The 219339-nt window shown below is 49.9% G+C and carries 219 protein-coding genes, 9 tRNA genes, 2 rRNA genes, 1 other RNA gene and 1 pseudogene; 110 read left to right on the forward strand and 122 right to left on the reverse strand.

Going from position 1 to position 219339, the window contains the following annotated elements; genetic code table 11:
- Positions 1-175: 175 nt before the first annotated feature.
- From metG to cofG, 8 genes are all read right to left on the reverse strand, one after another.
- Positions 176-1714: a methionine--tRNA ligase gene (gene metG, locus OXG75_03815; GenBank protein ID MCY3625110.1), complete on the reverse strand. Its 1539-nt coding sequence runs from the start codon at positions 1712-1714 to the stop codon at positions 176-178.
- An 88-nt stretch (positions 1715-1802) separates the two neighbouring features.
- A complete protein-coding gene (locus OXG75_03820; protein MCY3625111.1) occupies positions 1803-3419 on the reverse strand; it encodes a BCCT family transporter in 1617 nt (538 codons plus the stop codon).
- Positions 3420-3479: 60 nt separating this feature from the next.
- A complete protein-coding gene (locus OXG75_03825; protein ID MCY3625112.1) occupies positions 3480-5012 on the reverse strand; it encodes a BCCT family transporter in 1533 nt (510 codons plus the stop codon).
- 18 nt (positions 5013-5030) lie between these two features.
- Positions 5031-6368, reverse strand: coding sequence for a hypothetical protein (locus OXG75_03830; protein MCY3625113.1), 1338 nt, complete (start codon positions 6366-6368; stop codon positions 5031-5033).
- 250 nt (positions 6369-6618) lie between these two features.
- Complete coding sequence (gene holB / locus OXG75_03835; GenBank protein MCY3625114.1) at positions 6619-7614, reverse strand: DNA polymerase III subunit delta'; 996 nt, start codon at positions 7612-7614, stop codon at positions 6619-6621.
- 50 nt (positions 7615-7664) lie between these two features.
- Positions 7665-10514 (reverse strand): FAD-binding protein, encoded by a 2850-nt coding sequence (locus OXG75_03840; protein ID MCY3625115.1) that lies wholly within the window; start codon positions 10512-10514, stop codon positions 7665-7667.
- A 61-nt stretch (positions 10515-10575) separates the two neighbouring features.
- Complete coding sequence (cofH, locus tag OXG75_03845; protein MCY3625116.1) at positions 10576-11775, reverse strand: 5-amino-6-(D-ribitylamino)uracil--L-tyrosine 4-hydroxyphenyl transferase CofH; 1200 nt, start codon at positions 11773-11775, stop codon at positions 10576-10578.
- Positions 11776-11778: 3 nt separating this feature from the next.
- Positions 11779-13038: a 7,8-didemethyl-8-hydroxy-5-deazariboflavin synthase CofG gene (gene cofG / locus OXG75_03850; GenBank protein ID MCY3625117.1), complete on the reverse strand. Its 1260-nt coding sequence runs from the start codon at positions 13036-13038 to the stop codon at positions 11779-11781.
- A gap of 305 nt (positions 13039-13343) precedes the next feature.
- Here cofG and OXG75_03855 point away from each other — a divergent pair, with 305 nt between their 5' ends.
- Complete coding sequence (locus tag OXG75_03855; protein MCY3625118.1) at positions 13344-14162, forward strand: spondin domain-containing protein; 819 nt, start codon at positions 13344-13346, stop codon at positions 14160-14162.
- Positions 14163-14621: 459 nt separating this feature from the next.
- Here OXG75_03855 and OXG75_03860 read toward each other — a convergent pair whose 3' ends face one another.
- The 3 genes from OXG75_03860 to OXG75_03870 form a co-directional block, all read right to left on the reverse strand.
- Positions 14622-15446 (reverse strand): autotransporter outer membrane beta-barrel domain-containing protein, encoded by an 825-nt coding sequence (locus OXG75_03860; protein MCY3625119.1) that lies wholly within the window; start codon positions 15444-15446, stop codon positions 14622-14624.
- Positions 15447-15449: 3 nt separating this feature from the next.
- On the reverse strand, positions 15450-15887 hold the full coding sequence (locus tag OXG75_03865; GenBank protein MCY3625120.1) for a hypothetical protein: 438 nt from the start codon (positions 15885-15887) through the stop codon (positions 15450-15452).
- A 471-nt stretch (positions 15888-16358) separates the two neighbouring features.
- Positions 16359-17408 carry a hypothetical protein gene (locus OXG75_03870; GenBank protein ID MCY3625121.1) on the reverse strand — a complete coding sequence of 350 codons (1050 nt, stop codon included), beginning with the start codon at positions 17406-17408 and terminating at the stop codon, positions 16359-16361.
- 474 nt (positions 17409-17882) lie between these two features.
- Here OXG75_03870 and OXG75_03875 point away from each other — a divergent pair, with 474 nt between their 5' ends.
- The 6 genes and pseudogenes from OXG75_03875 (at position 17883) to tmk (ending at position 25427) form a co-directional block, all read left to right on the forward strand.
- Positions 17883-19139, forward strand: a complete 1257-nt coding sequence (locus OXG75_03875) for a hypothetical protein (GenBank protein ID MCY3625122.1) — start codon at positions 17883-17885, stop codon at positions 19137-19139.
- A 284-nt stretch (positions 19140-19423) separates the two neighbouring features.
- Positions 19424-21301, forward strand: a pseudogene (locus OXG75_03880) (acetate--CoA ligase).
- Between the two features lie 106 nt (positions 21302-21407).
- Positions 21408-22538, forward strand: a complete 1131-nt coding sequence (locus OXG75_03885; GenBank protein MCY3625123.1) for an ATP-binding protein — start codon at positions 21408-21410, stop codon at positions 22536-22538.
- A gap of 188 nt (positions 22539-22726) precedes the next feature.
- A complete protein-coding gene (locus OXG75_03890) occupies positions 22727-23884 on the forward strand; it encodes a Fic family protein (protein MCY3625124.1) in 1158 nt (385 codons plus the stop codon).
- A 182-nt stretch (positions 23885-24066) separates the two neighbouring features.
- Entirely contained in the window at positions 24067-24822 is a 756-nt protein-coding gene (locus OXG75_03895) for a pseudouridine synthase (protein MCY3625125.1), read from the forward strand.
- Positions 24819-25427 carry a dTMP kinase gene (gene tmk, locus OXG75_03900; protein ID MCY3625126.1) on the forward strand — a complete coding sequence of 203 codons (609 nt, stop codon included), beginning with the start codon at positions 24819-24821 and terminating at the stop codon, positions 25425-25427. Before OXG75_03895 ends, tmk begins: the two co-directional genes overlap by 4 nt.
- Here the strand turns inward: tmk and OXG75_03905 are convergent, their stop codons facing one another.
- Both OXG75_03905 and OXG75_03910 read right to left on the reverse strand, forming a co-directional pair.
- Positions 25428-25922: a hypothetical protein gene (locus OXG75_03905; protein ID MCY3625127.1), complete on the reverse strand. Its 495-nt coding sequence runs from the start codon at positions 25920-25922 to the stop codon at positions 25428-25430.
- A 29-nt stretch (positions 25923-25951) separates the two neighbouring features.
- The gene (locus OXG75_03910) at positions 25952-26161 is read right to left on the reverse strand and encodes a hypothetical protein (protein MCY3625128.1); all 210 of its coding nucleotides are present in this window, start codon (positions 26159-26161) and stop codon (positions 25952-25954) included.
- 182 nt (positions 26162-26343) lie between these two features.
- Between OXG75_03910 and OXG75_03915 the strand changes: the two genes are divergently transcribed.
- The 6 genes from OXG75_03915 to OXG75_03940 all read left to right on the forward strand — a co-directional run bounded on the left by OXG75_03915 (position 26344) and on the right by OXG75_03940 (position 32189).
- Complete coding sequence (locus OXG75_03915) at positions 26344-27186, forward strand: sulfurtransferase (GenBank protein MCY3625129.1); 843 nt, start codon at positions 26344-26346, stop codon at positions 27184-27186.
- 80 nt (positions 27187-27266) lie between these two features.
- Positions 27267-27692 carry a SufE family protein gene (locus OXG75_03920; GenBank protein MCY3625130.1) on the forward strand — a complete coding sequence of 142 codons (426 nt, stop codon included), beginning with the start codon at positions 27267-27269 and terminating at the stop codon, positions 27690-27692.
- On the forward strand, positions 27689-28078 hold the full coding sequence (locus OXG75_03925) for an iron-sulfur cluster assembly scaffold protein (GenBank protein MCY3625131.1): 390 nt from the start codon (positions 27689-27691) through the stop codon (positions 28076-28078). Before OXG75_03920 ends, OXG75_03925 begins: the two co-directional genes overlap by 4 nt.
- Before the next feature lie 52 nt (positions 28079-28130).
- Positions 28131-29465, forward strand: coding sequence for a hypothetical protein (locus OXG75_03930; protein ID MCY3625132.1), 1335 nt, complete (start codon positions 28131-28133; stop codon positions 29463-29465).
- A gap of 55 nt (positions 29466-29520) precedes the next feature.
- Positions 29521-30795 carry an FAD/NAD(P)-binding oxidoreductase gene (locus OXG75_03935; protein ID MCY3625133.1) on the forward strand — a complete coding sequence of 425 codons (1275 nt, stop codon included), beginning with the start codon at positions 29521-29523 and terminating at the stop codon, positions 30793-30795.
- On the forward strand, positions 30795-32189 hold the full coding sequence (locus tag OXG75_03940) for a 4Fe-4S binding protein (protein ID MCY3625134.1): 1395 nt from the start codon (positions 30795-30797) through the stop codon (positions 32187-32189). Before OXG75_03935 ends, OXG75_03940 begins: the two co-directional genes overlap by 1 nt.
- Positions 32190-32289: 100 nt before the next feature.
- Here the strand turns inward: OXG75_03940 and OXG75_03945 are convergent, their stop codons facing one another.
- The 5 genes from OXG75_03945 to OXG75_03965 form a co-directional block, all read right to left on the reverse strand.
- On the reverse strand, positions 32290-32742 hold the full coding sequence (locus tag OXG75_03945; protein MCY3625135.1) for a hypothetical protein: 453 nt from the start codon (positions 32740-32742) through the stop codon (positions 32290-32292).
- A 101-nt stretch (positions 32743-32843) separates the two neighbouring features.
- Positions 32844-34400: a ribonuclease Y gene (rny, locus tag OXG75_03950; protein ID MCY3625136.1), complete on the reverse strand. Its 1557-nt coding sequence runs from the start codon at positions 34398-34400 to the stop codon at positions 32844-32846.
- 1 nt (position 34401) lies between these two features.
- The gene (locus OXG75_03955; protein ID MCY3625137.1) at positions 34402-35088 is read right to left on the reverse strand and encodes a 5-formyltetrahydrofolate cyclo-ligase; all 687 of its coding nucleotides are present in this window, start codon (positions 35086-35088) and stop codon (positions 34402-34404) included.
- Complete coding sequence (locus tag OXG75_03960; GenBank protein ID MCY3625138.1) at positions 35039-35386, reverse strand: cell division protein ZapA; 348 nt, start codon at positions 35384-35386, stop codon at positions 35039-35041. The genes OXG75_03955 and OXG75_03960 overlap by 50 nt, the downstream gene beginning before the upstream one ends.
- Positions 35383-35592 carry a hypothetical protein gene (locus OXG75_03965; GenBank protein ID MCY3625139.1) on the reverse strand — a complete coding sequence of 70 codons (210 nt, stop codon included), beginning with the start codon at positions 35590-35592 and terminating at the stop codon, positions 35383-35385. The genes OXG75_03960 and OXG75_03965 overlap by 4 nt, the downstream gene beginning before the upstream one ends.
- A gap of 151 nt (positions 35593-35743) precedes the next feature.
- Between OXG75_03965 and prfA the strand changes: the two genes are divergently transcribed.
- From prfA to OXG75_03995, 6 genes are all read left to right on the forward strand, one after another.
- Positions 35744-36802, forward strand: a complete 1059-nt coding sequence (gene prfA / locus OXG75_03970; GenBank protein ID MCY3625140.1) for a peptide chain release factor 1 — start codon at positions 35744-35746, stop codon at positions 36800-36802.
- 51 nt (positions 36803-36853) lie between these two features.
- Positions 36854-37657, forward strand: a complete 804-nt coding sequence (ccsA, locus tag OXG75_03975) for a cytochrome c biogenesis protein CcsA (GenBank protein MCY3625141.1) — start codon at positions 36854-36856, stop codon at positions 37655-37657.
- 84 nt (positions 37658-37741) lie between these two features.
- Entirely contained in the window at positions 37742-37945 is a 204-nt protein-coding gene (locus OXG75_03980; protein ID MCY3625142.1) for a dodecin family protein, read from the forward strand.
- Positions 37946-37987: 42 nt separating this feature from the next.
- The gene (gene dapF, locus OXG75_03985; GenBank protein ID MCY3625143.1) at positions 37988-38863 is read left to right on the forward strand and encodes a diaminopimelate epimerase; all 876 of its coding nucleotides are present in this window, start codon (positions 37988-37990) and stop codon (positions 38861-38863) included.
- 20 nt (positions 38864-38883) lie between these two features.
- A complete protein-coding gene (locus OXG75_03990; GenBank protein MCY3625144.1) occupies positions 38884-40140 on the forward strand; it encodes an amidohydrolase family protein in 1257 nt (418 codons plus the stop codon).
- A 17-nt stretch (positions 40141-40157) separates the two neighbouring features.
- Positions 40158-41234, forward strand: a complete 1077-nt coding sequence (locus OXG75_03995) for a gamma-glutamylcyclotransferase (protein ID MCY3625145.1) — start codon at positions 40158-40160, stop codon at positions 41232-41234.
- Positions 41235-41264: 30 nt separating this feature from the next.
- On the opposite strand, the gene OXG75_04000 is transcribed toward OXG75_03995, so the two are convergent.
- The 5 genes from OXG75_04000 to hisA are packed head-to-tail and all read right to left on the reverse strand — an operon-like array spanning position 41265 to position 45529.
- Positions 41265-42098, reverse strand: coding sequence for an ABC transporter substrate-binding protein (locus tag OXG75_04000; protein ID MCY3625146.1), 834 nt, complete (start codon positions 42096-42098; stop codon positions 41265-41267).
- The gene (locus OXG75_04005; protein ID MCY3625147.1) at positions 42080-42931 is read right to left on the reverse strand and encodes a menaquinone biosynthesis protein; all 852 of its coding nucleotides are present in this window, start codon (positions 42929-42931) and stop codon (positions 42080-42082) included. Before OXG75_04005 ends, OXG75_04000 begins: the two co-directional genes overlap by 19 nt.
- Before the next feature lie 22 nt (positions 42932-42953).
- Positions 42954-44024: a deoxyguanosinetriphosphate triphosphohydrolase gene (locus tag OXG75_04010; protein MCY3625148.1), complete on the reverse strand. Its 1071-nt coding sequence runs from the start codon at positions 44022-44024 to the stop codon at positions 42954-42956.
- Positions 44025-44042: 18 nt separating this feature from the next.
- On the reverse strand, positions 44043-44804 hold the full coding sequence (gene hisF / locus OXG75_04015) for an imidazole glycerol phosphate synthase subunit HisF (GenBank protein MCY3625149.1): 762 nt from the start codon (positions 44802-44804) through the stop codon (positions 44043-44045).
- Between the two features lie 2 nt (positions 44805-44806).
- The gene (gene hisA / locus OXG75_04020; protein MCY3625150.1) at positions 44807-45529 is read right to left on the reverse strand and encodes a 1-(5-phosphoribosyl)-5-[(5-phosphoribosylamino)methylideneamino]imidazole-4-carboxamide isomerase; all 723 of its coding nucleotides are present in this window, start codon (positions 45527-45529) and stop codon (positions 44807-44809) included.
- Between the two features lie 138 nt (positions 45530-45667).
- On the opposite strand from hisA, the gene OXG75_04025 reads away from it, so the two are divergent.
- The 3 genes from OXG75_04025 to mce all read left to right on the forward strand — a co-directional run bounded on the left by OXG75_04025 (position 45668) and on the right by mce (position 48186).
- Entirely contained in the window at positions 45668-46081 is a 414-nt protein-coding gene (locus OXG75_04025) for an EVE domain-containing protein (protein MCY3625151.1), read from the forward strand.
- 169 nt (positions 46082-46250) lie between these two features.
- The gene (locus OXG75_04030) at positions 46251-47744 is read left to right on the forward strand and encodes an Rne/Rng family ribonuclease (GenBank protein ID MCY3625152.1); all 1494 of its coding nucleotides are present in this window, start codon (positions 46251-46253) and stop codon (positions 47742-47744) included.
- 52 nt (positions 47745-47796) lie between these two features.
- Positions 47797-48186, forward strand: coding sequence for a methylmalonyl-CoA epimerase (gene mce / locus OXG75_04035; protein ID MCY3625153.1), 390 nt, complete (start codon positions 47797-47799; stop codon positions 48184-48186).
- A 15-nt stretch (positions 48187-48201) separates the two neighbouring features.
- Here the strand turns inward: mce and OXG75_04040 are convergent, their stop codons facing one another.
- The gene (locus OXG75_04040) at positions 48202-48381 is read right to left on the reverse strand and encodes a twin-arginine translocase TatA/TatE family subunit (protein MCY3625154.1); all 180 of its coding nucleotides are present in this window, start codon (positions 48379-48381) and stop codon (positions 48202-48204) included.
- 172 nt (positions 48382-48553) lie between these two features.
- Between OXG75_04040 and OXG75_04045 the strand changes: the two genes are divergently transcribed.
- A complete protein-coding gene (locus OXG75_04045; GenBank protein ID MCY3625155.1) occupies positions 48554-49324 on the forward strand; it encodes a DUF1295 domain-containing protein in 771 nt (256 codons plus the stop codon).
- 26 nt (positions 49325-49350) lie between these two features.
- Here the strand turns inward: OXG75_04045 and glyS are convergent, their stop codons facing one another.
- The 4 genes from glyS to trmFO all read right to left on the reverse strand — a co-directional run bounded on the left by glyS (position 49351) and on the right by trmFO (position 54942).
- On the reverse strand, positions 49351-51441 hold the full coding sequence (gene glyS, locus OXG75_04050; GenBank protein ID MCY3625156.1) for a glycine--tRNA ligase subunit beta: 2091 nt from the start codon (positions 51439-51441) through the stop codon (positions 49351-49353).
- Positions 51426-52313 carry a glycine--tRNA ligase subunit alpha gene (gene glyQ, locus OXG75_04055; GenBank protein ID MCY3625157.1) on the reverse strand — a complete coding sequence of 296 codons (888 nt, stop codon included), beginning with the start codon at positions 52311-52313 and terminating at the stop codon, positions 51426-51428. The genes glyS and glyQ overlap by 16 nt, the downstream gene beginning before the upstream one ends.
- A gap of 81 nt (positions 52314-52394) precedes the next feature.
- Positions 52395-53546, reverse strand: a complete 1152-nt coding sequence (locus OXG75_04060) for a Fic family protein (GenBank protein ID MCY3625158.1) — start codon at positions 53544-53546, stop codon at positions 52395-52397.
- Positions 53547-53616: 70 nt separating this feature from the next.
- Entirely contained in the window at positions 53617-54942 is a 1326-nt protein-coding gene (gene trmFO, locus OXG75_04065; protein ID MCY3625159.1) for a methylenetetrahydrofolate--tRNA-(uracil(54)-C(5))-methyltransferase (FADH(2)-oxidizing) TrmFO, read from the reverse strand.
- Between the two features lie 140 nt (positions 54943-55082).
- Between trmFO and OXG75_04070 the strand changes: the two genes are divergently transcribed.
- From OXG75_04070 to purE, 3 genes are read left to right on the forward strand one after another with little or no spacing between them, the layout of a single operon-like run.
- Positions 55083-55742, forward strand: coding sequence for an HAD family hydrolase (locus OXG75_04070; protein MCY3625160.1), 660 nt, complete (start codon positions 55083-55085; stop codon positions 55740-55742).
- Between the two features lie 19 nt (positions 55743-55761).
- Complete coding sequence (locus OXG75_04075) at positions 55762-56907, forward strand: 5-(carboxyamino)imidazole ribonucleotide synthase (protein MCY3625161.1); 1146 nt, start codon at positions 55762-55764, stop codon at positions 56905-56907.
- A complete protein-coding gene (gene purE / locus OXG75_04080) occupies positions 56904-57446 on the forward strand; it encodes a 5-(carboxyamino)imidazole ribonucleotide mutase (GenBank protein ID MCY3625162.1) in 543 nt (180 codons plus the stop codon). The genes OXG75_04075 and purE overlap by 4 nt, the downstream gene beginning before the upstream one ends.
- A 237-nt stretch (positions 57447-57683) precedes the next feature.
- Here purE and OXG75_04085 read toward each other — a convergent pair whose 3' ends face one another.
- From OXG75_04085 to OXG75_04095, 3 genes are read right to left on the reverse strand one after another with little or no spacing between them, the layout of a single operon-like run.
- Entirely contained in the window at positions 57684-59504 is a 1821-nt protein-coding gene (locus OXG75_04085; GenBank protein MCY3625163.1) for an AAA family ATPase, read from the reverse strand.
- A gap of 12 nt (positions 59505-59516) precedes the next feature.
- Positions 59517-60032, reverse strand: a complete 516-nt coding sequence (locus OXG75_04090; GenBank protein MCY3625164.1) for a type II toxin-antitoxin system MqsA family antitoxin — start codon at positions 60030-60032, stop codon at positions 59517-59519.
- 26 nt (positions 60033-60058) lie between these two features.
- Positions 60059-60421 (reverse strand): hypothetical protein, encoded by a 363-nt coding sequence (locus tag OXG75_04095; GenBank protein MCY3625165.1) that lies wholly within the window; start codon positions 60419-60421, stop codon positions 60059-60061.
- A 565-nt stretch (positions 60422-60986) separates the two neighbouring features.
- Here OXG75_04095 and OXG75_04100 point away from each other — a divergent pair.
- Positions 60987-64364 (forward strand): N-6 DNA methylase, encoded by a 3378-nt coding sequence (locus tag OXG75_04100; protein ID MCY3625166.1) that lies wholly within the window; start codon positions 60987-60989, stop codon positions 64362-64364.
- A gap of 18 nt (positions 64365-64382) precedes the next feature.
- Here OXG75_04100 and OXG75_04105 read toward each other — a convergent pair whose 3' ends face one another.
- From OXG75_04105 to OXG75_04130, 6 genes are all read right to left on the reverse strand, one after another.
- A complete protein-coding gene (locus OXG75_04105; protein MCY3625167.1) occupies positions 64383-70460 on the reverse strand; it encodes an ATP-binding protein in 6078 nt (2025 codons plus the stop codon).
- Between the two features lie 488 nt (positions 70461-70948).
- Positions 70949-71377 (reverse strand): nuclear transport factor 2 family protein, encoded by a 429-nt coding sequence (locus OXG75_04110; GenBank protein MCY3625168.1) that lies wholly within the window; start codon positions 71375-71377, stop codon positions 70949-70951.
- A gap of 21 nt (positions 71378-71398) precedes the next feature.
- The gene (gene rseP / locus OXG75_04115; GenBank protein ID MCY3625169.1) at positions 71399-72985 is read right to left on the reverse strand and encodes an RIP metalloprotease RseP; all 1587 of its coding nucleotides are present in this window, start codon (positions 72983-72985) and stop codon (positions 71399-71401) included.
- A 2-nt stretch (positions 72986-72987) separates the two neighbouring features.
- Positions 72988-74145: a 1-deoxy-D-xylulose-5-phosphate reductoisomerase gene (locus OXG75_04120; GenBank protein MCY3625170.1), complete on the reverse strand. Its 1158-nt coding sequence runs from the start codon at positions 74143-74145 to the stop codon at positions 72988-72990.
- 1 nt (position 74146) lies between these two features.
- A complete protein-coding gene (gene uppS / locus OXG75_04125; GenBank protein MCY3625171.1) occupies positions 74147-74887 on the reverse strand; it encodes a polyprenyl diphosphate synthase in 741 nt (246 codons plus the stop codon).
- A 40-nt stretch (positions 74888-74927) separates the two neighbouring features.
- Positions 74928-75146 carry a hypothetical protein gene (locus tag OXG75_04130; protein MCY3625172.1) on the reverse strand — a complete coding sequence of 73 codons (219 nt, stop codon included), beginning with the start codon at positions 75144-75146 and terminating at the stop codon, positions 74928-74930.
- A 126-nt stretch (positions 75147-75272) separates the two neighbouring features.
- On the opposite strand from OXG75_04130, the gene OXG75_04135 reads away from it, so the two are divergent.
- The 8 genes from OXG75_04135 (at position 75273) to purN (ending at position 81964) form a co-directional block, all read left to right on the forward strand.
- Positions 75273-76412 (forward strand): S41 family peptidase, encoded by a 1140-nt coding sequence (locus OXG75_04135; GenBank protein ID MCY3625173.1) that lies wholly within the window; start codon positions 75273-75275, stop codon positions 76410-76412.
- A 12-nt stretch (positions 76413-76424) separates the two neighbouring features.
- Complete coding sequence (locus tag OXG75_04140; GenBank protein ID MCY3625174.1) at positions 76425-77315, forward strand: divergent polysaccharide deacetylase family protein; 891 nt, start codon at positions 76425-76427, stop codon at positions 77313-77315.
- 36 nt (positions 77316-77351) lie between these two features.
- A complete protein-coding gene (locus OXG75_04145) occupies positions 77352-77540 on the forward strand; it encodes a hypothetical protein (protein MCY3625175.1) in 189 nt (62 codons plus the stop codon).
- 91 nt (positions 77541-77631) lie between these two features.
- Positions 77632-77820 carry a 30S ribosomal protein S21 gene (gene rpsU, locus OXG75_04150; protein ID MCY3625176.1) on the forward strand — a complete coding sequence of 63 codons (189 nt, stop codon included), beginning with the start codon at positions 77632-77634 and terminating at the stop codon, positions 77818-77820.
- 66 nt (positions 77821-77886) lie between these two features.
- Positions 77887-79680 (forward strand): DNA primase, encoded by a 1794-nt coding sequence (dnaG, locus tag OXG75_04155; GenBank protein ID MCY3625177.1) that lies wholly within the window; start codon positions 77887-77889, stop codon positions 79678-79680.
- A complete protein-coding gene (locus OXG75_04160) occupies positions 79677-81161 on the forward strand; it encodes a sigma-70 family RNA polymerase sigma factor (protein MCY3625178.1) in 1485 nt (494 codons plus the stop codon). The genes dnaG and OXG75_04160 overlap by 4 nt, the downstream gene beginning before the upstream one ends.
- Positions 81162-81206: 45 nt before the next feature.
- Positions 81207-81322, forward strand: a 5S ribosomal RNA gene (rrf, locus tag OXG75_04165).
- A 39-nt stretch (positions 81323-81361) separates the two neighbouring features.
- A complete protein-coding gene (purN, locus tag OXG75_04170) occupies positions 81362-81964 on the forward strand; it encodes a phosphoribosylglycinamide formyltransferase (protein ID MCY3625179.1) in 603 nt (200 codons plus the stop codon).
- A 14-nt stretch (positions 81965-81978) separates the two neighbouring features.
- Here purN and aroF read toward each other — a convergent pair whose 3' ends face one another.
- The 5 genes from aroF to OXG75_04195 form a co-directional block, all read right to left on the reverse strand.
- Positions 81979-82998 carry a 3-deoxy-7-phosphoheptulonate synthase gene (aroF, locus tag OXG75_04175; GenBank protein ID MCY3625180.1) on the reverse strand — a complete coding sequence of 340 codons (1020 nt, stop codon included), beginning with the start codon at positions 82996-82998 and terminating at the stop codon, positions 81979-81981.
- A gap of 104 nt (positions 82999-83102) precedes the next feature.
- A complete protein-coding gene (gene trmB, locus OXG75_04180; GenBank protein ID MCY3625181.1) occupies positions 83103-83711 on the reverse strand; it encodes a tRNA (guanosine(46)-N7)-methyltransferase TrmB in 609 nt (202 codons plus the stop codon).
- 8 nt (positions 83712-83719) lie between these two features.
- Positions 83720-84820 carry a 3-dehydroquinate synthase gene (aroB, locus tag OXG75_04185; GenBank protein ID MCY3625182.1) on the reverse strand — a complete coding sequence of 367 codons (1101 nt, stop codon included), beginning with the start codon at positions 84818-84820 and terminating at the stop codon, positions 83720-83722.
- Positions 84821-84823: 3 nt separating this feature from the next.
- Positions 84824-85351, reverse strand: a complete 528-nt coding sequence (locus OXG75_04190; protein ID MCY3625183.1) for an adenine phosphoribosyltransferase — start codon at positions 85349-85351, stop codon at positions 84824-84826.
- A 29-nt stretch (positions 85352-85380) separates the two neighbouring features.
- Complete coding sequence (locus tag OXG75_04195; GenBank protein MCY3625184.1) at positions 85381-85848, reverse strand: TIGR00725 family protein; 468 nt, start codon at positions 85846-85848, stop codon at positions 85381-85383.
- Between the two features lie 183 nt (positions 85849-86031).
- Between OXG75_04195 and OXG75_04200 the strand changes: the two genes are divergently transcribed.
- Positions 86032-86574, forward strand: a complete 543-nt coding sequence (locus tag OXG75_04200) for a hypothetical protein (GenBank protein ID MCY3625185.1) — start codon at positions 86032-86034, stop codon at positions 86572-86574.
- Positions 86575-86713: 139 nt separating this feature from the next.
- Here the strand turns inward: OXG75_04200 and OXG75_04205 are convergent, their stop codons facing one another.
- A complete protein-coding gene (locus tag OXG75_04205) occupies positions 86714-87034 on the reverse strand; it encodes a hypothetical protein (protein ID MCY3625186.1) in 321 nt (106 codons plus the stop codon).
- 285 nt (positions 87035-87319) lie between these two features.
- Here OXG75_04205 and OXG75_04210 point away from each other — a divergent pair, with 285 nt between their 5' ends.
- A complete protein-coding gene (locus tag OXG75_04210) occupies positions 87320-89215 on the forward strand; it encodes a BamA/TamA family outer membrane protein (GenBank protein MCY3625187.1) in 1896 nt (631 codons plus the stop codon).
- On the opposite strand, the gene OXG75_04215 is transcribed toward OXG75_04210, so the two are convergent.
- Positions 89212-90408, reverse strand: coding sequence for an aminotransferase class I/II-fold pyridoxal phosphate-dependent enzyme (locus OXG75_04215; protein MCY3625188.1), 1197 nt, complete (start codon positions 90406-90408; stop codon positions 89212-89214). The genes OXG75_04210 and OXG75_04215 overlap by 4 nt on opposite strands.
- Positions 90409-90539: 131 nt before the next feature.
- Here OXG75_04215 and OXG75_04220 point away from each other — a divergent pair, with 131 nt between their 5' ends.
- The 6 genes from OXG75_04220 (at position 90540) to OXG75_04245 (ending at position 95633) form a co-directional block, all read left to right on the forward strand.
- Entirely contained in the window at positions 90540-91205 is a 666-nt protein-coding gene (locus OXG75_04220; GenBank protein ID MCY3625189.1) for a septal ring lytic transglycosylase RlpA family protein, read from the forward strand.
- A 37-nt stretch (positions 91206-91242) separates the two neighbouring features.
- Positions 91243-92043 (forward strand): 3-methyl-2-oxobutanoate hydroxymethyltransferase, encoded by an 801-nt coding sequence (gene panB, locus OXG75_04225; GenBank protein ID MCY3625190.1) that lies wholly within the window; start codon positions 91243-91245, stop codon positions 92041-92043.
- Positions 92036-92893, forward strand: a complete 858-nt coding sequence (panC, locus tag OXG75_04230) for a pantoate--beta-alanine ligase (GenBank protein ID MCY3625191.1) — start codon at positions 92036-92038, stop codon at positions 92891-92893. Before panB ends, panC begins: the two co-directional genes overlap by 8 nt.
- A gap of 10 nt (positions 92894-92903) precedes the next feature.
- On the forward strand, positions 92904-93296 hold the full coding sequence (locus OXG75_04235) for an aspartate 1-decarboxylase (GenBank protein ID MCY3625192.1): 393 nt from the start codon (positions 92904-92906) through the stop codon (positions 93294-93296).
- Positions 93297-93494: 198 nt separating this feature from the next.
- Positions 93495-94277, forward strand: coding sequence for a phosphocholine cytidylyltransferase family protein (locus tag OXG75_04240; protein ID MCY3625193.1), 783 nt, complete (start codon positions 93495-93497; stop codon positions 94275-94277).
- Between the two features lie 6 nt (positions 94278-94283).
- On the forward strand, positions 94284-95633 hold the full coding sequence (locus tag OXG75_04245; GenBank protein MCY3625194.1) for a CDP-alcohol phosphatidyltransferase family protein: 1350 nt from the start codon (positions 94284-94286) through the stop codon (positions 95631-95633).
- Between the two features lie 161 nt (positions 95634-95794).
- Here OXG75_04245 and OXG75_04250 read toward each other — a convergent pair whose 3' ends face one another.
- Complete coding sequence (locus tag OXG75_04250; protein ID MCY3625195.1) at positions 95795-97351, reverse strand: sodium-dependent transporter; 1557 nt, start codon at positions 97349-97351, stop codon at positions 95795-95797.
- Positions 97352-97515: 164 nt separating this feature from the next.
- Here OXG75_04250 and OXG75_04255 point away from each other — a divergent pair, with 164 nt between their 5' ends.
- On the forward strand, positions 97516-97974 hold the full coding sequence (locus tag OXG75_04255; GenBank protein MCY3625196.1) for a TraR/DksA C4-type zinc finger protein: 459 nt from the start codon (positions 97516-97518) through the stop codon (positions 97972-97974).
- Here OXG75_04255 and mtnA read toward each other — a convergent pair.
- Together mtnA and OXG75_04265 are read right to left on the reverse strand one after the other, a co-directional pair.
- Positions 97968-99017, reverse strand: a complete 1050-nt coding sequence (gene mtnA / locus OXG75_04260) for an S-methyl-5-thioribose-1-phosphate isomerase (GenBank protein ID MCY3625197.1) — start codon at positions 99015-99017, stop codon at positions 97968-97970. The two genes, OXG75_04255 and mtnA, sit on opposite strands and share 7 nt — an antisense overlap.
- Positions 99014-99892 carry a 50S ribosomal protein L11 methyltransferase gene (locus tag OXG75_04265; protein ID MCY3625198.1) on the reverse strand — a complete coding sequence of 293 codons (879 nt, stop codon included), beginning with the start codon at positions 99890-99892 and terminating at the stop codon, positions 99014-99016. Before OXG75_04265 ends, mtnA begins: the two co-directional genes overlap by 4 nt.
- An 81-nt stretch (positions 99893-99973) precedes the next feature.
- Here OXG75_04265 and dksA point away from each other — a divergent pair, with 81 nt between their 5' ends.
- Positions 99974-100333, forward strand: coding sequence for an RNA polymerase-binding protein DksA (gene dksA / locus OXG75_04270; GenBank protein MCY3625199.1), 360 nt, complete (start codon positions 99974-99976; stop codon positions 100331-100333).
- Positions 100334-100336: 3 nt separating this feature from the next.
- Here dksA and OXG75_04275 read toward each other — a convergent pair whose 3' ends face one another.
- From OXG75_04275 to OXG75_04285, 3 genes are all read right to left on the reverse strand, one after another.
- Positions 100337-100759 (reverse strand): hypothetical protein, encoded by a 423-nt coding sequence (locus OXG75_04275; protein MCY3625200.1) that lies wholly within the window; start codon positions 100757-100759, stop codon positions 100337-100339.
- 184 nt (positions 100760-100943) lie between these two features.
- Positions 100944-101627 carry an outer membrane protein assembly factor BamD gene (gene bamD, locus OXG75_04280; protein ID MCY3625201.1) on the reverse strand — a complete coding sequence of 228 codons (684 nt, stop codon included), beginning with the start codon at positions 101625-101627 and terminating at the stop codon, positions 100944-100946.
- Between the two features lie 78 nt (positions 101628-101705).
- Entirely contained in the window at positions 101706-102425 is a 720-nt protein-coding gene (locus OXG75_04285) for a metal-dependent hydrolase (protein ID MCY3625202.1), read from the reverse strand.
- A 167-nt stretch (positions 102426-102592) separates the two neighbouring features.
- Here OXG75_04285 and serS point away from each other — a divergent pair, with 167 nt between their 5' ends.
- Positions 102593-103873 carry a serine--tRNA ligase gene (gene serS, locus OXG75_04290; protein ID MCY3625203.1) on the forward strand — a complete coding sequence of 427 codons (1281 nt, stop codon included), beginning with the start codon at positions 102593-102595 and terminating at the stop codon, positions 103871-103873.
- 12 nt (positions 103874-103885) lie between these two features.
- On the opposite strand, the gene frr is transcribed toward serS, so the two are convergent.
- The 4 genes from frr to rpsB are packed head-to-tail and all read right to left on the reverse strand — an operon-like array spanning position 103886 to position 106730.
- Positions 103886-104458 carry a ribosome recycling factor gene (gene frr / locus OXG75_04295; GenBank protein MCY3625204.1) on the reverse strand — a complete coding sequence of 191 codons (573 nt, stop codon included), beginning with the start codon at positions 104456-104458 and terminating at the stop codon, positions 103886-103888.
- A complete protein-coding gene (gene pyrH / locus OXG75_04300; GenBank protein ID MCY3625205.1) occupies positions 104455-105198 on the reverse strand; it encodes a UMP kinase in 744 nt (247 codons plus the stop codon). Before pyrH ends, frr begins: the two co-directional genes overlap by 4 nt.
- Before the next feature lie 12 nt (positions 105199-105210).
- Positions 105211-105807, reverse strand: a complete 597-nt coding sequence (tsf, locus tag OXG75_04305; protein ID MCY3625206.1) for a translation elongation factor Ts — start codon at positions 105805-105807, stop codon at positions 105211-105213.
- Positions 105808-105809: 2 nt separating this feature from the next.
- Positions 105810-106730 (reverse strand): 30S ribosomal protein S2, encoded by a 921-nt coding sequence (gene rpsB, locus OXG75_04310; GenBank protein MCY3625207.1) that lies wholly within the window; start codon positions 106728-106730, stop codon positions 105810-105812.
- Between the two features lie 119 nt (positions 106731-106849).
- Between rpsB and OXG75_04315 the strand changes: the two genes are divergently transcribed.
- The 8 genes from OXG75_04315 (at position 106850) to rsmI (ending at position 113877) form a co-directional block, all read left to right on the forward strand.
- A complete protein-coding gene (locus OXG75_04315; protein ID MCY3625208.1) occupies positions 106850-107731 on the forward strand; it encodes a diacylglycerol kinase family lipid kinase in 882 nt (293 codons plus the stop codon).
- Positions 107732-107777: 46 nt separating this feature from the next.
- The gene (locus OXG75_04320; protein MCY3625209.1) at positions 107778-108503 is read left to right on the forward strand and encodes a lysophospholipid acyltransferase family protein; all 726 of its coding nucleotides are present in this window, start codon (positions 107778-107780) and stop codon (positions 108501-108503) included.
- A gap of 97 nt (positions 108504-108600) precedes the next feature.
- On the forward strand, positions 108601-110256 hold the full coding sequence (locus tag OXG75_04325; GenBank protein MCY3625210.1) for a non-ribosomal peptide synthase: 1656 nt from the start codon (positions 108601-108603) through the stop codon (positions 110254-110256).
- 12 nt (positions 110257-110268) lie between these two features.
- A complete protein-coding gene (locus OXG75_04330; protein MCY3625211.1) occupies positions 110269-111177 on the forward strand; it encodes an NAD(P)-dependent oxidoreductase in 909 nt (302 codons plus the stop codon).
- 12 nt (positions 111178-111189) lie between these two features.
- Positions 111190-112191: a YhdH/YhfP family quinone oxidoreductase gene (locus OXG75_04335; protein ID MCY3625212.1), complete on the forward strand. Its 1002-nt coding sequence runs from the start codon at positions 111190-111192 to the stop codon at positions 112189-112191.
- Between the two features lie 240 nt (positions 112192-112431).
- Positions 112432-112827, forward strand: coding sequence for a DUF4399 domain-containing protein (locus OXG75_04340; GenBank protein MCY3625213.1), 396 nt, complete (start codon positions 112432-112434; stop codon positions 112825-112827).
- A gap of 37 nt (positions 112828-112864) precedes the next feature.
- Positions 112865-112947: transfer RNA gene (locus OXG75_04345), tRNA-Ser, on the forward strand.
- A gap of 93 nt (positions 112948-113040) precedes the next feature.
- Positions 113041-113877: a 16S rRNA (cytidine(1402)-2'-O)-methyltransferase gene (gene rsmI, locus OXG75_04350; GenBank protein ID MCY3625214.1), complete on the forward strand. Its 837-nt coding sequence runs from the start codon at positions 113041-113043 to the stop codon at positions 113875-113877.
- 253 nt (positions 113878-114130) lie between these two features.
- Here rsmI and gatA read toward each other — a convergent pair whose 3' ends face one another.
- The 6 genes from gatA to OXG75_04380 form a co-directional block, all read right to left on the reverse strand.
- Positions 114131-115594 (reverse strand): Asp-tRNA(Asn)/Glu-tRNA(Gln) amidotransferase subunit GatA, encoded by a 1464-nt coding sequence (gene gatA / locus OXG75_04355; protein MCY3625215.1) that lies wholly within the window; start codon positions 115592-115594, stop codon positions 114131-114133.
- 4 nt (positions 115595-115598) lie between these two features.
- Positions 115599-115895, reverse strand: coding sequence for an Asp-tRNA(Asn)/Glu-tRNA(Gln) amidotransferase subunit GatC (gene gatC, locus OXG75_04360; GenBank protein MCY3625216.1), 297 nt, complete (start codon positions 115893-115895; stop codon positions 115599-115601).
- Between the two features lie 38 nt (positions 115896-115933).
- Positions 115934-116893, reverse strand: coding sequence for a glutathione synthase (gshB, locus tag OXG75_04365; protein ID MCY3625217.1), 960 nt, complete (start codon positions 116891-116893; stop codon positions 115934-115936).
- 269 nt (positions 116894-117162) lie between these two features.
- Complete coding sequence (locus tag OXG75_04370; GenBank protein MCY3625218.1) at positions 117163-117465, reverse strand: HigA family addiction module antitoxin; 303 nt, start codon at positions 117463-117465, stop codon at positions 117163-117165.
- Between the two features lie 14 nt (positions 117466-117479).
- Positions 117480-117758 carry a type II toxin-antitoxin system RelE/ParE family toxin gene (locus OXG75_04375; protein MCY3625219.1) on the reverse strand — a complete coding sequence of 93 codons (279 nt, stop codon included), beginning with the start codon at positions 117756-117758 and terminating at the stop codon, positions 117480-117482.
- A gap of 471 nt (positions 117759-118229) precedes the next feature.
- A complete protein-coding gene (locus OXG75_04380; GenBank protein ID MCY3625220.1) occupies positions 118230-119102 on the reverse strand; it encodes an alpha/beta hydrolase in 873 nt (290 codons plus the stop codon).
- 104 nt (positions 119103-119206) lie between these two features.
- Between OXG75_04380 and OXG75_04385 the strand changes: the two genes are divergently transcribed.
- Together OXG75_04385 and OXG75_04390 are read left to right on the forward strand one after the other, a co-directional pair.
- Positions 119207-119917, forward strand: a complete 711-nt coding sequence (locus tag OXG75_04385) for an endonuclease V (GenBank protein MCY3625221.1) — start codon at positions 119207-119209, stop codon at positions 119915-119917.
- A gap of 131 nt (positions 119918-120048) precedes the next feature.
- The gene (locus tag OXG75_04390; GenBank protein ID MCY3625222.1) at positions 120049-120219 is read left to right on the forward strand and encodes a hypothetical protein; all 171 of its coding nucleotides are present in this window, start codon (positions 120049-120051) and stop codon (positions 120217-120219) included.
- 124 nt (positions 120220-120343) lie between these two features.
- Here OXG75_04390 and carA read toward each other — a convergent pair whose 3' ends face one another.
- Positions 120344-121471, reverse strand: coding sequence for a glutamine-hydrolyzing carbamoyl-phosphate synthase small subunit (gene carA / locus OXG75_04395; GenBank protein MCY3625223.1), 1128 nt, complete (start codon positions 121469-121471; stop codon positions 120344-120346).
- A gap of 198 nt (positions 121472-121669) precedes the next feature.
- Here carA and OXG75_04400 point away from each other — a divergent pair, with 198 nt between their 5' ends.
- Positions 121670-123457, forward strand: coding sequence for a M3 family oligoendopeptidase (locus OXG75_04400; GenBank protein MCY3625224.1), 1788 nt, complete (start codon positions 121670-121672; stop codon positions 123455-123457).
- On the opposite strand, the gene cyoE is transcribed toward OXG75_04400, so the two are convergent.
- The 13 genes from cyoE to OXG75_04465 form a co-directional block, all read right to left on the reverse strand.
- On the reverse strand, positions 123450-124370 hold the full coding sequence (gene cyoE, locus OXG75_04405; GenBank protein ID MCY3625225.1) for a heme o synthase: 921 nt from the start codon (positions 124368-124370) through the stop codon (positions 123450-123452). The two genes, OXG75_04400 and cyoE, sit on opposite strands and share 8 nt — an antisense overlap.
- A gap of 2 nt (positions 124371-124372) precedes the next feature.
- Entirely contained in the window at positions 124373-125242 is an 870-nt protein-coding gene (locus OXG75_04410; GenBank protein ID MCY3625226.1) for a COX15/CtaA family protein, read from the reverse strand.
- Positions 125243-125258: 16 nt separating this feature from the next.
- Positions 125259-125567: a cytochrome C oxidase subunit IV family protein gene (locus OXG75_04415; protein MCY3625227.1), complete on the reverse strand. Its 309-nt coding sequence runs from the start codon at positions 125565-125567 to the stop codon at positions 125259-125261.
- Positions 125568-125580: 13 nt separating this feature from the next.
- Positions 125581-126198, reverse strand: a complete 618-nt coding sequence (locus OXG75_04420) for a cytochrome c oxidase subunit 3 family protein (protein MCY3625228.1) — start codon at positions 126196-126198, stop codon at positions 125581-125583.
- A gap of 21 nt (positions 126199-126219) precedes the next feature.
- Positions 126220-127824, reverse strand: coding sequence for a cbb3-type cytochrome c oxidase subunit I (locus OXG75_04425; protein MCY3625229.1), 1605 nt, complete (start codon positions 127822-127824; stop codon positions 126220-126222).
- Between the two features lie 19 nt (positions 127825-127843).
- Complete coding sequence (gene coxB, locus OXG75_04430) at positions 127844-128791, reverse strand: cytochrome c oxidase subunit II (protein MCY3625230.1); 948 nt, start codon at positions 128789-128791, stop codon at positions 127844-127846.
- A 25-nt stretch (positions 128792-128816) separates the two neighbouring features.
- Positions 128817-129635 carry an SCO family protein gene (locus tag OXG75_04435; GenBank protein MCY3625231.1) on the reverse strand — a complete coding sequence of 273 codons (819 nt, stop codon included), beginning with the start codon at positions 129633-129635 and terminating at the stop codon, positions 128817-128819.
- 170 nt (positions 129636-129805) lie between these two features.
- The gene (gene rodA, locus OXG75_04440) at positions 129806-130888 is read right to left on the reverse strand and encodes a rod shape-determining protein RodA (protein ID MCY3625232.1); all 1083 of its coding nucleotides are present in this window, start codon (positions 130886-130888) and stop codon (positions 129806-129808) included.
- On the reverse strand, positions 130860-132665 hold the full coding sequence (gene mrdA / locus OXG75_04445; protein ID MCY3625233.1) for a penicillin-binding protein 2: 1806 nt from the start codon (positions 132663-132665) through the stop codon (positions 130860-130862). The genes rodA and mrdA overlap by 29 nt, the downstream gene beginning before the upstream one ends.
- On the reverse strand, positions 132646-133152 hold the full coding sequence (locus OXG75_04450; GenBank protein ID MCY3625234.1) for a hypothetical protein: 507 nt from the start codon (positions 133150-133152) through the stop codon (positions 132646-132648). The genes mrdA and OXG75_04450 overlap by 20 nt, the downstream gene beginning before the upstream one ends.
- 27 nt (positions 133153-133179) lie before the next feature.
- Positions 133180-133986, reverse strand: a complete 807-nt coding sequence (gene mreC, locus OXG75_04455; GenBank protein MCY3625235.1) for a rod shape-determining protein MreC — start codon at positions 133984-133986, stop codon at positions 133180-133182.
- Between the two features lie 225 nt (positions 133987-134211).
- Positions 134212-135252 carry a rod shape-determining protein gene (locus OXG75_04460; GenBank protein ID MCY3625236.1) on the reverse strand — a complete coding sequence of 347 codons (1041 nt, stop codon included), beginning with the start codon at positions 135250-135252 and terminating at the stop codon, positions 134212-134214.
- A gap of 126 nt (positions 135253-135378) precedes the next feature.
- Positions 135379-136470, reverse strand: coding sequence for an aminomethyltransferase family protein (locus tag OXG75_04465; GenBank protein MCY3625237.1), 1092 nt, complete (start codon positions 136468-136470; stop codon positions 135379-135381).
- 131 nt (positions 136471-136601) lie between these two features.
- Between OXG75_04465 and trxB the strand changes: the two genes are divergently transcribed.
- The 6 genes from trxB (at position 136602) to OXG75_04495 (ending at position 140897) form a co-directional block, all read left to right on the forward strand.
- Positions 136602-137546 carry a thioredoxin-disulfide reductase gene (trxB, locus tag OXG75_04470; protein MCY3625238.1) on the forward strand — a complete coding sequence of 315 codons (945 nt, stop codon included), beginning with the start codon at positions 136602-136604 and terminating at the stop codon, positions 137544-137546.
- A gap of 58 nt (positions 137547-137604) precedes the next feature.
- A tRNA-Val gene (locus OXG75_04475) sits at positions 137605-137679 on the forward strand.
- A 12-nt stretch (positions 137680-137691) separates the two neighbouring features.
- Positions 137692-137769: transfer RNA gene (locus tag OXG75_04480), tRNA-Asp, on the forward strand.
- A 104-nt stretch (positions 137770-137873) separates the two neighbouring features.
- A complete protein-coding gene (locus tag OXG75_04485) occupies positions 137874-139352 on the forward strand; it encodes a DUF4301 family protein (protein ID MCY3625239.1) in 1479 nt (492 codons plus the stop codon).
- A gap of 35 nt (positions 139353-139387) precedes the next feature.
- Positions 139388-140740, forward strand: a complete 1353-nt coding sequence (locus tag OXG75_04490) for a mannose-1-phosphate guanylyltransferase/mannose-6-phosphate isomerase (protein MCY3625240.1) — start codon at positions 139388-139390, stop codon at positions 140738-140740.
- Positions 140741-140805: 65 nt separating this feature from the next.
- Positions 140806-140897, forward strand: a tRNA-Ser gene (locus OXG75_04495).
- Positions 140898-141221: 324 nt separating this feature from the next.
- On the opposite strand, the gene OXG75_04500 is transcribed toward OXG75_04495, so the two are convergent.
- The 4 genes from OXG75_04500 to OXG75_04515 all read right to left on the reverse strand — a co-directional run bounded on the left by OXG75_04500 (position 141222) and on the right by OXG75_04515 (position 144714).
- A complete protein-coding gene (locus OXG75_04500) occupies positions 141222-141446 on the reverse strand; it encodes a hypothetical protein (protein ID MCY3625241.1) in 225 nt (74 codons plus the stop codon).
- Positions 141447-141584: 138 nt separating this feature from the next.
- The gene (gene mtaB / locus OXG75_04505; protein MCY3625242.1) at positions 141585-142874 is read right to left on the reverse strand and encodes a tRNA (N(6)-L-threonylcarbamoyladenosine(37)-C(2))-methylthiotransferase MtaB; all 1290 of its coding nucleotides are present in this window, start codon (positions 142872-142874) and stop codon (positions 141585-141587) included.
- Entirely contained in the window at positions 142871-143944 is a 1074-nt protein-coding gene (gene mnmA / locus OXG75_04510) for a tRNA 2-thiouridine(34) synthase MnmA (GenBank protein ID MCY3625243.1), read from the reverse strand. Before mnmA ends, mtaB begins: the two co-directional genes overlap by 4 nt.
- 140 nt (positions 143945-144084) lie before the next feature.
- On the reverse strand, positions 144085-144714 hold the full coding sequence (locus OXG75_04515; protein MCY3625244.1) for a hypothetical protein: 630 nt from the start codon (positions 144712-144714) through the stop codon (positions 144085-144087).
- 86 nt (positions 144715-144800) lie between these two features.
- Between OXG75_04515 and OXG75_04520 the strand changes: the two genes are divergently transcribed.
- Positions 144801-145829 carry a permease gene (locus OXG75_04520; GenBank protein MCY3625245.1) on the forward strand — a complete coding sequence of 343 codons (1029 nt, stop codon included), beginning with the start codon at positions 144801-144803 and terminating at the stop codon, positions 145827-145829.
- 18 nt (positions 145830-145847) lie between these two features.
- Positions 145848-146429 carry a DNA-3-methyladenine glycosylase I gene (locus OXG75_04525; protein ID MCY3625246.1) on the forward strand — a complete coding sequence of 194 codons (582 nt, stop codon included), beginning with the start codon at positions 145848-145850 and terminating at the stop codon, positions 146427-146429.
- On the opposite strand, the gene OXG75_04530 is transcribed toward OXG75_04525, so the two are convergent.
- Positions 146409-147029, reverse strand: coding sequence for a hypothetical protein (locus OXG75_04530; protein ID MCY3625247.1), 621 nt, complete (start codon positions 147027-147029; stop codon positions 146409-146411). The two genes, OXG75_04525 and OXG75_04530, sit on opposite strands and share 21 nt — an antisense overlap.
- Before the next feature lie 131 nt (positions 147030-147160).
- Between OXG75_04530 and OXG75_04535 the strand changes: the two genes are divergently transcribed.
- Positions 147161-147237: transfer RNA gene (locus OXG75_04535), tRNA-Arg, on the forward strand.
- A gap of 277 nt (positions 147238-147514) precedes the next feature.
- On the opposite strand, the gene OXG75_04540 is transcribed toward OXG75_04535, so the two are convergent.
- The 6 genes from OXG75_04540 to OXG75_04565 form a co-directional block, all read right to left on the reverse strand.
- A complete protein-coding gene (locus tag OXG75_04540) occupies positions 147515-148633 on the reverse strand; it encodes an NAD(P)-binding domain-containing protein (protein ID MCY3625248.1) in 1119 nt (372 codons plus the stop codon).
- Positions 148634-148792: 159 nt separating this feature from the next.
- Positions 148793-149557, reverse strand: coding sequence for a metal ABC transporter permease (locus OXG75_04545; protein ID MCY3625249.1), 765 nt, complete (start codon positions 149555-149557; stop codon positions 148793-148795).
- Positions 149541-150476: a zinc ABC transporter substrate-binding protein gene (locus OXG75_04550; protein ID MCY3625250.1), complete on the reverse strand. Its 936-nt coding sequence runs from the start codon at positions 150474-150476 to the stop codon at positions 149541-149543. Before OXG75_04550 ends, OXG75_04545 begins: the two co-directional genes overlap by 17 nt.
- Before the next feature lie 76 nt (positions 150477-150552).
- A complete protein-coding gene (locus tag OXG75_04555; protein ID MCY3625251.1) occupies positions 150553-150816 on the reverse strand; it encodes a hypothetical protein in 264 nt (87 codons plus the stop codon).
- Positions 150817-151014: 198 nt separating this feature from the next.
- Positions 151015-152484, reverse strand: coding sequence for a hypothetical protein (locus OXG75_04560; GenBank protein MCY3625252.1), 1470 nt, complete (start codon positions 152482-152484; stop codon positions 151015-151017).
- Positions 152485-152494: 10 nt separating this feature from the next.
- Complete coding sequence (locus OXG75_04565; GenBank protein ID MCY3625253.1) at positions 152495-152800, reverse strand: hypothetical protein; 306 nt, start codon at positions 152798-152800, stop codon at positions 152495-152497.
- A 424-nt stretch (positions 152801-153224) separates the two neighbouring features.
- Here OXG75_04565 and trpS point away from each other — a divergent pair, with 424 nt between their 5' ends.
- The 23 genes from trpS (at position 153225) to OXG75_04680 (ending at position 170214) form a co-directional block, all read left to right on the forward strand.
- Positions 153225-154226, forward strand: a complete 1002-nt coding sequence (trpS, locus tag OXG75_04570; GenBank protein MCY3625254.1) for a tryptophan--tRNA ligase — start codon at positions 153225-153227, stop codon at positions 154224-154226.
- A 103-nt stretch (positions 154227-154329) separates the two neighbouring features.
- Positions 154330-155529, forward strand: coding sequence for a 3,4-dihydroxy-2-butanone-4-phosphate synthase (ribB, locus tag OXG75_04575; protein ID MCY3625255.1), 1200 nt, complete (start codon positions 154330-154332; stop codon positions 155527-155529).
- Between the two features lie 11 nt (positions 155530-155540).
- Positions 155541-156008 (forward strand): 6,7-dimethyl-8-ribityllumazine synthase, encoded by a 468-nt coding sequence (gene ribE, locus OXG75_04580; protein ID MCY3625256.1) that lies wholly within the window; start codon positions 155541-155543, stop codon positions 156006-156008.
- 9 nt (positions 156009-156017) lie between these two features.
- On the forward strand, positions 156018-156473 hold the full coding sequence (nusB, locus tag OXG75_04585) for a transcription antitermination factor NusB (protein MCY3625257.1): 456 nt from the start codon (positions 156018-156020) through the stop codon (positions 156471-156473).
- Positions 156463-157497, forward strand: a complete 1035-nt coding sequence (gene trpD, locus OXG75_04590) for an anthranilate phosphoribosyltransferase (GenBank protein ID MCY3625258.1) — start codon at positions 156463-156465, stop codon at positions 157495-157497. The genes nusB and trpD overlap by 11 nt, the downstream gene beginning before the upstream one ends.
- On the forward strand, positions 157460-158260 hold the full coding sequence (gene trpC, locus OXG75_04595) for an indole-3-glycerol phosphate synthase TrpC (GenBank protein MCY3625259.1): 801 nt from the start codon (positions 157460-157462) through the stop codon (positions 158258-158260). The genes trpD and trpC overlap by 38 nt, the downstream gene beginning before the upstream one ends.
- A 17-nt stretch (positions 158261-158277) precedes the next feature.
- Complete coding sequence (locus tag OXG75_04600) at positions 158278-158598, forward strand: DUF5683 domain-containing protein (protein MCY3625260.1); 321 nt, start codon at positions 158278-158280, stop codon at positions 158596-158598.
- A 15-nt stretch (positions 158599-158613) separates the two neighbouring features.
- Positions 158614-159126: a thiol peroxidase gene (gene tpx, locus OXG75_04605; protein MCY3625261.1), complete on the forward strand. Its 513-nt coding sequence runs from the start codon at positions 158614-158616 to the stop codon at positions 159124-159126.
- Positions 159127-159136: 10 nt separating this feature from the next.
- Positions 159137-159601 (forward strand): peroxiredoxin, encoded by a 465-nt coding sequence (locus tag OXG75_04610; protein MCY3625262.1) that lies wholly within the window; start codon positions 159137-159139, stop codon positions 159599-159601.
- Between the two features lie 45 nt (positions 159602-159646).
- A complete protein-coding gene (locus OXG75_04615) occupies positions 159647-159904 on the forward strand; it encodes a hypothetical protein (GenBank protein ID MCY3625263.1) in 258 nt (85 codons plus the stop codon).
- Positions 159905-159931: 27 nt separating this feature from the next.
- Positions 159932-160255 carry an iron-sulfur cluster assembly protein gene (locus OXG75_04620; protein MCY3625264.1) on the forward strand — a complete coding sequence of 108 codons (324 nt, stop codon included), beginning with the start codon at positions 159932-159934 and terminating at the stop codon, positions 160253-160255.
- 38 nt (positions 160256-160293) lie between these two features.
- A complete protein-coding gene (locus OXG75_04625) occupies positions 160294-160752 on the forward strand; it encodes a peroxiredoxin (protein ID MCY3625265.1) in 459 nt (152 codons plus the stop codon).
- 19 nt (positions 160753-160771) lie between these two features.
- On the forward strand, positions 160772-161527 hold the full coding sequence (bioD, locus tag OXG75_04630) for a dethiobiotin synthase (GenBank protein MCY3625266.1): 756 nt from the start codon (positions 160772-160774) through the stop codon (positions 161525-161527).
- A gap of 163 nt (positions 161528-161690) precedes the next feature.
- On the forward strand, positions 161691-162287 hold the full coding sequence (locus tag OXG75_04635) for a cytochrome c3 family protein (GenBank protein ID MCY3625267.1): 597 nt from the start codon (positions 161691-161693) through the stop codon (positions 162285-162287).
- Positions 162288-162301: 14 nt separating this feature from the next.
- Complete coding sequence (locus OXG75_04640; protein ID MCY3625268.1) at positions 162302-165241, forward strand: molybdopterin-dependent oxidoreductase; 2940 nt, start codon at positions 162302-162304, stop codon at positions 165239-165241.
- On the forward strand, positions 165241-166572 hold the full coding sequence (nrfD, locus tag OXG75_04645) for a polysulfide reductase NrfD (GenBank protein ID MCY3625269.1): 1332 nt from the start codon (positions 165241-165243) through the stop codon (positions 166570-166572). The genes OXG75_04640 and nrfD overlap by 1 nt, the downstream gene beginning before the upstream one ends.
- A 6-nt stretch (positions 166573-166578) precedes the next feature.
- Positions 166579-167085 carry a DUF3341 domain-containing protein gene (locus OXG75_04650; GenBank protein ID MCY3625270.1) on the forward strand — a complete coding sequence of 169 codons (507 nt, stop codon included), beginning with the start codon at positions 166579-166581 and terminating at the stop codon, positions 167083-167085.
- Between the two features lie 55 nt (positions 167086-167140).
- Positions 167141-167656, forward strand: a complete 516-nt coding sequence (locus OXG75_04655) for a cytochrome c (GenBank protein MCY3625271.1) — start codon at positions 167141-167143, stop codon at positions 167654-167656.
- A gap of 4 nt (positions 167657-167660) precedes the next feature.
- A complete protein-coding gene (locus OXG75_04660) occupies positions 167661-168839 on the forward strand; it encodes a hypothetical protein (protein ID MCY3625272.1) in 1179 nt (392 codons plus the stop codon).
- 1 nt (position 168840) lies between these two features.
- Positions 168841-168990, forward strand: coding sequence for a hypothetical protein (locus OXG75_04665; GenBank protein ID MCY3625273.1), 150 nt, complete (start codon positions 168841-168843; stop codon positions 168988-168990).
- Positions 168991-169144: 154 nt separating this feature from the next.
- Positions 169145-169408 (forward strand): type II toxin-antitoxin system RelB/DinJ family antitoxin, encoded by a 264-nt coding sequence (locus OXG75_04670; protein MCY3625274.1) that lies wholly within the window; start codon positions 169145-169147, stop codon positions 169406-169408.
- Positions 169401-169670 (forward strand): type II toxin-antitoxin system YafQ family toxin, encoded by a 270-nt coding sequence (locus tag OXG75_04675; GenBank protein ID MCY3625275.1) that lies wholly within the window; start codon positions 169401-169403, stop codon positions 169668-169670. Before OXG75_04670 ends, OXG75_04675 begins: the two co-directional genes overlap by 8 nt.
- Before the next feature lie 193 nt (positions 169671-169863).
- Positions 169864-170214: a gliding motility protein GldC gene (locus OXG75_04680; GenBank protein MCY3625276.1), complete on the forward strand. Its 351-nt coding sequence runs from the start codon at positions 169864-169866 to the stop codon at positions 170212-170214.
- A 79-nt stretch (positions 170215-170293) separates the two neighbouring features.
- Here OXG75_04680 and OXG75_04685 read toward each other — a convergent pair whose 3' ends face one another.
- The 5 genes from OXG75_04685 to OXG75_04705 all read right to left on the reverse strand — a co-directional run bounded on the left by OXG75_04685 (position 170294) and on the right by OXG75_04705 (position 173198).
- Positions 170294-170689 carry a hypothetical protein gene (locus OXG75_04685; GenBank protein MCY3625277.1) on the reverse strand — a complete coding sequence of 132 codons (396 nt, stop codon included), beginning with the start codon at positions 170687-170689 and terminating at the stop codon, positions 170294-170296.
- Entirely contained in the window at positions 170682-171065 is a 384-nt protein-coding gene (locus tag OXG75_04690; GenBank protein MCY3625278.1) for a heavy metal-associated domain-containing protein, read from the reverse strand. Before OXG75_04690 ends, OXG75_04685 begins: the two co-directional genes overlap by 8 nt.
- 10 nt (positions 171066-171075) lie before the next feature.
- Positions 171076-171723, reverse strand: a complete 648-nt coding sequence (locus OXG75_04695; GenBank protein MCY3625279.1) for a hypothetical protein — start codon at positions 171721-171723, stop codon at positions 171076-171078.
- A 79-nt stretch (positions 171724-171802) separates the two neighbouring features.
- Positions 171803-172141 (reverse strand): hypothetical protein, encoded by a 339-nt coding sequence (locus OXG75_04700; GenBank protein MCY3625280.1) that lies wholly within the window; start codon positions 172139-172141, stop codon positions 171803-171805.
- A 124-nt stretch (positions 172142-172265) separates the two neighbouring features.
- Complete coding sequence (locus OXG75_04705; GenBank protein MCY3625281.1) at positions 172266-173198, reverse strand: TIGR03560 family F420-dependent LLM class oxidoreductase; 933 nt, start codon at positions 173196-173198, stop codon at positions 172266-172268.
- 378 nt (positions 173199-173576) lie between these two features.
- Between OXG75_04705 and OXG75_04710 the strand changes: the two genes are divergently transcribed.
- The gene (locus OXG75_04710; protein MCY3625282.1) at positions 173577-174050 is read left to right on the forward strand and encodes a peptidylprolyl isomerase; all 474 of its coding nucleotides are present in this window, start codon (positions 173577-173579) and stop codon (positions 174048-174050) included.
- Between the two features lie 18 nt (positions 174051-174068).
- A complete protein-coding gene (gene purM, locus OXG75_04715) occupies positions 174069-175115 on the forward strand; it encodes a phosphoribosylformylglycinamidine cyclo-ligase (protein ID MCY3625283.1) in 1047 nt (348 codons plus the stop codon).
- A gap of 10 nt (positions 175116-175125) precedes the next feature.
- Here purM and OXG75_04720 read toward each other — a convergent pair whose 3' ends face one another.
- The 13 genes from OXG75_04720 to OXG75_04780 form a co-directional block, all read right to left on the reverse strand.
- A complete protein-coding gene (locus tag OXG75_04720) occupies positions 175126-176019 on the reverse strand; it encodes an energy transducer TonB (protein ID MCY3625284.1) in 894 nt (297 codons plus the stop codon).
- A 43-nt stretch (positions 176020-176062) separates the two neighbouring features.
- Positions 176063-177091 (reverse strand): isocitrate/isopropylmalate family dehydrogenase, encoded by a 1029-nt coding sequence (locus OXG75_04725; protein ID MCY3625285.1) that lies wholly within the window; start codon positions 177089-177091, stop codon positions 176063-176065.
- 83 nt (positions 177092-177174) lie between these two features.
- Positions 177175-177756: a DedA family protein gene (locus OXG75_04730; protein ID MCY3625286.1), complete on the reverse strand. Its 582-nt coding sequence runs from the start codon at positions 177754-177756 to the stop codon at positions 177175-177177.
- A complete protein-coding gene (gene surE / locus OXG75_04735) occupies positions 177749-178507 on the reverse strand; it encodes a 5'/3'-nucleotidase SurE (GenBank protein MCY3625287.1) in 759 nt (252 codons plus the stop codon). Before surE ends, OXG75_04730 begins: the two co-directional genes overlap by 8 nt.
- Before the next feature lie 9 nt (positions 178508-178516).
- Positions 178517-178593, reverse strand: a tRNA-Pro gene (locus tag OXG75_04740).
- A gap of 121 nt (positions 178594-178714) precedes the next feature.
- Positions 178715-178790: transfer RNA gene (locus OXG75_04745), tRNA-Pro, on the reverse strand.
- Positions 178791-178839: 49 nt separating this feature from the next.
- A complete protein-coding gene (locus tag OXG75_04750) occupies positions 178840-179190 on the reverse strand; it encodes a MerR family transcriptional regulator (protein MCY3625288.1) in 351 nt (116 codons plus the stop codon).
- 56 nt (positions 179191-179246) lie between these two features.
- Positions 179247-179849 (reverse strand): ribonuclease HII, encoded by a 603-nt coding sequence (locus tag OXG75_04755; protein ID MCY3625289.1) that lies wholly within the window; start codon positions 179847-179849, stop codon positions 179247-179249.
- Positions 179850-179857: 8 nt separating this feature from the next.
- Positions 179858-180733 carry a 4-hydroxy-tetrahydrodipicolinate synthase gene (gene dapA / locus OXG75_04760; GenBank protein ID MCY3625290.1) on the reverse strand — a complete coding sequence of 292 codons (876 nt, stop codon included), beginning with the start codon at positions 180731-180733 and terminating at the stop codon, positions 179858-179860.
- A 22-nt stretch (positions 180734-180755) separates the two neighbouring features.
- Positions 180756-181283 (reverse strand): zinc ribbon domain-containing protein, encoded by a 528-nt coding sequence (locus OXG75_04765; GenBank protein MCY3625291.1) that lies wholly within the window; start codon positions 181281-181283, stop codon positions 180756-180758.
- Positions 181276-182307 (reverse strand): aspartate-semialdehyde dehydrogenase, encoded by a 1032-nt coding sequence (locus OXG75_04770; GenBank protein MCY3625292.1) that lies wholly within the window; start codon positions 182305-182307, stop codon positions 181276-181278. The genes OXG75_04765 and OXG75_04770 overlap by 8 nt, the downstream gene beginning before the upstream one ends.
- The gene (locus OXG75_04775) at positions 182307-182759 is read right to left on the reverse strand and encodes an RpiB/LacA/LacB family sugar-phosphate isomerase (GenBank protein MCY3625293.1); all 453 of its coding nucleotides are present in this window, start codon (positions 182757-182759) and stop codon (positions 182307-182309) included. The genes OXG75_04770 and OXG75_04775 overlap by 1 nt, the downstream gene beginning before the upstream one ends.
- A gap of 169 nt (positions 182760-182928) precedes the next feature.
- Positions 182929-184197 (reverse strand): ATP-binding protein, encoded by a 1269-nt coding sequence (locus OXG75_04780; protein ID MCY3625294.1) that lies wholly within the window; start codon positions 184195-184197, stop codon positions 182929-182931.
- Positions 184198-184283: 86 nt separating this feature from the next.
- On the opposite strand from OXG75_04780, the gene OXG75_04785 reads away from it, so the two are divergent.
- The 3 genes from OXG75_04785 to OXG75_04795 all read left to right on the forward strand — a co-directional run bounded on the left by OXG75_04785 (position 184284) and on the right by OXG75_04795 (position 188222).
- Positions 184284-186182, forward strand: coding sequence for an ABC transporter substrate-binding protein (locus tag OXG75_04785; GenBank protein MCY3625295.1), 1899 nt, complete (start codon positions 184284-184286; stop codon positions 186180-186182).
- 155 nt (positions 186183-186337) lie between these two features.
- On the forward strand, positions 186338-187180 hold the full coding sequence (locus OXG75_04790) for an electron transfer flavoprotein subunit beta/FixA family protein (protein MCY3625296.1): 843 nt from the start codon (positions 186338-186340) through the stop codon (positions 187178-187180).
- Positions 187181-187238: 58 nt separating this feature from the next.
- On the forward strand, positions 187239-188222 hold the full coding sequence (locus OXG75_04795) for an electron transfer flavoprotein subunit alpha/FixB family protein (GenBank protein MCY3625297.1): 984 nt from the start codon (positions 187239-187241) through the stop codon (positions 188220-188222).
- A 9-nt stretch (positions 188223-188231) separates the two neighbouring features.
- Here OXG75_04795 and murI read toward each other — a convergent pair whose 3' ends face one another.
- The 5 genes from murI to OXG75_04820 all read right to left on the reverse strand — a co-directional run bounded on the left by murI (position 188232) and on the right by OXG75_04820 (position 193985).
- Positions 188232-189044 (reverse strand): glutamate racemase, encoded by an 813-nt coding sequence (murI, locus tag OXG75_04800; protein MCY3625298.1) that lies wholly within the window; start codon positions 189042-189044, stop codon positions 188232-188234.
- A 90-nt stretch (positions 189045-189134) separates the two neighbouring features.
- Complete coding sequence (locus tag OXG75_04805; protein ID MCY3625299.1) at positions 189135-190142, reverse strand: acyl-CoA thioesterase; 1008 nt, start codon at positions 190140-190142, stop codon at positions 189135-189137.
- Positions 190143-190188: 46 nt separating this feature from the next.
- Positions 190189-192444 carry an ATP-dependent Clp protease ATP-binding subunit ClpA gene (clpA, locus tag OXG75_04810; GenBank protein MCY3625300.1) on the reverse strand — a complete coding sequence of 752 codons (2256 nt, stop codon included), beginning with the start codon at positions 192442-192444 and terminating at the stop codon, positions 190189-190191.
- Position 192445: 1 nt separating this feature from the next.
- Positions 192446-192781, reverse strand: a complete 336-nt coding sequence (locus tag OXG75_04815; protein ID MCY3625301.1) for an ATP-dependent Clp protease adaptor ClpS — start codon at positions 192779-192781, stop codon at positions 192446-192448.
- 10 nt (positions 192782-192791) lie between these two features.
- A complete protein-coding gene (locus OXG75_04820; protein MCY3625302.1) occupies positions 192792-193985 on the reverse strand; it encodes a GNAT family N-acetyltransferase in 1194 nt (397 codons plus the stop codon).
- 120 nt (positions 193986-194105) lie between these two features.
- Here OXG75_04820 and OXG75_04825 point away from each other — a divergent pair, with 120 nt between their 5' ends.
- The 4 genes from OXG75_04825 (at position 194106) to OXG75_04840 (ending at position 198474) form a co-directional block, all read left to right on the forward strand.
- Positions 194106-194402: a type II toxin-antitoxin system prevent-host-death family antitoxin gene (locus OXG75_04825; GenBank protein ID MCY3625303.1), complete on the forward strand. Its 297-nt coding sequence runs from the start codon at positions 194106-194108 to the stop codon at positions 194400-194402.
- Positions 194399-194794, forward strand: coding sequence for a type II toxin-antitoxin system VapC family toxin (locus OXG75_04830; protein MCY3625304.1), 396 nt, complete (start codon positions 194399-194401; stop codon positions 194792-194794). The genes OXG75_04825 and OXG75_04830 overlap by 4 nt, the downstream gene beginning before the upstream one ends.
- A gap of 59 nt (positions 194795-194853) precedes the next feature.
- A complete protein-coding gene (locus tag OXG75_04835) occupies positions 194854-196740 on the forward strand; it encodes an ABC-F family ATP-binding cassette domain-containing protein (protein MCY3625305.1) in 1887 nt (628 codons plus the stop codon).
- Positions 196741-196818: 78 nt separating this feature from the next.
- Positions 196819-198474 carry a carbon starvation protein A gene (locus OXG75_04840; protein MCY3625306.1) on the forward strand — a complete coding sequence of 552 codons (1656 nt, stop codon included), beginning with the start codon at positions 196819-196821 and terminating at the stop codon, positions 198472-198474.
- Between the two features lie 9 nt (positions 198475-198483).
- On the opposite strand, the gene recR is transcribed toward OXG75_04840, so the two are convergent.
- The 4 genes from recR to ffs form a co-directional block, all read right to left on the reverse strand.
- Positions 198484-199089, reverse strand: a complete 606-nt coding sequence (gene recR / locus OXG75_04845; GenBank protein ID MCY3625307.1) for a recombination mediator RecR — start codon at positions 199087-199089, stop codon at positions 198484-198486.
- 1 nt (position 199090) lies between these two features.
- A complete protein-coding gene (locus OXG75_04850) occupies positions 199091-199414 on the reverse strand; it encodes a YbaB/EbfC family nucleoid-associated protein (GenBank protein ID MCY3625308.1) in 324 nt (107 codons plus the stop codon).
- A gap of 4 nt (positions 199415-199418) precedes the next feature.
- Entirely contained in the window at positions 199419-201116 is a 1698-nt protein-coding gene (dnaX, locus tag OXG75_04855) for a DNA polymerase III subunit gamma/tau (protein ID MCY3625309.1), read from the reverse strand.
- 11 nt (positions 201117-201127) lie between these two features.
- Positions 201128-201225: signal recognition particle sRNA small type (gene ffs / locus OXG75_04860), an RNA gene on the reverse strand.
- Positions 201226-201520: 295 nt separating this feature from the next.
- On the opposite strand from ffs, the gene OXG75_04865 reads away from it, so the two are divergent.
- Together OXG75_04865 and OXG75_04870 are read left to right on the forward strand one after the other, a co-directional pair.
- Complete coding sequence (locus tag OXG75_04865) at positions 201521-201874, forward strand: cupin domain-containing protein (GenBank protein MCY3625310.1); 354 nt, start codon at positions 201521-201523, stop codon at positions 201872-201874.
- Between the two features lie 115 nt (positions 201875-201989).
- Positions 201990-202346: a cupin domain-containing protein gene (locus tag OXG75_04870; GenBank protein ID MCY3625311.1), complete on the forward strand. Its 357-nt coding sequence runs from the start codon at positions 201990-201992 to the stop codon at positions 202344-202346.
- A gap of 266 nt (positions 202347-202612) precedes the next feature.
- Here OXG75_04870 and OXG75_04875 read toward each other — a convergent pair.
- Positions 202613-202704, reverse strand: a tRNA-Ser gene (locus OXG75_04875).
- A gap of 129 nt (positions 202705-202833) precedes the next feature.
- Between OXG75_04875 and OXG75_04880 the strand changes: the two genes are divergently transcribed.
- Both OXG75_04880 and OXG75_04885 read left to right on the forward strand, forming a co-directional pair.
- The gene (locus OXG75_04880) at positions 202834-203370 is read left to right on the forward strand and encodes an NUDIX hydrolase (protein ID MCY3625312.1); all 537 of its coding nucleotides are present in this window, start codon (positions 202834-202836) and stop codon (positions 203368-203370) included.
- A gap of 49 nt (positions 203371-203419) precedes the next feature.
- Positions 203420-203503: transfer RNA gene (locus OXG75_04885), tRNA-Leu, on the forward strand.
- Positions 203504-203544: 41 nt separating this feature from the next.
- Here the strand turns inward: OXG75_04885 and moeB are convergent.
- From moeB to OXG75_04900, 3 genes are all read right to left on the reverse strand, one after another.
- Positions 203545-204693, reverse strand: a complete 1149-nt coding sequence (gene moeB, locus OXG75_04890) for a molybdopterin-synthase adenylyltransferase MoeB (protein ID MCY3625313.1) — start codon at positions 204691-204693, stop codon at positions 203545-203547.
- A gap of 147 nt (positions 204694-204840) precedes the next feature.
- Positions 204841-205044 carry a cold shock domain-containing protein gene (locus tag OXG75_04895; protein ID MCY3625314.1) on the reverse strand — a complete coding sequence of 68 codons (204 nt, stop codon included), beginning with the start codon at positions 205042-205044 and terminating at the stop codon, positions 204841-204843.
- A 178-nt stretch (positions 205045-205222) separates the two neighbouring features.
- Complete coding sequence (locus tag OXG75_04900; protein ID MCY3625315.1) at positions 205223-205426, reverse strand: cold-shock protein; 204 nt, start codon at positions 205424-205426, stop codon at positions 205223-205225.
- A gap of 195 nt (positions 205427-205621) precedes the next feature.
- Between OXG75_04900 and OXG75_04905 the strand changes: the two genes are divergently transcribed.
- Genes OXG75_04905 through OXG75_04915 form a run of 3 tightly spaced genes read left to right on the forward strand, consistent with a single transcriptional unit; the run spans position 205622 to position 208004 of the window.
- On the forward strand, positions 205622-206176 hold the full coding sequence (locus OXG75_04905) for a hypothetical protein (GenBank protein MCY3625316.1): 555 nt from the start codon (positions 205622-205624) through the stop codon (positions 206174-206176).
- Positions 206177-206185: 9 nt separating this feature from the next.
- Positions 206186-207049 (forward strand): hypothetical protein, encoded by an 864-nt coding sequence (locus OXG75_04910; GenBank protein MCY3625317.1) that lies wholly within the window; start codon positions 206186-206188, stop codon positions 207047-207049.
- A complete protein-coding gene (locus OXG75_04915) occupies positions 207042-208004 on the forward strand; it encodes a rhodanese-related sulfurtransferase (protein ID MCY3625318.1) in 963 nt (320 codons plus the stop codon). The genes OXG75_04910 and OXG75_04915 overlap by 8 nt, the downstream gene beginning before the upstream one ends.
- Here OXG75_04915 and cimA read toward each other — a convergent pair.
- Genes cimA through OXG75_04940 form a run of 5 tightly spaced genes read right to left on the reverse strand, consistent with a single transcriptional unit; the run spans position 208001 to position 213135 of the window.
- Positions 208001-209593 carry a citramalate synthase gene (cimA, locus tag OXG75_04920; protein MCY3625319.1) on the reverse strand — a complete coding sequence of 531 codons (1593 nt, stop codon included), beginning with the start codon at positions 209591-209593 and terminating at the stop codon, positions 208001-208003. The two genes, OXG75_04915 and cimA, sit on opposite strands and share 4 nt — an antisense overlap.
- Complete coding sequence (locus OXG75_04925; GenBank protein ID MCY3625320.1) at positions 209586-210824, reverse strand: aspartate kinase; 1239 nt, start codon at positions 210822-210824, stop codon at positions 209586-209588. Before OXG75_04925 ends, cimA begins: the two co-directional genes overlap by 8 nt.
- On the reverse strand, positions 210767-211261 hold the full coding sequence (gene tsaE, locus OXG75_04930) for a tRNA (adenosine(37)-N6)-threonylcarbamoyltransferase complex ATPase subunit type 1 TsaE (GenBank protein ID MCY3625321.1): 495 nt from the start codon (positions 211259-211261) through the stop codon (positions 210767-210769). The genes OXG75_04925 and tsaE overlap by 58 nt, the downstream gene beginning before the upstream one ends.
- A gap of 5 nt (positions 211262-211266) precedes the next feature.
- Positions 211267-212823 carry an NAD(P)H-hydrate dehydratase gene (locus OXG75_04935; GenBank protein MCY3625322.1) on the reverse strand — a complete coding sequence of 519 codons (1557 nt, stop codon included), beginning with the start codon at positions 212821-212823 and terminating at the stop codon, positions 211267-211269.
- Positions 212824-212853: 30 nt separating this feature from the next.
- Positions 212854-213135 carry a hypothetical protein gene (locus OXG75_04940; GenBank protein MCY3625323.1) on the reverse strand — a complete coding sequence of 94 codons (282 nt, stop codon included), beginning with the start codon at positions 213133-213135 and terminating at the stop codon, positions 212854-212856.
- An 83-nt stretch (positions 213136-213218) separates the two neighbouring features.
- Here OXG75_04940 and OXG75_04945 point away from each other — a divergent pair, with 83 nt between their 5' ends.
- On the forward strand, positions 213219-214205 hold the full coding sequence (locus OXG75_04945) for a radical SAM protein (GenBank protein ID MCY3625324.1): 987 nt from the start codon (positions 213219-213221) through the stop codon (positions 214203-214205).
- Here the strand turns inward: OXG75_04945 and cysS are convergent.
- A complete protein-coding gene (cysS, locus tag OXG75_04950; protein ID MCY3625325.1) occupies positions 214202-215647 on the reverse strand; it encodes a cysteine--tRNA ligase in 1446 nt (481 codons plus the stop codon). The genes OXG75_04945 and cysS overlap by 4 nt on opposite strands.
- Positions 215648-216092: 445 nt before the next feature.
- On the opposite strand from cysS, the gene OXG75_04955 reads away from it, so the two are divergent.
- The 4 genes from OXG75_04955 to OXG75_04970 all read left to right on the forward strand — a co-directional run bounded on the left by OXG75_04955 (position 216093) and on the right by OXG75_04970 (position 219339).
- Positions 216093-216479: a type II toxin-antitoxin system HicB family antitoxin gene (locus OXG75_04955; protein MCY3625326.1), complete on the forward strand. Its 387-nt coding sequence runs from the start codon at positions 216093-216095 to the stop codon at positions 216477-216479.
- Between the two features lie 51 nt (positions 216480-216530).
- The gene (locus OXG75_04960; GenBank protein MCY3625327.1) at positions 216531-217040 is read left to right on the forward strand and encodes a hypothetical protein; all 510 of its coding nucleotides are present in this window, start codon (positions 216531-216533) and stop codon (positions 217038-217040) included.
- On the forward strand, positions 217041-217337 hold the full coding sequence (locus tag OXG75_04965; GenBank protein ID MCY3625328.1) for a hypothetical protein: 297 nt from the start codon (positions 217041-217043) through the stop codon (positions 217335-217337).
- Between the two features lie 467 nt (positions 217338-217804).
- Positions 217805-219339, forward strand: a 16S ribosomal RNA gene (locus tag OXG75_04970).

Consider the following 219339-nt stretch of genomic DNA (forward strand, 5'->3'; position numbering starts at 1 on the left):
AATGGGGAATTGTCCTCAATCTTGAGCCGCAAACTAATTTTTAGAAGTGCCCTTAATCATATTTCCTGGCGTTTTGCAATTAGGAATGTTGGGTATGGAACAAATTTCGCGAATAAGGAAAGCCGATCGGCTCCTTGCAGCCGGGAGCTGAGATTTTAGAGGCGGACAAAGAAGTTTATTCTTTTTTCTCCGCTATTTTCGAGAAGAGGTTTTCTCCCTTTTTTATTGCCGTTCCGGGTTTCGTGCCCCCCCAGTCCGCATCTTCTGTGTCGACTTCGGGAGGGAGACCGATTTTCCTTCGGATCTCGTGGGCGGTCTCCGGCAGAAACGGGTAGACGAGAAGGGAAATCACTCTGATGCTCTCGGCAAGCGTCCAGAGCACCGTCCCGAGTCGTTTGCTCTGTTCTTCTTGTTTCGCGAGTTTCCAGGGCGCCGTATTATCGACGTACCTGTTTACGAGCGCTATGAACTCCCATATGCGGGAAAGAGCCCTGTTAAAGGCGAGTTCTTCGAGATCCGAGCGGACCTGGAGGACTGTTTCGCGATAGGAATCCTCTATTTCCTTCTCGCTTTCCGATAGCTCGGAGGGCTCAGGAACGACACCCCCAAGGTATCTCTCTATCATCCCGAGAGAGCGGCTCACAAGATTCCCGAGTCCATTTACGAGCTCCCCGTTAACGCGGCTTACAAGCGATTTCCTCGAGTAGTCCCCGTCCTGTCCGAAAGGTATTTCGCGAAGCAGAAAGTAGCGGAATATCTCGGAACCGAACTCCTCCACTACCTCGTAAGGGTCAACCACGTTTCCAAGCGATTTCGACATCTTCTCTCCTTCCACGGTCCACCATCCGTGTGCGAAGACTGTTTTCGGAAGAGGGAGTCCCGCAGACATCAAAAACGCGGGCCAGTATACAGCGTGGAACCTGAGTATGTCTTTTCCCACGAGGTGAATGTCCGCGGGCCAGAACTTCTCAAAATCCCCGGTCTTTTCAGGGAAACCCAGTGACGTCAGGTAATTTGTGAGGGCGTCGAACCAGACGTATACCACGTGTCCTTCTGAGTCGGGGACCGGGATTCCCCATGAGAAATTCGTTCTGCTTACGCTCAGGTCCCTGAGACCTCCCTCGACGAAGCTCACGACCTCGTTTCTTCTGTAATCAGGTTTTATGAACTCGGGATGTTCCCTGTAATGCTGAAGAAGAGGCTCTTGGTAGCGAGAGAGCCTGAAGAAGTAGCTCTGCTCCTTTATTTTTTCGATGTGAGGGCGGCTTTCTTCGGGAAGCTTCATTATTTCTTCAAGCTGGGTTTCGGTTATGAAAGCTTCGTTTCTTACGTCGTACCACCCCTCGTACTCGTCAAGGTATATGTCACCGTTTTTCTGCACCAGACTCCATATCTCGGAAACCGCCTCGTGGTGGCGCGGTTCCGTGGTTCTTATGAAATCAGTGTTCGAGATGCCCAGAACTTTCCATAGGTCCTGAAACTTCACTACCACCCTGTCGGCAAGCCCTATGGGAGTCTCTTCATTTGTCTGGGCGGTCTGTTCTATTTTTCTCCCGTGCTCGTCCGTTCCCGTAAGAAAGTAGACTTCATGTCCCGAGGCGGCCTTGTGTCTTGCGATCGTATCGGCCGCTATGGTCGTGTAGGCGTGGCCGATGTGTGGCACATCATTTACATAGTAAATAGGTGTTGTTACGTAGAACGGCTTTTTCCCCATGTGTTTTCAATTCCTTAGAAGGAGAGTCAGTATTGCGATTAATAAAACATAACCAAACAGTATTTCAATTATATTTGTACGAAACTCCTTAACCGACGTCTTTGCGGGATGGCTGTCTCGGATGATGTGGGTGGTGCAACTCGCGGCGAAGTCCTGTCCAGATACCGAAAAGCATCACGACGAACAAAACGGCGAGCGGAAGACTTACAACGATAACTGCGGCCTGAAATGACCCCAATCCGCCTGCGAGTATCAGCACGGCGGGGATCAATCCCCCTATAAAGCACCAGAACTCGCGTTGGCGCACGGGCGTATTCAGCTTGCCCCCGGCTGTTATGGAATCAACGGCCAGAGACCCGGAATCAAGCGAGACGACGAGAAAAGAAAACAACATGACGATGCTCACAAGACTGAACACATGTGTCAGCGGAAACGTCTCCAGCAGTTTGAACAAAGCGAGTCCATGAAGCCCCACCGCGACCGTTTCTGTCACCCCGGTGTAACCGTCGATCAGAAACTGGTGAACAGCCGTGCCTCCGAAGGCGTTCATCCAGAGCACGCAGAAAATGGTCGGCAGTATGAGCACGAAAAACAGAAACTCGCGCACGGTTCTGCCTCTGGAGATGCGGGCGATGAACATTCCGACAAACGGTGCGTAGCAGAACCACCAAGCCCAGTAAAAGATGGTCCATTCGTGCAGAAAATCCATGTCCTCGCGTCCTGTCCAGATGCTGAGGGACGCTATGCTCATGATATAAGTGGCGGTTGAGTCCAGGCAGTGGCGGAGGATGTCAAGCGTCGGTCCGGCTGCAATGATGAACAGCATCAGCGACACCGCGAGGATTATGTTGATTCGGCTCAGGCGACCGATTCCGGTATTTATCCCGGTCAGTAGAGCCGCCATCGCCGTCAGCGCCACCAAGGCGATCAGCACCACCTTGGAGAGATCGGTCGGGGGAATCGAGAACAGGTAATCAATTCCACCGGTTATCAGCTCGGCTCCGAGACCGATCGAGACTGCAATCCCGAACAGGGTGGAGAATACCGCCAGCGCTTCGATCAGGTGCCCGCTCCAGCCCCATACGCGGTTGCCTAAAACGGGATAGAACACCGAACGCAGGGAAAACGGCATGCCCATGTTGTAGGAGAAAAGAGCCATTGACAGGCCCACGACGGCGAATATCGCCCATCCGTGGAGCCCCCAGTGAAAAATAGCCCCCGCCATGCCCGCTGCAAAAGCGGTTTTGGTGTCGGAAGGGTCGATGCCGAGCGGAGGATTCTGAAAATGGTGTACCGGTTCAATCACTCCGAAAAACAGGAATCCTGCGCTTACCGACGTCGAAAAGATCATGGCAAACCAGCTTGCATACGAGTAGTCCGGTTTCGCATCCCGTCCGCCCAGACGTACCTTGGCGAGCGGTGAGACGATCAGCAGCAGGCAGAAAACCAGTATGACGTTGGCTACGCTCATGAACAGCCAGTGGAATTGCGTGACGACCCAGTGACGGGCGTTTGCGAAGAGCTCGGCCGTTTCTTCCTGAAAGATTGTCCCGGCGGCAACGAAGATGACGATCACAAGCGCGGAAACGAGGAATGCCCGGACGTGGAGGTCAAGCCCGAATATCCTTACATTGTCCCGCCCGCGCCGGTAAGAGCGTCCTTTGTAGATGCTAGATGCCCGTAGCGGTTTTTTTTCTCGCTTCATTTGACGGAAACCGATGCTGAACTACCGCATTTGTGTTGAAAACCTTATTTCTTGTTCCTGTTAGCGGGTCTCGTCTCTGAGTCCCTTCCATATACTAACCGTCATCAGGATGAGCAGGATAGAAAACGGAAGTCCGGCTGTGATTGAAGCCGCCTGCAGTGATTTCAGCCCTCCACCGAGAAGCAGGGCGATGGCGACTGCGCCTTCCAAGGTGCACCAGAACACGCGCTGGCCCGTGGGAGGTTCAAGCTTTCCGCCAGCCGACGTGATGTCGATGACAAGCGAACCGGAATCCGATGACGTAACGAAGAAGATTATAAGAAGAACGACGCTGACAAATGAAGCCAGTTGTGCCATTGGCAGCAGTTCAAGCATTTTGAACAGCGCAAGTTCCGGTTTCCACTCCGTGATTATCTGGGACACGCCTGTGTAGCCGTCAAAGAGCAGCTGGTGGATGGCCGTGCCGCCGAAAACACTCATCCACAGCAGAGAGCACAGTGCTGGCAGGAAAAGGACGCAGATAATAAATTCACGGACGGTCCGCCCCCTTGAGATACGGGCGATGAACATTCCGACAAACGGCGTCCATGAAATCCACCAGGCCCAGTAAAAAGTTGTCCAGCCATGCAGAAAATCCGTATCCTCTCTCCCTATCCAGCTGCTAAGAGATATGACCTTGGCGAAATAATCCGCAAATCCCACAAAGAAGCTGTTAAATATATACTGCGTCGGTCCCGCTATGAGAACGAACAGCAGCAGAAGCAGGGCAAGAGCGATATTGAACTGGCTCAGGCGTTTAATGCCCACATCCAGTCCGCTCAGCACCGAAATAGTGGCAAGGGAAGTGGTTGCGATTACAAACACCACTTGGGCCATTTCGGTTGCCGGAATTCCGAACAGATAGTTAAGGCCTGCCACGGCCTGTTTCGCGCCAAGGCCGAGTGATGTGGCGAGACCGAACAATGTGGCGAATATGGCGAGCGTATCTATAAGATGTCCGCTCCAGCCCCATACGCGTTCGCTGAGAAGGGGGTGGAATGCAGAACGGATCGTGAGAGGCAGTCCCCTGTTGTAGCAGAAAAAAGCGAGGCCAAGGCCTGCGGTCGCGTAAAATGCCCACGCGGAGAGTCCCCAGTGGAAGGTTGCTGCGGATATGCTGATGGCTTGAGCCGCCTTGGTATCGGAAGGATCGATTCCCAAGGGGGGATTCTGGAAATAGTAGACCGGTTCCAGTACGCCGTAGAACAGCAGACCGATGGCGACCCCCGCCGTAAATATCATGGAGAACCAAGTGACTCTAGAGTATCGGGGAACCGCGTCTGAACCGCCGAGGCGCACTTTGCCGAGCGGGGATAAAATCAGAAAGAGGCAAAACAGCGCGCATATGTTGCAGGCGCTCATGAAAAGCCAGTCAAACTGGGTGGTAATCCATATGCGAAGAGTCCCCAGCACTTCCGTCGCTTTTTCTTGGAAAATCAGAGCCCCGACTATGAAAGCGAGCGTGACGATCCCCGAGGTCACAAATACCGGGACGTTTATATCAAGACCGAATATCTGAAGGTTGTCTTGCCCTGCCTGGTGACCGTGTTCCACTTTATGTCTCCTCGATCTTTATTCGTAAAGAGTGAAATAGTAGCCCACGTTAATGTTAAAGCGCTTGTGCCACCTGTTGTTTCCGCTGGCGCCGAAATCGTTTACCCCGTCGTAGATATTGTCGTATTCGTCTCCTTCCGCGCCGACGAAGAAATTACCGTCGCTGAGCCCGAAATCGGTGTAGATATATAGAGAACCCCAGTACCAGAGAGCGCCGAAAGTCCAGAGGGAGCTGTTGTTGAAATTTTCTGTTGTCTTGAGGATGGAACTCCACTCGATATAGGGCGTGACGCCGTCAAGCCACGCTATATCTGAACCCTCAAGGCCGTTGTACCTGAGGGAAACAGCCGGCAGCCATGCCTCTGACGCCACGGGCCATGCGAAGTTAAAGGCCCCCATGGGAATAAGGTCGCCGGTTCCCCAGGGAGTCTTGTCCGTAATGTCGTATCTGTAATAGGACAGCTGGGAGTGAAGAGAGAAATCCCGAAGCGGGGTCACCGCGTGAGCTGAGACCGCAAGGTGGTCGGCGCCTGAGTCATCCACATTCGTTCCTTCAAGCCTTCCGTACTGAAACGACATCCCGATATCCCCGATGCTCTCGCTCGCGTAGATAATGCGCAGGTTTACCTGATGTTCTTCCTCAAAACCGTTTTCTCCGAAATCGGTGACGTTCCCGTCCGAGTCGGCTCCGCTGCTCCACTTTACGGGGTCGTAACTGTATCGGGCACTGTCGCGGCTGCTTCCGTCCCAGTGTCCTTCGTCCTGAAGATAGTAGGCAAGGTCGACCGTAAGGTCGCCGAAGGCCTTCGTCCATCTTGCTCCCAGGTCCATGTCGTCCGCAAGCCCGACGTAGTAGTGCTGATCAAAGAACCAGCTGTTCGAAACGCCCCATGGGCCCGGTCCGAAAGGAACGCGTACAATACCTGCCTTGAAGGTGCCGTAAGCGTCCGAGGCGTATCCGAGCCATGCAGTGTGCATCATGCTATAGTCATCGTAGTACCGGTATTCGGCTCTTCCGATAACGCCGTTGTAGTCAAGGTCGACATTTAGGCGCAGCAGTTCGAAATCCGAGTCTCCGATGTTCTCGCCCCTGCGCCCTGAGTAATCGCCGTAGGCATGGTTGACGCGCATCGCTCCGCCGATTCTGATCGGACTTTTCTCAGGTTCTTCCGGCTCTTGGGGCGCTGGCGCTACCCGGGATTCCGACTCCGCGAGTTTTTTCCGGGTTATTTCCAGTTCCCGCTCCAGATATTCGATACGTTGCCTCAAGACTTCGTTTTCATCGGTGGCCTCGTCGGCAAACGCCGGAGGAGCGGAGAACAGAAAAATTATCATGACTAGGATCAGATTACGCATATATCATCCTACCTCTCGTGCTAAGTTTTTGGCCACATTCGTTGTGTAAAATCCATATCGTATCATACAGCACTGCGAAAAATCCGCTTAAAATATAAAAACAGCGAATCAGTCGGGAATGCCTGGCCTGAGAAATACCGCCACTCCTGGTAAAAAATACTGTTATTGCGGTTATCAGGAACGGTTGCCGGGCAAATCCGTTTTCAGGACGCTAAGACCGGGTTAAGAAGCCCCGGGCGAATTGATATTGCTACCGGGAGAGCCTCAGGAGAAGATTCTCGAGAGAAACCTCGACGTTTGCATTATTCTCCGAGATCCGCGCCATGGTTTCTTCAAGAGTGGCGAATTTGCCCAGAAGTTCAGATACGTTCCTCTTTCCCGAATATTCGCTTAGCTGCTCAATGAGGTCGGTGTTTACTATTTCTTCCTTTTTCCCGGAGGTTTTAAGAACCACTGAATCCCGAAGCCATGTCGAGAGAACGTCAAAGACCGTCTTCAATTCCTGCGGCCCTCCGCCCTTTATGTCTTTCTGTATTCTCTCCACGGAATCAAAGAGGGTGATAGGCTTTTGGGGGTCAACGGCCATCAGGCAGTCTACGTATTCAGTCCTTTTGCGAAGGTAATCCTCATCGGTACCAAGAGCCCTTGAGATGCTGCCTCCCGATATTTTCGAGACAAGCTCCAGGTCATTCTGGCTAGATTTCTCCTTTTCCAGAAATTCTCTTACCTGCTCTGCCTCAAGGGGCTGAAAGACCACCGACTGGCATCTTGACCTTATAGTCGGCATGAGCAGGTCCGCAAGCGTCGTTATGAGGATTATGACGGAGTTCGGCGGCGGCTCTTCAAGGGTTTTCAGGAATGCGTTCTGGGCGTTAAAGTTCATTCTCTGCGCGCCGTCGATTATGAAGACCTTGTAAGGGTTCTCATAGGGTGCCAGGTGAATCAGACGCTCTATGTCCTGTCTTACATGATCCACTTTTATCGTCTTCTCGCCCGGGTATCCGAACATTAAAACGTCGGGGTTAAAGCCTTTTTCGGTTTTCGCGCACGAGGTGCATTCGCAGTCAAGGTTCTCCGCCCCGCCCTCGGCGCAGTTTATGAGTTTTGCGAAACCGATCGCGACCAGTTTTTTCCCCACACCCTCGGGTCCTGAGAAAAGGTATGCATGCGAGATCCGGTTTTTGCGGACTGAATTGCGAAGAAACTCCTTCTGGGGTTCGTGTCCTATGATTTGCGGAAATCCCATGGTTTCTATCTTACCGGCAAGAACGGGTCTCTTCTATGACAGGGATGTGGTTATTTTACATCTTCAGCCGATATGCATTCTTCGAGAAGCAGGGCTACGTGAACCGGAACTGCCTCGGTGAAATGGGAGACCTGCTCGAGACATGATATGCCCGTTACGCAGACCCTTTCCGATTTTCCCGAGTTCCTTATTTTCGGGAAAAGACCGCACTCTCCCATGGCTTTTGATATCTCGTAGTGCTCTTTTTCGTAACCGAAGCTTCCCGCCATGCCGCAGCACCCGGCGTCGCTTGACCTAGCATCGTATCCCAGATCGTTAAGGAGCGACAGGGTTTTTTCGAAATCGCCAGCCGATCTTTCGTGGCAGTGTCCGTGAACGAGTATCCTCCCGTTTCTTTGCTTCCCGGGACCCGGGAAGTTACCACCTTGCGCGCAGACAAATTCGCAGACCGAGTGTATGTTTGGAAGGAGCACGTCAAGGGATTCGTTATCTGGAAGGAGATCGGCGTATTCATCCCGAAACGCGGAGAGGCAGCTGGGTTCTGAAAAGACCACCGGGATATCCCTTCTGACGTAATCTGAGAGAACCTTTACGTTGTGAACAGCATTTTCCCTGGCTTTCTCCACCATGCCGGTACTCAGCATCGGTCGCCCGCAGCATTTTCTCTGTTTCTCCAAAATCACTTGGAACCCTAGGCTTTCAAGCACCCCGGTGACAGATTTTCCTATCTCGGGGTAGAAAAACTCAGACCACGTGTCGTGGAAATAAACCACCTGTTTTCCGTTCCGGGGATTTCTCTTCCTTTTGCGGAACCACCTGCTGAAAGTGTCTTCGGCAATCTGGGGGAGTGATCTTCTTCGGGAAATTCCCGCGAGCGAAAGCAGCCCTCGGGAAAAAGAACTCTCAAGTGCCCGGTTTAAAAAGCGGGGAAGGGTGCTACGCACGGAACTTATCTCGTGCACTCGGGCAAAAAGGCTGTCTCTTGCCGTAAACCCTGTTTTGTTCTTGTAGAGAGCCAGGAACTCGGTTTTCATCTTGCCGACGTCAACCCCGGAAGGACATTCGGTACGGCACGCCTTGCATCCCACGCAAAGATCGAAAACGTCGTAGAATCCTTTCTCGTAGATCGTGTCTGCGTCCATATGGCCCAGCAGAAGTTCCCGGAGCAGGTTGGCGCGCGCTCTTGTGGTATCGCCTTCGTCAAGGGTCGCCCTGTAGGAAGGACACATTATCCCGTCGGCGGTCTTTCTGCAGACCCCCTGGCCGTTGCACATCGCGGCCGCCGCTGCGAGACCTCCCTCCCGGGACCAGTCGAGAAAGGTGTTAATGCTTTCCTCAGACTTTCTTGCCCTCAGATTTGAGGAAGAATCGGCCCCGCGGACGACTTTTCCCGGATTGAGCACTCCCCGCGGGTCAAATATCTCCTTTAGTTTTTTCATTACTGAGTAAAGATCCTCTCCGAAGAGTCTTTCGTTAAGATAGCTTCTCTGGAGACCGTCTCCGTGCTCTCCGCTCATTACCCCCGAGTAGCGAAGGACAAGCTCGAGGGTGCGCTCCGAAAGGGCTGTCATGTCGGATACTCCCTTTTGCTCCCGAAGGTCGAGAAGGGGCCTTATGTGCAGGCATCCGGTGCTTGCGTGGCCGTAGAAAGCGGCTTTGAGGCCGAACTCGTCAAGAAGCGAGGTCACGTCCCTCGTGTAGCGGGTCAGATTCTCCGCGGGAACCGAGACGTCTTCTATGCAAGGCACAGGTTTCCGGCTACCCCTGTCGCTCATCAGGATTCCGAGCCCTGCCTTTCTTACGTCCCAGATTTTTTTCTGCTCCTCGCTCCCCAGTACGGCAAAAGCGGAATCAAGGGACTTCACAAGGTTCTTCGCCCTCTCCCCGGTCTGTCTTTCGTCGTCTCCCTGGAATTCGACCACCAGAATGGACCCCGGGGTTCCGTCAATGAAGGAGAGGGAATGGGAAAATCCTTTTTTTCTTCTCGCAAGACCTATCAGGGTTCCGTCAATAAGTTCTATCGCCGAGGGGTTGTGGGAGAGGATTTCCAAGACTGAGTCCATTGCCTCCGGGATTTCACGAAACGGGATGACGCAAAGCGCGCTTGAGAGAGGTTTTTCAACGAGGTTAAGCTCAAAATCGGTTGAGACCGCGAGGGTGCCTTCCGAGGAGGCAAGAAGTTTCGCGGGATTAAACTCTTCGTCCAGAAAATAGTTGAGCGAGTACCCTGAAGCTCTTCTCCAGTGTTTTGGAAAGTCTGTTTTTACAAGCTCTCCGCTTTCCTTTATAAGCGCGGCGAGTTTTTCGAAAAGGCTCTCCGCAATGCCGGGTCCTCCACCGCGTCTTTTGTAATTTTCCCCGGAAAGCTCTAGAGAAGACCCGTCTGCGAGCACGACATTTGAGGAAATCACGTGATCGCCCGCCATTCCGTAAAGTATGGAGTGAGCTCCCGTGGCGTTGTTCGCGACGGCCCCCCCTACGGTGGCAACGCTTGCGCTTGAGGGATCCGGTCCGAACATGAGGCCGAGGGGCGAGAGGTTCCTGTTAAGGTTGTCGATCGAGATTCCGGGCTCCACCCTGACTTTCCTCCCTCCGGCATCCACGTCGATCACCCTGTTCATGTACTTTGACAGGTCAAGGATTATTCCTTCGCCTACCGCCTGTCCGGCAAGGCTTGTCCCGGCCCCGCGTACCGTGACCGGTATGTCTCGGGCGGAGGCCTCGGAGACGGTGATCTCTATGTCCCGGGGGGTTTTCGGGATTACGACCGCTTCGGGGAGAATTCTGTAGTTGCTTGCGTCCGTGCTGTAGATGGCCCGGTCAACGAGGCTTTTTCTTATCTCGCCCCGGATCTGTGTGGCAAGCGTCCTGCTCAGATCTTCGATTTTTGATTTCTCCATGGAAACCAGTGTCGGCCGGGGTGTTTCGGGACAAAAGATTTGCGCACGGGAGAGAAGGTCTTCAGGCCCCGCCGTTTTCAAACGTTCTTAGTATCCCGTAGGTCGTGTCGCGTTCGGCCGGGATTCTGCCTATTTCTCTGGTGAGTTTTCTGAACTCCTCGGGCGGGAAGTACTGTCCGTAACTTGCGCCGGCGAAACGGGATATCTGCTCTTCCATGAGCGTTCCCCCGAAATCGTTTGCCCCGGCGGTGAGAGAGAACTGGGCGAACTCGGGTCCCTGCTTTACCCAAGAAACCTGTATGTTGTTTATCCATCCCCGAAGCATCATACGGGAGACCGCATACATTTTCATCTGGTCAAGATCGGTCGGGCCCTTTTTTACCTTTCCCTTGGAGTGAATAAATAGCCTCGTGTTCCAGGGAATGAAGCGAAGCGGCACGAATTCCGTGAACCCTCCAGTCTCTTTCTGTATGTCCCTCAGGATTCCGAGGTGTATGGCCCAATGATGTCGCTTGTCTAGGTGACCGTACATTATGGTCGAAGTGGTCCTCATTCCCTCCTTGTGGGCTTTTTTAACCACCCTTATCCATACCTCGGTTGGTATCTTCCTGGGAGCGATTACCTTTCTTACTTCTTCAACCAGGACCTCGGCCGCGGTGCCGGGGAAGGTGTTGTGACCAACATCCTTGAGTTTTCTTATGAAATCCTCTTCCTCTATGCCGAGAGTCTTTGCGCCGTAGTAGATCTCGTAGGGGGAGAAAGCGTGGGTGTGCATCTCGGGTACGGCTTTTTTTACCGTCTTTATAAGCTCGACGTAGAAATTGCCGTCTATCTCGGGATGCATGCCTCCCTGCATGCATACCTCCGTCGCGCCTATCTCCCAGGCCTCAACGGTTCTCTCCGCGACTTCGTCCATCGAGAGGAAGTAGGCCCTGTCGTCCCCCTCGTCCGCCATAAAATTGCAGAATCCGCAGTAAACGTCGCATATGTTAGTGAAGTTTATGTTCCTGTTAACGACGTAAGTAACCACGTCCCCGACGTCTTGCTTTCTTATCTGGTCGGCCGCCAGAGCCAGGGCGGATATCTCGTCTGTATCCTCTACGCTGAAAAGATGAATTCCGTCTTCAACCGAAATCTCCTTTCCCGAAAGCGCGTCCTCGATTATACGGCCCGTCGTGCCGTTTACACGCGACATCACCCCGTCTACGCCGAGGGGCCTTCTCTGCTCTATGGAGTCTATTATCTTTGCTATATCTTCCATTTTTCAGTTTGCGGGAACGTATCCCCTCTCATCGACGCGCTCCCTTACCTTGCCGAGAACATATGGGTCTATCCACCGCTCGTCTATGTACTCGGGGTAGACGGGAAGTCTCTCCCGAAGTTCGTAGCCCAGAGCGCTTACCTCCCTTTCCATTCTCTCGACCTGCGGCCACGGGGCCTCGGGATTCACATAGTCTATCGTAAGAGGCGACACGCCGCCAAGATCGTTTATTCCGGCCGCGAGGTAGAAAGTGAAGTTCCTGTTGTTAAGGTTGGGAGGTATCTGTATATTCATCTCCCCTCCGAATATGAGCCTCGAGATGGCGACGGTTTTCAGCATCTCAAGAAAATCGGCGGGAGGGTACTCCTCCATCTTTATCCCTTCCTTGGGGTTGAAGTTCTGGATTATTATTTCCTGCAGGTGGCCGTGTCGGCGGGAGAGTTCAAGCAGGGCGTAAAGCGAATCGATTCTCTCCTCAAACGTTTCCCCGATTCCAACCAGTATGCCGCTTGTCCAGGGAATGCTGAGTTCGCCCGCGTGCTCCATTGTCTCCATCCTTAGCTTAGGGACCTTGTCGGCGCAGCCGTGGTGTGCGTTTCCCTTGCGAAGCAGCCTCTCGCTTATATTCTCGAGCATGAGACCCATGCTGGGGTTGCTTTTTCTGAACCCGGAGAGTTCTTCGGGGGTTGAGAGCCCGAGGTTCGTATGGGGGAAGATTCCGTGTTCAAGCCCGGTTTTTCCCATGTCGATCAGGTACTCCGCGGTTGTTTCGTAACCTATTTCCCCGAGAGCGTCGCGGTATACCTTGTATGCGAGTTCCGGCTTGTCTCCCGTAACAAAAAGAAGTTCCGTGCATCCCGCCTGCGCCCCCTTTTTCGCCATCTGAACGACCTCTTCAGGAGTCATGAGCAGCTCTCCGTCTCCCGGCTCTATCTTGAACGTGCAATATCCGCAACGGTCCCTGCAGAGCTGGGTTAGGGGTACGAAAACGTTTTTGGAGTAGGTTATGGTTTTCCCCTTCGAGCGGTTTCTTATTGCCGCCGCTGCCAGAAGAAGAAAAGGGATTTCCTTGGGAAAAAGCTCCGTGAGGTAGAGTGCATCTTCACGCGTGATGTTTTCTTGCTCTATCGTTTTTGATAGTACTTTCTCAAGCTTTGATGAGGGACGAAATTCCGATAAGTCTCTTGCGCCGAATGTTTCAAGCAGCATGGCGCTTTGGCTTGCGTCGAATGTTTTTTCCCAGATTTCAGCTAAAAAGGCCATATAAAGAAACCACCCATTCCGATTCCTGCGCGGAAGTAATTTCAACCCCGCCTCTAAGTATCTTATACGGAGGTCGTTTTTGTCAAGGAATGCAGCGAGGATTGTAGGATTTCTTGAGCAATTCCTGTGCGCCTTATTCGAAAATGTCCCAGATTAATGGTACTATTTTACCTAAAATGGTTAGGTTGAAGTCAGACAGACTGTCAGGCATGTCCGTTCCACCGCGTCGGGACAATATCTGCACACGGGAGTGCACATGTCTACCGCGCTTCTCTCGCATTTTTTGCGGTACTTGGCGGGCAGCAATGGGACTTTTCCTCCTTGTCGTAATCATATCCGGCGCGCAGCCGAGACCGGCCCACGCACAGACAGACTCGGAATCAGTCACCTACACTGTAACGTTTGAAGGCAACTGGAACACCGACAGCACGCCCGGCGGGGTTGTGGGCGGTGCGCATTTCACGACGCTAATCGGCGCGGTACACAACAGCGATGTGACTTTCTGGGCAAAGGGCGAGATTGCCACTGCTGGCGTGGAAGGGGTGGCGGAGCTTGGCAGCACGGGCATGTTTGAGACAGAAATCAGCAATGCCGAAAAAAAAGGAACTGTAAAATCCATCGTCAGGGAAGGTGGCACTTCCGCCACGGGTACAAGTACCCTTGAAGTCGAGTTCAGCCCCACTCATCCCTTGTTTACCCTTCTCTCGATGATCGGTCCCAGCCCGGACTGGTTTGTGGGCGTTTCCGCTTTGTCTTTACTGGATGAATCGGATGACTGGCGAACCTCTCACACGGTAGACCTGTTTCCCTATGACGCCGGAACCGAGAACGGGGAGGAATTTTCACTGAGCAATAGCGCTACCAGTCCACAGGGAGACATCACAAGCCTCAGGGGACAGGGCAAGTTCTCCGACGTGCGCATGGCAAGGTTGAACTTTACTCTCAATAACGTCATTCCGCCGCTGGAAGAAACGGAAACCGGGGAAGTGGATACCGACGGCGGTGGAGGCTGCACTCTTGGAGGAGGTGATAGCGGCAGCGCGTTCGGCCTGTTTCTGGCAACGTTGGCGCTGCTTCTCGCGGTCTTGCTTAGAAGACACTTGGCAGAAGGCAAGATGCATTGAGGTGAGGCGGAAGTGTTGTTGCTGAGAATGGCTTAGGGGAAACGGAACAGGCAGTCCGGTTTTTGTGGTGAATCTTCACAGCGTGATATATAATTAGTGCCTGCCAGAAAACCCCTTTCCCAGTCGATTTTCCGACAAAATTCCAGACGGCATCGGGGTTCCAGTTGCTTCCAAGACCCGAATGCCTCACAACACAACTAAATTATCCACTTTCTCCGATATTCGGACAAACCTCTCCACTTGCCTCCTGCCAAACACCTTCTCCTCCTGCGGTATCACTTCCCCATACAGAATACGCCTGCGGTTTCGATTCCAGTATAATCTCTGACTGCCCATAACGCTGCATATCACAAGCAGATGATCGATATGCTACAGTCCCAGCTCAAACATTTATGAGCGTGTTTGGATGTGTTGCTACAAAGTGCTTGGTGCACTGTCTGTCCACCCTCGGTCCGCGCCCTAGAAATTGATGCCGAATGTGGTCCGTCCAGAATACTGCTGATCGTCCGAACCGAGGCCTGTGGCTGAGAAATCTGCTGTCAGCGAGAAGCGGTTCTGTCGGTAGGTTCCGCCGAGGCCCAGCAGCAGCCGGGTCCCGGCCGACCGTGAAGAGAGCATCTCCCCCGAAACGTCAACGCTGGTCTGCGCTCCTCTGAAGACCCGCTCCACACCCAGAGACCCGCACAGAGAGAGTTCTCCGTTCCCGGCGGGGCGCACCGTCTCGGCAGCCATTCCCGCTCCACCCGTGAGGCGGGACATGTCGTCCAGGGAAACGCGGGTATCCACCGAGTCGGTGAAGGCGTCCACATCAAAGGCCGAGTGCGTCACCCAGGCACGCGGCGTCAGCTTCATTGTCTCGCTCAATTGGATGCGCCTTCCGGCTTCAAGGTCCATAAAGCGGCCGAGCGCATCAACGCCCGCCTTGAGCTGTCCCAGTGTGCTTGATTCGATATCCAGTTCGTAGTTAGTCACCGAGAAGCGCCCCTTCACGTACCAGGCGTTCGTTCCTATTACGGAAGCGCCAAACGTTATTCCAACCCCTTCGGCCTTGATATCTCCGCCGTCAACAGGAGATGTTACATCCGCAGAACCGCGAACGCCGCGCACCGATATCGAGGCTTCGACAATCTCGCCGAGCGGGACATTCAACCCCGCTTCGGCGGAGAAGCGCTCGAAATCGAATTCGGCACCTACGCTCGCGTTCTCGGGCGTGTACGACCCCATTCCTCCCGTGACCCGTGCCCACGCTGGCGAAGCGGGCCATGCGATGCGCTCATCTTCCATCCCCTAGGCGTCAAGCCTGAACAGGAATGCGGGCAGAACCTCATAGATAGCGGCACGAGGAGCATACTCTTCAATGAATACGGGTGGTGATGGCGGACTCGTGGGTTCTTCAAAGTCCATCACCGCAAAATCCCGGTCGGCTATGATACCGGCTGCCGGATCGGTAATGACCCAGGGATCCGTGGTGCGATCGGTCACTTTAACGCCTTCCGCCCTGATTCTGACGTTTCGCGCTCCATTGGGAGCTGCGCGGCCAGTCGTGCCCGTATCGGCATCGTGAAGTTTTACATTATTGACGTAGATCGTCGTCCCGCCGCCGTCGTTGATGATCCAGTCATCCCCGATGACCCCTGCAAGCCGACGGCCAGCGAGGTTCATGTCGACGCGAAGTCTGGGCTTGACGACCTGGATGTTGTTGGGGTTGGGGTTGGGCGGTGGCACATCGCCCGTCGCCAGAATCGCAATGCCGGAGGTCACGCCAACGCTTCCCTTCGGCCCGATGACGACCTTGCCGCCACCCGCGAGAAAGACCCCTGCCGCGTTTGCACCCGAGCCGCCGTACACTCGTTTGTTCACGATTACTGTCTGCTGGCGCAAGCCCTCCGCGTCTAGAGTAGCAGCACCAACCACGGTGCCCTGAGACACATTGCCTACCCGTACACCTTGGGCTCCCGCCCCGCTCGCATCGACCCTGCCGCCCACCGTGACGGTCATGCGACGCACGGGCGCCGTCCCGTAGTGATAGGCTACGATGCCGGCAGCATTGGATCCGGTCGTAGAGATTGTGTGGCTCCCGCCCGTGGCGATGTCAATCTTGCCGCTGCCTTGGTGCAGCCCGTAAATGCCGAAAGAGGCCGTGCCTGTTGTCTTGACTGAGCCGCCCTGCACATTGATGTCAATGTTGCCGCTGCCCTAGTTCAATCCGTAAACGCCGTTAGATGCTATGCCCGCAGTTTCGATCGAACTGTCCTGCACTTTGATGGCCAGGTCGCCCGTGTTGGCTGGGTTTTGGACCACCCCGAAGATACCATGGGCCGATGTACGACCGTTGGTCCCGACTTGCGTGCTTTTGGTGTTGACGGTAGTGCCCCGGATATTCAGGTCAACACTGCCATTTTGCTGCTGCCATCCCAAAATACCGTAGGCTTGTCTGCCCTCTGTCACGACCGAGGCATCCAGAAGAATGTCCATCTCGACATCGCCGGTACCCGGGTGCTGTCCGACAATGCTGTGAGAAACTGTGCCCGCCGTCTCGAACAAACCGCCCAGCACGTCGATGTCAATATTGCCAGTGCCCTCTGGTCTACTAATCCAACCCCAGATGCCGTGGGCCGTTGTACGGCCATCACTGTCCACCGCCGTACTTCTGGTTTCGATTTTGGTGTTGCGGACATTGATTTGAATATGGCCAGATTTAAAGTGCCGTCCAAAAATGCTGGCGGATCTCTGGCCCTGTGCCACGATTGAACTGTCGCGCACAGTTGTCCTGAATATGCCATCGCCTTGGAACAGTCCGTTAACGCCGTCCGCCTGTAGGCCCGTCGTCGTAATTTTCGCTTTATTGACGTTGATCTGGACTAAACCACTGCCTCCTGAACGATGGCCGTAGATGCCATGGGCATTATTGCCGCCGGTCGTTATGGTGCTTAGTTTCACAAGTCCGGGATTCTGGGGGTCCGGGGCGGTTCGGACAACAATCGCGCTGTTCCCAGTGCCTGTGTGACGGCTACGGACTCCGTGAGTGTTGCTGCTGGTTGTCTCGATGGTGACGCCGCGGGCATCGATCTGGAGAAGCGAATCGTCGTTTTCCTCGCACAGTATCCAGTCTCCCACGCCGGGTGTGTCGCTGCATACAGCCGCAGCCCACACGCTGCCCACATTGCCGAGGGCTAAAATGCCCAGCAGAGTCATAGCGCAAAGCCCGACGCCAACCCGCCTCAGCGCACCTACAATTATCTGCATACTCTAACTCTACCGCTTACGACTGAAATACAAAACATTCTGAATACCCTTTGCCTTGATGGGCATGTATCCCCTGCCATTCACCTGAACTGATTTTGTCTTGGGGTGGAATTTTTGGTTTCCACAGAGAATCAGGTGGTTTTAAGGGGTTTTGATGGAAATCCTGGGGTAAAAAGTTTTCTGCCCCTTCTCAAACCCCTTGCCCTGTATGGACATACTCAACTACGCAAGTGCCTCCGGGTTCTTTGGGGTTTGGAGTTGTTTTTTGTGGTTGTGGAATTTTTGAAGGAGGGTAGAAATTCAAGTTGATTGGTGGTACACTATGTACTCATAAGGCTGTTGTCTCCTCGTGCTTTATTATAACACAAACAACGTCTTTTTCTATATCTTACCGTGAGAAATCCGGGTTAGAAGTGCCCTTATGTTTCAATCCAATGTTGTGTTGTTAGCAAGAAAGGAGGTAAAATAATTAAGATGAGATACAGAGTATATGGAATAGCTTTAGGTGTATTTTTTGCCTTGGGATTTGTTCTTTCGTGCGGTGGCGATGAGGAAGAGATGGCTAACCCAATGCCGGCTAATCAGGTCACGAATCCAGCAGATGAAGATCAGATAAAAGGTTTTCTCTCTTACGTATTTGCAGATTTTGAAAAAATTGACAATGATGATGAACTCCCAGATAAGGATACAGATTTGGTATTATTGTATAAGGATTTTAGGGAAAAAGAGGAATACAATAATAGCGAACTTAAAGTGTACACGTTGCTCCTAGTAGGGGAGGAAGTTCTATTAAACCACGCGGAACACCCTAGTTTGCGTTCTTACGATTATAAGAAGGGTCGCAATAGTACTTTGGACAAATTAATCATGGAATCGGACATTGAGGAAACAACTTGCGAACCGTACATGTACAAACAGGAAAACAGAGTTGCCTGCGCTGTCAAGGTAGATTCCTCCCGCGGAGTGTTAACTTTCGTAGCAGGTTTTCATCATGATGATAACAATGCAGGTTTCTTCTCTCTTCCGGAACTTTGTGAAAATATAACGCTTGAAAATCCAGCCGCAACAGTAAAAGACGAAGTCAGCCTTAAAGCCTACGTACAGGATGTTATCAGAGAGACTCAAAAATTAGTCGAGGGTATAGTACTTGGGATAATTCGGGATGAAGGTAAGACTCCCCCGCTTTCACGAGAAGAAGCATTAGCATTGAGAATGAAACTTGGTCAACAGCTTACAGAACAGCTAAATCGTATTGACGCTTGCTTTGGGACAGGAGACTTGAAAAGTGGAGACATATACACCTTCATCATGCGTATGAACAGGGAAGGTACAGTGTTTTTGAACGGGAACGACCCTGGCCTGAACGGCCTTGATCTTACTGTCACGGACCTTAAACTACCAGGGAATGACAAGAAAATATCAACTCTGTTCCGAAATGCGTTAACCTGCGGAAGCGGTGGCGATCCAGAAATAGGAGATTTCGCTACGGTCTACTACCGCTGGGATAAACCCAGTGATCCTGATGATGGTATGCATGATATGACCGTAGAGGGCACTATTCCCGGCACATCAGATAAGATAGGTTACATCGAAGTAGCAGACCTGAACGAAAGTGCGGGCATGAGTGCAGGTGGTGGTTTTCCTCCGTCTATCTTCATCTTCGGTTCTGGAATTTATAAAGACCACCCTGCTAACACACCACCCAGACGCTATGACTGTGCAGGAGAATGAACAGAATGATGATGAATGATTCGCAATCGCCGGATCGGGACATACGCCTCAGAATGCTTTGCTTAAACTATTCCTTACGGCTTCGGTTCTGTTTCCCATTATCTTCCTCAGAAGAAGAGCCTAAATTTTTCTGAAACCGGCGGTTTCTTAACTGCCTGTAAAAACTTATTGAACAATGGCAGCTTAAAGGCTGCCATTGTTTTTTCAGCACTCTTTGACACATGTATACAGTGTGGATAGAGTGTCTCATATGGAAGTTTGCTAACACGGCAAGAAGGAAATCCATGCCAAAACCGAAGAATTTTCCACCCTCAGAAGCCGTTACAGAAGGAGCCCTGATAAACAGGGATGAATACAACTGGATGTATCGTCAGTCAGTCAAGGATCCGGAGGGATTCTGGGGGGCCCACGGCAAGCGGATTGACTGGATCAGGCCTTATACCGAGGTGAAGAACACAAGCTACGGTTCTGGGGAAGTGTCAATCAGATGGTTCTACGACGGAACCCTTAACGTGTCAGCAAACTGCGTTGACCGCCACGCGGAGAAAACTCCTGACAAAATCGCAATCATATGGGAGGGGGACGACCCTGCTGAAGACAGAAAGTTCACTTACGCGGAGCTCAAAAGCGAAGTCTGCCGCATGGCTAACGTCCTTAAGTCTCTCGGTGTCCGCAGGGGCGACAGGGTAACCATATACATGCCGATGATTCCCGAGGTCGCTTTCGCCATGCTCGCGTGCGCGCGCATAGGCGCCATTCATTCGGTAGTGTTCGGAGGCTTTTCGCCGCAGGCGCTTGGAGGGAGGATTTCTGACTGTGAATCGGAGATAGTCATTAGGCGGACGAGGGGCTTCGCGGCGCTCGCAGGGTGCCTCTTAAGGTAAACATGGACAAGGCGCTTGAGGACGGCGCTGTGGACTCGATCGTAAAAAAGGTATTGGTAGTGCGCCGTTGATTGTGCGGCGGAGGAAATGGGCGCTGAGGATCCGCTTTTCATTCTCTACACCTCGGGTTCGACCGGAAAGCCCAAGGGGGTTTTGCACACAACCGGCGGCTATCTTGTTTACGCTTCGATGACCCACCAGTACGTGTTTGATTACCATGAAGGGGAGATCTACTGGTGTACGGCCGATGTCGGCTGGGTAACCGGCCACAGCTACATCGTCTACGGACCGCTTGCAAACGGCGCCACGACCGTGATGTTTGAAGGGGTTCCGGGTTATCCGGACATGTCACGCTTCTGGAGGGTCTGCGACAAGCACAACATCAGTATTTTCTACACGGCCCCCACGGCTATCCGGGCGCTTATGCGCGAGGGAGACGGGCCGGTTAAGGAAACCTCCCGCGCCTCGCTTCGCGTTCTTGGCACCGTGGGAGAACCGATCAATCCCGAAGCCTGGATGTGGTACTACGAAGTTGTCGGCGACGGACGCTGTCCCATAGTGGACACTTGGTGGCAGACCGAGACCGGGGGCGTCCTGATAACCCCGCTTCCCGGTGTAACGGACCTAAAGCCGGGCTCAGCCACACTGCCGTTTTTCGGGATCCGTCCGGAACTGGTTGATTCAGAAGGCAGCGTCTTGGAAGGCACGGCTGAGGGAAATCTCTGCATAGCCGATTAATGGCCGGGACAGGCGCGTACGGTTTACGGAGATCACGACCGTTTCGTCGAAACTTACTTTGCCGCCTATCCGGGCAAGTATTTTACCGGCGACGGCTGCCGTCGCGACGAGGACGGTTATCACTGGATCACTGGGCGTGTCGATGATGTTATAAACGTGTCCGGTCACCGGATGGGCACGGCCGAGGTGGAAAGTGCTTTGGTGTCGCACGGAAGCGTCGCCGAGGCGGCCGTTGTGGGCTATCCGCACGAGATAAAGGGCCAGGGCATCTATGCCTACGTGACACTTAACGCCGATTCCGAGCCTTCAGAAGAGCTTCGAGGCGAGCTGGTTAAGTGGGTGAGAAAGGAAATAGGGCCGATCGCCTCTCCCGACCTTATACAGTGGGCTCCGGGTCTTCCGAAAACCCGCTCGGGCAAAATAATGCGCCGGATCCTGCGCCGCATCGCCGCCAACGATTATGCTGATCTTGGCGATACTTCAACGCTTGCCGACCCATCGGTGATTGACAATCTGATTGATAACCGGATGAACCGCTGAACTGCGTGAGTGGTCCGACCTGCCGGTTTTCAGATTTAGTACCAATCGGAAGGAAATAAAAAAAAACTTTACAAATTCGGAATCATATTCCATAATTGTAAAAAATATGATAAGTCGTACGATAGAAAGCAAGCTTCTAGGTCTGGCCCGTCGGTATCCTGTTATAACGATTACGGGACCTCGCCAGTCAGGAAAAACGACGGTGTCGGTGAAATGTTTTCCGGAGCATCTTTATCTCAGCCTGGAAGACCCCGATATGCGGGAGCACGCTCGGAAAGACCCGAGAGGATTCCTAGCGCAATCGGAAACAACGATTATAGACGAGGTTCAGCATGTTCCCGATCTGGTCTCTTATATTCAGGGAATCGTGGACCGTAGCGGTCAGGCCGGACAGTTCATTCTGACCGGGAGCCATCAGTTCAGTCTGACGGACATGGTTTCCCAGTCGCTTGCCGGAAGGACGGCGCTTGTAAACCTGCTTCCCTTCTCGCTTGAGGAACTGGAGGAAAAGTCCTCATACGAAAATCTGATCTATCGGGGATTCTATCCGGCAATAATTGACAGGAACCTGAACCCTACCGAGGCGCTTTCGTTTTATACCGATACCTATATACAGAGAGACCTGAGGGATATAAGGGAGATTAAGAATTTAAGACAGTTCGAGAGTTTCCTGAGATTGTGCGCCTCGAATGTCGGGCAGATGCTCAACAAGACCCGAATGGCCAATGATATAGGGGTTGACGGCAAAACTGTAGACGCATGGATCTCGGTTCTTGAGGCAAGCTATATCATTTATCTTCTTCCGCCGCACTACAGAAATTTCAGGAAACGGATCGTGAAAACGCCGAAGCTTTACTTCTGCGACGTGGGACTTGCTTCCTATCTGCTTGGGATCAGCACAGTTGAGCACGTGAAATCGCATCCGCTTAAGGGGATGCTTTTTGAAAATCTGGTCGTAATGGAAAAGGTCAAGCGGAAACTTAACAACGTCGAGTCTCCGTCTCTGTATTTCTTCAGGGACAACACGGGCAACGAGGTTGATCTCTTGGAGCAGGATGGCGCTGATGTGGTTTCCTATGAAATAAAAACGACGCAGACCCTCAGCTCCAGTCTGTTCAAGGGGCTTAATTTCTATAAAAAACTGAACCCCGACAACAAGAGATCGGTTCTTATCTATACGGGTCGCGAGAAAACAGACCGGTACGGACACGAATGTTTACCTTTCTGGAATGCTTGAAACCGCATGGTAATCTCTGAATATTGCGGACTTAGAACCGGACAAAACAAATACAGATAAAAGTCTTGAAATGAATCTAACTTCATGGTATCATTTGTCTTATGAGTGATATTGAACCGGACAAAAAACCGGCCATCAAAATGGCCATAGCATGCGGTGCGGAGGATCGTGGCGAGACGGTCAGCCTGATGGAACCGTTTCTTGTAGGCGAAACTTCAAGACACCGCGGAGAACTGACGGACCTGGCTGTTGAGCTGGCGCAGCGTGCGGCGGGTCTTCGCCGCGGCCTGCCGGAGGGCATAGTCAAGTCCCTTTCCGATCTCGTAAGGACGATGAACTGCTACTACAGCAATCTTATCGAAGGACACGACACTCACCTGACGGATATCGGGAGGGCACTCAAAGACGACTACAGCGCCGATACCGAGAAGCGCAACCTTCAGCTTGAAGCCCGGGCCCATATAGCCGTTCAGAAATGGATTGACGAAGAAGTCCTCAAGGGCGGGGCGACCGCAGTTGCCTGTCTGCAGGAAATCCACTGCCAGTTCGGGAAACTGCTTCCCCAGGAACTGCTTCAGGTGGAAAATCCGGATACGGGTGAGATTGTCAGCGTTGTTCCTGGCGAACTCCGTGATTACGATGTCCGAGTGGGTCGCCATGTTCCCGTCAGTCCTGGGGCGGTGCCCCGTTTTATGAAGCGGTTTGAAAGTGTCTACGGAAATCTCGGCAAAACCGACGCTATCCTGGCTTCCGCGGCGGCTCATCACAGACTGCTCTGGATACATCCTTTTCTGGACGGAAACGGACGCGTTGCCCGCCTCATGTCCGACGCCATGTTGTCGGAAGCCCTGGACGCAGTCCGTATATGGTCGGTTTCAAGAGGGCTTGTTCGTAAAGAGAGAGAGTACAAAAACCATCTGATGGCATGTGATGCGGGCCGCCGCAACGACCTTGACGGCCGGGGTTCTCTGAGCGAAGAGGCCTTGGCGGGATTCACACGTTTTTTCCTGACCACCTGCATCGACCAGGTGGATTTCATGAAGGGGCTCATAATGCCGGACCGCCTTCTGAACAGAATCATGCTCTGGACCGAAGAGGAGATCCGTGCAGGCGAACTTCCCCCTCAATCCGGAATCATCATGAGAGATGCCTTTTACCGTGGAGAGCTTCCAAGAGGAGAAGTCACCCGCCTTCTCGGTTCAAGTCCTCGTCACGCCCGTCGCGTCACGTCTGTTCTGTTGAAACGGGGAGTCTTGGTTTCACGGAGCACTCGTGCCCCTTTGAGACTTGCCTTTCCGGCCGAACTTGCTTCCCGTTGGTTGCCAGGGCTGTTTCCGGAAAAATAAGAGAAACGAGCTTCCCATGTCAGGGGACTCGAAGGTTCATAAATCGTGGTCCTTGCCGGCTGCGGTTTGCGAAAAGGCAGCCCGGTATAACCGTGAATGTCCGGCTTTGTGGTGTATATTTAGAGATGCATAGAGAAAACTCGCTTATGGAAGATGAATTTAGAGATTGCCGGTCCAATCGAATGAGACTTAACAGATTTCTTTCCGAGTGCGGAATAACATCAAGAAGAAAAGCGGATAACCTTATAAAGGCGGGACGGATAACTGTAAACGGGAAGGTTTTTCGTACTCTCGGTTCCGTGGTGGATGAGAGTGCCGACATGGTAGTGCTTGACGGAAAACCCGTGCGCAAGGAAAGGAAAAGATACGTGATGCTTAACAAGCCTCCCTTTTACCTCACTTCCCTCAAGTCCATGGAAGATGGAAAGAAGACGATAACGTCCTTCCTGGGAGACATAGAGCAGAGGGTTTACCCCGTCGGCAGGCTTGACTACGACTCTGAGGGGCTTCTGATTCTCACAAACGACGGGGAACTTGCAAACAGAATACATCACCCCAGGTACAAGGTGGTAAAGACTTATCTGGCCGAAGTTTCGGGAGAGGTGCCGGATGATCTCGAAGCGGTACTTGGCGAGGGGACGGAAATTGAGAAACGGTTTACGAAGCCGGATTCAGTGAGTGTTCTTCAAGTGTCCCCTAGACGCACGCGGGTAAGCATTTCATTTCACGAGGGGAGAAAGCACCTTGTGAAAAAATACTTTGAGGCCTTTGGCCTTCGGGTTGCTAGGCTTAAGAGAATTTCGTGTGGTAACGTACGTCTCGGCGAGCTTGGCAAGGGGGAGTGGCGTGACCTGAACCCTGGGGAAATCAAGAACCTCAGGAAGATGACGGGACTTTTGTCTCGAGGTCAGGACAAAACCCCGGGAGGCGCAGTGTGAGCAGATTTATCACATTCGAGGGAATAGACGGAAGCGGCAAATCGACCCAGGCGAGGCTTCTGGCCGATTACCTCTCTGTTAAGGGAAGCAAAGTGTTTTTTACAAAGGAACCGGGCGAGGGCAAGTTCGGCGAGGCGATAAGAAACGAGATTCTCGACCGGAGGGATATCGATATTGAGCCCTATGCCGAACTTTGTCTTTTCTGCGCGGACAGGGCCCAGCACGTAAGGGAGCTCATACTGCCGAAACTGAAAGACGGTTACACGGTCATTTGCGACAGGTACTACGATTCGACCCTTGCTTACCAAGGCTCGGGAAGGGAGCTTGACCCTGACCTGGTTTTCCGCATGGCCGTGGCATCAAGTCTCGATGTTGAGCCCGACGTCACGTTTTTTCTTTCGATACCGGTTGAGCAGGCGCTTTTGAGACTCAAGGACCGCGGTAGAGAAAGAAACAAGATGGACGAGGAACCGTTTGAGTTCCATAACCGAGTGGACGAGGGTTACAGACAGCTGATTGAAAAAAAGATCCCAAGGATCAAGGTAATAGAAGCTTCCGGTTCCCTCGAGGAGACTCAGATGGAGATAAGGCGCTTTTTTGAGTGATCACGCATCTTGGACTGAATCTCTTGTCCTCTCGACAAGCTGCTCCACCCTAGGATACATGTAGATATGCAGGATGATTCCTATTATTGAGAAAGGAATTATGTCTTGGGGGTTTTTGCTTAAAAATGCGAGCACGAATCCAAGCAGCACAACGGTCTCATTTATTCCCCAGGGAACCACATGCGGGAGCAAGATACGGTTTGAGAGTTCCTCTAGCCTTTTCCCCGGCTCCTGGCCTTGAGTTGAGAGAAATTTCTTGCGAAGCGATTTCTCAGAAAGGGTAAACTTGTATATGAGAAGGGAAATTACTCCAAGCACCGCTCCTCCCAGAAGAAATGCTGCCTTTACGTTTTCTCTGACATCCGGCGCCTCGGGCGATTTGAAAACGAAAACCACCGCAGTGTAGGCGAACATGGCAAGCAGCAGGGCGGACCAGACTATTTTCAGGGCGCTCTGGTTCTTTGAGACGGATGAAGCGCGATTTTTCCTGTCCATGGCTCTGGGCGGGGGGTGAGGTTGTGCGCTCAGGATGTGATCTTGGCGAAAATCATGCTCAGGATTATGAGCGCGACGAAGATTCCCATCATGTAAAAAGGCACGCTTGGGTTATATCCCTTTTCTATGTTCGGAACCCTTTTCTGGGACCAGATTATTGGGGCAACTTCGTTTTCATCCGGCGCCTCGGTTTCCTGCTCCGCCATTTCTTCTGTTTCCTGCTCTTCTGTTTCCGCCATTTTAAGGTTTCCTGAGACTGTGCGTACCAAGAAATTATCACGCAATCCTCCCCGAAAATCAAGTTTCCCACAGGCTCCGGCGATCCCTAGGGGCTTCCTTGAAAACCCGGTCCCGTGTATTTATAATTACCTAAATATTGTAAAAGGCCGCGAAGCTACGTGGTCGAACGGAGGTTTCAGAAATGGCGGATTACGCGAACCCGGATGTTTTGGTAAGCACGGACTGGGTAGAGGAGCATATCGACGACCCCGATATCGTTATAGTGGAATCGGATGAGGACATATTGCTTTATGAAATAGGACACATAACAAATTCGGTGAAATTCGACTGGCAGACCGAACTTCAGGATCAGCTTATAAGGGACTACGTTAGCAGGGAGGATTTCGAGGCACTGCTTTCGGAAAAAGGCATTTCAAACGACCACGCGGTGGTTTTCTACGGGGACAGGAGCAACTGGTGGGCCTGCTACGCATTCTGGACCTTCAAGGTGCTTGGACATAAAAAATGTCTTATAATGGACGGTGGCAGGCAGAAATGGGTCGACGAGGGAAGAGATATGGTAAAAGAGGTTCCCGAAAGACCGAAAACCGATTACAAAGTGTCGGCTGTCGATGAGTCGATAAGGGCTTTTCGCGATGACGTCCTTGGACACATGAACTCGGACAAGCCGCTTGTCGATGTCCGTTCCCCGAAGGAATATTCGGGAGAACTGCTTCACATGGAGGCTTACCCTCAGGAAGGCGCGCTTCGCGGAGGACATATTCCGGGTGCGGTAAACGTCCCTTGGGCTACGGCCGCCAATGAGGACGGAACTTTCCGCTCGGCCGATGAGCTTGTCGAGATATACGAAAAGGGGCAGGGGCTAAGCAAGGATCAGGACGTGATTGCCTACTGCAGGATAGGGGAGCGCTCTTCTCACACCTGGTTTGTTCTTACCTATCTTCTCGGGTTTGAGAGCGTCAGGAATTACGACGGCTCGTGGACCGAGTGGGGGAACCTTGTAAGGGCTCCGATAGAAAAATAAAAGGAGAAACGTTTTTTGCGTGAATGAGAAAGGATGTGGTCTTACGGGTCCGCATCCTTTTTTTTTGAGATTGCGGGGAAATGGCCAGCATAGATGAAATAGTCAGGGAATTTCAAGGGGCGGACCGTCAGGAAATGATAGAGCTCCTGATAGATTATTCGGAAGACCTTCCTGAGATTCCAAGGAGGTTCGCCGAACGTGTGGACAGAGACCTCCACCAGGTGCACGAGTGTGAAACCCCGGTTTTTATCTGGGTCGAGATAGAAGACGGCAAGGCCCGCATATTCGCTGACGTCCCGGAACCGTTTCCGACCGTGAGGGGACTTGTGTCGATTCTCGTGAGCGCCTTTGACGGTCTGAGCCCTGAGGAGATCGAATCCGCGCCGGTGGACTTTATCTCCCAGCTCGGAGTGGCCCAGAAACTCGGGATAAGAAGAGTAAGGGGTCTCAGCGCGGTTTATGCGAGGATAAAAAACGAGGTAAAAAGGCACGGTGCGGTCACATGATTGAAGAAGAAAGAATGAAAATGATCATGGATCACTACGAAAATCCGAGAAACTTCGGTCCGCTTGAGAGCCCCACGGTGACTCTTAGGGGAGGCAACCCGAATTGCGGAGACACTCTGAATATCTATATTCGCACGGCCGATGGGGGAGTCATAGAAGATATAAGTTTTGACGGGGAAGGTTGCACGATAAGCCAGGCTGCAGCTTCTGTTCTTACGGAATTTATAAAGGGAAAGACCGTGGAGCGGATCGGAGAGCTCGACTCCGACTACCTAAGGGAACTTTTCGGCAAGGATATCATGGTAACCCGCCCGAAATGCAGCCGTCTCGCCCTTGAAACCCTCAAATCATGGGCAAGGGATTTCAAGAGGGGAAAAACCGCCTGATTTTTGGTATAATTCACTTTATCACTCAACCAGACTCAAGGAGATTCAAACGATGAAAAACGGCAAACTCGACAAAACGGTTCTGAACGAGAGAATTGAGGAAGCACTTAAATACCCGCTTTTCGATTCCATATTCAACAGGCGTTCAAGGAGATTCGGCCTTGGAATGGAGCTTAAGGACAGCACCCTTGAGTTCAAGTCGAAATATGATCCCGTGCCCCTTACCGAAGTGGAGGAAGCACTTCTGGTGTGGGCCGGAACGGGGCTAACCGGGCTTTGCCTAGCCGACCTGCCGCCGGAGAACGGGATAGACCTTCTCTGCCAGTGGACGGGAAGAACCTGGCCTTCTGCGTGCAACAACCACGGGACTGAGCTTTTTTTCACAAATGACAACGGCCTCTACCACGTGGACGTGAAGAACATGCTTCCCAAGGAGCATGAGATCGATCTGTTTTTCAAGCTCTCCCGCGAGGAGAAAATCGCGAGGGTCCTGGAACTTTACAGGGAAAGCCTTAACAAACTTGAGGACGGAAGGGCGGACATGCCCGATAAGATGCCGGGGCTTTTCGAGTTTAACCAGTGGAATGCAAACAAGCCCGGCTCCACGCTTTTTGTTCCGGTCACGGACGTAACTGAGGAATATCTGAATCTTCTTACCCTTTACTGTGCTCACAGCTACGGATTCACGATTATCGACGATCTTACCGGGAAGCCCGCGGGCGTTGAGAAGTGGGTGGAGAGTGGCAGGCTCAAGGGTGATATCAAGCTTTCTCTGTTTGACCTTGAAGTAAGAATCCTAACGGGACTTAACGTTGAGCAGGCGTTTATTACGCAGAACATGGCCCTTGCCCTCCAGCCTTTGGGACTTGCCGGATGGGCGTTTACGGGCTTCATACCGAGATTTGCCATGGGAGCCGCCCCGAACCTGTTCAAAGGGCTCGGATTCCGGTTTATCCAGCCGAAAAAGGGTACGATCGATCCTCCCACTACCGTTCCCGTGGGAAAAGACGGGGTTTTCGAAGCCTACTGTCCGCCTTACTACGAGAACATGGATGATGCGATTGATCACTTCTTGGCCCACAAGTGGAAAGCTTGGGAATCCGACAAGCCTTTTCCTTATACGGAACCCGACAGGCATCTCATGAAGGCCCCAAGACCGACGGAGACCACCATGCAGATTGTAAGGGATGTCGCGAACTACATTTATGACACTTACGGCAGATTTCCCGCGTTTATTGATCCCATGTACATGAGATTAGTTTTTCAGGCGATGCACATAGACGTGGATTTCTACGACCAGTATTATCCGAAAGGGTCTTATTCGGACAGGCATCTCCAGGCTTTTCTCGAGAACAATCCGGATCAGAGAGAGCGGTTCGAAAAGTAGCATCTGCCCTGTGCGTAGAGTTTAACTCGGTTTGGGGTAGGGGAGAAAACCAGCCATGCGCGTAGCGATTATCGGAAATGGGGTGACCGGAGTTGCAGCTGCCCTGAGCATACGCAGGCTCCAGCCCGACTGGGAGATCGTCATGATCTCGGGGGAGTCCTCCTTTCACTATTCCCGCCCGGCGCTCATGTACATATTCATGGGCCACATGAGCTACAAGGACACCAAGCCCTACGAGGACAGTCTCTGGAGGAAAAACCGCATTGATTTGATAAGGGGCTGGGTTGCCGAAATCGATGCTGCCGGAAAAAAGCTCATTATGCACGAAAAAGATCCCGTTTCGTTCGATAAGCTGCTTATCGCCACGGGATCCAAATCAAACAAGTTCGGGTGGCCCGGTCAAGATCTCGGAGGAGTACAGGGCCTCTACAGCCTTATGGATCTCAGGCTTCTTTACGAGAACGTAAAAGGAGCCCGAAGCGCCGTTATAGTTGGAGGGGGCCTGATCGGGATCGAACTTGCCGAGATGCTCCATTCTCGCAATATCCACGTCACATTCCTGGTGAGAGAAGAGTCCTACTGGACTAACGTTCTTCCGATTGAGGAATCACAGATGATAAACCGCGTGATTCTGGAGCAGGGGATCGATCTCAGGCTCTTAACGGAACTTAAGGAGATAGTAGGGAACGATTCCGGAAGAGTGCGGGGAGTTGTGACTAACAAAGAGGAATTCATAGAATGCCAGATCGTCGGTCTCACTGCGGGGGTAAGTCCCAACGTAGCCCTTGCCAAGGCAAGCGGGATAAAGACAGGGAGGGGGATTCTAGTTGACTGGAGTTTCAGTACCGATACCCCGGATGTGTTTGCTGCCGGGGACTGCGCCGAGATAATCACCGAGGGGGAGGGAAGGAACCTTATTCAGCAGGTCTGGTACACGGGCAAGAACCAGGGAAAAGTGGCGGGAGAGGTAATAGCCGGCCGACACAGCGTGTATGACCCGGGGATATGGTATAACTCGGCCAAGTTTTTCGATCTTGAGTACCAGACTTACGGTACAGTGAGAAACCTTCCCGTTGAAGGGGAGGACAATTTTTACTGGGAGCATCCCGACCATGGCCGTTCAATAAGAATCGTTACAAAGGGCGGAGTTGTCTGCGGCATAAACGTCATGGGCCTTCGCTACAGCCACAGGGTTTGCGAGAGCTGGGTGGCGGAGAAGAGATCCCTTGACTATGTGCTCGATCATCTGGGGGATGCCAATTTCGATCCGGAATTCTACGAAAAATGCGAAGCGGAAATAATAAAGGAGATAAGGAAACAGGCAGCCTGATGGAACAAGATGTTATAGATTACGATTTTGACGAAGAAGCCCTCGGTTTTGAGGAGCCGGAGAAGGCCCCGGACAAGCCGCTTGGAACCGGAGAAAAGATCTCTCTTGCCGTTTTGGGCTTCGGAATACTGATGTTTGCCCTTCAGTCCATGGGCATGCCTCCAGGCGGTACGTGGGCCGGATTTCTCCTGGTATTCCTTCCCGTTTCCTTCGGTACGGCGTTTTACTTCTACCTTAACTTCAAGGGCACCGTTTCCGGAATAAAGCATGATAACATCTACTTCAGAGGGTTAACCAGCAGGGGGGTTCTCGGCTGGCTTGTCGGCATTGTGTTCACCGGTTTCTACATAGCTCTCTACTGGTTTCCCGAATACTTGGCGGGGGGAATAAAGATCGTAAACCCGCTTTCTCTGGCCCTTTCAGGTTCTCCTGCCAACAACTGGTTTTTCTACGGTTTTCTCTACACCTTGGCCGTTTTCATTTTCGGAGTAAGAATGTTCATGAAATACAGGCATAATCGCTACCAGAAAATAAGAACGGCTTCCGTTATGTTTTTCCAGCTTGGGTTCGCCTTTCTTATCCCCAACCTACTTATGCTCTTTAACCAGCCCGAGTTCTACCTAAGCTACTTTTGGCCGCTTAAACCTGAATACTTGTTCCCGGGCACTTTAAGCTATTTCGTTAATCATCCCGGGGGACTTGGAATGTTCCTTGTTTTCTGGGGGGCCGTGATGACCTTCATCGCCACTCCGCTTCTTACCTACTATTTCGGCAAGAGATGGTACTGCTCCTGGGTCTGTGGCTGCGGTGGGCTTGCGGAAACCATGGGGGATCCGTGGAGGCAGCTTTCCGACAAATCGAAAAAGGCGTGGCGGATAGAACGCTGGGTCGTTCATTCCGTGCTGGTGTTCATTGTCGTTACGACGATTCTTCTCTGGGTTAACTCCGCAACATCGGGGGCGGTGTTCGGAGAAGCCTCGATGTCTCTTAAGAAATGGTACGGGTTCTACATAGGGGCCATTTTTTCTGGGGTCATAGGCGTGGGTTTCTACCCCATAATGGGAAGCAGGGTATGGTGTCGGTTCGGTTGTCCTATGGCGGCCGTCCTCGGGATTTTCCAGAGGTACCTTTCAAGGTTCAGAATTACCACAAACGGCGACCAGTGCATGTCGTGCGGGAACTGTTCCACCTACTGCGAGATGGGAATAGACGTCAGGGCTTACGCGCAGAAGGGCGAAAACATAGTGAGAGCGTCGTGCGTCGGATGCGGAGTGTGTGCAGCCGTGTGCCCAAGGGGTGTGCTCAAGCTTGAAAACGGGGGAACTTTCAAGGACAGGTTCTCCGGGTCCGACAAACCGCTTGGGGCTCTTATCGACTCGCTGAAACATGTCTAGTTTCAGCGCTCAAAATCTCTAGTCCAAGAATTCTCAAGACAGTTCCAAGGTCAATTTCATTTCCCGGTCTTTAAATCGAAAGGACAAAATAGCGGAACGCTCAGATATTGAGAAACTCGACGGATTCCATGCTTTCCTTTTTCCCTCGGTCGACTCTTTCGATTACCTCGCCGTTTTCTATGTCAAAGACGAAGCAGGATATACCGGAAAGTATCTCCATGTTAAACTCCAGGAAATTGTTGACGTATACCTTGGAGTCTTCAATGATTTCCTTCTTGTCGGCCTTGTCCGGTTTTCTCACTAAAATGAAATATGCGCACAGAAAATCCGGAAGATCTGGGTTGTGGGCAAATACCGCTTTTGAATCGTATTTCAGGATTACGTTATTGTTGAAATAGCGCTGGTATCCCGCGATGAGCGGCTGGTTCAGATGAGACAGGGCGTAGACTATTGCGCAGGCGATTTTGCTCTGGTTCTCAATCATGAAATCAAGCGCTTCCTTGTTGAACCGCTTGAGTGTTTTCTCCGCTTCCTCGTTTCTTCGTGGTGACATTTTATCCTCCTTGAGAAGTCCCGTCCGCCGGTTTTTCCTCTTTAAGTGGTGTCTAATATACCATAAACCTTAAAGCCGGGGCAGAAGTGCCGTTATGTTCTCTATGAAGCATATGCCGTTGCCCTGCTTTCCCTTATGACCATGATTTTTATCTGACCCGGATAAACGACCTCTTTTTCTATCTTCTTGGCTATTTCGTGGGAAAGGATAGCTCCCTCCTCGTCGCTCACCTGGTCGCTTTCCACTATCACCCTTACCTCTCTTCCGGCCTGGATCGCATAACATCTCTCGACGCCCGGAAAAGAACTCGCAACGCCTTCTATGCTCTCGATCCTTTTCACGTAGTTCTCATAGGTTTCTCTCCGGGCGCCGGGACGAGCGGCGGAGATGGCGTCGGCTGCCTGTACGAGAAGCGGCAGGATTCCCTGGGGTTGGGGGTCATGGGTTTTTTCAAGCGCGTCAATAATTTCGGGGGGTTCACCATATTTTTTGACGATGTTCGCTCCTATGTCCACGTGGGAGCCTTCAACCTCGTGATCAACCGCTTTCCCTATGTCGTGGAGCAGTCCGGCTCTTTTGGCGAGTTTTTCGTTGTAACCGATTTCGGAAGCGAGCATCCCGCAGATGAACCCTACCTCAATCGAGTGATTGAGTATGTTCTGCGAGTAGCTTGTTCTGTATTTAAGCATCCCAAGCTTGTTTATCAGTTCCGGGTGCATGCCGCTTATGCCGAGATCAAAAAGAGCCTGTTCTCCCTCTTTCTGTATCTCCCTTTCTATTTCCTTTTCAACCTCGGTTACAACTTCCTCGATTCTTGCGGGGTGAATTTTTCCGTCTGCTATAAGCCGCTCAAGCGAAATCTTCGCCACTTCCCGCCTGATGGGATTAAAGCACGAAATCACAACCGTCTCGGGCGTGTCGTCAATAATGATGTCCACCCCGGTACGAAGCTCTATGGAGCGGATGTTCCGTCCTTCGCGCCCGATAATTCTTCCCTTTACGTCGTCGCTCGGAAGATTGACGACCGACACGGTTTTCTCGCTCGTGTAGCTTCCGGAATATCTCTGTATGGCAAGGGATATTATGTCTTTCGCCTTCCGCTCGGCCGAGGAATTGCACTCTTCTTCTATCTGCTTGAGTCTTTTCGCCGCCTCGTGTCTTGCATCGTCCTCAACCAGTCTTACCAGTTCGGCTTTCGCTGACTCGCGGGTAAGACCCGACACCTCCTCTATTTTTCCCTTTATTTCTTCGATGTTCTCATCAAGAGTTCTCTGCTTCTCATCAAGAGTCAGGTCCTTGCTCTCTAGATCCGCCTTTACTTCCTCAAGTTTCGTCTTCTTTCTGTCAATTTCCTCGTATTCTTTGCCAAGTTTCTCTTCCCTTGCCTTTAGCTTTTTTTCGGTAGCGGAAAACTCTCTGCGCTTTTCGCTCGACATCTTCTGCATCTGGGAATTTCTGTCCTTGACGAGCTTCTTCGCCCTGTTCTCGGCCCTGTTTCTTATCTCTTCCGCCTGTTTCTCGGCCTTTTCGATTATGGTCTGGGCCTGACTCTGGCTTTTGCGGATCCCGTTTTTCTCCCTGATCATCCTGTAGATGAAATGGGCGGCAAATCCAAGTCCGAAGAGTAGCAAAAACAGCAGTATTGATTGTGCTTGCATTTCAGTCTCCTTCTTTTTCCAGACAGTCGATGGTTCCGTCTTCTGTGATTATGCGACCCGTCTTAACGTCGGTTTCGTGCGAAGGGATGTTTTCTAACACCTGGAACTGGTAGGCCAGTCCGAAGCGCATCTGCCTGGGTATATCTTTTAAAAACCTGTCGTAAAAACCTTTTCCGTACCCGATTCTGTTCCCGGAGAAATCAAAAGCCACTCCCGGTACCAGTACGAGGTCAAGCTCGTCGCCGCGGGCGCGTTCAGCGTCCGCCGGGGGTTCTGGGATGGCAAAGGCCCCAGGGGTAAGTTCTTCAATATTCCTTGTTCTCAGGAAAACAAGATCGGAGCCTAGGGTTTTCGGAAAAAAAACCTTTTTTTTAAGATCAACGCATTTTTTGAATATTTCGCGAGTGTCGACTTCGCCGTTTACGGGGAAGTAAAGAGCGACGCTCGACGCGTCGGAGAAAATCTTCTCGGAGAGAAGAACCTTGAGAATCAGGGCGGATTTTTCCCGGCGCAGAGATTGGGGAAGATTCCTTCTTTTCTCGAGAAGATCTCTTCTCAGCCTATCTTTTTCCTCAAGGACGGGACCCTGCGGGCTGGTTTCCCGGTAACCGTTTATGTATGTGGAACCGGAACGGGTCTCAGAAGCTGTTTCCTCTTGATCTGAAAGGGTCTTCGGGGCTTTCTTCAATAAGGACGGGTTCTTTTTGGCTTCCGGGTGATTCGAGCAGTCCGACCAGTTCTTCTGTTTTTCTTTCCGCGGTTCTTTTGAACTCATCAAATTCCCTCTGCAATGCGAAGAAATCATCGACGATCTCAAGAGAAGCCAGAAAAACGGGAGTAGGGACAGTTACAGGTGCGTTGTCTTCAGCTGCCTTGGCAATCTTTTGTTCAAGATGCTCTACAATTTTCATAAGGTAACTCTTCTCAGCATCTGTAAGGACTGAATATTCCTTGCCAAAGAAAACTACTTTTATCCTGTCTTTCATACCGATTCTTCGCCAAGGAGCTGTTCAATTACTCTTATCATATTGTCGACGCGTGTTCTGAGGCGCTCCTTTTCGGCTTCAAGCGAAGCGACATTCTCTCTGAGCACCTTAATCTCTTCAAGCAATCTGTTGTGTTCTTCAGCAGTCCTGGCGTTTTTGTCTACAAACTCTCTGATTTTTCTCTCAAGAATCTCCAATGATTCCATAATTAAAGTAAATTGTATCACTATGGTGACATTATTACAAGAATCACGCCCCAAGCGTCTTCGCCGGAGCCGCAAAGAAATTTTTTTACGTTTTAAAGACTTTTTGTCTATAATTTCTGGCATGCAGGCAAGTCCCGTTGAAGACAAAAAGCTGTTTGAGAAGCTTGAGGAACTCGAGCGGAAGTTCGTTGAACTTGAGAGGGTGCTCGGCGACCCTGATATCTCTGCCCAGCAGAGAATCAAGTGCTCCAAGGAACGTGCGGAGCTTGAGGACGTAGTCTCTGTCTACGCGCGGTTAAAGGAAGTCGCGGAGGCTGCCGAGGAGAACCGCAAGTTGCTCGATGACACGGAACTTGCACCTCTTGCCCGTGAGGAGCTTGAAGAGCTTTCCGAGGAGAAAGGCGAACTCGAAGCTAAACTCAGAAAGCTTCTTCTGCCTAAAGATCCGAATCTCGGGAAAAACGTGTTTCTTGAGATAAGGGCCGGAGCCGGAGGGGAGGAGGCGGCTCTTTTCGCGGCCGATCTCCTCAGAATGTACTCCAGGTACTGCGAGAACCGCCGCTGGAAGCTGGAAACCATAACGCTTAACGAAACCGGGATCGGCGGGATAAAGGAACTTGTGGTAAGGATCGAAGGACGGGAAGTTTACGGCAAGCTCAGGTATGAAAGCGGGGTTCACAGGGTTCAGCGAATACCCTCGACGGAGGCTGGCGGGAGAATACATACGTCAACGGCGACAGTCGCTGTACTTCCGGAGGCCGACGAGGTTGACGTGGAAGTGGACGAGAAGGAACTCAAGGTAGATACTTTCAGGTCTTCGGGCCCTGGGGGACAGCATGTCAACAAGACGGATTCCGCGATAAGGATAACCCATCTTCCAACGGGAATCGTCGTGCAGTGCCAGGACGATCGCTCGCAACAGAAAAACAGGGTCCATGCGATGAGCATGCTACGCGCGAAGCTTTACGAGATTGAGGAGCAAAAACGCGCAAGCGAGATCTCGCGCACTAGGAAAACCCAGGTCGGAAGCGGGGACAGAAGCGAAAAAATAAGAACCTACAACTTTCCTCAGGGGAGAATAACCGACCACAGAATAAGTCTCACTCTCCATAAGATAGAGGCGGTACTGGGAGGAGAGCTTGATCCTCTGCTGGAGCCTCTCGCGGCCCATTTTCAAGCCGAAAGTCTTAAGAATCTGTCAGAGGCCTGACGACTTTTCCCGATTTGTATTTGCCGGGCCAAGCAATAGAATATACCTTCAATGAATGTCATATATCTGATTTCCGCTCTTTACCTGCTTTCTTCTCTTCTTTACGGTACTTACCTCTGGTCGCAGAAAAGAAAAATCTCCCGGGCGGGCATTTATTTCGCCATTGCGGGAGTTCTTACTCATACCGCGTTGCTCGTCGTTTTCCTCATGCGTGGCGACGTACTGGCCGGAAGTACTTCAAGGCCCCTTTTTATTTTCTCGTGGCTTATAACGCTTGTCTTTTTAGTTTCGCAACTGAGGTTCAAAACCCCCGTGCTCGGCGCGTTCGTGCTCCCCGTGGCTTTTCTCGGGACCTTGCCCTACGTGATCATTCCGGATGGGATGATTACCCAGGACCCGACGCTTGGAAACCCATGGGTGCTGGCGCACATACTGTCCATTTTTCTTGGAGAAGCGTTTTTCGCGATATCTTTTCTAGCGGGCGTAATCTACATATTCCAGGAAAACCAGCTGAAATCGAAAAGAGTCGGAAGCCACCTGAAAAAACTCCCTTCCCTGATAACGCTTGACAAGATAAACCACCTGAGTCTTCTGCTCGGGTTCCCGCTTCTAACCGTGAGTCTCGTTATCGGTTTCGTACTTGCAAAAGAAATATGGAGCGATGTGTGGACGTGGGGAGCCAAGGAAACTTGGTCTACCGTTACGTGGCTTCTTTACGCTTTTTTGATAAACGGACGTCTTTCCCTCGGATGGAGAGGCAGAAGGGCGGCGCTCGGAGCCGTGATCGGGTTCTGCATCGTGGTGGTGACGTTCGTTATGGGATATATCTTCCCGGGGCAGCACAAATTTGAATGAAGTCGTCTGTTTACAAAGATTTGGAAATAACGTTATAATATACGCCCCGAATTACGGCAAAAAACTGTTTTAAGGAGGATTACGATGGCTGTAGCTAGAGTAACAGAGGTTATAGGTTCATCTGATAAGTCATGGGATGACGCTGTGCAGGAAGCTCTTGACAGGGCGAACTCGACCCTAAGGGGTCTTACCGGAATTGAGGTAACGAAAATGAACGCCCGCATAGAAGATGGGAAGATTGCCGAGTACCGTTCCCACGTTAGGATCACCTTCATTCTGGAGGACTAACATCTCCTTACGGAATATTTTCCCAAAACTGCAAACAACGTGATGAACTGCTTTGTAAAATCACACGGGTTGGGAAATGATTATATCGTCCTAGACAGCGCCGAAATAGATTTTGATCTCGGCAAATCCGCCATAGAACTTATATGCCACAGGAATTACGGCATAGGTTCTGACGGCATACTGCTTCTGGTTCCCCCTGCAAGAGGGGACTTCGGGCTCAGGATTCTCAATCCTGACGGGAGCGAGGCGGAAAAAAGCGGAAACGGGCTCAGGATTTTCGCCAAGTACCTCTACGAGAGGAAAAACGCCTCGAGCAAGACTTTTTCCATAGATACTCCCGGCGGTCTTGTTACGGCCGAAGTCGAGGAGAAAGACGGAAAGGTCCACCACGTCACGGTGGAAATGGGTGCGGCGACTTTCAGGGCGGATGAGGTGCCGGTAGACATGGAGGGGGAGGAAACTGTGGGGCAGCGCCTTGTTCTCGGCGCATCAGAATTTGATTTTACGGCCGTTTCGGTGGGCAACCCCCACTGCGTTATTTTCTTCGAAGAGCTAAGAGAAGATCTCATAAGGAAGCTCGGACCCGAGATAGAAAACCACCCCATCTTCCCCAACAGGACTAATGTTCAGTTTGCCCAGGTGATCTCGCGCGAGAGCGTTCGTATTTTAATCTGGGAGAGAGGAGCCGGTTACACTCTTGCCTCAGGCAGCAGCTCCTGCGCGGTCGCCGCGGTGTGCGTGAAATCCGGCCTTACGGACCGAAATCTCAGGGTGCTGATGCCCGGCGGGCATCTGGACATAAACGTCGGGGAAGACTGGGCGATCACTATGCGCGGCGAGGTGGAAGAAGTCTTTTCGGGAATGTTGAGCGACGATCTTCTTTACAAACTAAGAAATCCTTCCACTATAAATTTATAGGGCGACCGATTCATTTTTTGATGGAAAGACTGCTTTTAAAAGCGGATGTGGTGATTCCGATAAGTTCTGAACCAATTCGCAATGGAGCCGTCGTCGTGGACGGGGGACGTATCGTTGACATCGGAACATCAGATAGAATCGAGACTGACTATCCCAGCTTACAGAAAATAAGAAGGCAGAACTCGATAATACTTCCCGGGTTTGTAAACGCCCACACCCACCTTGAGCTCAGTTGGACGAGGGGGAAGATCGTAGGTTTCGAAGATTTTGCCGGATGGCTTGAGCGGCTGATCGCTCTTAAGGCCGGCGGAATTGATCAAGATCTTGTCGAGGATTCAATGAGGGCGGGGATTCGCGACGTCATCGGTAGTGGTGTCACTACGGTAGGGGAAATATCTTCCTTGGATTTCGGCGGGAGGGAGATGCTTAGAAGCTCGGGGATGAGAATTGTCGCGTTTCTCGAGCTTTTTGATCGCATTTCACCAAGACTTTCTTCACTTGAATTTCAAAGCGAAGACCTTTACGAGGAAAGACCCTTCCCGCACGCACCTTATTCCTGCGGGCCGGAATTTCTAGAGGCGGTTTTTGCCTGTGCGGGAAAAAACGCGGTTGCGACGGGAATCCATCTGGGCGAGAGTCCTGATGAAGTCGATTTTCTGAAGAACCTGCCCAATGAATTTGAACGGAAAATCTTCCCGCTCATAAAAAAGGAAACTTTCGAAAGGCCACGGGCCGATACTCCGACACGCTACATAAACAGATTTCTTCACGGAAAAGACGTGAAACTCTCCGCCGTTCACATGGTCCAGGTGGTGGATGAAGACATGGAAATAATCCGAGGCGCCGATATCGGCATTATTCTCTGCCCAAGAAGCAATGTTCTTCTCGGAGTGGGTAAACCGAACCTGAGCCAGATGTTTGCTCATGAAAGGGTAGGGCTTGGTACCGACGGACTTTCAAGCAACTCAGATCTTGATTTTTTCCAGGAGATCAGATTCCTGCATGACATTATGGTTGAGCAGGGAATACGGCAAAGCGCCCGTCTGGCAGTCTATTTCGCGACTCTGGGTGGAGCAAGGGCTCTTTTTATCGAGGAGGAGACAGGGAGTCTTGAGGTCGGAAAAAGTGCCGACATCATATGCATTGGCTGCAAAGGGGGAATTGCCCCCGACCCTTATTCCTGCGTAGTGTCTTCAAAACCGGAGGATCTCCAGTTCTCAATGGTAGGAGGGAATTTAATCTACAAAAAGGACCCTTGGGATCCTTGTGAGCATTAGTTTCCTCGGTATCTGCGATGACCGAATCAAAGCCCGAAAAGCTTTTCGTTTATGGAACCCTGCGAAAGGGCGGGATAAGAAGCGGGCATCTTGAGCGATGCAGACTGCTCAGGATGATGAAAGTTCCCGGGATTCTTTACCGTACGCCTTTTGGTTATCCGGTGGCCGTGTTTGATGAGACTTCCCCGCTTGCTGTCTGGGGAGAGCTTTATGAGCTTCCCTCGGATTCCGAACTCTTTATCGGGAGTGTGGACCGCCTCGAAGGCGTGGATGAAAAGCTTTTTTCAAGATCAGTTATCCGCTTGGAAGAAGAGTCTTTTTATGTATATGAACCCGGCCCGGAACTCAGAAGGCAGATTGGCGATGAGGACATAATAAAAAGCGGCAACTGGTTCTCGGACCCCGCCCTCTGCGGAGAGGATCCCTTCTCTTTTGCCATCAGCTTTGAGAATATCCAAAAACAGTATTACAGGATGAAACCCGACGGTCGCTCTGAAGAGAACATTTTTCTTGAAGGCGCGGTCCCGGTTCTGGTTACCTGTCCGCACTCGACCGCTCACACGAGAATGGGGAAACTGAAGCGTCATGAATTCTACACCGCCGCTCTGGGAGCCGTGTTGCATCTAGTTCTCGGCTGCCACTGTCTTTACGCGAACAGGGAACAGGGAACAGACCCAAATTACTATGACGACTGCGGGTTTAAGGCTGTGCTTGAGAAAGTTCTGTCCGAGAGAAGAATAGATCTAGTTGTGGACATACACGGTACCGGAAACGAGAAGTCCGAAGATCTGTTTCCAGGCGTGGGGGACGAGAGGGAATTTCTTCTTTCGGCACCTGATGTTCTTGACAAGTTTTATCTTGTTGCCGAGGAATATGGAATCACGGCCGGAAGCGCCGATATATTTCCCGCCGCAAGGCAGATGACCGTGGCCAAGTTCGCTGCGAAGCGGTTTTCGGTTCCCGCAATCCAGGTTGAGATAAGCGACAGGCTCAGGATGCCGTGGAGACGGGAAGATGAGTTTCGCCGTCTCATAGGGTTTCTTCTCGGATTTGTTGAAAAAGTGATCTCGGAGAAAAAAGGCCAGGGCGGATAACGAATGCTGTCTCCGCCGGTTGAAATAAAATTACTCGCAGAGAATATCAAGCATTGGGTTCTCGGCTATGATTCCCTTTGTGTGGGCTTTTTCAAAAAGATACTCAAGTGCCCCGGTTCCACTTTCGCCAAGGTCTCTGGTCCACTCGTTTACGTACATTAAAACGAATTTCTCTCCCGTATCCTCGCTCATCCCCCTTCCAAAGCGCATCGCGTAATCAAGAGCCTCTTTTTTGTTCGAGAGGGCGTACTCTATGCTTTCTTTGTGTACTCGAAGAACTTCGGCATCAAGCCCCCGGGGTATGTCTCTTCGAAGCACGTTAAGTCCAAGCGGCATCGGAAGATCGGTTTCCTCGGCCCACATCGCTCCAAGATCGAACAAAAGATCAAGCCCCGTCTCTTCGTAGGTAAGCTGTCCTTCATGTATAAGAAGACCCGCGTCTACCTCTTCTTCGAGTACCTTGTCCATGATCTTGTCAAAGGGCACTTCAACTGGGATGAAACCATCAGCATATAGACTCAGAAGAAGGTATGCGGTAGTAAGCTTTCCAGGTACCGCGACGGCTTTTCCCCTGAGGTCAGAAATTTTCTTCTTGGCAACCACTATGGGGCCGTACCCTTTTCCCATGCTGGCCCCGCAGGAGAGAATCCGGTAGCGATCCTGCACGCTCAGGTATCCATGGGCGGAGATTGCCGTTACTTCGAGTTCTCCTTTCATGGCTCTCTTATTGAGCGACTGTATGTCTTCAATCACGTGCTCGAAATCTATCTGTCCGGAAGCCACCTTCCCGCTCGCTATTGCGTAGAACATGAACGCGTCGTCAGCGTCGGGGCTGTGGCCCAGTCTCATGGTCCGTTTTTCCATTCTTGTCTCCTTCCGGATTTCGTCTCCGAAGGGTCTACGTAGAAATCGATTTCGTTTTTCTTCTCTATTTCTCCAAGCTCGAAAAGAAGGTCGCGATATTTGATGAGTCCTTCAATCTTTGGGCCGTCAAGGTCATACTTGATTCTCTCTTTAAGGTAAGTCGTGCAATGCTCCTTGCTGAGACCCAGTTTCCGAGATTCGATATCCACTATCTCCGGGATGAATTCCACTCCTTGTTCTCTCGTTGAAACAAGACATTCACAGCCCTTGGCTGTAACGTCGTCCCCTTTTTTGATCGCCATTACAGCATATACGAAGGGAAGGGATGTTTCCCTCGTCCAGAGTTCCCCCAGGTCGTACGTGAAGGCGGATTTTTCTGCAGAGAGATGACGGGCCTGAAGACCCGCGTTGCCGATAAGCATCCCGGCGTCAACTCCCTGGAGGAAACCGTTTACGGGTTCCCTTTTTACGTATTCGGGCTTAAGACCGAGGAAGAGCTCCAGTACGATTCTGAGCAGGGCCGTTGAGCTCTTGGACCTGCTGTCAACCGACACGCTTTTTATTTTCGTTATTTCTTTTCGTGCCTTGAGTACGACGCTGTCGACTTTTCCGAAGGAGGATATGGAAATGTCGGGCAGAATGTAGTAGTCATCGGTTCTTAGAAATTCAACCGAGGGAATGGGCGCGACATCAATCACTCCTTCAGACAGATTGTCGGAAAGAAGGAAAGGGTCAAAATACATTATATTAAAGCTGTGCTCGGTGACCCCTTTTTCCAGAGGATAAATGAGCGGTTGCATGTTAAGAAAAGGCGCTGCTCCGAGATTTATCAATGACCGGTCCCCCTTTTTTCGTTCATAGGTAGGCGTCCTGTATTTCCTGGCCTTTTGTCCATCTGCTAGGAAGAAATATCTTCTGGTAAAGCGAAAGCGCGTAAAGGTCGGACATCCCGGCTATGAAGTCGCATACCGCCCTTTGCAGCGTTTCATCCTCCCGTACGGGCATCTTGCAGAAACTCTCACGGAAGATTTTCTCGTTCTCGCAGAAATACAAGTAAAGCTCCTTAACGACTTTTTTGGATTTATTATGAAGCGAAAGCAGTCGCTCGCTTACATAGACATTCTCGTAGAGATAGGTTCTGAGTCCCAAGAGTGCTTCAAACACTTCCTCGCTCATCAGAATTCTTATCCTGTCTCTTTCGATGGTCTGCTCAACGATGTCCACTACCATCGTGTTTATTCTTTGCGAAGCCGTATCTCCGAGGATCGAGATATATTCTGCGGGAACATCGCCGGGGGATATGATACCCGAGCGGATTGCGTCATCAAGATCATGATTCGTGTAAGCGACAAGATCCGAGATCTTGGTTACCTGGCCTTCTAGGGTAAGGGGTCTGTTCTCCTCGGTCTCTATCCCCTCTTTTCCCCATCCCTTGGAATGTTTAGCTATTCCCTCCCTGACTTCATGCGTCAGGTTGAGTCCCGCTCCGTCGCGTTCCAGCACATCCACGATCCTTATGCTCTGGTGAACATGCTTGAACCCGCCGGGGAACACTTCATCCAGCCCTTCCTCCCCGGAATGGCCGAAGGGGGTATGACCTAGGTCGTGACCGAGTGCTATGGCCTCGGTCAGATCTTCGTTAAGCATAAGTGCTTTCGATATGGTTCTGGCTATCTGGGAGACTTCTATTACATGAGTCAGCCTTGTGCGGTAATGATCGTTGGTCGGAGAGATGAACACCTGGGTTTTATGCTTGAGTCTTCTGAAGGCCTTGGAGTGAATTATCCTGTCCCGGTCCCTCTGAAAGCACGTTCTTATGTCGCATTCGCGCTCGGGGTTCGCTCTTCCTTTGGATTCGCAGCTCAGAGTCGCCATCTGACTGAGCAGCTTTTTTTCGTTTTCTTCGGTCTGTTTTCGTATGAGCAAGATATCCTGAACCTCTTTTTACACCAGTCTTACAAGTACCCCTTTCTCCGACAGGAACTGCTTCGCCTCGTTTATTGAATACTTGCCGTAATGAAAGATCGAGGCGCACAAAACGGCGTCCGCCCGTCCCGCTTCCACCGCTTCAACCAGATGTTCAAGCCGTCCCGCACCTCCAGAAGCTATGACGGGAATGCCGACGGTCTCGGAGATGGTTCTTGTGAGCTCAAGATCGTATCCGTCCTCCGTGCCGTCCCTGTCCATGCTCGTAAGAAGGATTTCTCCGGCTCCGAAATCCTCCATCTTCGCGGCCCATTCAACGGCGTCTATTCCGGTCGGGTTGCGTCCGCCGTGGGTGAAGACCTCCCATCCGCCGCCTTCTCTTCTCCTCGCGTCTATGGCTACCACTATGCACTGACTTCCGAACCTGTCAGAAGCCCGTCTTACGAAGTCCGGATCTGTTATGGCCGCCGTGTTGATCGTAACCTTGTCCGCCCCGGCCAGCAGAAGTTCCCTTACGTCTTCCACAGTTCTCAGCCCCCCTCCGACGGTCAGGGGAACGAAGACTTCGCTCGCAGTCCGCTCGACCACGTCTATCATGGTTTTCCTGTTTTCGTGCGAGGCGGTGATATCGAGAAACGTTATCTCGTCAGCGCCCTCTTCGCTGTACTTTTTCGCTACCTCAACAGGGTCTCCGGCGTCCCTGAGGTTAACAAAGCGGACTCCTTTTACCACCCTCCCGTCCTTTACGTCAAGACATGGAATTATTCTTTTTGAAACCATATTTATTGAAACCTTTGTATGCTGTCTTTAAGATCGATGGAACCTGAGTAGATGGATTTCCCGAGTATCGCCCCGAACAGATTGCCATCTGCGATGGACTGTATATTGCTCAGGTCGGCAAGCGACGCGATACCGCCTGAAACGATTACCGGAAGGGGAGACATGGAGAGAAAATTTCTTATCGAAGCCGTGTCTATTCCTTCCATGGTTCCGTCCCTGTCAACATTTGTGTGAATTACGAGCGATACTCCTATGTCGCGGAATTCAAGCATCGTCCGGGCGATGTTCATGTCTATAGTTTCTTTCCATCCCCGCAGGGCTATTTTCCCTCCCTTCGTATCTACCCCGACGGCTATTTTCCCGGGAAATCTCCTGCAGATATCCTCGAGAAAGTCCCTGTCGGTAAAGGCCGAAGTGCCTATTATCACCCTCTTGATACCGATTTCGAGGTATCTCTCAACGGTGGCGATGTTTCTTATCCCCCCTCCGACCTGCACGTTTGAGGAGACGGAGCGGACTATCTCCTCTACAGCCTCGAAATTTCTGGGATTCCCTTTAAATGCTCCGTCAAGATCCACGACGTGAATCCACTCGGCTCTGCACCGCTCCCATTTTCTCGCTGTATCAGAAGGGCTGTTTGAAAACACTGTCTCGGTGCCTTCTTCTCCCTTAAGAAGCCGCACGCAGTTTCCGTTTTTTAAGTCTATGGCGGGAATTATGAACAATTTAAAACCTCGTTGAACTTGGAACACCGGAAATAATACACAAGCGGGAAAGGTATTATAAGGATATTTCGAAAAAATATCGATTTAAATTCACGGCATTGTGTTGAATCCGAATCCCCGCTTGCTATAATTCAGATCGTGAACTACTGGCTTGTTAAATCCGAACCGTTTAAATATTCGTGGGAGGAACTTCTCCGCGACGGTTGGACATACTGGGATGGGGTTAGAAACTATCAGGCCAGAAACAACCTGAAGGGGATGAAAAAGGGAGATCAGGTTCTTTTCTACCACAGCAACAAGGGCCTTGAAGTGGTAGGTATATCCGAGGTCATAAGGGAATATTACCAGGATCCCACGACGGAAGACGAAAGATGGGTCGTGGTTGACCTGAAGCCCGTGGAGACGCTTGATAATCCAGTATCTCTCAAGCAGATAAAGAACGACGAAAGACTCGAGGGCATCTCTCTTGTAAGGCAGAGCAGGCTTTCGGTCATGCAGATTGAAAAGAAGCATTTTGATGTAATCGTCGAGCTTGGAAGAAAAAGCCTCTAACTTCCACGAAGATATCTAAGAACCGCCTGCTACCCCAAGCAGTCCTCTGTGGAGGTTCGTTTCGGCGAAACGCTGAACGGAGGTTTCAACCGGCAGGCAAGCTTATTTTTTCACATCGTCCTCTTACGGTTGTACTTACCAAGATAACTAGTTTATATTTTAACATCCTATGAATACTCAACTTATCATCAACTCGCTTTTTAACGAGACGAGGATAGCGGTCTTGGAGAAAAGCAGACTGATCGAGCTTTTCATTGAAAGAAAATCCAGTTCTTCAATGGTGGGCAACATCTACAAGGGGAAAGTCGAAAAGATAGTCCCCGGAGTGCAGGCCGCGTTTGTCGGCATGGGAGACGGCAAATCCGGGTTTCTCTCTGCAGAGGATGTGTATGAGGAATCGCTCAGCGAACTTTTTCTTGAAGAGGAAGAGACAAAAAAGTCTTCCAGAAAAAACCATCAGCCAATACAGAAAGTGTTGCGTCAGGGTCAGGAGGTTATGGTTCAGGTTACAAAGGAACCCACCGGAAACAAGGGTCCCAAGCTTACCTCTCACGTGGGCATACCGGGCAAGTATCTTGTTCTGCTTCCCGGGTCAGACTCGGTGAACCTGTCCCGCAAAATAACCGACAGAAAAAGCAGGAAAAGATTTTCCGAAATCATGCGGAATAAGCCCGAAGACATGGGTTTTATAGTGAGAACGGCGTGCGTGGAAGCGGACGAGAAGGACATCAAGAGCGAGATGAGAGCGCTTGTGAGGAAGTGGAGAAGGATAAAGAAAAAGTATGAAGAATCGAAAAACCCGGGCGCGATATACGAAGAATCCGATACCTGTATCAGGGTCATCAGGGACCTGATGGGAAACGGCCTTAAGAAAATTGTCGTTGATTCCCCCAAAGCCCACGGCCGGATTACCAAGTACTTTTCCGACAAGATTAACAAGGATGGCTTCAAAGTCGATATGTACGATAAAGAAGAACCCATATTCGACAGATACGGAATCGAGAGCCAGATCGAAAAAATGTACAGAAAAAAGGCCTGGATGAAGTCGGGAGGCTACCTGATCATAGACGAGGCCGAGGGGCTTACCGTGATAGACGTTAACTCCGGGAAACTTGTCGGAGAGGAGTTTCAGAAGAAAACAATAATGAAAACGAACGAAGAAGCCGCGGTTGAAGCCGCGAGGCAGATAAGACTTCGTAACCTGGTCGGAATCATAGTTATCGATTTCATAGACATGCAGTCTGTTAGGTCCAGAAAGAAGGTAGAGTCGCTTTTCACGAATGAGATGAAAAAGGATAAGGCGAGGACCACGATCCAGGAAATATCGTCTTTCAGCGTAATCCAGCTTACCAGACGCAGGGTCAGGGAAAGTATACTTTCCGACCTGACCGAACCCTGCGATACCTGCGAGGGGAGCGGACGGATAAAATCGATATACACCACCTGTTACGAGATACTGAGGGATATTGATCAATGGACAAGGCAGAGTGCTGAAGGGCCTCTTGTCGTCCAGGCCAACAAGAAGGTCATAGCGAAGCTCAGAGAAATAGAAGGAAGATCCATGAGAATAATCCAGCGGGAGAGGGGGGTAAAGATAAAGTTCAAATCGGCTGAAGATCCTCTCGAGAAATACGCCATTTCCAGAGAGGAGGCTTCGGGTTAGCCGAAAGGAGTGTTCTGAGCTGAGCAAGAACGGATTTCTTTATCATGTAGCGATTGCCGTAAAGGATATCGAGAAAGCTGAAGGTCTTTACTCCAAATTACTCGGACTTAGGGTTGTCCACAGGGAGGACGTAGTCAACTATGGGGTGAAAACATCAATGCTTTGCCCCGAATCGGGAGAGGGCACTGCGGTAGAACTTATCGAACCTTTGGACGAAAATTCTCCGATTTCGCAATTCCTGGAGAAAAGAGGGGAAGGTGTTCATCACATCTGTTTTCTTGTGGACGATATAGAGTCTTCTCTCCGGGCCCTAGAAAAAGAAGGTGTCAGGCTGATCGATGAACATGCGAGACCCGGATCTTACAACTGTAAAGTTGCCTTTATACATCCCAAGTCAACGAACGGAGTGCTTGTGGAACTTGCGGAGAAGATAAAGGATTGAGGAGAGGGTTTCTGATCAGGTGCCGCTTTGCCCTTCTTCCTTATTGTCTGGGTCGTCGTCTTTTAGGGATTTTCTGAACCCGCTTATTCCCTTGCCGAGCGAAGATCCCAGATCCCCGAGCCTGCTCGGACCAAAGATTATGAGCAGGATTGCCAGGATCAGGATTAATTCCCATATGCCGAATTGTCCGAACATATGAGGGAAATGATACCCGAATACTGTTGCTTCTCAAGTATTTTCAGGATGATACTCTGAATTTACCGATATTACGTCTGCGCAGGCGGAACTTGGGTTCAGGCCGTGTCCCTTGGCGGATTCGGTGAGAGGCCCTATCGATGGTTTGACGGGCAGGGCATGCTCGGCGAGAATGGTTGAGATGGCCGAGGAACAACTTCACAGCGTGATTGTATGGGCAGTCATTGCTGCGGCTGTCCCGACGTTTTTTTATCTGCTTCGTAAAACCGCACCCTATGGCCGTCATTACGCAGGTGCGGGCTGGGGACCGCACATTTCCAGCAGGCTCGGCTGGATCATCATGGAACTGCCGGCGGTTGTCGTTTTCCTTGCCGTCTATCTTAACGGGAAGTCTGCGTTCCACATCGTGCCGCTGCTCTTTCTGGTCATGTGGCAGTGCCACTATCTGAACCGGACGTTCATTTACCCGTTTCGGATCAGGGCAAGCGGGCGGAAGACGCCGTTGCTGGTGGTCGGGTCGGGCTTTTTCTTCAATGTGATTAACGCCTACATCAATGCCCGATTCATTTCCGAATTCGGCGAGTACACCGTTGGATGGCTTGCCGACCCTCGTTTCCTGATCGGTGTCGGGGTTTTCCTAGTCGGGATTGCTCTCAACCTCCACGCCGACAATATCCTCATTCGTCTACGCAGGCCGGGCGGGACCGGCTATGTGGTTCCCCAGGGTGGCGGGTTTCGCTTTGTCTCGTGCCCGAATTATATGGGCGAAATCCTCGAATGGGTCGGCTGGGCACTAGCAACGTGGTCGTTGAGCGGCCTGGCCTTCTTGCTGTTTACCTCCGCCAATCTCGCTCCCAGGGCGCGCAGCAACCATCAGTGGTATGTGGAAACCTTCAAGGATTATCCACCGCACCGCAAGGCCCTGATACCGGGCATTTATTGATTAATAAGCGTATGGTTGGTTGCGTGTCAGATTTTCGAGAAATCGGCAATCATGAAAAACAGATCTTTTATTTCATTGAGTAAGGCCAGACGGTTGTCTCTGATCTTCTTGTTTTTGTCCATGACCATTACCGCGTCAAAGAAACGATCTATTGGTGCGGAGAGTGTTTTTATGGATTCAAGCGCTTTGAGGTAATCGCTTTGCCCGGCGGCTTTTTCAGAATCGGCCAATTTCTTTAAAACCGCTGTCTGCGTCTTGGTAAAAGCTCTGTGGAGATCCTTTTCCTCTTTTTGCTTAAACAGCTTCTTGTCAAGCGGTGAAGACGGTCTGGTTTTCGCTATGTTGAAAACCCTCTTAAAGCCTGTGGCTAGGGCCTCAAAATCCTTTCGTTTTGCGAATTTCCCAAGTGCGTTTATTCTGCGGTAGGCGTCAAGGGGATTGTCAAACCCTGCCGAGATTACGGATTCGACGACATTTCTCTCGTAACCTGACTCTGTCATTAGGTTGCGGAATCTCTCGGAGAAAAACGCGAGAATGTTCACTTTAAGTTCTTCTTCGGACAGGTTGCCGTCACGAGCTTTTTGCGCGTCCATGGAATCGAGCACGAGCCTTATGCCGCGTTCAAGGAGTGTGGAGAGAGAAATATCAAGCTTCTTCTCTATGGCGATTCTTATTATTCCGAGGGTCTGTCTTCTCAGTGCATAGGGATCGGAAGACCCGGTGGGCGCGAGATCCGCGATGAAGGACGAGCAGATGTTATCCGTTTTGTCCACTATGCTTAGAAGTGCTCCGGTTTTCGTTCGCGGGAGTTCACCGGTTCTCATAAGCGGCATGTATTGTTCCTCGATCGCGTTCGCGACGGCTTTTTTCTCCTTGGAAGCAAGCGAGTAATACTTGCCCATGACACCCTGGAGTTCGGCGAATTCAAAGACCATCTGGGTCGCGAGATCGGACTTTGAGAGTTCCGCGGCCCTTTCAAGATCGGGGCTGGCAAAAATATCGGCGGCAAGCATCCTCATACGCTCGACTTTTTCCCTGTAAGTTCCTATATCAGATAGAAACACCATGCTCTCAAGATCTTCTGTGTAGGCGCTTAAACTTTTCTTTGTATCTTCGGAGAAAAAGAATTCGGCGTCGTTAAGTCTTGCCCTTATTACCCGCTCGTTTCCCCTTATAATTACCTGTTTATCCTTAACCGGGGTTCCGCAGACAAAGATGAAACAGGGAAGAAGCTTGCCGGTCTTCTCAGAATAAACGGGGAAATATTTCTGGTGATTCTTCATCACGCTTATAAGAACTTCCTCGGGCAACCGCAGGTATTTTTCCTCGAACTCTCCCACCAGAACCGTCGGATGCTCCACTAGGTTCACCACGGTTTCAAGCAGTTCAGGATCTTCCTTTATGGTTCCGCCTATCTTTTTGGCCGCCGCCTCTGTGTCCCTTCTTATGATTTTCTTTCTTTTCTCCGGGTCCGCTACTACGTTGTTTTTCTCAAGTGTTTTCAGGTAATTTCCCCAGGATGTCACTCGAAACGGTTTCGGGGAAGTGAACCTGTGGCCGCAGCTTCGGTCAGAACTTTTGATGTTCTCAACGCTGAATTTTACTGGCTTGCCATCGTAGAGCGCCGCTATCCATCTTATAGGTCTTGCGAAGGCCAGTTTTCCGTCGCCCCATCTCATTGATTTCCGGAAGGGGACCGATGAGATCACTCCCGGAAGAATCTCTTTTAGAACGGATGAAGTTTTTTTTCCTTTTACCGTTTTCCTTACGCAGAGGAATTCCCCGTTATCCCTTTTTGCGATAACGAGTTCCTCAACATCGACTTTCTGGGACCTGGCGAAACCCGCAGCGGCCTTGGTGGGCTTTCCGTCTTCGTCAAACGCTATGCGCTTGGGCGGCCCGAAGTTCTCGGTCGTGCGGTCTCTCTGCTTTCTCTCAAGTCCGCTCACCCTTGCCGAAAGCCTTCTCGGGGTATAGAAGATTTCCATTTCCTCGAATTCAATACCCTTGTCGCGGAGTTCTCCGCTTAGAATATTGCCCAGATCCTCCCGGGCTTTTTCAAGGAAGAGAGCAGGTATTTCCTCCGTTCCGATTTCAAGTATCAGTTCTTTTTCCATGGGTTGTTTTTCAGGAGGGGGAATCCCAGGTTTTCTCTGGTCTGCAGATACGAAGTTGCGCACAGATTCGCAAGCGCCCTTACCCTCGCTATGTATGAGGCCCGCTCGGCTACCCCAATTGCCCCTCTCGCGTCAAGCAGGTTGAAGGTGTGCGAACTTTTAAGACAGTATTCGTAAGCGGGGAGGGGGAGCTCCTTTTCGATAAGTGATCTGCATTCCTGCTCGTACATGTTAAACAGGTCGCTTAGCATCGCGGGATCGGATTCCTCGAAGTTGTACTTTGAGAACTGGACTTCGCTCTGATGATGAATCTCTCCGTACGTTATTCCCTTTGTCCATTCAAGATCGTAAACGCTTTCGACTTCCTGCAGGTACATTGCTATTCTTTCGGTTCCGTATGTTATCTCGGCTGATATCGGATCAAGATCTATTCCGCCCGCCTGCTGAAAATATGTGAACTGGGTTATTTCCATACCGTCAAGCCAAACTTCCCAACCAAGTCCCCACGCTCCGAGCGTCGGGGATTCCCAGTCATCCTCAACGAACCTTATATCGTGCTCAAGCGGGTTTATTCCGAATGACTTCAGACTGTCGAGGAAAAGTTCTTGGATATCATCGGGAGAAGGCTTTATTATCACCTGGAACTGATAGTAGTGCTGAAGCCTGTTGGGATTATCTCCGTATCTTCCGTCGGTCGGCCTCCTTGAAGGTTCGACATATGCCACGTGCCAAGGCTCGGGACCGAGGCAGCGCAGGAATGTGGCCGGGTGAAAAGTTCCGGCGCCTTTTTCTATGTCGTAGGGCTGGACCACCAGACATCCCTTGGATGACCAGTAATCCTGAAGAGCCAAAATAAGTTCCTGATATGTCATGACCGGCAAAATACTACCATTAAAATAGAAGAATCAAATATGCCGGCACGTTTGTAAGGGCTTTACCCGCGGGCATGCTTGTTATGAGGTTGTTTGTTGACCAGTTGTTTTATAACGGTCCGATTCCTCAAAGGAAGGCAGTTTGAGCCAGTACCGTGTGTGGCGTCGCTGCCCGGTTCTGTTTAGTGCGCCCATGGCGACCATATTAGCTAGATCGCGCGTCGCCGTCGAAGCCGTTGCCCCAGTTATTCTTTGATAATTTTGTGCGCTGAGACCGCCCTCAAAACCATCCGGTTCAGCATCGAAGAGCCGTAGAAGGACTTTTTCCTGTCGCGGGTTTAACGAGCCATGGAGCCGATCGAATAACCGTGTTTGCTGAATTGACCGGATCAGACTGCGTTCGCTCCAGGTCTGGGCGTCAAGCACTGTATCCGCAAACCACACAAGCCAGTTGGTGATATCAAGCGATCTGCCACTCTCATCCAGAATAGCATAGTAGCCCTTGCGCCTTCGGGCGATGGTGCGGGAAAGCGCAATTAAACTTGGTTCGCCGAGTGACTGGGCGAGGGCTTTTTCCGCCAAAGCACGGGCTATGCGACCGTTTCCGTCCTCGAAGGGGTGAATACGTACAAAGTACAGATGTGTCGTCCCGGCCCATGCCAGAGAGGACATCCTGCTTCCGATTGAGGCAATCTGATCGTACCACTCTATGAAACGTTCCATCTCCTCTGTCATCCGCTCCGAAGGTGGTGCTTCATAGTGAATCTTGGGGTTATAATCCGGCCCGGAAACGACCTGCATAGCTTCGGGGTGGCGACGATAGCCGCCGACAACCTCCAGATGAGGACGGTCTCGCATAAGCATCCGGTGCCAGCGCCACAGCGTTTCGTGGTCAAGCGGGCGGTCAAACTCATGGTAGAGCCCTACCATCATTTCAGCTACTCCCTCTTCCTCGGGTGAAGCGGTTTTCCGGCTGGCGGTTAATCCAAATCGTCGTCGGATGGAGGATTGCACTGATTCCCGGTCGAGAATCTCACCTTCAATTGCGGATGTTTCGACCGCCTCGCCGCTCAGCCATTTAACTCGCAGTTCGGACTGATCTTCATGGGTGAGCTGGCGCCAAGCGCCGATCCTGCGACCTGACTCATGCAGGAAACGCTCTTCGAAAGGTGCCAGAACAGACCGATCCCATGTGAAGTCCGGCCAGTTAGAATGTTGCCATACCCATTTCATGAGCTATAAAAACACCTCCTATAGCCCATATTCTTACCTGTTTCTGGGCTATAGGGCAAGCTCTATGGTTTCAGCGAAAAGCGGACACCCGGTAAAAAGGGTCGTACGCACTCATGCTTTCTATAGCTCTTTGAGCGATAATCCTACGCTTTTTTTCTTTCCCCATTTTTCCCTCAACCTTGGGGAAAAGCCCGAAGTTTATGTTCATCGGCTGAAATCCGCTTTTTTCTGGGGTTGAGATGTACTCAAGCAGGGAACCTATGGATGTTTCCCTTGGGACGTGGGCAGGTGCGAGCCCAAGCGCTTTTCTCGAGGCGCTTATTCCGCAGACGATTCCGGTTGCTGCGGACTCGACGTATCCTTCAACTCCCGTGATCTGCCCGGCGAAAAAGACGCCCGGACGGGAACTCAGGGAAAGGTCTTTCTCAAGGAGTCTCGGGGAATCTATGTACGTGTTTCTGTGCACGCTTCCGTATCTTAGAAACTCCGCCCTTTCAAGCCCCGGGATCTTCCTGAAAACGGTTCTTTGCTGAGGGTATCTGAGCTTTGTCTGAAACCCCACCATGTTGTACATCGTTTCCTCGCTGTTCTCCGTTCTTAGCTGCAGAACTGCAAAGGGGGTTTTCCCGGTTCTCGGATCAATTAGGCCGACGGGTTTTAGGGGGCCGAACCGAAGAGTATCTCTTCCTCTCTCGCATATGACCTCAACCGGCATGCAGCTTTGGAAGTAGAGTGCTTTCTCAAATTCCCTGGTCTCTACTTTTTCTCCGCGGATCAGGTCGTCAACAAGCTCGTAGTACTGATCCTCAGAGAGCGGACAGTTGAGATAATCTCCCTCCTCAGAGTCTCCGTGGCCGTATCTTGATCCCCGGAAAATTTTCGAGCGGTCGATTGTATCTGCGTCGATTATCGGCGAGATGGCGTCGTAGAAGTAAAGATATTCGGATTCCGTGAGCGAGGAAATCTCCGCGCAAAGTGCATCCGAGGTAAGAGGACCGGTGGCCACGACCACGGTCCCGTTTTCGGGTATTTTCGTTACCTCTTCCCTTTTCAGGTCTATAAGTTCGTTGCCCTGGATTTTCCGCGTTATGTAATCCGAGAACATTTCCCTGTCGACCGCGAGAGCTTTTCCCGCGGGAACCTTTGAGGCCTCGGCTGCCTCGATCACGAGTGAGCCGAGGCGCCTCATTTCCTCTTTAAGTATTCCTGAGGCGTTCTCCATGGATGCCGATTTGAGAGAATTACTGCACACAAGCTCCGCGAGATCCGAAGTTCTGTGCGCGGCGGTTTTCCTCCGCGGCCTCATTTCATAGAGAGTTACCCTTACTCCAAACTTTGAGATCTGATTTGCGGCTTCAACCCCTGCGAGCCCTGCGCCGATTACTGTTATTGACAATTGCTTATACCAAGATCCTTGAACTTGAGTAACCCTTTTGTGAATTCAAGCAGTTCAATTTTAACAGACTGCGGAAGTTTCGCATCTACCGCGGTCCGTTTTGTAGCAAGGACTTACATAAGATATAATTCCCCAAGATTATGAGCTACGGAGCAGTTGTATTTGACCTTGACGGAACCCTGATTGACTCTCTTGAGGATCTTGCTGATGCCGTGAATCAGGCACTCGGAATAAACGGATTTCCGCCGCGCGCGACCGGGTGCTACAAGTACTTTATAGGAAAGGGTCCGAAGGTTATGGTGTCAAGAGCCCTCCCCGAGAACAAAAGAAACAATGATGCTGTCGTTGAAAAATGCCTTACCGATTTCAACAGCATCTACAGCCGTGCCTTTAACGTAAAAACCACTCTTTATGACGGTATACCGGATCTTCTGAACGAGCTTTCCGAAAGAGGTCTGAAAAAGGCGATTCTTACCAACAAGCCGCACGTGTTTACCGAAAAATACGTGGAGGATCTGCTTGCCGACTGGAATTTCGAGGTGGTCATAGGGCAGAGGGATGAAATTCCGAGAAAACCGGATCCCTCGGGAGCGCTGCGGATATCAAGGGAACTCGGAATTGACTCGTCACAGATGGTTTATCTTGGAGACTCGGGGGTGGATATGCTTACTGCAGTTGGGGCGGGTATGCTTCCGGTGGGAGTTCTCTGGGGTTTCCGAACGGGAGACGAGCTTCGTGAAAACGGAGCCGAACATCTTATAGAAACTCCGATGGAACTGCTCTCAATTATTGATTTGTAGCTTCCGGCGTATAATGGCCATGGATTTTGAACATGTAAAACTGGGAATTCTCGGAGGCGGTCAGCTCGGGAAAATGCTCTGTCTGGTTGCGAGCAACTGGAACCTCCGCACCTATGTGCTCGATCCTTCCGCCGATTGTCCGACGGCGTCCGTGTGCACCGGGTTTACCCATGGAGATTTCAGGAATTACGAGGATGTCTACGAGTTTGGCAGAAATGTTGACATCCTGACAATAGAGATTGAGCACGTAAACCTGCAGGCGCTTTTTCGGCTGCGGGAAGAAGGAGTCATCATAAGGCCTGAACCCCACGCGCTTGAACTCATACAGGACAAGGCGAAGCAGAAGGAGTTCTATGTTTCAAAGGGGCTCCCCACAGCCGATTTTTCGGTCTTTCCCGGGAAAGAGGCTATAGTTGCGGCCGTAGGGTCCGGTGAGATAAAAATTCCTTTCGTCCAGAAACTTTCAAGGACGGGTTATGACGGAAGAGGAGTTTATGTCGTTAGAAAAAAGGAACAGCTCGACGATCTTTTAGAAGGAGAATCGGTCATTGAAGACCTCGTTGATGTGGAAAAGGAGATTTCCGTTATAGTCTCGCGTAATTCCACCGGGGAAACGAAATGTTTTCCTCCGGTAGAAATGCTGTTTAACAGCAATGCAAACATAGTTGAATTCCTGATAAGTCCCTGCGAGCTTGACAACGCAATGTCCGCTCAGGCATGTGAACTTGCCGAGCGCACGATAAGGTCTTTTGACATGTGCGGGATACTTGCGGTTGAGATGTTTGTTTCCAAAAAAGGCGAGATACTTATAAACGAATCCGCTCCGAGACCGCATAACAGCGGGCATCACACGATTGACGCGGCTCGCACCTCGCAGTATGAGCAGTGTCTGAGATCGATTCTCGATCTTCCCCCGGGCGATACTGAAATAAAAACTCCTTCTGTTATGATTAACATTCTCGGGCAGCCGGGTTTCGAGGGCGAGGTAAGGTACGAGGGACTTCGTGGATGCATGGGCGTTGAAGGAGCCAAGTTCCACATATACGGTAAGACCCTTACCAAGCCTTACAGAAAAATGGGACATGTCACCGTGCTTGACGATGATATTTCGGGCGCGCTTGAGAAAGCGAGATTCATAATGAGCAATCTGAGGGCGATAGCATGAAACCTGCTTTAGTAAGCGTTATCATGGGCTCTGACTCGGATCTTCCAGTCATGGCAGAAGCGATTGAGGTTCTGGAACAATTCGGCGTAGGACATGAAGTTACCATAGTCTCGGCCCACAGAACTCCGGAGCGGCTTGTGGATTTTTCAAAAAAAGCTCACAAAAGAGGAATTAAGGTCATAATAGCCGGGGCAGGGGGTGCGGCGCATCTTCCGGGAATGGTGGCCTCCGTTTCTCCCCTTCCGGTCATAGGGGTTCCGATAAAATCCTCAAACTCGATTGATGGATGGGACTCTGTGCTTTCCATCCTGCAGATGCCTTCAGGCGTCCCGGTCGCCACGGTTGCCCTCGGCGGGGCGAAAAACGCCGGCATCCTTGCCGTTGAAATTCTTTCCGTTGCCGACCCGGAACTTTCACGCGCAGTAGCAGAGTACAAAAAGAAGCTTTCTTCCGAAGTAAGGAAAAAGGCAGCGCGACTTGAAAAGATGGGTGCCTCGGTCTACCTTGAGCGAATGGCCGGAAAGAAGGAGACTTCCTGAAACTCGTATTGAGTTGCTGCTATCCTAGGTGACTTGAGAGACTCCCATAATACGAGGAACATATACGTCGTTATGAATTCAGAGCGAACCCTCCATGGATGGCCGGGTTCGGGGCGCTCTCAGATCTTTCGGACGAAAACCGTCGCATCCTCGATATAGTCGAGGATGAATTTGAAACAATCTCCCCCGAGGATGTTGCTTGATACTGCAAGGAGCTTAAGCTTGAATGTTGCGCGGTCATTCACTGCTTTTGCTCGAAATTACCTCGGGAAGAATTTTCTTACCAGAAAACATCTCTTCCTGTTGGTCTAGTTCCTGAAGGAATATTGGAGGTGTGCGGTAAAGAAAAGACCAGCAAGAAATTTCAACAACAGCAGTGCTGCGTTTCGCTTCTACTAGAAGTTCTTCAGCCTCTACGAATTTTCCAGTAGCCCAATTGGCAAGACTCATGCACTGCGGGTAATTCGCTGAGCCGTCGGGTTTGGTCATTCCTAAATTAAGCACGGACTGAAAAATATCCACTGGCACCTGCAAGGTTTCTCCCCAAGTTGCCATAGCCAGATTAAATAAAGCGGGTTGATCAGAAGCGTCCTCTTCAAGGCGTTTATTACACATATAAGCAGCTTCACCAAACCTTCCTTGGCCTATCAAATTCAAAACAAGATCAGTTTCAAGCTCTGAAACAAGATCAGTATCACACTGGGAATTTTTGTTTGATTTTGCTGAAGCGGAACGAATCAACAACTCGGCCGAAGGAAGTAGTGTTCTCTCAAAGCTCAACGACCGTGCTAAAGATAGCAATTCGTATTCATTCAGATTCTTAACTGCGGGCCAAGTATCAATTTCCTTGAGGTCCTCTGGTTTGTTGGTGGCCAGTAGCCGAACGATTTTATTTAGTTCGGATCTATCTAGGTATGGCTGCTGGATTACAGCCAAAGCGTCCTCGACTGCCTGTCCGGGTTGCCCGAGTCTCTCTGACAACATGACTTTACGGAACAACAGATCCGAGTTTTCGGGGTCTGAATCTAGTGCACGGTCTAAAAGTACTTCCGTCTCCTCAAATTGTCCTTGTCTATATCTCAACTCTACAAGGTTTTTTAGCACATCAATGTCTTCTCCGTGATTCTCAAAAATTCTCTTAAGATGTTCTTCTCGCTCCTTTTCAAATGGCGTTTTGCCGTGTCGTGCAAGCTCATCGCTTAGAAACATCAAAGCACCTTTTTTGTCTTTTGAATTGTTTTTTTGAATCGTGGTCACAAGTTGACGATATTCAGCGGCGAGACGACTTTTGGGCCTGTCACGCGTAAAAATGTCTTGATTCAGCAAAGAGAGACTAGGGTAATGATGAATTGTTGCAGCGAGTTCCCTGTATTGCAACTTGTATTTGAAGTCTGACAAAGTTTCTTCCAGAATACTGTTCTCATCGTCAAGATCAGGGACATTTGAGGTTACGAAATGCAGAGTTATGCTGTTTTTTCCTTTGGGACTCTCTTCTCTTATCCGGTTGACAACACGGGTTAGCCCAATCAGATTTTGGCGGTTCGGAAAAAATAGGCATACTACCGCGTCAGGAAGTTGGCGCGTGCAAATACCTCCTTCGTCCGTGTGTCCTGTTCTGGAGTCAATTAATACATAGTCCGGCCCCAGGTGGTTTTTCCACTGGGCTTTTAGATCCTCAAGTAACAAGTATCCGTCTTTTTCACTGTAAAGTTTTCTCCAGTTAATGGAGTTCAGACGATCAGCGTATTTTTCATTTCTATTGCCAGCTGGCATAAGCCACAGTTTCCCATCTGAAGAATCTTCGGTGGGACTGCTAAAGACATATTTTTCAACTTCGGGAGCGACTCCGGTCTTTGTATAATCATGTACAAAGTCAACAACACCCTGTTTGTCACTCGTTATTTGAGGAAGGTTAAAGGTGTCCAACCCGGGGGCTTCCAGATCAAAATCCACCGCCAGAACTTTTTTCCCTTCGGCTACCAGAGCGAATGCTGTATTCATCATCGCCATGGACCTTCCCACTCCGCCTTTAAACGAATAAAACGTTACTACATACATTCAGGTTGTCTTTTAGAAACTAAATTTTGCTTGCTGCTCCCTTAATGCGCTCGTGATGCCAATGCATTGGAAAACGGATTCAGGTTCCATGTGCCCCGAATCGCTATGCCTTTTTTGCAGAGCTTCAAGATTTCCAGGCAGACTCAATAGATAAAGAAAGTTGTCCATGGCAGTATTCTGAAGCAGGTAGCCTCGTTCCCATCTGCTAAGAGATGCTTCGCCGATTCCCGTCTGGCGAGCTAATTCCGCTTTAGACATAGACATGTCTTTTCGAATGTTGCGCACCTCTGCGGGGGTTAACAACCCGAGGTGGCGGCATACAGATTCATGTCTCGCGCTGTCCGCTCCCTCTCCAGTAAATTCAAAAGAGCATTCAGCACAGCTATGAACAGTGATAGTTGCATTCAGAAAAACACTTCCGTATTCAAAACTGTCATCCACCTGTTTGGTCTCCACATTGGAAGATCCACAAACAACACAGGTCGCGCTTTCTTTTGAAAGCGGAACAACTTTACTTTTTTTGTCCATTTCGCCGCTCCTTATTTTTACGATATTTATTTCGACCGGTAACTGTAGTGAAAACTTCGTCCTATCAACTTGTCTCTACCAATCTGTAATTTGATGTAAATATCCGAATACCCAGGTTCAGTTTCAAATACCATCTCATATCCTTTTTCTCCGGGAGGTTTCTCAAGAGTGGTAACTTCAATTGGATGCTTGTCTCGCAAGAGTCGTCCAATAAAATCCCAGCATGATCTATGAGTAAACTCCAAACCGATGTCGGAGTAGGGATCCATGATTTTACCTGGATTCCAGTCCACCGGTTGTTGTTTTGACCATGCGTCAGTGAACTTCCCTGCTTCAAGCAACTCAAGCATCTTTTTTCGGACGATATCCAAAGCATCATTTTTTGACATGGTTATATAATACAATCATATGACTGTAAAATTATTATTGAGAACTAAAGAATTGTCAATATCATATCATATGATTGTTGTTCCTAGATTTTTTGTAACTAGTTTTAGTTATTCTTTTATCAGTTTGTACTGTTTAGTTCTTTCTTCTGAATAGCGTGATATTATGCCATACGGATAAGATTTGCCACTATTCAGCAATTAGTATTTATCCCGAATCACCTATATGGTGAATATTTTCTACTAGTCTTAGCCAACTGATACCCATTCTGATGTTAGTTAATGATGTTCGGCACATCGTTTTTTGAATTGCGTCCAGTTGGAACACAGAATGTGACATCTAATCTTGCTTAACAATGATCTTTCCAATTCGTTATATTACGGTTCTAATTTCCGTTTGCTTGTGGCAACAGGGACAATTTAGTAGAGAAAAGCTTTTCTCCTAGTCAATGAAGAAAGGCAGTGTAGCTTGAGAAACCTTCGGCTTCTATCTATCATTGAGTGAATAAACCGACAAGCATACCCCTTGAATTGACTTGCTTTTTGAAAGTTAGACAACAACACATTAATGATAAAGAGAACGAATACAAAATTGGTAAGAGCAGTTGCTACATACTTCACAGACTTGGGACTGATACGTGCATCGGGTGGAGCAACCGAAGAGGAGTCGAATTACGTGCCACTTGCCAATCTGCTTAATGCAGTCGGCTCGACACTTAAACCAAAGGTTTTCTGTGTCAACGAGCTTGCGGATCAGGGCGCAGGCCATCCCGACTTTGGCCTGTATGTAACAAAGCAATTGAAGAAAGGCCTACCGCGTTATGGTCAAATACCAGAACATGGCGTGGTTGAAGTTAAACCTCCTAATGACGATGCGTGGCTCATTACAACAAGCGATCAAGTTAGCCGTTACTGGAACCGCTACCGATTGGTGCTTGTGACTAACCTGCGCGATTTTGTGTTGGTGGGTGAGGATAATTTGGGCCAGCCGGTGAAGCTGGAAAGCTTCCAACTTGCGGAAGACGTGAACGACTTCAATCAAAGATTGGATAAACCACTTGCTTTTGCCCGCGAAGTTGGTGCCGACCTCGCTGAGTATCTTGTTCGTGTCCTTTCACATCGGGCTACGCTTGCTGAGCCGAAGGATCTGGCATGGTTGCTCGCACTGTATGCGCGCGACGGCTTAGCACGAGTTGAAGCAGCGGGTGAGACTCCGTCGCTCAAGGCAGTACGTTCGGCGTTGGAAGAAGCATTAGGAGTTCAGTTCGAAGGTGAACGCGGCATGCGTTTTTTCCACTCGACACTAGTACAAACTCTATTCTATGGAGTTTTCTCGGCCTGGGTTCTTTGGTCTAAGAACTTAAAGGCCGACGATGGTCCTCTATTCGAGGGTGGTTACAAACTCGCGCGATTTGACTGGCGAACAGCAGTATGGCATCTACGCGCACCGGTATTGCGAGCCTTGTTTCAACAAATTTCCGATCCAGGGCACCTGCAACCACTCGGTCTTGTTGAAGTCTTGGATTGGACAGCTGCAGTGCTTGACCGCGTGGACCGCGTTACCTTCTTCTCCCGATTTAAAGAGGGTGAAGTAGTGCCGTATTTCTATGAACCATTTCTGGAAGCCTTTGATCCTGAGTTGCGGAAACAACTCGGTGTCTGGTACACACCGACGGAAGTGGTCCATTACATGGTTGCCCGCGTGGACAAGGCTTTAAAAGAAGATCTCGACATTCCGGATGGACTCGCGGCGGACAATGTTTATGTGCTTGACCCATGTTGTGGCACCGGGGCATATCTAGCGGAAGTGCTGCGTTGCATCACAGCCAATCTTGAAGGACAAGGTTTGGGTGCACTTGCGGGTGCGCGGGTGAAACAAGCAGCAACTGAACGGGTATTCGGTTTCGAGATTATGCCTGCACCCTTCGTTGTTGCTCATTTACAAGTCGGACTGACAATGCAGAACTTAGATGCGTCCTTAGCGGATGATGATGCTAAGCGCATCGGTATTTTCCTCACCAATGCACTTACCGGTTGGGAGCCCCGCACGAACAAGCCGCTACCCTTCCCTGAGCTTGAGGAAGAACGTGACCGTGCAGAACGGGTAAAACAGGAAGCACCGATTCTTGTAATCCTCGGTAATCCGCCCTACAATGGCTTTGCGGGAATGGCTGTGGACGATGAAAGTGAGTTATTGATGGCATACCGCTCAACAAAGTCCGTGCGTAAGCCAGAAGGCCAAGGCCTGAATGATCTTTATGTCCGATTTTTCCGCATGGCGGAACGTCGTATCGCCGAGAAGACTGGGCAAGGGATAGTCTGCTTCATTTCCAACTATTCATGGCTAGACGGTCTGTCTTTTACGGGAATGAGGGAGCGATACCTTGAAGTTTTTGATGCGATTCGCATTGATTGCCTAAACGGTGACAAGTACAAAACTGGTAAGGTCACGCCGGACGGTTTGCCGGACCCAAGCATATTTTCGACGGAGGGTAATCCCGTAGGCATTCAGGTTGGTACTGCCATCGCAACGCTGATACGTAAAGCTGACCATGTGCCTGCGGAGTGTGTCTGGTTTCGTCATATGTGGGGACAAGCAAAACTACAGGAATTGACTGCGACTGCCGAAGCAAAACCAAGAACACTCTATGAAGAGATCAAGCCTGTTTTGCCACTAGGACTTCCATACGTACAGACATCGGTGAGCCACGGTTGGTTTAACTGGCCGTCCATCCTTGATCTTTTTCCGGTGTTTTTTCCAGGTGTTAAAACCAGTCGCGACAGGTTACTTGTGGATATCGATTTTGACCAGCTTCAGATGCGGATTGAAGATTACTTCGATGCGACTTTGAGCCATGACGAAGTTGCGAGACGTTATCCGGGGACTATGGAGACCACAGCCCAATTCAATGTCCGTTCGCTACGAGATGATCTGCTTAAACGTGGAGGGCCTAACGAATCTGGTTTTATTCGCTATGCTTACCGACCGTTCGATATTCGATGGCTTTATTGGGAAGCGTACAGTAATCTGCTTGATCGTCCACGTGACGACTACGAGCCTCATGTGTTCAAGGGAAATTCGTGGCTAGTTACCCAACAAAAGCCGCGCAGGGAATGGTCTCCTCCTCAGGTAATCTCTAATATTGGTTGTCTTGACCTAATGGACCGTGGTGCAACATGCATTCCTATGTGGCTTCGTGATAATGGGCTTGAAAGTGAAGCCAAAGAATCACGTCGCCCAAATCTTTCTACTGTGGCAGAAAGTTACCTCAAATATATTGATGCGGGCATCGAGGATCTTTTTCATTGTGTTCTTTCCGTACTCCATGATCCGGAATACCGTGAAGCCAATGATGATGCGCTTCGCATGGATTGGCCGCGCATCCCACTTCCGGGTTGGCCGGATGGCAAAGCTGATGGTGCTGAAGCAATTTTTGCAAATTTAACAGCAAGGGGTCGGGCCATTTCGGCCTTATTTAATCCCGATGCATCTATTTCTGGTATTACACAAGGCTCACTACATCCGGAATTTGCCACTGTAGCTATTCCGACTACGGTGGACGGGCGTAACATGACAGGTGCGGATTTTGCGGTGACAGTTGGGTGGGGTCGTTACGGTCAAGGTAATGCAATTATGCCTGGCAAAGGTCGCATAGTGGAGCGGGCTTTAACGCCATCAGAACGTGCGGCTTTGGGCGATAAGCAACCAGCACTTGGTAAGACAACGTTTGACATTTACCTTAACTCCAGAGCCTTCTGGTGCAATGTTCCTTATGCGGTTTGGAATTACAAACTTGGGGGTTATCAAGTCCTTAAGAAATGGCTTTCGTACCGAGAACACGATGTTCTCAACCGTGCACTTTCACCCGAGGAAGTTCAGCATTTCTCGGATATAGCACGGCGGATTGAGGCTATCATTTTGACAAGTTATCTGAATACGTGTTGAGGAAATATCAATAACGTCTTACAAGTGGTATATCACATGGCGTTTTGAATCTTTCTTGGTATCTGGCTCCTGCTCGGAATAATGCTTATAATACTCACGCGTTTCGTTAATAAGAATGCACAACATTTTTCGGTAACAGTCGCAAACCTCAGTTAGAAAATCAAGGCGCACCCGCAACCTTACTCCAAAGGAAAGCTTTTCCCGAGTATATTCTTGGTTCTGGTATCCTTCCTGCCATGGTTCGTATTTGGCTATAGCTTCACCATTTTTGATTAAATCAAACCTGTTAAATGAGAGGTTAAATTCGTCTATTATGAATGAGGCTAATGTGCAGATATTCCTATAACCCAAAAAAGGCAAAGGGTTTTGATGTTCGGCAATAAGTGGAATAGAATCTTCATTAATATCGAAGGTCGTATCGCCTCTCTCCATCAGTATATTGCGGGACTGCTCTAGCGTTAACGACATCGTTGGCGCTGGGAAGATTTGTTCTAGTTCCAGTTCCATCTCGTCCAAGTTGTGTGGTCCACCATACACCTGCCGGGGAATCAGGGCTGCTTGCAACCAAATTGCTTGTCTGTACGGTACATTGTATTTCTCCTCCTGAGCTAGTAACCTCCTTTCGAATACAGTGATCCAGTGAGTTTTCTGTTGCTCGTTGTGGGTGTTCCCAACTTGAAATGATTCCATTATGCCAAGTTCTTCGAACCATGTCTCTTTGTCAACCACATTAAGTGGTTCAATGTCCACTGGACGAGTCATTGTTTCCTCCGTAACATGCTCTGGATCAACGGTTTGTATTGTTTGCCAAAGATGCTCAACTTGCCAAGGACTCAGTTTCAATTTTTCTGCCGCTTCGTTGAGGATGTTCCAAAGAACTTCCATAACTAGTTCCTGAAATTCAGTTGTGATCCATACAATCGGCCAACCTTGGGGATGTACATTCCTATACCAATCGTCTTTGATACGAGGCTTCTCTTCATCAATTGACCAGTTCTGAATATCAAGGCGTTTTTCAATAGTGGCCACGAGGCTCTCTGGCTTTATCCGAAGAATCCTCTCTATCAGTTTTAGCTGGTTCCAGAAATGGAACAGAGTTTCCTCCTTCAGAAAATTTCGGAAAATTGGACTTGGATTTGAGTGCATTCCGTAAGCCGAATGCGATATGGAAGTTGAATACTTTCTTTCGATACGCTTGATCTCTTCAGCAACGGAAGGTTCCAGTGTCGAAACCTCGCCAACACGCTGAAGAATACGCACTGTTGATTGGCGGCAAAGAAAATCTTTCTTGTTAAGTAGTCTAGCAAGCATTTGCTGATGCGGCACTAACAGGTCGGGATTCCGAGTCGCAAGCACCTGAAGAATCATCAGCAAGCGACGAAAAAGCCTTCTGGATGCCGATAGTGCTTTACTAACAAGTGGTGGGATTACGTCTTGAGGCCGTGCAATTGCCAATCTCACTAACGCACGAATCAGCCTTTCGCCGTGATTGATATCCGGCGTGTCTAACTCATCTAATGAAAACTCTAAAATAAGTTGGTTTTCACTGAGAGGTGTTGTTGCATAATTTTTCAGCCATTCATAGTTATTATCCTGAGGCAACTGTGCAAACATGCTTTCGCAATATATCAAGAAATCATTAAAAACTGTCTCAAGCATGTGTGGTTCATCCAGCACATTTAAGCCTTCGGCCGCAATAAGCGGTGTTGCATAACCACCCAGCGAACCTTTTGCTGAATCGTAGCATTTCTTTAGTAGAGAACTTTTGGCTTCGTTTTTATTTATTTTTGCTATAGATGCAAGAAACCTAGTGTTGCTTTCCCCATAGTATGATCCTAAAGAGGAGGCATAAGCCATGGCGAAGTCCTTTATAGCATTGTCTTGGTCGTTAAAATCCAAAAAGCGGTTGGCCAAGAACTCAAAGATGTCTGAATTCAGTGAACGCCGTTGTGATTCGGCGTATTCCTTGATTGAGATGAGGTCCTTTGAAGAACATGTATTTGTTATGTGATAGCGTAAAATTTCTCCCAGTAAATCTGGTTTGTAGAAAGGCTTGTTCTGCGTTTTTAACTTGTTGAGTATAGTAAGAGATTCAGAAAATGATGCTTTACATCTCTCCACTATATCTTGTCCGGTTACAGCTTTTCCATCCAATGTGAATTCTGATGTAAGATGGTCATCTAATCCGGTATTGGTTTCATTTTTGTCCTCTGAATTGAGAGGAATGGGAAATTCGTTTTTAAGGTGTTCCGGCCAACTCCTGGGATTAATTTCTGTTAGAATAAAATTTCTGAAACGGGCTTCAAACGCCTTTCGGACATCATCTGGACATGATTCGGCGATTAGGTCGACTATATGCTGCCTAGCCTCCGTAGAATCATTGAACAATGATTCACTAAGGCACCAAAAGTACTCAGGGTCTCCATCAACCGCACTTAGAAGGTATTTTTTCAGACAATCTTCCATTTGCCATCTTGCCTTTGATTGAGAAAAATGCTTGAGCAATTCTAATGCCGCTTGGCGATTGACAGCAAGAACGACAGAAAAAGCTCTTTCCGCAAACCATTTTGTCTCTCGGCCGTCAGTTAGGTGAGGCATCCAATCCACCATCTTTAGTACACTGGCACACCTTTCAAGTGGCTTTTCAGAATAATGACGGTTTACTAGTTCCAAGATGTCTGTAAGATATGAAAGGGTAATATCTTTTCGATAACCATAAATGAGCGAGGAGCGGATTCCGTAGCGAAGCCATTTCTCCGCATCTTCACGCATGCCACAGTTAGCCATGATTGCCGCAAGCCGCATAAAATGAGTCGGTCTGCACTCCCCTTTCAACATAGTTGATTGTTTGTACGTGGCCGCGCAATTTCCTAGAATAGAAACAAGCTTAACTCCTACCACAGAATTCTTCCCGAGAGTCTCCCACAGATTCAATTCGAATTCATAATCTTGGCGGTATTCGCTAATTCCGAAGTGTGTGTTCCAAAGAAGAGAATCACGTAGAGAGGCTAATTTCTCAATCCAAGAATCTAATCGATCAGGAAAGTGTTTTTGCACCTCTTCGGTCAACAGACCAATTGTGAAAGGTAGCAGGTCCCTTATTACATCAAGCAACTCAACAATTCTTTCACCTCTTCCCTGCTCGGCATGTACAAGCAGGTCAATGCTTTCGCATGCATCCGGATACCAGTTATTCGTATCGGTTCTGAGCGATTGAGCAATGCAATAACAAGCCTTTAAAATATGCCGGAGAGTTGAGGTCCAAAGCGTCTGCGACGTACCGACGGCATCACAGAGGTTAGCATAGGAAGCCTCGTTGCCCTCGTAGCCGAGAACGATAAATGAGTACGCATAGTGGCTGAGTATTGGATCTTTCCATTTTATATGGTCTGGGCAATCGACTTCCGGAACTTGAATAAGTCCTGCAATGGCGGATACTTCGAGGGCAGACATGCCTGCTTTGGCAGCGTAAAAAGCCAGTTCTACATTGTTGCAGGGGGATTCTTGTTCCACGTATTCTGTTACGGCAACCCGTAGGTCATCAAGAAGACCGTGGCGTGCTAGTGCCCGGATCAACAGATAACGGACTAGACGATTTGGGAAAATCCTTCTTACACGTTTGAGCCGGCTCCACTTTTCCCTACGTTTGAACTGTACCAGTGCGTCAATGTATGCCGACAGATGCGGTGCGTAGTCCGGCGCATAGGGGTCGGCTGGCTGCATAACACCAGGAGTTAAATTAAACCCAGAGAGCCAACGAAGTGGATGTGCTTGATGCTCCGAATATATGCCAAAACACCGAGCGATGTCATTAATCTGCAAACGGGCTTCATATACATCGTCAGAGTTGATACCCCGAAACTCATCCATAAATACGTCAAAAAGCTTTTTCCCAAATTCCAACCTGCTGTTTTCCGCAAGCGCTGACATAACAGCAAGTGAAGTTTGCAAGTCGACTATCCAACAGTTTGACTCCGGTGAAAAAGTAAAGGAAGTTACGTCTTGGTCACGACCAAGAGCCAGAAGGGTATCCGCAAGAAGACCTCTGTCTAGATTCTCTTCAAGACGTTCATGGGTTCTATATTTCAGGGAACCAAGCCGACTGAGTTGAACGATGTCCTCTAACTTGAATGCTGATTCCACTGCCCATTGTATTGCATCCATTATCTCTTCGGATGGTCGATAGTACAGAAGAGCGTGATCAACAAAATCAGCATTTACTTCTTGAATTACATAAGAGTAGTCCTCTGCTTCATAACAATATTCAAACACATACCCGAACCACTTGGTAGAATTTTTGTTATCTTTCAGAAAACCCGCAATGTTCCGCTTTATCTCCCTTAGCCAGTCTTCCTCAAGCTGACTTACCACAAACTCGCGGAAACTGTTATGGAATACGGATAGCCCGTATTCAGAGTCCCGCAAAAGGTGATTCATACGCTTGTATGCGTCTTCAAACTGAGGGCGGGTGAGAGAGTGCTGAATTCTGTGGAGTTCCTCCCTGTGAAGAGAAAACCGCAGACATGACATTGCTGCGCACAAGTGCTTTGTGTCAGTTGTGCCTACTTGGTCGAATTCTTCCCAGAGAAGATGATAATAGTTGCGGATATCTCCATGCTCTGCTGGTGCAAGGAAGTCGATAGCGTCCGATACTGAATCGGCAACCAAAAGGGTTTCCGCGGTATACTGCAGATACAGTGGAAGTCCTTCGCAATTTTTGTGGATATTGACGATATCAGCGTGTAGAAGCCCTGATATTTGTCGTTTGTTCTCCAAGTAATCTTGCGTCTCGGATTGTGAGAATAACGGCATCCGGATATGAGTTTCCGGACATTCTTTCACGCGCTTGAGAAAATGAGGCCAATTGTGCAGCTCCTGAGTACTTGTCACAAAGGTACAGTTGTCTGGAACATTTGACGGCAGAGCGGAGATTACGGTGTCTCTTACTACCTGCTCAAGCCGCTCGGCATGATCCAGTCCGTCCACAAAGATTACAAACCGTTGACCTCTGCTGGCAAAAAAATCTGCCAATTTCTTCAGACATTCATAAAAATTCTGTTCGCTGTAGTCAAACCGCCGATCGAGAATGTCTGGGTATCTCCTATGAAACTCATTCAACAAGTTTGCTCGGAGGCTTTCCGCTCGGGCACGTATCTTCTGAGCGTTGTCGTTCACTCCAACGAAGCAATAATAACTGAAAACCTCATACTCAGTTTGATTCAGCGCATTGAAATATGCTGTCAGTGAAGTGGACTTGCCGCTGCCGGGCAAGCCGGTAACAATGAGATATCCCCAATTAGCTTGTGGCAACATCTCATCCAGTTGGTTTGAAAGAGACTCTTGTTTTACAAAGTGTTCTTGGTTTACAGGGAATGTCTGTGGAATTAGCAAACTACTTCGGAATCGTTCGAGAAGCTCATCCACTGATTCTCGGGTGATTGCATCTCTGGAGAAAATCGCGTTTTTTTTGATGAATTCCTTCAGTTCGAAAAATATTGAGGTATCGGAAAGCCCTAACTTTCTGTTCAGGAGAAAAGTTTGAATATATTGCTCCAGATCTTTTAATTCTCTTTGTTTAATACAGAACTGGAAGTCTTTCAAAAATTTTCGGAAAGAGTTAGGATCAAGTCCCGAGGTATTCTCCAGTTGCAAGCGCAGTTCTCTCGCCTTCTTACGTTTGCGATTTTCAATGACTTTTGGTTTAAAGGCCCCATCGGGTGTCACAAGATCAACGAGAGTGGCATCAAGGGCACGGTTAGACAAAAGGTAAGTGGTTAAGCTATATTCTGGGAATTCTTCTCGTATAGTGTTCCAACTATGCGAGAATTTCCCGAAGTTTACCTTGCTTTTGGGATCAATTAGATCGCTAGGTTCATATACGCTAAGCGGATTGACTGCGTATTTAACTTGGTAGGCGGAAATTTTATTGCCTTGAAATAGAACAATATCATCAAGGTTCCCGGCCTTCTCATAATTCAAGAACATCTCGAATGGAGTACTGTCTATATAATTTTCTAGTGCAAGCCGCAGAGCGGTGAGGTCTTGATATTCATCGCCCTTTCTTAGGGAACTGCCTCTTTTTTTTGCTTCAGTCATTGTGGGCTACAATTAAGTTATTGTTCCTAAATTAAAATTGTTGTAGAACAAAGGTTATTCAAACAGATTAACGGTAAGCGTAACTGGGTTACTTATATCCTTACTATTTGGTCCATATGAATAGATTTTCTAAGCAGAAAAAACACATTGAATATTTCTCCGCATGGAGACAAATTTTCCTAAACTTATTTCAAAAAAAGACCAAGTGGCTACGGTGCTTGTCGACTTGACTTGCTAATCTTATAATCAAATAAAGAGGTATATCGGTGCCATAGAGTGGATAACTGATTAAGAACAACCGATTTGAAGTTTTAAGATCAGTTGACACTTTTCTTAAGGAATTATGCTCCTTATTGCTTTAACCTCGTAAAGTTCAAAACACTCCTTGTCCAAACTTTTTGCGAAGCTATTAAATAGAACTGTTCAGCAGTTTACTGAAGAATATTAGAACGGAAAAGTCAGTATTCTCTCGACTTTTTAAAGTTCCCTTACTGTATGGTTTTCTTGTCCGGTTCGTAACCGCGTACGGGAATCGGCGAGGCATGATGAAAGATCATAAGCCACCTGCCGTCCTGCTTCTCGAATATGTTGGTTGACTGGGAGAGGTTGAACATGACCGGATCCCTTTTTATGTATACCATTTCCTGCAGGCAGGTCACCCAGGCGATGTTCTCGCTTATATCCACGGTCACGTTTGAAATGCTGATGTCAACCTGGTCCTGGGGGTCAAAAACGCTTTCCCAACTCTGCCTGATGGCTTCCCAGTTGCGAAGAGCCGTCCATCCCGGATGGACGCAGCCGGATCTTGAGTCCTTTATCCAGACCTCTCCCATAAGCTCGAGATTCCTGGTTCCCAGGGCTTCGTAAAAAAGGCTGTTCATCCTGAGTATTTCTTCGCTGTCCTTTTTCGTAGTCAAGGGTCTCTCCCGTGGTTAATTTTACCGGAAAAGATCAAGAATTCTGCCGAACTGCGAGAATATGTCTCCGCGCATCCGGAGAATGTCATTGTAAAGGGCCGCCGCCATGATGAAAATAAGGAAGGAAAACCCGATTCTCTGGGTTATCTCAAGGGTCTTTACGCTAAGGGGCTTTCTCTTTATCTTCTCAATGCCCAAATAAAGCAGGTGTCCTCCGTCAAGCATTGGTATGGGGAGGAGGTTTATTAACGCGAGATTTACGCTTATAAGCGAGGTGAACTGAAGGAGGTTCGATATGCCGCTTTGAGCCACGTCTCCCGACACCTTTGCTATGAGGAGTGGTCCCGCGACCGTTTTACCTGCCGTGGCAAGCGCTATTTTTCCTGTTACGAGCTTAAACAGGAAGCCGAAGAAAAGAATGGTGATCTCAACTGTCATACGCGCCGCTTCTGCTATTCCCCTGCTAAGCGATTCAAAGAAACCGTATTTTTTAAGCACCCTGTCTGTGCTTGGGGTGATGCCGATTATGTAGCGTTCGATGTCTTCTTGCATTTCCGCCGCCAGACGAAAATGCATTTTCTCTTCCCCACGTTCAATCGTGAAATCAAGTTCTTTGCCTCTGCTTTCGGCTATTATGTCCGACATATGGTTCCAGTCCGTAACCTCTACGCTGTCTATCACCTTTATCTTGTCTCCCGGGCGTATTCCCGCCCTCCAGGCGGGGCGGCCTTCTGATACCTGCTCTATGGTTGCGGCTATGGGTCTTGCAAACCCGGTCTCTACCCTTCCGTCAGAACCGGCTTCCGCATAAAGAGTGAGGGTTCTGGTACCGTTTTCGGTTCTCACCACGAATTCAAGCAGCGAATCGGGGTTTGAGTGAACAGCCACGTTCACATCTTTCCAGTCTTTGACCTCTTTTCCGTTTATGCTGAGTATCCTGTCACCCGCGGCGAATCCCGAGAGATGGGCAGGAGAGTCTTTCCTTACGTAAGTTATGTCAGGAGGATCTTCCAGATAACCTGAGACACTTATGCCGAACATGAACACAAGGGGCATGAAGAAGAAGGGAATTATGAAATTCATGGCAGGCCCTGCTATGACCACCAGGAACCTGTCGGTAAGAGACTTGCCGGAAAACCCCCTGTGGTAGTCTTTCTCGTAATAGGCTTCTATTTCATAAAGGGCCGAGCGGTTGACCGGTAAAGTGTAGATTCTTCCGTCTCTTTCAACTTCCAGCTCTTTTTCCTGGTTCGGGTCCGATTTCAGGGCGTAGAGAAGTTTTTCCCAGCTTCCATACTGCTCAAGACTGAATCCTTTTATCCCGGTAATTCTGTCCCCTGAGGCAAGTGGCGACTCAGTGTCTGCAACGCTTTCGACAATTACGTTATCTTCCTTGCCCTCGCCGTACATCTTGACGTACCCGCCGAGGGGGAGGGCACAGACCAGGTATTCCGTTTCACCTCTTACGAAAGAAACGAGTTTCGGACCGAAGCCCAGAGAGAACTTCTCAACCCTGATATTGCTTCTTTTCGCGAGCAGAAAATGCCCCAGCTCATGAAAAAAGACCAGAATTCCTATTACGAAAATAAAAGCCAGAATAGTAGTCATCACTAAGAAAGAAGGCTCTCCATTATAGAACCGGCGGTGCTCCTAGACCACCTGTCCGCCTCTAATATATTGTCAAGACATCCCGAGTCAAGTTTGTCGTGACGCTCGAGAGTTTCCCTGACTATCGGGATTATATCGGTGAATTTTATTGTCTCGTCAAGAAATGCCGTTACTGCCACTTCATTCGCGGCGTTTAGCACGGTTGGATAAGTGCCGCCCATTCTGAGACATTCAATTGCGATCGCGGGAGCCTCGAATTTATCTGTGTCTAGCTTCTCAAACGTGATGTCCGAGAGGTCGTCCGGCGAGGCGTCGGGGCGCCCGAGATCGAGTCTCTCGGGATAGGAGAGTGCTTGGGCTATCGGTATTTTCATGTCGGAGGCGGAAAGATGGGTTATGAACGAGCCGTCAACATATTCAAGGATTGAATGCACAATGCTCTGGGGGTGTACCCAAATTGATATTTTTTCGGCGGGCATGTCAAAAAACCACCTCGCCTCTATAATTTCAAACCCTTTGTTCATCAGCGTCGCCGAATCTATGGTTATTTTCTCTCCCATTTTCCATGTGGGGTGGCAGAGGGCGTCGGCGACCGTAACCTTTTCCATGTCTTTTTTCGGGGTTTTGCGAAACGGTCCACCCGATGCCGTTATAATGATCCGTTTAAGAAATTCGCGGTCCTTTTCAAGAAGCGTCTGGAAAACGGCGCTATGCTCGCTGTCCACGGGGAGGAGTGTGACGTCCTGGTTTTTTGCCTCGGAAATAAGAAGTCCTCCTGCGACCACAAGAGATTCTTTGTTTGCTATACCAACGTTTCTTCCGGCCCGTATTGCAGACAGTGTAGGCAGAAGCCCTGGGAAACCTACCATGGAGGATATAACCAGATCGCAATCGCCTTCCGTAGCAACTGCGATATTTCCCTCGTCTCCGTAATATATCTGTGTTTTCGGACCGGCGATTTTCCTGAGTCGTTCCGAGTCGTCCTTTCGGGTAACCGATACGATCTTCGGGGCGAATTCCGTTATCTGTTCTGCAAGAAGATCAATGTTTTTTCCCGCACAAAGGCCCGTTACCTCAAACCTTTCGGGAAATCTTCGTACTATTTCAAGGGTCTGCGACCCGATCGAGCCGGTTGATCCGAGTATGGATATTTTTTTCAATCTAGCGCCCTTTCTCCCGTATCTGCTCTCCTGTCAGTCCGAACCTTCTTTCCCTGTTACGGTAATTGGCGATGGCCTTTAGCAGATGCCTTCTTCTGAAATTCGGCCAGAGTGTCTTCGTGACGTATATTTCGGCATAGGCCAGTTGCCACAGCAGAAAGTTTGAAAGTCTCATTTCTCCCCCGGTCCTTATGAGCAGATCCGGTTCAGGCAGGCCGGAGGTATAGAGATATTCCTGAAAGTCCTTCTCGGAAATCGGTTTTTTCTTTCCCTCCTCGATTATGCTGTTCACGGCGTTGATTATCTCCTCCCTGCCCCCGTAGCTAAGAGCCAGGGTTATCGTCAGGGAGTCGCACTTTTCCGTCATTTTCATCACGCGCCCGAGAAGCTCACGTATGTCTTTGGGGAGGTTCGAGAGATTACCGATCGCGTTTAGCCTGGTGTTCTGCGCAAGCAGCTTCTCGCCTTCATTTGAGAGATACTGCCTTAAAAGATCCATTAGGGCGAGAACCTCTCCCCCCGGCCTCTTCCAGTTCTGGGCGGAGAATGCGTAAAGAGTTAAATATTCTATCCCGATCTCCCGCGCGGCGCGGACCATCGATTTTGCAGACTTTATTCCTTCCCTGTGACCGATCATCCTGTCGAGATTCTTTCGCTTCGCCCATCTTCCGTTGCCGTCCATTATTATGACAACGTGTCTGGGGATAGGACCCGGTGTGGAAATGTTACGGTTTTTCTGCATTACGAGACATTGTTTGAGAGCTTCGCTGACAACCGTCGCTTCAGCTCGCCGCCCGATAGATGTAAGAAACGGGATATGCGATCAGAACGACCGTAGCAATTACCACCATGGCCACGATCAGGGCGACCGGGTATATGAGAAGTGCCCCCAGGTAGAAAAGGGCTCTTTTCAGCGGAACCCACTCCCGGGATGCTTCGGGAAGGTCGGAAACGCAGCTTTTGACAAATCCTGATATTATTCCAGTAAAAAGTGTGGACATATAAGTAAACCGATCTACCGTAAACCTATCTTATTTCCCCTTTTTCATCAAGGGAGAAAATCCTGCTTTACTTGCTTAGTCCAAAAAAAATTCCTTTCAGGTAAACTACAGAAAACGTAGGTCGCAATGACAAAGTTCCGCTTCTTTTTCATAGTATACGCGTTAATTCCGGCTTCTCTTTTTTCAACCCCACTTCTCGCAAAAGAAGATACGTACAGAGGCCTTTCCGACTTCGCAAAGGCCCTGAACCTTATAGAGAAAAACTATGTGGAGGAGGTTTCCTCCGAGCAACTGACCCAAAGCGCCATAAAAGGCATGTTCGATTCCCTTGATCCCTACTCGGTTTACCTTTCATCCGAGGGCTTGAGGAACCTTGAGATAGGAACTATGGGGGAATTTGAGGGCATAGGAATCGAGATTACGGTGCGCGACGGGTTTTTGACCGTGATATCTCCGATTGAAGGAAGTCCTGCGCAGGAAGCCGGCGTGAAATCGGGAGACGTGATCATCTCTATAGATGGAGAAAGTACCGAGAAGACCAACATAGTTGACGCTCTGGACCGCATAAGGGGCGGAGAAGGAACTAAAGTTGATATCGTTGTCAGAAGAGAGGGAACCGAGGAAACCCATAAGTTCACCATCACAAGACGCATAGTGAAACTTAGAAGTGTCGAGTCCAGGTTGATCGAAAAAGATATAGGTTATATAAAGCTATCGCAGTTCCACAGGGATTCTGCGGATGAGTTTCTCAGTTCTTACAAGGGGCTTGAGGAGGAAAACGGTGCGAAGCTCGGAGGACTTGTGCTTGACCTCAGGAACAATCCCGGAGGATTGCTTGAACAGGCGCTTGCGCTTAGCGACATGTTTCTGGATAAAGGGCTTATCCTGAACGTGAAGGGAAGGTCTGAACTGACTTCGAAGGAGTATTTCGCCAGGGAGGGAATGGATATACCGACCAATCACGTTGCCGTAATCGTAAACCGGGGGAGTGCGAGTGCTTCCGAAGTTCTTGCCGGAGCACTTAAAGACAGCGGCAGGGCGAAGATAGTCGGTACGAGAACATTCGGCAAGGGTTCAGTTCAGTCCGTAATAGAACTTTCGGGGGAAACGGGAGTGAAGATAACCACGGCGAGGCTTTTCACCCCCAAGGGGGTTCTGATAGATGACAAGGGCATAGAACCTGATATTTTTGTTGAAAGCGGCGACAAGGATGCCCCCTCGGACCCGCAGCTTGCAAGGGCGTTGGAAACTGTAAAGCACATGTGAGGAGATAGGAGCTTGAGTCAGAAGAAGCGAACGAGAAAAAGACAGTCTACGGCAAAAACCGGCGATAAAAAACGCACGGCAAGGCTTACCCACGCAGTTCTGGTTCTGGTTTTCTTTTTCGCCTTTTCGATTTTCGGCCTCAAGCATATCGAAAGATTTTTTGACGGATGGTCACACCGGGAGGCTACGCCTACTGCGATGGATAAGATTGCGGAGAAAGAGCCCCGGCGTCCGGGAGTTGTCCTCATAATAGATGACTTGGGCTATGACAAGGAGTCGATTGACAGAATACTCAGGATCAAACAACCGCTTAACTTAGCCGTGCTTCCGCATCTTCCCCATTCCCTGTACGCTGCGCGCGCTGCTTACCGCGGGGGAAAGGACGTGATTCTCCACCTCCCCATGGAACCCAAGTATGCCTCCGGTTATACGGCCGATGACGCTGGAGAAGGAGTTTTGCTGCTCGGCTTCTCGATGGACCAGATGAGGGAGGAGCTAAGAAGAAACATCATGGCCGTCCCCAACATAGTCGGAGTCAACAACCATATGGGCTCTAAGTTCATGGAGAATGAAGAACCGGTAAAAACAATAATGCGGGAACTGAAGGCTAGGGATCTTTACTTTGTTGACAGCCTTACGACCCCCAACTCCCGCGGATACAGCGTAGCGAGGCGGCTTGGAGTAAAGGTGCTTAAAAGGGATGTTTTTATTGACCAGAGCGAGCGGGGCAAGGAGTATACTATGCAGCAGCTTGACCGCTTGGTAAGGATTGCTGAGAAAAAAGGCATAGCGGTAGGCATAGGCCATCCCTACCCGCAGACAATAGATGCTCTTGAGGAGTATATGCCCAAGATTGAGAAAAAGGTTGAATTTATGAAAATATCGACGGCCGCTTTGAACTGAAACGGTTGCGGAGAAATCACCTAAAAGAGGATTGTCATGGGACTTGTGGATGAAATCAGAAACAGGCGGGATTCCTGGAACAGCAGACTGGAAGAGCAGAGGGTTTCCCAGGAGCCCTACGACCATGAATTCGAGAAGGGAAACGCCCGCAGAATCGAGGAAGAGATAAGAAAGAACCGTGAGATGGTTGGAAAATTCCCGCTTCTGGAAAAACAATCGAAATAGTCGGCGGGAAAGAGCGGCCGGCGGGTGATTTGACAACCTTTTTTTTATCCTTTAGGATTTTCATCCCCATGAGGATGGAGGTTTTGATTTTTTGCCAGGAATAACAGTAGGTAGCAGCGAAAGCATTGACAGCGCTTTAAAAAGGTTTAAGAAACAGGTTGAAAAGGGTGGGGTTCTTTCTGAAGTAAGGAAGAGAGAATACTACGAAAAACCGAGCGAAAAGAAAAAAAAGAAGCTGTTTGCCGCCAAAAAGCGCAGTTCAAGCAGGAAAAGAAGATAAACCGTCTCAGTTTGACGGTTTTCATCGGAAGTTATTTCTGAAGGCCCCCCGATTAAGCCGCTTTGAATGAAAAACCCTTCTTTCACATCAGTGATAGCGGATATAAAGGCAAAGCTCAGCATAGTAGATGTCATACAGGGCTTTGTTTCCCTTAAAAAATCTGGAAAGAACCATATCGGGCTCTGCCCGTTCCACGACGACAACAACCCTTCCATGCACGTAAATGATGAGAAGGGTTTTTTCCATTGCTTCAGCTGCGGAGCCGGAGGAGATGTATTCGGCTTCCTGATGAGATACAGCAATATAGGTTTCCGCGAAGCCTTAAAGGAGCTTGCGCAGAAAGCCGGAGTCAGGCTCCCGGCTCCGCGTCCGCGCACCAGAAGTGAGAAAAAAAAAGAGGCCACTTCGGCCAGGTTTTTTGAGATAAATTCTCTTGTCTGTTCGTTTTACAGCAAGAACCTCCGCAGTTCAGCAAAAAACTCCGCGTGGGCTAGAGAGTACCTAGAATCAAGGGGAATCAGCTCGGAGATAATCGAGGAATTCAAGCTCGGTTTTGCCCCCGACAGATGGGATGCCGCCGTGGAATTCGCTTCAAAAAACAATATCGGTGTCAAGGAACTCGAAGAGCTTGGTCTTGTTGTTGCGAGGGAGAGCGGAAGCGGTCACTACGATCGGTTCCGAAACAGAATTATTTTCCCCATAAACGAGATAACAGGGCGAATTTGCGGTTTCGGCGGCAGAACTCTGAGCGAAGACGAATCCAAACAGCCGAAATACATGAATTCCCCTGAATCCCCTGTTTTCGACAAAAGGAGCGTTCTTTACGGACTCTACCACTCGAAAAGTGAAATCGGAAGAAAACGGAAAGCTGTTTTGGTTGAAGGCTACATGGACTTCATAAAGCTCTACGCAAATGGAATACGCAATGTGGTTGCCACCCTGGGAACGGCCTTTACGAATGAGCACGCCAGATTTCTGCGACGTTTCTGCGAGGAGGTGGTGATTGTCTACGACGGTGATACCGCTGGGATACGTTCCGCCGTCCGGGCCGGAGAGATTCTTCTTGAGCAGGGGATTTCTTCAAGTATTTGCCGCATTCCCGATGGCCTCGACCCCGATGATTATCTGGAGGAGCACGGACCTGAGAGCCTCGCCGAGCTGATCGCGGCCGCCGTTGATGTCTCGGATTTTATTATTGACGACACTTTCGCAAGGTACAGGGAAAAGAAAATGTCTTCCGGAGAGTCGATAAAATTTCTTGTGGACTTGGTTTCAAAAATAAAAGACCCGGTCCGAAGGGCTGAAGCTGTTTCCAAGGCAACGGGGCTTTTCGGGATAAGGGAGTCTGAGTTTCTCTCTCTGGTAAAAACCTCGAATCCGGGAAGAAACCGCGGGTCGCTTGCACCGACGACCTTGATTCCGGAAAAAAGCATTCATGAGAGAGAAATTGTGAGGATACTGCTTAAATTCCCCCACCTGATGAGCGCCGAAAAGATTGAGAATATTGGTAGGGATTTTGAAAATGGCGATTTAAAGGTTATTCTCAAACGTGTGGGTGAAGGGGAGTTTACCGAAGTTTCCTCCCTGATGAGTTCTTTTGAGAAAATCGAGATGCAGCAACTGCTGAGCGAGTTAATTTTTTCTTCGGATGATTTGATAGACGACACGACTTCGGAGAAAATACTAAACGATTGCGTGAAGGAGCTTGAACTGAGAAATATAGCTTTTAAGCGTAATGAAGTAATAGAAAGAATCCGCAAGCAGCGTGATTCTTCAGATAAAACCCTTGAAAGAAAACTTGTTGAGCAATACAGGGATCTGGTGAGTATGGAAAAGACCATAAGAGGAACTGCAAGTTGAATCCGAACGACGAGACTAACGGGTTGAGGAGCGAAATCGACGGGCAGGACGAAGGGGAATTCTCTGAGTCCGCACAGAGTTTTCAAAATGCCCCGTCTGATTCTCGAGCGGAAGACAAGCTCAAACACGTAAAGAGCAATGATTCCGACCAAGACCCTATAAGATCGTACATTCTCGCTATTGCGCAGCACTCCCTCCTTTCCAAGGAGGAAGAGGTTGAGATAGCAAGACAGATTGAAAAAGGCAAAAAAATAATCGCAAGAATGATAATAGAGAACCCCTTCATGATGAAAAAGGTTCTCAAGCTCGAAGAAGAGATAAAAGAAGGGGCACTCGGTGCGGGCTACCAAGGCGAGGACGTAGAATCCCCCGCTGACGGCGAAACATATAGAAATTCCGCGAGGAACTTTCTTCCAATCAGAGAACTTTTTGCTGAGACCGAAGAACTGAGAAAAAAACTTGATACTTCAACTCTTTCAAATACCGAAAGAGCCAAGATCTTTAAACGAATCAGAAAGAATAACGAACGGACCGTAGAACTTCTTGACGAAATCGATTTCTCCTCTACGCAGGCCAACAGGATATACAACCTGGCCGTCGAATATGTGGACAGGATTGAGGGCGGGGATTGTGACTGCATGATGGATGGTTCAGACGATTCGATTGGCAATGGTTCGAAATCTGAATATTCTGAGGAGGAAATCGCTTCTCTTAAAAAGGTGCTTAGAAGGTTTGAAAGAGCAAAGAAGGCTACTAAGAAAGCCAGAAAAACACTTATCGAGTGCAACCTCAGGCTCGTAGTCAGTATAGCGAGAAAATACGTTAACAGAGGGTTGCCGTTTCTCGACCTGGTTCAAGAAGGCAATATGGGGTTGATGAAAGCGGTTGAAAAGTTCGAACATGGAATGGGATACAAATTTTCAACCTGCGCCACATGGTGGATAAAGCAAGCAATTACACGTGCAATAGCCGATCAGGGAAGTCTTATAAGGATTCCCGTTCACATGACCGAAAATATAAACAGGCTGAACAAGATCTCTAGATCCCTGATGCAGAAATTAGGGAGGGAACCCAGACCGGAAGAGATAGCCGAGGCAATGGACATACCTCTTGATAAGGTCTTGAAGATCATGAAGGTGTCGCGTGACCCGATTTCTCTGGAGTCCCCGATTGGTGAGGACGATTGCAGGCTGATGGATGTTATCTCGGACCCGACTTCCACTTCTCCGCTTGACATGCTCGAAACCAAAGAATTGAACCGGATCATGCGCAACGCGCTCTGCACCAACCTCAGTAACGGGGAGGAAGGAGTCGTTAAAATGCGTTTTGGTATAGATGAGGACAAGGAATACACCCTTGAAGAAATAGGGAAAAAATTGAACGTTACCCGCGAGAGAATAAGGCAGATCGAGGTAAAGGCCATTAAGAAGCTCAAAAGGTTCGGAAGAGCTCTTCCAATACGGGGTTTTAATACTGACTGATATTCTAGCTTGACATTATTTTTTTCAGTGGTAATTTCTTTTTTCTAGGGTGGCTATGCTGAAGGGGAAGCACCCGGTCCCATCCCGAACCCGGAAGTTAAGTCCTTATAGGCCGATGATACTGCTCCTTTCAGGAGTGGGAAAGTAGGTGGCTGCCCTTTTTTTTCTTCCCTTGCTTTCTCAAGTTTCCGGTGCCTGCGATGTCAAAGACCAACGTTGCCGTGTTTGTTTCCGGAAGCGGAACAAATCTTCAGGCGGTAATAGATTCCGGCATAGAATCCGCAAACATAGCCGTGGTTGTCTGTGATACTCCTGGAGTCATGGCGATTGAGAGGGCTAGGAAACACGGTATTCCCGTGGAGCTCGTAAAAGGCAGGGATTTTGAATCAAGGGAAGAGTTCGAAAGACAGATAGTCGCGAAAATCGACAGATATGACATAGGCCTTGTCGTACTTGCCGGGTTTATGAGGATACTTACTCCTTATTTCTTAGGCCGTTTCGCGAACCGTATCATCAACATTCATCCTTCCCTGCTTCCTTCTTTCCCGGGAACAAATTCAGTAAGACAGGCACTTGACTACGGAGTGAAACAAACGGGTTGCACAGTCCACTTCGTGAGAGAGGAAGTTGACGCGGGTCCCATTATTCTTCAGGCCATTGTTCCGGTTACGGAGGAGGATACGGAAGAGACTCTGCTTGAGAAAGTCCACGCTGAGGAACACAGGATACTGCCTGAAGCCATAAGGCTTTTCTGCGAGGGAAAACTGACTCTCAGTGGAAGAAAAGTCCTGATTTCCTTCTGAGACCCGAGAAATCTCTAAATGCTTCTTCCAATGGCTTCGGCAACGGGGGCAGCTTTTTCCATCAGGTTTTTGAATGTTTTCGGTTTAAGCGACTGAGCTCCGTCGCTAACGGCGATCTCCGGGTTGTTATGAACCTCGACAATTACTCCGTCCGCTCCGGCGGCTATTGAGGCTAAGGTTACTGGAATTACGTACTGCCAGTAGCCGGTTCCATGGCTGGGGTCGGCGAAAACAGGCAGGTGGGTCTTTTCCTTGAGTACCGGGATAGCGTTCAGGTCAAAAGTATTTCTGGTCGCAGTCTCAAAGGTCCTTATCCCGCGTTCGCAGAGCATTACGTTACTGTTGCCCTCCGACAGTATATACTCTGCGCACATGAGAAATTCGTTTATGGTTGTTGACATCCCTCGTTTTAGCAGGACGGCCTTTTTTGATTTGCCGACATGTCTTAAAAGCGAGTAGTTTTGGGAATTTCTCGCTCCGATCTGAAGCACATCCGCGTATTCCTCGACCAGTTCAAGGTCATCCGGGCTCATTATTTCGGTCACTATGGGCAGTCCGGTCACTTCTTTTGCCTTGATGAGAAGTTCCAGTCCCTCTTTTCCAAGACCCTGGAAAGAATAGGGAGAAGTTCTGGGCTTAAACGCGCCGCCTCTGAGCATTGACGCCCCTGAATTTTTTATGGAAGCTGCGATTGTCATTATCTGTTCTTCGCTTTCAACCGAGCACGGTCCTGCGATTATTGGGATATTCCTGTCCCCTACTGTAACGCCTTCCACATTGAAAACGGAGGTTTCATCGTTCACTTCCCTGCTTGTTAGCTTGTAGGGCTGAAGCACAGGAACGACCTTTTCGACTCCCTGTAGCTGTTTGAGAACGTCGAGGTCATGTGGCTTTCCTCTATCGTCTCCGACCACTCCGATGACAGTCCTGAGAATTCCCTCGATTGGATGCGGCGAATAGCCAAGTTCCTTTATAACGGATTTGACCTTGTCTATATCTTCCTTGGTCGCCTTTTGCTTCATTACTACTATCATTTAAAAAACCTCCATATTTTGTGCGGAACGGACAAACTTAATACATAGAACATTCTTAATGTCAATTATAATGTTTTTACATATCGACGTATTGAGCCTGTTTGCTAGGGAAGATTTAGAAAAACGGCGCTGAATATATCTTGCGAAGCTTCCCTGAAATGTTTTTCGAATTTCGTTTCTGTTTCTCCTCTTCTAGCCTCGACGAAACCGGGTGGAGGGTGCACGGGATGGAACAAGCGACTTCTTTTGAATTCGGACACTATCTGCTCAATGTAGCTCAACTGATCGGTCTTTATTACGGTCCTCCCGCTTCTCGTAAGCACTTTTGCCAGGCAGCTTATAAATTCCCGGTTGAACATTCTGTGTTTTGAATGTTTTTTCTTCGGCCAGGGGTCGGGGAAGTTCACCAAGACAAGATCAAACATTCTTTCTCTGAAGACCTGTCTGAGTGCGATCTCAGCTTCAATGTGGAGGAATTTTAAGTTTTCCAGGGAGATCTCTTCCGCAGCACGCACCGCTTTTCGGAATCTTCCTCTCTTGATCTCGATACCAAGGTAGTTTCTGCTTGGGTCGCATTGCGCTGCGTTTATGAGAAATTCTCCTTCTCCAAAGCCGATCTCAAGTATTAGGGGTTTTTCGTCGCAGAAGATGTCTTTTTTGCCGATGGGAAGCGAAAACAAAGAGATGTCCACCGCAGGGTCGGTTAGCTTCATTTTCCGTGTCAGGATCTGAAAGCGGAAATTATGGTCTTCTCCCCGATCTTTATTCCGTAATCTCCCTCATGTTCTTTCATCTTGCCTATGCACTCGGGAAGCGACATTTCTATCTTGCCTTTTCTGGTTTTCTTGTCGATCTTCATGACGTCGATTATTTTCCCCACGTTTCCCCCGCGTGGAGGCTCAGTAGGAAGTCCCGCTCTCTGCAGAAGAAGGGTGAGCCTTTCCTGTTCTTCTTCGCTCCACCCTGTTTCACCCAGAGCGATTTTTCCCTCAATTGCCATTCCCGCGGAAATCGCTTCTCCGTGGGAGATTGTATAGTCGGATAGCTGCTCGATTGCGTGGCCGACCGTGTGCCCGAAATTAAGGATTTTCCGCAGGTTCTGCTCCTTTTCGTCCTTCTCGACCACTTCCGCCTTGATCCTGCAGCTTGTCTCTATCACCTCGAGCAGCGTAGCGTCGTCGAAATCGTAGATTTTCTCGATATTTGCTTCTAGGTACTGGAAGAAATCCTCACTCCTTATTACACCGTATTTAATTATTTCGGCGAGTCCCTCCGCGAGTTGCTTCGGTTCAAGGGTTTTAAGCATGTCTGTGTCCACATACACCCGCCATGGTTGATAGAAGGAACCGATGAGGTTTTTTCCGTGAGGGGTGTCTACAGCAGTTTTTCCTCCCACCGAACTGTCAACGCAGGCAACTAGGCTTGTCGGCACCTGAACGCAGGGTACTCCCCTCATGTAAGTGGCGGCCACGAATCCTGCTATATCTCCCACGACCCCGCCGCCGAGTGCTATGACCGAAGAATCCCTGCCGAATCCCGATTCGAGCATCTTGTCTTCTATGAAGGACTTGATTTCTCTGGTTTTGCTTTGCTCTCCCACCGGAAAAACAATCATACTGACTTCTGGGAGCACTTCCCCAAGATCGCTCAGAAGTTTTGCTCCATAGAGATCCGCCACGTTTGAATCGGTTACTAGGGCATGGGAATGAGCTATGGATGCCTCGACCAGATCGCCGGCAATCTGGCTCAGAAGACCTTGGCCGATCAGGATTTCATAGGAATTATCTTCGTTTGACCTGACTTTGACTTCTATCTTTTTCAATTTTTACCCCGGCATTTTAAGTAGGGACCAGACCGGGTGGGGGGAAAGAGCCTCGGCCCCCTTGAGTCCCGTGAGTTCTACAAGAAAGAGGTGCCCGGCGACGCTTCCGCCTAGTTCTTCCACTAGGCGCCCGGTACTGTGCGCTGTCCCCCCCGTGGCCAGAAGATCATCGACGATCACTGCCCTGCTTTTACCGTTTATCGCGTCTTTGTGAATTTCCAGAACGTCTTTTCCATACTCAAGATCATATGAAACGCTTGCGGTGTCGCTTGGCAACTTGCCGGACTTCCTCACTAGGATCAATTCTTTTCCAAGCTTATAGGATAAGGCGGAAGCGAAGATAAAACCTCGGCTCTCGGGCGCGACAAATGAGGTTATCTCCTTGCCGGCGAGCATTTCCGCCATCATGTCAACGGATTTTTGAAAAGCTCCGGCGTTTTTAACCAGCGTGGTTATATCGTAGAAGAGTATTCCCTTGCTCGGGAAATCTGGAACGCGTCTTATGTAACTTCCTATCTCTTCCAGTGCCATTTCTTTTTGCTTGTTCGGGGAGGTTTTCATCAGGCCCTTTTCCCGAGGGAGGATAGCTCAAAGGCTGTTCTCACTGCTTCTTCCGGGGTTTCGCATTTGATAATTTCCTCAGAGACATCCCAGGTGTCAAGCCCGATAACGGGAATTCCGGACTTAAGTGCGAACGATATCTCCGACAGGGTGCCGAAACTGCCTCCAATGGCGATTATAGAATGGCTTGACTTCGCTACTATCACGTTTCTTGCTTCACCCATCCCTGTAACTATTGGTATGTCGATGAATCTGTTGGCCAAGGAGGCTTCGGGTCCGGGCAGAATCCCGATTGTGGTGCCTCCGGCTGATTTTGCTCCTCGGCACGCGGCTTCCATAACTCCTCCCATTCCGCCGCAAAGCAGAAAACAATTCCCTTTGGCAATAAGAACTCCGACCTCTTCCGAAGTTCTTTCTTCCTTCTCACTTGCGTTAGCTGCTCCGATTACCCCTATGATCGTTTCCATTAAAGTTTCACCGTGTTGCGTTTAACAAGCTTGTATAAAACAGTTAAAATCACAGGTTCCAAAGTATACCACGGGTTTAAGCGATTTATATCACGGGAAAACCTTATGCATTGCGCGAGAATTTGGCTGACGCTTATTTTTTCAGTTTGCTTCTTCTTTCCCTTTCCTCTTGAGGGAAGCCAAGTGAATCTCAGGATTCCTCACGGTTTTGAATTCGGGATTTCTAAAAAAGACGCACTTAATCTGATCGAATCTTCCAAACTCAAGGTTATTTCTGATCGCGAGTACTCAAACGATCTGCGAAAAGTCGTTCTGGACGGTTCCTTGTCCGGAGTTGCTCTTGACCCGCCGCCCGACCATGAAACCCGGCTTGAATTTTATAAAGACAATCTTATGTCAAGTTCCATCTTGTTCAGTTTTGAGGATGAGGCCCGTTTTGCGTTCGCAAAAAGCGAACTTGTCGGTGATCTTGCTAATGTTCTCGGCGACGCTTTCGAGCAGGAGAAAATGTTCTCTTACGAGGTTCTGTCGTGGAATCTTTCGGACACAGTAGTACTTGCAAACGTGAACTCTAAAAAAAGAACAATAGAAATTGAATATATTCATAAACCTGTTCTGGAAAAAAAGACGGCGAAGGATCTGCGCCGCAAACGCAGGGAGGATCCAGGAGATCCTGCCAGGCAGATGTTTATTGATAGCAACTTTTCAGCGCAGAAAAAGCGCTAGCCCGTAAAAACAATGGTTTTTCCCTTGGGTCTTGCGACCTGCCTCGAGTAAAAAACCGGATTAGTTGAATTTGAGAGCGCGTCTATACTCATACAGCGCGAGAAAGCGACGCGGTCCTCCCTATTTTTCTCTTTGCGCTTTACGAAGGTCTTCCGTAAAGGTTCAGAAGCGTTCCTATATGGAAAGCCAAGGCTACGTATATACCGCAGAGAAAAAGCTTCTGATAGCCGGCAAGGTACTTGTTTACTAGGAATATAAGCGAGAGAAGTAGCAGGAACCACCCTATGGTTTCCAAAATTAGATGCGCAAGCCTCTGTACAGGCACTTCAGAACTCCCACTGGCCCTTGATCTGAAGACCTCCGGCAACTGCATGAAAACAAGGGAGAAGAAAGTCCCCAGTATATATGTGCCGACGAAAAATCCGACCAGGACAAACAGAATAAGCAACAAAAGCTCCATGGTTAAACGACCTCGGTAAAAATAATATCATATTGCCGTATTATTATGTATAAGCGGTCTTGTTTTTTCCCGCTATACATGCGAATTGTTGCTTCTTAGGCGGTGCGGGTTCGGCAATTTTGTCAATTGTCTCCTAGTCCGGAATCGCTCTGCATGTGGTTTTACGCGCACGGCCGGTTATCGTTGATTCTTGTACAGCTAAAGTGTCTGCGTCTGTTTCTAACCCGCCGGTTTGTTCGGTTTGTTCTTGTCAAAGTCAATTTGTCCTTGTTAACATTAATGGAAATGGATAGTCCTATATCTTCTTTTTCTGACCGCAACTATAGCAGCAACTTCCCGCGCGAACTCCTTTGCATACCTCAAAGCGTCGCCTTTTTGCTCTCGGGGCTTTTTTTTCTTCTCGTCCTTTTTCCCTTGGCTTTGGATGTTAGAGCCGAGGAAGACGAAACGGTTTTTATCTCCGGGATCAAGATAAAGGGGTTAAAAGATATAGAACTCGAGAGAATAAAGGACTCCATGATAACTCCTTTTCCCTCAAGGAGACCTTGGAGAAAACGTCCGGAATTCAACGAGCAGTTCCTTGAGGACGATATAAAAAGAATAGAGCAGGTTCTCAGGGAACATGGTTATTACGGTTCCACAGTAACCCATACCTTAGATTTCCGGGATGGGAACCGAAAAGTGGATATAGAAATAAAGGTGGAGCAAGGGGACTCCGTAATAGTGAAGACTTTGAACATAGCGGTTCTTGGTAACCACCCGGACGATTACGTCTCCGACGTCGCCGAGGTAATCCTCTTGGAAGAGGGGAAACCTTTTTCCCAGATAAGCTACCAGAGGTCAAAAGTTCTTATCACGGAGTTGTTCTCCGATAGGGGTTATCCTCTGGCGGATGTAAAATCCGAAGCGATTGTGAGCCTGAGGAGCAGAGAGGTTAATGTTGAATTCATCATCGATCCGGGCCAGGAATATTATTTCGGCGACGTGATGTTCGGGGGAAATTCCGATATTGCCACCAGACTTCTCGAGCGGGAGATAGAGTACGAGCAAGGGGACCTGTTTTCTCTCAAAGAAACTCAGAAATCACGGGCGAACATTTTTGAAACCGGACTTTTCAATTCCGTTATAGTGGATACTGAATACGACCGGCGGAACTTCGAGGTTCGGACTATATACAGCGTTACTGAAAGGAAACTCGGAACGATAAGGCTTGGAGTTGGATACGCCACGGAGGACAATCTAAGGGCGCAGCTATCTTGGAGCCAGAGGAATTTTTTTGACGGCGGAAGGATCCTTCAGGTCACTTCCAGTTATTCATCCCTGACACGGGGTTTACTGGCCAGACTTGATCAGCCCCACTTAGTCGGCAGAAACTCCAGTCTTGCTTTTTTGCTTGACGTGAGAAGGGATGATTTTCCGGGCTATGAGGGCTTGAGTTTCGATTTCAACAGTACCTTGTCCAAGGAGTTTTTTGATTATCTCACACTTTTCAGTTCCCTGAACGTCGTATTTGCGGATATAGACTCTCAGGTCGTAAGAACGCCGATTGAAAGTGCCCGCGACAGCGTTTTCCTGACGGCTGTTGATCTGGGAATTGAGTATGACCTGACCGACAGCCTTATAAGTCCTACCAGTGGAATGCGGCTGTTTTTCTTCATGGAAAGACCGATTCAGACTACTAGCTCCGCCCGCACCGATTACCTGAAGTTTCTGGCCGAGTTAAGATACTACAAGAGTGTTTCTGGGATCGTTCTGGGAAAAAGGGCGACAATTGGAAATATAAGCACACTTGGGGGGACTGATTCGCTTGACGTGCCGATCTTCAAAAGATTCTTCGCCGGAGGCAGTGCAAGCATGAGGGGTTATTCATTTCAGCATCTGAGTCCGCTTAATTCGGATCGGGATCCTCTTGGGGGCAACTCTATTATCATTGGCAACGCTGAAGCCCGCTTCGGGCTTTTTAACAAGCTTGGAGCGGTAATTTTCTTCGATTACGGAAATGTTTATTCAAAGAGTTTCGGTTTCAGTGCTTCCAACCTGAAGTACGCGGCCGGTGCCGGATTGAGATACCATACGATTATCGGGCCGATCAGGGCGGATTTCGGCTACCTTCTAAACCCCGAGGATGAGGAAAGAGACGACAGATTCAAGATTTTTATAAGCATAGGGCAGGCTTTTTAGTAGCCGTGGGCGCCCTGAAGAAGCTTCCTAACTCCCCTTGCCGCCTGAGTTATTCTGTTTTCGTTCTCAACAAGCGCAAGTCTTACGAATCCTTCTCCGTAGTTTCCGAATCCCACTCCGGGGGATACGGCGACTTTTGATTTCTCTATAAGAAGTTTCGAGAATTCAAGCGATCCCATCTCCGCAAACTCTTCAGGTATCTGTGCCCATACGAACATAGTGGCGTTCGGTTTTGGGATTTCCCATCCGGCCCTTGCGAATGATTCGATCAGCTTGTCTCTTCTGGACCTGTAGGTTTCCCTTATGCGCTCTACAGGTTCCTGAGGTCCGTTGAGAGCGGTAATTGCGGCTATCTGGATCGGCTGGAATATTCCGTAGTCAAGGTAACTTTTTATCCTTTTGAGCGCGGAAACGATTTCTGGATTTCCCACCATGAAGCCTACTCTCCAGCCGGGCATGCTGTAGGTTTTGGAAAGTGAATAGAATTCCACCGCAACGTCCTTGGCTCCCTTTACCTGCATTATGCTCGGGGCCTTGTATCCGTCATAACACAGCTCTGCGTAAACCAGATCATGCACTACTATAAGACCCGTCTCACGTGCCAGGTCACAGATTTTCTCGAAGAAATCAAGGTCCATGACTTGTGTTGTCGGGTTGTTGGGGAATGAAAGAATAAGTACTTTGGGTTTTGGCCATACTTCCTTTATCGCTTTTTCTATTGACTGTATCAAGTCTTCTTTCTTCCCCATGGGACAACTGTGAGTGTCTCCTCTTGCTATGATTACGGAGTAGCTGTGTATCGGGTAGGAGGGATTTGGAACTATCGCCATATCTCCTGGGGAGAGTATGGAGACCATTAAATGCGATATGCCTTCTTTTGATCCTATCGTGACGACGGCTTCGGAATCCGGGTCAAGGTCAACATCGTAATTTCTTCTGTACCAGTCGGTTATGGCCAGACGAAGTTTGGGCAGTCCGGCGGAAGCGGAGTATCTGTGGTTTCTGGGTTCACTTACTGCCTCGCGCAGTTTCTCCACTATGTGGTCCGGCGTTGCCTGATCAGGGTTCCCCATGCCGAGGTCGATTATATCCTCTCCTCTGGCGCGTGCTTTGTGTTTAAGTTCGTTGACTACGCCTAGCACGTAAGGGGGAAGTCGGTTTATCAGGGAAAAATTATAATCCGGCCGGTTCATCGTATCTGCCTGTTTTTTGGTGGCACTATTTTATTATAACCGCTTATAATCTCAAGACTGCGGCCGGTAAAACGGGTATTTCCGGCATATCGGTGTCTGCGAGGGAATCCGTTATGGTAAAATAGAACCTTATGATCTGGGTCAGATTCGCCGTCTTGATTGCGTTCTTTGCGGTCGGTTGCTCTTTTTCTTCAGGTTTCCCGAAGTGGGAAAGCCGGGATTTTCAGCGGCCCAAGTCGACGCATACCGTACAGTACGGCAAGGCTTCCTGGTACGGGGACAAGGAACATGGCAAGAGGTCCGCAAGTGGCGAGGTATTCAATAGAAATGCCTATACCGCGGCGCACAAGGAGCTTCCTTTTGGTACCGTCGTGCGTGTTACCAATCGCGAGAATGGCAGGCAGGTAAGGGTCAGGATAAATGACAGGGGTCCTTACATAAGGGGCAGGGTGATAGATCTCTCATATGCGGCCGCGAAAGCCATCGGACTTGTTAGAAGTGGTGTTGCGGAAGTGAAAGTAGAAGTGCTGTCGACACCCTCTAAAAGGTCAGAAAGCCTTTTTGTCTCCCTCTACACAGTCCAAGCCGGTTCTTTTCGAAGCAAGGCGGCGGCCAATGAACTCAAAAGAAAGCTTTCGCGTGTCACGGACGAGGATGTGAGGGTGGAATCTTTTGCCTTTGAGGGGGATACTTATTACAGGGTAAGGGTTGGCAGGTTCAAGAAAAGGAAAGACGCCGAGACGCTTCGCGTAGTTTTGAGGAAGCGGGGATACTCAGCCAGAATATATGTTGAGTGATCCCCTAGCGGTTTCGAAAAAGAGATAGAGTCGAATAATGAAAAAACTGAGAACAACTGATTTTCGTAAGATGAAGGAGCAGGGTGAGAAAATCGTCATGATAACGGCGTACGATGCTACCATTGCCGCGATAGTGGACGCAGCGGGAGTAGATGTGGTTCTGGTTGGAGATTCTCTAGGCAATGTGGTTCAGGGCCTTGAAGATACGCTTTCGGTTACGCTGGATGAAATGATTTATCACACGAAGATCGTTTCAAGAGGTGTGAACCGGGCCCATCTGTGCACGGATATGCCCTTTCTTTCCTATCAGAAATCTCCCGAAGATGCTATAGAGAGCGCCGGAAGACTTTTAAAGGAAGGGAGGGCTGAGTCGGTTAAGCTTGAGGTAAATGATGCATACGTTGATACCGTGTACCGCATCCAGAAAGCCGGGATTCCCGTTGTTGCTCATATAGGGCTTTGTCCGCAGTCTGTTCACGTAATGGGTGGTTACAAGGTACAGGGAAGTCTGCCGGGCGAGCGCGAAACGCTTTTGGATCTCGCCAAGTCCTGTGAGCAGGCGGGCGCTTTCATGGTGGTTATCGAAAGCGTTTTGTCTGAGGTGGCCAGAGATGTTACCGAGAGTCTAGGAATACCGACAGTCGGGATAGGGTCCGGGGGGAATTGCGACGGACAGGTGCTTGTTGTAAACGACATGATAGGCCTGACGCCGGAGCCACTCCCCAAGTTCGTCAAGAAATACGCGAAGATTGCAAAGACAATCTCCGATTCAACAAAAAAATACGTGAAAGAGGTAAAAAAAGGGACTTTTCCTTCGCAGGAGCAGTCTTATGGATAGTGCGGGGGCGCTTTCTGTGCTCAACTGCCCTTCCGACATGAAGAGGATTTCCGATGCTTGCAGGAAAGCGGGCAAGAAACTCGGCTTTGTTCCCACTATGGGGGCCCTGCACACAGGGCATATTACCCTCGTGGAGGAATCGGTTAGAAGGGCGGACGTGACGGTCGCAAGTGTTTTTGTTAACCCCACTCAGTTCGGACCCGGTGAGGACTTTGATCGTTACGAAAGGGACTACGAAGGCGACGTGGAAAAACTCGCGCGCTGCGGCGTTAACTATCTGTTTTATCCGGATATAAGCGATATTTATCCCGACGGCTTTCAGACCACGGTTTCTGTGGGAAATCTTGGGGACTGCCTCTGCGGTCCTTTCAGGCCGGGGCATTTTGACGGGGTAGCGACGGTTGTGCTTAAGCTGTTTAACATTGTCCGTCCGGATTTTGCGGTGTTTGGAAGAAAGGACTACCAGCAGCTTAAGATTGTTCAGAAGATGGTACGGGATTTTGATATGGACATCGAGATAGTGGAAATGCCGATAGTACGGGAACCTGACGGACTTGCCATGAGCTCAAGAAACGCTTACCTCAGCGCGGAGCAGAGAATCAAGGCGGCTTCGGTGAGCAAAGCCCTGGGAGAGATCAGAAAGAAGTTCAAAAGCGGTTGCGATGACTGCAAAATTCTGCTTGCCGAGGCAGATAGGGTATTGCGTATGGCTCAAATTAATGATATTGATTATATTGAGATAAGAGACCCTGAAACTCTAGAGCTCCGGCACAGAGCCGCGGAGGGTGATTTGGTGGCGCTGGCCGTGAGGCTGGACGATACCAGGCTTATCGATAATATCGTGCTTTAAGAGGTTGGTAATGCAGAGAGTACTCCTTAAATCCAAACTACACAGAGTTACGGTAACTGATGCCGAGTTGGATTATGAAGGGAGTCTTACGCTTGATAGAAATCTCATGGACGCAGCGGATCTGTTTCCCTATGAAGAGGTTCACATTTTCAATCTGACCAATGGCCACCGTTTTTCAACCTACGTGATTGAAGGCGCGAGAGGTTCAAACATAGTTTGTGTAAACGGTGCGGCGGCGCATCTTGCGAGAAAAGGCGATTGCTTGATAATAGCGGATTTTGCAATCTATGATGAAGAACAGAGCCAAACACACAGACCCAAGCTTATATACGTTGATGAGATGAACAATATAATCAGCATAAAATCTGGAATTAACGGTCTTAAACTTGCGACCGATGGGTGACTTCCCCTTGTTTCAGCCAAAACCCGCGTAAGACTTGCGGATTAAAGCCCTGTTTGACATACCTAGCTCCTATAGTTACATTAGTTCCCGGAGGATGTTGAAGAAATAAGGCGTTATTCCTCGTGTTTTTCGCCGGGGTTATCGTCTGCTTTTCTCGATTCCACGGGTGTATGACTTTGTATTTAAAAAATCTGACTTATGAAAGCTATAATACTTGCAGCGGGTAGGGGAACTAGACTATATCCCTACACTCACGACAAGCCCAAGTGTCTTCTTGATATTGGGAATATATCCATACTTGAACACCAGATAAACCTTATAAGGGACTGCGGCATAAACGAAGTTGTGATCGTCGTGGGTTTCGGTTTTGAGAGAGTGGAGGATTTCCTAAGGAATTACGATGGCCTGGGAATGAGAATCAACACCCTTTACAACCCATTCTATCAATCTACAAACAGCCTTGTGTCTCTCTGGATAGCCAGGAGCGAATTTGACGAAGATTTAGTGGTCATGAACGGAGACGATGTATACGAGATAGGTGTTCTGGACAAGGCGCTTGCAGTCAGGGATGAAAAAATCTGTCTTCCCATAAAAAAGAGATCTCGATATGAAAGGGAGGACATGAAAGTTGTTGTCAACAACAGCAGAATCACGAAGATAAGCAAGGAGATTTCAAACGCCGAGACCTCCGCCGAATCAGTCGGCATAAGAGTGTTCAGGGATACGGGTGTTGAACTGCTCAAAAGGGCGGTTGAGGAAGAGATGAGGAATCCCGGTGCCGAAGGCAAATGGTACATTTCCTCAATACACAGGCTTATAAGCAAGGGGTATAAAATCAAGCCCCTCGATATAGGCGAACTTTACTGGATGGATGTCGACTGTCCGCTAGATCTTTTCAGGGCGAGAAAACAGGCTGACAGATTCTTGAAAAAGGAATACCGTGCCCCAAATCTTCTGAGAGTTGTTGACTCCTCCGAATAATCTGCCATGAAAGACGCTATTGTACTTTGTTCTGGCACAGGAACAAATGGCGAGGATCTATCCAAATTCCCAAGCAAATCGATAGCGCAAGTCCCTCAACTCAAAAGAATTATAATAAATTGTCAACGTGCCGGAACTGAGCAGTTTCATATAATTACCGACAACGCGGGTCTTCTAAAAAACCTGCTTATTGATGACCCGAGAATCACATCGGACATAAACTGGGTCCCACCTGGAGAGTCGCTGTCGATAGATTCGGGCAGGGTTCTTATTTTAGAATCCTCTCTGGTTGTCACAAACTCCAATTCCCTTGAAAAATTCATTCGTGATTCATCTGATTGCCGCGAGGATGAGTTTTCTGTGCTTGTTCAGCAGGACGCTGATCCTGTTGTTGGCATGGACAGGGAAACCGGTTACGTAACCAAGTATTTCGGTGGAGGAAGCAGCGTCTTTGGCGCTTTCTCCGTAAACTTCACAGAAGTCCCATCTGTGCTTTCGGCTGCCGGGCTCAATACTTGGCTTGGTGACGAGGCCACCCGGAACCGTATGAGAATCTTCAGTGCCGACAGCGGGTACTGGTATCGCCTTTCGGATACCAAGGAATCTCGAAAAGAAGCGGAAAGAATCATCTTTTCTCACGTAGGTAAAACGGCTACCGGATGGATAGCCAGAAATATAAACGGCCGGATGTCTCTTCCTTTGAGCAAGCTCCTGATAAGAACATCTCTTACGCCTAACGCTGTTAGCGTTCTGACTAACCTGATAGGGGTGCTCTGCGGGCCGCTTTACGCCCTTGGTCATCCGGTGCTCGGTGCTCTTTTCATGCAGGTGGCAACTGTTTTGGACAGGTGTGACGGAGAAGTCGCGAGAATAAAGCTTATGGAGACAAAAAAAGGGCAGTGGGTTGATACCATAAGTGACCAGTTCACGGTGCTTTCCTTCCTGATCGGAGTTCCTGTTGGATATTACCTTCAGACCGGAAGCACCGTTGCGGTGATCCTCGGAAGCTATAATATCATCATCTTCATCCTGTTTCTGATATGGTCGTTTTACTTTCTGATAAAGTACACAGATTCCGGCAGTCTGGTTGCGTACTTTGAAGTCGACAAGCATATCAATCCCGAGGAGCTTTCCCTCCTAAGGAAACTGCTTGCCCGTCTTCGCTTTTTGGGGAGAAGAAATTATTATTCGGCCGGGTTAGTTCTCATAGCGATAATCGGAGGAAATTCCCTAGTTCTTTTCGCTACGTCTTTTGCTCTTACCCTCTTTTTGATACACCAGCTTGAAGACGTTATAAGAATTCTCCGTATCGGAAAACCCAAGGAAGTTCTTCAAAAAGAAACGGAACAGGGCTAAGCCGGCAACACCTGCTGGTTGCCAACCAAGGTCGCGGAACATCTTAAGATGCTACCGCGGCAGCTACTTGGGGTTTCTGTGGAATTTTATCAGGCAGAAAGAGAGAAGACTCAAGACGCTTGCCCAAGAGATAAACATGAAGAGTGCAGCGGCGAAATCCATTATCTTTCCCTCCTACCGGCAATATAAACCATAGCTAAAAGGAAAACAAACAACCCTGCAATATAAAGCCTAGCGAACCAGATATTCCAGCTAGTCTCTCCGATTATCGAAGGCAGACTGCTGTATCCCCACCACGACATGAGAATCAGAAGGAAAAACGGCGTCAGATATTTTAGGATGTAGTAAAAAACCCGTGGCGCCTTTATAAATCCCCCCGAGTTTATTTCATTCCAAGCTTTATCGGCCCCGAATACCCACATGAACATTACAATTTCAATGAATCCGAATACGACGAGCATTATGGTGCCGGCCCAGAAATCCCATTCGTCAAGGACCTGGCTTATCAGTATCACCGGCAGCACGCTTACAATTATTATCAGCATGGTGTATACGACAGCTCTTTCTCTCGAGATGCGGAACTCATCCTGAAGGAAGGTTACTACGGGATATGCTATAGCTACGGACGAGGTCATGCCGGCGAAAAACAGGAGAAAAAACCACAAGAATCCGAAGATTCTGCCCGCCTCAACCCCTCCTAGGCTTCCCGAAATGCTGCTGAACACTGCGGGGAGGCTTACGAATCCCAAGCTGAATGCACCTGATTGTGCTACGGTGACCACACTTGCGACTCCGAAGAACGCCACTGCAGCCGGAATGGCTATCGAGCCCCCGAGAATCACCTCCACTGTCTCGTTAAGAGTTGCCGAAGTCAGGCCGCTTAGGGTTACGTCATCATCGATCTTTATGTAGGATGCGTACGCAACTATTGCTCCGAAAGCCAGACTCAGCGTAAAGAAAATCTGCCCGGCCGCCGCTATCCATACTTTCGGGTTCTTAAGGGCTTCAAAGTCGGGATTCCAGAGAAAGTTAAGCCCATCTATCGCGGTTCCGTAATCAGTTTTGAGCGTCAGAGTTTTTACTACGAGTATTATCGCCAGGACAAACAGCATGGGGAGGGCATACTTGACGAATATCTCTATGCCTCCCGATATTCCTTTCAGCATGATGTAGAAATTTGCACTGATTGTGATTACAAAGGCGATAATAGCCATCTTGGAAGGGGTGAGGAACACCCCGTCTCCCGCACCGAGATAATCGGCGAGAAAGCTGCTGTAGGGTTTTACGTACTCCGCGGCGTTTGAAACCGACCCCGGATCGAGACTGGGATTGCTTCCTAGGAGAAAATGCAGAGCGTATCCCAAGGTCCAGGATTCAATGTAAACGTAGTAAATTGTTACGACAAGGGGTATCCAGAGCCCTATAACGCCAAGGGTTTTGGAAATGGGGCTTTTCCAGAAAAGATTGAATATTGCGGGGGTTGTTCCGTGCCCGCGAGACCCTCCATACCTTCCCATTCCCCATTCCATCCACATGATCGGAATCCCTATCAGGATAAATGCTATAAAATAGGGGATCATAAAAGCGCCGCCGCCGTTTTCCGCGGCCTGCGTTGGAAATCTAAGAAAGTTGCCGAGGCCTATTGCGTTGCCCGCCATGGCTAATATAAGGCCTGTCTTGGTCGCCCAGGCGTCCCTATTGTTAGAGCCTTTTTTCATTTCGGAAGGGTCACAATTGAGAAAGCTATATTATCACCGAGGCGGGGAATATGACAAGATAATAGTTCCCAATTGCTGGCAACGACCGGTATTGACAAAAGGAATAATAATTTTATCTTAATTCACCCTAAAAATTTTAGACTTTGATTACCGGAGGAGTCAACGTGCCCAGAGTAAAAAAGGAGAAACCTGAAAAAAAGACCTCGAAGGAAAGTTCTTCTGCGGCGACCGGAACAAAAGCTAAGTCGAAGAGAACCAACCCCAGAAAATATACAAAGAAGTTCCTTAACCAGATGACTGCCATGCTTAAAGAGATGAGAAAGGAACTGCTTAAAGATGTAACCCGATCAATGAAAGAGGAATCGGATCATCTGCGTTTCAATGTCGGAGATTTTTATGATCACGCATCCGAAGACAGGCAGAGAGAACTTGCCCTTACTCTTTCGAACAGGGAGCGCAGCAAACTGCACCAGATAGATGATGCTCTAAAGAGGATTGAAAACGGGGAATATGGTTTCTGCGAGGTTACAGGGGAAAAAATAGGCGAAGAGAGGCTGATGGTCATGCCCTTTACGAAACTGAGCGTCGAAGCTCAGGAGGAAATTGAAAGGGGAGATTACTGATCTTTCTTTTTAAGTCTGCCGAGAGATTTAGTATAGGGTTTCTTAAACAGTCCGACTTCAGTTATCAGGCATTCGATATTTTCGGCCGGTGTAATGTCAAAAGCGGGATTGATTGCGGTTACTTCCGCACTTATTTTTTTCCCGTCTATGTGCGTTACTTCTTCGGGTTCCCTTTGCTCAATTATAATATCCTCTCCGCTTAAGCATTCGGTATCTATGGTTGAAGTGGGGGCCGCTACGTAAAAGGGAATGCCGTGATGCTTGGCCAGGACGGAGAGGGAATAGGTTCCTATCTTGTTTGCCGTATCTCCATTTGAAGCTACCCTGTCAGCCCCGACCACAACCGAATTCACGATCCCCTTACTCATCAGATGCCCGGCCATGCTGTCGGTTATCAAACGGACCGGGATTCCATCCCGCTCAAGTTCCCACGTAGTGAGCCTCGCTCCTTGGAGAACGGGTCTTGTCTCTGATGATATTACGCTTATATTCTTGCCTTGGTTAAAGGCTGACCTTATTACCCCTAGAGCTGTTCCATAACCGGCGGTGGCGAGTCCTCCGGCGTTGCAGTGCGTGAGTATGACAGAGTTTTCTCTTATGAGTTTGGATCCGTTTTCCCCGATCTGCATGCATATCTCAATGTCTTCTTTCTGTATATTGATCGCCTCGGTTATGAGAAGGTTTTTTATCTCTTCAATTTCTTTGCCTCTGCACTTGGAAATCAGTCTGTTCATTCTGGCGATGGCCCAAAACAGATTTACGGCTGTCGGTCGCGTCAGGGCCAGGTGATCCGATATGGCTTTCATGCGCTCTTCGAAATTTTCATAGGAGCAATCGTTTCCGATACCCGAGGCTCCGAGAGCCATTCCCATGGCGGCCGCTATTCCTATCGCCGGGGCTCCCCTGATAACCAGTTTCCTTATACATTCGGCCACCTCTTCAAAAGTAGTGCATTCAACGTAGACTTCCTCTCCCGGAAGCTTTCTCTGGTCAATCATTAAGACCCTGTCGTCTTTCCATTCTATAGTTTTAAAAGAGTTCATTTTTCAGGCTTTCTCGTTTTCTTTAACCTAAGGAGCAGTCCGGCCCATCCGCCCTCGACCTTCCCACTGACAATATCATAACCCGAGTTTCCGTAAATTTCGGCCACTTCACGTTTCTCGTTTGCCTGTATGCCGGACACTATAAGATGTCCCAGGGGGAGAAGTCTCTCTTTTAGACTCTCCCTCATTGAAATAAGAGTATCCTTGGATGTGTTAGAAACAACCACATCGAATTTTTTCCGTGTACAGTCCGCAGAACCACACCAGACTTTTACCTTGTCGGAAGTCGCGTTCCTTGCGGAATTCGAGATAGTTTCTTTTGCGGCCTTGAAATCAATGTCTGCGCAAAACGAAATGTACGCTCCCAGTTTGATTGAGCAGATACCCAGAATACCGCTCCCGCATCCCACGTCAAAAACAGAACACCCAGGGGATTTTTCGATAATTTCGTCCAGATAACTTACGCATATTCTTGTTGTTTCATGATGTCCCGTGCCAAAGGCGTTTCCCGGGTTTATTTCAACTATCTTGGTTCCCCGCTCCGCCTTGTATTGTTTTTCCCATGGAGGTTTGATAACTATTCGACGACTCGCCCTTACCGGTTTCAAATAGGATTTCCAACCTTCCCAGTCTGCTTGATTTATGTATCGGGTGGTGAACCGGACCGCCTCGGCGTTTTCGCTAAAAAGCATAGAGAACTCCCTTACGGTTGTTATGATTCCCGCAATGTCCGTTTCTTCCTTGAAATACGCATGAATTAACGGTTCTCCGTGGTCTCTTTGCTCCTCGCTAACGGCTCCGGCTTCAAGACCCAAGAGCAGATCTGAAACAAGTGCAGCCATTTCTCCCGGCAACTCAATCGTAAGTCTCTTCATTCTCGCCATGGCGGATAATTAATTGTATTTGTCGCGTTTCGTCAAATTTACAAAAAAACGTAGGTATATATAATATTCTCCATGAAGGCAGAAACCAGGGAGACGGTAAGAACCATCCTGATTCAGAAGATGTCCGACATACTGGGCATTGCCTATGATACTGTTGATAGGATGAGTAAGGGGTCCAATTCTTTCCCAGATCCACTTGACAGGGCGCTATCCGAGTCGAACAGGGTTCTTGAACTGCGGGAAAGGGACAGGGAGAGAAAGCTGCTTCGGAAAATACGCGACGCGCTCGCTAGACTTGAGAATGGTTCTTACGGAATCTGTGAGGTGTGTGAAGAGGAGATCTCGGAGCAGAGACTGATTGCAAGACCAGAGACTACTCTTTGCATAGAGTGTAAAGAAGAGCAGGAAGATATTGAAAAGAAATTCGGCTAGTTCTTAGTTATCAAGAACCATAGTTCCACTGAGCAAGTTAAGCATAGACTCCTTGGTTATTCTCCACTTCCCCAGTACTTTCGATAAGTTAATAACCTCTCTGGCTTTATATGTCATTGAATAACTATCTATCTTTACGTCAATCGAAGAGAGCATCATTACCCTTGCGTCTGTCCCGTTGATGTATATGTATCTTTCGGATTCGCCGAACGATACCGTGTCAATGGTGGATACCTGGTCCTTGAACCTGCTTACCAGCTCGTGCTTGTCAACAACTTTTTCCCCTGAAGTTGCCCTGTAATCTTCGTGTATACACTCAGAATACATTTCAGGGTCTTTTAGCTGAAAGGACCTGACTCTCTTGTCCAAAAGCAGATTTATCTCCTCTTCATCAGCAGACCCGCAGGAGGCGAGAAAGATAATCACAACTAGATATGCAAGCAGCTTGTATGTCTTCACCATTTCTGTTTTTTGTTTGAGTGGAATTACATCGTCTGATTAAAACGCGCGTTCCGGATCGATACGCACAGCCGCCCGGCAAATTACCTTGTCGTTAAATTCACGTGGCGGATTGCTTGCCCGCACCTTCGGGGAAAGGTTTCTCCTGTTACTAGGATGACTGCTTGGATGATTTTTCCTCAGTCTCTCTGAGAAGCTTCCTGGCTTTCTCGGCGTATTCGGTGTCGGAGTAATTTTCAAGAACGTTTCTGTATCTTTGCGCCGCCGCCTCGTAGTTCTTTTTCTTCTGATAGAATTTCCCTATGTAGATTTCTCTTTCCGCGAGCATTCTTCTGGATTTCTCGATTTTATCCTGTGTCTGCTCAGCGTACGGGGAGTCGGGATAGGTCTTATTAAGCAGTGTAAACCACTTTATTGACTGAAGCCGTTTTGAATGGTTTCTGTCCTTCCCCGCTTTCATCTTATAGTAGGAGAGTCCGAGGCGATACATTGCGTAATCAAGTTCTTTGTGACCCGGATGGTTCGCTATGAAATTTTCGTATTCCTCAGCGGCCAGGGTGTATTCCTTTTTCTTAAAATAGACATCACCGCTTCTGAGTTCGGCCAGCGCAGCGTACTTGGTGTAGGGATAGCGGATCTGTATTTCCTTTAGGATATCGAATACCTTGTCGTAATTTGTCCCTCCGAATATCCCCAACCCGCCTTCCTTGTTAAGCTCTTCAAGGACTTCGTTGTTAAGCTGCTCCGCTGTTCCTTCGTAAATCGCCTGTTTTCCCCCGCAGGAAACCGCAAGGAGCAGGACAATGGTAACCAGCAATTTTCCTAGGTTTTTCATAACTCTGTTTCGTGAAGCTGCCTTTCTATGAGCACAAAAAAGGTCCCTTGGTTCTTAGGTCTGAAAGTTCTCTACAGGTCATGTGATCTGCTGTCCCGGTTCCAAGGCAAGCACGCTAAGCGAATCCATGCCCTTGGTCAGCGACTTCAGTTCATCTGGAGTTCCCACAAGGAGCGGAAAAGTTCCGTAGTGCATTGGAATGACCCACTTCACGCCAAGCAGCCTGCAAGCGTATGATGCCTCAAGCGGAGACATCGTGAAGAGGTCTCCAATAGGAAGCATTGCCATCTCCGGTTTGTATAGTTCCGATATGAGTTTCATGTCACCGAAAATGTTTGTATCTCCGGCGTGGTATATTGTGTAGTCGTTTTCAAACTTTATTACGTAACCTACAGGCTCTCCACCGTAGATAACCGTCCCGTCTTCCTCCTTCATGCTGCTGCTGTGCTGAGCGTGGGTCACTGTGAACCTTATTCCGTCTATGACCACATTGCCCCCTTTGTTGCACGGCATGCAGGTTTCAACCCCCTTTGAACTCAGCCAGTCGCAGATTTCCCAGTTCGCTACCACTTTCGCATTATATTTTCTGCAAAGAGGGATCACGTCGCTTATGTGGTCAAAGTGCCCGTGTGTGACTGCTATGATGTCAACATGGCCCGGGTCGCGAAGCTGTTCCGGACAGGAGGGATTTCCCTCAAGCCACGGGTCAAGCATCACTGTTTTGCCGCCGGGAGATTTTACCGAGAAAGTGGAATGTCCAAAGTAGTTTATTTCTATTCCGTTATTCAGTATCTTCATTGTTTGCTCCCTTTCTTGACGCTCTTTTAGCTTTGTATATCCAGTTATTAAACCCGAAAAGAATCTTTTGTGCAAAGTCCCAGATTGTTTGAAAATATCGGCTGCGAGTGTAAAGTTAAACCCCTGACTTTTGGTTTTTTCAAGTTCTGCCGGAGCACGTGTTTCAGATGCTGGATCCCAAATTAGTTGAGCAAAATATTGACCTTGTGGGAGAAAAACTCGCTACCCGCGGTTTTGAGACAGACCTATCGGAGTTTGCGGTACTGAATTCCCGCAGAAAAGAGATAATAAAAAGGGTTGAGACTCTGGAACACCAGAGAAACGAGGGCTCAAGAAAGGTGGGTGCCCTTAAGAGGTCTGGAGATCAGCAGGGACTTGCAGAACTTCTGCCCGAACTGAAGGCTCTCTCGGAAGAGGTAAAGGATCTTAACGAGAAGAAAGCGGAAGTGGAGGGGCTTCTCAGGGAGTTTCTTCTGACCGTTCCCAACATGCCCGATTCCTCGGTTCCCGAGGGTCCGGACGACACGGCAAACGTCGAGATAAGGAAGTGGGGAGAACCGAGGGATTTCGATTTCGAGGTAAAGGACCACGTGTTGCTGGGAGCCGAGCTCGACATACTGGATCTTCCGAGGGCGACGAAGATCGCAGGTGCACGGTTTGCGCTTTACAAAAACGCGGGCGCGCGGCTTGAGAGAGCCCTTATAAACTTCATGCTCGATGTTCATACCAAGCAGCACGGGTACACAGAGGTTCTCACTCCCTTCGTAGCCAACACGGAGAGTCTTACTGGAACGGGAAATCTCCCCAAATTCGAGGAAGACCTTTTCAAGCTTAGCGATACGGACTATTACATGATTCCCACTGCCGAGGTTCCCGTTACCAACATTCACCGCGACGAGATAATTCCCCCGGAGATGCTTCCGATTAAATACGTGGCTTACACTCCGTGCTTCAGAAAGGAAGCGGGTTCTTACGGGAAGGACGTGCACGGGATAATCAGGCAGCATCAGTTTAACAAGGTGGAGCTTGTACGCTTCGCTGACCCGGAGAACTCGTACGAGGAACTTGAAATGTTGACTGCTGATGCTGCCAAGATTCTTGAACTTTTGGGTATTCCTTACAGGGTTGTTCTTCTTTGCACGGGAGACATGGGATTTTCTTCCGCCAAGACTTATGATCTTGAAGTATGGGTGCCTAGCGAGGGTAGATACAGGGAAATATCGTCCTGCAGCAATTTTGAGGCGTTTCAGGCAAGGCGCGCCAACATAAGATACAGAAAATCAAAGGGGTCCAAGCCGGCCTATCTCCATACTCTTAATGGTTCCGGGGTGGCTGTGGGCAGGGCTCTGCTGGCGATTGTTGAGAACTTCCAGACCGAAGAGGGGACGGTGGAGGTTCCTGAGGTACTAGTCCCCTATATGGATGGTATCAGGGTTATCGGGCGGTAATCCGCGCGGTTCTCAGATTTCCAGTATTTCTTTTTCTTTCTTTTCAAGCAGGGCGTTTAGCCTGCTTATTCTCTCATCTGTCAGTTGCTGTATTTCGGAGAGGGCTTTTTTTATTTCATCTTCTGGAAGGTTCTCTGTTTTCCCGGCTTTCTTTATGAGGTTGTTCGCATCTTTTCTTATCTGCCTTACGGACACCCTGTGTTCTTCGGCGACTTTTCCCGTGTGCCTGACGAGTTCCTTTCTTCTCTGCTCCGTCAGCGGCGGTATAGTAAGCCTTATCGTGTTTCCGTCGACCGACGGAGTTATTCCGAGTTCGGACTGCGCGATTGCCTTTTGGATTTCCTCGACCGCACCCGGGTCCCAAGCCTGTATAAGTATGGTCGAACTATCGGGCACCGAAACGTTGGCGAGTTGGTTAATAGGTGTCTGGGCACCGAAGTAGGAAACTCTCATCGTGTCGACAAGAGCTGCTGACGCCCTGCCGGTTCTTATTCTGGAGAGTTCCTGATCGAAAACGCTTACTGTCTTGTCCATCCTGTCTTCGGCGTCAATATAAAGTTCTTCAACAGACAGTTCTTCACTCATTGTTCCGTACCGCTCTTTACAATAGTACCTACTTTCTCTCCTCTTATAACTTTCTCTATGTTGCCTTTCTCAAAAAGATCGAACACTACTATGGGAATATTCCCTTCCATGCAAAGAGAGATTGAGGTTGCATCCATAACTTTTAACCCTTTCTTCAGAATTTCCATGTATGTGAGCTCGGTGAACTTCGAAGCATCTTTGTTTTTAACAGGATCCTTGTCATAAATGCCGTCAACTTTAGTCGCCTTCATTATGATGTCCGCTCCCATCTGCAGCGCTCTTAAGGTTGCGGCCGTGTCGGTCGTAAAAAACGGATTGCCTGTTCCCGAGGCGAATATGACTATTCTTCCCTTTTCAAGATGGCGTATGGCCCTTCTTTTGATAAAGGGTTCGGCAACCTGTTTTATTTCAAGCGCGGTCTGTACCCGCGTTGACATCCCTTTTCTTTCAAGAAAATCCTGCAGGGCAAGCGCGTTTATCACGGTTGCGAGCATTCCCATGTAGTCGGCCGTGGAACGGTCCATTCCCTTTGAAGAACTGGAAACACCTCTGAAGATATTTCCTCCACCTATGACTATGCCCGTTTCTACTCCGAGTGAGTAGATGGTTTTTATTTCTTCGGAGACGTATTCAATTACGTCGGAACTGATACCAAACTGACCGGGACCCTGAAGAGCTTCTCCGCTGAGTTTCAGCAGTACTCTTTTATATTTCGGGATGGTTTTTTCAGAAGATCCCATTGTCCAGTTTTTTCATTCGCCCAGCTGGTATCTTACGAACCTTTTTACAACTATGTTTTCGCCGATTTTGGCTATCAGGTTGTTTACAAGGTCCATGACTTTCATCTTGGGATCTCTTATGTAGGGTTGCTCAAGAAGGCATATCTCCTCGAAAAACTTGTTTATTCTTCCCGCAACCATTTTTTCCGCTATATTCTCGGGTTTTCCCGATTCCATAGCTTCTGCCTTGAGAATCCGCCTTTCATTTTCTACTTCTTCTTCCGAAACCTCTTCCTTTCTTACATAAGTCGGATTGTTTGCCGCTATCTGCATGGCGACTTCCCTGCAGAGGTTCTGAAACTCGTCGTTTCTGGCCACAAAATCCGTTTCGCAGTTAACTTCGAGCATTACGCCGATCTTGCCACCTGCGTGAACGTATGAGGATATGATTCCTTGGTCGGTTTTTCTGGTAGTTTTCTTAGAAGCTTTCGCGACACCCTTTATTCTCAGGACCTCGGAAGCTTTTTCGAAGTCCCCGTCGGTTTCCACAAGCGCGTTCTTGCAGTCAAGAAAAGGAGCTCCTGTTTTTTCTCTCAACTCCTTTACCATTTTTGCCTTGATTTCAGCCATTTTTAATCCTCTTTTTTATCTTCTGTATTCTCCGATATCTCTTTCTGTGCCCGAGCGTCTTCACTTTGCGAAGATTCGGAGATCGCTACGGAAACAAAGCTTTCCTCACTTTCATCGGACTCAGCTTCTTTGAAAACAAATACCTTCCTTTCTACCACTACGCCCTCAAGGCTGTCTTCTTTTACCTGTTCAACCTCTCCGCTCACCAGTTTCTCCTGGTATATGTGAGTTCCCTCAATGCAGGCGTCGGCTATTTTTGAGGTGAACAGCTTTATCGCCCTTATGGCGTCGTCATTACTCGGAATCGGATAATCCGCATTTGCGGGATCGCAGTTCGTGTCCACGATTGCTATAACCGGTATCGAGAGGTTTCTCGCTTCTTTTATGGCTATATGCTCTTTTTTTGTATCTACGACGAAAATAGCGTCGGGAGCGCGCCTCATGGTTACTATTCCACCCAGAAGCCCTTCGAGCTTTACTATCTCCCTTCTAAGGTTTTTCGCTTCCCTTTTCGGAAGCATTTCCATCTGCCCGTCTTCCTCAAGTTTCTTCAGTTCCAGCAGGTAATCAACCCTCGAACGTATCGTGTTGAAATTGGTAAGGGTTCCGCCCAGCCAACGCGTGTTTATGTAGGGCATGTTGCATCGGATCGATTCTTCCTCGATTATTCCCCGGGCCTGTTTCTTGGTCCCCACCAGCAAAACGGTTCCTCCGTCCGCCACTGTGTTTTTCACGAAAGTGTACGCCCTGTTAAAAAGCGTGACGGTCTGCTGAAGATCGATTATGTGAATGCCGTTCCTTGCTCCGAAGATAAAGGATTTCATTTTCGGGTTCCAGTGGCTTTTCTGGTGTCCGAAATGTACCCCCGCTTCAAGCAGGCTTTTCATGCTGAGTTTTTCGCTAGCTACGGCTTCTTCTGTCATTAATTATCCTCCGAATTCCTTTTGCAAATCTGGTTTTAATACCAGAAAAACAATTATTAATCAAGTTGTAGGGTATCATAATGTTCCGTAATCACCGATTCCGGGAGCAATAGAACAGGATGAAATACCTTGTAATAGCAAATCCCAAGGCGGGTACAAAACCGCCTGGGCCAACACTTGAACAGATCCGTAGTGCTTTTGAAGCAAAAGAAATTATTTGCGAGGTGAGGTTGACGCAGTTCCCCGGGCACGCCGCGGAGATCGCCACGGAAGGGCTTGGTGAAGGCTTTACCCACATGATTTCTCTTGGAGGAGACGGTACGTCAAGTGAGATCGTAAGTTCGATTCACGGAACCGAAGCTGTTTTGGGAATAGTTCCGGGAGGCAGCGGGAACGATTTCTCGAAGGCAGCCGGTATTCCCCTTAATACGCGCGCGGCGGTGGACAATATTTTTTCTGGCCGAACGAGAAAAGCTGATGTGGCTTTTGTTGACGAAAAATGCTTTATAAACGGTTTCGGGGTAGGGATGGACGGGGCCGTAGCGCACGATTTCGGGGATCTGGGCCTCAGGCGTTTCGGTTCCTTCGGTTACGTTGTTGGAGCGGTGATCGAGGCGTTTCGGTTCCAGGGTTTTTTCTCCGAGATGGATGGAGAAGTCGATGTCGCGGGCGAAAGACTGCTTCTCTTCGGCGCTTCAAACGGCCCTTTTCAGGGTGGAAAGTTCAACCTAGCTCCTGGTGCTGACATATTCGACGGATATCTCGACATCCATATAATAAGCGACATGAGTTCTCTGGGAAGGCTTTTTAAGATACAAAAGGTGCTTGAGGGCCGCCATGAGGGACTTCGAGAGGTCAGTATAGTAAGGGCAAAGCAGTTGCGGTTTGAAACCTTTACCGATCTTCCGGCTCACATGGACGGGGAGACATTTCTTCTTCGTTCCGGAAAACATGATATACGGATTGAGGAGCAGGGAGTAAACATTATAGTTCCCGCATAGGCCAGGATCCCGGAAACTCTTTTTGCGAGGCGACGGAGTAGCAGTGATGAAGAAAATAAGAAGCATTGTGGCGATAATTCTTTCGTCTCTGTTTACGGCATTCTGGGGCAGCGTGGGAATCGTGATGTCACTTCTTGCCGTAAGGTATCTTATAAAGTGCTCCGTTCGGCCTTGGGGAAAAACAGTTCTTTGGTCCTGCGGAGTGCGGCTTGACGTAAAAGGAACTGAAAACTTCCCGCAAGCTCCTTTCATAGTGATGTTCAACCACCAGAGTTCCCTAGACATACCTGTTTTCTCCGCGGCACTGCCTTTCGAATGGAGGGCGGTCATGAAGAATGAAGTCGCCTCGATTCCTTTTATCGGCTGGGTGTGCTCACTTAGCGGACAATATTTCGTTGCGAGGGACGGTTCGGTTGGAGATACGAACAGAGTCCGGGAAATCGTAAGGAAAATAAGAAATGGGCCTTCAGTGATTATTGCCCCAGAGGGCACAAGAAGCGAGGATGGAGAACTTCTTCCCTTTAAGCAGGGCGGTTTTTTTATGGCTTCGCTTTCAAGGGTGCCGGTTGTGCCGATGATCATATGGGGAGGCAAGGATATAAGGAAAAAGGGTTCCTACGAACTTAATACCGACAGGGATATTGTAGTCAGAATCCTTCCTCCTATAGATACCGCAAGCTTTCCAAAGGGAAAAGAGGGTGGCGAAAAGCTTGAAGGTGTAGTCCGGGAAGAGATGCTTCGCGAGATTGAAAAAATCCGTAGCAATCGTTAAACTCTAGGTTGTCCGGACTCGGTTGGAACTTTCGTTTGCTCTGTTTTTTGCCCCTGTGCCTGTTTCCTGATGCGGGTTGTGTGAGGTTGTCTTTTTTATGAATGAAAGTCAAGGAATTGCGGATTTAGATCTGCGGACCATAGCGGCGCTTTCCGGAATGCCGAAGATAAAGAACCTGGTTAACCCTAAAAATCCGACTGAGATGTCGGAGCGGGTTATCGTAACCTTCAAGCCGCTTCCGAAAAATTACCCGGACACCGGGATAAGCGCTTACAGGGAAAGGCTCAGAAACTCGCTTCTGAGCAACGGGGCAAACGTAATTTCCTGGGAAGACGCAACCACCGAGGACGCATCTTACGGAATGTTTTCCAAGCTCATGGGACTTAAGTCTGTTAGGAGGAAGGTAAACGCCGTAATAGATGTTAAAAAGAAACTTTCCCCGCTCAGGTGGCTTCTGAGCAAGGTAGCCGAGAACATCTACAGGATTGTCAGGAAGGACAGCCTTTCGGTCAGCAGCATACTGAAGATAAGCGGATGGGCGGACGATTTCACCGTTGGCTATCTCCAGGATCCCTATAACACCCAGGTTATCACGATAATGTCCCTTGACCCGGAGTTTGAGAATGAGGATACGACCTATGAAAGAAAAATTTCCTTGGGCCTGAAAAACCTGATAAACAACATGTCGGAGATCGTTATAGGTGTTTCGCGCAGGAATTTCGCGATAATAAACATGAATCTCTCCGATTCCATATACGCCCATGATCAGCTTGATGATTTCGTGCTCTATTCGCTTATTCCGAAGATATACGCTCCTATAAAGCCACCTGTTCTGACGCGTTTTTCCGTAAGCGAGTACGACCCGCAGGAATTTGAATACGCCAAGAAGCTGTCTACCTTGGGTGCTGACCTCAAAAGCACCGATCTTTTTCCTGCGGGGTCGAAGTTTATAGATGCGATAAAGCGCCTGTCGCACAGGGATGTGGCGAACAAAATACTTGACGGGAGAACCGGGGTTTCGTACGGTTTCATAGCGCTTGCCGAGCCTCCTGGATACGATGGGGATAAATATATCGATGAGAATATGTGGAATTCCCTGCAGGAGATTCCGAATTACAATCCCGACGAGGTAAGAGCGGCTTCGAACGACAGATGGTATGTTAGAACCCTTCTCGCTGATGAGACGGTGTATCAGCAGGTTCCGGACATATGGATTGTCACTTCAAGGTCAGGATGCGATAAGACAAACTTGAATCCGGATTCGGATATAGTCAGAATTGGCCTTTTGAAGGGAAAGCTTCATCTTCAGATACCCAGAGGAGTCGACTTGGGGAGAAGAGATATAAGGCCGTCTTTTGATACTTACGTTATACTCTCTCAGGCACTCTCTTCCGCTCTTTACGCCCCTTCTCTGATTGAGAAGGAAATGTCGATTCTGCATTTCCACGGCTACCCTGACCCATGCTGGTTCCGGGGAAGTGAACACCACGCCGGAGCCCGGAATCCATCTCTTCCCTGCGGTACCGTGGAAGCTGCTCTTCTCAACTATTCTGCGGTTTACGAGACCGCAACCCAAAATGGCAGCGACATAAAGCTTCTGTGCCTTGTCGAGTCAGACCACGGGGTTAACGTTCTCGGGCCTGACAGAGAATATCTCGTGCAAAGGCTTCTTGCCGGTTCAAGCGAGGGTCATATACTCCTTGGCGGGAAATATCTTCCCATGCTTAAGCGGCAAAGCGTCGCATCGCAATAGTTCCCAGCGCAAATGAATGAAATAAGTTCCGAGCAAAGTTCGATAGGGTGGATAGGAACGGGGATCATGGGTGCGCCCATGTGCGGACATCTCGTTCGTGCCGGGTACCGCGTTTTTGTTTTCAACAGAACAAAGGAAAAGGCGGGAGAACTGCTGAGTGAAGGCGCCACTTGGTGTGACTCTCCCGCTGAGGTCGTCCGCCAAGCCGACGTTATCTTTACCATTGTCGGTTACCCGGATGACGTAAGAGAGGTGTATTTCGGTCGCGATGGCCTTCTGATTGAGCCCGAGCCCGGCCGCATCTTCGTTGACATGACCACGACCGAACCGACCCTTGCAATAGAGATATACGAAAAGGCGCTTGGGTTCGGCTGCTCTTCTTTGGACTCTCCGGTTTCCGGGGGAGACGTAGGAGCCGTGAAGGGAGAGCTTTCAATAATGGTTGGAGGAGATGAGGAAGTTTTTGATTCGGTGAAACCGCTTCTGGGGCTCCTAGGAAAAAACATCGTGCACCAAGGAAAAGCGGGTTCGGGTCAGCATGCGAAGATGTGCAACCAGATCACCGTAGCTGGGGTAATGATAGGAATCTGCGAGAACTTGGTCTATTGTCAGAAGGCAGGGCTGGACCCCCGTACCATGCTTCGCTCCGTGGGGAGCGGCGCGGCCTCGAGCTGGCTTCTGAACAACCTCGGTCCCAGAATAATGGACAGGGATTTCGACCCGGGCTTTTTCGTTGAACATTTTATAAAAGACATGGAGATTGCTCTCGGGGAATCGCAACGGATGGGGATTGATCTTCCGGGGCTTGCTCTTGTTAAATCCCTTTATGAAAGGGCGAGCGAGCTTGGGCACGGGAGGCTCGGAACGCAGGCGCTTTTACTTGCGCTTAAGGATCTCTGCGGAGATGAAAACCGTAACTGAAGGAGGTTTTAAATGAGTTCTGATGATTTCAAGGCGATGGTTGTAAGCAGGGATGAAGATGAAAAATTCACGAGGGAAATCACGACCAGAAAACTAGACAGTCTCCTGGACGGGGAGGTGCTCCTAAACGTAAAATATTCATCTCTCAACTACAAGGATGCTCTCTCAGCCATAGGAAACAGGGGCGTTACCAGGAATTATCCCCATACGCCCGGCGTTGACGCCGCCGGTGTAGTCGAGCGTTCAGAAAGTGCAGAGTTTGAATCTGGAGACAAGGTTATAGTGCATGGCTACGACTTGGGAATGGATACCTCCGGAGGATTTGGACAATACGTGAGGGTTCCGGCTGATTGGGTGGTTAACCTGCCTGCGGGTCTTGATCTAAAAGAGTCGATGATGTACGGGACCGCGGGTTTTACGGCGGCACAGTCAGTGTTAAGAATCGTGGAGGGCGGAGTAAGCCCTGAAGATGGAAAGATTCTCGTAACCGGGGCGACGGGAGGGGTAGGCAGCATGGCCGTCGCTATTCTCGGAAAAGCCGGTTACAGCGTGACGGCTTCGACGGGAAAAGCGGGGCAGAAACAGTTTCTGGAGGACTTGGGAGCAGAGGAAGTAATCGGGAGAGAGGATTTAACTGACCCTTCGGGCAGGCTGCTGCTTAAGGGGCAGTGGGCCGGGGTGGTTGATACCGTGGGCGGAGAGATACTTGCCACCGCTATTAAGTCCACGAGACAAAGAGGAGTTGTGACTACGTGCGGCAATGTGGCTTCCCATGAACTCAACACGAATGTCTATCCATTCATATTGAGGGGAGTTACGCTTGCGGGCATAGATTCTGCAAGCTGCCCGATGGGAAGAAGGCGGCTTGTATGGGAAAAGATATCCGGCGAGTGGAAGATCGATATTCTTGAGCGGATCTGCAGAACAGTCTCCCTCGAAGATCTTGACCCTGAAATAGACGTTATACTTAAGGGCGGCCAGGTTGGAAGAGTGGTAGTTGATCTCTGGAATTAGAAATCTTATGGTCCCGGGTTAGGCCCATCATAACGCGCCGCTCAGAGTTCTGTCCCAATATCTCTTGGAATTGGTTCTGTTTCTTTGACTCCGATCAGTCTTTCTCCACCTTTTCGGACATTCCAGTGAAGTGGAGATTCTGAAAAAAACATGTACTTTAGATAAGCAATCGTTTTCATGATTAAGGGTTCCAAGATGATAATAATCAGGACATTTTCCTTGCTTTTCATAGCCGTGGCCATGTCATGGAATATAGCTTTTGCGGAAGAGTATTTTTCCGAATCTCCTCCGGGCGCCAAGGTGTACATCATTTCTCCGAAAGACGGAGAAGTTGTCAGCAAGACCTTCACCGTGAGATTTGGGCTTGTGAACATGGGGGTCGCTCCGGCCGGGGTCAAGGTTCCAAATACCGGGCATCATCATCTGTTAGTTGATCTTGAAAATCTGCCGGACATGGAAAAACCTCTTGCCTTCAGCGAGAACGTAAGGCACTTCGGAGGCGGACAGACGGAAACGGAGATAACCCTTGCTCCCGGGAAGCATACACTGCGTTTGCTGCTGGGTAATTATTTGCACATACCTCATAAACCTCCCGTGCTTTCAGAGAAAATAACTGTTACAGTGAAAGATCAGTGAAGTGCGTCTGGTTTATCTGTATAATCTGACCTTTGTCGGAGGGCTGGCAGAACGGCTATTGCACCGGTCTTGAAAACCGGCGTCCGAAAGGACTTGGGGGTTCGAATCCCTCGCCCTCCGCGGCAATCTGTGGGAAACAGGTCTTCTTATCTTGGGGAGTAGGGCGCACATATAGCACGTTTTTTAATGCCCGGATATTTGCCGAATAACAGTATGTTTGGAAAGCTCTTCGTAGTCTCTACCCCGATAGGAAATCTTGAAGACATAACTTTGCGGGCTGTAACCGTTCTTAAGGATTGCGACGTTATAGCGTGCGAGGATACGAGAAACACAAAAAAACTCCTTACCCGGTACGGGATCGAAACCCCTCTCACGAGTTATCATGAACATAATGAAGTTGAAAAATCGCCCAAGCTGCTTGAAAGACTCAAAGACGGCAAAGATGTGGCACTGGTTTCTGATGCCGGAACTCCTTCAGTTTCCGACCCCGGGTGGAGGCTTGTAAATCTCTCAATTGAAAACAATATAGAAGTAGTACCCATACCCGGTCCTTCGGCTGTCCTCTCCGCGCTTGTTGTTTCGGGGCTTCCCACAGACAGTTTTCTTTTTCTCGGTTTTTTTCCGAAGACCATAGGCAAGAAGAAAGAGCTTCTAAAGGAGGTAAAATCCTACCCATACACCATGGTTTTTTACGAGTCCGCCAGAAGACTTTCACGCACCTTGAGTCTTATGCTGGAAATTCTCGGCGACAGGAATATCTGCATTGCCAGAGAAATGACAAAACTTTACGAAGAGGTAATACGGGGATCAGTTTCGGAGGTGACATCGACTCTTTCAAAGAAAGAATCGATTAAGGGGGAAGTGACAATTGTTTTAGAGGGTAGCCGGGGAGAGGATAAGGAAATCTCAACGGAAGAAGTGCAAAGGACGCTTCGCACAATGAAAGAGAACGGGACCGCTCTCAGTGATGCAGTACGCACGATCTGCGAATCCTCTGGGACGTCAAGGAACAGCGTATACAGGATCGCCCTCGAAATCTGGGAAGAATAGGATTACTGTTCTTTTGAACGCTTATCGGCTATTGAACCGCCGACCTTCACCTGCTTTTCCATCTTTGATTTCTTGCCCACGGCCTCAGCCTGAATATTCGACTTGCATGACTCGCATATGAAATCGGGAGAAGGCTTGCCACATACGGTACACTTTTTTCTTTGCTCATAACCCGTCCTCCTGTATCGGGAAAAAAAGCTTCATACTTTCGATAATAACATGTTTTTGGGCCGAGGTGTATCCCGGGTTGCGATTATCCAAGAGGGGACACTTCTTTTTCGTACCACTTCGTGCTTTGCTCGTAAGCGTACGCGACATTGAGCACTGTCTGCTCGTCAAACGGCTTTCCCATTATCTGAAGCCCTATCGGAAGCTTTTCTGAACTGAATCCGCAGGGGACTGATATTCCGGGGAGTCCTGCTATGTTGCAGGGAATGGTAAGTATGTCGGATAAGTACATTTTAAGGGGATCGTCTGCTTTTTCGCCTATTCTGAAGGCGGTTTCAGGGGAAGTGGCGCTTGCTATGACGTCAACTTTTTCCCAGGCGCTGTTAAAATCCCTTATTATAAGGGTTCTTGCCTGCTGGGCTTTCAGGTAATAAGCTTCATGGTAGCCCGTGGATAGGGCGTAGGTTCCAAGCATTATTCTTCTTTTCACTTCGTCCCCGAATCCTTCCGAGCGGCTCCTGAAAAACAGGTCCCTCAGGGTCTCCGCATTTTCGCAGCGGTATGTGTATCTCACTCCGTCGTATCTTGCGAGGTTCGAACTTGCTTCCGAGGGGGCTATTATATAGTAGGTCGAAACCGCGTAGCGGGAGTGAGGAAGCGAAATCTCCACAATTTCCGCTCCTAGGGTTTCAAGTTCGGCGATAGCTTTACGGACGGATTTTTCCACTTCGGGGTCCATCCCAGAGATGAAGTATTCCTTCGGTATGCCTATCCGCAGCCCCTTTATATCCGTACTGAGCGCGCTTGCGTAATCAGCGGTCGGAAGGTTTACGGATGTTGAGTCCATCGGGTCATGGCCCGCTATGGAAGAGAGGATTATGGCAGCGTCCTCAACGGTTTTCGCAAGCGGTCCCGCCTGATCGAGGGAGGAAGCGAATGCGATTATGCCGTAGCGGCTTACCCTTCCGTAGGTGGGCTTCATTCCCACTACTCCGCAGAGGGAACCGGGCTGTCTTATGGAACCCCCGGTGTCTGTTCCGACCGACGCGATGCACAGATTTGCGGCCGTGGCAGCGGCACTGCCTCCGCTTGATCCTCCCGGAACCCTGTCGGTGTCCCAGGGATTTTTTACCGGTCCGAAGTAAGATGTTTCGTTTGAAGATCCCATGGCGAACTCGTCCATGTTGTTTTTCCCGAGCACTACGGAACCGCTTGCCATGAGTTCTTCGGCCACGGTGGAATTATAAGGGGCGACGAAATCCCGCAGCATTTTTGACCCGCAGGTGGTCCGTGAGTCCTTTGTCACGAAAATGTCCTTAAGCGCTATTGGGACTCCATGGAGAGGACCCAGATAGTTTCCTTCGGATATCTGTTTTTCCGCTTTTCTGGCGGCCTCCAAGGCCGCTTCTTTCCAGACGGTGATGTAAGAGTTTATTTTTGCGTCCTCGGAGGATATGCGCTCGAGAAAAAGTTCGGCGAGTTCCACTGGGGATGCCTCTCTTTTTTCTATTAACGCTGCTGCCTCTTTTATGGTTCTTGGAATGGACATTGGGTTAGCTCTGGTCCTCTATGACTTTTGGAACCGTGAAGAAATCGTTTTCTTTGCTGGGTGCGTTGCTAAGGGCGTCTTCAGCCGTTATTAGCTGATTCACCTCGTCTTTCCGGAAAGGAGTTGAGAGTTCAAGCACATGCGATGTGGGCTCCACGTTTTTCGTGTCAAGCTCGGCAAGCTCATCTATATGGATGAGGATGTCCCCGAGCTGACGGGTGAACTTCGAAAGCGTCTTGTCATCAAACTCGAGCCTTGCAAGCTCTGCCGTGTTAAGCACATCTTCTTTGGATATTTTCATTGTTAGAGTCCTGCGTTAGCTTCCCGCTCAGGAATTTTCTAAGGGCTCTCCGGAGCCCCGCGGATAATACTCTCCGCAAAATCGACTATCTGCGATTCAAGCTTTACCCCGCTGAAAAAATTTATTTCCTGAACGCATGTAGGGCTCGTGGTGTTGACTTCGGTCAGATACCCTCCGACTATGTCGATTCCGACCAGATAGAGCCGGTCCTCTAAGAGTTTCTGTCTGAGGCCGTCGCATATTTCTAGGTCCCTTTCCGTAAGAGTGGTTTTCTCGGGATGTCCTCCGGAGTGGAAATTGCTTCTGAATTCTCCCTTTGCGGCTACCCTCATCACGGCTCCTATGGGCTGGCCATTTAGAATTATAACCCTTTTGTCTCCTTGCGAAACCTCTTTTATGAATTTCTGGGCCATCACGTAGGTACGCCCGAAGTCGGTTATGTTCTCGAGTATAACGTTGAGGTTAGGGTCATCGGCTCTTACGAGAAAAATCCCCTCCCCGCCGTAACCGTCAAGCGGTTTTACCACAATTTCGTTACCGGTTTCGTAAAGAAAACCCTTTAGCTTTTCGATGTCTTTTGAAACCAGGGTAGGGGGGATGTAGTCGGCGAAATTAAGGCTATACATTTTCTCGTTAGACTCCCTTATTCCAGCCGGATGGTTGATCACGTGAGTTGCGGACTCGTCAACCCTGCTTAGTATGTAGGTTGAGTAGACATAGTCCATGTTGAAAGGAGGATCTTTCCTCATCCATACAACGTCGAAGTAGTCAAGCGGGGAAGTCTCAGTTGAGCCCTTGGAGTAGTAATCGCTTTTTCTCTCAAGGCGAAGTTCCGTTGAATCCGCCCATGCCCTCGAGTCCCTGACGAAAAGATCTTTGAGTTCGCAGTAGCGGATATCATGTCCCCTGGCCTGACATTCAAGCATTATAACGAAGGTGGTGTCCTTGTTTATGTTAATGGATTCGATCGGGTCCATTACGAAAAGCATTTTCAACATGGTGATACTTTATACAAAGCGGGGGAATTATAAAGGACGCATTTGAACGGAGAACTGGCGATACCTTCTATATCAATTAGTATGACTGGACGGACCTGCAGAACCACGCCGTTCTGCCCCAAAGCGCAGTTCTTGATAAGTGATCACTGAAATGCGGTAAAACACGTCCCGCCTGCGTTCTCTCGTCCAAGGTTTCGACAATCGATAAAGTGCGATGGCGCATGATGTAGCTGAACGTATGCGTATCGAGCATGCAGTTTATTTAAACTTCATTCCTGCTCCGTCTGCTGTGACCGGTAGCGCTCGACGTTGATTCGGTTTTCGCCTTTGCGTGCTTGCGCCAGATCGTAGGTGGTCTGGCGACGTAGCCAGAACTCGGCATTGGACCAACCAGCCTTCTCCAGTCTGATAGCCATTTCCGGTGAAATTGCCGCATGGCCGTTCAATACGCGCGAAAGCGTGTGACGAGCAACGCCTAAAATTTTTGCCGCTTCGGTAACCTTCAACCCAAGTGGGACCAAGCAGTTTTCCCTAATGCTACGGCCGGGATGCGGCGGACTGTTCATCGCCATATTACTGTTTCCTCCTAGTGGTAGTCAACCAAGTCAACGTCGTAGACATCGCCATCGTCAAAGCGGAATATGACCCGCCAGTTACCGGAAATCGAGATGCTCCAGAATCCCTTTAGAGCACCTTTCAACGGGTGAAGACGGTAACCGGGCAAATCGAGGTCCGAGGGTGTACGTGCATCGTCAAGATCTGCCAACGCAAGTGCGATGCGTTCCGCCTGATCCGCGCGCACTCGGCTCGCGTCACCACGCTCGTACAGCCGCTTGAGGCCTCGATGGCGAAAACTTCGAACCATGAAGCAATGTACCGCATGCCGGTACATACGTCAATAAAGATTTTGGGGGATTATTTACTTTCGCCCCTTGAACTATGAAGTGCACCATCCCTAAAATCAGGGTTTGAGTCCTTATGAGGGATACACCTCAATTTGAAGGGGCCAAGCAACAAGGATAATCTCTGAAGTTAGAACACTAAGGAGGTTACCTGATGTCATATAAGCACTTGACCCCAAAAGAAAGGTTCCTGATCCACCACTATTTGCAAGAAGACTGCACACTGCGAAAGATTGCCAAAACCCTCAGACGCAATCCCTCTACGATCAGTCGGGAGATAAGGCGTAACACCGGTAAACGTGGTTACCGATACAAGCAGGCAGATGAATCGGCGAAGCGTCGTCGCGGGGAAGGAGCGAAGGACTCCGGTAGAGAAGGTGCAGGTGTCGGATAGAGCGAAGAGGACGGAAATTGGAATGCTCCGGGAGATTCCGTTATCCGAAAAATGACTTCAGTTCCGCAGAGATCTCCCGGGGTTTTTCCTCCGGGACAAAGTGGCCGCAGTCAAGCGGTTTTCCCGAAACGCTGAGCGCTTTTTTCCTCCATACGTCAAGCACGTCGTAGGTTCTGTGAATGAACCCCTTTCCACCCCAAAGGGCAAGAAGCGGACACGTTATCTTGGCATCCATATCTTCTTCGTCGTGAACAATATCTATAGAAGCCGCGGCCCTGTAGTCTTCGCAACTCGCGTGGATTGCCCGCGGGTCACTGAAACAGCGCACGTACTCTTTTACTGCCTCGGGATGAAATTTCGCACCGGGGGCGCTCCAGCGTCTGAGTTTTTCAAGAAGGTAGTACTCCGGATCAGCCCCTATCATTTTCTCCGGAAGTCCGTCGGGCTGGATAAGGAAAAACCAGTGATAGTAACCCGTGGAGAAGTGCTTGTCCGCGGTCTTGAACATATAGTGGGTAGGGGCTATATCCATGACGCAGGCCTTTAGGACTTTTTCAGGGTGATCAAGACACATGCGGTGAAGCACCCTGCCTCCCCTGTCGTGTCCCGCGGCGTAGAATTCACTAAAACCTAGAGTTTCCATCACCGAGACCATATCCGCTGCCATGGCTCTTTTTGAATAGTTTGAGTGATCTTTTTCCCCGGCAGGTTTAGAGCTGTCTCCATATCCTCGGAGATCGGGGCACACGACCAGAAAGTTCGAGGCGAGCTTACGTGCTACTGCATGCCACATAACGTGCGTCTGCGGGTAGCCATGGAGGAGAAGAAGGGGTTTTCCTTCTCCTCCATAAACGGTGTTTATCTCGACTTCATGAGTGCGTATTCTACGTTTTTTGAAATTATCACCGAACATCTCTTCAGATATTTTAGTCGAATCAGAATGCTATTTACAGTAAATGGGCAGGTAATATCTTTTATGTAAAGGATAAAGGAGACTTCCGCTTATATTCTGTTGCTATGAGTTCTAGTAACGACTTGGTAAAAGATCTTGGGGTGCTGTATTCCGCTAAACCTGCTCCTGTAGGAGAAGCTTTTCGTATTCAAAACGAGCTTTCCCGAAGGGTTGTAAAAACCCCTAACCCGAAGCCTATTCACACCATTGCCGGCACCGATATTGCTATCTGCGTTAAGGAGAAGAAGCTTGTCTGCGGGATGATTCTTTTTTCCTACCCCGAGCTGGAGGAGATCGAGAGGGTATGGACTGTCTCGGATGAAGTATTCCCCTATGTTCCCGGACTTCTGGGTTTCAGGGAGGCGCCTTGCGTCATAAGGACTTTCGACAAGCTTCGTGAGCACTGTGACATGATTATGGTAGACGGACACGGACTTGCTCATCCAAGAGGCTTCGGACTTGCCTGTCATGTCGGAGTTCTGCTCGATATTCCGGCGATAGGTGTCGCAAAGAAATGTCTTTACGGGACTTTCAGCGAACCGGGTCCTAAGAAGGGTGAAAGAGAGTTAATAAGAGGCAAGAACCGTGAGGTCATTGGCGCAGCTTTGAGAACCAGAGACGGCGTTAAACCGGTTTTCGTGTCTATTGGGAACAGAACCGACCTCTATACCACTATTGTGGTTGCCCTTGAGTGCTCGCGCGGTCTTAGGATTCCCGAACCTACAAGGCTTGCCGACAAGTATGTAGGGTTGCTTAAAAAAGAGGTGTGCGGATAAATTGACCGCATGCCCCTAAATGGACACGTGAACCGATACCGTTTTTGCGATGATTAGTTTTAATCGAAGTGACGCGTGTAATGGGAGCATCCGGTCGGTTAAACTCATATTGCTCTAGGGAGGAAGAGAATATGCAGGAACAGAAGCTAAAGACCCCTTCGGATATATATGCCCACCTGTACAAGTTACTCAACGCAAAAATGAAAGAGGAAAGACTTGAAGGACTTGATGAGAAAGCGGAACTTACGTTGCGGACAATAGAATTTCTTGAGAAACACCTGGAAAGAGAAGAAATGGGGTAGTACGTAGGGAACAAAAGCTAGATGAACGGTTCTGTGGACCAGCATATTGTGAATTTCAATAGGTCTATTGAATCTTGGAATGCTGGGTATCTGTCGTTCCTGAACGACTACGCAACCTGAGTGCTTACGCTGAAAAATCTTCCATCATCTCGATGAAGTTTCTGAAAAGATAGGAAGAGTCGTGCGGCCCGGGCGAGGCTTCGGGGTGATACTGGACGCATGAGAGTGGATAGTCTTTGTGTTTCAGTCCCTCGACGGTCTGATCATTCAGATTTATGTGTGAGACAGCAACATTGCTTTTAAGCGAATCGGGATCCACGGCAAAGCCGTGATTCTGCGAAGTTATCTCCACTTTTCCGGTCACAAGATTCTTGACCGGCTGGTTTCCTCCGCGATGTCCGAATTTTAGCTTGAAGGTTTTTCCTCCAAGAGCAAGACCCAAGATTTGGTGCCCTAGGCAGATCCCGAAAATGGGTTTTTTCCCGATAAGTTTTTTTACATTCTTCGAGGCGTATTTAACCGCGGCCGGGTCCCCGGGTCCGTTTGAGAGAAAAATCCCGTCGGGGTCGATAGCCAGTATGTCCTTGGAGTCCGTTTTCGACGGAAAAACCGTTGTTTCACATCCAAGATCGTGAAGCTCCCTGAGTATATTTCTCTTTATTCCGAAGTCGTAGACGGCGACTTTGAATTTTCTGGAGGGTTCAGAGCTTTTGTCCCTGTTGTGGCGCCACTTTCCCGTTCCCTCGTCCCATGCGTAAGGCTGCGCGCAGCTTACTTCCGTTACTAGGTCGCGTCCAACTATTCCCGGCGAGGAGTCGACTTTCTCGGCAAGAGCCTCAGGGCTTGTCTCTACGGTTGATATAATTCCCTTTATCGCTCCACCGATTCGTATGATCCTCGTAAGTTCTCTGGTATCGATTCCCTGTATGCCGGGTATTCCATGTCTTGAAAGAAAACTGTCGAGACTCTCTTTTGATCTCCAGTTGCTCGGGTGATCCCAGTATTCCTTTACGACGAAACCGCTTAAGTGAGGTTTTTCTGATTCGAAATCCTCGGGGTTGATTCCGTAGTTGCCTATTTCGGGGTAGGTCATTACGATTATCTGACCGTTATAGGAAGGATCCGTGAGTATTTCTTGGTAACCCGTTAAGGATGTATTGAAAACAACTTCGCCGCCCGCCTCTCCCTGGGCTCCGAAGCTTGTGCCTTCAAATACTTTTCCGCCTTCAAGCGCTAGGTAAGCTTTTTTCATTGTTCAGGGGGTTAAAATATATACGCCTGTGGCAATGTCAAATGTTCCTTTTCGCGGAGATTAACACGGCGGGCTCAAAAGTGCCCTCGGCAGGAGCCCGGTTTTTTCCAATTAGGGAATTCTATTGTATTATTTCTGCTCTTAAGGAGCGACTGCATCCAAAACCCTGCCGCTTTTGATGTAGCGCGAAATATCGATATGAACTGGGACCTTACTTCTTATTTCCCTGAATTTCAGGGAGTTGAATATAAAGAGTTCAAAGAGAATCTCTCCGGAGGCATAAAGAGTCTCGACGAGAAGGCCTCGGCTTCTGAACCTCTTTGCGGAGAGAACCTTGCGTTCTGGAAAGATGTTTTCCTGGAAACAGAGAGGCTAATAAGCCGATATTCCCATATACGTTCCTACGTGGGATGTCTTAGCGCTTCGGATTCCAACAGGGAGGATTATCTGCGCGAGGAAGCGGCGATTTCCCTTCTCGGTTCGGATCTCGAGAAGCTTGAGGTTCAGCTGCAAAGAGCTCTTCGCGATGTCAACGAAGGTCTGCTTTCCGAGTTTGTCTCTTTCCCGGATATCGAGTCGGCTTCCTATTACGTTAGGCGCGTTTGGCGAAATTCCCGGTTCATAATGTCCGCTCCGAAGGAAATTCTGGCCTCGGAGCTCGGAGTCAACGGGATAAGCGCCTGGGGGCGGATCTACGATACCGTATCCTCAAAGATGACGTTCGAGATGGCTTACCCCGGCGGGACGAAGAAAAGGCTTCCCATGTCCCAGAGAAGATCGCTTATGGAAAGTCCCGACAGGGAGATAAGAAAAGCCGCTTTTTCCGGGGGCAACGAGGCCTGGGGGAATTTTGAAGACGTGGCCGCCGGTGCCATAAACGCCATATCGGGAACTAGGCACACGCTCTACAGGCACAGGGAAATCGATCATTTCCTCGACGTAGCGCTCTTTGACGCGGCGATATCGAGACAGACTCTGGATTCCATGATGGAGGCAATACGGGAGACGGTCGAACTTCCAAGGAACATCCTTAGACTCAAGGCCGAGACGCTGGGGCTCGACGGGATATCGTGGTACGACCTAGGGGCCCCAATGAATCTTGGCAAAACGGGCGGGGTTGACTGGAGCGGTGCGAAATCCATGGTTTCCGATTCCTTCTCGGCCGCCTACGGCCGCCTCGGCGGGGTTTTTGACCATATATGCCGCAGCGAGTGGATAGACTGGGAAGTAAGGGAAGGAAAAAGACCCGGGGGATTCTGCACGGGTTCTCTTCTCACCGGGGAGTCAAGGATATTCATGACTTATAACGGCGGGGTAGGCGACATACTCACCCTTGCTCACGAGGCGGGCCATGCCTTTCATTCTCACGTGATGAGGGAACTTCGTCCCTATGCACAGTTCTACCCCATGACGCTTGCCGAAACCGCTTCAACTTTCGGGGAAATGCTGCTTGCTGAGGGACTGCTGAGGGATCCCTCAACTAGCGTTGAGGACAAGGTGCTTGTGAGGGACGCGGAAGTAAACCACGGGGCCATATATCTTCTGGACATCCCCGTTCGGTATGAGTTCGAAAGAAAGCTCTACGAACGGCGTAGCGCGGGAGAACTGACCGTGAGCGAGCTTAAGGAGCTTATGACCGGGACCCAGAAAGAAATTTTCGGAGACGTGCTTTTGGAATGCGACCCGTTTTTCTGGGCTTCAAAGCTTCATTTTTACATAACGGGCGTCAGTTTCTATAATTTCCCCTACACTTTCGGTTACCTGCTGAGCAGGGCGCTCTTCGAGAAATTCAGGCAGCATGGGGAAGAGTTCATTCCGGTTTACGAAGAGTTTCTCTCTCTCACCGGTTCTGACGATGCGGAAGGGGCGGTGAAAAGATCAATCGGGGACGATATAACAAGCAAGGATTTCTGGAAAGAGGCGATTCTTACCCTGTCACGGCCGCTTGAGGAACTAAGAGAGCTCCTGCCCTCGGTTGCTACATGAGATTTCCGATAACCCTCTCCACCGGGGAGAGCGACTTAACCAGTATGTCAACCACTATCCCCAGCATTATAAGAAGCATGTAGATGATTGACGCCGAGAAAGCCTTTCCGTAGCCGCGGTTGGCGAAAACACTTCTTACCACCAGATAGTTAAAGTATATTCCGGATATCGCCGCGAAAGCCGCGAAATAGACGGTGTTTGTTCCCGTGAGCCAGAGTATGAAGGTCAGGGGTATTAAGGATAGGGAATAGATAAGTATCAGAATGTTGGTGTACTTTGTGCCCAGGGCGACGGGAAGAACGTTTATCCCGGCTTTTTCATAATCCTTCCTGTATTTCTGCGCGAGCACCCAGAAGTGGGGAGGCTGCCAGAGCATCATGAATATGAATATTATCATTGCGTCGAGCTGCAGAACGGGGTTTACGGCTGTGTAGCCTATAAGCACGGGAAGAGCGCCGGGCACTCCCCCGAGCACTGTACCGAAAGGGGAGGTTCTTTTGAGGAAAAGGGTGTAAATGAGTGTGTAGCTTATAATCGCGAGGAGAATAAGTGCCGCGTTTACGTAATTGAAATAAGAAAGCGAGATGAAGAGAGCCACGGCCATCATGAGTATCGAGATTATCCAAGCATTCCGGTCTCCGAGAACTCTCAGGGCCTCAACCCTTTTGTTAAGGCGGGTCATCTGCTTATCGATTTTCTTATCAAGCAGGTTATTCAGAATTGCCGCTCCGCCGGCGCTTAGAAGAAGAGAGACGACGCATAGAAAAACCGTCTGTGCCGAGGGAAATGCCCGGTTTGCCACCACCATTCCCGCAAGGCCCGTAAACGCCACGCTCATTATTATTCCGGGCTTGGAGAGAATAACGGCGGAAACCGCCATGGTACCCACGGATTTTTTCTGCGTTTCGCTCATTGCTAGGAAGTTTTTTCGGCGACAGTGTCTTTACTTATATACCCGAACCAGGTGAGAAGGCAGAGGGAGAGTATCAGAAGACCTATTGCGAGATGAACGGCGGTGACGTAAAACAGAAGCTTTGAGGTTACTACCACAATTCCAAGCCCGATCTGAAGAAAAAGCAGGGCGACTGCCCAAGACATGTTTTTCCGCGCTTCCCTTAGCCTTTCGGATTTTCTTGAGAGAATAAGCACGAAGATAAATACCACCGTGAGCAGGTAAGCGACCCCCCTGTGCGTAAAGTGCGCTAGCACCTTGCCCGAGAGCTCGGGCGGAATCCAGTAGCCTAGACACGTGGGGAAATCAGGGCATGCAAGTCCCGCTCCGAGGTGCCTTACGTAAGCTCCTAGGGAAGCCTGGATGAATACAAGCAGAAAAAGCGCGAAGAAGAGTCCGGCCGGGCCCGAGAAACGGAAATCAGGCTTTTTGATGACGCCGTCGAAATACACCATGTAAAGGGTAATTGAGAAGATTATGATGGCGTTTGTGAAATGAATAGTAGTCAGGTCCACGGGAAGTCTGGTGAGAACCACTATTCCTCCAAGCACAATCTGAAACAGAAGAAGCAGCACTACGAGCAACGGAAGTGCTCTGTAATTTTTTCTGTACGCGCGGAATCTTCTGTAGCAGAGAATGAAAAGCACTATGGATGTTATTCCGCCTATTACGCGGTGGGAGAACTCAAGATAGATGTCCCACCTGAAAGGCGGAATCACTTCCCCGTGGCAAAGCGGCCAGTCGGGACAGGCGAGTCCGGCCTCGAGCCCCGATACCGCATTTCCCCATATAAGAAGCACGAACAGAAGACCTAGAGCAGTTTTCGCAAGCATGCCTGTTTTCTTACTGCTACTTTATTACCGGTACCCTTGTGAAGGTTTCCATTATGGTGAAACCGATGAGAAGGAAAAGCAGGAAAAGGGGATACAGGGCGTATATCCACGTGAGCTTGTCTTCAAACTTAAGATGCATGAAGTAAAGGGCGACGATCGCTGCTTTTACAGACGCTACTAGCATTGCTATGACGATATTGAAGTCGCCGAAATCAAACTTCGCTACGTAGACAGTAACTGCCGTCAGGACAAACAGCGTAAGACATACAGCAGCGTATTCTCGAAGACCCGTGTGATGTTCCTCAGTGTGATCGTGTGTGCTCATTTTCTTTCTCCGTCTATCCGATTAGATACAGTAGCGGGAACAGATATATCCAGATAAGGTCAACCAGATGCCAGTAAAGCCCCCCGACTTCAACCGGGGTATATCTGTTTCCTTCCTTGAATCTTCCCTGTCTGGCCATTATTATCAGGGCGAGAATTATGCCCATTCCCAAAAACACGTGGAGCATGTGAAGTCCGGTCATCATGAAGTAAAGGGCGAAGAATATGTTCGTATCGGGAAATATGCCGTGATGGAACTTCGCACCGTACTCAAAGTATTTGTTTACCCCGAAAGCCGCCCCGCATATGAAAGTTACGGAAAGCAGTATTATCAGCCATTTCCTGTTTCTTTTCTGAGAGGCCGACACCGCAAGAGCCATCGTGAAACTGCTGAAGATTAGCACTATGGTGTTTATGGCGCCCAGAGTGATGTCCAGCTTCTTGTGCGATTCGTAGAAAAGATCTGGGTACTTGGCCCTGAAAAGCGCGTACGCCGCGAAGAGTCCCCCGAAAAGAAGAATTTCCGTTCCGAGAAAAAGCCACATCCCGAATTTTGCCGCGTTGTGGGTTACGGTCTCTCCGAGTCCGTGTCCGTGCGCGTGGCCTTCGGCGTGTTCTGCTGTGCTGCTCATTTTTTTACGTTAGCCTCCGATCTATTTTTTCCCGTAAGCGTAAGTCCAGTCAGTTACCGTTGGTATTTCGGCAAAATTCTCATGTGGCGGAGGCGATGGAACCTGCCACTCAAGAGAAAGAGAACCGTAGGGATTTGACGATTCTGGCCGACCTTTTTTCCAGAGCGGTACAAGCAGGTTCACGGTCATTATCAGAATGCCGAGCCCGAGTATCCATGATCCGTAGGTCGAGAGGGCATGATAGGATATGTACTCTTCGGGATAGGTCGCATACCTTCTGGGCATTCCCTGAAAACCCATGAAAAACTGCGGGAAAAACGTTACGTTAAATCCAACGAAAATAAGAAACCATGCTACTTTTGCGATAAGTTCATTGAACACCTTTCCGAACCATTTCTGATACCAGAAGTGAAGGGCCCCGAAAAACCCCATCACGGTTCCTCCTATCATGACGTAGTGCATGTGGGCTACTATGAAATAGGTGTCGTGCAGATGCACGTCAACTGCCAGAGCTCCCAGATAAACACCGGTCAGCCCCCCGACCGTAAAAAGCACTATGAAAGACAGCGCATACAGCATGGATGAGTGAAAGTCTATTGATCCCTTGTACAGAGTTGCGGTCCAGTTAAACACCTTTACGGCCGTCGGTATGGCGACAAGCATGGTCAGAAATGAGAATATTGCCGCTGCCGTTTCCGATATACCGCTTACGAACATGTGGTGCAGCCAGACGAAAAAGCTTATTATTGCAATCGCAAAGCTTGAGTACGCGATTGCCTTGTATCCGAAAATGGGTTTTCTTGCGAAAACGGGGATTATCTCCGAGATAATCCCGAAGGCGGGAATAACCATTATGTAGACGGCGGGGTGGGAGTAGAACCAGAAGAAGTTCTGGAACAGTATTGGGTCCCCTCCCTTGGCCGGATCAAAAAACCCTATGTCAAACGCCCTCTCCGCTATCAGCAGAAGGAGAGTGATTCCCACAACCGGCGTTGCGAGCAGCTGCAGTATGGCAGTGGCGTAGGACGCCCATATGAAAAGCGGCAGTCTTGACCACGTCATTCCAGGCGCTCGAAGCTTGTGGATGGTCACTATGAAGTTCATTCCGGTGAGAATCGATGAGAACCCGAGGACGAAGACTCCCAAAGTTATCATTATTACCTTGGTGCCCGTCTGAATGCTGTAGGGAGTGTAGAATGTCCAGCCCGTGTCAGCCGGTTGGGCAAGCGCGGAAAGCAGTATTGCCGTTCCGACAAGATATATCCAGAAACTCAGCAGGTTTATTCTGGGAAACGCCACGTCCCTGGCCCCGATCATTAGCGGTATCAGGAAATTGCCGAAACTCGCCGCGATTCCCGGGACGATGAAGAAGAAAACCATCAGGGAACCGTGAAGCGTGAACGCTACATTGTACTCCGTTGCGGTTCTGAAGAAGTCAAGCTCGGGAGTCATAAGCTCGTATCTCATTCCCAGGGCCGCCAGGCCGGCAATCATGAAGAAAAACGAGATCGTAACGAGATAAAGGATCCCGATGCGTTTGTGATCCGTTGTCAAAATCCACGACTTTAAACCTTTCTGGGCTAAATACGGTATATGCTGGGTTTGAGTCATGACTCCGTTTGCCATCTTTTTCTCCTTGATATTGCTACTTCAACGTCTTTATATACTCGATAAGGGCGGTTACTTCATCCTCAGACAGTATACCTTTGAACGAAGGCATCGTTGGCGGGTAGCCCTCTACCATTTTTGCCTGGGGTTCATAAATTGATTCTCTGATATAGTTCTCGTCTACAAGAACCGATGAACCGTCTGCAAGTTTTTCTGTTTTCCCGTAAAGATTTTTGAAAGTTGGCCCTATGACTTCCTTGCCGTCTACGCTGTGGCACGCAAGGCAGCCCCTCTGGGAATGCAGTTCTTTTCCTCTCTCCGCCGGGGACACGCTGATTGCCGCCAGGGCGGCTCCGTCTTCAAGTTCGTCTCCTTTTTCCCATCTTGCGAATGCTTCTGGGCTCAGGACTTTTACTGTCGCAAGCATTTGCGAGTGCCCGGAACCACAGTATTCCGCGCACAGAAGATCAAAGGTGCCGACCTTGGTCGGGGTGAACCAGAGCTGCTGGTAGCTGCCCGGAAGAATATCCTGTTTTACTCGGAACTGCGGAACGAAGAAGCTGTGAATAACGTCCTCTGATCTCATTATGAGCCTTACGGGCTTGTTCTGCTGCACGAAGAGTTCATTCAGCGATTTTTTTCCGGTGAAATACTCGAATTCCCAAAGCCACTGCTTTGCCACGACGTTAACTTCGATCGCTTCTGGAGGCGGATTGCGAAGTTCCTTGAAAGCTATCCATCCCCATGCGAAGATGACCATGAGCAGTATGGTCGGAATTATGGTCCAGATGGTTTCAATGACCGGGTTGTGAGTTATGTAGGCGGTTTCCTGATCCTCGCTTTTCCGCCTGTACTTGATTGAGAAGGCTACTAGTACGGCCGAAATCAGGACGAAGAAAAATACTGATACGATTGTTACGAACAGGGTTATGTTATCAACGCTTGCTGCGAGATTTGAAGCTGATTCCGGTATCCAGGTGGACATTTATGATTTACAACCTCCGCAATAATTAATGGGTTTTTCTTTCTCTTCTCCACATCAGGCAGAGAAACGCTACGAGAACCGTAAGGGTTACCATTCCTCCCACCTTGACGACGTTAAGAGCGGCAAGCGCATATCTTTTCCCCACAGGGTCAAACTGATAACAGAACATAAGCACTTTATTAAGCAGTTCCGAGGAGCCTATCTTTCCCTCGGAAGCCTCTATTAGAGATAACTTGAAGTTACGGGGATCATACTGAACTCCGTAGAGGTATCGCGAGATTGTCCCATCCGGCGTGAGTATGACTATTCCCGAAGGGTGAGCGAACTCCTCGCCGTCTTTTTTGAAACGGAATCCCACTGAATCGGTAAGCCTCAGTATGTTTTCTGCGGTCGCTGTTAGAAAGTGCCAGTTTTTGGCCTCTTCAGCCCCGCCCGCAAGTGCTTTTTTGTATCTTGCGGATTTCTCGCCGATAACATCAAGGGGTTCTTCCGGGTCAAAGCTTACGGTCACCACGGTGTAGTCCTTCCCCGGCCTGAAGGCATCCATCTGGTTTATGGCTTCCAGAACTCCGTCTGTCCCAAGAAGGCAGAGTCTTGGGCATGTGAAGTAGGCGAGACTCAGAACCACCGGTTTTTTTTGCCCGAAAAAAGAGGAAATATTTACCGCTTCTCCGCTTTCCCCGCGAAATTCAGTGTCAAGATCTATGGAAGACGCAAGTTTCTCATCAAAACCTATTTCTTCTACGTCGTTTACGTTAGAAAGCGCCTGAACGTCCGATGTGAAGAGAGCCGGAACCGTGCTTGAGAGATACATAACACTGAGAAAAATGAAGAACCTCCACATGAAAGGAGCCGTTTTTTGGCTGTTTTTTTAAATGAAAATAATTGTTTGGAGGACTCAGGGGAGAGGAATTTTCCCTTTCCCACGCCTCAAATAGGCGTAGATTCTATCTGATGTTAATTCTCTGTCAAGAATTCGTTTTCTTTACGCTTATTTGGGTTTTCGGGCTCTGTTTATTTTTTTCTCAGGCAAAGAACTATACCGATTCCGATGAAGGCAGTGAGGGTTGAAGAACCGCCGTAACTGATAAAGAAAAGAGGAGTGCCGATGATCGGCATAAGTCCCGTTACCATAGCGATATTTATCACGGCGTGCCAGAAAAGCATGGCCGCAATTCCAAAGCATGCGATCATTGCAAAGCGGTCTTCTAGGGATGTTGCGATTCTAAGAATAAAAAGAATTATGGAGAAATACAGAAGAAGTATAAACACTGAACCCCGAAATCCCCATTCCTCGGAAATCACCGAGAATGCGAAATCCGTATGGTGTGCGGGAAGAAAATTCAAGTTGGACTGCGAACCCAGAGAAAAACCTTTTCCGTAACCCATGCCGGAACCTATGGCAATCTGGGACTGAATCGAGTTGTAGCTTACACCAAAAGGATCGGTGGAAGTGTCCATGAAGGAATATATTCTCTCCTTCTGGTAGTCCTTGATCAGAAGATGCCAGGCCGGCACGATGGATATCAGCGCTATGATTATTATTCTAAGCAGCGCTTTTCTGCTGATTCCCATAAGCAAGATGATGCTTGAACCTATAAGAAGAATGGTCATCGCGGTTCCCATGTCGGGCTGGGCAATTACTGCTGCGGTGGGAACAAGCAGAAGAGCCAGAGGCTTGAGGAGTTCCACCGAATTGTAATTTTCCTTTGCGGCCACATCATTTGCGTAGTAATTGGCAAGCATCATTATTATGCCGATTTTAATAAATTCGGAGGGTTGAATGGAGACCGGACCTATCTGGAACCAGCTTCTGGACCCCGATACCGTTTTTCCGAATATGAAAAGTAACCCCAGCAACACGAGGAAGAACAGGTAGAAAGTAACCGAGTGGGTTTCCAGCGTATGGGGTCTTAAGCGACTAATGACCGCCACAGTCAAAAGCCCCGCAAAAACCCATACGAGTTGTTTCTTGAATGCACCCAAGCCAGCCAACAGCGAGACGCTGTAGAGATTCATGAGCCCCGCTAAGCAAAGCAAAGCAGTCAGCAGCAACAGCCAGGAGTAGCTACTCAGATATGGCAATTCGAACTTCATCTCGTTCCTTCTTGAGTTTGAAATAGGTTTCAATGATTTTTCTTGCTATCGGGGCTGCGGCCACGCTTCCGCTTCCCCCGTTCTCAACGAGGACGGTTACGGATATCTCCGCCGAATCCGACGGTGCGTAGGATGTGAACCAGGCGTGGTCCTGAAACCGTTTTTCGGTCGACTCGAATTTTGCCGACACAACCTGAGCCGTACCCGTCTTACCCGAGACGGACGTGATTTTTGATCTTGCGTAAATCCCGGTGCCCCGGTGTTCGTTTACGGCACCGTAAAGTGCTTTTTTCAGAAAAGATACTGACTTTGCGTTAAGGCGCTGACCTTCCCCGGTTATCCGCAGTGGTCTTTTCTCATCCGTTTTTCTTATCTTCGGTTTGACTATAATGCCTCCGTTTGCTATTGCTGAAGTCATAACACTTATCTGAAGAGGGGTTGCGGTAACGTATCCCTGACCTATTGCCAGGATTGCAGTTTCGCCTGGGTACCAAGGTTCTTTCAGATGCTTTCTTTTCCATGTCTTGGATGGGTTCACTCCCCGTTTCTCGGGCAGTGCTATGCCGGTTCTTTCTCCAAGTCCGAACTTCTTCATGTAGGGGTAAAGGCCGTCAACACCAAGCTTCTGGGAAAGTTTGTAGAAGTATACGTCGCACGATTCGACAATCGCTTTGTAGAGGTTCATCTCCCCATGGCCTTCTTCGCGCCAGCAGTTAAAACGTTTCTTGTTTATGAAATAATGGCCCGGGCAGTATACGGACGACTTCGGATCAGCAGTTTTTTCCTCTAGCAACGCAAAAGCCGTGATTATTTTGAGCACTGACCCGGGCGGATAGGTTCCTTGGGTTGAGCGATTTAGAAGGGAAAAAGATTTTTTCTTTTTTGTTCTTTTTCTTTCCTTAGGAGAAAGCTCCTTCGAGATGTGCTCGGGACGATAGGATGGACGACTTACCATCGCCAGAATTTCTCCGCTTCTTACGTCCATTGCGACTATGGCCCCTTTCTCTTTACCCAAAGCGTCATAGGCGAACTGCTGCAGTTGCGCGTCAATGGTGAGGTGGATATCTTTTCCCTGGACCATTTCCCTGTTCTTGCGAGCTGGCAATAATGTGGCAACAGAGTCTGAGATCACTTTTCCGTGTGCGTTTACCATGACGTATTCAAGACCGTTTGTTCCTCTGAGTTCGCTGTCAAAGACCTTTTCGACACCCATTTTTCCGAGTTCGTTTCCCGCCTTGATCCGACCGTAGGTTCTTACCTCTTTTGCGTCGGCGATTCCCGTGTATCCCAGAAGAACGGCGGCTGCCTCTCCATGCGGATAGAATCTCTTGTGCCCCACTTCAAGAAATATGCCCTCTAGCGTTTCCTTGTTTTTTTCGACAAGAAGAAGCTCCTCTCTGCTTATGTCCTTGGCGATTGTAACGGGATAGAAGCTTTGGAGGGTTTCTATTTTTCGAAGTTTTTCCAGAAGTTTTTTCTCTGGAACGTTTATTATCTCCGCAAGTTTTTCCGCGAGCTCCTCGACATCCGTTATTTCTCTCGGAAATACTCGTATGTTAAAAGACGGTTTGTTATAGAGAATTTTTTCGCCGTTTCTATCGAAAATCCGTCCTCTGGGCGCAGGAAGTTCAAGTGCCCTCAGGATATTTCTTTCCGAAAAATTCCTGTATTCCTCGCCCTTGTATATCTGGAGGTAGAACAACCTCCCCGAGAAGACGACAAAAAACAGCACGATTAGGGATGAGGCTATTGTGAATCTATGTTTTAGGAATCCCATCCAATTTCCTCAGAAGCATTATTATCGGAACGCCGACCACCGTATTAATGATAGCCTGATAAAAAGCTAGCTCAACACTGAGAAATGCCGCCTGTCCGCTGTCTTGTCTCAACAGAAGCAGTACCAGTAGCAGCAAGTGCATGAGCAGGGTTCCTATAAAAAGCGCCAGAGGTAGGAAAAAGAGGTTGTTGCGGTCGTAATTAAGATTGTGCATGCCCACTCGCAGAGTAAGAAACACGGCGAATCTTGTGATCGTATGGAGCCCCAAAGCTCCGGCCGAAAAGACATCCATTAAAAACCCGTTCAGCATGGCAAGTGTGAACAGATAAGGTATTTCGGTTCTGATTGCCAAGCATATTATTAAGATCAGATTGAGATCGGGGGTGAACTTGCCCAGAGAAGATGTCGAGATTACCGATGTCTGGATAATGATGAAAAGAAAAGAGCAGAGTAGATAGAAAAGAAAAGAGAAGTTTATTCTCATCATATTCCAACTGGGTCCAGTTGGGGAGAGCTAATTGAGATGTATGAGCACCTCTTCAACCCTGCTCACATCGATTACCGGTTTTATGATGGCCTTTTGAAGTCCTTTGTCCGGCTCAATTCTTATTACGGTTCCTATAACAATATTTTTTGGGAAAACATTGTCTTTTCCGGATGATATGATCTTGTCTCCGACTATAATATCTTCCTCTTGCTCAATGTACTTCATAACGTAATGGTTTCCCGCTCCGGCAACTATGCCTCGTGTACGGCTCCTTTGTACAAGTGCATCCGCCACACTTGAGGGATTCGTCATTAGCATTACCAAGGAGGTTTTTTCATTTACCGAGTGCACGGTTCCTATGGCCCTGACGTTATTAAGCACCGGGGCCCCCTCATTTATCCCGGAAGACGATCCTTTGTCTATTATAAGGAAGCCAGGCCCCACCAGCGAAGGACTGCTCCCTATGACCCTTGCTCCCACCACTTCTCCCTTAAAGGAACTTCTATAGTTAAGAAGACTTCTTAACCTTTCATTCTCAAGTCTTATTTCCGTTAGCATCAACTCTTGCGCTTCCATTTCCTGTAGCTTTGCTTTCAGGCGGGAATTTTCAACGCTTGTATCGACGAGGTCGATATAATGGTCCCAGTAGTATCTCACGCCATCTTTAACGTAGTTTGCGAAAGCGCCGGAGCCGTAGTTAATGCTAAGCATCAACTTTGTTGTGTAATTGTTTTCTTTCTTTGCCAAGCCAAAAGTGACGGGCAATAGATGAATTAGAACAATTATGAGGATAAAGGACAGAAATAGCTGATTTTTGCTAAAAAACTTCTTCATTAAGTTTTCCTATTCGGTCGGAAATACTTAATTTCGATTTTCACAAGTGGCGGGAAGAATCACGTCCACGTTATAATGACAGCCATTGCAAGAGCTTACGGGATATTAAAACAAAAAACCGTTGTTAAACCACTGTAACACAAAACAATTCAGATTGCAAGGGGCAGTCCGTCTTGAAGCTGATTGTGAGAACGGAATCTAACTGATATCACGGGTTTTCTATAATTATATAGCGACGGAGGTTAGAAGTTCTATATCTTCGAGAGCTTTTCCGGAACCCATAACGACGCAATCGAGGGGCTGCTCGGCCCTTTTTATATGTATGCCGGTTTTTTGCTCTATGCGGTTGCGCAGCCCTCTTAGAAGCGAACCGCCTCCGGCTAGCATTATTCCCGACTCAAAGACATCTGCAGAGAGTTCCGGCGGGGTTTCCTCCAAAGTCTGCATAATTGCATCGACTATCTGGTTTATGGTTTCTTCTACCGCCTCTCCGATTTCTTCCGCGTCAATTGTAAGCATTGAGGGGACACCGGAAATGTTGTTTCTTCCGGTTACTTTCCATTGCATTTTTCTGCCGCTGTTTATTTCCGGGTGTGCAGAGAACTTTTTCTTAAGTTCTTCGGCTGTCCTGTGTCCAATTACTATGTTGTGATTTCTTTTCAGCCACAGCTGTATGGCTTCATCCATCTTGTCTCCGCCGGTTTTGATTGATTTACTCACAACTATCCCGGACAGTGCGATAACGCCTATTCCCGTGGTACCGCCTCCTATGTCGACCACCATGTTACCCGAGGGTCTATGCACTTCTATCCCAGACCCTATGGCGGCGCACATTGTTTCCTCAATGAGATATACTCTTCTGGCTCCTGCCGCCTCGGCCGATTCTTTTACGGCTCTTTTCTCTACTTCGGTAATCTCAAGGGGAACCGATATTACTACTCTCGGGCGCACGAAGCTTTTTTTATGGCCATTGGATTTTTTTATGAAGTACTCGATCATTTTCTGAGCCGCTTCGAAATCGGCGATAACACCGTCACGAAGAGGTCTTATGGCCCTGATCGACTCGGGAGTTCTTCCTACCATCTCCCTAGCGTATTTTCCTACAGCGATGAGTTTTGATTTCTGTCCCGGAATGTTCTGCACCGCTACAACCGATGGTTCGTTAGACACTATCCCTTTGCCTTTGAGGTATACAAGGGTGTTCGCAGTTCCGAGGTCGATCGCCAGATCGTTTGAAAAATGTTCCAGAAGCTTGTCCAGTATCATTATTTACAACTACCTCTTCTTTAAGTTAAACCATAATCAAACCCGAAAATACTCGCCTTATGTAATTGTAAACCAGACGAGTCTACGGCTAAATAGTTAACCTCTAAATTATAGCATTTTTTTAAATTATTCAAAGCGACTATAAAAAGGCTTTCCTGTTGTTTTTACGGTGTTCGGCGTTTTGTCGGCGAGGTCTTCTCCGCCAACGGATATTTCTCCCTGAAAATCGCGGAATTCCCTCCTTATATAGCCGATGGAGATGTTTTTCCCCAGAGTGGGAGAGTATGTTGAAGAGGTTATTTTCCCCACTTTTTTCTCCTTAACCCAAAGCGTGTTTCCTGGTAGTGCGTTGCCGTCTTGCTGTGCCTCGAAATACGCGAGGTGCCAGTTTACTCTTCCTCTCCACTTTATCCTTGCTATTACTTCCTGTCCCACGTAGCAACCCTTTTCAAAGTCAAGAGCATCCCATATGCCGGCTTCAATTGGTATGGTGGAGATGTCCATATCCTTTCCGTAAACGGGGATTCCGGCTTCTATTCTCAGGGTTTCGAGAGCCTCTTGTCCGCAAAGTCCGGGGACCGGTGGATTTTCAAGAAGAAGTTCCCAGATTTTCTTAGCCCCGCGGTTTTCAAAAAGAACGTCAAAACCGGTTTCTCCCGTTCTGTTGAGCTTCATTAAGGTCGCCTCTCCGCAAGCCCGGTGATCATATTCCTTCATCTGTTTAACGTCGATGCCGAGGCGCTTTTCGATTAATTCCCCGCAGCCGGGACCGCAGACGTGAAAAACGCAGTAATCTTCAGTAACGTCGAGCACCTCGGCTTTGTATGAAAGCCTGAATTTGCGGAGAAGCTCCGCTATGTTCCCGCTCGTGCCGGGTTCTGTATCCATATAGACTGAGTCTTCATTTTTAAAGACCCTCATATCTGAAATCATTTTTCCTTTGGGGGTAAGTATTGCCGCGTGGGCCCCTGTCCCGGGGGTTTTCTCCTCTACGTCGTTTGTGAGCATTCCCTGCAGGAATTTTATGTGGTCGGCCCCCGACAACATGAGTTTTCCTCTGCTTGAAATGTCTATAACGCCCACAGATTCTCTTACGGCTTTTGCTTCCCCTTCCGGGTCACCGTAGCTTTTTGGAAGAAAAAATCCGCCCGTCTCGCCGAATACGGCTCCCTGAGCTGCGTGTCTTTCATAAAGCGGAGTTTTCTTCGCGGATTCCATTAGCGTAAGCACTTGCGGAGCAAGGTTTTGGCCGCCTCCTTCGTTTGTTTTGTCTCTTGAAAAACCACTGCCTGAATGTAGTATAAAGTCCCTGTTCTAAAAAGAAATTGCAGGAGTGCGAAGTGAAAGAACTGAAAGAAAGCTACAAGGTGGTCATCATGGGTTCCGGCCCTGCGGGGCTGACCGCGGCTCTCTACACGGCACGAGCGAATCTAGAGCCGCTTGTATTTGAAGGTCCGGAAGCCGGAGGGCAGCTTACCACGACTACCGATGTTGAGAATTTCCCAGGGTTTCCAAACGGAATCATGGGTCCTGAGCTTATGGATCTTATGAGGGAGCAGTCCGAACGTTTCGGGGCACAGTGCGTACAGAAGGTCGTAACTGCCGTCGATTTTTCCAAAAGGCCGTTTCTCGTGTCGACGGAAGACGAGCAGATACTTGCCTCAACATTCATTATTTCCTCGGGTGCCACGGCAAGGATGCTCGGCCTGCCTTCCGAACGTGAGCTTGTGGGTTACGGGGTTTCCACATGCGCCACATGCGACGGATTTTTTTTCAGGGATAAGGAGCTTGTGGTCGTCGGGGGAGGCGACAGCGCCATGGAAGAATCCATCTTCCTTACCAAGTTCGCAACCCGGGTTACGGTGGTTCACAGACGCGACAAGCTCAGAGCGTCGGTGATAATGCAGCAGCGTGCCAGAGAAAACGAAAAAATAGATTTTATATGGAACGGTGTCGTTGAAGATGTTCTGGGTTCAAGGGAGGACGGAGTAACTGGGGTGCGGATAAAGGATGTCGCGACCGGGGAGAGTTACCTTAAGGAGTGTCAGGGCATGTTCGTAGCGATCGGGCACACTCCCAACAGCGAGATTTTCAAGGGACAGCTTGAAATGGACGATAACGGTTACCTGATTACCAATAACGGTACTTCCGAAACAAGTGTCGCCGGCGTTTTTGCCGCCGGAGACATACAAGATACAAGATACAAACAGGCTATAACGGCGGCGGGAAGCGGGTGCATGGCGGCTATGGACGCGGAAAAGTTCATAGAAGAGCATGGACTTTCCGTGTCTTAGTCTTGGACAAAGAGTTTTTATTCGGTTATACAGATTGCCTGCTTTTTTGGGTTTTTGCGGGCGGTTAGCTCAGCGGGAGAGCACCTGCCTTACAAGCAGGGGGTCACAGGTTCGAATCCTGTACCGCCCACCATCTGATTTAAACGGGGCCGTAGTTCAGCCTGGTCAGAACGCTGGCCTGTCAAGCCAGAGGTCGCGGGTTCAAATCCCGTCGGTCCCGCCACCCCGATTGAAGAATCGCACGGAATTCCGCTTAGGGACTAAGGGAGTTTTTAGCTTTTTTATGTATAGTTTTCGTGTCGGAGTCCGCCGCGGGAAATTCGTATCTTGGATATTCAAAAACAGATTGAACGCTTCAAAAAGGGTTACCCCTTCCGCAGGCTCATTCGCCCCGCGACAGTCGGCGACGGCATAAGAAAACTGGAAGAGGATGAGTCCCGGGTGCTTCAGCAGCAATACGAGGACTTCCTTCCTGAAATTAGTGTGTGCAAATTCGTTCCGGCATCGGGGGCGGCCTCGAGAATGTTTCGGGACCTCAGCATGCTTCGGGAAACTTTTTCTTCGGACGAAGCGGCTTTGGATCCCGAAGAGAAAAAGATACTTGAGAAATTCCTCTCAAACGCGGCAAGATTTCCCTTTGCGGACCTTCTTGAGCAAAGGCTCGGGGAAAAAATAGAAAAGATTGCCTCTTCGGGGAATTTCAGATTTGTTTTCGACACCCTTTTGGGACCCGACGGCCTGGGTTACGGAAATGTTCCCAAAGGGCTTGTGCCTTTTCATAGCTACGGCGGGGAGCGGAGGACAGCTTTTTGCGAACATTTCAGAGAAGCCATAGGGTATACAAACTCACACGGTACAGTCTCAATGCATTTTACAATTCCCCCTGCCTTTGCGGAGCGATTCGCTCTGGAGGAGAAGGAGGCGGCTTCTCTTCTGTCCTACGAAGGGGTTTCATTTGACGTAACGTACTCGGTTCAGGGTCCCGAAACGGATACAATCGCGGTCGCAATGGACAACACGCCTGTTACTGACGCCGACGGATCTCTGCTCAGAAGGCCCGCTGGGCACGGAGCGCTGCTGAAGAACCTGAATGAACTTTCCTATGACTGTATTTTCGTAAAGAACATAGATAACGTGGCGAAAGAGGAGCTTCTCCCCGATACAGTTAAGTGGAAAAAGATCCTGGGGGGAGCTCTCTTCTCTATCCAGAAAAGAGTTTTCCTCTACACAGAAGCTCTTTCTTCCTCCTGGACCTCTGAGACACTTGAGCGGGAGATAATTTCCTTTTGCCGGGAAAAACTTTTCATGGACCTTTCCCGGGAACTTTCAGGGTTGTCTGGAGCTGGCAGGAGAGAGTTCTTGTTTCGGACGCTTCACAGGCCCATCAGGGTATGCGGTGTCGTAAAGAACATGGGTGAACCGGGCGGCGGTCCGTTCTGGGTGGAAGGAGAAAGAGAAAGGGGAGAGTCGCTTCAGATAATTGAAAGTGCCGAGGTTGACCCGGACTCCCCTTCCCAGTGGCATATCTGGGAGAACTCAACCCATTTTAATCCTGTGGATATTGTCTGCGGAGTAAAGGATTTTAGGGGAGAGAAATTTAATCTGACTGGCTTTGTCGACCCGGAAGCCGGAATTATTACCGAAAAGACCTTAAGCACAAAAAAGATAAAGGCGCTTGAGCTTCCCGGGCTCTGGAACGGTTCCATGTCCGGGTGGATAACGGTTTTCGTGGAAGTTCCCTCCACAACGTTTAATCCCGTGAAAACCGTATGGGACCTTCTGAAGGAGCCCCATCAGGTAGAGTAAGACTCAGAAGCTGTTCTGTGAACTCGGTTCTCAAAATGCCTAAAGAAAATCTTTACTGCCTTATTCTTGCCGGGGGACGGGGAACCAGGCTCTGGCCTCTCTCAAGGCGGTCTTTGCCCAAGCAGTTCCTGACCGTAGACGGGGATGAATCACTTCTGCTTGCGACGCTTAAACGTGCCGCCCGTCTTGTCGCTGAAGAAAACATATTTGTTGTGCTTGAGGAAGAACAGCGCCCGCTGATTGAAGAGAACCTTCGTTCCACGGATTCTCTGGGAAAGATAAAAATTATGACCGAGCCTGTGGGCAGAAACACTGCTCCGGCGATTTTGCTCGGGACTCGAGAGATTGCCTCAGAAGATGAGAACGCGGTAATAATGGTTTTCCCCTCGGACCATGTGGTCGGGGACGATGAGAATTTCCGTGATCACGTGCGAAGGGCGGTTTCGCTTGCCGAAGACGACTACATAGTGTGTTTTGGAATCACCCCCTCTGTCCCCGAGACCGGATATGGCTACATCGAGGGAGGGGAGCCGCTTCGCGACGGCGGGCTTAGAATAAAAAGGTTCGTAGAGAAGCCCAGTGCCGAAGTTGCGAGTGAATACCTGCTTTCAGGAAATTTCTTCTGGAACAGCGGAATGTTCGTTTTCCGGGCCCGGACCATGATTGGTGAATACGCGGCTTTTTGCCCCGACGTGTATGAGCCGATCCACAAAGCTTCCCGCGGGAAAATCAGCAGGGATGTTTATGACGGGCTTCCTTCCGTTCCCGTTGACCGAGCGGTAATGGAGAAGACCTTGCGCGGAGCCGTAATACCGTCTTCTTTTCCGTGGAGCGACGTAGGGTCATGGCGGCTTTTCTACGAATTTCTCCCGAAAGATTCCGAGGGCAACGTGCTTGAAGGAGACGTAATCCTGAAGGGCACAGAGGATTCCATTGTAAAAAGCGGCTCGAGGCTTGTCTGCGTATCCGGTCTTCGCAACGTTGCCGTGATTGAAACTAAGGACGCCGTTTTTATCTCTGATCTTGACCGCTCGAATGAGGCGGGCGAGTTTGCGAAGGAATTAAGAAAGCGGGGAAGGGATGAGGCGGACCGTCCGAAGGTAGTTCACTATCCTTGGGGCAGTAGAGAAGAAATTGAAAAAGGAAAACTCTCTAAAGTAACGAAAACAACTGTTTTTCCCGGCAAATCGGTAAGGACGGAGAACACCTCTTCTCAAAACCTACAACTGCTGGTTCTCGAGGGAGAAGCCCTGATAATCGACGATGAAGGTAGCGATGAACTCTGCCCGGGGCAGACGGTTTTTCTTGAAGACGAGGCAAACTGCGCTGTCGAAAACAAAACAGGGGATATTCTGATCATTCTTGAGGTCTTTTCCGTTGTGGGTTGAAAAAGACCGGCGGAGCGGAGTTTTGACTCTGTTTTCCGTTGAGTTATGATTTTTTCACCGAGCGGGGAGAGGTGGCCGAGTGGTCGAAGGCGCTCGATTGCTAATCGAGTAAGGGGTGAAAGCCCCTTCGTGGGTTCGAATCCCACTCTCTCCGCCAATCCAGTCTTGTAGCTTACTAAAAAGAAAAGGTTTGTCTCTGTACAGAAGCCCGCCAAGGGTTAAGCCAGGGCGGACTATCTGCAAGACCGAAGGGTCGTACACGCCCTTAAGATTCACAGATTATGTTTACGTCCGATGTTTCCGCCAGCATTCCGGTTCCATTCCTAGAATAATGGAACGGGGGTCCGTCAGTGGTTTGCCACAGACTGTATACCGGGTTTCATTCCCCCGGTCTGCTTCCTTCCGTTTCCTCATGAAACCTATTATACAAAACCGGGGGCGAGAAAAGAACTGCTTTCTCCGCCATTGCGTCGTTCGGGACTTATAGGCCAAGCAGCTTTTCCCTGCTTCCGGAAAGACAGGAAACGGGATCGCGCAACTTCAGCAGGTCTTCCGGTGACTCCAGGTCTAGATAGATGGAATTGCGCTTCTCGGCGATTTCCCGTGCCAATGTAGTTTTGCCGACTTGGCATGGTCCAAGGAGGGCAGCCGCGGAGACGCATTTTACAGCTTCATCAAGTTTGTCCGCAATCCATCTTTCCAGCATATGTGCATTTTAGGAGATAGACTCCGAAATTGCAAAGTTTTTTCGTCTGAGGAACATAAAACCGATCTTTACTGAATGATGCGGAGATTTTTGTTCAGGGATGGATTGAAGTAGGCAGGATAGCTTCAGGAAGACGGTTCAGACGGCCCTCGCGTAGGCAGTTTCATTCTTTACATTCTCTATTTTCACCCTTATTTCCGCTCCGGTATCGATGCCGCCTTCAATCAACTTCACGTTTATGTAGTTTTCCGTGGTGCAGTTCGACTTGCTCTCGACAATGGCGTCAAGGGTTTTGCCTATGAACGTCCTGTAAAAGTTTTCTTTCTTCGTTTTTCCAAGCGCGCGAAGCTCCGCCGCTCTTTGCTTTTTCACCTGCGGGGGAATCTGGTCTTTCATGTTGGCGGCCGGGGTCATTTTCCTTATCGAATACGGAAACACGTGAAAATAGGTGAGTTCCGAAGCGGCCGCAACGTCACGGGAATTTTCAAACTGCTCCTCTGTTTCACCTGGAAATCCGACCATTATGTCCGTACCGATCGAGGCCTCCGGCAGAACGCTACGTATAGTGTCAGTGCACCCAAGGAACTGCTCGGGGCTGTACCTTCTTCTCATTTTTCTGAGGACTTCTCTGTCTCCGCTTTGAAGCGCTACGTGGAAACTCGGACAGACGATTTCCGATTCCGAGACGAAACTGATCAGCTCTTTTGTGGTATCCGCGGGATCAAGCGAGCTCAGTCTTATTCTGCGTACCGCCCCGGATTGCTCAATCTTTCCGAGCAGCCCGACTAGGTCAGAACCTATGTCCCTTCCGTAACTTGCCAGGTGAACGCCGGTGAGGACCACTTCCCTGTAACCCGCTATAGAGAGAGTTCTGAGCCTCGATATTACTTCCTCAGCCTCAAGGCTGCGGGACCGCCCGCGCGCCCTCGGTATCACGCAGAACGTGCAGGCGTAGTTGCACCCGTCCTGTACCTTGAGAAACGCCCTTGTCCTGTCGGGAAAGAACCTTATATCCGGGGTGTCGAATTTCCTTTTTTTCTCTTTGAAGATATCGGATATGAGGACCTTCGGCTCGCTCTGGACCTCTCCCCGGCGTATGACTCCAAGGAGGGATGAGAACTTGTGCGAGTTTCCGATTACGTAGTCGACTTCCTCCATGGCCGAGAGCTGCTCGGGGGAGACCTGCGCGTAGCAGCCCGTCACTATCACCACGCCGCGGGGATTTGATCGTTTCGCCCTGTATATGTAGTTTCTCGCTTCCGAATCCGCCTTGTGCGTGACGGTGCAGGTATCTATTACGTACACATCGGCCGGTTCGTCGAATCTTTCGTTCTTTGCGAACTCGTAGGATGGCAGGTGGTTGAGCAGGGCGGCAGTGTCGTACTGGTTAACCTTGCACCCCAGAGTTACGACGGAGATCCTCTTCACTGGACGCGCGCCCCTTTTATCCAGCCCCCGCCCACCACGGTCTCGTCCTTGTAGAAAACGATTGCCTGGCCGGGCGTCACGGCCTTCTGCGGTTCTGAGAAGCTGACCGTTGCCTCGCCGTCATCCGTTACGGTCACCTTGGAAGGAACCGCACCGTGGCGGTACCTTATTTTCGAGCGCACCTTGATCTCTCCTTCGGGAGGCCCGCTTACCCAGGAGAGATTTCCCGCGGCAAGGGAGCTGCTGTACAGGTCCTTTTCCTCTCCGACCCTTACCTCGTTTCTCTCCGCGTCGATACCGACAACGTACATAGGCTTTCCCTTCGCGAAACCGAGTCCGCGTCTCTGCCCGATGGTAAAAGAGGCGATTCCCCTGTGCTTGGCGACGGGGCGTCCCTCCATGTCCACTATGTCTCCCTCTATCTTCCCCCTCTTGAGGTAGGGCTCAAGGAATTCCCTGTAGCCGTCTCCCGTGATGAAGCAGACACCCATACTCTCGGCCTTTGTGGCGACCCTGAGTCCCATACTTTCGGCAATTTTTCTCACCTCGGTTTTTGTCTTGTCTCCCAAGGGGAAAATGAGCCTCTTGAGTTCCCTCTGGCCTAGGGTGAAAAGAAAGTAAGACTGGTCCTTGGCGGGATCAACGGCCCGCTCAAGGGAGTACTCGCCGGTTTCGGCGCTTCGGGATATCCTCGCGTAGTGGCCCGTGGCAAGAAAATCCGCGTCAAGCTCAAGGGCCCGCTTCAGGAGGAAGTCGAACTTCATGAACTGGTTGCATAGCACGCACGGTATCGGGGTTTCTCCCGAGTCGTACTTGCTTACGAAATCAGAGACCACGAGCTCCCTGAAGGAGTCCATGTAATTTACCACGTAGTGAGGTATGCCTATTTCGTACGCAACCCTTCTCGCGTCGCAGACCTCATCCGCTGAGCAGCACCCTCCCTCGCTCTCTCCGTAGTCCCAAAGCTGCATGGTCATTCCTATGACTTCATGCCCCTGGGACTTGAGAAGGGCGGCAGTTGTGGCGCTGTCGACCCCTCCGCTCATGGCTACTACGATTCTCTTTCCCATAACGCAAGGATTCTACCTTAGAAACAAAGGCGGACAAACGGAAAATTCGAATGACAGAAAACCGGCGGAAACCTGAACGGAGTTCAGCCCCTTCGTTTCAGACACCACCCCGGAGTCCCGTCCTGATTGCCGTGCAAATCTCAGGTTAATCTGCGCGGCAGACTGTAGCAGTATCCTAATCTGGTCGGATTGTCTGCGTTATCGGCAAGATATTTTCTAAGCCCCGGAGCCATCTGTGTCACTTCCGCCCCGCAACTGTCTCCATCCAGCGCTTCTCTCGGCACAAGTACGTACGGGCACATCACAATGGGGTTCTCCTCGAGACGGATGGCTTTGCCTCTCCAGTGGCCGGCAAATATGGTCGCCCCGTTGCCGATTTCATCATCGGTTCTTGAAACGATATAAAGGGTTCCCACGCTGTGATTTTCGCCGCCGCTTTCAAATAAGTAGGAGGCTGCAATGGTCTCTTCAGCCTCGTTACCCTTACTTTTAATGATTTTCGTTCCCTTGTAGGTGAATTTTGAGTCAGGGAAAGTTGGGCTTGTGGAGATGATCTTAACATCAAGCCTTCCGGTGGATTCATCCCCTTCTAAATACACATCGGCGTCCTCGTAACCGCAATCTACTGTGGCTGTCTCATCAATGCTGAGAAAAAACCCTCTCATTTCCACCGGTTCTGCTTCATCATCATCGCAGGATGAAAGCAGGAACAGTCCTGCGATGCAGAATGCCGCTGACAAAAACAAAACACCGAAATTTCCTGGTTGCATCTATGAATAACCTCCTTAGAACGTATATAATCTCGTAATATTACATTGTAACGGCGTAAGGATGTGAATTTAGGAATTACCTAGCGATGCATACGGTCTCTAACACGGATACTGATCAGGTTTCATGCTGCCATGTTCCTTCTCCCGGCGACCCGCTTAGAGTCAGCCGAAACCTGAAAATCTCCCTCGCGCTGCTTCTCTTCCTGGTCGCCGTTTCCTTCCTGCCTCCTCTTTCGGCCCTTAATGCCTCCCTTCTGGGATATCTCCGGCTGCTCGCCATTCCGCTTGCCGCGGGTTTTCTTCTGGGCGGGGCCGTAGACTATTTCGTTCCCGAGGGGTTTATATACAGGTATCTCGGCAAAACGGGCAAGTCATCGCTTCTCTACGCGCTTGCGGGAGGTTTTCTTATGTCTTCCTGTTCCCACGGAATACTCGCCATAGCGATCCAGATCTACAGAAAAGGGGCAAGCACCCCTGCCGTGATAACATTCCTGCTCGCTTCTCCCTGGGCGAATTTCCCCGTAACCATTCTTCTCATAAGCTTTTTCGGGTGGAAGGGTGTTCTGTTCATAGTCACGGCGGGATTTATCGCCGTTGTTACCGGTCTTGTCTTCGAGGCGCTTGAGCGGGGAGGCCACGTGGAGAAAAATGACGTCACGGGTCTTGAAGAAGGGTACGAGTGGGAGAAGATAAGGAATTTTTCCCTGAGGGGAAGCATTGCGGGAGTTCTCAGGGGCAGTCTCAATCTTTCCAACATGGTTCTCTGGTGGCTTATAGCGGGCCTTATGGCGGCGGTCCTGATAGACGTATACGTGCCCGGGGAATTTTTCATGCGCTACTTGGGTCCTGACACGGGCGGCCTTCTGCTCACGCTTGCGGGAGCCACGGTGATTGAGGTTTGCAGCGAGGGAAGTTCGGTTATTGCGTTTGAGATCTATGACAAGGTCCAGGCGTTCGGGAATCCATTTGTTTTCCTGATGGCGGGAGTTGTGACCGACTATACAGAGATCGGTCTTCTCTGGACCAGCATAGGAAGAAAGACGGCGCTTATGCTTCCCGCGGTTGCCGTTCCCCAGGTGCTTTTCTTCGGATTTCTTTACAACGCCATTCTCTAAACGGGAGACGGAGACGGAATGCGCAGATGTCCATGGTGCGAGAAAACAGATATTGAGAGGGATTACCACGACAGGGAATGGGGAGTGCCGGTCTTCTCCGATGCGAAGCAGTTTGAGTTTCTGGTTCTCGAATCCGCCCAGGCAGGCCTCAGCTGGCTTACCGTTCTTCGCAAGAGGGAGAACTACAGGCGTCTTTACGACGGGTTCGATCCGGAAAAAGTTGCCCGCTACGGGGAGGGAAAGATACGGGAACTCATGTCTGATGACGGAATAATACGCAACCGAAGGAAAATAGATGCGTCGATAAACAACGCCGCGCGCTTTCTCGAGATACGGGATGAATTCGGGAGCTTCTCAGATTACCTGTGGGGGTTTGCCGGCGGAGTTCCGGTTACGAACAGCTGGGAGAAGATGTCGGAAGTGCCCGCCTCGACGGAACTTTCAGTGACGGTGAGCAGCGACCTTAAAAAAAGGGGCTTCCGCTTCATGGGGCCCACTATCGTCTATGCGCATCTTCAGGCTACAGGGGTGATTAACGACCATCTTGTCTCGTGTTTTCGCTACGAAGAGATTCTGGGCTTAAGCAAGGGAATCAAATAGCCGCATCAGGTAATCTCCGCTTTCCCTGCTGAAGCGAATTATTTCTTCAATGTCTTCTTCGCCAAGATCCTTTTCAATTCTTCTCACGGTTTTTTTTATGGCCACGGAATGCGCCGGGTCCTCCTTGGCGTGAATCTCTATGAAGGTTGAGGGACCTGCGGGTGTTTTCACTTCGGGAAAAAGAAGCCCCGACACGTTCTCAAAAAGGTAGGAATGACCGAGTATCGCCAGAGGGAACCGCTCGGCGGCGTTCTGGAGAAATCCGTCGTATTCCCTTACGATATCAAAACAGAACGGGTTTGTTTCCTTTTCTCCGAGGTCCTTCAGGTCGCGAAGGGCGATCTCTGCGTGCCCGAGTTCTCCCTGCGCGCAGGAATGAAACCTTTTGCTGAGATAAGGGTCTGAGTCTTTCGTGCTTATGCTTGCCATATTGACGGCTCTCTGGCTTAAAAATTCGATGATATAGAAAGTAAGCAGGAATCTTGCGTAGGTTCCTCTGTCCAGGTTCCCGGAAACAAGTTTTTTTGTTTCTTCCCTGTCTTTTACCCTCTGCAGATAGGCGTCGACTTCAATGTCAAGAAGAGATTCGAGTTTCTCCATTTTGTTCTTCCCGAAATCAGATTCAGAGCGACTATTATAATATAGAAATCCGTATTGTTAATTCTTCCTGCTCGTTTTCAGGTTGACTGCGTCACTTGGCTCAGGAACCATTAGGGAGCGTTTCTTTCTCCGCGCCCGTAGCCCAACTGGACAGAGCGCTTGACTACGGATCAAGAGGTTGGGGGTTCGAATCCCTCCGGGCGCGCCATCCTTGAATATTAGACGCATTTACGAACCTATCAAACAGTTTCTTCAAAGGGCTAAGGTATAACAAAGAGTTTGGTCCCTTCAGCTCGGCAATTCCCAATAATTTATAATATTAGATACGGTCCAAGCGGATGCAGCTAACAATTGCAGACAATCACCCAGTTCAAATGATCCGTAGGCAATAACGGAAAGGAACCAGGACGAACTGGCAATCAGTTGGCATAACCACGGTATTTTTATGTTGGCCTTAAATTTTTTCTGAGCTAATTCTTCTTGCATCAGCAAACACACTCCTCTCCGCAACAGCTCAAATCATCTAGGTAGAGACCTTCATTACGATACGACTCAATCAGCGTTGTATCCATACCCAATCGTTTTCCAATTGCATTAGCGACAACACCAAACCTCTGCCGATACTTATAGATAAAACAAAAAATAAGATCATCATGGCGAACTTGTGGACCAACGAGAAACAATCCAGGAGTTTTAGTTGATTCATCCTGCTCATTCAGCAAGCAATAAGCTTTATCTTTCTCCCAATCAAACAAGTTTTTAATGACGACTAAACTGCTTTTAAACCCTGTTGCCAAAATGGGTGGTGTGGCACTTTGATAAGGTGATGATTTGCCTCTGACATAAATCAAATACTTGTCCTGCTTCAGCTTTATCTCCCTAACCATGGATTTACCAACAAGCTCAATCCTGTTATAAATTATTTCCTGCTTCAACCTCTCCAACGTAAAAGGCGATAAGTTTTCACTTGGGTCAGTTGTTTCTTTACTCCAACGCGCATCGCGGTCTAATACACGAACCTTTTTGCCCAATCGACTTAAGTGGACGGCCGCATCAATTCCACTCTCATAACCGCCAATAATGTAAATTTCATCGCCTTTAACGTCTTCCCAGCTTTCCACTTGGCTGTTGTGCAGACACAATTCAGCACCTGGAATAGAATTTGTATTCGGGTATTGAAATTCTCCGCCCGCCCAGATCAAAAAGCGGGATTCTATCGGCTTTTGTTCAGTAATGTGAACCTTAAAAGAGCCTTCAGAATAAAGTACCTTCTCCACATTTGTATGTTCCATAACCGGCAAATCAAAATATTCTGATACAGTTTTTAAATACAGAGCATACTCCTTGCCGGTAGGGTGTTCTTTTCGAAGCATGTATGCAGGCGAGGTTCCGGATATAACAGCATTAAGGTCAAGATGACCATAAAAATTAGTTGTAAATGAAGGGGTTATGAGCTGCATTTCCTTCGGCCATTTCTCGAAAGTCGCACCGACTTCTTCTCTTTCAAGAACAATCATTTGCTTTATACCCAAATCCTTAAGCATGGCAGCAACCCCTATCCCTGCCGGACCGGCTCCAACAACCACAACATCAAATTTTCTCATCTCTTTAACCCCCTAACGTTTCATATCGAAAGGATTTACTTAACGGCATCTGTTCTATTAAAACACTCCTGATATATAGCATTATCGATACCCAGCTTTTAACGGTAGCATTGTGTTGGTTTGCAAATTCATTACCAGGGGACGCATACCAAACTCTTCTTAAGTTTTCTGGTCCCAGCTTGCTATCCTGACTCCTCGTATAATCAGGGCCGTTGCGGTATATGACAGGATGATGATCGGTCCGGCGGGCATATCAAACGCTATGGCCAAGGCAATACCGGAGAGAACCGCCGCCACTCCGCAGAGCCATGCAATAAGGTATGGCCGTTTGACTTTTACCGCGGCCAAAGCCGGGAGTATAAGGCTTGCGAAGACTACGTAAACGCCGACCAGTTGAACCGATGAAGTGATGGCGAGAGCGAAGATCAGATAAAATCCTATATTGTTTCGCACCTCTGGCTTGGAAAACCAAGCCAGCAGTATCAACGCGTAAATGGGCGCGTGTTTCGCTACATCTGTCCATGTCACAAACAGCATCTGTCCTGAAAGCAGATGCTTTACCTCCTCTCCGCCGTGGGGATGATCGGCCAGCAGCAGCAGCGCCAGCGATGCGGCAAGTACGAAAGTGCACCCTATGATCGCCTCCTGTCGCTCTGGCATGGCAGTTTCCACCTTGCGGAAAAACAGCCCTGCTACGACCGCGCAGCCAAGCGCTATCAGCTGGATCAGCCAAATAGAAGGATCATGGATAAACATATTGCCGACCACAAGCCCGAGACCCGCAATCTGCGCCACGGCAAGATCAATAAAGATGATCCCGCGGCGGAGCACTTCAATGCCCAGGGGAGCGTGGGTGAGCGCAATCATGAGGCCGGCAGCCATTGCCGGCCCGATGATTTCCAGAAGTTCACCGCTTAACATCATGTGTTTCTTTCAGCAAAGCTATAGTATTTTCAAACAGCGCGAACAGATCGCCGCTCTGCTCATTGCCGCCAATGGTGTAAGGAAGCACGATTGCCCTTGTCCCGGTTTTCTCCGACAGCCACTTACTCGCGCCATCCGGATCGTAAGGAGTACGGATAATCACGTCCGCCGGGCTTTTCCTTAGTTGCAGCAGCAGATTCTTCAGGTGAGAAGTTGTCGGCGGAATGCCGGGTTTCGGTTCAAGTGTTCCAACTTGTTTCATTTCTAGCCAGTCAATCAGATAAGTAAACGATTTGTGATGAAACACGACCGGTTTTCCTTTAAGCGCGGCAGCCTCGGATTCCCATCGGGAAATCGCAGCACTGAAACGCGACGAAAAATCCCGGTAATTATACTTATAGAAAGAGGCGTTTTCAGGGTCTATCTCCGAAAGCCGCTCAGCGAGAGTCTCACCCACTATGATCAGGTTGTAAGGATTCAGGTGCACGTGGGGATTGCCTTCCGGATGTATGTCTCCCATACTGCGGTCGACCACGACCGGGACCTCAAGCATTGTAACGAGCTGTGACGCCATGATGTAGCCGACAGAACCGGGCTGGAGGTCGGAGCTTGTTTTCTTAAGCAGAATCGGAAGCCAGCCTATCTCAAGGCTTGCGCCCGAGCAGAGCAGCAGATCGGCTTTGCGCACTTTTGATATCAGGCTTGGGCGCGCCCGTATGTAGTGCGGATTCTGCATGGCCGAGGTAGCCGAAAATGCTTCCACCTTGTCACCGCCTACTTCCTGGGCCAGAGCCGCCCATTCCGGTTCGCAGGTAAATACTTTTAATTTCTCCTGGTCAGAAGCGGCGAAAGCCGGGATGTGAGAAAACGCCAAGACAGTAAAAAACGCGGTTATGACCGCGAAACGTAATGTATTCATTTTTTCCTCCTTAAGTTTGAAAGTAAAACTCAACTGCCCGCACGTATGTACGGGAAATAAAAAGTCTGTTTACAACTCAGGATGGGGTGGGAGGTCCGCGGGTAATTCCCGCTTCGCGAGAATCCCGGACGACGATAATGTCAGCGGATGGCTGCTGTACGCACTGTGCGCGGTAGGCAATACGGATTTCACCAGCGGCGACGGGATCTGTATAGTCCTGATACTTGGCGTTTATGCATATCTCGCATTGATCTCCCTCATGCTTGTGCTCCCGGGAACTGCACTCGGCCGCATGGGCAAAGGAGAGGATCTGCGCCCCCAGAAAGGCAATTGTAAGCAATAGGGAATGTGTTCTGCGCATCTGCATTATTAAATGAGAAACATTATCATTTAGCCTATCATACGAAAAAGTACAGTGTCAATATGCTGCAACTGGGGCCGTCAGTTTCCCTCAAAGAAACCTGCCGGGGCCACGAAAAGCAGCCCCGGCAGGAGGAAGGAGAGAAAAGTCAGCCAATGTTTCCTGTCACAGTTGCCCTCAATATTTATGCGCGGCGTGTGCACCTATGGCCATTATGTACTGGAGCAGGAACTGATTGTCGCTCAGATCCTCTCCCAGTTTTTCGTGGTTGTACTGAAGGCGAATACGCGAGAACTCGCTGTTTGACCAGTCGCCCATGACAGCCACGGTGTAGGGATCGTGGTCTATCCCCGAATCCTCGGGAGAGTACAGCTGGGAATAGCGGGCGCCGATTCTCCATTTCGGCGAAAACTTGAAAACACCCTGTGCGTACCATCCGCTGCTTCCCCCGTCGAGGTGCTCTGTTTCTTCCTCAAGGGTGTATTCACCCTCTTCGTCGCGCCAGAAATACTCACCCTGGAGGAGAACCTCTTTCTGGCGGTTGTTTCCGGTGGGTGCCCAGACGTAGCGAAAATCAACCACGTAAAGCCTTGTGTCGCCCGTGAACATGCCGGCACTGAAGAACTCCCCGTGCTCGTCTTCGTGTCCGTGCTCATCTTCGTGTCCATGCTCGTCTTCGTCTCCGTGTTCGTCGTGTTCTTCCTCATGATCATCATGGCCGTTTTCAGCATGTTCGTCTCCATGCTCATCTCCATGTCCGTGTCCGTGACCACCGCCGCGACCGCTTGCCTCTCCGTCAAGCAGGTAGCCCCCGATTCTCCAGGATGAATTTCCTCCTATATCACCGCCTATCCGCATAAAGGCGCTGAACGAGTTTATGTCGTTGCCATCAGCTCCCCCAAACGGGAAATCGTCTCCGCGAAAAACACCGCCTCCCGCCTCGACATAGAAGTCGGTCGGAAGCACGTATGAAATCTCCGCTCCGGTATCATTAAAGGACTTGTCGAGAAACACCCTGTAAGGCAGGGGGCGGTCGGCAAAGTCATCTCCGTGGGCGTGATGCTCGTTCATGTATCCCAGAGTCCAGAACGCACGGCCTATCCTTATGGTTGCCCCGGTCGGAAGCCCGGAACCCGGAAGGGTCTCCACGTATGCCTCCTCAAGCTCAATCTCGACCCCGTCTCCATGGTCTGCAAGGGCGGTGGTTATGTGGCCGTAGAATTTATCGTCGACGCTTGTCGAAACATTAAGTTCGGTTTCTCCAAGAGAGATTCCTTCCGCCCCGCGTTCTCCCTCGTGTCCCAGGACGAATCCGGGAATTTCTCCTTCATCAGAAGAGAACGCGGCGAAGCGTCCGCCCAGTATTGCTCCTATTGAGGGGTTAAGGTTGCTGTTGTAGATGGCTCTGCCCGGATAGGCCTTGTCCTTGCTCTTTGAGTAGGTCGTTTTCGCCTGAGATGCTTCAGTTCTCATCTCGACGAGTTTTTCTTCCATCTTTAAAATCCGGTTCTCGTATTCCGATTTCATGGCCTTTATCTCCTCTCTTAGGGCCTCTATCTCCTGATCGGAAGCGGCAAAAGCCGGGACGTGAGAAAACGCCAAGACGGCAAAAAACGCGGTTATGACCGCGAAACGTAATGTATTCATTTTTTCCTCCTTAAGTTTGAAAAGAAAATTCTGCTGCCCGCATGTATGTGCGGGGAATGAAAAGTCTGTTTGCAGCTCGGGAGGAGGTGGGAGGTCCGCGGGTAATTCCCGCTTCACAGGTGTCCAGAACGACTATAAAGTCAGCGGGTGGCTGCGGGATGTGCTGTGTGCGGTGGGTAACACGGAGTTCTCTGGTGGCGCCGGGGTCTGTGTAGTCCTGGTACTTGGCGTTTATGCATATTTCGCATTCAGTTCCCTCATGCTTGTGCTCCTGCGAACCGTATTCGGCCGCGTGGGCAGTGGAGAGTATCTGCACTCCAAAAAAGGCTGTTGTCAGCAGTAAGAAAAGTGTTTTGCGCATTCGATAAGTTAAATGAGAAATATTTTCATTTAACTTACCACGCATCAAAGCTCCGTGTCAACATATGCGGGATGGTTTTTAAGTCCTGAACCCCTTTGTTTTAAGGAGTTTTAGGACTTAGTGGGAATTGCTGGTCAATTTCCCAGGCAGGCCATCCTGCGACAATCCCGCTCTTAATCTATACATGTTGTGTGAAAAAACTCTTCTGTTATGATCCCCACAAGGTTCACTCGCAAGCACAGGGTCAACGTGATGTAAAACGGTATTTGCTGACACCGACTGCGTCTGTCCTGAGAGTTCTTCAGAGCCCTCTTTCCTGTTGAGTATCCTGACTGTTTAAGTAACCTTACCGCCACGCATCGATTTTCGGAGGCTGACAGTGAGCGAAAAACCGATTCTGGTTACGGGGGACAGGCCCACGGGGAAGCTTCATCTGGGGCACCTTGTGGGTTCGCTTCGAAATCGCATCAGGTTCCAAGGCGAATACGACTGCTTTTTCCTGGTCGCGAATCTCCACATGCTGACCACGCATTACGACAGGGCGGTTGAGGTTGAGGAAAACACGATCGAGATGGTATGCGACTGGCTTTCCGTGGGAATGGACCCGGAGCGCTCGGTTTTCTACGTGCAGTCCCAGGTGCCGCAGATAACGGAACTCTCAACCATACTCTCGATGCTCTGCCCAGTGCCGAGACTCCAGAGAATCCCCACACTCAAGGAGAAGATTCAGGACATGGGAGTCGGGGACAACTACTCGGCGGGACTTCTCGGATACCCCGTGCTCATGGCCGCCGACATACTGATGTTCCGTGCGACCAAGGTTCCCGTGGGCGAGGACCAGCTGAGCCACGTTGAGCTCACGAGAGAGCTTGCCAGGAGATTTAATTTTCTCTACGGGGATTACTTCGGGGAGCCTGAACCGCTCATAAGCGAAGCGTCGCGTCTTGTGGGCACCGACGGAAACAGGAAGATGAGCAAGAGCCTTAACAACTGCATATATCTCGCCGACAGCGAGAAGGAAGTTGAGCGCAAGGTAAGGAGCATGTATACAGACCCCAAGAGAATAAGGGCCGACATACCGGGCACCGTGGAAGGAAACCCGGTTTTTATCTATCACGATCTTTTCAATGACGACACAGAGGAGGTCGAAGACCTCAAGGACCGCTACAGGACCGGGAATGTCGGTGATGTCGAGGTAAAGAAGAAACTTGCGCGCGCGATAAATCTTCTCCTTGAGCCCATAAGAGAGAAAAGGGCGCGGTACGAGAAAAGTACGGACGAGGTAAGGGACATACTGCGCGAGGGAACTCTCAGGGCGAAACAGACGGCCGAAGAGAACATGGAGCAGATAAAGGAAAAAGTGGGTCTTTTCCGCACGTGAAGCTCCGCGTGTTTATTGACAGAGACGCCGTCTATTCTATATTCTGCTTAAAGAAACTGTTTGTATTTGTGACATTTTTTGCGGCGGAAGGACATACAGGAAGATGAATTCCATTGAAGAAATTATTGATGACGTAAAACAGGGCAAACTTGTAATACTGGTGGATGACGAAGACAGGGAAAACGAGGGAGATTTTGTCATACCTGCGGAGAACGCTACCGCGGAAGCGATCAATTTCATGGCCACTCACGGCCGCGGTCTTATCTGTCTCTCCCTTACCCAGGAAGACGCTGAGCGCTTGGCTCTCCAACCCATAAAGCCCGAGTACAATGAAGCTCTGGAACACACGGCTTTCACCGTTCCCATAGATGCGAAAAAAGGGGTTACGACCGGCATATCAACCCATGACAGGGCTTCAACGATAAGACAGGCGATATCCCCGGATTCAAGGCCTGAGGATTTCGTACGTCCCGGACATATCTTCCCGCTTATAGCTAAAAAGGGCGGAGTGCTTGTCCGCGCCGGCCACACCGAAGGCTCAGTCGACATATCAAGGCTGGCGGGTTTCCACCCGGCGTCGGTTATCTGCGAGATAATGAAGGAGGACGGAGACATGGCGCGTCTTGAGGACCTGATGGGTTTCTCGAAACGCCACGGCATAAAGATCGCCACTATAGCCGATCTGATAAGGTACAGGATAGGTAAGGAGAGCTTCGTGCGCAGGGTTGCTGAGGCGGAGGTGCCTACCGAGTACGGGGTTTTCCGTGCCATCGCTTTTGAAAATGAAATAGACGGTCTTCAGCACATGGCCTTTGTGAAGGGGGAACTGAGCCCCGAAGAAGATACGCTTGTCAGGGTGCACTCCGACTGCGCCATAAGCGACATTTTCGGTTCGCTTTACTGCCACAGCAGGGCGAAGCTTACACAGTCCCTCAAAATGATAGAGGCAAACGGCTCCGGAGTTCTTGTCTACATAAACCAGGAGTCAAGCAACGGGGGATTTGCGAAAAAGATAGGGCGCTATTCAAACGGGAAGATAAAGGAGATGCCCGCCCTTGTTCCGGAGAGACAGGAACTCAAGGCTGAACTCAGGCATTATGGAGTGGGAGCCCAGATACTCAGGGGTCTTGGAGTGCGCGACATAAGACTTCTCACTAACAACCCGATAAAGGTAAAGGGACTTGAGGGCTTCGGACTCAGGCTGGTCGGGAGCGTTCCCATAGACATCTCGGATTACATGGAAAAGGAAATTGCAATGGGAAAAAGTGCTGATTTCAGTAATATTCTTTCAATATCAAAGTAAGAGGGGAGCAGATGCCTGAAACGATAGAAGGAAAACTGAGCGCCGGGAAATTCCGTTTCGCCATAGTGTCAAGCAGGGTAAACAGTTTCGTAACAAACCCCATGACGGAGGGGGCGATTGATACCCTCGTTCGCCACGGCGCCGCCGAGAGGTCTATAGACGTGATAAAGGTTCCGGGTTCTTTCGAGGTGCCGTTGGCGGTGAAAAAGGCGGCGCTGTCGGGAAAATACGATGCCGTCGTGGCGATCGGAGCCATAATAAGGGGGCAGACTTCCCATTTTGATTTTCTCGCTTCGCAGGTGACAAAGGATTTATCCGCGGTGGCTCTTGAGACCGGGGTGCCCGTCTGCTCCGGCATAATAACCACGGAAACGACCGAGCAGGCTATTGAGAGGGCAGGGGTCAAGGCCGGGAACAGAGGAAGCGAAGCCGCGCTCGGCGCGCTTGAGATGGTCAATCTCGTAAAAGTGCTTTCCTAGACTTGCCAGATGGGGAAAAGAAGGCTATCAAGAGAGACCGCCCTTCAGTTCCTCTATCAGGTTGATTCAGCCTCTGGGGGCAGTTCTCCGCAGACATCCGGTCTGCGTTCCGACTTCAGATCATTCTGTTCATTTCATCAGGGGACGGCGGACGGCGAAACACTTGAATTTGCGTTTACGCTCTGCCGGGGGGTTCTTGAGAATATAGACACAATAGACGGCATCTTGAACAGATCTTCTGAGCACTGGAGGGTGTCGAGAATGTCCATGATAGACAGGAACATTCTGCGCCTCTCGGTTTACGAAATCGCTTTCTTGAGCGATATACCTCTGCCTGTTACTATAGACGAGGCGATCGAAGTGGCCAAGGAGTTCGGGTCTGAGACCTCCGCCGCGTTTATAAACGGCATTCTCGACAAGATAGGAAAAGAGATGGAAGAAGGCGGGTCGGGCGATGATAAATGAAGTGATCTCAAAACTTGTGGAAGGCGGGGATCTCTCTGAGAGAGAGGTGACTGCGGTCTTTGACCTTATGATGGAGGGGAAACTTCCCGAGACTCAGATGGCCGCCTTTCTTACGGCTCTTCGCATTAAGGGGGAAACCGTTTCCGAGATAACCGGCGTGGCGAAGGCCCTTCTGGGCAAGGCGGAAAAGATAGACTGCGACAGGGAAACCGCAGTGGACCTCTGCGGGACCGGCGGCGACGGAAGCGGGACGTTTAACATATCCACAACCGCCGCCTTCATAGTCTCGGGAGCAGGAGTCACGGTCGCAAAACACGGAAACAGGTCGGTTTCAAGCCCGGTCGGAAGCGCGGACGTTCTGGAAGCGCTTGGAGTAAAAATAGATATCTCCCCGTCTCTCGCGCAGAAATGTCTTCTGGAAGCGGGCATAGCTTTTCTTTTCGCTCCCGTATATCACCCCGCCATGAGGAATGTCGCCAAGTGCAGAAAGGATCTCGGAATAAGGACTGTTTTTAATCTGATAGGTCCCGTGGTAAATCCCGCGGGAGTGAGAAATCAGGTTATGGGAGTCTACTCACCGCAGCTTCTCGTTTCTGTTGCCGAAGTGCTTAAAAATCTGGGTTCGCAGAAGGTGATGGTGATTCACGGAGAAGGGTGCATGGACGAGATAACCGTTACGGGGAGCACGAAAGTGGCCGAACTTCGCGACGGCGAAATCGCCGAGTACGATCTGCACCCCGAAGATTTCGGCGTGAAAATACACTCCCGCGAGGAGCTCACAGGCGGCACAAGCGCGGCCGAAAATGCGGAGATAACCCTCTCTGTGCTCGAAGGAGGGGATGGCGGCGCGAAAACAGACGCAAGCCTGCTTAACGCCATGGCTGCCATATACGTTTCAGGCAACGCGGCGAGCCTTTCGGAAGCACTAGTTCTGGCCAGAGATTCTCTTTTGAGCGGTGCCGCGCGCAGGAAGCTTGAGATGCTCGTTGAAATTACCAACCGTAACCAGCCGAATGATTCTTGACGACATAGTTGCGTATAAAAGGCAGGAACTGGATGAGGCGAAAAAAAAGCTTCCTCTCGGGGAACTCGTGTCTGCCTCCGCGGACCGTTCACCGGCCATTGATTTCGCCGCTCTTCACGCAGAGACACGCGGGGTGAAAATAATATCGGAAATAAAGCGGGCTTCTCCCTCCAAGGGTGTCATAAGGGATGATTTCGACCATCTCTCCATTGCCCGGGAGTATGAAGCCTCGGGGGCCTTCGCGCTTTCGGTTCTTACCGACCGCAGGTTCTTCGGAGGCGATATTTCCTATCTCTCCGATATAAGAACTCACTCGGCGCTTCCGATTCTGAGAAAGGATTTCACCATAGACCCCTACCAGATCTATGAGGCAAGGTGCCACGGGGCCGACCTCGTGCTGCTTATAGTCGCCGTATTGGACCGCGGGCAGATAGAGGAATATCTTTCCCTCGCGCGCTCCCTCGGGATGAACTGCATCGTTGAGGTGCACGGCGAGGAGGAACTGGAGACCGCCCTGCTGGCGGGGGGCCAAATAATCGGCATAAATAACAGGGATCTTCGGACATTCGACGTTTCGCTTGATGTCTCAAAGAGGCTCTCCGCCATGGTGCCCGAAGGGAAAATCGTAATAAGTGAAAGCGGCATATCGTCAGTTGCTGACATGGAGGGACTTATGGCCTGCGGTATAGACACTTTTCTTATAGGAGAAACGTTCATGAGAGCAAAAAGCCCCGGAGAGGCCCTTCGCGCTCTTCTTTGCTGATGGAGTGTTTGTGGAGCATGCGTGGAAGAAAAAAACCCTGGCTGGCGGTACTGCTCTCCCTTTTTTTCCCGGGACTGGGACAGCTCTACAACGGGCAGTTCTCTAAGGCCGTCTCGATATTCGCTCTTATAATAATAGTGAACGTTCTCTCCCGTGAGCCGCTTGAGGTTTTCCTTGAATTTGCGGACACCCGGACGCTTGAAGATGTTCCCCGCTCTACGCTTACTCTCGTTGCCGGGTATTCTCTTGCGACGCTTTTCATTGCGGGGATATCCATTTATGACGCTAGCGTGACGGCCAGGAAAATAAATCTTGATATCGAAGAAAAACAGCCTTGAGGAGGAAAAAGACAGATGGAAAGAGAAAATGCTGTAAAGCTGAAGGGGGCTCCGCTTACCCTTATCGGTCCTGAACTGAAAAGAGGTGATCAGGCTCCCGATTTCAGGTGCGTGGAGAACTTGGGAAGCGAGGTAAGCCTTGAGAATTTCGGCAATGATGTGAAGGTGTTCAACGTGGTGGTTTCGGTGGATACGCCGGTCTGCGATGTTCAGATCAGGAGGTTCAACGAGGAAGCGGCGACGCTTTCTGATTCGGTCCGGATAGTAACGGTGAGCATGGATCTTCCGTTCGCCCAGAGCCGCTACTGCGGGGCCGCGGAGGTGGATAGGGTAGGGACGGCGTCAGATTACCAGTACGCCTCTTTCGGAGAGGCATATGGCGTGCTTATAAAGGAGAACAGGCTTCTTGCCCGCGCGATTTTCGTTGTGGGTCGCGATAACGTGATTGAGCACGTTGAGTACGTTGAAGACATAGTGAATGAACCGGATTATGACGCGGCGCTTGAGGCCATAAAATCAATAGGGTAGAGGGGAAGTTATGGGAAGAAGTCTTGAGATAGGGAGCCAGGCTCCTGATTTTGAAGCCGAAACCTACGGGGCGGAGAAGGTAAGGCTGAGCGATTTTTACTCTAAAGGGACGGTTGTGCTTTACTTTTATCCCAAGGACAGCACTACAGGCTGCATCATGGAAGCCTGTTCGCTTCGCGATGCTGAGGGGGAACTTGCGTCTCTCGGGGTAAAGGTTCTGGGGGTAAGCACAGACGGGGTAAAGTCCCATGAGAAGTTCAGAGACAGGTTTTCACTCAACTTCCCGCTGCTCAGCGACAAAAAAAGGAAGATAGTGGATCTTTACGGGGCAAGGTGGAAGCTTATCCCCATTGTTGCCCGCAGGACCACATTTCTTATAGAGAAAGGTGGCAGGATAGCGTATATTTGGGACAAGGTTAAACCCTCTTCCCACGCCGAAGAGGTGCTGGGCAAGGTAAAAGAACTGGGTCTCTGAGTGGTGAACAGGGCGTATAATTTCCGATAGGAGAGAAGTTTTACCATGGAACTTGTTGGACTGGCGATCGCGTTTATAGTTGCTTTCTGGGTTTACACGGATGCAAAAAGCAGGGGCAAAACCACGGGGAAGGCGTTTTTGTGGTTCCTCGGCGTGTTTTTCGTCCTCATACTGTTTCTGCCGCTTTGGCTTATAACGAGGCCCAAGGTGAAGCTTTGCCCTTACTGTGGCGAATACTACGAATACGGAGAATCTGATGGCTTGTGCCCCGAATGCGGTGTTGAGTCGCAGGCGGGGGAATGATATTTTTCAAGGAAAGGTTTTTTTTCGATGAACGGGACGACTGAAAAACCCGGAGTTACCGAAGATGACGTGATGGAGATTCTCGGCGACATATACGATCCCGAGATACCCATAGATATAGTCAATCTGGGACTTGTTTACCGGGTTGCCATAGAAGATTCCAGGGTGAATATCGATATGACTATGACGTCTCCCGGATGTCCCGCCGCAACACAGATAGTTGCCGAGGCCAAGTACCTTGTCGAGGAACTTGACGGGGTCTCCGAAGTGAACATCGAGATCGTGTGGGATCCGCCCTGGGATCCGGGAAAGATGAGCGAAGCGGCAAAGGAAAGCCTGGGGATGTTCTGATCCCCAGTGTTTTGTCGCCGTGACCAAGGAGGTTGGAAATGGGAGAAAATCTTGAGATAGGGAGCCAGGCTCCTGATTTTGAAACTGAAACCTACGGAGCGGAGAAGATAAGGCTGAGCGACTTCTACTCTAAAGGAACCGTGGCGCTTTACTTCTATCCCAGAGACAACACTCCGGGCTGTACCAAGGAGGCCTGCTCGCTTCGCGACGCTGAGGGGGAGCTTGTGTCTCTCGGGGTGCAGATCCTTGGGGTAAGCACAGATGGAGTAAAGTCCCATGAGAACTTCAGAGACAAGTTTTCACTCAACTTCCCGCTGCTTAGCGACAAGAGCAGGGAGATAGTTAATCTCTACGGGGTGAGAAGCAAGTTTGACAGCGCCCGCAGGGTCACTTTTCTTATAGAAAAAGGTGGCAGAATAGCCCACATCTGGAACAAGGTAAAGACCTCGTCTCACGCTGAAGAGGTAACCGAGAAGGTAAGGGAACTGGGTTTGTAGCTCTCCTGCCGCGAATTTGATGAAGGATCTTCCCAAAGCCGTTTTCATAACCGGCACCGACACGGGAGTGGGGAAAACCGTGGTTACCGCGGCGCTTGCAGCCCTTCTTTCCGAAAAAGGCCTTGCGACCGGAGTAATAAAGCCGTTTCAGACCGGAACGGATCTCGAAGGTCTGAGCGACGCCGAGTTTATCTACGCATTTCTGGGAAGGGACTGCGTGATGTCGGAGGTTTCTCCCTGCCGCCTGAAAGTCCCTCTTTCTCCCTATCGCGCAGCCGCGATTGAGGGGACTGATATTCCTCTTGAGAAAATAATAGAACATACGCGGGATTACATATCCCGAAACGAGGTAACCCTGGTTGAAGGCGCGGGAGGTCTCTGCGTGCCTGTTACCGGGAGTTATATGATGGCTGACCTTGCCGTTTCCCTCGATGCGCCGATGGTTATCGTCGCGCGCCCGGGGCTCGGCACCCTTAACCATACCGGCCTTTCGCTTGAGTACGCGAGGCAAAGGGGCGCAGATGTGCTCGGGGTGGTGATAAACGGGTTTCCGGGGACTGCGGACGTGGCTTCAGCGACCAATCCCGCCGTCTTTAGGGATGTTTTCTCGGTGGACATACTCGGGGTGCTGCCCCATTTCCCGGGGCTTGACGTCGAAGGCGGCTCCTTTTCCGGACTCAGGGGTATTGGGGAGAGCTGTTTTCCCCCTCTTTTCGGAGGCAAATTCTCAGAGGATGTCTTTTTAGAGGAACTTTCCCGGAAAGCGGATTGGTGATTTCTCCCAGGCCGTAACTGCTCCGCGTCGGCTTTTTTCTTTAAAGTTTTACGGTTTTTCCAAAGCGGTTTCTGAGTTCTTGACAGATTTGAAGAACTTGCTAATAATACTAGCCCATTAATCTGCTTCCTGATTAATAAACCCGTTTTTAAGCAAGTTCAAGATGAAGAGAGAGAGATTTCTGCCTATTGCTATAGCCGTTTTGCTTGTGATGGCGGGTTTTTACCTTTACGCCGAAACTGCCGAGAGCAGCGACAAGGGCCCCGCGCAGCCGGTTCTTTTCAGCCACAAGATACACGCCGGGGATAACCAGATACAATGTCAGACCTGCCACAGCTACACGGAAGTTTCTCCCCATCCCGGTATTCCCTCGGTGCAGAAGTGCATGGGATGTCATTCCTATGTTGCCGGAAGGGACGTTGAGTACACAACGCAGGGAGGGCAGACGATCAACATAAGAGAGGAGATAAACAAGGTAAAGGGTTACTGGCAAAGGCAGGAACCGATACCGTGGGTAAAGGTTACAGGAATGTACGGCACAACCTCCGCGGGAATGCCGGAGTTTGTACGTTTTAACCACAAAAGGCACATAAAGCGCGGATTTGAGTGCAGCACCTGCCACGGGGAAGTCGAGAAAATGGACGTGGTGCACAAGGCAGAGGACCTGACGATGGGATTCTGCATATCGTGTCATGAAGAAAACGCCGACAACGAGCAACATAAAACCGAACTTAAGGATTGTCTGACCTGTCATTACTAGGCCGGAGGGGATATATGTCTCGGAAAGAAGATAAAACAAAAAACGGCATGAAGAGAAGAGATTTCCTGAAAGTGATCGGGGTAGCTGGTGGTACGGCAGCCGTTGCCGGAAGCTGCTCGGAGCCGGTGGAACAGATAATTCCTTACGTTATTCCTCCTGAAAACGTTATTCCCGGAGTACCCAAGTTCTACGCGACGACTTGCAGGGAGTGCTCGTCGGGATGCGGTCTCGTGGTGAAAAACCGCGAGGGACGTGCCATCAAGGTTGAAGGCAACCCCGAGAGTCCTATAAACAAGGGAAAGACATGCGCCATGGGCCAGGCATCCCTACAGGGGCTCTACAATCCCGACAGGGTCCGTTCCCCGCTTGTACTCAACACTGAGATCCAGAGACTTCAGGCCATAGGCTGGGAGCGGGGAGAAGCAATCCTCGCGGAAAAACTGAATTCCCTCGGCTCGGGCAAGATTGTCTATCTGAGCAATAACGTTTCGGGAACTTACTCGAAGTTCGTTTCGGAATTCCTGAGACCTCTTCGAGGAAAGCACTACGTTTACGAGGCTTTCTCACACGAACCCATCAGAAAGGCTAATTCAATTGTTTTCGGAAGAGACGAGATCCCTTCCTACAGGATAGACAAGGCGGACTACCTTCTTTCATTCGGAGCTGATTATCTTGAAACGTGGCTTTCTGCGGTTTCAAACTCCATAGGATATTCAAAGCTAAGAGACATAGATCACGGAAAAACCGGCAAGGTCGTTCATATAGAGCCGCGCTCCGGGATGACCGCTTCAAACGCCGATACGTGGATTGCGGCGAAACCGGGCACAGAGCAGTACCTCGCTCTCGCGATTGCCAACGTTATGATTTCAAGGGGGCTTAACAAGGTTGCCCCCGGGCTGATAGCCAGGATGGTTTCAGGATACACGCCCGAGAAAGTCGCGGCGCTCACCGAAGTGTCCTCGGACACAATAGAGAAAATCGCCCGGGACTTTGCTACCTCAAAAAGCCTGGCGATAGGGGGCGGGGCGGCCAACACGGGATCAAACGCCACCGAGACCATTGTTGCCGTGAACATGCTTAACTACCTTGCCGGAAACATCGGCAAGACGGTTGATTTCTCGGACCCTCTTTCAATCTCGGATGCAAGCAGCTTCAGCGACATGAAGAAGCTGGTGGAGGAAATGAGGTCAGGTGAGGTGGAAATTCTCATCGTTCATAACACAAACCCGGTTTTCACGCTTCCCGGGGAACTGAAAGTCGCCGAAGCACTTGAAAAAGTTCCGTTTGTCGTAAGCCTCTCTCCATTTCTTGACGAGACTTCCGAGAAGGCGCATCTCGTACTTCCCGAAAGCACTTCCTTTGAGAGCTGGGGAGACTACAGCCCGAAAAAGAGCACAACCGGCATCACTCAGCCCGTCATGAGACCGGTTTTCAATACTAAATCCGCGGGCGACGCGCTGATCTCCGTTTCAAAGAATGTTGAGGCGCTTAAAAACACGTTTGCCGAGAAAAAATACTACGACTACCTGAGAAGCGCCTGGAAGAAGAGGGCTGCGGCTCTCTCTCCCGGAACAGGCTTCGAGAGATTCTGGGAAAAACTTCTTGTAAAAGGTTCTGTGACGACCACTCCCGCACCCGTCAATGTAGCTCTTTCATCCAGGATAAGTTCCGTTTCTTTCCGCGATCCGCAGTTCCGCGGAGAAGGGGATTTTCACCTGATTGCCTATCCGTCCCACAGGTTTCTTGACGGAAGGGGGGCGAACAAGCCATGGCTTCAGGAACTTCCCGATGCTCTTACCACTTCGGTATGGGACTCTTGGCTTGAGATAAATCCCACCGTCGCGGCGAAAATGGGTCTTGAGGACGGTTCTTACGTCAAGGTCGATACCCCCGGGGGAAGTTTCGAGGTGCAGGTTTTCGTCTACGAGGGAATAAGGCCGGATACGATTGCCGTTCCGATCGGGCAGGGACACACTTCCTACGGAAGGTACGCGAAGGGAAGAGGCGTGAACCCCTTTGCTCTGCTGTCTGCGGCTACCGACGCGCTTTCAGGCGGGCCCTCGCTGCTTTCAACCAAGGCGAACGTTTCATCCCTCAGAAAAAGAGACCTGCTTGTAAGGACACAGTACACGAAAAGCCAGGGAGACCGCCACGTCGCCAAGACTGTCGCCCTTGACCAGATTGGCCATCATAACGGCGCCCATGGAGAGCACCACTCGGAGCACCCTGACTTCTACCCGGAAAAAGAATATTCCAAGTACAGATGGGGAATGGCCATAGACCTTAATAAGTGCACCGGTTGCGGAGCCTGCGTGACCGCGTGTTCCGCGGAGAACAACATTCCCTTCGTAGGGAAGAAGCAGATTGCCAAGCGCCGCGAGATGAACTGGATTCGAATAGAGAGATTCTTTGAAAAAAACAGTGACGGAAGCCTTGACGTGAGGTTCCTGCCCATGCTCTGCCAGCAGTGCGGAAACGCACCTTGTGAGCCCGTATGTCCGGTTTTCGCGACTTACCACAACCACGAGGGCCTAAACGGCATGATATACAACCGCTGCGTGGGCACCAGATACTGCGCGAACAACTGCACCTACAAGGTAAGAAGGTTCAACTGGTATACCTACAAGTTTCCCGAGCCTCTTAACTGGCAGCTTAATCCCGACGTGACTGTAAGATCGAAGGGAATCATGGAAAAATGCACCTTCTGCGTTCAGAGGATAAGTTACGGGAAGGATCTCGCCAAGGATGAAGGAAGGCTTCTTCGCGACAGAGAGGTTCTTACTGCCTGCGAGCAGGCGTGTCCGAGCGACGCTATAGTGTTCGGCAACCTGCTTGACGACAAAAGCAGGGCGTCTGTGCTGTCCGAGGACGAAAGGGGTTACAAGGTTCTCGAGGTGGTGAACACCAAGCCCGCGATTACCTATCTTAAGAAAGTGAAACAGGAAAGAGTTTGATGAGCCAGACGCAGCAGACACCTTTAACTTACGCGAGAATAACTGAAGATGTAGTCAGGATGGTCGACAAGCCGTCTGGGAAGTGGTGGGCTCTTTTTCTTCCCACAGTAGCACTTGTGGGACTCGGCGCCATGTGCTTTTTCTATCAGGTGGCGGAGGGACTTGGAGTCGCCGGCTACCGACACCCGGTTTTCTGGGGAGTTTACATAACCGATTTCGTTTTCTGGGTTGGAATAGCGCACTCCGGAACGCTTATCTCGGCCATACTTTATCTGTTCCGCGCAAGGTTCAGGATGTCCATATACAGAATTGCGGAGGCCATGACGGTTTTCGCCGTTCTCACCGCAGGACTCTTCCCGATAATCCACCTCGGAAGACCATGGAATTTCCTTTGGCTTATACCCTATCCGAATTCAAGGGAGCTCTGGATAAACTTCAAGTCGCCGCTTGTGTGGGACGTATTCGCCGTAAGCACCTATCTTACGGTAAGCTCGGTGTTCTTCATAGTCGGAATGATTCCCGATATCGCCGCGATAAGGGACAAGGTCAAAGAAGTTCCGAGAAAGATCATATACTCGATTCTTTCCTTCGGATGGAAGGGATCAAACAAGGAATGGCTTCACTATACGAGGGCCTATCTTTATTTCGCGGCTCTCGCCACTCCTCTTGTTCTCTCGGTTCACAGCGTCGTGTCCTGGGACTTCGCGATGGGCAACGTTCCCGGATGGCACACCACCATATTCCCGCCGTACTTCGTTGCCGGAGCTATTTTCTCCGGACTTGCGATGGTTATCACGCTTACCATACCGATAAGGAAGATTTTCCATCTTGAGGACTACATAACGCTTGATAACTATGACGGCATGGCGAAGCTCATAATTCTGACTTCCTGCATAGTCGGCTACGCATATGCTGCGGAATTCTTCATGGCGTGGTACAGCGGAAGTCCTTATGAGTGGGGACAGTTTGTTTACAGGGCGACCGGAGAGTACGCGTTTTTCTACTGGACGATGGTGATATGCAACTGCGTTGTCCCGATAGCGTTCTGGTGGGAGAAAGTTAGAAAGAACATAAAGGCGCTTTTCGTCATCTCCATACTGATAAACATAGGAATGTGGTTTGAGCGGTTCAACATCATCGTGATATCGCTTTCAAGAGATTTTGAGCCCGGTGCGTGGGGCATATACAAAATATCATTTGTTGAGGCCGGCATAACAATCGGGAGTTTCGCGTGGTTCTTCATGTTCTTCTTACTGTTTGTGAAAACTCTTCCGGCAGTTTCCATAGCGGAGATGAAGGAAATACTTCCGGTGCCGAAGAAGGGAGGTTAGCAGGAGATGAGTCAGGGCGTAGTCGGAATTTACTCGTATCAGGATTCGGTTCTTGAAGCCATTGGCAAGCTCAAGGAAGCGGGTTACCGCAACATGAGAGTGTTCTCCCCGTTTCCGGACCACGAAATTGAGGCGGCGGTTGATCTGCCTGAGAGTCCTGTGCGGTTTTTTACTCTCTTCGGAGGTCTGCTGGGGGCGACCTGCGGGATCGGTTTTACGGTTCTTACTTCAAGCGCCTGGCCGATAGCGGTGAGCGCCAAGCCTATAGTCTCAATACTTCCCTACATGGTTATCGTTTTTGAGCTTACGGTGCTTTTCGGCGCCCTTTCAACCTTTCTGGGGCTGATAGTGAATTCCCTTATAAGACAGAGAACCCCGGTCAGGCTCTATGACGAGCGTTTTTCGGATGACAAGTTCGGTGTTGCCGTTGTGTGCGAGAAGGAAAATATAGACGCGGTTGAAGCGATATTAAATTCTACGGGAGCTGAAGAAATCAAGTTTGATGAAGCATAAAAAGTTTTTTCGGACAGTTCCGGGGCGAGCTTGGGGATTTAATTCTCTCAGGGGATTGAAAGTATGTGTCGCCGTCGCTTTTGCGGTTGCGCTTTCCATTTCCTCTGCCCACTCGCTTCCGTGGTCGTGGGACATGTGGTCTCAGGACTCGATTCAGCCCTACGAAGAGCCCGTGCTTTTTCCGCGCAACTCGATTTCCACCGACGGCAGCAAAATGAGGCCTGAAGACAGAAACAAAGTCGAGCAGATAAAAAAAGGACCGATTCCCGGAGATGACGAGTCGGTTGCCAGAGGAGCCAAGGTTTACAAAGAGCAGTGCGCCGTGTGCCACGGCCCCGGGGGTTTGGGAGACGGAATTATAATAAAAAAAGGACTCGGTTTTTACCCGGTTAACCTTACCACGCCTGCTGTGGCGCAGAGAACCGACGGTTATATCTACGCCTATATACGCTACGGAGGCAAGGTTATGATGCCCTCTTACGGCGAGAACATATCGAAGCAGGACGCATGGCACGTGGTCAATTACGTGAGAAAGCTTCAGAACCCGGGTTCTGTCAAGGAGAGTCAGTGAAACGATGGATCAGTCCGTAAACCAGGAGATACTCGCTAAAAGAAACCAGATACCCGGCTGGGTGTTCAAGGTTTTCCTCGCTCTGGCGGCTGTGGGTGTAGTGGCTTTTGTAGTTAACGCCAGGGGAGAGAGGGCCGAGGAGGTCTGGCAGCTTTTCCTAGTGAATTTTCTTTTCTGGACGGGAGTGGCCCAGGGCGGGCTCGTGTTCTCCTGCATACTGAGGATAACCAACGCAAGGTGGGGCAGGGGACTTCTTCGCATAAGCGAAGGTTTTGCGAGCTTTACCATAGTTTCTTTCGTGCTTCTGCTTGTTCTTTTTATCGGCAAGGAGGTGGTCCTTCCCTACGCTCATCATCACTACCACAGTCCCAAGGACATATGGCTCAACATAAATTTCGTGATGGCGAGGAACGTCATTGGTTTCGCCGGACTTTTAGTACTTAATTATTTCTATCTGAAAACATCTATTCAGCAGGACCTTGAGGGCAAGGAAAACATCGTGAAATTAAAGAAACTGGCTCCTGCGGTAATCGGGGTCTACGCTATTGTTTTCTCCCTTTTCGCCTGGGATTTCATGATGTCGCTTGATCCTCACTGGTTCAGCACGCTTTTCGGTCCCTACTACTTTATGGGAAGCCTGATAGCGGCCATAGGGGCGACCATAATACTTTCGGTTCCCCTCAAGCGTTACCTGGGGCTTGATGACTATCTCTCCCTTCATCATTACTGGGATATGGGAAAGATACTCCAGGGTTTTTCGCTTTTCTGGGTTTACCTCATGTTCTCACAGCTCCTTACGATTTGGTACGCGAACATGCCCGAAGAGACGGGGTTTGTGATAAAAAGGGTTGTGGATGAGCCTTTCCGCTCGTTTGCCTGGGCTGTTCTCACCTGCTGCTTTATATTTCCTTTTGTTTCCTTTCTGCCGCGCACGCACAAGATAGTTACCCCGATAGCTGTCTTTATCGCCACGGTTTCTTTCTCGGGACTCTGGATGGACAAGTTCCTGCTGGTCATCCCCTCGCTTACAAGCGAGCTTGTTTTCAGTATCAACCATTTCCTGATTACCTTGGGTTTTCTCGCGGGGTTTGTGGCGACTTTCCTTCTGTTTATAAACCGCTTCCCGGTAATACCTTTCGGTGATCCCTATTTTGACGGCAAAACGAAGGGCGGAGGACATTAAGATGAAACTTACACCCGAACAGCTTGATAAAATAGTTCTGCTTTTCACTGTGAAAGTTGCTATCGGTATTGCGGCTTTTATTGGCATAGTGGCCACCGTAGCGCTCTTCGGCACCAAGATAGCACCGCTGATGGGCAAACTCCCCTGGTAATTCCGGCCTTCCTGCGGTTTCAGGCGATGCTGTACTAATTTCAGACTGCTGAGTTAAAGATTACTACAGGGTTGACTCACGAACAGGGCCGTTTTTACAAAATATTGACTTGTATCTCGAATGTGGTACATTGATTCTAAAAGGAGGTGTTTTGATGGCTAAAACCGAAATGATACGTGCGCGGATGGAACCTGAACTCAAGCGGGAAGCTGAAGAAATATTCTCCACTCTTGGTTTGTCTACTACTGAAGCGATCACCATGTTCTACAGACAGGTTACTTTTTATCAAGGTTTGCCTTTTATTGTAAGAATACCCAGACAAGAGACCTTGGAAGCTATCCGTCAGGCGCGCTCCGGGGAAGGTCTTATCGAATATGCAGATGTTGATGAGCTGATGGCTGAGTTTGATAATGCGTAAGTTGCGCACAACTGCGCAGTTCAGAAGAGATCTTAAGAGGCTTGGCAGAAGGGGGAAAGATTCCGAAAAGCTCCACAGCGTAATTGCCAGACTGGTTGCCGGGGAACCACTTGACCTGATTAACAGGCCGCACCGCTTATCAGGTGAGTGGGCTCCCTGCTGGGAGTGCCATATAGAACCTGACTGGCTCCTTGTTTGGGATGAAGATAAGGAGTCGATAACTCTGATCCGAACTGGAACCCATTCAGACTTATTCAGATAATCTTCGGTAGAGATTTCCCTGCAATAAAAGGCGTCGGTTGCTCAATTATCCTAAGTTGCTGGAATGCATGGACCCCTTTTTTTGCCGTGTAGGAATTTGAAGCAGTTCAGTATGCCATCTTAAAATCGTCTTATAAAACCGGATATAATTTCCGTGCTGGTTTTTCAAAAAAATTTTTCCCAAGGAGTTTTGCATGTCCAAAGATGCCGAAATCAAGCTTAAGGTAATGCTAGGGGATGACAATGTTCCCGAGGGTCTTTTCTGGGAGGCTTCCCAGTCCGAAGAACCTGGAGAGAAGCGCTGCGAGGCAGCTTTTATCTCCATGTGGGATGCCGAGAAAAAAGAATCTCTTGTAATAGATCTCTGGACCAAGAAAATGGAAGTAGGAGAAATGAACTACCATTTTTATTACACCATGATGAAAATGGCTGACACTTACGAAAGGGCTACCTCCGAGAAACAGATATCAAACAGAATGAGAGAATTCGCGGGCGAGTTCGCCGAAATGGTCCTTGAGTCTTTCGGAGGCCAGAAAAACCCCTGACCAGCATCCTCTGTTGCCCTGCAGATCAGGGAAACGCCGGTTTTCCCGACATTCCCCTGATCTTGTTACCCGAAAGATATCAGTAAAAAACTCTCGCGGCGATAAAAGCGAAGAAAAATCCCACGCACCAAAGAAGCACTGATAACAGGTATATCCAGTTGCTTGTCTTTCGTAATCTGGCACACGCCATTGCCTGCCCAGGGTCAACAGGGCAGGGTGCGTTTCTTGAACTCCAGAGCGCGAATCCGGCAATGAGAAGCATCGCGCCCGAGATTCCAAACGTCCAGATTTTGTATTCTGACAACGCAATCAGCCAAGGAGCGGTTCCCACGATTCCCGCCAAGGTTGCGCCGGCACCGATCGTCACTAATAATGCGGGAAGGGCGCAGCACACAAGCGTTCCAGCGGACGTAAGCAGGCTGAGCGAAGTGAGAAGCGTTTGCTTCACTCCGTAGCCGGAATCTGTGTTATCCATGCTCGCATCCCCTCTTAATGGCGCTCACGTTGTATCCCGAATCCGTGATAAGCTTCGCAAGCGTCGCATCGTCAACGGTCAATCCGGGTTTCATGGCGACCATTATGGAGCTTTTGCCGAGATCAACATTGATTCCCGCGATGTCCCCGCGTTTCAGGAACACCTTTTCCAGGGAACGGGCGCAGAAATCGCATACAAGTCCGCTTACCTTGATATTGATGGTATCTTCGCAGGCGGCGTTTTCCATGTTGTTTGAAGTGGTGGGGGTCTCTACCACCTCACCTTCATGGTTATGTTCGTGTTCTCCATGCTGCGCATGGCTTTGGAACACAAAAAGAAGTGTCATAAAAATAATTGCGGTGATTGATGTTTTCATAGTTTTCTCCTTAAAATCTTATTATTAAATTGAACAAAACCCCACCTTTGTCGCTCACTCCGACCTCGGCGAGATACTCGTTCTTGAAAAACCGTACAAAAGGCGTAAACGAAATGTTGTCTCTTTGCCCCGTGATGTGGTCAACCTGAAGCATGAGCCAGGTGTGGAGATCGCCGTAGTCTCCGATATAAGGGGCGATTCCCAACCGCGCTTTCTGCCTGAAGAATTTCGTTATGTCTTCTGCGTAGTAGACGCGGTTCTCATAACTTGTAAAGTACCGTCGGGTTTCCCAGTCAAGGGCGATATCGGCAAAGGCGGCGGGCTTGGGTTCACTGTTGGGCACCCCAAGATCACCGTAGGCTGTGCCAAGGCCGCCTTTAAGATAGAAGTTTGCCTGCGAGGTCGGCGCATTATGGCGCTTTACCAGATAGTTAAGCTGTACGCCGTGGGTCTGCCAGGCCTCCTCGCGCCAGTATTCGGTTCTGTATCCTATTGAATACCTGGCTGTTGGCGAATAATGAACGTGAAGAGAATTCGCGTTCTTGTCGTTTTTCTGCATGACCGTCCAGCTGCCCGGATATGAGACCGGACGGGACAGGGACTGAGGGGCATATGCCACCAGGATCACGCAGCATAAAGTGAAAACTGCTGATTTCATGTTTCCTCCTGAGTATCAATTATGGATTGGCGACGCCGAAGCGAAGCCGCTTGTAGTGCGCGTCCGCGCGCAGGTTTGCTCAGGAGATGTGTTTTGGAGGTCGGAAATGGGTTTCGATCTGGCGGGAGGATCGGAGCTGACCGGCAAGAATCCCGACAGCAGCTCCCTCATGATGATCTTTTAGTTCTTCAACAGGCAGTGCGTTTATCTGGACGCAATGCTGGCAATCGCAACCATCGCATTGCTCGGAGCTTCGATTTTCTGAATCTTCTGTTTCATGACACGGCATGTCGGCGTCCATCTGCATTTCTGCGGAGGACTTGTCCATGTTCATTGGACATGTGGAGAAAAAAGCATTCGCCATGCCGCCGGTAAAGAACAATGCGATGCATATTGCCAGTAGCAGTGTTGTCTTCATAGCTCCCACATCCTGATTTATAGGCTATTCATTTTTAGTTCAAACTTCAATAGCCCAGGTTCGGAATGTAGAGAGTAAATTATATGACCGGTTTTTAAACACGTGAGTTGACCGGAACTTGTCTTTATCTAAATTCGGGTATTACTTCCTTTGCGAAAAGCTCTATGGTCCCGGGGTTCATCACGTCTGAGAAGAAAATCGTGTATTTGGATATTCCCTTTTCCATGTCGGCGCTGATCTTTTCTACGCAGTCTTCCGGGGTTCCCACGATCCCGAGTTTTTCTATATCTCCGAAGAATCCATAGCGTCTCTGGGCCTTCTCGAGTTTTTCGGGAAGATCTTTTCTGTTCTCAACCAGAACGCAGACGGTCTGCTGAGATATCGTTATATCTTCTATGTCTCTCCCGGCTTCCTCGCAGTGCTTACGGAGTATCGAGTGCTTGCGGTCAAATTCAATCGCGCTTGTCGCGGGACAGTTCCATTCATCGGCGAGTTCCGCCACTGCTCTTAAGAGGAATCTTTCTCCGGAACCTCCGATGCATACTGGAATGTGGGGACGCTGAACGGGCTTGGGGTTGCAGAGCGCGTTCTCCACCTTGTAATGCCTGCCGGCAAAAGAGGCGGTTTCATCAGTCCACATCAGTTTGAGTATCGTGATCGCTTCTCTCAGCATCTCTATTCTTTCTTTCGTTGAAGGAAATGGATATCCGTAAGCGCGGAACTCATCTTCAAACCATCCGGCTCCTATTGCGAACTCAACCCGCCCGTTGCTTATCACGTCAAGCGTTGAAGCCATCTTGGCGAGAAGGGGAGGGTGTCTGAAGGGATTGCAGAGAACCATGGTTCCAAGCTTAACGTTCTCGGTTACTGTCGAGAGCGCGGACATCAGGGTCCAGGGTTCATAGATATCGATACCTATTATTCCCTGACCCAGGACATGATCGTAGAACCAGACGGAATCATATCCAGTCGAGTCGCATAACTGCGCCGTGGCCTTTATATCCTCAAAGTCTATTTTCTGCTGTCTCAGCATTACTCCGAATTCGGGTCTGCTCATTTCCTGTCTCCGTTTTTTGGCATTCGCGAAAGTTAATTATCCCTTCAGCTGGAGATACTGTAAACACGGGAGCGTCTTTTTATCCACGGGAGTTCGGCACATAGGAATTCACTGTTTTGTTTCTTTATGCTATTATTACGGGCGACGGAAAAAAGAAAACCGCCGGAGCTTCCAGCCGACTGCTTTAAATGAAGAGATTCCGTTTCTTCTTAAAAATCTACGCACCTGAGGTTTCCAATGAAAAACGCAGCTGTTTTCACTCTATGCTTTATTTTCGCTTTGATTGCTTTTCCCGGTGACGGGCACTCTCATTCCGATTCCAGTCATAACAAAAATACGTCCGCTGAATCCGGCGGCAAAAAAGAAAGGAGAAAACCGATGGTTCTTATTTCGACTTCGCTTGGCGACATAAAACTTGAACTCTATGAAGACAAGGCGCCGATTACCGTGGCGAATTTTTTTTCCTACGTGGAAGAAGGCTTTTTCGACGGCACCATATTTCACAGGGTGATAAATAATTTCATGATACAGGGTGGCGGCATGACTGCGGACATGAAGCAGAAGCCGACCAAGGACCCCATAAAAAACGAGGCCGACAACGGCCTTAAAAACGAACGCGGCACCATAGCGATGGCCAGGACTGCCGTTGTGGATTCCGCGACGTCGCAGTTTTTTATAAACCACGCGGACAACTCCTTTCTTGATCACGGCGCGCGCGATTTCGGTTACGCGGTATTCGGAAAAGTTGTTGAGGGAATCGAGGTTGTCGACAAAATTGCCGCTGTTCAGACCAGAGCGGGAGATGTTCCCGTCGAGACGGTGTCTATTTTGTCGATTAAGGTCGTCAATTAACGGACGGCCTCTTTTTTCGTGTCAGAAGAAGTTACTTACAAAAGCGCCGGTGTTGACGTGGAGGAAGGCGAGAGGTTCGTGCGCCTTATAAAACCTCTGGTCGAGTCGACCTACGGCGAAAGCAAAGTAAGCCCGCTCGGGGGTTTTGCGGGCGCTTTTCCGCTTGATACAGACACTTTCCGCAAGCCCCTGCTTGTATCGGCCACAGACGGCGTCGGCACAAAACTCAAAACAGCTTTTTCCGCGCGCAAGTTTGATACGATAGGGATAGACCTGGTCGCCATGAGCGTTAACGACGTGATTACCTGCGGCGCAAAACCCCTATTTTTCCTTGACTACCTTGCTACCTCGAAGCTTGACTCCGAGCAGGCAACCGAGGTGGTAAAGGGAATCAGCGAGGGATGTATCCGGGCGGGATGCGTGCTTATCGGGGGAGAGACGGCGGAAATGCCCGGATTTTACGCCGAGGGGGAGTTTGATCTCGCGGGTTTCTGTGTCGGAGTGGTGGAGAAGGATCTTTATATTGACGGCGCCGGGGTAGGGCCGGGCGACGCGATAGTCGGGCTTGCTTCAAGCGGTCTTCATTCAAACGGCTACTCTCTTGCGAGAAAAGTACTTTTTGACATCGGGGGCTACTCGATTGACTCAAGACCCCGGAGTCTTTCAAAAACCATTGGAGAGGAACTTCTCACTCCCACGGTCATATACTCAAAGACTGTTCTCGGGCTCTGCGCGGAATTCGACGTGAAAGCCCTTGCCCACGTGACTGGCGGCGGGATACCGGGGAACCTCTCAAGAGTAATTCCTGGGGGACTTTTTGCGGCGATTGACAGCAGCAGCTGGGAGGCTACTCCCATTTTCGACCTGATAATGAAAACAGGGAATATAAGCCGCGATGAGATGCACTCGACGTTTAACTGCGGGGTGGGAATGATAGTGGTACTGCCGCGGGAGCAGGCCGAAGAAGCTCTGGCCTTCGCGCGGGACCTGCCCGAAGCGGCCTACCTTATCGGCGAGATAAAAAAACTTGACGCCGCTGCGGATCCCAAGGTCCGTATTCTCTGAGAGTGCAGTTTCAGTTGTAATATCTTACCCATTTTGGAAGTTTGTAATCAAAAGTAGCTGGTATCTTTAACTTTTCTTCCTCCCAGCTTTTCGGGAACGGGTTATAGGGAGAAGCCACCCTTATTGTCCGAAGCACTTCCCTGTCCAGATCCTCGAAACCCGAAGGCTGAATTATCCTCACATTTTCAAGGTATCCGTCTTTTCTGAGCGTGAAAACGATCCGCACGTTTCCCTGTTCCCTTCTTACCTGCGATTCTCTGGGATATTTCCAGACCTGGTAAATTCTCTCTTTCAGTTTCGTGAAATAGGAAATGTACTTGTATTCCGTAGTGTTAAGATCAACGGTAATTTCCTTCTCGACGTTTTCGGTTCCAAGAAGCTGCTCTTCTGTATTGTAATCAAATGGAACATCCGCTACCCTGGGGTTGACCATCTGCGAAGCGGAATCACTCGGGCTGCTTCTTGGCAGTTGATCTGGACTGGTTTTTCTTTTTTCAGGTTTGTTTTTTTCTCCTTCGGGTATCATGGCAACTCGATCTTTTTCGGGAGAGAATCTCTCCGTGCTCTTTTTCTGTTCTCCGGGCTGAATTGCTCCCGCGGGTGTTCTTTTCGGTATGTTTTTCTTTTCAGTTTTAGGAATTGATCTTGAGAGTTTTGTCGTGTCGTCTCTCGTAGTTTCTTTCTCCGCCCTGTGGGACTTGTCAGCGAGTCTTGACGGCTTGTCGGGGGGTTCAGTCTCTTTAACCGGCATCTCGATAAGTTCTATGTATGTTCTCTCAAGCGGATCCTCAAGGCTTTCGGGATCGGGCAGTATCTCTGAGAAAAGAAGGTGAATCAGCAGCAGGTTCAGCACAGCTGAGATCAGAAGAAAAACCGGGAAAGGGACTTTTCTATTACTATTCATGATGGCTTAGCGGTGTTTCGGCACGCGCCGAGGCGGGGCCTGTCTATGTCTTCAGTATATTCTGTATAAGAACCCTGGCAAAGTCAGCCGTATTGAGACTGCCTCCCAGGTCCCGGGTCTTATTGCCATCTGAAAGGGCCATGTTGTAAGCTGTTTTTATCTTGTCGGCTGCCTCTCTCATGTCCTCTCTTCCTTCCGAATCGGCCAGATACCTGAGCATCATTACGGCCGACATTATCAGAGCGAGCGGATTCGCTATCTCGAGTCCCGCTATGTCCGGCGCGGACCCGTGCACTGCTTCAAAGACCGAGTATTCATCCCCTATGTTGGCGCCGGGAACAACGCCGAGTCCTCCGACAAAGCCGGCGCAGAGATCGCTCATCACGTCGCCGTAGAGATTTTCAAGCAGCAGTGTGTCAAACATGCCCGGGTCCTGAACCAGCCTCATGCATCCCGCGTCTATTATGTACTCTTCATACTCGATGTCCGGGTACTGCTCGCTCACCTCCCTTGCCTTTCTGATAAAAAGACCGTCGGTGATTTTCATTATGTTGGCCTTGTGAAACACGGTAATCTTTTTTCTGCCTCTTTTTCTCGCGTATTCAAAACCCCATCTGGCGATTCGCTCGCACGCTCTCTCGGTCGCGACTTTCATGCTCATCACAACCCCTGGGGAAACCGTGTTCTCAACGCCGCTGTAAAGACCTTCTGTGTTCTCTCGCACGATGACTATGTTAATGTCGGAGAACCTGGTCCTCACGCCCTCAATGCTTCGTACCGGCCTTACGGCCGCGTAGAGGTCAAGCTTTTTCCTCAGTTCCACGTTCACCGAAGAAAACCCCTCTCCTATGGGGGTTGTGCACGGCCCCTTAAGCGCGACTTTATGCTCCCTTATGGCGTCAAGAGTGACTTCCGGCAGGACTTCCCGGTACTTTTCTATAGACGATACTCCGGCCTTTCTTATCACCCATTCGATTTTGGCTCCGGAAGCCGCGATAACGTCCTTTGTCGCTTCGGCGATTTCCGGGCCGATACCGTCTCCCGGGATTAAAACGACTTTTCTAGCGCTCATGATTCTTACGTATTATACGGCAGGTTGCGTGCCGACAATCACTTTCCGTGCCCACATTATCCGCGAAGTTTTTGTCGGGCACCTCAGCCCAGTTTCTTTAGAAGCAGCACCCCAACCAGAAGCAGTGCGAAAAATATAACCGTAAATATGTTGAAGTATTTGTCGATAAGCAATTTTACTCTTTCTCCGAAAACTGAAAGAAGGAAGGCTATTATGGCAAATCTTGCCGTTCTTCCCACGGCGCAGGCGGCGATAAAGGCGAGAAAGTCGACCTTAAAGACTCCCGCCGTCACGGTAAACGCCTTAAACGGTATGGGGGTAAAGGCCGCGGCCAAAACGGCTTCAAAGACGTTTTCTGAATATTTGTCGCCTACAATCGCAAATGTCTCCGGGGTTATTATGTGGGATGTGAAAAAGTTCCCGACAAGCTCCCACACCCAGCAACCTATCAGATATCCGGCTGCCGCTCCCAGTATTGAAAAAACGGAGCAGTAAAGAGCGAATCGGTATGACTTTCTTGGATTTCCGAGACAAAGCGCCACGAGAAGGGGGTCCGGGGGTATGGGAAAAAAAGAGGCTTCCGTGAAGGAAACCAGGGAAAGCGCGAAGGGGCCGTGCTTTCTGTCCGCCCACCCGAGAACCCATTCGTAGAGCCTTTTAAGCATGGTTCTCCAGTTTCTCTCTGAGTTCTTCCAGGTACCCGTAATCCGTCAAGTCAAGCTTTATCGGGGTTATGGAGACATAGCCTTCAAGAACGGACACTATGTCTGAGTTCTCGATTCTAAGGGAATCAAGTTCGTTTCCGCCTATCCAGTAATACTTTTTACCCCGGGGGTCCGTATTCTCCACTATTGGAGCCTCGTAAACCCTTTTGCCCTGGCGCGTAACCCGTATTCCCTTTACTTCTTCTAGGGGGAGGTTGGGCACGTTCACGTTTAGCAGGGTGTTCTCGGGGAGACCGGTTTTAAGGACGAATTCCGCGGTTACCCTTGAATAGTGGGCGGCGGTTTGGAACAGGAAGTCTTTTTTCGCCGCGAGCGATACCGCTATCGCGGGGATTTTCATAAGAGTCGCCTCTATCGCGGCGCTTACGGTCCCCGAATACGTTATGTCATCTCCCAGGTTGGCGGCCATATTTATTCCGGAGACTAAGAGATCGGGCTTCCTCTCTTTCAGAATTCCGTTCACGGCGAGATTCACGCAGTCCGTTGGAGTTCCGTCCACGGAAAAGACCCTCTCTGAGATTTCCTCGATTCTAAGAGGTCTCATGAGGTTGAGCGAGTGGCTTGAGGCGCTCTGGTCGCGGTCAGGGGCCACGGTGTAGACTTCTCCCAGGTGGGAAAGGGCTTCTCCAAGGGCTCTTAGGCCTTCTGAATTTACCCCGTCATCGTTTGAGAGCAGTATCTTGACTTTCATGTCTGGGAATGGTCGGGGTGACCGGATTTGAACCGGTGACCCCCGGCTCCCGAAGCCGGTGCGCTACCAAGCTGCGCTACACCCCGAATAAAAAGTTCCGGCTAGATTTTAACCCATCAGGGATTTCACGCAACAGCCCTACCGGTATGCGGAGAAAGTCGCATGGACAGTGGAACTTGCTTTGGAATCTGGCTTGCGGATTCAAAATGGTCGGGGTGACCGGACTTGAACCGGTGACCCCCGGTCCCCCAGACCGGTGCGCTACCAACTGCGCCACACCCCGTGTTGAACAGAAAGCGGATCAGAGGCGAACAGGACGCGAAGTGGCCCGTTCAGAGATCCTTCCTCAGGGATTTTAACTCATTTAGAATTTCCCGCAACAGCATTTTGTCCGAATAGAGGGTGGATATGCTTCCGCTTCCGCTCTTCTCGTCCCTGAGCCTTTTCTGAACCCCCGCTATGGTGAACTTCTGGTCGTGAAGCAGGTGCTTTATCTTGTGGAAGAGGTGGATTGTATCCTTGTCATAAAGTCTCTGGGACTTCCTTCTGATAGGCTTTACCTCTTTGAACTCGGTTTCCCAGTATCTGAGAACATAGGGTTTTACTCCTATGATCTCGCTTACTTCCCCTATCTTGAAATAAAGCTTGTCCGGCAGAGACAACTCTGAAAGCATCCCAGTCATATCTATATTATCGTTTCAATGCCGGGAAAAAGTCAAGATATAATTATGTCAATCAGTTATAAGACACCTTTAAAGGATTTTCTATGTATCGGGCAGGGTCCCAGGTTCCTCAGCGCGCCGAAGTGCTCTTTTGTTGGATAACCCTTGTGGCGGGAGAATCCGTATCCGGGATACTCCCTTTCAATCTCGGTCATGATGCGGTCCCTTGTAACTTTCGCGACGATTGAAGCGGCCGCTATAGAGGCGCACTTTGAGTCACCCTTTATTATCGCTTTTTGCCGGATAGGGAGAGAAGTCTTCGAGTTGCCATCTATGAGAAGGAAGTCCGGTTTTCTCCCCAGGGACAGAACGGCTTTTTCCATTGCCAAAAGCGCCGCCCGCAGGATGTTTATGCGGTCGATCTCCGCAGCCTCGGTTATCCCGACCGAGTACGCGATGGCCTTTTCCCGGATCTGTTCGAAAAGTTCATTACGCCTTTTTTCAGAAAGTGTCTTGGAATCCCTGAGTCCGTGAACAGGGCGGTTCTCATCAAGTATTACGGCACCTGCAACGACCGGCCCCGCCAGACACCCTCTCCCGGCTTCGTCGACTCCCGCCACGATTCTCCCGGATTCCTGGATTCCATCTTCAGTGTGTAAAAGGCAGTCAGATTCAGACAATTTCCGTTTTACGTGAGTCCGTAGCTCTCAAGTTCCCTTTTCAGTCTCTCGAGATTTCCCCCCGAAAGCTCGTAAAGAGGTGCCCTTATCTCGGGGCTTATTTTGCCCATCACGGCAAGAGCGGCCTTTACGGGTATCGGGTTTGATTCGACGAACAGAACCCTGCTGAGCGGCAGAAGGCGGTAGTGAAGCTCTTTAGCCCTATCAATTTCTCCTCTTGCAAAGCAGTTGTACATTTCCGATACGTCCACGGGAGCTATGTTTGCCGTCACGCTTATGAAACCCCTGCCCCCGACCGTTAAAAGCGGGTAGTTAACCGCGTCATCTCCCGAGAGAAGGATCAGGTCCTCTCCGCAGAGAAAAATGATTCTGCTTGCGTGCTCAAGCGATCCAGAGGCTTCCTTGATGCCGATTATGTTTTCGCAGTCGCAAAAGAGCCGCTCCACAGTTTCCGGTTCTATGTTTACGACCGTGCGTCCGGGCACATTGTAAAGTATAAGGGGAACAGACGTTTTGTCGGCAATGGTGCGAAAATGCCGATAGATGCCTTCCTGGGTTGGCTTGTTGTAGTAGGGGGTTACCACCAGCGCCGCATCCGCACCGGCTTTCTCCGCGAACTTAGTGAGGCGCAGGGCTTCCTCTGTACTGTTTGATCCGGTGCCAGCGACCACGGGGACCCTTCCCCTTGCTGTCTCCACCGTGAATTTTATTACCTCTTCGTGTTCCGCGTGAGACAGGGTAGGGGATTCTCCTGTGGTTCCGACCGGAACTATACCGTGAGTTCCGCTCTCTATGTGGAACTCTATTAACTCTTCGAGCCGTCCGTAGTCAACTGCGCCGTCATCAAACGGCGTTACTATCGCTACTATAGAACCGTGTACCACAATTTTTCTCCGTTCCGAAAAGCTATAACTTAACTTTTTTGCCGCAGGAAGAACAGAAGACGCTCGCGGCAGGAATCCTTACTCCGCAGTGCATGCAGAAAAAAGTCTCTCCGGTTCCGGTGGAGAGTGAAATGGCTTCGGTTATCACCTCTTCAAATTTCTCCGAAAGTTCCTCAAACTCCTTTCTGTACTGCTGGTGAAACATTATTACGTCTTCGGCGTCGACTGTCTTTATTTCAAGCTTAAGCCCCTTGCTCCTTGTGGAACCGAACTTGTGATGCGTTATGGTATCAAGCTCTATTTCCCTTAGAACGTTTACTCTGGAACTGTTTTTAAGTATCAGAATCCTTTTTTTCGTAAGCACAAGTATGCTTCTGAAAAAAGCGTTTCTGTCTATCCATGTCTTGGGCTTGTAAGTACAGCTCAGGGTCTGGACCGTGATAAGCACGGAATCGTCTTCCCCGAGCAGCTCCCTGAGTTCATCGGAGTCGATCCTCGGCGGCGCGAGGAAAAAATCCGAAAGCTTTTTTAAAATACCTCTCTCAGGCATGGTTTCTGACCAGAAGCTCCGCTATCTGCACCGCGTTAAGAGCTGCACCTTTCCTTAACTGGTCTCCGCTCACCCACAGGGAAAGGCCGTTTCTGACCGTGTAGTCCTCCCTGATTCTTCCGACGAAGCAGTCATCTTTCCCGGAACTTTCAACCGGCATCGGGTAGTCGGAATTCTCCGGGTCGTCAGCGAGCGAGACCCCTGGAAAATTCCTGACGGCCTCCCTTGCATCCTCCGCGGTCACCTTTCTTTCTGTTTCAAGGTTAAGTGAAACCGAGTGGGACCGGAAGACGGGAACCCGCACCGTCGTCGCCGTGAGCACTATTGAGTCATCCTCAAGTATCTTGCGCGTTTCATTGTGAAGCTTCATTTCTTCCTTTGTGTAGCCGCTTTCCGTAAAGGAGTCTATGTGCGGGATCACGTTAAAGGCTATCTGGTGGGGAAACGTGTTTGTTTCCTTCGGGAGCTCTCCGCTTTCGGACCAGTTTCGCATCTGGCTTTCAAGCTCCGCTATCCCACCGGCTCCCGCTCCTGAGACTGCCTGAAAACTCGTCGCCACCACCCTCTTTATTCTTGATACGTTGTAAATGGGTGCAAGAGCCATAAGGGCTACCGCAGTCGTGCAGTTGGGGTTGGCAACTATTCCCTTTTTTTCGTGAAGCGCGGCGGCTTGGGGATTTATCTCGGGTATTACCAGGGGAATCTCGGGGTCCATACGAAACGCCGAACTGTTGTCGATAACCACCGCTCCGCTTGAGACGGCGCAGTCCGCGTAATTTCTGCTTCTTTCTGAGCCCGCGGAAAAAAGGGCTATGTCCATGCCACGAAAGGAGTCCTCGCCCAGTACAGAAACGGTTATCTCCCTTCCACAGAAACTGTATTTTCTCCCTCGGGAACGCTCGGAAGCGATAAGGCGCAGTTCTCCCACGGGGAAACTTCTTTCCTCGAGTATTCGCATCATCTCCTGTCCCACGGCACCAGTGGCTCCCGCTATCGCCACATTGTATTTTTGCTTTCTTTCCATCAGTCCGTCCGGTTGTGGTACTTCGATTCGATCCCGGCCACTTTTTCTATGTTTTCCTTCTCCGAGGGGTCGGGTTTGCTGCTGAACCAGGCGTCGAGGATTTCCCTGGCTACGTCAGGGGATACCAGACGCAGGCTCATGGCAAGTACATTCGCGTCATTCCACATGCGTGCCCCGGCGGCTGTCTTTGAGTCCGTGCACAGAGCCGCCCTTATTCCCGGGACCTTGTTCGCGGCAATGCTTACCCCCGTTCCCGTCGAGCAGAACAGTATTCCCTGGTCGCACTCTTCCCCGGAGACAGCCTCGGCTACCTGCTCTGCAACTTCCGTCCATTCCACGTTCTTATCCGCAAGCGGTCCGAAGAGTTCAACTTGCATGTCTCTTTTGCGAAGCTCCTCTATTACCTCGTCGGTCAGAGCATTCTTTTCATCACTTCCAACGGCGATTTTCATCTTCGAAATCTCCTTTCTTTCGAAATCATTTAAAAAACAAAAAGCCGGAAATTAAATGATCCGAAAAGCCACAGAAAAAGCAATGCCTAAAATATATGCAATTCCCAATATATTGTACGCAAAACAAGCAGAAGAAGAAAAAATCCGCAGAGAGAATAATCCGTAAACTTTAAAGCCAGTCCCTTGCGGGGACCGACAAAAATTCTTCAACAGGAATTCCTCCCTCGCCGATCAATAGACAGCTTTTGGGTTTAAACCGCTTCTCAAACTCCTTCAGTCCGCTTATATTTGCCTTTCGCACCCCGCTTTTGACTTCAAAAGCGACGATCTTAGGACCGCGTTTAAGAACAAAATCCACCTCATAGTTTTTGTCTCTCCAGTAATAAACGCTGATATTGTCCTGTATTCCGGTGTTAAAGAGGTGGGCGCCTACGGCACTCTCGACAAGCCGTCCCCAGAAACTTCGGTCCGCCCTTGCTTCCTCAAATGTGTATTCGGAACAAGCGGACATAAGCGCCGTATTCAGCACGTTAAGTTTTGGACTTGACGCTCTGCTGCGCAAGCTGGCGCCTGAGTACTTCTCAAGACCGGTAATAAGACCGGCTTTTGAAAGTAGGTCCAGATAATGGGCCAAGGTAGTTGTATTTCCGGCATCTTTCAGCTGACCGAGCATCTTGTTGTATGAGAGTATCTGTCCTGAATACTGGGCACTCAGTTCAAACAGTCTTTTCAGTAATGCCGGTTTGTCTACACGGCGCAACGAAAGAATGTCTCGCTCGATATTAGGTTCAACCAAGGCGCCGGAAACATACCGCTGCCAGTCTTCTTGCCTGTGAACCAGCGGCGCGACGCCGGGGTAGCCTCCGAAATAGATGTAACTCTGAAGATCGAAGTCAAACCCGGAGGACATTTCCGTAAACGACCAGTGAGTTAGGCGGATGGGGAAAAAACGTCCGGCAAGGCTTTCTGTCAGACCAGTCTGCATAATAAGTGGCGCAGAACCCAGGAGAACAACACGCAGAGGGCAATCATTGCGCCTGTCCGCGTCCCATAAACCCTTAACCGTTTCGGACCAGTTTGGTATTTTCTGAATTTCATCAAGCACTAAAATAAATCCTTGCCCCGAACGCCAGGTTTCTCTCCTGGCCTGTTCCCATTTCCTTATAAGCCACGTTGAGTCTTTTTCCTCGCTGATAATACTGTCTTTGTCAGATATAGTGGTAGACTCTCGGTTCGTATCGGGTGACAGATGGGATGGGGGCAAGTTCGGCTCGCCTACAAGCAGATACAGACTGCGTATCTCTACTTGATCCAGTGCTTGCAGGATAAGGGTGGTTTTACCTGACTGGCGAGGTCCGGTGATAATTGTGATGAATTTTGGCTCTTGGTTGAGATGTCTGATAACATCTGATATTATTGGGCGTATATAGACTTTCATGGGCATTTGCTTCATTGAGAATTTTTACTCAATAGAGTAGTCATCTTTAAAAAAAGATCAAATTTTTAAACAAGCAGATGACAGAAATGTCGTACCGGCAAAATTCACAGCGTTATACTGGCACTGACAGTTTTTCATGTCGTGAACCCGGAAAGGGATGTGAGTCCTGCTCACAAAGGCAATGGCGGCAGGCATTCAGCCGGTTTGGTGTTCTTGTTGTCCTTGCGGCTTTTGCCTTACTGTCGCTACTTGCCTGTCTTGATGACAGCGATAGTCCGAGCATCACCGACCAGCTCAGAAAAAATGCCGAGGCGTTTGAGTACTCAATCGGGAAAATCGGCGAAACCCTTACCCTTGCCACTGTATCAGAGCCTAGTACGCTGAACCCGGCCCTTGCAAAGGATGCAGCTTCATCTGACGTTCTGGGATATCTTTTTGAGGGTCTCACCGAAGTTTCCTGGCTGACCGATCAGGTAGAACCGGCACTGGCAGAGTCCTGGACGCGTTCGCAGGACGGTCTTGTGTGGGTATTCTCTTTGCGAAATGATGTCGTGTGGCACGACGGTACGCCTTTTACCGCCCACGACGTGGAATTCACATTCAACCGCATTATCTATAACGACGAGATAGACTCAGCTGACCAGGAGGAGTTTAATTTCCGGTTTCTGGATGAAGATACGGGAACCTGGGCGGAGGAACCCATGACCGTTACTGCTCTTAATGACTATACGGTTCTTTGCGTTCTGCCTGTGCCCTTTGCGACGTTCCTTCGCTCAATGGAAACCAACATCTATCCGAAGCACATACTTGAATCTCATGTCGAAGCCGGCACTTTCGCGACGGTGTGGAATATAGACACAGACCCTGCCGAGGTCATCGGCACCGGTCCCTTTACAATAGAGCGCTATGTCCCCAAGCAACGAGTGGTACTGCGCCGCAACCCTAACTACTGGCTCAGGGACGGGGAGGGCAGCCGCCTGCCGTACCTGGAGAGAGTTGTTCACATTATTGTCCCCGATTTTGATACAGAGCTTGCAAGATTCAAGGCAGGGGATGCGGATATTCACACCGTCAAGGGCGGGGAATTTGCGGAACTCGAATCTCTGCAGACGCAGGGCAATTTCAAGATTCACAGGCGAGGCCCTGGTTTCGGTTCGACCTTTCTTACCTTTAACATGAATCCCGGCAGAAACCCGGATACTATGGCCCCCTATGTGGCGGGGGAGAAACTTGCCTGGTTTCAGAACGTGGAGTTCCGCCGGGCTGTTGTCCACAGTGTGGACAAAGACAGGATTATCCGGGATGTGCAGCACGGGCTTGGCTACCCCCAGTGGTCTTCGATAAGTCCCGCGGCTGGGGATTTTCATAATCCCGAAGTCCGACGGTATGAGTACGACATCGCGGAAGCCAACCGTATTCTCGATGGTCTCGGCTGGATGGATACAGACGGGGACGGGGTCAGGGAAGACTCGATGGGTAACTCGATTATTTTCTCGCTTGTGACTAACAAGAACAACAGCGTACGTGTAGAGATCGGCATGATAATTCAGGAAGGTTTGAGAGATATAGGAGTCAAGGCTGATTACAGGCTGCTTGAGTTCGGGGATGTTGTTTCCCGACTGACAAGCTCCTATGATTGGGAAGCTGTGATTATCGGTCTTACCGGGGAACCTGACCCGCATGACGGCATTTCCTCATGGCACAGCAGCGGAGGCTTTCACCTGTGGTATCCTGAACAGCCTGAGCCTGCAACGCAGTGGGAGGCTGAAATAGATGATATTTACGTAAGGGCAAGCCAGGAACTTGATCACAGCAGGCGCGTTGAGCTTTACCACCGCGCCCAGCAAATAGCGGCCGAGAACGTGCCTTTTATATATACGACCTACTCGGAACGGATAAGTGCGGTCCGAAATGTCTTCGGCAACACAACACCCACTTTGTACGGACTCTGGGACATCCGCTATCTCTACCGGACCGATCTGTAGCGGGGACTCCGGGTTTGCGGATGAGCGTTCTCTATTCTTGACACCAACTCCCTAGTATTTATAATGATACGCCTAGCGAGGAGTGAGCTTTTCCGCTCCTTTTTTTTTAGATTTTCATCTCTATTTAAATCAGTCCAGCATGGAGGTAGTATCAGGTGAAGATAGTGGTTTTTATAACACAGACGCAGGACACCGAAGCGAGAATAAAAGTCGGTTCCTCTGGCGATTCCATAGACACAGAAGGCATGAAATGGATCATGAATCCTTACGATGAATTCGCCGTTGAGGAAGCCATCAGGACCAAAGAGACATACGGGGGCGAAGTTGTTCTGATCACGGCGGGCCCGCAGCGCGCCTCGCAGGCGTTGCTCCAAGGGCTTGCAATGGGTTCTGATTCCGCGGTGCATATTTTAGATGAAGCTCTCGGGGAGACCGTTGATTCCCTTGTCCTCTCAAAACTGGTCGCGTCGGAACTTGGAAAGATCGAGGGAGTGGACCTGATTTTCACGGGGATGAAGATCATTGACGAGGAGTCAGTTCAGGTGGGCATACAGGTAGCCGAGGAACTGGGAATTGCGCACCTTGCGCTTGTAAGCAAAGTGATTGACGTGAAGCCGGATGAGAAAAAGCTTGTCTGCCAGAAGGAGATTGATGGCGGAAGCGTTTCCGTCGAGGTTTCTCTCCCGGCCCTTATAACCTGTCCAGACGCTATGAACGAGCCTCGTTACGCTTCCGTTCCCAATATAATGAAGGCGAAGAGAAAACCGATGAAAACAGTTTCCCTGGACGATGTGGATTTCGGTTCCCTCGGCATCAGCAGGGATGCCGTGGGCAAATCCGGGGCGAAGATAAAAACAGTGAATCTTGAGGTTCCCGAAGTGGAGAGAAAGCTTAGAGTCATAAAGGGAAGTGACGAGACCACTGTCAAGGGAGACGAGATTGCCGAGTCCGCGAGGGAGCTTGTTAAGCTTTTGAGAGATGACGCGAAGGTCATATGATCCGGGATATCCGGTATTGCTTTATCACAAGAAAGTATCGCTAGGAGGCTTGAGTTAAATGAGCAGTGAAATCTGGGTTGTTGCTGATATAAAGGCTGACGGACAGATAAGAAAGGTGACGTTTGAGGTTCTCTCCGAGGCCAGAAGAAAACTTGGAGGTTCTGTCTGCGCGGTGTTGCTTGGAAGCGGCGTTGCGGACAAGGCTTCTGAGCTTGCAGGCTACGGAGCGGAGAAAATCTACGTGGTAGACAATCCAAACCTCAGGGATTTTAATCCCGACGGTTACGTGAAAGCCCTTTGCGAACTTATAAGGAAGCACTCTCCCGCGGTTGTGCTCTCAGGCAACACGGCTTTTGCAGAGGATTACATGCCCGCGGTAGCTTCAGGCGTGAGTTCGGGGCTTGCCATGGACTGCGTGGATATAGGAATGACCGACGACGGAAGGCTCAGGATAAAAAGGTATTCACACTCAAGCAGAGCGATATCCACCCAGGAGTTTGCTGGCGACGGAAGCGCCATGATCGCCACAATAAGGCCCAATTCCTTTAAGGAGGAAGAGTCGGCCGGCGCGGGTCAGGTAGTTAACGAGGATGCGGGGATTACGGATGCCGACATAAGGATTAAGGTGATTGAAATGAAAACCAAGGAATCCGACCGGCCTGAGCTTACCGAGGCGGAAAGAGTGGTCTCCGGCGGCAGAGGCCTTGGGAGTGAGGAGAATTTCAATCACATATACGATCTCGCGGATCTGCTTGGCGCGGCCGCCGGGGCGACAAGAGCCGCGGTCGACGCGGGATACTGTCCATATGACATGCAGGTCGGCCAGACTGGAAAGGCGGTATCTCCAGTGCTTTACGTTGCGGTCGCCATATCCGGTTCGGTACAGCATTTCTCCGGCATGGGTTCATCAAAGGTCATAGTCTCCATAAACAAGGATCCGGAAGCCCCGATTTTCGCGAAATCCGATTATGGAATCTGCGGAGACCTTTTCCAGGTCCTTCCCCCTCTTACGGAGGAACTCAAAAAAGCCTTGTCCGAGTAACGAAACTCGTCACACTATATCGACGACTTCCGTTTTTTCCATGGGTCTGCCGAGGAACCTGGATGCGATTGAGGTAAAGGTTTCCGAATCATCGGTAAGGTAAAACGACATCTCCCGCGCCTTGCCATCTTCTCTTAGCAACCCTTGGGACCTTAGTATGTTTTCGGTCTGCTTTGCGGTTTCTTCAGCTGAGTCGACAAGACTTATCCCTTTGCCCATAACCCCGGCGATCGTGTTTTTAAGAATAGGGTAGTGCGTGCAGCCTAGTATCAGCACGTCTATTCCGGATTCCCTGAGATCTCCAAGATACTTCTCGGCTATAAGGACGGCGGTTTCATCATTTTCCCATCCTTCTTCCGCAAGCGGGACGAAAAGCGGGCAGGGTTTTGAGTGTATCTCTATTGAAGAGGAGCAGATTTCCCGCAGTTTTTTCTCGTAGGAGCCGCTTTTTATAGTCGCTTGGGTGCCTACCACCCCTATTTTCCCGTTAACAGTGAGTTCTGAGGCTCTTTTCGCTCCCGGTTCCACTACTCCCACAACGGGAATTTCGAGATTTTCTTTCAGCATCTCTATCGCGTAGGCAGACGCGGTATTACACGCCACGACCAGGAGTTTTATGTTTTTTGACAAAAGGAAATTAGTGGTGCTCTCAACGTATTTTCTTACGGTTCTTTGGGATTTCGTTCCATAAGGGACTCTGGCCGTGTCGCCGAGATATACGATATTCTCCTCGTAAAGAAGGCTCATTATCTCCTTTGAGACCGTAAGCCCTCCTATTCCCGAGTCAAAAATCCCTATTGGCCTGTTTTTTCTCTCTTCCATAATTCTGCCGTCCTGGCTGCGTGCTTACTCCGGGGTTGGGAAAACACGGATTTTAAATTCCGCCGGAGAAGGCAATCAACTTTTTTTCTTTTATCTTGAGCTTACTTTTTTGTATTCGTTCAGGTAATCATCGGCAAGACTCTTGGCTCTCTCCACCCTCGCTCTTCTCCTTGCCTTTCTTTTTTCTGCTTCCTTCCAGAGCCGGATTTCGTAGGGAGTTTCAGGGGTGAACTCGGGGACCGGGACGGGGTTTCCGGCTTCGTCGACTTTCACGTAGGTGAGAAACGCCGTGCATGCGTGGGATGATTCCCCGGTCTGGGTATCGTACGAATCAACCTTAATCGCCAGTTCGAGCGACCTCGTTCCCACATGGGTGATGCCCGCCTTGAATTCGATCAGATTCCCGACATTAAGCGGCGAGTAGAAGAAAAGGTCGTCAAGGGATCCCGTAACCAGAACACCTTTGGTAAACCTTTTCGCCAAAATGGCGGCGCTCTCGTCAATGTACTTCATAAGCTTCCCTACGGACATAAATTTCCCGTAGAAGGCGTCTTCCGGGAGCACCATCTTGGTGGTATTGAAAATGAGCCTTGAGCTTTCCGTCTCATCCGCTACGTTGGAGACGTTTCTTTGCCTTCTTTTTATCTCTGGAAGTCTTTGAGCCTTCCTTTCCTCTGCCCGGGCTATAAGCTCCCGTTCAACCGTGCTGGACGCGCTTAGTTCTGCTTCTATTTTTCTCGGTCCTACATTTTCGTCCACGGCGACGAAGGCCATATAGGAGAGGGTTATAAGCTTTTTTTCATCGGTCTCCCCGTCTTCTGAGTGCACGCGTACCGCGACTTCAATGGATGAGGTTCCCACATACTCAACCCAGCTTTCAAGAACTACTATTTCCCCGATCTTTACGGGGTTAAGAAAATCTATGCTGTCTGTGGCCCCCAGAACCGCTGGCCCGTTTGCGAACTTAAAGGACGTGATGCTGCCGGTGAGCATAATCCAGTCCATGAGTATTCCGCCGTGCAGGGTCCCGTGGTTGTTCGAGTGTTCGGGAAGCACGTACTGGACCATTTTGTTAGCAGTTTCGCGTATGGAGATCATGGGTTTTCTGGCCGCTCTCCGCCGCGGCGTGCGCTCCGGGAGAAGTTCAGTCGGTTTCCGCCCGAAGAACTATCTGTTCATCTTCAAGGGAGAGAATCGCCTTGCCGCCGCCTGAGAGTTCGCCGAAGAGGATTTCCTTTGAAAGCTTCTCCGCCACCTCGGAGTTTATTACTCTTTGCACGGGTCTTGCGCCGAGCTGGGGATCGTAGCCCTTGCGGGCGAGAAAAAGCCTTGCTTCCGGCGTAAGACTGATCGTTACTTTTTTCGGGATGAGCCTCTGCTGAAGCTCTCCGATCATCTTGTCGACTATTCTCTCCACTATCTTTATATCAAGAGGGTTAAACCTGATGATTTCATTCAGCCTGTTTCTAAATTCCGGAGAGAAGTACCTGTCTATGGCTTCCGGGCTTTTGTCCTCAAACTCTTTTTTCGCGAACCCGACGTTCCTGTTCATGCTTTCCCTCGAACCGGTGTTCGTCGTCAGAATCAGAATTACCTGTCGGAAGTCCACCTTCCTTCCGTTTGAATCCGTGAGCGTCGCGTGATCCATCACCTGAAGCAGTATGTTGTATATGTCTTCGTGCGCCTTCTCGATCTCATCGAGCAGAAGTACGCAGTGAGGAGATTTGTATATGGCTTCGGTAAGCTGTCCTCCCTGGTCATAGCCGACGTATCCGGGCGGCGAGCCTATGAGGCGGGAGACGGTGTGTTTTTCCATATATTCGCTCATGTCGAAACGTATGAATTCAACCCCGAGGATCTCTGCGAGCTTTTTCGCAAGCTCCGTTTTGCCGACCCCAGTAGGTCCTGAGAACATGAAGGACCCCACGGGCTTTTCCGGCTCGCTTATGCCGGCTCGCGACATCTGTATGGCGTTTACGAGCTTGTCTATGGCTTCGTCCTGGGCGTAGATGAATTCTTTTAGGTTGTCCCCGAGGTCGTGGAGGAGGTTGCGATCCTCGACTTTTACCGATTTGGTTGGTATTTTCGCGATTTTCGCGACCAGCTTTTCCATGTCGGACACTTTTACCTGTCTCGTTATCTCGGGATCAGGGTTGCGGAGCTTCACGGCGGCTCCGGCCTCGTCCATGATGTCGATCGCCTTGTCCGGAAGCTTTCTGTCCATTATGTACCTGTCAGAGAGTTCTATGCACGCCCTTATCGCTCCCCGGGAGTATTTCACGTTGTGGTACTTTTCGTAATGGCGCTTAAGTCCGAACAGGATTTTTCCGCAATCCTCAACCGACGGCTCATCCACGGCTACTCTCTGGAATCTTCTAGAAAGCGCGTGGTCTTTCTCGAAGATGATCCTGTATTCCTTAAGCGTTGTTGTCCCTATGCACTTTATGTCTCCTCCGGCGAGGGCGGGCTTTAGCATGTTAGACGCGTCGAGGCTTCCTCCGGAAACCGCTCCGGCTCCTATGACCGTGTGGATTTCGTCTATGAAAAGCACGTTGTCCGGGTCCCTCTTGGTTTCGTCTATGACGGCGTTAAGCCTTTCCTCGAAGTCTCCCCTGTATTTCGTTCCGGCCGTAAGGGTTCCTATGTTGAGAAGGTGTATCTTGAGGCTTTTCATCGCTTCGGGGACTTCCCCGGAAACCACGCGGTGAGCCACTCCTTCAACGATCGCCGTTTTTCCTACCCCCGCGTCCCCGACAAGTACGGGGTTGTTTTTCTTTCTCTTGCCGAGAATGTGGATTATCCTCTGGACCTCTTTCTCTCTTCCTATGAGGGGGTCGATGCTCCCGTTCCGGGCTTTTTCGATCAGGTCCGTGCAGTAAAGCTCAAGAGGGTTCTTGGTCTCGGCCTTTTTTGTTTCCTTCTGCTGTTCCTTGGTGGTTGCGGGTTTTTCCTGATGTTCCTCGGTCCCCTCGCCTTTTCCGTGGGATACCTGCTTTATAACGGCAAACCGGGTAAGCCCCTGGCGATTCAGGAAGTACACGGCGTGCGATTCGGGAACCCTGAACATGGCGACCAGTATGTTAGCCCCGGTTATTTCTTTTTTTTCCGCGCTTTCGGCGTGCATTGAAGCCACCCTGAAGATGTACTTGCTTCCTTCGGAGTAGGTCGGTTCGGGAAGATGGGGGGAGTCGATCGAGGATACGTTTTTAGTGAGGTGCTCCTCAAGATCGTTTGCGAGAAGCCCGGTGTCGACATCGCATTCTATCAGCACTTCCACGGCGACTTTGTCCCTTGTGAGTTCAAGGAGTATATGCTCCGGGGTGATGAACTCGTGCTTGCGGTCTTTTGCCTGCTGATAGGCTCGGTAGAGGGTTTTTTCGAGTTCTTCTGATGCTACCATGTCATCTCTCCGCCTTTTGGACTTCAAGTATGCATTTCAGCGGATGCTCGTATTTTTCCGCCAGGTCTTTTACCTGTCTTATCTTCGTGGTAGCTATGTCGTAGGTATAGCAGTCGACGACGCTTTTCCCCTTGGTGTGAGCTTCGAGCATTATGTTTCTGCTGTCGTTTTCATTTTTGAAGAACACCTTCATGAGAACCCAGACTACGAAGTCCCTCGGGGTGTAGTCGTCGTTTAGCAGGACTATCATATACATATCCGGCCTTTTTACCCGGATATCCTCCCTGACGACCTGCTGGGGGTCCCTAGTATGAGTCGGATTCTCGCGCTCAGACATGCGCAATATTTTATACGATTTTTTCCGGTTTGCCACCGCGGGCCCGCTTAAGCGGAGAGTGTTTGTTGTACTCTGAGATAAGCGAGCGCATGTAGGGTCTTTCTTCCCGAAGGAAGTTATCTATGGATCTCTGCGCCCCGGGGTTGAAAAACAGGTGGGAACTGTAAACCGGTACCGCTTCAAAACCGCGGAGGAACTTGTGTTCGCCCTGAGCGCCGGCCTCGAAGACATTTATTCCGTTATCTATGGCAAACTCTATCGGTCTGTAGTAACAGCACTCAAAATGAAGGTACGGAATCTCTATATTGCATCCCCAGTACCTGCCGTAGAGCTTGTCGCCTTTTGTGAAGTTGATTGTGCCGCCGACCGGATGGCCGTCTATCTTGGCGATCACAAGCACTGTTTTCTCCCTGTAGGTCTCGAACACCGAGTCGAAAAACTCCCTGTTAAGGTAAGCGTTTCCCCATTTCCTAGAGTTGGTGCTCACATAGAATTCCCAGATGGAGTCTATGTGCTCCGGGTGTATCTGCTCTTTTTCAAGAACCGAAATCTCAACTCCCAGATCGCCCAGGCGACGGCGTTCCTTTTTTATCTGCTTTCTTTTTCCCGAGCGCAGGTCCCCGAGAAAGTCATCGAAACAGAGATAACCCGAGTTATGCCAGTGGTACTGGTGGGTGAGTCTTGAGAGAAACCCGCAGCCAGAGAGCAGTTCCTGTTCCTGCGCTGTTACGAACAGAAAATGTATTGAAGAAAGGCTCTTAAGAGAACATACTTCAACTAGTTTCTTTACAAGTTCCAGTGCGCATGTTCCGTAATCGTAATCTTTGCGAACGATTATTCTCGGGCCGGTTGTCGGGGTAAACGGCACTCCTGCGACCGCCTTGGGGTAGTATCTAAGCCCTGCATTCTGGTAGGCCCGGGCCCACTCCCAGTCGAATATGTACTCGCCGTAGGAATCGGTTTTCAGGTAGAAGGTAACCGCCCCGATGAGCTTTTTCCCTTCGCGAAGCAGAAGATGGCGGGGTTCCCATCCGGTGCCGGGACCCACGCATCCGGATTTCTCGAGAGCGAAAAGAAAATCAAACTCGAAAAAGGGGTTGTTATCGGGCTGGATGGAGTCGTATTCTTTTTTTTCGACTTCCGTTATCGAACTGCATATCTGGAATGCGGTTTGTTTTCTGGATAGCTTTTTTTGTGTTCCCATTGGCGAATGAGTGAAACCTCAGGCTGTCTCAGTCTTTAACTAAAAGTACATAATTAACTCTATACTCAATAACTGTTTGCTAATATCATTCAGGTAATTCTATTACTTGACTTCGGAAGTATGGACTATATAATAGACCACATACAGGAGAATGTAATGAAAAAAATAGCCATTAATGAAGCGAAAGCAAAATTATCTGCCTTGGTAAAGGCAGCTCTGGATGGTGAGCAAGTGGTTTTGACAAAACATGGCAGGCCCGTGGCCGAAATAAAACCTCTTACTAACACAAAAACCCCCGCTGAGAAGCTAGCTGCTCTGGAAAAAATACTGATAGAAGCCAGAAGCGAGCGTATAAGCGGTGTTTCTGCGGCAGAAGCCGATAACTTTCTGTACGATGATAACGGATTGCCTTCATGATAGTTGTTGACACGTCCGCGATCATGGCTTTTCTGCTTGAAGAAGATCTATCGCCTGCCATCAAGGCTTGTCTGTCTGGGAATGAACTCTGTATGTCTGCGGGTACATACTCGGAGCTTTTAATTGTTTCATCTGCGCGAGGACTTCTGCATAGGGTCAATAAACTGATATCCGAAATGGAAATTGAAATCGTTATGTTAGATGGTGCAGGTGCCCGTGCGGTGCAAAAAGCATATGCAGACTGGGGCAAGGGAAGACATCCTGCGTCGTTGAACTTTGGAGACTGCTTTGCATATGCCCTGGCAAAGGAAAAAAGTGTCCCTCTTCTCTTTGCGGGAAATGATTTCTCAAAAACCGATGTGGATTCAGCCTTAGAATTGAGAATTATGTAGCGTAAGATTCTCAAGCCAATTAGTTCCGGTAAACACTCTGGCTTCTCTTTTTTGTTGAAATGATCAGCCTTTCCCGCATATCTCATTCCTTCGCCGGCAAGGAACTTTTCCGGAACCTTGAGTGGAGTGTAAAGAAGGGAAGAAAATACGGTCTTGTAGGTCCGAACGGCTCGGGTAAAACCACGCTACTTGAGATCGTAATGGGGCTGATGAAACCGGAGAAAGGACAGGCTTCCGTTCCCTCCGCGCTCAGCGTGGGTTATCTGCCGCAGATAATGGACCTGGGAGCAGGCGATCTTACGGTGCTCTCAGCGGCCCGCACGAGCGATCACGACCAGGGCGAAGATGGTTCCGGAAAACCCGCACACGAAGCCGAGAAAATCCTGTTCGGACTGGGTTTTACCGGGGAGCAGCTCTCCCGGAAGGTTTCTTCTCTTTCGGGCGGCTGGAGGATGCGGGTCGAGCTTGCGAGAATACTCCTTGCAGAACCCCAGGTGCTTCTTTTCGATGAGCCTACAAACCATCTTGACATAAAAAGCATAGAGTGGCTTGAGGGGTACCTTGAAAACTACCGCGGAACCGTGGTTCTGGTATCTCACGACAAATACCTGCTTGACCGTATGGTTGATACGATAGCGGAGCTTGAAGGCGGGGTGATAAGGGAGTTTCGCGGCGGTTATTCCTCTTACCTTGAGAGAAAAGAGCAGATTGCCGCGGTCACCGAAGCGACCGCTAAGAACCGGGAGAGAAAACTCCGGGCGCAGCGTCGTTTCATAGAGCGTTTCAGGTACAAGGCTTCAAAGGCAAAACAGGTGCAGAGCAGGATAAAAATGCTTGAGAAAATGGAGCCGGAAACTGAGTCTCCACAAAACCGCAGAACCCTTGAATTTGATTTTCCCGCCCCCGAGCGGGGTGGACGCGTGGTTTACGAGATAAGCGATTTCTCGAAGGAGTATGAAGACCCGGGCGGTACGAGCAATGTAGTTTTTCGAAACTGTCCAGCTCTTCGCGTGGAAAGAGGAGACAGGATAGCCGTTACGGGGAAAAACGGCGAAGGGAAAACCACTCTATGCAAGATGATTGCCGGGGCGGAGAGTTTCTCCGGGCAAAGCCGTCTCGGTCACAACGTAGCCCTCGGCTATTACGCCCAGAATCAGGATGAGATGCTTAATCTGCAGAATACTGTCTACGAAGAGTTCATCGGAGCCTATCCTCTTTTCTCCGAGACCGAGGCAAGAACGCTTCTCGGCTCGTTTCTCTTCGGTGCTTCCGACATAACAAAGAAAGTCTCGGTTCTCTCAGGCGGGGAGAAAAGCCGCCTTTCACTTCTCAAGATTCTTGTCTCCCGTTCAAATTTTCTGGTTCTCGACGAGCCTACAAACCACCTTGACATGGCTTCAAAAGAAGTGCTTTGCCGCGCTCTTGAGGAATACTCCGGCACTTTTTTACTGATAAGCCACGACAGGTATTTCATTGACAGACTGGTAACCAGAACATGGTACGTGGAAGGGGGAGGGGTTGAGACATTTATAGGGAATTACTCGGAGTTTCTCGAGAGAAAAGCCCGCGATTCCCACGAGGCGCACACCCATTCCGAAGTGCAAAACGGCGAACCCAGGAAGAAAACCATAAAAACCCTTGAGGCGGAGCAGCGCAACAGACTCTACAGGGAGCTTCGCGAAAAAGGGATAGAGAACATGGAGAACTGGACGCTTCTTTCAAAAAAACAGATGGAAAAAGCCGTTTCGGAACTTGAAAGCAGGATATCGGAATGCGAGACTGAAAAAGAGGAGATGGAGAGGTTTCTTGCGAACCCCGAGACTTTCCCTCAAGGTACTGACTGGGAAGAAAAAACAAGGCAGCTGGGCGAACTCGAGACAAAGCTTTCTGCTCTTTACCGCAGGTGGGATGAGATAAGCGAGCATATGCGCAGGAATTTCAGTTGAGAGTAGTCCGGTTTCAGTTCCGCGGGTTTTTCTTTATAATGATGAAACCCGCGATTTTCTGATTTCAGGGAACTTTGGATGAACGCAGCCGTAATAGCGATAGCCGCAATAGCCCTTTACCTGCTCGGGTACAGGTATTACTCGAAGTTTATTTCCGAAAAAGTCTATGGGGTAAGGGACGGAGAGCCCACTCCCGCCCACCAGATGCGGGATGGCGTGGATTACGTTCCGGCCGGAAGACATATTCTCTTTGGCCATCATTTCGCGTCAATAGCGGGCGCTGCGCCTATAATAGGGCCTGCCATAGCAGTGTTCTGGGGGTGGGTTCCGGCGATTATCTGGGTTGTATTCGGGACGATTTTCATCGGTGCCGTCCATGATTTCGGCGCCCTTGTCATCTCGGCGAGGAACAGGGGAAGATCCGTGGGGGATCTTGCCGGCATATTCATAAGTCCGAGGGGAAGAACCCTTTTCCTTCTCATGGTCTGCTTTCTGGTCTTTTTCGTTATAGCCGTTTTCGCCTACGCGATTGCGGTTCTTTTCGTAAGCTTTCCCGCGAGCGTACTTCCCGTGAACTTCCAGATACTGGTGGCACTTGTTATAGGGTTTCTCTTCTACAAAAGAGGGGTTCCCATCCTGTGGCCATCGATAATCGCGCTTGCGCTTCTTTACTTCATGGTCTGGGCGGGAACCAGGTTTCCCCTGACCATCCCCGAGGTGATGGGAAGCCAGGTGGTGACGTGGGTAATTATTCTCATGGTCTACTCATTTGTGGCCTCGGTTCTCCCCGTGTGGATGCTTCTCCAGCCTAGGGACTACATAAACGGAATCCATCTTTTCGTGGGTCTCGCGATACTTATAACGGGGATAATGGTTGCGCATCCCGAGATGCAGGCCCCGGCCATTAACTTTGCCGCCGACGGGCTTCCCGTGCTTCCGTTCCTTTTCATAACCGTTGCGTGCGGAGCGGTAAGCGGATTCCACGGTCTTGTCGCGAGCGGAACCACCTCGAAGCAGCTTGACAGGATGCGGGATTCAAGATTCGTGGGTTACGGGGGTATGCTGGGGGAGGGCACCCTTGCCATGATAGCTACCCTAGCGGTCGCGGCGGGAATAGAGCGTAGTGAATGGCTTAAGCACTATCATTCGTGGGAATCGGCATCAAGCGGCGGCATAGCGAATTTCGTCATGGGAACTTCGAGCTTTCTTACCTCAATCCATATTCCCGAGGTACTGGGAACCACCCTTATAAGCGTGATAGTAATAAGTTTCGCGGCGACTTCCCTTGATACCGGGGCCAGGATACAGAGGATCGTTATAGGGGAACTCGGGGAAGCCTACGGAATCAAGGCTCTTAAAAACAGGTATATCGGGGCATTTTTCGCCATTGTGCCTCCACTTGCTCTTGCGCTTTTTGCGCAGGTTCCCGGCAAGGGGCCAGGCTCGGGCGGATTTCTGCTCTGGCCTCTTTTTGGCGCTACAAACCAGCTGATAGCCGGAATCACGCTGCTTCTGATTACCCTTTACCTAAAAAGATCGAAAAAACCGTTTATCTACACGTTTGTGCCGATGGTTTTTCTGGTGGCCATGACTACTGCCTCCATATTTTTCAACCTTAAGTATTTTCTGGATAACGCGCTTCTTTTCGGTCTCTCGGCGATAATGCTCGTTCTTGCCGTCTGGCTGATTTTTGAGGCTGCAGTCGTGTCGAGGAAAACCCCCGGCGACGGCTGAGACCCTGCGTTACATTTCCTTTCTGTCCCGAAGCGCCTTGCCAAGCGTGAGTTCGTCTATGAACTCTATGTCTCCGCCGACGGGTATTCCGTAGGCTATTCTCGAGGTTTTGATCCCGAGGGACTTTATTGTTCTTGAGAGGTAAACCGCGGTGGCTTCGCCTTCGACGTTTGTGCCGGTCGCGACTATTATCTCTCTTATATCCTCACGCCCCGCTCTCGCTAGAAGTTCTTTTATCCGGAGGTCTTCTGGGCCTACGCCTTCAAGAGGAGAGATCACCCCGTGGAGGACGTGGTATTTTCCCCGAAACTCCCCGCTTCTCTCAATTGCCAGCAGGTCAAGTGGTTCTTCAACGACGCAGAGGACCTGCGGGTCTCTTGAAAGATCCGAGCAGATCGCGCACGGGTCCTTTTCCGTGAAGTTAAAGCACGTGCCGCATGTGCTTACGTCGGATTTGGTTCTGATTATTGCGCTTGAGAGGCTGCACGCGTAGGCTTCCGATGATCGGAATATGTGAAATGCAAGGCGTGTCGCGTTTTTTTCGCCGATTCCTGGAAGTTTGGAAAGTTCTTCTATTAGTCTTGAGATCGGCTCGGGAAGGCCGGTTCTTGGCATCTTAGATAAGCCCCGGCGGAAGCCCCATGCCGGCGGTGAAGCGCGAGACTTCGTCTTTCATAAGCTCCTGTCCCTTGTAAAGGGCCTCGTTTACAGCAGCTGTCACTAGGTCCTGTAGCATCTCAATGTCGGTTTCGCTTATTATTTCGGGCTCTACGACTATTGATACTATCTCCCCCTTTGCCTTTGCGGTAACCGTGACCATTCCGCCTCCGGAAGAAGCCTCCACGGTCTTTTCCCCGGCCTCGTTCTGAAGGCGCTCCATCTGCTCCTTCATTTTCCCCATCTGCTTCATGATGTTTTTCATGTTTCCGCCTAGTTTCATTTTTTCACCCCTGGCTTAAATTTTTTCTTTTTATCACGCTGGCGTCAAACTGCCGGATTGCGTAGTTAACTATCTCGTCCTCTGCGGGATCAGGCTTTCTTGAGGGGCCACCGGTTCCGTTAATCCCCTCATCGTTTATGGTATCCACCTCGATCTTTACTTTCCCAACGCCTAGCATCTCCTTTAGTATCTCTCTTAATTTTCCTGATTTTTTAAGTTCTTTTTCATGATTTATGCCGTTTTTAAGAAATTTTATGCTTACCCGGTTCCCACTTACTTCAAGCAGGTGGGCCTGGGCAAGTTTTCTTGCTAAAAACTTGTCTTTGCCGTGGACAAAGTTGACGATCTCCTGTTTTGCGGGACCGTCGCCCGAGGTTTGCTCCCCGGCCGCAGACGCAGGTGTTTGCTTTGCCGGTTTTTCGTTTTCGCCCGCGTCTTTTTCTTCAACGTGCTTGCTCTCTTTCTCCGCGGGTTTGTCTTCCCGTTTCTCGGGACGGCGCTCTGCGGTTTTAGTCTGTCCTCCAGGGGAGCCCGGTGTTTTTCCCGTGCCGGAAGCCTGCGGAGACAGTCTCTCAAGCCTTTTCAGGATGTCGTCTATCTTCTCTACTTTTCCGACGGTGCTCATCTTTACAAGCGCGAGTTCAAGCACGATTTCCGGGTAAAAGGAGCCGCGTATTCTCTCTCCCCCGTCGATTATTATGTTAAAGAGAAGCTCTACGGTTTCCGTGGATTCGTCTTTTACCAGTTCTGAAAGCTCGTCCTTTTCATCCGGGGACAGGTCGGAGGTAAAATCCTTGCCGCAGATTTTAAGGTAGAGCAGGTTCCTGAACATGTAAATGATGTCCTGGGCCATTCTCCTGGGGCTTATCCCCTTCGACGCTGCGTTTCGCACGAGCTCCACGCATTTTGCCGGCTCCTTGGCGAAAACGGCTCTTAGGACGCTTTTGAGCGACTCGTTATCCGGTATGCCGAGCAGGCCTATCACGTCCTTGTGGGTTATTTTATCTTCGAAGGACACGGTCAGCTGGTCAAGCAGACTCAGTGAATCCCTCATGCTTCCCTCAGATTCCCTTGCGATCAGGTAGAGGGTTTCCGTATCGATTTTTATCCCCTCCGCCTTTGTTATTTTCTCGAGAGACTCCTTTATTTTCTCGACAGGTATTTTCTTGAAGTCGTATCTCTGGCAGCGGGACATAATGGTCGGGGGAACCTTGTGGGCCTCCGTGGTCGCCAGTATGAAGATCGCGTGCTCTGGGGGCTCTTCCATTATCTTAAGGAGGGCGTTAAAGGCCGATTGGGAGAGCATGTGCACTTCGTCGATTATGTAGACTTTTTTTCTTGCGGAAGCCGGGGAGTATTTAACGCTCTCTATGATCTCGCGAACGTCGGCCACGCCCGTGTGCGACGCGGCGTCGATCTCTTGCACGTCAAGCGATTTTCCCTCCGATATTCCCTCGCAACTTGGGCACTGGTCCGTTGAGCAGGGGGATCTCTCCCCGTCTTTTCTCTCGCAGTTTATGGCCTTGGCGACGATTCTCGCCGTGGATGTTTTTCCCGTGCCTCTCGGGCCGGCGAAAAGCAGTGCGTGGGCTATCTTCCCGGATTCGATTGAGTTTCTGAGGGTGACGGCGGGGAATTCCTGACCTATCAGGTCTTCGAAAGTCTGGGGGCGCCACTTGCGGGCGAGTACTCTATATGCCATTTTATTAAAACCAGCGACCAGGTATCCGTAACGCACGGAGGTTTTTGCTACCGTTGCTCCCTTCCGGGCCTGGCGGGGTTCGCAAGCCCCAGTCGTACGGGCCCGGCCACTGGATTGCATTCTCCAAACATATGAACCATCGCGACTCGGTAGGTAATCAATCTACACAAAAACGGCTTTTTTAGAAATGCGCGGTCGGGAATTTCGTTCTATATCAGGGGAAAATGGTACAATGTTACGGTTGGCGGATCTCCCTCGCAATGCCTTTTTACTTGGATTGTTTATTTCCCTGCAAGGCTTCACTTGCATTGAACAAAAGATAAATAAGATTTTAATAAACCATCTGTATATAAAATCGTGGGATACTATAAGTAAAAGTCGGAATCAGTTGGAGGTAAAAGCGCATGCATGTAAAAAACATTGACGATATAGAAAGCGAGGTTCTGGAGTCTGCCAATGGCGTTTCAAGGCAGATGCTAATAGGCCCTGAGGAGGGTCCTAATTTCTCTATGAGAAAACTTGTCATCGAACCCGGGGGCGGCATTCCCGCTCATACAAGCGGCGCCGAGCATGAGCAGTATGTTCTTGGCGGCACAGCAAGGGTTGGAATCGGGGACCAGGTTTACGAGGTCGCAAAGGGCGACGTGGTGTTTATCCCCGCCGGAGAGCCGCACTGGTATGAAGCTTACGGAGAGGAACCTTTTGAGCTTCTGTCGGTTTTGCCGAATAAAGACAACGAGATGGTTTTCACAAAATAGCCGCTCCAGAAAAGACAGGAAAGGCTGATGCCCGCTCGTTAAGGTCAGCCGGGACTGCATATAATTCCCTAAATGTCTATGGAACAATCCGTCTTTTCTGTGCTATAATAAAATTATGTATGTAAAGAAAGTTAAAGAAGTAGAGAGTACGATTATCGGAGCAGGGCAGGGTACTTCAAGGCAGGTTCTCATCAGCCCAGAGGAAGGTCCAAATTTCGCGATGAGAAAATTTGTTATGCAGCCTGGAGGTGATATCCCCGCTCATACCAACGCAGTTGAGCATGAGCAGTACGTGCTTGGCGGCAGGGCGAAAATTGGAATCGGAGACGAAGTGTATAACGTCGAGAAGGATGACGTAGTCTTTATTCCTGCCGGGATTCCTCACTGGTATGAAGTTGAGGGTGACGAGCCTTTTGAGTTTCTGTGTCTTGTGCCGAATCTTGAAGACAAGATAGAACTTATTAATAAGTAAGCTTGAAGTTCGGGATTCCCCCCTTTTCAGGGTTCTTTCTTATTTTCTGCGAGCGATGGTTTTGCCCGAACCCGCTGAATCGCTTCGGAGATCCATAGTTTGTTCAATAATGCCTTTCTGAGATAGTCACATACCGGTGTGCTATCGCCTATTCCTGCTGAGCGAAAACCGAGACATGCCGTGCGGTGGGATACTGTCTTTTCTTGATATGGCTTCTGTTGCCACTTTTCCTTGTTTTTTCCATGACGACGGATTATCTTTCGAAATGGCGGAGAGAGTGGGATTCGAACCCACGAGGGAGCGTAAACCCCCTACACGCTTTCCAGGCGTGCACCTTCGGCCACTCGGTCATCTCTCCGTACAGTTTTCTGTTCTAATGACACTACGGAACTGTCGTTTTTTCGGGAGTTTCATAAACAATTTTCCGCAGCTTGTGAAAAACCCTCTCTAGTTTAACAAGAGAATCGGGGTTTGTTAAACTATCAAAATGCCAGAGAAATGGAAGCTTCAAAAGAGCACTCCACTCAACGACTACAGAATTTTTTCGACGAAAAAGAAAAGCACCATCTCGCCCAAAGACGGTACCGTCCACGACTTCTACGTAATGGATGCTCCCGACTGGGTTAACATTATCGCCGTTACGCCCGCCGGTGAAATCGTTTTAATAAAGCAGTTTCGCCACGGCACCGGAGAGATCACGCTTGAGATCCCGGGCGGAATGATCGATCCGGGGGAAAGTCCTGCTGAGTGCGCGCGCAGAGAGCTCCTTGAGGAAACCGGGTTCACCTCCACTCAGTGGGAGCAGATAGGGTGCGTCAGGCCGAACCCGGCCTTCATGTCGAACTCCTGCTTTACCTTCCTTGCATCTGGGTGCGAGCGGACGTCGGAACCGTTTTTTGACACTACAGAAGACATAGAAACCCTGCTTGTCGCTCCGCAGGAAATAAAACGATACATAAGGGAAGGCACCATAGATCACTGCATAGTGATAGCGGCGTTCGGGTTTTACTTTCTCAGGGAGTGATCCTGTTGATTTCTCCGGGTTTAGCGAGAATAATAGTCCCCTATCTTAAGGGCGGGTGGCGGAATAGGTAGACGCGACGGCCTCAAAAGCCGTTGGGCTTTAGCCCGTGAGGGTTCGATTCCCTCTCCGCCCAGAAAAAAGCTTCCGCTTCCCTCTCTCTAAACCTCCGTATCCTCAGTACCTGGCCATTTCCGAGTCGTACTTCTCAGCCCACTCGTCTATGCCGCCCTTCAGGTTCTTAACCTTGCTGAAACCCTGCTCGGCAAGGAAAGTCGCAGCCTTCATGCTTCTCCCACCGTGGTGGCAGTGAACGACTATGTCGTCCTTGGGGTCAAGCTCGTCCGTTCTGTCCTTGAGTTCGCCGAGGGGAATAAGCCTTGAGCCCTCGATATTGCATATCTCGTACTCATGGGGCTCTCTCACGTCGATCAGAACGAAGTTGGCCTCGTTTTCCTTGATAGAGCTGAACTCCTCAACGGTTATCTCCTCGACCTTGGGTTTTTCCTCTTCGACCTCTTCGCCTCGGCCGATACCGCAGAACTCCTGGTAGTCTATGAGTTCGGTCACGGTCGCATTCTCGCCGCAGACGGGGCAGTTGGGATCCTTTCGGAGCTTCAGTATCCTTGGCTCCATGTTGAGGACGTCAATAAAGAGAAGCCTTCCTATAAGGGGTGTTCCCTCGCCGATTATAAGCTTTACGACCTCTGATGCCTGAATGGTTCCCACGACTCCGGGCAGTATTCCCAGCACTCCTCCTTCGGCGCAGCTCGGCACGAGTCCCGGGGGAGGGGGCTCCGGATAGAGACACCTGTAGCAGGGGCCTCTTTTCGCGTCGAACACGCTTACCTGACCCTCGAACCTGAAGATGCTTCCGTAGACGTTTGGAATTCCGAGGAAAACGCAGGCGTCGTTTGTGAGATACCTCGTGGCGAAATTGTCCGTTCCGTCGACGACCACGTCATAGTCTTTCATTATGTCCATGGCGTTGTCCGAATTCAGCATCTCGTTATAGGTAACGATATTGGTATCGGAGTTAAGCTCAAGGAGTCGGTCCCTTGCGGATTCCACCTTGGGAGTGCCAACGGTCTTCTCGCTGTGGATCACCTGCCTTTGCAGGTTGCTGAAATCCACAACGTCGAAGTCCAGTATTCCCAGTGTGCCGACCCCCGCGGCCGCGAGGTATAGAGCAAGCGGAGACCCGAGCCCTCCGGCACCGATACAGAGGACCTTTGAGTTTTTGAGTTTTTTCTGTCCCTCAATGCCGACTTCGGGCATTATAAGGTGCCTGCTGTACCTGGTTATCTCCTGATTGCTCAAGTCCATTTTGAATACCTTCCTTGCGATCTAAAATATTCAGACAGTAAAGTTAGTACATGATTTGCGTATTTTCAAACCGCAAACGCAACTTTCCCGTCAGTTAAAAAACGGGATTTTTCCCCAGGAAACAAAATAACCGGATTCTGAATTCCCTTAGGAAGTCTTTATTACGTTTGTTGCGGTGGGTCCTTTTTTGCCTTGAGTGATCTCAAAGCTTACTTCGTCACCCTCATTGAGAGTCTTGTAACCCTCGCCCTCAATAGCGGTGTAGTGAACGAAAACATCATCCTGCACTTCGTTGGATGTTATAAATCCATAGCCTTTGGAGCTATTAAACCATTTTACAGTTCCCTGCATTTATAATACCTACCTCTAAATTAATATTTGCGGGATTATTCCACACCTCTATTGCTTTGTCAAACTGTATCTCCTCCGTCTCCAGAGAAAATCCTGGGTACGGAGGAGTCCATACAGTAGTCCTCAAAGTGTTTCGCTGTATACCTGCGTGGATCTCAAATCCGCGCAAAGCGAATCCTTAAGCAGGCACAACGTTTGTTGCGGTGGGTCCTTTTTTCCCTTGAGTGATCTCAAAGGTTACTTCGTCGCCTTCATTGAGAGTCTTGTAACCCTCGCCCTCAATAGCGGTGTAATGAACAAAAACATCATCCTGTACTTCGCTGGATGTTATAAATCCATAGCCTTTGGAGCTATTAAACCATTTTACAGTTCCCTGCATTATAATACCTACCTCTAGAAATTTAATATCCGCGGGATTATTCCAGACCTCTATCGCTTTGTCAAACAGAATTTTTCCTTCTGTAGGAAGAATTCTAGGTTAGGAGGAAACTATATAGTGGTTCTCAGAGCTTTTCGCAGTATAATTACGTGCATCTCAAATCCGCACAAAGCGGATTCTTAAGCAGGTATAAAATCAATGGAAGACAGGAAGAAAAAAAGAATCTACATTTTCTGCGTAGCGCTGTTTCTGCTCGGAGGGGGGCTTTTCTTTTATAACGTAGTGAAAAGTTTCACGGGACTCGGCGCGACGCTTAACGAATACGCTTTTCCGGGAAGCCACTCAATCAGGCTTGAGGAAAAAGGGGTTTATTCAATCTACCACCAGTACAAGAGCGCTTTCGATGAAGGAGAGACAGGCGGGGACTCCGTCGATGAGAGCTCGATAGTCGTTTACCTGAGAAAAGCTTCCGACGCGGAAAACGTGGAACTCAAGGTGCCCGATTCTAAGAAAAGGTACAGTTACATGGGAAAGAGGGGAGTGAAGATATTCGAGTTCGAAAACCCCGGGGCGACAGATTACGTGATCCAGTCTTTTACAAGTGTAGCTTCGCAACCACCCCTGTACACATTGGTTGTTGAGCGCGGCTTCGAGATAACAAGGCTCAAGGGGATACTTATCTCCCAGGCGTTTTTGCTTGTACCGACCCTTTTCGCGATAATACTTTTCATGCGCACCTACATAAGGAGCTGACCAAGGCGCATGTTCAGAGACGTAAAATCCCGGGTTCTAGCTTTTGACATAGAGTGGGTTCCCGACCCCGAGTCGGGAAAGGCCGCGTACGGACTTCCAGAGGATATGTCCGATCGCGAGGTGATCGAGTTCATGTGGCAGCAGGGCGGGGCGACCGAGGAAGAGCCGATGCCGTTTCTCAAGACGGTCCTCTCGAAAATAGTTTCCATCTCGATGGTCTTCCGGGAAGCAGAGAGAGACGGAACGGCTTCAAGGCTCAAGCTTCACTCGATTCCGTCGATTCCGACCTCTGAAGAGGATTGCTCGGAGAGAAGAATCATAGAAGACTTTTTCAGGATTCTCGACAAGCACCACCCGCAGCTCGTGGGATATAACTCCTCGGGTTCCGACATACCGATTCTTGCCCAGAGAATGATCAAGCACGGACTCCAGGGTGGTTTTTTCACGCAGAGACCTAACAGGCCTTGGGAAGGAGCCGATTTTTTTGCCCGCGGAAGCGACTGGAACGTCGATTTGATGCGTTGCGTAAGCGCCTGGGGGAAAGGCACCCCGTCTCTTCACGAAATATCGGTTGTGAGCGGAATCCCGGGCAAGATGGAGGGGGTGGATGGAAAGCAGGTTGCTCCGATGTGGCTTGAGGGAAGGCTTGACGAGATAGTCGCCTATAACGAGTGCGACGCTCTTACTACATATCTTCTTTGGCTCAGGATGGCCCACTCGATCGGACACTTCGATTCAGAGCAGTACGCGGAGGAGCAGCGGCTGCTTCGCCATATGATAAGGCAGGAGGCCGAGAGCCCCGAAAGGCGACGGCACCTTCTGGTTTACCTCTCAAAGTGGGAGAGCCTGAGCGGGGCAGGGGCGGATGAATAAGCAGATCGACAGCCGCAACATTGCCGTCCTTTCCTTCTACAAGTTCGTTGATCTTGACGGCCTTTTCGAAATAAAGAACTCCCTGCTCTCGCTTTGCGGGGAAAACGGCATAAACGGCACCTTCATTCTCGCTTCTGAGGGAATAAACGCCACCGTGGCGGGTCCCCGGGAGGGCATAGACGGGCTTATTGCCCATCTTGAGAGCGACACCAGGCTCTCGGGCGCGCGGTACAAGCTTAGTTACAACAAGAAAAGCCCGTTTCACCGGCTTAAGGTGAAATTCAAGAAGGAATTGGTCCCCATGGGCGTAAGCGGCATAAAGCCGCAGCGTCTCTCGGGGCAGCGCATACCGCCCGAGCAGTGGAACGAGCTTATAAGCCGCTCCGACGTGCTCCTTATAGACACAAGAAACGATTACGAAAACCGCGTCGGAACCTTCAGGGGCGCCGTGAATCCCGAGACGGAGCACTTCAGGGAGTTTCCCGAGTACGTGAGGAAAAACCTCGACCCCGCGGAGCACAAGGAGGTTGCGATGTTCTGCACGGGCGGGATAAGGTGCGAGAAAGCGACATCCTATCTTCTCGAGCGGGGATTTCAGCGGGTGTATCAGCTTGAAGGAGGGGTGCTTTCCTACCTCGAGCGGGTTCCGCGCGAGCAGAGCCTCTGGGAAGGGGAGTGTTTCGTGTTTGACGACCGCACCTCGGTCGGCCACGACCTTTCTAGGGGAATCTGGAGCACGTGCAGAAACTGCAGGGCCCCCGTATCTCCGGAGGACAGGGAATCCGAGGAGTTCCGTGAGGGAATATCGTGCCCCCGCTGCCACGCAAAGCTTACTCCAGAGAGGATTTCATCGCTTGAGGAAAGACAGAAGCAGATGAGGCTTGCCAGAGAGAAAAACCGCAAACATCTCGGGGCCGTAATAAAAAGAGGGAGCGCGAAACGGGCGCAGGGTTAATCTCGGGCTTCGAGCTCGTCCTTTAAGATCTTGTAGTCTATGCTGTCGACAAGAGCTTTCCAGCTCGCTTCCACTATGTTGTCGGAAACCCCCACCGTGCTCCATCTCTTCTCCCCGTCTCCCGATTCCACAAGCACCCTTACCACGGAGTCGGTACCGCCCGACCTCGACACTACCCTCACCCTGTAATCGAACAGCCTCAGGGTCTTAAGACTCGGGAAGAATTTCTCAAGCGATTTCCGAAGCGCCCTGTCTATCGCACTTACGGGGCCGGTTCCCCTTGCCACTGTATATTCCGTGACGCCGTTTACCCGGACTTCCGCGGTGGCCTCCGAGAGCGGCTCCTCGTCACCTTCCCGTTTTTCGACCAGTGTCCGGGTGTTTTTCAGGTAAAACCGCTTTTTGTATGTTCCGAGGGTTTTTCTCACCAGCAGTTCAAAGGACGCGTCCGCCCCTTCGAACTCGTAACCCTGGTTCTCCAGAACCTTAAGTTCGTTCAGTATCTCGAGGATTCTTTCGTCCTTGGGGTCTATTTCCACTCCCAGTTCCTGGGCCTTGTAGGCTATGTTGGCCCGTCCGGAGAGGTCAGAGACCAGCACCCGCCTCCTGTTGCCGACGCTCTGGGGCTCTACGTGCTCGTAGGTGTCTGAATTCTTCATTACGGCGCTTACGTGTATTCCCCCTTTGTGAGCGAAGGCACTCTCACCGACAAATGCCTGTTTCTTAAGAGGTGCAAGATTGGTGAGCTCATGAATGAAGTGGGACACGGAATAGAGTTTTTTCAGGTTCTCTGCGGAGATGGAATCCATCCCGAGCTTCAGGGCGATATTCGGTATTATGGCGCAGAGATTGGCGTTTCCGCACCGCTCCCCGTAGCCGTTCATGGTTCCCTGGACCTGGGACGCTCCCTCCCTTACGGCGTAAAGGGTGTTAGCGACCCCGACTTCGCTGTCGTTATGGGTGTGTATTCCCAGGCTCGGGTTATCGAACATGCCGTTAACTTCCCTTATGGCGCCCTCGACGTCCCAAGGCATGGAGCCGCCGTTTGTGTCACATAAAACGACCGTGTCGACTCCCGCCCCGTAGGCGGTCTCAAGAACCTTCGCCGAGTACTCGGAGTTTCTCTTCCAGCCGTCAAAAAAATGCTCGGCGTCAAAAAACACCTTGTCCACGTGGCGTTTCAGGTACTTGATCGAGTCGTGTACGAGCTCGAGGTTCTCTTCAAGCCCTATTTTGAGAGCTTCTGTGACTTGGAAGTCCCAGCTTTTCCCGACGATCGTCACGACCGGGGTTTCGGCCTCCAGAAGCGCCTGTATGCTAGCGTCTTCCTCGCAGCTTTTCCTTGCGCGTCTTGTGCTTCCGAAAGCCGCGACGCTCGCGTTTTTAAGCCCAAGTTTCTTCGCTTCCTCAAAATACCCCTTGTCCCTCTCGTTAGAGCCGGGCCATCCGCCCTCGATGTAATGCACCCCGAGGTCATCCAGTCTTTGCGTTATCCGGATCTTGTCGTGTATGGAAAAGGATATGTTTTCCCCCTGGGTTCCGTCACGCAGGGTCACGTCGTATATCTCAACGGTTCTCGAATTACTCATCGGTTTTTCCAAGATTAAAGGCGTTGTGAAGAGTTCTTACTGCGGTCTCCGTGTCTTTTTCCTCAAGCACGCAGGAGATTTTTATTTCCGAAGTGCTTATCATCATAATGTTAATTCCCTCGTTTGCAAGGGTCTTGAACATGCGCGAAGCCACTCCGGAGTGGGTCTTCATCCCCAATCCCACCAGGGAGACCTTGGAGATAAGGTTGTCGGAGAGCACCTGCTTTCCCCCTAGCTCCCGGGCCATCTTCTCAGAGAGTTCTATTGATTTCTTGAAATCCGACTTGGGCACGGTGAACGTGAGGTCGGTAAACCCTTCCGTGCTCACGTTCTGAACGATCATGTCGACCACGATGTTATTGTCCGCTAGCGACGAGAAGAGCTTGGCCGCTATGCCGGGCTGATCGGGCACCTGGGTCACGGTGATCTTAGCCTGATCCCTGTCGTAAGAGACTCCCGATACCAGAACTTCTTCCATGGATTTCATAACTTTTTCCTCATCCAAGACCCACGTTCCTTCGTCCTCGGGACTCGGAGTTGACTTAACATGTATAGGCACTTTAAATTTTTTTGCAAATTCCACCGCGCGGGCCTGAAGCACCTTGGAGCCCAAGGACGCCATCTCGAGCATCTCGTCATAGGAGATACAGTTGAGTTTTCTCGCGTCGGGACAGACCCCGGGATCCGTGGTGTATACCCCGTCCACGTCATCCTTGTAGAGTTCGCACGCGTCGGCTCCCATCACGGCCGCGAGCGCCACCGCGGTCAGGTCGGAGCCTCCGCGCCCGAGCGTGGTAAGATTCCCGTTCTCGTCGACTCCCTGGAATCCCGCTACTACGACCGCTTTCTTTTCACCCAGGGCGACACGGATGTTCCTGTCGTCAATCGATTTTATCTTCGCCTTGGAGTAAATGTTGTCGGTGGTGATCCTTATCTGGTGTCCCTGGAAAGATATCGCGTCCTGCCCGAGCGATTTTATAGTCATCGCCACGAGGCCGGAGGATACCTGCTCCCCGCTTGAGGTTATAACGTCAAACTCCCTTTCATCGGGAGGATCCATTATCTCTTTTGCGAGGCCGACCAGCCTGTCGGTTTCCCCAGCCATGGCGGAAACCACCGCTATCACGTCGTTTTTCTTCTTTTTCGTTGCTACGATGTGCTCGGCTACGCGCCTTATTTTCTCGATGCTAGCAACGCTTGTTCCGCCGTATTTCTGAACGACAAGAGCCATTTTCCCTTACCTGCAACCTTTATTGTTCTCGATTCCTCATCCCCTCGGGGCGGGAATTGGATATCAATTATAACAGCGTTTCCCGGTAATACATCCCGCACCTTGTCCGCCCATTCCACGACGGAAACTCCGTCTCCGTAGAAAAATTCCTCATAGCCCGTATCCTCGAACTCCGCCCCGCCAGACAGTCTGTAGACATCGAAGTGAAAAAGAGGCACGCTGCCTTCGTAGCAGTTCATTATGACGAATGTGGGGCTGTTGGGTTCCTCCTCTATTCCCAGGCCGCGGGCAAGGCCCTTGGCAAAAACCGTTTTTCCCGCCCCGAGATCTCCCGTGAGTCCCACTACGGAGCCCCGGGGTATGAGTTTCCCCATTATCTCGCCGCAAAGCATAGTCTGCTCGGGTTTGCTTACTTCTAGTAGGAATGCGGGGTCCATGGGAACTATCTTACCGTGGCGAAATGCCTTTCTTCCGTGGATGAGATGACGGAATTTCTTGAAGCGGGGATTTTACGCGATATTTCAGAGGCGGTAAAGCCCGCGGTGCCCGTTTCATCTAAAAGAAGGTCGGCCGCGTGGCCGTGGAGGAAGACGCCGAGCAGGCAGGACTGAAGGGGGTCGTATCCCTGGGCCGCGAGTCCCCCGATTATTCCCGTAAGCACGTCTCCGGTTCCGGCCGTGGCCATGGCGGAATTTCCGGTCGGGTTTATGAACACCTCCCCGCCGGGGGTGGAGACGACCGTTCTCGCTCCCTTAAGAACGACGTAGCAGCCGTATTTTTCGGAAAAACGGGTCGAGATCCCGACGCGGTCATCCTGCACCTGTTTTGTTCTTACGCCGCAGAGTCTTGCCATTTCCCCTGGGTGCGGGGTTGTTATCGCGGGAATTTTCGTTTTCCTTAGAATCTCGGGGTTCTTTGAAATTATGTTAAGAGCGTCGGCATCGAGCGTGACCGGCACTTCGCACTGGGTTATCACCTTCTCAAGAAACTTCCCTGCGCTTTTGGAGGTCGATATCCCGGGGCCGACGGCAAGCGCCGTCTTTTTGCCTTCAAGTTCCCGGAGCACCTCTTCGTAGGCGTCGGGATGGAAGGTTCCGTCCTTTGAGTCCTTAAGCGAAACGGACATTACCTCGGTTGTCTTTTCCTCAACAGCCGGGGATATGCTTTTTGGAACCCCTAGGGTTACGAGTCCGCTTCCGGCGCGAAGGGCTGCCTCAGCAGAGAGGACCGCAGCCCCGCTTTTTCCCGGAGAACCTGCAAGCACGAGAAGATGTCCGTAGGTTCCCTTGTGTGAATCGGCGGCCCTTTTTTTAATGAGGCCCCGACATTTTTGAAACGTGAGAAGTTCAAGGGGAAGATCCTCCCAAAGCGTCTTGGGGATTGTTATGTCCGTTACGCAGAGTTTTCCCGAGTAATCCACTCCCGGGTGAATGCACATCCCGAGTTTAGCCGGGGCGAATGTGACGGTAACGTCGGCCTGCACCGCTGCCCCGAGAGGGCGCCCCGTATCGGCGTCAAGTCCCGAGGGTATATCGACGGAAATGCGCCGGGCGCTCTGGCGGTTTATGAATTTTATGAGTTTCTCGTAAAATCCTTCCACCTTCCTGTCGAGCCCGGTACCGAAGATGGCGTCGACTATGACTTCCGTATCCTTTATCCTGGGAAGCTTTCCGCCGAGCTCCCTTACGTCGGCTTCGATCTCGAGAAGCGAGTCGAGGTTCGTTTTCGCATCACCTCTGTAGCGTTCCTTTTTCTCTGTGATGTGGACGCTTATTTCCTTTCCCGAGGAAATAAGATGGCGCGCGATTACGAAACCGTCCCCGGCGTTGTTTCCGGCGCCGCAGATAACCGCCATCTTCTTTGCGGAGGGACACTCGGCGAGGATGACCGACGCCACGGCTCTTCCGGCGTTCTCCATCAGCACGACGCCCGGAACTCCGAATTCCTCAATCGTCCTTCGGTCTATTTCCCTTGAGATCTGCTTGGTCGAGAGTTTCATGGTTCTCTGGGACTGGTCCCCCGGATTTGCCTATTTCCCCATACCGCCTGCTCCGGTGGGTCTTGTATCTCCGAGGTTTTCTATATGCGCGCTGATAAATTCCTCGGCGTGATCAAAGCAGAAATAATAGGAAAGAAGGGTACTGCCGCTTCGGTTAACCGTGATCAGCTGGTAGTGGCGACTGCAGATATCCATTCCGCACCTGACGCACTGCTTGATCTGGTTTCTTTCTCCCGAAAGTTCGCACTGCTCCCCTCCGGGACTTACGTGATCACACTGGTAGATTTCAACTTCTATTGTTTTTACCGACAAGTGCTTTACCTCCCCTTGGTTTCTTCATTAATTATACAGTTTTGCGTAAGTGTTTGGTAAATCACACGGATAATTTATAATAAATGGGAAGGATAGAGTTTATGATACATCCAAGACAGGCCCTAAACGGCACATTAAAATATTTCTACATAAAGGCCACCGGAAGGCCGAAACTCCTCAATCTTGAGATAACAAAGCTTTGCAACGCCCGCTGCGATTTCTGCGACTACTGGCAGACAAAACACGAAGAGCGTCTTTCTGACTACACTCCCGTAATAAAGAAAATAAACCCCCTCGTCACGGTTATCACGGGCGGGGAGCCTATGATCAGGAAGGATCTTCCCGATATCGTGAGACAGATAAAGGGATGCTCCATATTCATTTTCACTTCCATGGTCACCAAGGGAGATTTCCTTACCGAGGACAAAACTGAAGAGCTCTTCGACGCGGGGATGGATCAGATAGCCGTTTCCCTTGATTTTCCGGGCGAAAAGCACGACACATACAGAGGCATTCCGGGTCTCTGGAAAAAGCTGTCAGAAACCCTGCCCGAACTGGCGGAGCGGTTTCCCGACAAAAGCCTCGTGCTTAACACCATAATAATGGAAGACAATCTCGACGAGGTGATCGAGATAGCGAAGAAAGCCAGGGAGTGGGGCATAGCCATATCCTTCAGTTCCTACTCGGTCATGAAAACCAACAACGAAGACCACTTCGTGAAAAGGGAAGCTCTCTCGAAGGTAAGTGACCTTGTAGAGGAACTGATCGCGCTTCGAAAGAAGTGGAAGGGAACGATACTCTCAACCGAGTACTACCTGAGGGAAATCCCGGGCTATTTCGAGAGGGGGAGCGTCCCCGACTGTCTGGCCGGCATCAATCAGATACACGTTACCCCAAGCGGGCACCTGAAACGCTGCTCGGAAATGCCCGTGGCTGCCCACTACAGCGAATACAGACCGGATCTTTACGAAAAAACCAAGTGCACTTCCTGCTGGTACAGCTGCAGGGGTGAGACCCAGAGCCCGGCGAACGTCAAGAGGGCCATGGAATACATGGGAATCTATATCTAGGTTCTCTGCGCTTTCCAGTCGGTGCCGCCCGGGCGGTCTTCAAGCACGATTCCCTTGGAACTTAGGTAGTCCCTTATTTCATCGGCCTTTTTCCAGTTCTTTTCTTCTCTGGCCGAGTTTCTCTCCTCTATAAGTTTCTCTATCTCAAAGGGGCCTATGTCTGAGAGGTTGGCGGTGGACTTTCTTTTCTCCATGTACTCGGCCGGTTCCTCGGAGAGCACTCCGAGCACTCCGCATATCTCCTTTATCTTCTCAAGCGCGAGAGTCGCGCTTTGAGTCTTTCCCACCGAGTCAAGCGACCTGTTAATCGAGCGTATCAGATCAAAAAGGCTTCCCACCACGTCGGCAGTATTGAAGTTGTCGCTCATCGAGGAGTGAAAATCCTCCTCGAATTTCCGGATCGAACTTTCAAGTGCGGGGTCAGAGCCCTTGGCTTCCCGCGCCTCTGCGGCTCTCAGCAGGGCAAGGTAAATCCTCTCAAGCGCCGCCTCGCTGTCATGCATGCTTTTTTCCGAGAAATCGGCCGGGTTCTGGTAGTGGTGCGAGAGGAAGAAGAGCCTTATGGCCTCCGGGGACCATCTCTTTGTTGCCTCAGAAAGCGTGAAGAAGTTCCCCAGGGACTTTGACATCTTCTCCTTGTTTATTCTTATCAGGCCGTTATGAAGCCAGTACTTTGCAAACGGCTCTCCGGAGGCGGCCTCTGACTGGGCTATCTCGTTTTCGTGGTGCGGGAAGATGAGGTCTTTTCCCCCTCCGTGTATCTCGAAATTCGTTCCCAGATACTCCATGCTCATAACGGAGCACTCTATGTGCCATCCGGGCCTTCCGTCTCCCCACGGGCTTTTCCAGGCAGGCTCGCCGGGTTTTGATTCCTTCCAGAGCGCGAAATCAAGGGGGTCTTCCTTTTCCTCGTTTACGTCTATTCTCACGCCTTCAAGCATGTGATCAAGCGACCTGCAGGAGAGCTTTCCGTAGTCCGGGAATTTTCTTACGGAGAAAAAGACGTTGTTGCCCGAGCGGTAAGCGAAGCCCTTTTCCATTATCTTCTCTATGAGCGCTATTATCTGCTCCAGATGCTCGGTTACCCGGGGCTCGACGTCTGGAGTCTCAACCCCTATCGAAGCCATGTCCTCTCTGTATTCCTTTATGTACTTCTCGGATATCTCATCGCAGCTTACACCTTCCTGGTTTGAACGGGTTATTATCTTGTCGTCTATGTCGGTGTAGTTCCTCGCGAACAGCACGTCGTAGCCGGTGTATCTGAGAAATCTCTGTATCACGTCAAAAGATACCGCCGAGCGGGCGTGTCCCAGATGAGCGGAGTCATACACCGTGGGACCACAGACATACATACGGATTTTGTCTCCCTCAAAGGGAATGAGATCTTCTTTTTTCTGCGAAAGAGAATTGTAGATTTTTATTCTGGGAGGTTTTTTCTGCATGTTTTCGGGGAGATCGCAGCGGGGTTTCCCCATCCCTCGGTATTTTTGAAAGGAAAATTCTACGTATTCGTTTCTTAAATTCAAGAGACGAGTTGCTTTTGAGAAGTTTGAAACCGGCATTGTTCTGCACTCTCTTGAAGCTAAAACCTTTTTGCTTTTAGAGAACATCCGTTTGACATTATCGTAAGTTTTGTACATATATATGCACGATTAAGTGATGAAAATAATTGTATGGAAACTCGAACTGACCGGATCAGGCGCAGGCTGCAAAAAGATGGATGGTATCTGGCACGTCATGGTTCTGGTCACGATGTCTATAAACACCCTAGCATTCAAGGAATCATTACTTTGCCACGACACAGAAAAGTGTCTCCGGGTGTTGTCCGCTCCATAGCGAAGAAAGCAGGGTGGATGGACTGATAATATATTTGGATAGGATACGGTTATGGTTAGATATCCCGCGTTGATTGACGGAGAAAAAGGAGCCTACGGTGTTTCGTTTCCGGATATTCCCGGCGTTGTAGCAATGGGATCAACCGTGGACGAGGCGTTGTTAAACGCCGAAGAAGCACTTCGGGGCTACGTAATTGAGACGGAAAAAACCGGAGATGAGCTTATCTCTCCGAGTTTGATCGAAGAAGTTGAAACTCCTGCCGGCAGTGCGCTCGTTTCGATACCGCTTGTCCGTCTTTCAGGGCATAGCATACGTGCCAATTTTATGCTGGATGAGGGAGTTCTAGCTTATATTGACGGCGAAGCGCGCCGCCGTGGCATGACGCGGACTAAGTTTGTGGAGTGGATGACGCGGCGTATCGCCCAGATGGGTGGGTGATCTTTCAAAAATACAACACCAGAGGAATTTTGTAGAAGGTGAAAAATGCTATTGAAACTGATTTTTGTAGTTGCATTTTTGTTTTTCTCCCCGCATGTTGCGGGGGCAGGAAACGATTGCCCTGACGCAGGCAAAGACCTTTACGCTTGGTGGCAGTGCATGGAGAAAGCCCATAATGCGGCTTTACAGGCAAACCCTGACTCCTGCGGGCCGGGAATGGGGTTAGGGAAAACGTTAACAGAAAAAGCACTGAAGGCTAGGAACCTGAGAGTGTTAGGCTTTCAAAGAGAACTTCGAGAAGAGGGGATAGTTTACGATACAACATCCGAGACCGTTTCTCCAAGCGACCCTGATTACGAGGGCGGATATATTTCCCCCGAAAAATGGAACATTTTGCCGCTGGGGGACAAACAGGCAGTGGCAACAGTCTTGGCTATCTATCGAGACTGCCTTATGGCTTTCCCCAAAAGGGAGAAATGGAGTATGAACATAAAAATCTACGACGTTTATACCGGCAAGGAAATGGGGAGACTCTCCCCCGCCGGTTACAAGGACAAGTAAATGAGAATCTGGAACACGCAGGCCCGATCATACCGCTTTCTGGAAGCGATTCAGAAAGAGAACGAGCGGGGGGAGTACCCTGCGGGAATCGAAATTATACGCTTGGACGGAGAGTTCGATTCCAGGACGGGTGGACGCTCTAGGGTGCGGCGGTTCTACACGACTCTTTCCCTGCTTGAGAAGTACGGACTGGTGAAGGACGTATCCACCTACGGCGGAGTGAAGCGGTATGCGATCACCCGGGATATGTCCTTCCGACAGTGGCAAATATGCCTTCAGAACAGCCATATCCATTGAAAACAGAAGAATACGCGTACTCTACACCCTCGGACTCAGGCATTTTTACGAGAATTTCCTTTAGGAAGCGTACCAGACGAATACTACGATTATCTCGCGGACGGAATATCATTGGATGATCTTTACAGCAGATACCCCGAAAAATCCCTCGCTGCGGATAGTTCCACATGGAAATGTACCTTGGGTGAGGAATCGCCGGGCAATGTGAAAAAGAACCGGAACGTCTCTTTTTGGCTTTCGAAAATAAATTTCCGCCAAACCCTTGCCAAAGCAAAACCGTCCGTTAGTATGATGGCTCACCTTCATTTTTTTGTTTGAAGTTGTTTTGTTTTTCTTGTTCTTTTTAAATTGACAATTTCCGGTGGGTGAGTACTATACTCTACCCATTTTGATAACTTGATCTTTGAAAATTTAATAGCAGATGATAGCGGGCGAACTAGAGCAGTATCCGTAAATTCTTTTAAATTCTTATGAAGAGTTTGATCCTGGCTCAGAGCGAACGCTGGCGGCACGCCTAACACATGCAAGTCGAGCGAGAAAGTGACTTCGGTCGCGAGTAAAGCGGCGAACGGGTGAGTACAACGTGGATAATCTACCCTAGGGTCTGGGACAACCCCGAGAAATCGGGGCTAATACCGGATAAGACCACAGTATCCAAGGATACAGCGGTAAAAGATTTATCGCCTTTGGATGAGTCCACGCCCCATCAGGTAGTTGGTAAGGTAAAGGCTTACCAAGCCTAAGACGGGTAGCCGGCCTTAGCGGGTGAACGGCCACATGGGGACTGAGACACGGCCCTGACTCCTACGGGAGGCAGCAGTGGGGAATATTGGGCAATGGGCGAAAGCCTGACCCAGCGATGCCGCGTGAGGGATGAAGGCCTTCGGGTTGTAAACCTCTGTCAGGAGGGACGATGGGACACTTGTGTCTTGACGGTACCTCCAGAGGAAGCCCCGGCTAACTCCGTGCCAGCAGCCGCGGTAATACGGAGGGGGCAAGCGTTGCTCGGAATTACTGGGCGTAAAGGGTCCGCAGGCTGTCAGGCAAGTTGGTTGTGAAAGCTCAAGGCTTAACCTTGGAATTGCATCCAAAACTGCCTGACTAGAGTCCAAGAGAGGTTGGCGGAATTCCCGGTGTAGCGGTGAAATGCATAGATATCGGGAGGAACACCAGAGGCGAAGGCGGCCAACTGGCTTGGTACTGACGCTCAGGGACGAAAGCGTGGGTAGCAAACCGGATTAGATACCCGGGTAGTCCACGCCCTAAACGATGGATGCTAGGTAGGGGGAATTTAATTCTCCCTGCCGTAGTTAACGCATTAAGCATCCCGCCTGGGGAGTACGGTCGCAAGGCTGAAACTCAAAGGAATTGGCGGGGGCCCGCACAAGCGGTGGAGCACGTGGTTTAATTCGATGCTAAGCGAAAAACCTTACCAAGACTTGACATGTTAACTTAAGCCTATACGAAAGTATGTGGTGGTTCCGGGCTTGCCCGGAACAGTTATCACAGGTGCTGCATGGCTGTCGTCAGCTCGTGCCGTGAGGTGTCCGGTTAAGTCCGGTAACGAGCGCAACCCCTATCTTTAGTTGCCATCACTTCGGGTGGGCACTCTGAAGAGACTGCCAGCGACAAGCCGGAGGAAGGTGGGGACGACGTCAAGTCATCATGGCCCTTACGTCTTGGGCTACACACGTGCTACAATGGCTAGTACAATGGGTCGCAAACTCGCGAGGGTGAGCCAATCCCATCAAAGCTAGTCTCAGTTCAGATTGCAGGCTGCAACTCGCCTGCATGAAGTTGGAATCGCTAGTAATCGTGGATCAGCATTGCCACGGTGAATACGTTCCCGGGCCTTGCACACACCGCCCGTCACACCACGAAAGTCGGTTCTGCCCGAAGTAGCTGTGCTAACCTTCGGGAGGCAAGTTCCTAAGGTAGGGCTGGTAATTGGGGTGAAGTCGTAACAAGGTAGCCGTAGGGGAACCTGCGGCTGGATCACCTC

Source organism: Candidatus Dadabacteria bacterium (assembly GCA_026705445.1).
Classification (GTDB): domain Bacteria; phylum Desulfobacterota_D; class UBA1144; order Nemesobacterales; family Nemesobacteraceae; genus Nemesobacter.

What these genes read in the sequence shown, in the direction of transcription:
- OXG75_04375 (MCY3625219.1), bottom strand. Translation starts at nt 117,758, where the DNA reads ATGGTTCGAAGTTTTCGCCATCGAGGCCTCAAGCGGCTGTACGAGCGT.
- OXG75_04095 (MCY3625165.1), bottom strand. Translation starts at nt 60,421, where the DNA reads ATGTCAAAAAATGATGCTTTGGATATCGTCCGAAAAAAGATGCTTGAG.
- OXG75_04060 (MCY3625158.1), bottom strand. Translation starts at nt 53,546, where the DNA reads ATGAAATGGGTATGGCAACATTCTAACTGGCCGGACTTCACATGGGAT.
- OXG75_04235 (MCY3625192.1), top strand. Translation starts at nt 92,904, where the DNA reads ATGCAGAGAGTACTCCTTAAATCCAAACTACACAGAGTTACGGTAACT.
- OXG75_04215 (MCY3625188.1), bottom strand. Translation starts at nt 90,408, where the DNA reads ATGAACCGGCCGGATTATAATTTTTCCCTGATAAACCGACTTCCCCCT.
- OXG75_04895 (MCY3625314.1), bottom strand. Translation starts at nt 205,044, where the DNA reads ATGCAGGGAACTGTAAAATGGTTTAATAGCTCCAAAGGCTATGGATTT.
- OXG75_04700 (MCY3625280.1), bottom strand. Translation starts at nt 172,141, where the DNA reads ATGAAGACAACACTGCTACTGGCAATATGCATCGCATTGTTCTTTACC.
- OXG75_03905 (MCY3625127.1), bottom strand. Translation starts at nt 25,922, where the DNA reads ATGGACAGGAAAAATCGCGCTTCATCCGTCTCAAAGAACCAGAGCGCC.
- OXG75_04625 (MCY3625265.1), top strand. Translation starts at nt 160,294, where the DNA reads ATGGGAGAAAATCTTGAGATAGGGAGCCAGGCTCCTGATTTTGAAACT.
- OXG75_04515 (MCY3625244.1), bottom strand. Translation starts at nt 144,714, where the DNA reads ATGCAACCAGGAAATTTCGGTGTTTTGTTTTTGTCAGCGGCATTCTGC.
- gatC (MCY3625216.1), bottom strand. Translation starts at nt 115,895, where the DNA reads ATGAAAATATCCAAAGAAGATGTGCTTAACACGGCAGAGCTTGCAAGG.
- OXG75_04730 (MCY3625286.1), bottom strand. Translation starts at nt 177,756, where the DNA reads ATGCTTAAAAGGCTCTACGAATGGGTTCTCGGGTGGGCGGACAGAAAG.
- purE (MCY3625162.1), top strand. Translation starts at nt 56,904, where the DNA reads ATGAAACCTGCTTTAGTAAGCGTTATCATGGGCTCTGACTCGGATCTT.
- OXG75_04955 (MCY3625326.1), top strand. Translation starts at nt 216,093, where the DNA reads ATGGTTAGATATCCCGCGTTGATTGACGGAGAAAAAGGAGCCTACGGT.
- OXG75_04220 (MCY3625189.1), top strand. Translation starts at nt 90,540, where the DNA reads ATGATCTGGGTCAGATTCGCCGTCTTGATTGCGTTCTTTGCGGTCGGT.
- OXG75_04685 (MCY3625277.1), bottom strand. Translation starts at nt 170,689, where the DNA reads ATGGATAACACAGATTCCGGCTACGGAGTGAAGCAAACGCTTCTCACT.
- OXG75_04525 (MCY3625246.1), top strand. Translation starts at nt 145,848, where the DNA reads ATGCGCAGATGTCCATGGTGCGAGAAAACAGATATTGAGAGGGATTAC.
- OXG75_04750 (MCY3625288.1), bottom strand. Translation starts at nt 179,190, where the DNA reads ATGACTGGGATGCTTTCAGAGTTGTCTCTGCCGGACAAGCTTTATTTC.
- OXG75_04545 (MCY3625249.1), bottom strand. Translation starts at nt 149,557, where the DNA reads ATGATGTTAAGCGGTGAACTTCTGGAAATCATCGGGCCGGCAATGGCT.
- OXG75_04210 (MCY3625187.1), top strand. Translation starts at nt 87,320, where the DNA reads ATGGATAGTCCTATATCTTCTTTTTCTGACCGCAACTATAGCAGCAAC.
- OXG75_03965 (MCY3625139.1), bottom strand. Translation starts at nt 35,592, where the DNA reads ATGGAATCATTGGAGATTCTTGAGAGAAAAATCAGAGAGTTTGTAGAC.
- OXG75_04775 (MCY3625293.1), bottom strand. Translation starts at nt 182,759, where the DNA reads ATGAAAATCGCCGTTGGAAGTGATGAAAAGAATGCTCTGACCGACGAG.
- gatA (MCY3625215.1), bottom strand. Translation starts at nt 115,594, where the DNA reads ATGTCCATTCCAAGAACCATAAAAGAGGCAGCAGCGTTAATAGAAAAA.
- OXG75_04100 (MCY3625166.1), top strand. Translation starts at nt 60,987, where the DNA reads ATGATAAAGAGAACGAATACAAAATTGGTAAGAGCAGTTGCTACATAC.
- trmB (MCY3625181.1), bottom strand. Translation starts at nt 83,711, where the DNA reads ATGAAGCTAACCGACCCTGCGGTGGACATCTCTTTGTTTTCGCTTCCC.
- OXG75_04640 (MCY3625268.1), top strand. Translation starts at nt 162,302, where the DNA reads ATGTCTCGGAAAGAAGATAAAACAAAAAACGGCATGAAGAGAAGAGAT.
- recR (MCY3625307.1), bottom strand. Translation starts at nt 199,089, where the DNA reads ATGCCAAGAACCGGCCTTCCCGAGCCGATCTCAAGACTAATAGAAGAA.
- OXG75_04905 (MCY3625316.1), top strand. Translation starts at nt 205,622, where the DNA reads ATGGAAGACAGGAAGAAAAAAAGAATCTACATTTTCTGCGTAGCGCTG.
- OXG75_04105 (MCY3625167.1), bottom strand. Translation starts at nt 70,460, where the DNA reads ATGACTGAAGCAAAAAAAAGAGGCAGTTCCCTAAGAAAGGGCGATGAA.
- OXG75_04520 (MCY3625245.1), top strand. Translation starts at nt 144,801, where the DNA reads ATGCATACGGTCTCTAACACGGATACTGATCAGGTTTCATGCTGCCAT.
- OXG75_04820 (MCY3625302.1), bottom strand. Translation starts at nt 193,985, where the DNA reads ATGGGAACACAAAAAAAGCTATCCAGAAAACAAACCGCATTCCAGATA.
- OXG75_03960 (MCY3625138.1), bottom strand. Translation starts at nt 35,386, where the DNA reads ATGAAAGACAGGATAAAAGTAGTTTTCTTTGGCAAGGAATATTCAGTC.
- rseP (MCY3625169.1), bottom strand. Translation starts at nt 72,985, where the DNA reads ATGACTACTATTCTGGCTTTTATTTTCGTAATAGGAATTCTGGTCTTT.
- mtnA (MCY3625197.1), bottom strand. Translation starts at nt 99,017, where the DNA reads ATGAACTCTTTTAAAACTATAGAATGGAAAGACGACAGGGTCTTAATG.
- OXG75_04460 (MCY3625236.1), bottom strand. Translation starts at nt 135,252, where the DNA reads ATGATACTGGACAAGCTTCTGGAACATTTTTCAAACGATCTGGCGATC.
- OXG75_04815 (MCY3625301.1), bottom strand. Translation starts at nt 192,781, where the DNA reads ATGTCTGAGCGCGAGAATCCGACTCATACTAGGGACCCCCAGCAGGTC.
- OXG75_04370 (MCY3625218.1), bottom strand. Translation starts at nt 117,465, where the DNA reads ATGGCGATGAACAGTCCGCCGCATCCCGGCCGTAGCATTAGGGAAAAC.
- OXG75_03920 (MCY3625130.1), top strand. Translation starts at nt 27,267, where the DNA reads ATGGCCAGCATAGATGAAATAGTCAGGGAATTTCAAGGGGCGGACCGT.
- OXG75_03860 (MCY3625119.1), bottom strand. Translation starts at nt 15,446, where the DNA reads ATGGAAGATGAGCGCATCGCATGGCCCGCTTCGCCAGCGTGGGCACGG.
- OXG75_04205 (MCY3625186.1), bottom strand. Translation starts at nt 87,034, where the DNA reads ATGGAGCTTTTGTTGCTTATTCTGTTTGTCCTGGTCGGATTTTTCGTC.
- carA (MCY3625223.1), bottom strand. Translation starts at nt 121,471, where the DNA reads ATGAAAAAAGCTTACCTAGCGCTTGAAGGCGGAAAAGTATTTGAAGGC.
- OXG75_04320 (MCY3625209.1), top strand. Translation starts at nt 107,778, where the DNA reads ATGAAGAAAATAAGAAGCATTGTGGCGATAATTCTTTCGTCTCTGTTT.
- OXG75_04865 (MCY3625310.1), top strand. Translation starts at nt 201,521, where the DNA reads ATGCATGTAAAAAACATTGACGATATAGAAAGCGAGGTTCTGGAGTCT.
- OXG75_03980 (MCY3625142.1), top strand. Translation starts at nt 37,742, where the DNA reads ATGGCTGTAGCTAGAGTAACAGAGGTTATAGGTTCATCTGATAAGTCA.
- nusB (MCY3625257.1), top strand. Translation starts at nt 156,018, where the DNA reads ATGGGGAAAAGAAGGCTATCAAGAGAGACCGCCCTTCAGTTCCTCTAT.
- OXG75_04835 (MCY3625305.1), top strand. Translation starts at nt 194,854, where the DNA reads ATGATCAGCCTTTCCCGCATATCTCATTCCTTCGCCGGCAAGGAACTT.
- OXG75_04490 (MCY3625240.1), top strand. Translation starts at nt 139,388, where the DNA reads ATGCCTAAAGAAAATCTTTACTGCCTTATTCTTGCCGGGGGACGGGGA.
- cyoE (MCY3625225.1), bottom strand. Translation starts at nt 124,370, where the DNA reads ATGAGCGAAACGCAGAAAAAATCCGTGGGTACCATGGCGGTTTCCGCC.
- OXG75_04560 (MCY3625252.1), bottom strand. Translation starts at nt 152,484, where the DNA reads ATGAATACATTACGTTTCGCGGTCATAACCGCGTTTTTTGCCGTCTTG.
- OXG75_04610 (MCY3625262.1), top strand. Translation starts at nt 159,137, where the DNA reads ATGGGAAGAAGTCTTGAGATAGGGAGCCAGGCTCCTGATTTTGAAGCC.
- OXG75_04805 (MCY3625299.1), bottom strand. Translation starts at nt 190,142, where the DNA reads ATGATCTCCATACGCGAAACTGCTAACAAAATGGTCCAGTACGTGCTT.
- OXG75_04725 (MCY3625285.1), bottom strand. Translation starts at nt 177,091, where the DNA reads ATGAGCGCTAGAAAAGTCGTTTTAATCCCGGGAGACGGTATCGGCCCG.
- frr (MCY3625204.1), bottom strand. Translation starts at nt 104,458, where the DNA reads ATGAGTGAAGAACTGTCTGTTGAAGAACTTTATATTGACGCCGAAGAC.
- aroF (MCY3625180.1), bottom strand. Translation starts at nt 82,998, where the DNA reads ATGATAGTAGTAATGAAGCAAAAGGCGACCAAGGAAGATATAGACAAG.
- OXG75_03915 (MCY3625129.1), top strand. Translation starts at nt 26,344, where the DNA reads ATGGCGGATTACGCGAACCCGGATGTTTTGGTAAGCACGGACTGGGTA.
- glyQ (MCY3625157.1), bottom strand. Translation starts at nt 52,313, where the DNA reads ATGACATATCAGGAACTTATTTTGGCTCTTCAGGATTACTGGTCATCC.
- OXG75_04030 (MCY3625152.1), top strand. Translation starts at nt 46,251, where the DNA reads ATGAATACTCAACTTATCATCAACTCGCTTTTTAACGAGACGAGGATA.
- OXG75_04770 (MCY3625292.1), bottom strand. Translation starts at nt 182,307, where the DNA reads ATGGAAAGAAAGCAAAAATACAATGTGGCGATAGCGGGAGCCACTGGT.
- metG (MCY3625110.1), bottom strand. Translation starts at nt 1,714, where the DNA reads ATGGGGAAAAAGCCGTTCTACGTAACAACACCTATTTACTATGTAAAT.
- OXG75_03885 (MCY3625123.1), top strand. Translation starts at nt 21,408, where the DNA reads ATGATAAGTCGTACGATAGAAAGCAAGCTTCTAGGTCTGGCCCGTCGG.
- OXG75_04660 (MCY3625272.1), top strand. Translation starts at nt 167,661, where the DNA reads ATGGATCAGTCCGTAAACCAGGAGATACTCGCTAAAAGAAACCAGATA.
- nrfD (MCY3625269.1), top strand. Translation starts at nt 165,241, where the DNA reads ATGAGCCAGACGCAGCAGACACCTTTAACTTACGCGAGAATAACTGAA.
- OXG75_04315 (MCY3625208.1), top strand. Translation starts at nt 106,850, where the DNA reads ATGAAATACCTTGTAATAGCAAATCCCAAGGCGGGTACAAAACCGCCT.
- cysS (MCY3625325.1), bottom strand. Translation starts at nt 215,647, where the DNA reads ATGCAGAAAAAACCTCCCAGAATAAAAATCTACAATTCTCTTTCGCAG.
- OXG75_03895 (MCY3625125.1), top strand. Translation starts at nt 24,067, where the DNA reads ATGAGACTTAACAGATTTCTTTCCGAGTGCGGAATAACATCAAGAAGA.
- OXG75_04400 (MCY3625224.1), top strand. Translation starts at nt 121,670, where the DNA reads ATGAACTGGGACCTTACTTCTTATTTCCCTGAATTTCAGGGAGTTGAA.
- OXG75_04335 (MCY3625212.1), top strand. Translation starts at nt 111,190, where the DNA reads ATGAGTTCTGATGATTTCAAGGCGATGGTTGTAAGCAGGGATGAAGAT.
- OXG75_03830 (MCY3625113.1), bottom strand. Translation starts at nt 6,368, where the DNA reads ATGCGTAATCTGATCCTAGTCATGATAATTTTTCTGTTCTCCGCTCCT.
- OXG75_04780 (MCY3625294.1), bottom strand. Translation starts at nt 184,197, where the DNA reads ATGAAAGTCTATATACGCCCAATAATATCAGATGTTATCAGACATCTC.
- bioD (MCY3625266.1), top strand. Translation starts at nt 160,772, where the DNA reads ATGAAGGATCTTCCCAAAGCCGTTTTCATAACCGGCACCGACACGGGA.
- OXG75_04945 (MCY3625324.1), top strand. Translation starts at nt 213,219, where the DNA reads ATGGGAAGGATAGAGTTTATGATACATCCAAGACAGGCCCTAAACGGC.
- OXG75_04425 (MCY3625229.1), bottom strand. Translation starts at nt 127,824, where the DNA reads ATGGCAAACGGAGTCATGACTCAAACCCAGCATATACCGTATTTAGCC.
- OXG75_04600 (MCY3625260.1), top strand. Translation starts at nt 158,278, where the DNA reads ATGCGTGGAAGAAAAAAACCCTGGCTGGCGGTACTGCTCTCCCTTTTT.
- OXG75_04340 (MCY3625213.1), top strand. Translation starts at nt 112,432, where the DNA reads ATGTCATGGAATATAGCTTTTGCGGAAGAGTATTTTTCCGAATCTCCT.
- OXG75_04550 (MCY3625250.1), bottom strand. Translation starts at nt 150,476, where the DNA reads ATGAATACATTACGTTTCGCGGTCATAACCGCGTTTTTTACTGTCTTG.
- OXG75_04765 (MCY3625291.1), bottom strand. Translation starts at nt 181,283, where the DNA reads ATGCCTGAGAGAGGTATTTTAAAAAAGCTTTCGGATTTTTTCCTCGCG.
- OXG75_04530 (MCY3625247.1), bottom strand. Translation starts at nt 147,029, where the DNA reads ATGGAGAAACTCGAATCTCTTCTTGACATTGAAGTCGACGCCTATCTG.
- OXG75_04720 (MCY3625284.1), bottom strand. Translation starts at nt 176,019, where the DNA reads ATGAATAGTAATAGAAAAGTCCCTTTCCCGGTTTTTCTTCTGATCTCA.
- OXG75_04910 (MCY3625317.1), top strand. Translation starts at nt 206,186, where the DNA reads ATGTTCAGAGACGTAAAATCCCGGGTTCTAGCTTTTGACATAGAGTGG.
- OXG75_04250 (MCY3625195.1), bottom strand. Translation starts at nt 97,351, where the DNA reads ATGAAAAAAGGCTCTAACAATAGGGACGCCTGGGCGACCAAGACAGGC.
- OXG75_03940 (MCY3625134.1), top strand. Translation starts at nt 30,795, where the DNA reads ATGGAACAAGATGTTATAGATTACGATTTTGACGAAGAAGCCCTCGGT.
- rpsB (MCY3625207.1), bottom strand. Translation starts at nt 106,730, where the DNA reads ATGACAGAAGAAGCCGTAGCTAGCGAAAAACTCAGCATGAAAAGCCTG.
- OXG75_03855 (MCY3625118.1), top strand. Translation starts at nt 13,344, where the DNA reads ATGGGACTTTTCCTCCTTGTCGTAATCATATCCGGCGCGCAGCCGAGA.
- OXG75_04085 (MCY3625163.1), bottom strand. Translation starts at nt 59,504, where the DNA reads ATGTATGTAGTAACGTTTTATTCGTTTAAAGGCGGAGTGGGAAGGTCC.
- cofG (MCY3625117.1), bottom strand. Translation starts at nt 13,038, where the DNA reads ATGGCCTTTTTAGCTGAAATCTGGGAAAAAACATTCGACGCAAGCCAA.
- OXG75_04665 (MCY3625273.1), top strand. Translation starts at nt 168,841, where the DNA reads ATGAAACTTACACCCGAACAGCTTGATAAAATAGTTCTGCTTTTCACT.
- OXG75_03875 (MCY3625122.1), top strand. Translation starts at nt 17,883, where the DNA reads ATGAGATACAGAGTATATGGAATAGCTTTAGGTGTATTTTTTGCCTTG.
- OXG75_04070 (MCY3625160.1), top strand. Translation starts at nt 55,083, where the DNA reads ATGAGCTACGGAGCAGTTGTATTTGACCTTGACGGAACCCTGATTGAC.
- OXG75_04650 (MCY3625270.1), top strand. Translation starts at nt 166,579, where the DNA reads ATGAGTCAGGGCGTAGTCGGAATTTACTCGTATCAGGATTCGGTTCTT.
- tsaE (MCY3625321.1), bottom strand. Translation starts at nt 211,261, where the DNA reads ATGGACCCCGCATTCCTACTAGAAGTAAGCAAACCCGAGCAGACTATG.
- dapF (MCY3625143.1), top strand. Translation starts at nt 37,988, where the DNA reads ATGAACTGCTTTGTAAAATCACACGGGTTGGGAAATGATTATATCGTC.
- OXG75_04540 (MCY3625248.1), bottom strand. Translation starts at nt 148,633, where the DNA reads ATGAGAAAATTTGATGTTGTGGTTGTTGGAGCCGGTCCGGCAGGGATA.
- serS (MCY3625203.1), top strand. Translation starts at nt 102,593, where the DNA reads ATGCTGGATCCCAAATTAGTTGAGCAAAATATTGACCTTGTGGGAGAA.
- OXG75_04465 (MCY3625237.1), bottom strand. Translation starts at nt 136,470, where the DNA reads ATGGAATCCGCGAAGAAAACTCCGCTTTATGAAAGACACGCAGCTCAG.
- OXG75_04075 (MCY3625161.1), top strand. Translation starts at nt 55,762, where the DNA reads ATGGATTTTGAACATGTAAAACTGGGAATTCTCGGAGGCGGTCAGCTC.
- hisF (MCY3625149.1), bottom strand. Translation starts at nt 44,804, where the DNA reads ATGGTTTCAAAAAGAATAATTCCATGTCTTGACGTAAAGGACGGGAGG.
- cofH (MCY3625116.1), bottom strand. Translation starts at nt 11,775, where the DNA reads ATGGAAGATATAGCAAAGATAATAGACTCCATAGAGCAGAGAAGGCCC.
- dksA (MCY3625199.1), top strand. Translation starts at nt 99,974, where the DNA reads ATGAAGGCAGAAACCAGGGAGACGGTAAGAACCATCCTGATTCAGAAG.
- OXG75_04385 (MCY3625221.1), top strand. Translation starts at nt 119,207, where the DNA reads ATGAGTTCTAGTAACGACTTGGTAAAAGATCTTGGGGTGCTGTATTCC.
- OXG75_04090 (MCY3625164.1), bottom strand. Translation starts at nt 60,032, where the DNA reads ATGGACAAAAAAAGTAAAGTTGTTCCGCTTTCAAAAGAAAGCGCGACC.
- rodA (MCY3625232.1), bottom strand. Translation starts at nt 130,888, where the DNA reads ATGAAGTTCGAATTGCCATATCTGAGTAGCTACTCCTGGCTGTTGCTG.
- OXG75_04415 (MCY3625227.1), bottom strand. Translation starts at nt 125,567, where the DNA reads ATGAGCACACACGATCACACTGAGGAACATCACACGGGTCTTCGAGAA.
- rny (MCY3625136.1), bottom strand. Translation starts at nt 34,400, where the DNA reads ATGCAAGCACAATCAATACTGCTGTTTTTGCTACTCTTCGGACTTGGA.
- cimA (MCY3625319.1), bottom strand. Translation starts at nt 209,593, where the DNA reads ATGAGTAATTCGAGAACCGTTGAGATATACGACGTGACCCTGCGTGAC.
- pyrH (MCY3625205.1), bottom strand. Translation starts at nt 105,198, where the DNA reads ATGGGATCTTCTGAAAAAACCATCCCGAAATATAAAAGAGTACTGCTG.
- mreC (MCY3625235.1), bottom strand. Translation starts at nt 133,986, where the DNA reads ATGAAGAAGTTTTTTAGCAAAAATCAGCTATTTCTGTCCTTTATCCTC.
- OXG75_04240 (MCY3625193.1), top strand. Translation starts at nt 93,495, where the DNA reads ATGAAAGCTATAATACTTGCAGCGGGTAGGGGAACTAGACTATATCCC.
- OXG75_04190 (MCY3625183.1), bottom strand. Translation starts at nt 85,351, where the DNA reads ATGGCACTGGAAGAGATAGGAAGTTACATAAGACGCGTTCCAGATTTC.
- bamD (MCY3625201.1), bottom strand. Translation starts at nt 101,627, where the DNA reads ATGAAAAACCTAGGAAAATTGCTGGTTACCATTGTCCTGCTCCTTGCG.
- OXG75_04840 (MCY3625306.1), top strand. Translation starts at nt 196,819, where the DNA reads ATGAACGCAGCCGTAATAGCGATAGCCGCAATAGCCCTTTACCTGCTC.
- OXG75_03840 (MCY3625115.1), bottom strand. Translation starts at nt 10,514, where the DNA reads ATGGAGAAATCAAAAATCGAAGATCTGAGCAGGACGCTTGCCACACAG.
- glyS (MCY3625156.1), bottom strand. Translation starts at nt 51,441, where the DNA reads ATGGAAAAAGAACTGATACTTGAAATCGGAACGGAGGAAATACCTGCT.
- OXG75_04130 (MCY3625172.1), bottom strand. Translation starts at nt 75,146, where the DNA reads ATGTCCACACTTTTTACTGGAATAATATCAGGATTTGTCAAAAGCTGC.
- OXG75_04710 (MCY3625282.1), top strand. Translation starts at nt 173,577, where the DNA reads ATGGTTCTTATTTCGACTTCGCTTGGCGACATAAAACTTGAACTCTAT.
- OXG75_04870 (MCY3625311.1), top strand. Translation starts at nt 201,990, where the DNA reads ATGTATGTAAAGAAAGTTAAAGAAGTAGAGAGTACGATTATCGGAGCA.
- OXG75_04675 (MCY3625275.1), top strand. Translation starts at nt 169,401, where the DNA reads ATGCGTAAGTTGCGCACAACTGCGCAGTTCAGAAGAGATCTTAAGAGG.
- OXG75_03995 (MCY3625145.1), top strand. Translation starts at nt 40,158, where the DNA reads ATGACCGAATCAAAGCCCGAAAAGCTTTTCGTTTATGGAACCCTGCGA.
- OXG75_04880 (MCY3625312.1), top strand. Translation starts at nt 202,834, where the DNA reads ATGCCAGAGAAATGGAAGCTTCAAAAGAGCACTCCACTCAACGACTAC.
- OXG75_04195 (MCY3625184.1), bottom strand. Translation starts at nt 85,848, where the DNA reads ATGGAAACGATCATAGGGGTAATCGGAGCAGCTAACGCAAGTGAGAAG.
- OXG75_04635 (MCY3625267.1), top strand. Translation starts at nt 161,691, where the DNA reads ATGAAGAGAGAGAGATTTCTGCCTATTGCTATAGCCGTTTTGCTTGTG.
- purN (MCY3625179.1), top strand. Translation starts at nt 81,362, where the DNA reads ATGTCAAAGACCAACGTTGCCGTGTTTGTTTCCGGAAGCGGAACAAAT.
- OXG75_04915 (MCY3625318.1), top strand. Translation starts at nt 207,042, where the DNA reads ATGAATAAGCAGATCGACAGCCGCAACATTGCCGTCCTTTCCTTCTAC.
- OXG75_04670 (MCY3625274.1), top strand. Translation starts at nt 169,145, where the DNA reads ATGGCTAAAACCGAAATGATACGTGCGCGGATGGAACCTGAACTCAAG.
- OXG75_04850 (MCY3625308.1), bottom strand. Translation starts at nt 199,414, where the DNA reads ATGAAACTAGGCGGAAACATGAAAAACATCATGAAGCAGATGGGGAAA.
- OXG75_04145 (MCY3625175.1), top strand. Translation starts at nt 77,352, where the DNA reads ATGGGACTTGTGGATGAAATCAGAAACAGGCGGGATTCCTGGAACAGC.
- OXG75_03925 (MCY3625131.1), top strand. Translation starts at nt 27,689, where the DNA reads ATGATTGAAGAAGAAAGAATGAAAATGATCATGGATCACTACGAAAAT.
- OXG75_03945 (MCY3625135.1), bottom strand. Translation starts at nt 32,742, where the DNA reads ATGTCACCACGAAGAAACGAGGAAGCGGAGAAAACACTCAAGCGGTTC.
- OXG75_04045 (MCY3625155.1), top strand. Translation starts at nt 48,554, where the DNA reads ATGGTTGAGATGGCCGAGGAACAACTTCACAGCGTGATTGTATGGGCA.
- OXG75_03870 (MCY3625121.1), bottom strand. Translation starts at nt 17,408, where the DNA reads ATGCAGATAATTGTAGGTGCGCTGAGGCGGGTTGGCGTCGGGCTTTGC.
- OXG75_04135 (MCY3625173.1), top strand. Translation starts at nt 75,273, where the DNA reads ATGACAAAGTTCCGCTTCTTTTTCATAGTATACGCGTTAATTCCGGCT.
- OXG75_04265 (MCY3625198.1), bottom strand. Translation starts at nt 99,892, where the DNA reads ATGAAGAGACTTACGATTGAGTTGCCGGGAGAAATGGCTGCACTTGTT.
- trpD (MCY3625258.1), top strand. Translation starts at nt 156,463, where the DNA reads ATGATAAATGAAGTGATCTCAAAACTTGTGGAAGGCGGGGATCTCTCT.
- OXG75_03935 (MCY3625133.1), top strand. Translation starts at nt 29,521, where the DNA reads ATGCGCGTAGCGATTATCGGAAATGGGGTGACCGGAGTTGCAGCTGCC.
- OXG75_04935 (MCY3625322.1), bottom strand. Translation starts at nt 212,823, where the DNA reads ATGAAACTCTCGACCAAGCAGATCTCAAGGGAAATAGACCGAAGGACG.
- OXG75_03930 (MCY3625132.1), top strand. Translation starts at nt 28,131, where the DNA reads ATGAAAAACGGCAAACTCGACAAAACGGTTCTGAACGAGAGAATTGAG.
- OXG75_04695 (MCY3625279.1), bottom strand. Translation starts at nt 171,723, where the DNA reads ATGAAATCAGCAGTTTTCACTTTATGCTGCGTGATCCTGGTGGCATAT.
- OXG75_04705 (MCY3625281.1), bottom strand. Translation starts at nt 173,198, where the DNA reads ATGAGCAGACCCGAATTCGGAGTAATGCTGAGACAGCAGAAAATAGAC.
- coxB (MCY3625230.1), bottom strand. Translation starts at nt 128,791, where the DNA reads ATGTCCACCTGGATACCGGAATCAGCTTCAAATCTCGCAGCAAGCGTT.
- holB (MCY3625114.1), bottom strand. Translation starts at nt 7,614, where the DNA reads ATGGGATTTCCGCAAATCATAGGACACGAACCCCAGAAGGAGTTTCTT.
- OXG75_04435 (MCY3625231.1), bottom strand. Translation starts at nt 129,635, where the DNA reads ATGTGGAGGTTCTTCATTTTTCTCAGTGTTATGTATCTCTCAAGCACG.
- surE (MCY3625287.1), bottom strand. Translation starts at nt 178,507, where the DNA reads ATGAAAGTCAAGATACTGCTCTCAAACGATGACGGGGTAAATTCAGAA.
- OXG75_03990 (MCY3625144.1), top strand. Translation starts at nt 38,884, where the DNA reads ATGGAAAGACTGCTTTTAAAAGCGGATGTGGTGATTCCGATAAGTTCT.
- OXG75_03890 (MCY3625124.1), top strand. Translation starts at nt 22,727, where the DNA reads ATGGAACCGTTTCTTGTAGGCGAAACTTCAAGACACCGCGGAGAACTG.
- ccsA (MCY3625141.1), top strand. Translation starts at nt 36,854, where the DNA reads ATGAATGTCATATATCTGATTTCCGCTCTTTACCTGCTTTCTTCTCTT.
- rsmI (MCY3625214.1), top strand. Translation starts at nt 113,041, where the DNA reads ATGTTTGGAAAGCTCTTCGTAGTCTCTACCCCGATAGGAAATCTTGAA.
- OXG75_04000 (MCY3625146.1), bottom strand. Translation starts at nt 42,098, where the DNA reads ATGGAAAAACGGACCATGAGACTGGGCCACAGCCCCGACGCTGACGAC.
- OXG75_04420 (MCY3625228.1), bottom strand. Translation starts at nt 126,198, where the DNA reads ATGAGCAGCACAGCAGAACACGCCGAAGGCCACGCGCACGGACACGGA.
- OXG75_04325 (MCY3625210.1), top strand. Translation starts at nt 108,601, where the DNA reads ATGAATGAAAGTCAAGGAATTGCGGATTTAGATCTGCGGACCATAGCG.
- dnaX (MCY3625309.1), bottom strand. Translation starts at nt 201,116, where the DNA reads ATGGCATATAGAGTACTCGCCCGCAAGTGGCGCCCCCAGACTTTCGAA.
- OXG75_04330 (MCY3625211.1), top strand. Translation starts at nt 110,269, where the DNA reads ATGAATGAAATAAGTTCCGAGCAAAGTTCGATAGGGTGGATAGGAACG.
- OXG75_04615 (MCY3625263.1), top strand. Translation starts at nt 159,647, where the DNA reads ATGGAACTTGTTGGACTGGCGATCGCGTTTATAGTTGCTTTCTGGGTT.
- mrdA (MCY3625233.1), bottom strand. Translation starts at nt 132,665, where the DNA reads ATGGGATTCCTAAAACATAGATTCACAATAGCCTCATCCCTAATCGTG.
- murI (MCY3625298.1), bottom strand. Translation starts at nt 189,044, where the DNA reads ATGGAAGAGAGAAAAAACAGGCCAATAGGGATTTTTGACTCGGGAATA.
- tpx (MCY3625261.1), top strand. Translation starts at nt 158,614, where the DNA reads ATGGAAAGAGAAAATGCTGTAAAGCTGAAGGGGGCTCCGCTTACCCTT.
- uppS (MCY3625171.1), bottom strand. Translation starts at nt 74,887, where the DNA reads ATGCAGAAAAACCGTAACATTTCCACACCGGGTCCTATCCCCAGACAC.
- ribE (MCY3625256.1), top strand. Translation starts at nt 155,541, where the DNA reads ATGCCTGAAACGATAGAAGGAAAACTGAGCGCCGGGAAATTCCGTTTC.
- dnaG (MCY3625177.1), top strand. Translation starts at nt 77,887, where the DNA reads ATGAAAAACCCTTCTTTCACATCAGTGATAGCGGATATAAAGGCAAAG.
- panC (MCY3625191.1), top strand. Translation starts at nt 92,036, where the DNA reads ATGGATAGTGCGGGGGCGCTTTCTGTGCTCAACTGCCCTTCCGACATG.
- OXG75_04795 (MCY3625297.1), top strand. Translation starts at nt 187,239, where the DNA reads ATGAGCAGTGAAATCTGGGTTGTTGCTGATATAAAGGCTGACGGACAG.
- OXG75_04410 (MCY3625226.1), bottom strand. Translation starts at nt 125,242, where the DNA reads ATGCTTGCGAAAACTGCTCTAGGTCTTCTGTTCGTGCTTCTTATATGG.
- OXG75_04245 (MCY3625194.1), top strand. Translation starts at nt 94,284, where the DNA reads ATGAAAGACGCTATTGTACTTTGTTCTGGCACAGGAACAAATGGCGAG.
- ribB (MCY3625255.1), top strand. Translation starts at nt 154,330, where the DNA reads ATGAATTCCATTGAAGAAATTATTGATGACGTAAAACAGGGCAAACTT.
- OXG75_04500 (MCY3625241.1), bottom strand. Translation starts at nt 141,446, where the DNA reads ATGCTGGAAAGATGGATTGCGGACAAACTTGATGAAGCTGTAAAATGC.
- OXG75_04965 (MCY3625328.1), top strand. Translation starts at nt 217,041, where the DNA reads ATGAGAATCTGGAACACGCAGGCCCGATCATACCGCTTTCTGGAAGCG.
- mnmA (MCY3625243.1), bottom strand. Translation starts at nt 143,944, where the DNA reads ATGGGAAAGAGAATCGTAGTAGCCATGAGCGGAGGGGTCGACAGCGCC.
- OXG75_04690 (MCY3625278.1), bottom strand. Translation starts at nt 171,065, where the DNA reads ATGAAAACATCAATCACCGCAATTATTTTTATGACACTTCTTTTTGTG.
- OXG75_04450 (MCY3625234.1), bottom strand. Translation starts at nt 133,152, where the DNA reads ATGATGAGAATAAACTTCTCTTTTCTTTTCTATCTACTCTGCTCTTTT.
- OXG75_04390 (MCY3625222.1), top strand. Translation starts at nt 120,049, where the DNA reads ATGCAGGAACAGAAGCTAAAGACCCCTTCGGATATATATGCCCACCTG.
- OXG75_04925 (MCY3625320.1), bottom strand. Translation starts at nt 210,824, where the DNA reads ATGGCTCTTGTCGTTCAGAAATACGGCGGAACAAGCGTTGCTAGCATC.
- OXG75_04785 (MCY3625295.1), top strand. Translation starts at nt 184,284, where the DNA reads ATGTCGTACCGGCAAAATTCACAGCGTTATACTGGCACTGACAGTTTT.
- OXG75_04620 (MCY3625264.1), top strand. Translation starts at nt 159,932, where the DNA reads ATGAACGGGACGACTGAAAAACCCGGAGTTACCGAAGATGACGTGATG.
- OXG75_03820 (MCY3625111.1), bottom strand. Translation starts at nt 3,419, where the DNA reads ATGAAGCGAGAAAAAAAACCGCTACGGGCATCTAGCATCTACAAAGGA.
- OXG75_04680 (MCY3625276.1), top strand. Translation starts at nt 169,864, where the DNA reads ATGTCCAAAGATGCCGAAATCAAGCTTAAGGTAATGCTAGGGGATGAC.
- OXG75_03910 (MCY3625128.1), bottom strand. Translation starts at nt 26,161, where the DNA reads ATGGCGGAAACAGAAGAGCAGGAAACAGAAGAAATGGCGGAGCAGGAA.
- OXG75_04380 (MCY3625220.1), bottom strand. Translation starts at nt 119,102, where the DNA reads ATGTTCGGTGATAATTTCAAAAAACGTAGAATACGCACTCATGAAGTC.
- OXG75_04830 (MCY3625304.1), top strand. Translation starts at nt 194,399, where the DNA reads ATGATAGTTGTTGACACGTCCGCGATCATGGCTTTTCTGCTTGAAGAA.
- tsf (MCY3625206.1), bottom strand. Translation starts at nt 105,807, where the DNA reads ATGGCTGAAATCAAGGCAAAAATGGTAAAGGAGTTGAGAGAAAAAACA.
- clpA (MCY3625300.1), bottom strand. Translation starts at nt 192,444, where the DNA reads ATGGTAGCATCAGAAGAACTCGAAAAAACCCTCTACCGAGCCTATCAG.
- gshB (MCY3625217.1), bottom strand. Translation starts at nt 116,893, where the DNA reads ATGTTGAAAATGCTTTTCGTAATGGACCCGATCGAATCCATTAACATA.
- OXG75_04825 (MCY3625303.1), top strand. Translation starts at nt 194,106, where the DNA reads ATGGACTATATAATAGACCACATACAGGAGAATGTAATGAAAAAAATA.
- panB (MCY3625190.1), top strand. Translation starts at nt 91,243, where the DNA reads ATGAAAAAACTGAGAACAACTGATTTTCGTAAGATGAAGGAGCAGGGT.
- moeB (MCY3625313.1), bottom strand. Translation starts at nt 204,693, where the DNA reads ATGGACTTGAGCAATCAGGAGATAACCAGGTACAGCAGGCACCTTATA.
- OXG75_04285 (MCY3625202.1), bottom strand. Translation starts at nt 102,425, where the DNA reads ATGAAGATACTGAATAACGGAATAGAAATAAACTACTTTGGACATTCC.
- OXG75_04040 (MCY3625154.1), bottom strand. Translation starts at nt 48,381, where the DNA reads ATGTTCGGACAATTCGGCATATGGGAATTAATCCTGATCCTGGCAATC.